We start from the raw sequence: 222,069 nt of genomic DNA, 5'->3' as shown, positions 1-222,069 counted from the left end.
GCCACCCGCCGCACCTCCGCAGCCCGCACCCGCGCCGCCCCCGCCCCCACCGCCCGGCCGCGCACCGGCAGCGCCCGCAGCACCCGCAGCGCCCGCAGGGCCGGCGTCGCCCGCTGCCCCGGCGCCGGTCGAGCCCCCGCAGGGCCGGCCGGTCGCCCCCACCACCGCGACACCGGCCGGTGGCACCGCCTGCCCGGTCTGCACCCATTCCGGCCTCCACCGCGACGGCTACTGCGAGCGGTGCGGCCATGCCCAGCCACGCGAACGGGACCACATGGAAGAGCAGTTGGACGGCGTCTGCGTGGTCAGCGACCGCGGCCACCGCCACCACCGCAACGAGGACTTCTTCGCCGCCGCCCACAGCGTCACGCCCGGCGGACGGAACGCGGTTCTCGCCGTCGTCTGCGACGGCGTCTCCTCCTCGACCCGGCCCGACGAGGCGTCGGCCGCGGCGGCGCGCACGGCCTGCGCCTCGCTGCGCGACGACCTCGCCGCCGGAGCCGGGCCCGAGCAGGCGATGCACGACGCGATCCTGCGCGCCGGAGCCGCCGTCAACTCCCTCGCCGATTCCGACCGCAACCCCGAACAGAACTCCCCCGCCTGCACCCTGGTCGCCGCCGTGGTGGTGGAGGACGTCCTCACCGTCGGCTGGGTCGGCGACAGCCGTGTCTACTGGGTGCCGGACGACCGCTCCGCGCCGGCCTCGCGGCTGACCGAGGACGACTCCTGGGCCGCGCAGATGGTGGCCGCCGGGCTCATGCCGGAGAGCGAGGCGTACACCGACCCGCGGGCGCACGCGATCACCGGCTGGCTGGGCGCCGACGCCTACGAGGTCGAGCCGCACACCGCCTCGTTCGCCCCGGAGAGCACCGGCGTGGTCGTCGTCTGCACCGACGGGCTGTGGAACTACGCCGAGTCCGCCGCGGAGATGGCAGCCGCGGTCCCGGCCGACGCCCGTACCGCGCCGCAGGCCGCCACCCGGCACCTGGTCGACTTCGCCCTGCGCAGCGGGGGCCACGACAACGTAACGGTGGCGCTCCTGCCGTTCCCGCGCACGGGGACGCGGGCAGGATCGGCCTGACGGACCGACACTCGGGGGAAGCGCCGGACCCTTCTTCCGAACTCCGCTGCCACGGCGGCCGGTCGTACGCGCACCGAGGGGAAGAGGGACACACGCGGATGGCGAGATTCACCAAGGAGAACGTGCCGAGCTTCTCGGCCGAGGTGTACCAGAACAAGTTCCTTCCCGAGGGCGCCGAGGAGGTCAACGCGATCGTCACCGTCACCTCCACGGGAGGGGGTACGAGCGGTGGGGTTCCCCTGGTGAGCGACGGGTCCGGAGTGCACAGCGCGGGCACGGTCAGCGCCTCGCGGGCCGCCGTGGTGATCATGGTCGACTGCTCCGGGTCCATGAACTACCCCGAGGCGAAGCTCCGCAACGCCGGAGAGGCCACCGCCGCCGCCGTCGACACCCTGCACGACGGGGTCTCCTTCGCGGTGGTCGCCGGCACCCACAAGGTCCGCGAGATCTATCCCGGGGACGGCCGACTCGCCGTCGCGGACCGGGAGACCAGGAGCGCGGCCAAAACCGCCCTGCGCGGCCTCACCGCGGGCGGCGGCACCGCCATCAGCACCTGGCTGCGGTGCGCCGATCGGCTGCTGGCCACCAGCGAGGCGCCGATAAAGCACGGCGTTCTGCTCACCGACGGCAAGAACGAGCACGAGCAGCCCGAAGAGCTGCGCACCGCGCTGGAGGAGTGCGCGGGCCGCTTCACGTGTGACGCGCGTGGAGTGGGCACCGACTGGGACGTGCGGGAGGTCACCTCCATCGCCTCCGCACTGCTCGGCACGGCGGACATCGTCGCCGACTCCGAAGGTCTGGCGGAGGACTTCACACAGATGATGGCGACGGCGATGGGCAAGGAGGTCGCCGACATCAATCTGCGTCTGTGGACACCGCAGGGCGCCGAGATCCGGTACGTCAAGCAGGTCGCGCCCACGGTGGAGGACCTCTCCGCCCGCAGGACCGACACCGGTCCGCGCACCGGCGACTACCCGACCGGTTCCTGGGGCGACGAGTCGCGGGACTACCACGTGTGCGTACGGGTGCCCGCGGCCTCCGTGGGTCAGGAGATGCTCGCGGCCCGCGTCTCCCTCACCCGCCCGCAGCCGGACGGCACTTCGCTGTCCCTGGCGCAGGGGCTGATCAAGGCGGTGTGGACCGACGACGTGGCGGCCGGCACCACACTGAACCCGCAGGTGGCGCACTACACCGGGCAGGCCGAGCTTGCCAGGGTCATCCAGCAGGGACTGGAGCTGCGCAAGACCGGCGACGAGGACGGGGCGACCGCCAAACTCGGCCGTGCCGTGCAATTGGCATCGGCCTCCGGCAACGAGGACACCGCCAAACTGCTCGCGAAGGTGGTGGACGTGGTGGACGCCGCTGCGGGTACTGTTCGGCTCAAGGCTCGGGTGACTGACGCCGACAAGATGACACTGGAAACCCGGTCGACCAAAACGGTTCGAGTGAAGAAGTAGCAGTTACGGAGGGGGCAGCCCGAGATGCCGACTTGTCCGAACGGCCACCAGTCGGCGGCCAACGACTGGTGCGAGGTCTGCGGTCACCGCATGGCGGAGGCACCCGGCTCCCCGGTCCCGCCGCCGCCTCCCCCGCCGCCCGCCGGTGGTTACGGCTACCCCGCCCCTCAGCCGTCCGGCCAGTACCCGACCGGGCAGCCCGGCAGCGGCGGCACCGGCGAGCACTGCCCGCAGTGCGGCACCCAGCGCGAGACGCAGGCGCACTTCTGCGAGGAGTGCCGGTACAACTTCCTGACCGGCCAGCCCACCCCGTACCCCACTCCGGGTCCGCCGCCCGGCGGCTATCCGCCGCAGGGGGGTGCGGCGCCGCTGGACTACACCGACTCGGGCCGCACCAACCGGACCGCCGAGCGGATACCGCCCGGCACGGGCCAGGTCCCGGGCGGGGGCCAGGGCGCGGAGACGTCCTGGAACCTCGCCCCGCCGAGCGCCGGTGCTCCTGCCCCGCAGTACAACCGGCAGCCCCCCTCGCCGCAGCACCCCAGCCCGCCCGAGCAGTCGTATCCGCAGGGGCAGCAGCCGCCGCAGGGCCCGTACCCGGGCCAGGGACAGCAGCCCTTCGCCGGCGGCACCGGGCACGTCCAGGGCGGCGCGCCCCAGTACCCCGGCGCGCCCGAGCAGTCCTACACCCAGGGCCAGCAGCCGCCGGCGCAGCAGTACCCGCCGGAGCAGCAGCCGCAGTACGGGTACCCGCCGCAGCAGACCGGCGCTCCGCAGCAGGCGCAGCAGTTCGCGCCGCAGGCGCCGCCGCACCAACAGCCGCACCCACCCCAACAGCACGGCCAGCCGCAGCAGTTCGCGCCGCAGGGCCAGCAGCCGTACCAGCAGCCGTACGGCCAGCAGGCCCCGGGCCAGCAGATGCCCGGGCAGCAGCAGGGCCCGCCCGGCGCGTGGCGGGTGATCATCACGCAGGACCCGGAGTACTTCCAGGCGATGATGGAGCGCAGCGGTCCGGAGGGCGCCGGTCTCCAGATCCCGCAGCCCGGGCCGGGCCAGCAACTGCCGCTCACCGGCCACCAGATCACCATCGGCCGCCGCCGCCAGTCCACCGGCGAGGCACCGGACATCGACCTCGGACGCGCCCCCGAGGACCCGGGCGTCTCGCACCAGCACGCGCTCCTGGTCCAGCAGCCGGACGGGAACTGGGCCGTGGTGGACCAGGACTCGACCAACGGCACCACGCTCAACGGCGCCGAGGACCCGATACAGCCCTTCATCCCGGTCACGCTCCAGGAGGGCGACCGCGTGCACGTGGGCGCCTGGACGACCATCACCCTCCACCGCGGCTGAGCCCCGCACCTCCACGGCACGACCGGCGTCGTACACGTACGGCCCGCGCGCACCGCCTCCGCGAGCGCGCGGGCCGTACGCGTGCGGGGGTGCGAGCCGTACCCATGCCGGGGCGGCACTCGCGGGGCGGGCCGCGTACGGGGCGCACGGGCTGTGCGCGCCGTACGGGCACGGGAGTTCAGCGGTGCGGCGGGTGCGCGGCCAGGGCCCAGCGGTGCGGGCCGTCCGGGCTGTCCAGCCACACCCACTGCCCGCTCTCGGTGACGGTGATGCCGAAGCGCTCCCGTCCCGGCTCGCCCTCGCGCCGCCACAACTCGTACGCCTCCCGGGGGTCCAGGACGTCCGCGCTCAGCGTCAGCAGGAAACGGAACGAGTCCTGTGCCCGTGCCCCGGCCGGCACCCCGGCGGGCCGCATCGGCGCCCGGCGCAACTGGTCCGCACCGCGCAACGGCACGAAGTAGGCCGGGGTCTCCAGGAAGCGCCCCTCGGCCCAACCGACCGGGCACACCCGCAGGGCTATCAGGCCGGTGGCGAGCGGCGCGAGGATCAGTCCGTCCGCCGCGGACTGCGCCACCCAGGGCCAGGGCACGCGGCGCAGCGCACAGGTCGCGATCACCCGGTCGTAGGGGGCGTTGCGGGCGTGGCCAACGGCCCCGTCGCCGGTCACGACGGTCGGCCGGTAGCTGGCCGCGGCGAGGTGGGCGCGCGCGGCCTCGGTGATCTCCGGTTCGACGTCGACGGTCGTGACCCGCTCCTGGCCCAGGCGGTGCGCCAGCAGCGCGGCGTTCCAGCCGCTGCCGGTGCCGATCTCCAGCACGTTCATGCCCTCGCTCACCCGCAGGGCCTCCAACATCGCCGCCATCAGCGAAGGTTGGCTGCTGGAGGAGATCAACTCGCCCTCGTGCAGCCGGATCGCCAGCGGTACGTCCTCGTACGCTCCCTCCCGCCAGCGCGCCCGGGCGGCCGGGTCGGGGTCGTCCCGCGAACGCCGCTCACCGCCACTGCCGGTACTGATGAGGTACTCCGGCACAAAGGTCTCGCGCGGCACCGCGCCGAAGGCCTCGCGCCAGGCAGAATCCTTCAGCGCGCCCGCGGCGACCAGTGCGTCGAGCAGGGCTTGCCTTCCCATCCCTCCACTGTGCTCGGTGCCGGCGGTTCCTGCGAGGGCAGCGCGAGAGGCGGGCCCACACCCGCCCGCGCACCGGCTCCGACACGGCCCGGAGCCCGGTTCCGGACCGGCCCGAACCGGCCCCGGCCCGACTCGGACAGCAGGTGGGCCCACTGTCTGCGGCGGTTGTCGGTCCCGGCAACGGACTCCCGCACCGGCCGGATAGCCGATAGCGTCCCGGTATGACGATCAGTGCCGACGCTGTCGCGATCTCGGCCGAGAACCTCCGCAAGCGATACGGCGACGTACAGGCCGTCGACGGGGTGACTCTGCAGGTGAAGCGTGGCGAGTTCTACGGGATCCTCGGGCCGAACGGCGCGGGGAAGACGACCACCATGGAGATCATCGAGGGCCTGCGCGAGCCCGACGAGGGCAGCTCGCACATCCTCGGCGAGTCGTCCTGGCCGCGCAACCACCGGCTGCTGCCGCGCATCGGTGTGCAGCTCCAGGCCTCCGCGTTCTTCGAGAGGCTCACAGCCAGGGAGCAGATCCGGACCTTCGGTTCGCTGTACGGCATCGGCGCCAGGGAGGCGGACGCCATGCTCGACCGCTTCGGGCTGACCGAGAAGGCGGGCGTACGCGACGACCAGCTCTCCGGCGGCCAGGCCCAACGGCTGTCCATCGCCTGCGCGTTGGTGCACGATCCGGAGGTGGTCTTCCTCGACGAGCCGACCACGGGTCTCGACCCGCAGGCCCGGCGCAACCTCTGGGACCTGCTGCGCGACCTCAACAAGGAGGGCCGCACCGTCGTCCTGACCACCCACTACATGGACGAGGCGCAGCAGTTGTGCGACCGGGTCGCGGTCATGGACCACGGCAAGGTGCTGCGGGTCGACGCTCCCGACGCGTTGATCAGCGAGCTGGGCGTGGACTCGCTCGAGGACGTTTTCCTCAGCCTGACCGGACGGGAGTTCCGCGAGTGAAGGCGTTCCTCACTCTGTCGAAGACGATGACCCTGGGCCTGCTGCGCGACCGGGCGGCCGTCTTCTTCATGTTGATCTTCCCGCTGATGTTCCTGGTGCTGTTCGGCGCCCTCTTCAAGGACACCTCCGCGCCACAGGTGAAGGTGGTGCAGGTCGGCGATGTGGCCGTCTTCGACGACATCCCCGCCGAGCAGCGCGAGCAGCTGCGCGAGGTCATGGTCGTCGAGAAGACCGACGGCTCGCGCGACGCGCTGGAGCAGGCGCTCGCCAAGGTGCGCAAGGGCGACACCGACGGCGTGATCTACGAACCCGAGACGGCCGGCAAGAGCGCGGGGTCGGGCCCGACCGAGCGGATCGAGCTGCGGGTCTCCGGCGCCGACAGCGCCAAGGCCGGCAGTGTGCGCAGCGTCGTGGACTCCGTGCTCCAGCAGGCCAACCAGAAGGCGACCGGCCAACCGCCCGCCTACGCACTGGCCACCGACCGGGTCGAGGACCAGTCCGTCAAGCAGATCCAGTTCCTGACCCCCGGGCTGCTGGGCTGGGCGGTCGCGATGGGAGCCGTCTTCGGCACCTCGTACAACCTGGTGGCGTGGCGGAAGAAGCGCATTCTTCGGCGGCTGTGGCTGGCACCGGTCGGCGCGGGCTCGGTGGTCAGCGCCCGGGTCGGGGTGAACCTCGGACTCGCCCTGACGCAGACCGCGATCTTCCTCGGTATCGCCGTACTGCCGTACTACGGGCTCAAGTTGAGCGGCGACTGGTGGCTGTGTCTGCCGCTCGTGGTGACCGGCACCCTGGCGTTCATGTCGATCGGCCTGGTGGTGGGCGCGGTCGCGAAGTCCGAGGAGGCGGCGAACGGCATGGCGCAGCTGATCGTGCTGCCGATGGCGTTCCTCTCGGGCTCCTTCTTCCTGCTGGACCTCGCGCCGAAGTGGGTGCGCACGCTGTCGGACTTCCTGCCGCTCAAGCACCTCTCGGACGCCATGCAGGGCGTACTGAGCCGGGGCGAGAGCTGGGGCACCGCGCTGCCGGTGATGGGCGGGCTGCTGCTGTTCGCGGCGGTGCTCACCCTGATCGCCGGCAAGCTGTTCCGCTGGGACGCCGCCTGATCCCCGCACGCCGTCCGGCCCGCACCCGGGCGCGGGCGTGCGGGCACGGGCGTACGTGTACGCCGGTACGGGCGTACGGGCGTGCAGGTACGGAGCCGTTCCCGCGGCTGTCCCGAGCGGCGGCCGACCCGGGTCGGCCCGGGGCGATCGTTCCGGGCCGACCGCGGGGGCGCGGGGATCTGCGACCATGGTGACGTGATGGAGATTCCGCGCGGCAGCTTGCAGCAGCAGACGTTCTTCGAGCAGGTCGGGGGCGAGGAGACGTTCCGTCGGCTCGTCCGGGTCTTCTACGAGGGCGTCGCCGAGGACCCGTTGTTGCGGCCCATGTACCCGGAGGAGGATCTCGGCCCCGCCGAGGAGCGACTGGCGCTCTTCCTGATGCAGTACTGGGGCGGGCCGCGGACCTACAGCGACGAGCGGGGCCACCCGCGGTTGCGGATGAGGCACGCACCGTTCACCGTCGACCAGGCAGCGCACGACGCCTGGCTGCGTCACATGCGGGCGGCCGTCGACAGTCTGGAGCTGGCTCCGGAGTTGGAGCAGCAGCTGTGGAACTACATGGTCTACGCGGCCCGTTCGATGATCAACGCGCCCGGCTGAGCACGCAGTTGCCCGCCGCACGGCAGACGGTGCGGCGGGCTGCGGGTGCTTCGGGTCGGGCTGCGGGTGCTTCGGGTCGGGCTGCGAGTGCTTCGGGCACTTCGGGGCGGGGTCGGCCCCCGGGTTCCGCGCCGGACCGCCCGAGCGGGCCGGGATCGGCGCCGCGGGCGGCGGGCGGTGAGCGGCGGGTGCCTACGAGCCGTGGCCGCCCGGCGCGGTCGGGGTGACCGAGAGGCTCGGACCGACCGAGGTGCGCACCGCCACCGAGCCGTAACGGGTGCGCAGCCGCAGCCAACTCCCCGCGCTCAGCAGGGTCGTCGGCTGCTGCCCGTGCAGAAAACCCAGCGCGTGCGCGGCGTGGACCGCCCGCAGCGGCAGCTCGGTCCGGCCCAACGGCCGCGACCAGATCTCCTCGGCCAGCGCGTCCAGGGTGCCGCGGTCGCGCTGCGTCAGTCGCTCCGCGCGCTCCCGGAACTCCTTCACCGTGGCCGCCGCCACCGTGCGGACGGAGTCCGTCGGCAGCTCGCCCAGCGGCTGCCAGCCGCTCCGGGGCGGGAGCACTCCGGCCCACGAGGGGCCGGTGACCGGGGAGGGGACCGTCATCGCCTCGGCGCCCTCGTCCACCGACTCCAGCAGCTCACCCGCGGCGACCGTGCTGTCCAGCTCGATCGGCCGCAGCAGCCGCGCGGTACGGATCGCCAGCACCTCGAAGCGCGCCGGCTTGGCGAAGACACCCACGACACCGCTCTCGCCGCGGCCCTCGTCGCGGCCGCCGCCCGACTTCACCCGCACCGAGGCGTTCTTCTCCCAGCGCACCAGCCTCTGGAGCAGCGCCGCGAAACCGGCTGCCTCGCCGGGGTCAGCGAACGTCAGCCGACGCACGGTTGTTGAAGCTGTCATCGACGTACGCCTCCAGGAAAGTGCGCTCCTCGTCGGTGAGACGACGGGGGCGGGCTGCCTCCAGGTCGTAGGGCACCACGACGGTCTTGGCCCTGACGTACACGACGTCGGGGTCCTTGATCTCGTACGCGAGCGTCGCCGAGGCGTAGCCCAGCTTGGCGACCCAGGTCTCGATGGTGACCGGCTCGTGCCGGTGGACCAGCGGCCGGAGGTAGTCCACCTCGTGGCGGGCCACGACCGAACCCCCGGTGAAGGCACCGGAGTCGGCACGACGCGCGAGCCGGAACATCAGGTCGATCCGCGCCTCCTCCAGGTACCGCATGAAGACGACGTTGTTGATGTGCCCGAAGGCGTCCATGTCCGACCAGCGCATCGGACATTCGTAGAGGTGGCGCATGGACTCCCCGTCCCGGTTCCGGGGCCCGTCACAGGACGGCGGCCCCCTTGGCACCGGTCGCCGGAAGACACGCGTCTCCCGGCGACCGGCCCGCGCACTCAGCCGCGGGTGAGCTTCTTGTACGTCGCGCGGTGCGGACGGGCGGCGTCCGCACCCAGACGCTCGATCTTGTTCTTCTCGTAGCTCTCGAAGTTGCCCTCGAACCAGAACCACTTGCTCTCGCCCTCGTAGGCGAGGATGTGCGTCGCGACGCGGTCCAGGAACCACCGGTCGTGGGAGACGACCACGGCGCAGCCGGGGAAGTCGAGCAGGGCGTTCTCCAGGGAGGAGAGCGTCTCCACGTCCAGGTCGTTGGTCGGCTCGTCCAGGAGCAGGAGGTTGCCGCCCTGCTTGAGGGTGAGCGCCAGGTTCAGGCGGTTGCGCTCACCGCCGGAGAGCACACCGGCCGGCTTCTGCTGGTCCGGGCCCTTGAAGCCGAAGGCGCTGACGTAGGCGCGCGAAGGCATCTCGACCTGGCCCACGTTGATGTAGTCCAGCTCGTCGGAGACGACCGCCCACAGGGTCTTCTTCGGGTCGATGTTGGCGCGGGACTGGTCGACGTAGGAGATCTTGACGGTGTCGCCGACCTTGATCTTCCCGCTGTCCGGCTCCTCGAGCCCCTGGATCATCTTGAACAGCGTGGTCTTGCCCGCGCCGTTGGGGCCGATGATGCCCACGATGCCGTTGCGCGGCAGGGTGAAGGACAGATCGTCGATCAGCACCTTCTCGCCGAACGCCTTGGAGAGGTTCTCCACCTCGACCACGACGCTGCCCAGACGCGGGCCGGGCGGAATCTGGATCTCCTCGAAGTCCAGCTTCCGCATCTTCTCGGCCTCGGCCGCCATCTCCTCGTAACGGGCGAGCCTCGCCTTGGACTTGGCCTGCCGGCCCTTGGCGTTGGAGCGGACCCACTCCAGCTCGTCCTTGAGCCGCTTGGCGCGCTTGGCGTCCTTCTGTCCCTCGACCTTGAGCCGGGCCTGCTTGGTCTCCAGGTACTTGGAGTAGTTGCCCTCGTAGCCGTGGGCGCGACCGCGGTCGAGCTCCATGATCCACTCGGCGACGTTGTCCAGGAAGTACCTGTCGTGGGTGATGGCCACGACGGTGCCCTCGTACTTGGCCAGGTGCTGCTCCAGCCACTGGACCGACTCGGCGTCGAGGTGGTTGGTGGGCTCGTCGAGCAGCAGCAGGTCGGGGGCCTCGAGCAGCAGCTTGCAGAGCGCGACGCGGCGCTTCTCACCGCCGGAGAGGTTCACCACCGGCCACTCGCCGGGCGGGCAGCCGAGGGCGTCCATCGCCTGCTCGAGCTGGGCCTCAAGGTCCCAGGCGTTCGCGTGGTCGAGCTCCTCCTGGAGCTTGCCCATCTCCTCCATCAGGGCGTCGGTGTAGTCGGTCGCCATCTGCTCGGCGATCTCGTTGAACCGGTCGACCTTGCCCTTGATCTCCTTGACGCCGTCCTCGACGTTCTCCAGGACGGTCTTGGACTCGTCCAGCGGCGGCTCCTGGAGGAGGATGCCGACCGAGTAACCGGGGCTGAGGAACGCGTCGCCGTTGGAGGGCTGCTCGATGCCGGCCATGATCTTCAGAACGGTCGACTTGCCGGCGCCGTTCGGCCCGACCACGCCGATCTTCGCACCAGGCAGGAGGCTGAAGGAGGCGTCGTCAAGGATGACCTTGTCGCCGTGCGCCTTGCGCGCCTTGCGCATGGTGTAGATGTACTCAGCCAAGAGAAACCGTCCGGCAGTGTGGTAGTGGGCAGATGGTCCCATCCTGCCGTACTAGCCGTCTGCGATGAAATCCGGGCGTCCCGGCCCCACCGGAGGCCGCCGTCCGCGACGGCCGCCCCCGGTGGTGCAGTTCACCGCCCGGGCTCGGAGTCCTTGTCGCCGTCGCCGCCGCGGGACTTCGGGGCGGGCTCGTCCCCGGCGTCCGAGTCGGCGTCCTCCCGGCCGTCGGCCGTCGGTGCCGCATCGCCCGCCACACCTGCGCGGGAGGCGTCGTCGGTCCGAGCCGCGGAGGCGTCCTCGGAGGTGTCGTCGTCCGCGTCCGCGTCGCTCCCGGTGTCGTCGGCAGCGAGATCGTCCGACTCCGCCTTGGTGCGCCGCACCATCAGGATCGCCACGGCGCCCAGGACGAGCATTCCGGCCGCGATGCCGATGAGCAGCGGCACATTGCTGGTGTTCCCCGTCTCGGCGAGGTTCGGCTCGGAGTCGCTGCCACCGACGGTCACCGGCTCCGTCTGGACGCTCAACCCGGGTGTCTCGGCGGGTACTTCGGACTTCGGGGCGCAGTCGAGCACACCGCTGAACGTCTCGGAGCGGCCCTGCGGCGCGGCGATGCCGATGCGGTAGGCCTGGTCCTCCTTGACGGGCACCGCCACCCGGTCGGCGGCGCCCGCCGCCACCCGGTGCTTCTCCTTGCCGAGGGTGAACTCGAAGGGGGCGTCGCCGCGGCTGTTGTCGACGGTCACGTTGACCGCACCGCCGCCGCAGTCCTTGCGCGCGGTGATCGCGGGTATCGCTCCCTCGGCCGCCCAGACGGCGTTCACCGTCGCGGCCGCGGTCGCCTCGCTGGAGCCGGCGAGTATCTGCGTCTGGCTGGTCGTCTCGGAGCCCTGGCTGGTGAAGACCCGGCCGACCGGAACGGTCGTCGCCGCCTCGATGGTGAGCGCCGTGGCGCCGTCCTCGGCGTCCGCCGGGATCTCCAGGTAGACCTTGTCGCCGTGGCTCACGGAGGTGACCGTCTCGCCCTTGCGGTCGGTGATCCGCACTCCTTCGCCCGCGTCCGGCGCGGTGCTGACGGTGGCGCTCTGCGCCGCGGTGCGCACGGTGATCGGACCGATCCGGTCTCCGGGCCTGCCCGCCACCGAGGAGGGGCTCAGGGCGAGAGAGGAGCCGGGCTCGGCCTCCTTCCTCGCCTCCTTGTAGAGGTAGGCGGCCAGCTTCTGCGCGCTCTTGTCGACCGCGGTGACCTCGGTGTGCTCGGAGTAGCGCCAGATCGCGACCTGGGTGCCGGCCGCGGCGGCCTGCGGGGTGAGCTTGCCCGCGCCCGCCTTGCGCGCGAGCACGGAGAGGTCGTTGACCTGGGGGTAGGAGTTCTTGAGGATCCAGCGGATCTTGCCCGCGTCGGGATTGTCGTGCAGCGAGGAAGCACGCCAGGAGGACTCCTGGTACTGCGCCTGCTCCTGCGTGGTGCCGAGCATGTCGACGCTGTAGGTCTGGAGGCTGCCGCCGCCGGCGACCGCCATCTCGAAGAGCCCGGCACCCGTCGGGATGCGCTCGCCCTCCTCGTGGATGATCGCCTTTCCGTGCACCGCGAGTCCGTCGAGGGTGGCGACCGCTCCTCCGCCGGAGTCCTCGGGGGTCAGCTCCTCGGCGCTCGCACCGGGCGCCGTCGCGGTCAGCGCGAAAGCCATCGTCAGACCGAACGCAACGGCCCTGGCCCCGCGAAGCGAGACAGCCGACCGGCCGCGTTTCGAGATCATCCTCTTCCCCTCGTCATCCCCACATCGACGACTGGGACGAACCCAGCAAGCCTGCCCGGGATCGTAGAGAGGGAAAATGTCGCGACCACCGACTTTCACGATCACTTCGCCTTCCGAATCAGAATCGTTATCGCCGAATGCCGCGAACCCGGACCTTCACGACGCCGCACCAACTCGCCGCCGGACGCAGCTTTGTGGGCTTCGCGGGCTATGTCGGCCCTTCACCCGAAACACACGTCCGAGCGTCTGCGGCCCGGCCGGACCGCAGACGGTGCTGCGCACGGGACACGAGGCCCAGCGCCGCCGCGCCGCTCGCGAAACGGACGGCGCCCGTCTCCCGACCCGCCCCGCACCGGGGTCGGTTCGCCGTCGATCCCGGTGGCCGCACTGCCCGTGACAGTCGCGCTGGTCCCGCTCACGCTCGCTCCTCAACATCCGGCAGTCCGGAGAAGGCCTACCGGCGGCGCGGGACCCGAACACCGCGAGAGTGCCGCGAGGCCGTCGGCGCCGCCGCCGACAGCACCATGCTGCCGCCTGCGCCAGAATCCCGCTCGCGCCTGTGGACTACTGGCCGGTTGTGCACAACTCGACCACCCTCACGGGGAATTGACGCTGCGGCGGACCTCTGCGGTTGCAGCCGGTGGGATCCCCGTGGTCCGCCTCCGCAGCAGGGCCGCCTCCCCGTGCGAGCAGACACACAACGGCGGGAAGCCGTGGCAGCCGTAGGAACGACCTGCCACGGCTTCCCGCCGCTCTCACCGACTGCCGCCGCTCACAGGGCTTCGACAGCTCTCACCGTTGCCCGCCGCTGCCCGACCGCGCCGCGCGCACGCTCAGCGCATCGGACCGACGCTCTCCGGCCCGCCGGCCGCCAGCACGTACTGCTCGCGGGCCTCGGTGTAGCGCAGCAGCTCGGCCGCCACCGGTTCCAGGACACGACCCCGGCCGCAGTCCGCCGCAAGACGGCGCAGTCTCGACTCCTGTTCCAGCCCGAACGCCCTGGCCGGGCCGCGCGCCGCCACCCGGCAGCCCCAGGCGAGCGCCGGCCCGCCCAGCGCCCCGGCGACCAACAGCCCGAACGGGAGCCACCGTTCGGCGCCCATCCCGCCGGCCACCAGCCCGCCGAGCAACCAGCACACACCGATCAGCTGGAACGCCAGCAGCAGGGCCTGACCGACCGCAGCAGCCGTCCACCAGCGCGGACGCACCGGACGCACCGGACGCACCGGCAGTCGCGCGCCCGCCACCGCGCGGTCGAGCGCGCCGGGCAGCCCTTCCCCGCCCGTACGAGCGGCGTGCCGCACGGCGCGTGCCCACGCGGACGGCAGACCCCTCGTGGTGTCGTCCATCAACCCGCGCACCGCCTGTTCGACCACCGGCCTGCCGGTGTGCTGCTCCCAGGCCGTGCTCTGCCGATCGCCGCCCGGTTCCCGCAGCTCGCGGTCGCCCGAGGCACCGCCCGCCCCCTCGTGGAGCGCCGGCCCGCGGTCCGTGGCACCGCGCAGGTGCTCGGACGCCTGTGTTCCCGGACGTGCCGCTCCGTCGGCGCTGCCGCCGCCCGGTCGGGCGATGCCCCCGTCGGGGCCGTCCGCATTGCCGGCTTCCGCCGGTGCCACCGTGGCGAGCGCCGCCGCGCGGCCCTGGCGACCCGCCTTCGCCCGGTCCTTCGCGGGCTGCTCGCCCATCGCCCAGCCGTCCGGCTTCTCGCCCCGGCGGGCTCCCGCACGCCGTACCTGCCAACGGGCCAGCCCCGCCCAGGAGGTGCCGCAGGCCAGATCGGCCTGCCGCAGCCACACCCGTTCCGCGGTGCGGCCCGCGGCAGCCGCGCCGACCGCCACCGCCAGCCGCTCCTCGAACGACTCCCGCACTTCGGCGGTGAGCCCTTCCGGCCTCGCGTTCCCCGCGCCCGTGCAGACCGGGCGCAGTTCGTCGACCACCCGGTCCACGTCCGCGGCCAACCGGCGGGCCGCGGCGAGCTGGTGGCTCACCAACTCGCCCAGTGCCTCGCGCAGTTCGCACACGCCCTGGCCGCTGAGCGCGGACAGGGCGAGCACCTGGGCTCCGGGGTCGCCGTGCTCCCCGAGCGCCATACCGTCCTCGTCGAGCAGCCTGCGCAGATCGTCGAGCAGCTCGCCGGCCGCTTCCTCCGGCAGCCGGTCGACCTGGTTGAGCACCACATAGGTGACCTCGGCGTGCCCCGCCAGCGGTCGCAGATAACGCTCGTGGAGCACCGCGTCGGCGTACTTCTCCGGGTCGACGACCCAGATCACCGCGTCGACCAACTGCAGCAGCCGGTCGACCTGTTGGCGGTGCCCCTCGGCGAGCGAGTCGTGGTCGGGCAGATCGAGGAGGACGAGTCCGCCGAGCTCCCGGTGGGTGCCCTCGCGCAGATGCGCGCGACGGCGGGCACGCGGGGGCACGCCCAGGCGCTCCAGCAGACCGTCCGCCCCACCGGTGCGCTCCGAGGTCTCCCACACGCACGCCACCGGCGTCGCGGTCGTCGGCCGGCGCACGCCCGCCTCCGAGAGCTGGGCGCCGGCAAGCGCGTTGAAGAGCGTCGACTTGCCGCATCCGGTCGGTCCGGCGACCGCCACCGTGGTGTGGGCGCGGGAGAGCCTGCCGCGTGCCGAGGCCTCGTCGAGGACCCGTACCGCTTCGGCAAGGCTCTCCGGTTCCAGCCGAGTCCGGGACAGCCCCACCAGTTCGCGCAGGGCGAGGAGCCGCCGACCCAGCCCCCGTTCGCCGCCCGGCGCCGTGGGGCCCGACCGGCGCCCCGCCCGCACGGGGGCTTCGGCGGGCAGTTCGGGAACCGAGATCGACTGCGCGAGCGGGGCTGTCAGCCGCTGCTCCTCGTCCTCCGCGCACTCGGGCGCGGACGACGGCCCCTCCGGTGCGAACTCCGGTGTGTGTTCCGGTGCGTACTCCGGTGTGTACGGGGCCGTCGACGGATGGGGAGCCTGCCTGCCGTACGGGTCCCGGGTCTCCTCCCGGATCGGGCGCCCGGCGAGGAACGCCTGCGAGTCGGGCGCCCCGGGGAGGAAAGCCTCCGAGGCGGGCGTCTCCGAGAGTGCATCCGCCGAGGCGGGCGACTCGGGAGCGGGAGTCGGCCGGGTGGGCAGCGGCTCTCGTACGGGCGGCGCGGCGGACAGCGGCGCTCGAACGGGTGGTTCGGTGGGCCGCGGCGGCACCCGGAGGCCCCCGTCGGTCGACGCCTCGGCGCCCGGCAGCGCCTCCGGCCGCGCGGGCCCTCCCGTATACGCGGACGTCTCGGAAGGAACCGGTTGTCCCGGACGTGCCGGGCGTCCGGGGGGTGGCGCAAGGTCCGGCACGGGCGCGACCGTCGTCGCCTCCGCGGCCGTCCTTGCGTTCGTCACCGCGGTCGTCTCCTCGGAGACGGGGCACCCGGAAGTGGCGCCCGGTGCAGCCGGGTTCGCGACACGGGTCTCCTCGGCACCCGCACCCTCGACGCCCGGCTGTTCCACGGCCGGGACCTCCGCCGCCGCCCGACGGTCCTGCTGCGGCGGCTGCAGCGGACGGTCCGGGCCCGCGGATCGGCTCGTGTGAGCCCGGTCCAGGTGCGAGCGTTCCAGCTCCGCCAGGCGTTCCAGATACCTCGGGGCCGTGGCGGGCGCCCTGGGCGGGTCCGCCGGGGCAGCGTGCGGGAGCAGGGCCGTCGGCGGGGTGTACGGGCTCGCGGCCGTGGTCAAGGACCGCACTCGTCCGCGTACGGCGGAAGGGAGTTGCGCCGTACCGGTGCCCGAAGCGGTCGGCCGTTGCGGCGCGCAGGGCTCGATCCGGCCCTCGGTGAGCGGGAGTTGGACCGGTTCGTCGATCCGGCCCACGATCGCCGACGTGTGCTCGCGCCCGCCCGGCTCGACGACCGGACGGGACCGCGCCTCCTCCGCGCCGGGTCGTGCGCGGCGGGCGATCAGTCCGTCGTCCCACGCCGGAGCACCGCCCGCGACCCGGGCACCGTCCGAGGCCCGGGCACCGCCCGCGCCTGCCTCTCGTCGAGCGGCGGCGTGTTCCGCGTCCGTCCGTCCGGCGCGCTCCGGGGCGCCGCTCCCTGGTTCGTCGGTCACGTCCGCGCCCGGAACGGCGGGTTCGGCACCGGCTCCGGGGGCCGTCGGGACACCGGGGCCGCCCGAGGCGTCGGCGACGGGAGGTGCCTCGAAGCCGAAGCCCGGACGCCCCAGCACCGACACGCCGTCCTCACCGGACGCCTCCCCGTCGAACACGTCCGAACCCGACTCGCCTCCACCCGACCCGTCCGCAGCCGGCACTCCCCCGTCCGGCGCTCCCCCGTCCGACGCGGCCTCACCCACCGGTCCTCCACCCGAGACTCCCCCGCTCGCGGGTTCGGCCTCCCGGGCGTGTGCCGCCTGTGCGGCGTCCGGCGTTCGGCCGTCACTCTCCGCGCTCTGGCCGCTGTGCTGTTCCTCGATACGGACGTCGCCGAGCGAACCGGACACCGTGTCACCTCTCCTTGTGCAGTACGGACAGTGCGGCGATGAGCCGGGCCTGCTGCTCCGGTCCCGCGTCGAGTTTCTGGAGCGGCGCGAGCCGGCGGTCCCGCTCGCCGTGCAGTGCGCGGTCCACGCACTCGGTGAGCAGTTCGGCGCCGCGTTCGCGCAGTGCGGCGGCCGGCGGAACGGTGAGGATCGCGGCCAGCGCCTCGCCCGCGGCGATTCCCTGGGCGCCGCCGAGCAGTGTGGTGGCCAACAGGGCCGCGGTCTCCTCGCCGTTGGCGGGGCCGCGGCCGTCGGCCCGGTACGCCTCCTCGGCCAGTTCCTCGACGCAGCGCCGCCAGTGGCGTACGGCCACGCCCATCCGGTCCACCGTCGGCGCGGCGCCCAGGCAGGGGTCCTCGGGCAGTCCGACCGCACCCGGTTCGCGCCGCCAGAAGTCGACGATCCTTTCCTCGGCGGCGCCCACCGCGTTGGCCAGCAGGTCGGCCAGCCCGTCGGTGCAGGCGGACATCAGCTCCTCGCCCGCGGTGTCGGTGGGGAAGCCGCGCCAGTGCGTCCAGGCTTCGCCGGCGAGCAACCGGCCCTCGCGCAGCCGGAGTTTCGCCTGCTGTCCGGCCTCGGCGTAGGCGAGTTCAACCTGGTGGGCGAGGCGCAGCGCGGCGGAGTGCTGTGCTGCGGCGCCCGCGGCGAGTTCGGGGACGCGCGAACGGAGCGAGGCGAGCGCACCGGCCGCCGTACGGCCCACCGCCTCCTCTCGGGCGAGGGGGTCGGTGACCAGGTGGGTCAGCCAGTGCCGCAGCGAGTCCACGGCGCTGGCGGGCAGCACCCCCCGGCTCCCGGCGGCCGACTCTGGCAGCTCGGGGACGGTGAAGCGCGGGATACCGGCGAGCCCGGCCCGCTCCAGCAGCGCGGTGTACTGGCGGGTGACCTCGTGGGTGATCTGGTGCGGCACCCGGTCGAGCACGGTGGCCAGCGTGACGTCGTACTCCCTTGCCGCGCGCAGCAGATGCCAGGGCACCGCGTCGGCGTACCGGGCGGCGGTGGTGACCAGGATCCAGATGTCGGCGGCGCAGATCAGCTCGGCGGCGAGATCGCGGTTCTCGGCGACCAGGGAGTCGATGTCGGGTGCGTCGAGCAGCGCCAGCCCGGTGGGCAGCGCCTCGTCGGTCTCCAGCCGCAGGGCCGGCCCGCCTTCGCCCGCGGGCGGGCGCGGAAGGGTGCCGGCGGACTGCGGCGAGGGTTCACCGCGGTCGACGGCCCGTTGGGGGGCGGCGCCGCGTCCGCGGTCGGCGCCGAGCCGGGCGAGGCGGGGCAGCACCCGGCGGTCCCGGAACCAGTGGGCGTCGTCGGGGTGGCACACCAGCACCGGGGTTCTGGTGGTGGGCCGGAGCACGCCCGCCTCGGTGATCCGCCGCCCCACCAGGGAGTTGACGAGCGTCGACTTGCCGGCGCCGGTCGATCCGGCGACGACCGCGAGCAGCGGCGCGTCGGGATCTCGCAGCCTGGGCACGAGGTAGTCGTCGAGCTGGGCCAGCAGCTCGGACCGGCACCGCCGCGCGTACGGGGCGCCGGTCAACGGCAGCGGAAAGCTGGCGGCTTCGACGCGATCGCGCAACGCGACCAGCGAGTCGAGCAGTTCGGTGCGTGCTTCCAAGATCGCCACATGGGGAAGAATGCCCAATTTGGGCGCTTTTTTGAAGCTTATTCATCCGGTAACAACCCGTTTTGCCCCCATGCCGCGAAGGCTCACCGACAGCTCCGTGGCATAACGACTGCACAACACCCGCCGCGGTGGTCGCGCAAATCAATGCGTGAGCAGCGCTCGCCTGCGATTATCGGAGCGCTTCACGGAACCTCCACAGCATGCTGCGGCGGTGACGCGAACAACAGTGACGAACGGGGCCTCTATCCTTGCTGCCGTGCAAGGCCACACCGGGGTTCCGCCCGTCCGAGGCCAGGCCGGCCCCCGTAGCTCAGCGGATAGAGCAGGCGCCTTCTAAGCGCTTGGCCGCAGGTTCGAGTCCTGCCGGGGGCACACCGCAGGTCCCTCCACGGAGGGACCTTTTGGCTGTCCGCGGACAGCGCGGGCCGGGGTACGGCCGTGCACCGGCGATCGACCCGCGGCGGTCCCACGACACAGGACGCGCGCGGACAGTCGGTTCCGATCACATCCCGTCGGCAGTCTCCGCGCGGCGAAGGCCCCGGGTGTGCGCGGGAAGCGCCGCCGGCCACCGAACCGGTGCGAACCGCCCCTGCCGGCACGGGGATCGGGCGGTGGTTCAGACGCCGAGTACGGCCTTGGCGGTCATGAAGTAGATGATCAGGCCCGTGGCGTCGACCAGGGTGGTGACCATCGGGGCGGAGACCACGGCGGGGTCGATCTTCAGCCGCTTGGCGAGCAGCGGCATGGTGCCGCCGATGGTCGCCGCCCAACCGCAGATCAGCACCAGTGTGATGCCCACCACGATCGCGATCTTGACGCTGACGAAGACCGCCCCGACGAACACGCCCAGCACCGCGAGCAGGCCGCCGAGCAGCAGACCGACGCGGCACTCGCGCCATATGACCTTCAGCAGGTCGGAGCCGCGCACCTCGCCGACCGCCATGGCACGTACGCAGGCGGTCGCCGCCTGGGCTCCGGCGTTGCCGCCCGCGCCGATCAACATCGGGATGAACATGGCCAGTTGCGCGACCTCCTCCAGCGTCCCCTCGAACGCCTGGGTGACGCTGACGGTCAGGGTCGCGGCGACCAGCAGCAGGGAGAGCCAGAGCGCGCGGTAGCGGGCCAGCTGCCACACGCCCGCCGCCATGTAGTGGCCGGCCCAGGGCGCGGCACCGGACTGGCGCGCGACGTCCTCGGTGTCGGCGGCCTCGATCACCTCGACGGCGTCGTCGAAGGTGAGCAGGCCGACGAGGCGCATCTCGCTGTCGACGACCGGGAGGTTCATGTCGTTCGTCTCGCGCATCAGGCGCGCGGCGTTCTCGGCGGTGTCGGTGGCGTACGCGTACGACGGTTCGGAGACCACGAGCGCGGAGACCATCGTCTCCGGCGGGCTCAGCACCAGCTCGCGCAGCTCCACGATCCCGGTCAACCGCCGGCTGTGGTCGACGACCGGGAGGGTGTAGACGGTCTCCGCCTCGCCGCCCTTGGCCCGTACGGTGCGCAGCGCCTGCTCGACCGTGAGGTCCTGCGGCAGCGCCACCACCTCGGGCGTCATGTACCGGCCGACCGAGCCCTCCGGGTAGCCCAGCAGCGCGGACGTCATCCGGCGCTCGTACGCGCTCAGGCCGGCCAGTACGCGCTTGGCGACCTTCGCCGGCGCCTCGCGGAGCATCCGGGCGCGGTCGTCGGGGTCCATCCCCTCGACGAGCTCCAGGAAGGTGTGGTCGCGCAGCCCTTCGAGGATCTCCTGCTGGTCCACCGGCTCCAGCTCTTCGAAGACGGTGAGCGCACGGTCCTTGTCCAGCAGGCGGAAGGCGACGCCCGCCGTGACGTTGTCCATGCGCGCCAGCTCGTCGGCGATGACGTGGGGCGGGTGGGTCTCCAGCCACTCCAGGGCCGTGTGCAGACGCTGGTTCTCGATTATCTCCTCGAGGGACTCGGGGAGTTCGGGGTGAAGGTCCTCGGACGCGTTGGTCGGCGGCATGGGAAAGTCCTCAGCACAGCGGTGAGTTCATCAGTGGGCTCGGGCGCATACCGCGGGCACCGCCACCCTCGCACTGTCAGCGCAGGGAGAGGGCGTTGCCGCGCGGGGCAGGACTGGGAGGCTCGCTACGCATCGCAGCACCACCTCCGTCGCTCGTCACCGCATCTCACCGCTTCGGCGTCCGCCGCCTGGCGGACCGTCCGGGGTCCGTGGCGGCCTCGGCGGGAGCCACTCGCTCACCGTCCCGACGCGCGTCCCAGGATACCCCGCGCGACCCGCCGCTCGGCGCCGGGCAGGTGTCGGGACCTGCGACGCGCTCCGCCCGCCGCCCCGTACCGCGGTGCGGACGGCGGGAGTCGCCGCGCCCCGGGGCGCCGCCCGTCCCCGTCTCTCGCACCTCGGGCGGTGCGAGAGACGGGGACGGCACGAAGGTCCGGGCGGTACGGGTCCGGGCCCCGCAGCCGGTGTCAGCCGGCCAGATCCCGGGAGGTGCCGATCAGCCGGGCCAGTTCGTCGACGTCCTTGTCCTCGGTGTCCCGGGCGGCCCGTACCGCCTCCTTGTGCAGGGCGCTGAGACCGGGGTCGCCGGGCAGCGGCGGGGAAGCACCGTGCGGCGTGCTCGGGCCACGGGTGGAAGTGCCCGGCGCCCGGCCCGCGTTGCCCGGCTCGTCGCGGCCGGTGCCGGGCGACAGGACGCTCGGCGGCTCGTCCGTGGCGCCGTCCCGGGGGTGCGTCGCGCCCACGCGCAGCGCGTCGGCGAAGTACGTGGCGACGGCCGCGGTGCGCAGTCGGGGCGAGCCGTCCTTCCACAGTTCGCCGTCCAGCTCGGCGGCGAGGATCCGGCCGGTGCGCTCGGCGGGCCTGCGGGTCTCGGGGTCCAACCACCGTACGGTCGTGGTCGCGACGCGTCCGGCGGCGCCGTCGCGCAGTTTGACGGCGTACATCGCGGTCACCGTGTGGCCGGGGCCCACCTCGCCGCCGTCGACGCGGTCGTCGCGGAAGTCCTCGTTCGCGACCCGGCGGTTGTCGTAGCCGATCAGGCGGTACTGCTCGACGTTGCGGCGGTCGAAGGCGACCTGTGCCTTGGCGTCCCGGGCGCGGACCTCGATGTTGCGTGCCAGGTCCCGGGAGAAGACGCGCGCGGCCTCCTCGCGGTCGGCGACGTAGACCGTGTTGCCGTCGCCCCTGTTGGTCAGGGACTCCATCAGGGTGTCGCCGTAGCGGCTGCCGACGCCGACACCGAAAAGAGTGACGCCGTGGTCGCGCCGGGCCCGGCCGATGTCCTCCAGGATCGAATCGGCGTCGGTGGCACCGGTGTTGGCCAGCGCGTCGGAGAGCAGCACTACCCGGTTGGTGGCGCCCGCGCGCCTGCCGTCGACCGCCTGCCGGTATCCGGCGCCGAGGCCGGCCTGCAGGTTCGTGCTGCTGCGCGTCTCCAGCCCGGCGATGGCGGTCCTGGCGCGGTCCCGCTGCCGCTCGCCGCTGAGCCTCGTCATCGGCAGCACGGTCTCCGCCTCGTCGCTGAAGGCGACGATCGACAGGGCGTCGTCGGACCGCAGCCGCCCGACCATGGTGCGCATCGCGTGCTTCACCAGGTCCAGCCGCCCCGGTTCGGACATCGAGCCCGAGACGTCGACGACGAAGGTGAGCGAGGCCGGCCCGCGCCTGCGTTCCTCCGCCGTCTCCGGCCTGGTGGCCAGGCCCACCCGGAGCAGCGTCCACTCCTCGTCGGTGGTGCGGGCACCGTCCATGGAGACGGCGAACCCGTTGCCGCCGGGCCTGCGGTGCTCCTGGCGGAAGCTGTTCACGAACTCCTCCGGCCGCACCGAGCCGGGCATCGGCAGCGTCCCTTCGCGCAGTTGGCGCCGGGCGTAGGAGTAGGAAGCGGTGTCCACATCGAGGGCGAAGGTGGACCGCATGGACGGATCGGGCGCGTACGGGTCCGCCGACGGCTCGCCCCGCTGTGGGCTCTCGTGCTCGCCACTGCGGCCGACGTCGCCGTCCCCCGGCAGCCGCGGGCCGGACCCGGGTTCACGGCGGTCCCCGCCTCCCTCGGCGGCGTCCGCGGTGGCGTCGGTGCCGCCGCCCTCCGACCCGCTCCGGGCCACCAGTGCGCCGCCGCCCACCAGTACCGTCCCTGCCAGCACCGCCGCCGCCGTGCGTCGGCCGATGGCTGCGCGCGTCACCCGCATATGACTCTCCCCGTCGGTTCGGCCTACCGCTGTGACGCGGTGGGTCTCCCGGCGGACCCGCACCCGCGGTTGCGGTTCGGTCTCGACCTCGGAACGGTGTTGCTCCGGTGCGGAGTTGACGCACAACCAGCCGACGGCCCCGATTGTCGGTGGCGGCCGGTACGTTCGTGACGAGACTGGAGACTCGCATGCCCGGGCCCGGGCATGCGGCCCGGCGCGGGCGGCGGGCGGAGAGGGGGAAGCGACATGGCGATTCGGCCCGAGCGGTCGGCCGGAGGGCCGGCACGGTTGCGCGATCCCGAGCGCCGTCTGTGCCCGTCCGCGCGTCCGAGCGCACCCACCGCCGTGCCGGGCCGGCCGAGCCCGGGGGCGCGGTGAGCGGCGCGGGCGGGGCGGTGGCCGGATCGGGCGGCGCGGCGGCGGCCGGGGCGGGGGCAGGCGGCGAGGCGGCTCCGGCACCGGTGGGCGGTCCGCAGCCGACGGACCCGGCGGCGGTCCGCCGCTCCACCGCCGCCGCCTATGACGAATTCGCCGTGCGCTACAGCGAGTTCGCTCGCGACGCGCTCGACGCGCTCCCGCTGGACCGGGCGCTGCTCGGCGCCTTCGCGGAGAGCGTCCGCTCCTCCTCCGCCGCGGGCCCGGTGGTGGACGCGGGCTGCGGACCCGGCTGGACGACGGCACATCTGCACTCTCTGGGCGTCGACGTCCTCGGCGTCGATCTCTCGCCGACGATGATCGGGCTGGCCCGCCACCACCATCCCGGGCTGAGCTTCGAGGTCGGTTCGATGGACGCGCTGGATCTGGCGGACGGCGGATCGGCCGGGGTGCTGTCCTGGTACTCGGTGATCCATCTGCCGCCGCCGCTCGTTCCGTCCGCCCTCGCCGAGTTCAGACGGGTGCTCGCCGACGGCGGAGTGCTGCTGCTCGCCTTCTTCGAGTCCGAGGGCGGTCCGGTCACCGACTTCGACCACGCGGTGACCACGGCGTACCGCTGGCCGATCGAGGAGCTGGCGGCGCTCGCGAGCGATGCCGGGTTCGCCGAGGTCGGCCGGTTGTTGCGCGAACCGGTCGAGGGCGAACGGTTCCGGCGCGGCCATCTGCTGATGCGGGCCTAGGTCCTCTCTGACAAAGAATCTTGGGGAAGTTCGCGGAGCCAGAGGATGAGTGCTGCGAGGTGGACTCCGGCCTTGTAGCGGGTGGCGAGTTTGTCGAAGCGGGTGGCGATCGCGCGGAACTGCTTGAGGCGATTGAAGGAGCGTTCGACCACGTTGCGTGCCTTGTAGAGGTCGCGGTCGAAGGCCGGCGGCCTGCCGCTGGCCTTCGACCGCCGCAGCCGGTTGGCCTTCTGATCGGCCCGTTCCGGGATCACGGCCTGGATGCCTCGCCTGCGCAGGACCTGGCGGATCGCCCGGGACGAGTAAGCCTTGTCTGCGATGACCGCGTCGGGCCTGCGGCGGGGCCGCCCGGCACCGGTCCGGGGAACCCGCAGCTCGTCCATCACCGTGTCGAAGACGGTGGAGTCGTTGATGTTGCCGGGGGTGACGACGACGGCCAGGGGCAGACCCCGGCCGTCGCAGGCGAAATGGATTTTCGTGGTCAGCCCGCCGCGGGACCGGCCCAGCGCCTGGCCAGCCGACGCGCGTGCCGGATCTTCCAGTTCGTCCCCCGCCGTCGCCCCTTTTTGCGGGCGCCAGCAGCGTGCTGATGGGCCCGATTGATCGTGGAGTCCACCGACACCGTCCATTCCACGGCTCCGACGGAGTCGTCGCGGACCTGGACCTGTTCGAGCAGACGGGCCCAGGTGCCATCCGTTTTTCAGCGGGCGAACCGTTCATAAGCCGTCTGCCACGGCCCGTAGCGTTCCGGCAGGTCACGCCACGGGGCACCAGTCCGCAACCGCCACAACACCCCATTGATCACCTGCCGATGATCTCGCCACGGCCGCCCACGACCGTCAACACCCGGCAACAGGGGCGCTATCCGCTCCCACGCCGCATCCGTCAACTCACCAAGACCCACCACAAGATCAATTATCAGACCGAACCTGATACAGACGAGTCCCCCGAGTCGGTGAAAATGACTCAACTATATTTATGCGCCACCAAAAGGCACTCTATCCGGACTCAAATGGACCATTCCAACATCACTCAATAGCACCAAGTGCCAACATAAACACCCTGTGCTACCTTGACCGGTCGAAGTAGTTAACTGACCATGACTACAGAAGCCGAGGTGCTCAATGTCTCAGGATCTGTTTGTTCGAACAATGCCAGCCAGCGCGGATAACGCACCGCCGGTGCAGTCCACCGTCGGGCTTATACCCGATGCGCAACTCGAAGATCCTGAGTCCCTAAAAAAAGCCGGAAGAGGTGCTCAGTCAATCGCCGGCGAGGTGAATGCTAACGCGTCGACCATGCAAAGCGCCTTCGCCGATTCGGCACCCAACCTGCACGGCGACGACTGGGACGGCCAGATCGGTTTCGCACTGCTTCACGTTGCCGAGTTGTGGAAGAATCAGAACGCCAAGATGGTTCGCACCTGCCTGGAAATTAGCGACAACTTCATCAAGACCGCGGAAAACTACGACGACACGGAAGAGACGAACACGCGGGCCATGAAATTCTCGGACGACCGCGACACTCCATTCGGCTAGGGCGGAATTTCCAGATGGTTACTTACGCACAGCTCTATGAGCTGGACCTGTCGAACTTTACGTCCCTTATCGAAAAATGGAACAGCGTCATACCTAAAATGGAGTCCGTGGACGAGTCCACCTCGAGCAGGCTCACCAAGCCGTTTGCCAAGGCCGGCTGGTACGCCCCGTTCGGAACCCAAGAGATCGCGCAGGCTCAGGTGAAGTACGTCCACCGCGAGACGGGCGACGCGGTGGTCGTGGCCAAGGCGTACCGGACCATCATCCGTGACTGCCACTCCGAGCTCTCCAAGCTCAAGAAGCAACTACACACGCTCGCCGACGAGGACGCCAGGGAAGCGGGCCTGTTCGTGACCAGCAAGGGCAAGGTGATACCCCGTCGTGACCTGGCAGATCGTGACGTCCAACAGGACCCCGAGTCGGAGAAGGCCCAGCAGGAGCAGCAGCGCAAAATCAAGGACTTCGAGGGACGGATAAAGAAGATCCTACGAAACGCCGAGTACGCGGACTCGGCGGCCGCGACAGCCCTGAGGCGAGCTGCCGGAAACAATGATCACGACTTCAACGCAAAGGCCCCAAAATCGGTCAACCACGACGAGGCTCTCCGCGCTTCGAAGCTGCTGGACAAGATGGAAGACGGCGGCACGCTGACAAAGAAGGAGTCGGCCGAGCTGGACCGCATCATGGAGCACAACCAGCGGGACGGCGACTTCTCCAGAAAGTTACTGCGACACCTGGGGCCCAAGCGCACCCTGGACCTAGCCGACGACCTTGACACCTCGCGCTATAACAGCGATGCAAGCGCACAGGACCGTAAGCAGGCAAGGGACCTTGAGCGCTACTTCGCGAACAGTGTGGGCGCCGCGAACGAGGACAAGGAGTTCTCGGAGAAGTGGCGAGAGCAGATGCAAGAACACGGTGTTCGTGACGTAGACGCCAAGGGGAAGCAGACGAACGGATACCAGACCCTCTCCACCCTGTTGAGCCGTGGCACCGACGCGTACCCACCGCACATGACCACGGGACTAACGGACGACATGATCAAGGCCGAGAAGAAGGATCCCGAACTCTGGGACCGTTCGGAGATCCGGCGCTACGGAGACGTTCGCGGAGCAAAGGTCGTCGACCCCGTCGACAACATGCTGACGGTGATGAGCAGGGACCCCACGACGGCCACGGAATACCTGGACCCAGACCCGAGTGACAACGCGACCTACCGTGACCCCGACTCCAAGAACGACAACTTGGCGTACCTCATGAAGGAGCGCGAGTGGCCGAGCATCGACCTCAAGGAGGAGTCGATCAAGGGTGGCAGGTTCAACGAGCGTGAATCCGAGCCGACCAACAGCAGGGTAGGGCTTGGCCACCTGATCGAGTCCGCCACCACCGGAGACAAGCCGGGCTCACCGATCGATCGCGAACCACACACCCCGGCTCAGGCGAGGGTGATGACTGACACCATCAACATGCTCGACAAGGGCGTCCAGGACGAGGACGTTCACGAGAACCTGCGTAAACCGGTGGCGGCCTCTCTGGCTGACTTCGCGGGTGACACCAGCAAGTCACTCAACGGATCCGACAGCCGCTACGGAGACAACGACGCGGGCTACTTCGTGGAGAACGAGGAGGGGAAGATCGCGCCGGACCGTGGCTCTCTGATCCGGGTCATGCGCGGAGTTTCCGAGGACCCCGAATCCTATGCGGTCATGCACCAGGCCCAGATCGCCCAGAACGCCGACGACATGGCGGCGGCTGGCAACGACCAGGCCGCGGCCAGAGTCGTCGCGGCGGAGGGCGCCGGTGCGCTCGGCGCCTACGACGCCATCCGAGAAGACATCATCACCGACAAGAACGACGATGCCCAGACAGACTGGAAGGCCAAAACCGCATACCACGTCTTCGGAGGCGCGGCCAACTTCATTCCCGTGGGTGGCGACATCGCCCAGCGCATGATCGACACCGCCGTCTGGGACATGGGCGAAAGCGTCAAAGGCGAGACCAGCAAGGCCGCTCTTGCCAAGATCGCCGAAGAGGATCTCGCCTCCGAGGAACAGAGCAGAAAGGTCGTGGACTCGTGGGCAGGACAGAACGGCCGCGACCCCAACAGCACGGAGATGCGAGAGATGAAGATGTTGGCCCTCCAACAGCGCGGCAGGCGGCGGGAAGCAGCCGAAAGGCAGCTGGGTAACGAGTAGGGCAAGGGGTGGGTCCGGGGTGAGCAAGGGAACGCCGCGACGCAGGCGGTACGTGCTGTGGAGCGTGCTCGGTGCGATGACGGTTACCGGCGGCGTCGTGGGCTACGCACTGGCCACGCGCGAAGAGCCGCCAAAGTGCGACCGCTTGATGGCGAACGACCAGGTGCGGAAGCTGCTGGGCAACAGGTATGAGTCGGGCATGGGGTGTGCGGAGTTCGGCACGGAACTGCGTGCCGCGCTGACCGGCAAAGAGCCGGGGCGCCACACGGCCGAGCAGGCCCGCACGATGCGCGCCGTCGTGACGGAGATCAGCCAGGACGTGTATGAACGCGGCGAAGCGCGCATCCACAAGGAACTCCGCCAACCGGTGGCCGGGGCCCTGGCCGACTACGCGGAAGACGTCTACGACGTAATGAACCAGCACACGCTGGGCGACAGGGGGGCGACTGACGAGGTGGAAGACGGGCGGGTCCGTGCCGCGTTGCCTCGCATGGCCGTGGGTCGAACCCTGCTTGCCGTGTCCGAGGACCCGGCGGCGCACGGGCTTCTGTTCGCAGCGATGGCACAACGCTGCGCACAGCAGCTCGCGACGGTGGACCGGAAGAAGGCGGAAGCCGTAGAGGCCGACGGTCAGTTGGCGGCCCGTGCTGTCGTCGGCTTCTGCGGATGGGCGATGGGCTGGATACTGCGCAGCGCCGACGAGCAGGAGGCACGGCTTGACTCGGACAGTTCGAAACTTGAGGCGTGGAACCAGGTAGTGGTGGACACAATGACGAAGCCTGACCGAGCTGTACCGCCCTTCAACCGGTCCGCTGCCGCTCATGTCTTCGGCACCTGGAAGCAGGATCTGGCCGAGCGCCCGCGTGACCAAGACCACGACGGTCATGCCAAGGATCTGGTCACCATCTGGGTTTCGGCACTGGGCTTCGAGGAGGGTCACGAGGTGGCGAACGGCTTGCGCCGTGAGGCGATGCAGAGCACCAGGGGCGGCTCTGACCACTTGTCCTACATGGCTGCTGATTGCCTCAACGGAAAGCGAACCTGCTGACCCCGCACCCGCCCACGACTCGCATTGGACTGCCAGCTGCCCTGCCCCACCGTGAGAGACGAACGACCCTACGCTGTAAGCCAGTTAGCCACCTCGCTGCCAGTCCCTCTTTCCCCCATTTCCTTTTTGTGGCCCCGCAATGGGGCTCCCCGCCTCTGGAGCTGGCATGACTCTGTCCCCCGTCGAACGCATGGCCCGGGGGGGGTGCCTCTGTGTCTTTCGTCAAGGCGCCTCTGTTGGGTTTGGGGTGGTTCGGGCTTGCTGGGGCTATGCGGCGAGTTCGACGTCCGTCGGTGTCCGGGTTTCGTAGAAGGTGCCGTCGCGGAGCATGGCGAACAGGACGCTGACGCGTTGGCGGGCCAGGCGTAGGAGGGCCTGGGTGTGGGTCTTTCCGCGGGTGCGTTGTTTGTCGTAGTAGGCGCGGGAGGCGGGGTCGGCGTTCATGCAGGCGAAGGCGGACAGGAACATCGCCCGTTTGAGCTGCCGGTTTCCGCCTCGGGGTGCGTGTTCGCCGTGGATCGAGGTGCCCGAGGACTTCGTGGTCGGGGCGAGTCCGGCGTAGGAGGCCAAGTGGGCGGCGGTGGGGAAGCTGGTGCCGTCGCCGACGGTGACCAGCAGGACGGCTGCGGTCCTGACGCCGACGCCGGGCATCGACGTCAGGACCGGGGAAAGAGGGTGGGCCTCCAGCAGAGCGTTGATCTGGGCTTCCGTCGCCCGGCGCTGGATATGGACGGCGGCGAGCGAGGCGGCGAGGGAGGGGATGACGATGTCGAGGGTGCCGGTGCCGGGGACGACGACGGTCTGTTCGACGAGGGCATCGAAGACGTCATCGATCAGCCGCTGGGCCATGCGTGGCGCCTTCGGGCGGATGAGTTCGACGAGTCTGCGGCGGCCGGCCTTTCGCAATGCGGCCGGGGAGCCGTGACGCTCCAGGAGCCAGGTGACGGCCTGGTGGTCCAGACGAGGACCCAGGACGCGTTCCAGCGACGGGTGGAACTGGGTGAGCAGGCCGCGTATCCGGTTGGAGGTGCGGGTGGCCTCGGCGGCGAGGTCCTGGTCGAAGCCGACGAGCACGGTCAGCTCAGCGGTGATCTCGTCGGTCACCTCCAGCGAGCGCAGAGTGTGCGGCATGGTGCGGGCCGCGTCCGCGATGATGGCGGCGTCCTTGGCGTCGGTCTTGGCCTCGCCCGGGTAGAGGTCGGCGATCCGGCGCATGGCGAGGCCCGGCAGGTAGGCGACCTTGCAGCCCGCGTCCCGGGCGACGGTCAGCGGCAGGGCGCCGATCGAGGCGGGCTGGTCCACGATCACCAGCACAGTGCCGAACTTCGCGGTCAGCTTGTCGAACACGGCCCGCAGCTTGGGTTCGCTGTTGGGCAGCGGCTTGTCGAAGACCTTCTTCCCGCCCGGGGTCAGCCCGTGCCCGTGATGGGCGGTCTTGCCGACATCCAGGCCGAGGAACACGCCCACGCCTTCGATCTCGAACATCGTGACCCTTCCGGAGTGTTGACGGTGCCGGCCTCGGCTCGGGTGTCGTACGCGCGCATCCACGTTATGCAGACCTGCCGCCCGCGAACCGTCCGACATTGCGCCGGACCGGGCGGTGGCCGGACCTCTGATCAGCGTCTCCGACGAACACCCCCGGACCGCGGCGACACCACCCCCCAGGTCATGCCATCGACAGGGGGGACACAGTCATACCGAGCCCGGAGGCCAGCGGCCCTCTTGCAGGACCGCGGAAAACATAACGGGGGGTGGTGTCACCAGCTCCGAAAGCATCGACAGGCCGCTGATTAGAGACATGAGCGCTGACTTCTTCGCAGGTCATGAGGCTGTTCGTCATGTGGATGTGGCGATCTATGCCGTGCCAAGTCCGGGCGAGTACAACCGGGGACCGCACGTGATCGCCACAAGTGACATCGGCGTCTTCCTCGGCCTGGATGTCGGCAAGGGCGAACACCACGCCACGGCCATCACCCCGGTGAGAAAGAAGGGCTTCGACAAGCGTCTGCCCAAACAGCGAGCGCAAACTCCGGGAAGTCTCTGGCAAGTTGACGGCGAAGCACGACACCGTGCCCGTGGTCGTCGACCAACCAGCTTCCGTCGGAGCCCTGCCCCTCGCGGTCGCCCGCGACACGGACTGCGCGGTCGCCTACCTCGCCGGACTGACGATGCGCAGGATCGCCGACCTCTGCCCAGGCGAGGCCAAGATCGACGCTCGCGACGCCTTCGTCATCGCGGACGCCGCACGCTCCGTGCCTCACACCCTGCGCACGCTCGCCCTTGAAGACGAGGCCGTCGCCGAGTTGTAGATGGTGGTCGGCTTCGACGACGACCTCGTCGGTGAAGCGACCAGAATCAGCAACCGCTTCCGCGGCCTGCTCACCCAGATTCACCGCACCTGGAACGCGTCCTGGGTCCAAGCATCCAGCATTCGGCCGTCCTCATCCCGCTCGACCGACATGGCTCCCGGCCCGGACCCGCAAGGCCGGCCGCCGCCAACTCACAAACCTCATACGCCCCAAAGCCCCGCGCAAGGCCGAACGACTCGTCGAAGACATCTGCACCGCCCTCGATAAGCACCGTCATCGTCCCCGGCACCGACGCCAGCGCCGACGCACTGATCCTCCCCAGCCTGGCCACATCGCTGCGCAACGTGCTCGATCAGCGAAAAGTTGCTGGCCATCAAGATCGAGGAACTGCTGGAGGCCCACCCTCTGTCCCAGGTCCTGACGTCCATGCCCAGCGTCGGGACCGGAGCCAGGAATCCTCATCGACGTGGGCGACGGCAGCAGCTTCTTCTCTGCCGCTCATCTCGCTGCCTGTGCTGGCCTCGCACCCGCGACCCGCAGCTCGGGATCCTCGATCCGGGGCGAACAACCATCCCGACGAGGAAACAAGCAGCTCAAACGGGCCTACTTGCTCTCCGTGTTCGTGGCTCTGTCCGACCCCAGATCCAGGGCCTACTATGACAATAAGATCGCCCAGAAGATCACCACGACCAAGCCCTCCTCTGCCTCGCGCGACGACGAATCGACGTGCTATACGCGGTGCCACCTTCTACGGCCCACAGCCAAGCCCCTCGGTATGGCTGACCCCATTGGGACACCCACTCGCGGCTCTAAGCGGCTGAGCAGCGCCGCACGTTGCGGTACCGCCCGGATCGGTCCGAGGCCGAGCCGGTGAGCGTCTGCGCAGCCTCCGCCTCCGGAGCCGGCCCGGAGCTTTGGGATGTCTTCGTGAGCTACAGCCGCACCGATGCCCCGCGCGCCGGTGTGGTGGTCTCCGCGCTCAGGGCGCGGGGCCTGCGGGTGTTCGTGGACGACTCGGACGTGGACGACTTCGCTTCCATCTCCACCGCCATCACCCGGGCCCTGTCCCGGTCGAAGGCGCTGCTCGCCCTCTACTCGGTGGACTACCCGGCTCGGCGCGCCTGCCAGTGGGAGTTGACCTTCGCCTATCTGACCGGTCAGCGCGAGGGCGATCCGCGGCGGCGGGTGCTGGTGGTCAATCCCGAGCCGACGAACGACCACATCCACCCGGTGGAGCTGCGCGACGCCCGCCACTGGCCGTGGCCCGGTACGCCCGAGGCCGCCGACCGGCTCGCAGCCAGGGCCGACGCGTACCTCGCGCAGCTCGCCGAGCCGATGGGCGACACCGCGGACGCCGGGTTCGTACCGTGGCTGCCGGCGCCGGCCCGTACGGGATCGGCGCGCTTCGTCGGACGGCTGGCCGAGCAGTGGCAGATCCACTCCGCGCTGCACCGCCACCGGGCGCCGCTCATCGGCCAGTCCGGCGCCGACCGCGCGGCGCAGCTGCGCGGGATGCCGGGTGTCGGGAAGTCCCTGCTCGCGCAGGAGTACGCGCTGCGTTTCCGGCCCGCGTTCCCTGGTGGCGTGTTCTGGTTCGATCTGCACGCGGAGCCGGGCGGGCGGAGCGCCGAGCGCACGACGGAGCGGTACCGGGAGCAGGTCTCCACGGTCGCGGCGGCGTTGGGCGTCGAGGTGCCCGACGGCCCGCTGCCAAGGCTGCTCAGTGCGCTCGCCGTCGTTCTGGGCGAACGCAACGAGCCCTGTCTGTGGGTGGTGGACGGCCTGCCGGACGGCCTGTCCGCGGAGCAGCTGCATCTGCTGCGCGGTCCGCATCTGCTCGCCGCCACCCTCGTCACCACGCGCTCTCTGCGCCACACCTCCTTCGCAGAGCCGGTGGACCTCGCTCCGCTGCCGGACGGCGACGGCTACCGACTGCTCGCGAGCCGACGCGCTCCCCGCACGGAGGCCGACCGCCACGCCGCGGCGGCGCTCGTCCACGACGTCGGGGGCCACCCCCAGGCGCTCGGCCTGCTCGCCGAGCTGGCGACGCGCGCGGGCTTCACCGCGCTGCGCAGCCGGCTGCACTCCCCGGGCGCGGACGTGCTCGCCGCGGTGCCGGGCGGCCCGCTGCCGGCCCTCCCGGGGCCGGGCACAGGGACGTCCGGGTCCGCGGAGCACGCCCAGCGGCACGGGGCCGAGTCGGATGCGGAGGGCGCCGGTTCGGCGGATTCGGACCCGCATCCCCTGGGCGGTGAGCGGCCGGTCGACGACGTGCTGCGGCTCTTCGCCCTCGCCAGTCCCGCACCGCTCAGCACGACCGTCCTGGAGCAGGTGCTGTCGACGGTGCACCCGTACGCCCCGTGGGAGGCGGCCGGAATCGTCGACCGTGCCGTCGACGCGCTGCTCGGTGACGGCGCGCTCCGGCCGGATGCCGCGCACGACGGCTCCTGGACGGTGCACGCGCTGCTCGCCCGAGCGGTACGGCGCCACGACGGCGACACCGCACGACAGGAGGACCTGCGACGGGCGCTGCTGCACGCCCTGGCCGATCCGCCGCGTGCTCCCGGCGAGAACGGGCAGCGGCCCGCGCCGCGTTCGGGCGACTCTTCGGTGACGGAGACCGGTGGGTGGACGGCGGCCGGGCGGCGGGCGCCCGATCGCCGCAGGGCGGGTCGGGGCGCGGGCGCGGTGGAGCGGGCCGCGGCGTTCGACCTTCAGGTGGAGCTGGTCACCAGGGTCGGCGTGCAGCCGCTCGCCGACCGGGAGGGCTCGCTGCGTGAGGCGTTGGCCTCGCTCCACTCGCTCTTCGTCACCGCGCGCGAGGTCCTCCACCGCATCAACGGCGAGGTCGGCGGGGCGCCGTACGGGGACAGCACCCGGTACGAGGGGCCGGGCGGGCCGGATCCTCTGCTCCTGCCCGCGATCGCCACCGGTCTGCTGGCACGGCTGCGGCCGTTCCTCTCGCACTGGCACCCCGCGTTGGAGGAGCACGAGGCGGCCCGGCCCGAGGGCGTCAGCCGTCCGGCGCACGAACGTGCCTGGGCCCGGGAGCGGGAGATGCGCACGGCCCTCGCCGAACTCCGCGAGCCGCTGGCCGCGTTGGCGGGGCGCCTCGGCCGGCTGTCGGGTGTCGATCTCCGCGATCCGGTCGACGACTGACCAGCCGCCACGGCCCGAGCGGAGCGAGCGCCCCCGTACGCCCGCCGGGGCTGTTCGGGCAGTACGAGCGCTCGAGCGGTACGAGCGGTACGGGCGGTACGCGCGATACGGGCCGGTCAGGCGGTCAGTTCGCGGGTGAGTGGGGCCGGGAAGCTGGAGACCAGACCTCGTTCGGCGAGCCAGACCTCCAAGCGCTCCGCCTCTTCGGCGACCGCGGTGCGGGCCTGCGCGCCGCGGTCGGCGAGCAGCCGCCAGACGATGCGGCCGTCGCCGCGCTGCGCCCACGCGCCGACCATCTCGCCGTTCCACCACACGGTGGGGCCGCCGTTGCCGGCGGAGTCGAAGAGCAGGTCGCGATGGGCGGGGTCGAGGCAGAAGTCCCGCTGCTTCCACCCCATGGTCGCCGGGTCGAGGGTGGGCAGAAAGGCGGCCCAGGGCTCCGGATGCGCCGCGTCGGCGCCGGTGTCGTCCGCTGCCGACCAGCCCGTGCCGTCGTCCAGGCGGACCTCGGCCACGTCGAGTCGTCCCAGCGCACGGTGCACCTCGGTCCGGGTCAGCCCGGTCCACCAGCGCAGGTCGTCGGAGGTGCCCGGTCCGTACGTCGTGAGCCAGCGCCGCACCAACTCCGCCTGCGCCGCGTCGACTTCCAGGTGTTCCGGCTCGGACACCGGGACGAAGCGGAACTGGCTGGAGGCCCAGCCGCCGATCTGACGCGCCCTGCGCACCCGGCCCTCCATCGCCAGCAGCCGCAGTACCGACCCGCCGACCCGCAGCGTCGCTTCGTACCGTTTGCCCGGCGACAGTGTGATCGTCTCGCGGAGCCTCGGAACGTGGTCGCTCAGCTGCGCGCTGCTCGCGCCCTCCTCGCCGAAGTCGGCCAACGCCTCCCACGCCTCGCGCTCGGCCGCCGCAAGCCACTCGGCGCCCCGGACACCAGCGCTGGTGCCGCTGTCGCTGCTCGCCAACTGGCGGAGCAGCATGGCCCGTTCACGCGCGGCGACCTTGGCCGCGGTCGCCGCGTGGAACATCGACACCAGAGTGGTCGGCACCGCGAAGAGGGTGCGCCGCATCGCGTGCATCCGCACCACGGTGCGGTCCTCGTAGAGCGCCCGGTCCAGCTCGGCGAGCGTCGGTTCCGCCAACCTCGCCCGCGCCGAGAGCACCACGCTCGTGGCGTCCGTCGCGTGCAGCCCGACCAGCCGCTCCGCGACCTCCTCGACCGTCTCGGCCCGGTTCGGGGCCGCCAGCATCTGCCGCACCCCGAGCCGCGCCCGGCGCTCCTGCGCACTGATCCGCATGACGCCAGGCTACGGGCGCACCGGCTGCCGGAAACGTCCGCCCGCCTTGTCGGGCGCCGGCAGCGGTCGAGCGGCGCGGCCGGCGTTCGGCAGACGCTCGGCCGGCGTTCGGTCTCGCCGGGTGCGAGCTCGTACGGGCATGCGGCGCGGTGGCCGCCGGTGCTGCGGGTGCGGCTGGGTTCACACGGCGGGGAGGCAGTACAGAGTCGTGCCGTGCCGGGCGAGGAGGCGCGGGCCGGCCAGCGCCACATGCCAGGAGTCCGCGGCGGAACCCTCGTCGCGGAAGGTCCAGCGGGGCGCTCCGTCGCGGAGGGAGAAGGCGGTGACCCCCTTGCCCTCCGCGGAGGCGACGTAGAGCGTCCCGTACCTCTGAACCATCTCGTCGCCCGCCGGAGCGCCGTCCGTCGCGGGCCGGACCCACTGCGGGCGGCCGGTTCGCACCTCCAGGCGCCAGAGCGTCCCGTCGTCCTCGAAGACGTGACCGAAGCCGCCCTTGAACGCGGCCGGCGTACGGAAACCGGAGGAGTGGCGCGGCTGGTGGCGCCACAACTCCTTTCCGGTGACCAGGTGGTGGGCGCGCAGCTCGGGACCGCCGAGCAGCAGGACGTCCTCGTGGATGAACGGAACGGGGCTCGCCCGCCCCGTCGCGGCCCGGGTCTGCCAGAGCTGCCGCCCGGTCTCCGACTCCCGGACGGTGACGGTGTCGTCCTCCATTCCGTGCGCGAGAAAACCCGTGGTGGTCGCCACCGCGTGCGAACTGCCGTTGCCGGCCCTGAGGTCCAGGGGCTTGTGCCACAGCGCCCCGCGCGAACCGTCCAGCGGCAGCGCGCACAGGGCCGTGCTGCCGCCGTTCACGCTGGCGCCCTCGATGTCGGCGACGGCGTAGAGGTACTGGTCGTCGGCGGCGAGCGGCGCCCTGGCCGAGAGTCCGTTGCCCGGATGCGCCGTCCACACCTCCTTGCCGGATCGCGCGGACACCGCGACGAGCGTGCCGTCCCGCTCCGGGCCGGCGAAGAAAACCATGCCCTTGGCCGTGACGTAGCCGGTCCGCCCGTAGGCGGCGGACAGATCCTGGGAGTTCCAGGCCGGCTTGCTGCTGCGGACCTCGATCACCCGCATCGGGGAGCCGGGCAGGAAGACGAGGTCGTCCTGCGCGAACATGCCGCGCGAGCGCGCCAGTTCACGCCCGTCGAGCCGGGTGGACCACAGCGGTTCGGGCGCGGTGCCGGGCGGTGGAGTGGGGTAGCTCTCGGCAGAGGGATTCGCGGTGGGCGCCGCGTCCGGGGCGGGCGGCGCGGCGGCCGACTCGTTCGAGGTGCCGCCGTCCGCGGGCAGGAAGGCCGCGGCGGCGCCCGCGGCGAGCGCACCGACACCGATGACCCCGGCGGCGATCCCCAGCACCCGTCGGCGGGAGACTCCGGCGCGCGCGTCGGGAGCGGGCTGCTGGGCACTGCCTCCGGCGATCGGGGGCGGACTCGCGACGGAGGCCGGGCCCGCGGCGGCGAGCGGAACGCCGTGCGCGGGCGTCCCCGCAGACACGGGCGCACCGGGCGCGGAGGTGCGGGGCACGGGCGCACCGGGAGCGGCAGGGGATGCGGAAGCCGGGCCCGGCGAGGGGTCGAGTGACTGGCGGCGTGTGCCGAGCGGGAGGGTCGGCGGTTCGGCTCCGCCGGGACGGGGCCCGCCCTCCGGCACGGGACCGTCAACCCGCTTCGGCGGTACGGGAGTCGACCCGCCCTCCGGTGCGGCACCGCCCGGTGCGGCACCGCTCTCCGTCGTGTCGCCCGGGGCCGGGGCGGCTTCCGTCGCAGGTGCCGTCGGGGCGTCCGGCACGTCGGAGGTCTCGGTGGCGGACGGAGCCGGGGAGGAAGTTTCGGCTTGAGTCCCGGAGGTCGGCGCACCGGCGGCCGGGGCCGCGGGTGCGGAGGTCGGCGCGGCCCCCGCGGCCAGTGCAACGGTGACCGCCTCGCCCGAGCCGGGTGCGGCGGTGGCTCCGGGGGCGCCCGCACCGGAGGCGTCCCCGGCGGTCCCGGCCGACACCTCGTCCGTCAGTGCGTTCAGGTCCTCGGCCACCTCGGCGGACAGCCAGTCCGTGAACGCCCCGTCCGCGCCCCCGGCTTGAAGCCGATCGGCCAGCTCGTCCGGGGTCGGGCGGGGGCCCGGCTTGCGGCTGAGGCAGTCCTTCAGCACCTCGCGCAGCCCTTCCGGCGCCCCGGCGAGATCGGGTTTGCCGTGCGCGACGTGGTAGAGCAGCGCGGCCGTCGTGCTTCCGTCGAAGGGCGGGCGTGCGGTGGCGGCGTAGGCAAGCACCGCACCGAGCGAGAACACCTCGCCCGCGGGGCCCGACTCTTTGCCGCGCGCCAACTCCGGTGAGAGGTAGCCGGGCGAGCCGACGATCAGGGCGGCCTTGTCGATCTGCTCTCCGTCGACCGCACGGGCCAGGCCGTGGTCGATCAGACGCGGGCCCTCGGGGGTGATCAGTACGTTCGAGGGCTTGAGGTCGCGGTGCAGCGAGCCTGCGTGGTGGAGGTCGGCGAGCGCCGCGGCCAGCCCCGCGCCCAGTGCGCGCACCGTCCGCTCGGGCAGCGGCCCGTGTCGTTCGACGAGCGCCTCCAGCGTGGGCGCCGCGACGAACTCGGAGGATATCCAGGGGAGTTCGGCATCCGCGTCGGCGGCGACCACGGGCTGCGCGCACCGGACCGGGCCGATACGGGTGGCAGCGGCGAACTCGGCGCGCAGCCCGGTCCGTACGTCGGCGTCCTCGGCGACCCGGGGGTGTGCGACCTTGAGCGCGACAGTGCGGCCCTCGGCCGAGCGGGCGAGGTACACCGGTCCGAAACCACCCGAGCCCAGACGACCCAGCAGTTGGTGGGAACCGACCTCGGTCGGCTCCCCCGCCTGAAGCGGCTCCATGAATGTCCCCCTTTGTCACCCCGCCGCGAAGACCCTCTACCCGCTCGCGGTCGCCACACCTTAACTACCCGGACGCGACGCACGTCACAGCAGGTGAGAGCAGGCAGTCGCCGCTTTCGGCAGGACGTCCGCGCACCACGTTCACACGCGCCCCCTCACACCCGGCACCACCTGACAGCCTCCTGCCACTCGTGCGCCGCACAGAGCGGAGAAGCACCCCGAGCAGCAGAAAACCCGCACGTCACTCACTGTGCGGCCGTCGTCGCGGGATCACGAGGATGCGTACAGAACAGTGACAGGGCTGTGTCCGAGCGACCGAAGACCGTCACCTAAGCTCAACGACTGCGTACCGACGGAGATTTCACAACGGACGCAACGCTCGAAATCACCAAAACGGGGAGGAACCCACCATGACACACCGCAGGAAGACACTGCTCCGCGCCATCGCTCCGGTCGCGGCACTGACCCTCGCACTCACCGCGTGCGGTTCCGACGACGGTGACGACTCCGGGGACAAGAAGAACGACAAGTCCAGCAGCGAGAGCAGCGACACCTCGGGCTCGGACGACAGCGACGACGCCACCGACGAGCCGACCGAGGAGGCGCCCGCCAACACCGGCGACCTGACCCTCGGCCAGGCCGCTCCGGAGGAGAAGGAGATCAACCGGGGCGATGGCACCCTCAAGGCCAAGATCACCGCGGACAAGGTCGACACCGGCGAGAACGCCGACCTGACCGCGGCCGGCTTCAGCGCCGACAAGGTCAAGGGCAAGTACCCGGTGTACGCGTACTTCACGTACGAGATCACCGAGCAGACCGGCGAGATCCGCCCGGGCACGGACCTCAACAGCACCACCGCCGTGCTCGACGCCGAGGGCAAGCCCGGCAGCCGCTTCATCGCCATCGGCGGCCAGCCGCTCAAGGGCGGTTGCCCCGAGAAGGACCGGGAGCTGGAGTGGAAGAAGGGCACCAAGGCGACCCTGTGCACCACCTTCCTCATGGACGAGGGCAAGGAGCCGACGAAGCTCGCCTACGGCATGGTCAACCCGCTGCTGTGGGCCGTGAAGTAACCACTCGGGCCCCTGAACGGGCCCGCTGAAGCAGCATCAGCGGCACGCTCGCGGTCGAATCGGCCGCGACGTCCCGCGCCACGCCCCGCGCCAACAGCAGGGCACTTCCTCCCCGGCCTCGTGGCTGTCCGTGCACACCGCGGACAGCCACGACGCATGTCCGGGCCCGGCAGCACGACGCAGGTCCGGGCCCGGCAGCCCGCGCGCGGCACCGGTCCGAGCCGAGTCGGCGCGCACGGCAGCAGGTTCGGACCCGGCCGCACGCAACGGCGAATCGGCCCGCTGACGTACGGCGTGCGGCGTGCGGCTCTACTTTCGGCGTGCGGCTCGGCTTTCAACGAGACGGCCGTTCTTCGCACCGCCCGACGCGCACACGCGCACACGCCCACACGCGGACCGACGGGCGCGTGCGACCGCAGGGCGAACGGCCGTGCGGCCGACCGGGGTTCAGCGCGCCTCGGAGTAGTGGCGGACGGTGGCGATCGTGAAGGGGAACCGGACCGGCGTCGGGCCGAACATCGCCTCCGCCGCGGACACCCCCGCGGCGTCGACGGCCTCGGCGACCTCGCCCGCCTCCTCCCGGGGGCAGTGCACGATGACCTCGTCGTGCTGGAAGAAGACGATCTCCGCGCGCATCCCGCGCAGACTTCGCCGGAGCGCGGCGAGCATCATCACAGCCCACTCCGACGCGCTGGCCTGCACCACGAAGTTCCGGGTGAAGCGGCCCCGGGCGCGCGGGTTCATGGAGGCATAGCCCGGGGTGAACTCCCCGTCGGCTTCTGCCGATCGGCCGACTTCCGCGAGCGCGTCCCGCGCACTCCAGGCGTCGTCCGGGGCCTCGCCCGCCGGCTCGTCGAGACCCCGGACGCGGACGGCGGGCGGGCAGGTGCGGCCGAGCCGACTGCGTACGAGCCTGCCCTCCTCCCCCGCACGCGCGGCCTCGTCCACGCAGCCGACCGCCAGGGGGAAACGGCGGCGCAGCGCGGCGAGGTTCTTCAGCCCGTCGCCCGAGGTCTGGCCGTACACGGCGCCCAGCAGTGCCAGTTTGGCCTGGTCGCGGTCGCCGAGGGCAGTGCGGTAGGACAGTGCGGTGTAGAGGTCGCCGGTGTCGGCGGCGACCTCCATCAGCGCGCGGTCGCCGGACATCGCGGCGAGCACTCGCGGCTCCAACTGCGCGGCGTCCGCCACAACCAGCGACCAGCCCTCGTCGGCGACGACGGCTCGGCGGATCACCCGGGGAATCTGCAACGCACCCCCGCCGTTGGTGGTCCAGCGGCCGGTGACGGTGCCGCCGGGCTGGTAGCCGGGACGGAACCGGCCCTCGCGCACCCAGTCCTGGATCCAGCTCCAACCGTGCGCCACATACACGCGGTACAGCTTCTTGTACGCGATCAGCGGTGCCACCGCGGGATGGTCGACCTCGGCCAACTCCCAGCGCCGGGTGGACTTCAGCCTGACGCCGGCCTCGGCGAACGCCTTCAGCACATCGGCGGGCAGGTCCGGCCGCACCCGGCGACCGAAGGCCGCGGAGACCTCGTCCGCCAGCTCCGCCAGACGACGGGGCTCACCACCGCCCGCGTACCGCTCGCCCAGCAGCTCGTGCAGCACCTCGCGGTGCACGTCCGCGCGCCAGGGCAGCCCCGCCGCGTTCATCTCCGCGGCCACCAGCATCCCGGCCGACTCGGCGGCCAACAGCAGCCGCATCCGCCCGGGGTGCTCGACGGCCTCCGATCTTCGGCGCTGCTCGGCGAAGACCTCCAGCAGACGCGGCAGGGGCAACCCGCTGCCGCCGTGCGGATCGAAGAGCGAGGACTGCGCGCCGGGTGCGACCGCGCGGGGCGGCGGATCGTCCGGCACCGGACCTCCGCGCAACCGCGCCCAGGCGGCAGCCGCCGAACGCGGCTCGCCCAACCTCCCCTCGTGCCCGAGGAGCAACTGCTCGGCGACCTCCACGTCGTAACACCGCTCCACCCACACCCCCGCGGCCAGCAGCGGCGGGTAGACCTCCTCCGTCGAGCGCCAGACCCAGCGCACCTCCGGCCTGGAGCGCACCGCGGCGACCAGGTCCGACTCGCGCAGCACTCCGCCGTCGGCGGGCGCGCGGCCACCGGGCCCCAGCGGCGCGAGGAACGCGCCACCGGCCCCGTCCGGCGCCAACGCCCACCACTCGGCCATACCGCGGATTCTGACACCGGGCACTGACAACGCCGCCCCGCGCCGCTCTCCGCACAGCCGCGCCCCACAAAGACGGGGGTTGTCGATTATCGATATGGTCGCGTACGCTCGGCATATCGAAAATCGATAGGGAGGGGCGTGCGATGAACACCCGAATGACGAGGGTCCTGGCCTCGCTGACCTACGGGCTCGCGGTGCTGTGCGGCGTCGCCTTCGCCGGAGCGGCGCTCATGCGCATCGGGGACGACGGGGACATCTGCACGGAGACGACCTTCTGGCAGAACGCCTCGATGACCGGCGGCCTGCCCATCGGCGAGGGCGTCACGGCGTCCGGCAGCGCGACCCGTCTCTGCCAGAGCAGCCCGTCGGTCGCCCAGCGCGCCGCGGACCTCGGGAACGTACTGCCCTGGCTGTTGATCGGCTGCCTGGCGCTGCTGCTGTTCTCCCGGCTGCTCAAGGACGTGGTGGAGCAGGGGCCGTTCACCGAGGCGGTGTCAAGGCGGCTCACGGTCCTCGGTTGGCTCGTCGCACTCGGCACACCGGTGGCCGGGCTCACCGTCGGCTGGTCGCAGTCCTGGCTCGTCGGAAGCATGGTCCCCGTGATCACCGACACGGGCCCCGAGCTGTCCGGGCCGATGATTCTGGTCCTCGCCGGCTTGGCAGCAGTGATCATGGGGAGGATCATGCGCGAGGGGACGCGCATGCGAGAGGACCTCGAAGGGACCGTCTGATGCCCCCCGACGAAGAACCGGACGCGATCCGCATCCACCTGGACCGACTGCTGGACGAACGCGGGATGACGCTGACCGAGCTGTCCACGCGCGTCGGCATCACCGTCGTCAACCTGTCCGTGCTCAAGAACAGGAGAGCCAAGGCAATTCGCTTCTCCACCCTCGCGGCCATCTGCGAAGTCCTGAACTGCCAACCCGGGGACTTGATCACCCACGTGCCCTCCACCGTGGAGGAAAACGCCGAGCAGGAAGGCAGCACCACCGGACAGCGCCGGTCGGAGCCGTAGGGCCGGGAGCCCGACCTCCGGGGCGTGCCCACCAGTTGGGTGGCGTTCCCTCGACCCACCGCTCCACCACCCGCCCGCCCGCGAAGAGCCGTCGACAGCTCCCCGCCGGCGACCCACCCCGCGGTCACCCTCCGGCGCCACCCTCCGGCGCCGTCCGTCCCGGCCCGTTCGCAGGCCCCGACTCAGCCGCGCTCAGGCCGCTGCTCAGGCCCCCGGTTCGGGCAGGAACTCGCGGACCTCCTGTGTGCAGCGGCACGCGGCAGCAAGCCTGCCCGCCCACACCAACGCCTCCTCCCGCGAGGGGAGTTCGAGCACCGCGAAGCCGCCGAGCACCGCCTTGGTCTCCGGATACGGGCCGTCGGCGACCGCGCCGTCGACGGAGACCAGACTCGCGCGCTGGCTCTCCAGACCGCCGCCGAAGACCCATGCGCCGGCGTCCCGCGCCTGCCGCACCACCTCGGTCGCCGCCGCGGCCACCTCGGGGAGGTCTTCCGCCGAAATGTCCATCGCGCCGTCGTCGAAGGAGATCAGATACCGCGTCATGGGTCCTCCCGCACTCTCCGCGGACCGGTGGGGGCCGCTGTGGTTCCCGCTCCACGCTACGGCGGGGCGGCGCGCTCCGGGCGACCGCCCGGGCCCGCGCACACCTGCCTGCCGGCCGTACCCGTACGGACCGGACGGGCGGCCCCCGGGCAGTCCTCCGTCGGCCCGGCGAGTGGTAATTCGGTGGCTGCCGCAGCGGTGCGCGGGGGATCGTGGCTGCGTGGAGGAGATCCCCAAACACCAGATACGAGCGGTGAATTCGGAGCGGACCATCACCGTGTACCAGGCGTACGCGCCGCACATCGGCCTGCCGACGGCGAGGGACGGACGGTTCCCGGACGCGTGGAAGCGCGAGCGGATGACCTGGATCAAACCGTCGTTCCTGTGGATGATGTACCGCTGCGGCTGGGCCGCCAAGCGGGACCAGGAGACCGTGTTGGCCCTGGAGATCAGCCGCGACGGCTTCGACTGGGCGCTGCGCAACGCCTGCCTGTCGCACTACCGGGCGGACGTGCACCACCGCCCCGAGGAGTGGCGGCGCCTGTTGAACAGCCGGCCCGCCCGTGTGCAGTGGGACCCCGAACGGGACCTGCATCTGCGGGCGTTGCCGCATCGGTCGCTGCAACTCGGCCTCGGGGGTGAGGCCGCCGAGCGGTTCGCGGACGAGTGGATCGTCGCCGTGAGCGATGTGACGGCGCTCGCGCACGAAGTGCACGCCCACCTGCGCGCGGGCGACGCCGAGGCCGCAGCCGCACTGCTGCCCGAGGAGCGCCCCTACCCCGCCTCGGACGACCTGCTCGCGGGCCTGGTGCCGGAGAAGCAACCGCCGCCGACGCCGTGTTGACGGACCGTGCGTCCGGTCGCCGCGTGCGTGCACATGCGCCCACCCGCACGCACACGGGCACGTACGCGCGGGCACACACGAGCCCGTGCGCACGGCGGCGCACACGCCCGTGGAGACGTACGCACAGAGAGGAGAGGGCAGCGGATGCTCAGAGGTGACAGGGTCGGGCTCAGGGCCCGGTACGAGGAGGACGTACCGGTTCTGCGCAGGGAGTTGTTCAACGACGTCGTCCACTTCTCCCGCGCCCACGGCAGCCCCTGGCGACCGCTCGGCTCCGATGCCGGGGACCCGCTCCTCACCGAGGGCGAACCGTCGCCCCAACTGGTGAAGTTCTCCGTGGTGGAGCTGACGGGCGGCGCCCTGGCCGGGATGGCGACCCTGTGGGGCATCGACGAGCACAACCGCTCCGCGCACATCGGAGTCGGGCTGCTGCCGTCGGCGCGCGGCCGGGGGTACGGCACGGACGTGGTCGCGGTGCTGTGCCACTACGCGTTCGTGGTGCGCGGACTGCGACGGCTTCAGATCGAGACGCTGGCGGACAACACGGCGATGCGGCGTTCCGCCGAGCGCAACGGCTTCGTCCGTGAGGGCCTGACCCGTTCCTCCGCATGGGCGCTCGGCGCCTTTCACGACCAGGTGCTCTTCGGACTTCTCGCCGACGACTGGGCCGCACGCGGACCAGCCGCACCCGGCGCACCCGGCTCATCGAACGCAGCCAACTCATCGAACGCAGTCGGCTCACCCGACGCACACGGCACGGAAACCCGAGCGGCAGGGGCGTGAGCCCGCCACCGGCATCGGCGGGCCGGAGCGCTTCACCTCCGCCCTTCTCCCACCTGCCTCGGCAGGTGCGCGCGAGGATGATGAACAGCGCTGTCTTTTTTGTGAGACGGCTGAGTGGCGGACGCCCGGAGTACGGGCACAGACATGTGGCCATGCGAATACGTTCAGTGGTGATGGCGGCAACTCTGCTGGTGGCAGGGGCGGTTGGAGCACCGGCCGGCGCGAGTGCGAGGGACGGCGGTACCGGCGCGCACGCGGCACGGGGCGCGTGCGCCGAGCCGGTGAAGGTGGAGGTCTTCCGCAAGGGCGGGGTCCCGGTGCTGGACTGGAGGGAGAACCTCGACTTCGACCGACGCGGTCTGATGTGGGTCTCGCACACCACCCGAGGCGTGGTCGAGGGACACACTCCCGACGGGACGGTGCGCAAGAGCGTGAAGATCGCGTCGCCGGGCGGCATCCGCGTCGGCCCGGACGGTCTGATGTACGTCAACTCCGGCCTGCTGGCTCCTGGTTCGGACCGTGTCGTGCGCTTCGATCCGAGTGACGGGGCGCCGAGGGCGGAGACCTTCGCCGACGGCCTCACGGACGTCAACGGGCTGGCCGTGGACGCTGAGGGCAACCTCTACGTCGGCCGTCACTTCTCGACGAACATCCTCAAGGTCCGTGCGGACGGGACCGTGGACGAGCAGTGGACGAAGGCCGCCGACGTCTTCGGCACCAACGGCGTCGAGATCGTCGGCGACCAGCTCTACGCAAGCGTGATCATCGATCTGAGGGCGAGCGTGGTACGGGTGCCGCTCGACGAACCGTCGGCACACGAGAAGGTCGCCGAGCTCGGCCCGGGCCCCCTGGACCTGAAGGTCCTCGACGATCTCGTCGGCTTCGACGGCGACCTCGTGGTGACCGCGTTCCTCAGCGGCGAGCTGATCAGGCTCGACCCCGCGACCGGTGAGAGCTGCACCCTCACCGACAGAGTCCTGATGCCCACCAGCGTCCGTACGCCCGAGGGCTTCGGGGGCCACGATCCCGCGCGGCAGCTCTTCGTCACCGAAGCGTCCGGGCGCATCCTCAAGGTGACCGTCGGCTGACTCGGCGCCGCCCGGACACCGTAGGACACCGTATGGCGCCGGCGGCGTCCCTGCGCCCGCGCACCCTCACGCACGCCGCACGGCGCGCCTATCCCGGAGCGCGAATGCCTCCGCGAGGGGCCGAGCCGCCGTACGCCGTAGGCGCACCCCTGCCTCGTGCGGTGCGCGGCGCACGGCACGCGGGCCTCGTACGGGCCGGGCTTCGCACGGCACGCGGGCGTCGTACGGGCCGGGCTTCGCACGGCACGCGGGCGTCGTACGGGCCGGGCTTCGCACGGCACGCGGGCCTCGCACGGCACGCGGGCGTCGCTCGGCACGCGGCGTACGAGCCGGCAGGGGCGCGGCTTCCGCGGCGTGTTCAGCCCGTGCGGCCGTCCGTCGCGCGGCGGTAGCTCGAACCGTCCCGCGTACGCACCAGCAGCCCGCCCTCCACGAGATAGCGCCGCAGGGCCGCGTGGTCGTCGTGCACGGTCGACAGGGCGTCGTTGACGGCCTGTTCGGCGTACTCGCGGTCCGGGGCGAAGAGCGTCCGCGCGAGATGGTCCAGCAGGGCGGCCCGACGGGCCTGCTTGCGCGGGATGTTGACCAACCGGCCGTCGCGGAAGTGGTTCGCCAGCGGAGCGGCGGGCGAGTCGGAGAGCGGACCCGCGGACGGGTCGACGGGCGGGGCGGCAGGTGGCGGCGTGGTGGACATGCGGGCAGCGTCCGCCCGCGGCGGGCCGCCGCGCAACCGGTTATCCGCGTACCGCAGGTGGCGCGGGACGGCCTGAACCGCACCACACGCCCGAAACCGCCCACACGCCCGTATCGCACCACGCCGACCGCCCGCGCGCCCGTGTCGCACTCCCGTGTCGCACTCCCGAATCGCAGCGCCCGCGGGACCGCCCGCCCCGGCTGGCCGAGCTTCGGGGGACGAGCGTCGGGGGACGGATGGCCGTGACGGGCAGCCGGTGCGGGGTGTCCGGCTCAGACCGCGGGCAGGGCCACCAGGCGCTCGTTGTGCAGCACGATGAGTCGGCGGCCCGCCACGGCCATGTACCAGGGACCGCCGCGCTCACCGTCGTTGTAGGTCCAACGGCGTTCCAGGGTCCGGATGTCGATCGCCGTGATTCCGGTGCCGAGCGCCGAGGAGGCGACGTAGAGACTTTCTCCGACCTTGACCACCGTGTCACCGCGTGCTCGTCCGCCCAGGCTCTCCTGCATCGCGAGCCGGTTGCCGGTCTCGGGGTCGACCTTCCACAGTCCCTGGTCGAAGTCGAAGAGGTAGAGAGCGTCGTCGATCGCCGTGGGGACGCCGAAGCCGCGTCGCCCGTTGGGCGAGAGCGACCACAGCTTCTCGCCGGTGCGCAGCCGGTGGGCCACCAACTCGTCGCCGTGCAGCAGCAGTCTGTCCCCGGCGACCACCGGCTGGACCGCGCCCTCGATCCTGCGGCTCCACAGCTCGCTGCCGTCCTCGGTGCTGCGGACGGTCAGAACGCGCTCGTCCTCGCAGACGACCAGGCAGTCGCCCGCTGCGAGGGCGACCATGCCGACCTCGGAGCGGGAGATGTCGCGGGGTACGGTCCACGCCGGTTTGCCCGACTCGATGTCCACGGCACCCCAGTCCTGCTTCTGGTCGCGGTTTCCGAGGTCGCCGTCGAACTGCCTGCTGTAGAAGTACAGTTGCCGCCGGTCGGCCGCCACGACGCGGGGCGAACGCAGCTTCTCCGGCAGTTGGGTGCGCCAGGTCTCCTTGCCGGTGCGCAGGTCGACGCCGGTCAAGGCGTACCCGTCGGAGCCGAAGAGCCCCTGGTACGCCACCTCGCCGACCAGATGGAACCGGCTGAGCTGGGAGTCCTCCGAACGTCCGCGTCGCCAGGTCTCCCGGCCGGTGCGGGTGTGCACACCGCGCACCGGCATCCCGCCGACGGCCACCACGTCGCCGACGACGACCGGGTTGGCGGGGGCGAGGCTGCCCTCCTCCAGCCGGGCGAGCCACAGCGGGGCGGGAGCGACACCGGCAGGCGGGGTGGCGAACTCCTCGGTGTCGGAGGGCTTCCGCCCGTCGTCGGGCCCGCCGTCGTCGCCACCGCTCCTGCCCTCGGCCGAACCGTCACCGCTCAGCAGCCACGCCCCGCCGACGGCGCTCGTCACGACACCGGCGAGCCCGGCCGCCGCGAGCAGGAACCGGCGGCGGGAGGCGCTTCTGCTCTGCGGCGTCTCCGTGTCGGGTCCGGTGTCGGGCACCGCGTCGGTGACGGGTTCGGTTCCGTTCGTGGGTCCGGTTGCGGGTCCGTTCGTGGGTCCGGTGAAGCCGCCGGAGGAGGAAGTGCCCGGGGTCGAACTCCACTGGTACGAACCGGAGTTCGGCGGCTGCGCCCCGCCGGGCAGGACGGCGTCCGACCGGGTGCCGCGGTACGGGGCGGGGGTACGGGGGTCCGGGACACGGCTGCCGGGTTCGGACGGGGCCCGGGACGGGAGGCGGAGCATCGCCGTACGTTCGTTCGCCCCGCCCTCCGGGCCGCCCGACGCTCCAGCACCGGCACCGGCACCGGAAACAACGTCGGCTCCGGAACCTGACGCCGGGCCGGACGAGTTCGGCTCCCCCGGCCCGCCGACCCCATCGCCCCCGCCGCCCGGCTGCGGCGCTTCGGGAGGAGCTTCCAGATCGAGGATGCGGGAGGCGAGCGTGGCGATGGTGGAGGAGACGGCGCCGGGCAACCAGTCGCCGAACTCGCGCTCTCCCTGTGCCGGCAGGCAGTGCTCGGCGATCTGCTCGGCGCTCGGCCGGACGCTCGGGTCCTTGGCCAGGCAGGCGGCGAGCAGGGCGCGCAGCGAGTCGGGCACCCGGCTCAGATCCGGTTCGGCATGGGCGATCTGGTAGAGGAGCGCCGCGGGCGAGCTGTCCCCAAAGGCGTTCTGCCCGGTCGCGGCGTAACAGAGCACGGTGCCCAGGGAGAAGATGTCGGCGGGCGGCCCGACCTGCCGGCCCTCGGCCTGCTCCGGCGACATGAAGCCGGGCGAACCGACGAGCGAACCGGTGCGCGTCAGCCGGTCCCCGTCCACCGCTCGCGCGATACCGAAGTCGATGACCCGCGGGGCGTCCGCCGCCAACAGCACGTTGGACGGCTTCAGATCGCGGTGCACCAGGCCGGCGGCATGGATTTCGTGCAGCGCCTCGGCCAGTCCGGCCCCCAGTGCGCGGACGGTGCGTTCCGGCAGTGCGCCGTGGCGGCGGATGACCTCGGCGAGAGAGGGGCCGGTCACGTACTGGGTGGCCAGCCACGGAAGTTGGGGCGGCGCGGCGTCCGGGTCGGCGTCCACCACCGGGGCGGTGCGCCGCCCCGACACCGCTCCGGCGATCTGCACCTCGCGGCGGAACCGCTCGCGGAAGCCCGGGTCCTCGGCCAGTTCGGGGCGCACGACCTTCACGGCGACGGTGCGGCCGCCCGCGGAACGCGCCAGGTAGACCCGGCCCATCCCGCCCGCCCCGAGCCTGCCCATGAGCCGGTACGCCCCTACGCGCGCGGGGTCTCCGGGCTGGAGCGGTTCCATCGCGGCTGCCTCCAGATCGGCTGCTCCGACACGTTCGACCTCCGAACGTCGGCCACCACCCTATGAGTTGGCCGCCCGCTCCCCCAGCGCGGACGACCGTCCGGCCCGGGTCGGGACGTGCGGCCGGACGGTACGCCTCTCCCGGCCCGGCAGACGCCCGTGCTGCCGGAGCTTCCACAGCGCGACGGGGCGACCCCCGTCCGGGCCCGGCCGATTGTCAGTGGCAGGGGGCAGCATGGTTGTCGGCCGGTACGGGGTTCGTCCGCGTACGGCTCGTCGTGTGCTGCCGCTGCGCCCCTCGCGCGGACGGTGGCCGCGCTTCCTCACCACCGCGCACACCAGGGGGACTCATGCCCATCACCAACGACAAGATCCTCAGCCACGCCTTCCTGCGCGAGATGTACAGCGACTCCTACTACCCCGACCACGTGCTGGACAAGGGCAACGGCATCCTGCTGGATCTGTGCACGGCGATCGAGGAGACGCCGCCCGCCGACGAGGCGGCGCTCTACGAGCTGACGGCGGTGGCGACCGAGCGGTTCAACGCGCTGGAGGAGGATTTCCACGCCGCGGGCAGCGAGATAGAGACCATCGCGCGCGAGGCGATCTGCGAGGACTTCTTCTTCGTCGCCTCGGCCTACGGCTTCCCGGACGCCGACCCCGAGGCGCTGGTCGCCGAGCGCGACTGGTGAGGCAGGCAGCCCGCCGGTGAGGCAGCGGGCCGTGAGGCAGCGCGCCGTGAGGCAGCGGGCCGTGAGCCCGCGCGTCAACAGCCGCGGGTCGGGGCCGGGTTCGCGCCCGCGCCGCCGGACGGCCCCTCTGCCACGGGCGCGGGTTTGCCTGTTGCGGCGATGACGGCCCGCTGCCGGTGCCGGTGTCACACCCGCGCCGTACGCTGAGCCCCATGAGCGCAGGGGGGCCCGCAGGGCGGGTGATCGACGGCCGTTTCGAGCTCGGTGAGCGGCTCGGCGGCGGTGGGATGGGGCTGGTGTGGCGCGCCCTCGATCTGGAGTTGCAGCGCGAGGTGGCGCTCAAGGAGGTGCGGCCGCCCGATCCGCTGCTCCTGGAGTCCGATCCCAGCGCCGCCCGGATGCTCCGCGAGCGGGTGCTGCGCGAGGCGCGTTCACTCGCCCGCCTCCAGCACCCGAACGTCGTGACCATCCACCACATCGTCACCTCCGCCGAGGTGGCCCACCCGTGGCTGGTCATGGAGCTGGTGCGCGGCGGCTCCCTCCAGGACCGCCTGGACCGGGGGACGTTGGCGCCCGAGCAGGCGGCGACCATCGGCCGGGGTGTGCTCGCCGCGCTGCGTGCCGCGCACGCGGAGGGCGTGCTGCACCGCGACGTGAAGCCGGCCAATGTGCTGCTGCGCACCGAAAGCACCCCGGTGCTGACCGACTTCGGCATCGCCGCGGTGCGCGAGTCCGCCAGTCTCACCGCCACCGGCGAGTTGATCGGCTCGCCCGACTACATCGCGCCCGAGCGCATCCGCGGCCGGGAGGGCGACCCGGCCTCCGACCTCTGGTCGCTGGGAATGATGCTCTATGTCGCGGTCGAGGGGGACCATCCGCTGCGCCGCAGCACCGCGCTGGCGACCCTGGCGGCGGTGCTCGACGCTCCGATACCGCCGCCGGAGCGGGCCGGTTCGCTGCACGGCGTGCTGGGGGCGCTGCTCACCCGCGAGCCCGGCGACCGTCCGGAGGCCGAGGAGCTCGACCGGCTGCTCGCCGATGCCGAGAGCGGCGCCCCGACCGCACACCACGGGACCTGGAACCTCACTCCCGCCTCGCTCCCGGCCACCGAGGGCGGACGCGGGACGGCGTCGGCGGACGGGTCTTCCGGAGACGGCCGCCCGCACACCCGGCAGGACGCGGTGCCGGGCGGGGCCGCGCGCAGACGGGCCGTCAGCCCGCAGGGACCGCCCAGAACGGATGGCGGCGCTGTCGGGTCCGTCCCGGGGCCCGAGTCGGCACCGACCGCCGCCGCGCCCCGCCGCCCCGTCCCCGGAGCCGCGAACAGCGTCCGCGACGGCAGCGGGGCAGCGGGCAGTGCGGCAGCAGGCGGTGCGGCGGGGTACAGCGCGACCGACAGCGGTGCGCGGCGGGGCAGCGCGGCGGGCGAGCCCGAGGACGTCGTGCCGACGTCGTTCCGCAAGTCCCCGCGCCCGCCTGCCGGTTCGCCCGACAGCGGTGGGCCCTCGGGCGCGGCACCGTCCGCGCCGCCGTCCGCCGCGGTGCCCGGTGGGCAGGACCCGGAGCGCGCCGAGCGGGCGAGGCGACGCCTGCGGATCGGCGCCTTCCTGGCAGGTCCTGTGGTGACCGCGACCGCTCTGCTGGGCTTCCTGGTCCTTCCGAAGATCGTCGGCGACTCGGGTTCCGACTCGGCCGCGCCGACCGACTCCCCGTCCAGCACACCGCCGCCCGGCGGTTCCGGGGAGCCCGGCGGTTCGGACGACGACGACGCCAAGGCCCCGGATGTCGCGGAGGACGCCGCCTCCGCGTTCCGCGGGCCCTTCTACACCGAGCAGGGCGCGAAGGACGCGGTGCGGGTGCTGCGCGAGGCGTCGGGCGGCACCCGGGTGATCCGGGCGAGCTTCCACGATTCCCACATCTCCGCGGACACGCCCCTCAAGGACGATCCGAAGCGCTACGACCGGGTCAGCTACCACCCCGCCAACGCGCCGGACCCCTCCGCCACTCCGGGCGGCATGGTCACCGGTGAGATCGTCGACCTCGGGAAGGTCGACTGGTCGGCGCTGCCCTCGTTGTGGCGTCGCGCCGAGCAGGACCTGAACGTGGACAACCCGCAGAGCCGCTATCTGATCGTGGACCACAGCATGTCCACCGAGGAGTTGGAGCTGCGGCTCTACCTGTCGGACGAGTACGGCGGCGGCTACCTCGCCGCGAACGCCGAGGGCAAGGTCGTTCGCCTCAGCCCCCGCTGACCGACGCCGCCGCGGCGTGCCGCGAGCGCGAGCACGTTCGCGCGCCCGAGCTCAGACACCTTCCGCAGCCCGACGAACGCGGCGCTCGCCGGGTCCGGTCGCCGGCCCGTACGGCTGCGGGAGACGGCCCGTACGGCTGCGGCACCGCGCGGGGCGGTGCCGCAGCCGTCGCCGGCCGTCGTGCCGCCCCTTCGGTCCGGGGCGGCACGACGGCCGACTCGCGGCTCAGATACCGCAGTTGGGGGCGGACCAGGTGCGTCCGCTCTTGTGGTCGAGGTGGACGTGGTCGTTGTGGTCGGGGTAGCCCGGGCCGAGGATGGTGTTGAAGCCGTGGTTGCGGGCGGCCTTGGCGAGCGTGCACAGGCTGTGCGGCGAGACTCCGAGGTCCGCGGCGTGGCCGTACATGTGCCGGCTGTTGGGCGAGCCGCCGACGTTGGCGTTGCAGGTGGCGGAGCGGAAACCGCTGGTGATGCGGATGGACTTGTCACCCAGGGCGTGCCGCAGCGCCTGGAGCTTCCACATGGTGCGCTTGGCGTTCTCCTTTGCCTGCGCCGCGCTGACCCTGCCGCCCGCCCAGGTGGAGTTGCAGCGGTTGAGCTCGGAGAAGGCGAAGTTCGCCGGCGAGCAGTCGTTGTTCTGCAACGCGTAGATCTTGGAGAAGGTGTTCGGGCCGGCGATTCCGTCGGCGGCGAGCCCGTACGCGGACTGGAACCGCTTGACCGCGGCAGCCGTGGCGGGACCGTAACTGCCGTCGATCGCGAGGACGTTGCCGGTCCCCGGGTAGCCGGCGACTCGGATCTGCAGCTGGGTGACGTCGGCGCCGGACGCGCCCTGCTTGAGGGTGCGGTTCCAGGTGTAGCAGCCGTCGGCGCTCGCCGTGCCGGCCGTGGCGACCGTGACGGTCAGTGCCGAGGCCGCGAGCAGCACCGCGGTGAGGAAGGAGGTGAGGATTCGTCTCAACATGGGCGACAACGTCCGCTAGATGTATCGGACATGTCAATAATGGGCGAACCATGCCATGACTTTCCTCCCGACCACGCCCCTTCGATTGCCGTCTTCCCTCCCCCGTTTGGCGTGGTTGACAGTCGACGCCGGGCGGCTGCCGCGAGCCGCGGCCACACCGCCCGGCTCGCGAACACCGCCAACCGCCCCGCACCGCCCGCCGACACCGCACGAACCCGAACCCGGGCCGGCGGGCCCGCTCCGGCGCGGAGGCCCGCCCCGGAGCGGTCCGTCGCCGTCGCTCTACGCCTGTCGGCCGCTCGCCCAGGTGTGCTTGATCTCCTTCCAGCGCGCGGCCCGCTCGGGGTCCAACCGCCCGCGCAGCTCGGCGAGTTTGAGCAGGTTGGCCTCCGCCCCGGCGGTGAGGGTCTGCGCCTCGCCCAGGTAGTGGTCGTCGATCAGCGCTTCCAGCTCCTGGTCGTTCATCACCGGCACGATGCGTTCGGCCAGCTTGTTGGTGTTGCGGTACGAGCCCTGGAGCCGGAACGGCGGTTCGGTGCGGTCGGCGTCGTCCATGGTCGCCGAGGCGATGTAGGCGGCGTTGACCCGCAGCGTCGTGCGCTGGACGTACAGCAGCTTCCGCAGCACCGCGAGGATCTGCTCCAGGTCCGCGGGGGTGTACGGGTGCGCCAGCCGGTCGGCCTGGGCGCTCTCGTCGCCGTCGGCGAGGCGCACCAGCAGGTCGATGTCGGCGCGGTCGCGCGCGGCGAGCGGGGAGAGCACGGGGTTGGAGGTGAGGGCGTTCTCGATGTGGCTGAGCGCGAAGACGTTCTCCTTGCCGGAGAGGACGTCGCCGAGGTTCCAGACGTCGGCGCGGTTGGCGAGCATGTCGGGGACGCGGAAGCGAGCGCCGGTGGAGGTGAAGGGGTTGCCGGCCATGCAGACCGCGAAGCGCTTGCCGCGCAGGTCGAAGGTGCGTGCCCGGCCGTCGGCGGTGGCGACGCCGTCGATACGGCGCTGGGCGTCGCAGAGCGGGATGAACTTCTGGAGGAGTTCGGGCGAGGTGTGCTGGATGTCGTCGAGGTAGAGGAAGACGTTGTTGCCCATCTCCAGCGCGAAGTTGATCTTCTCCACCTCGCGCCGGGCAGCCGCGTCGGGTGCGGCGGCCGGGTCCAGCGAGGTGGTGTGGTAGCCGAGCGCCGGGCCGTCCACCTTGACCAGCACCAGCCCGAGCCGGGAGGCGACGTACTCCATCAGCGTCGTCTTGCCGTAGCCGGGAGGGGAGAGCAGGAGCAGCAGGCCCTGGCTGTCGGTGCGGCGTTCCGTCCCGGCCGTGCCGAGCTGCTTGGCCAGGTTGTCGCCGATCAGCGGAAGGTAGACCTCGTCGATGAGGCGGTTGCGCACGAAGGCGGACATCACCTGCGGGGTGAAGGCGTCCAGCCGCAGCCGCTCCCGCTCCGCGGTGAGCAGGGCGTTGCGGGCACGGGTGTACGCACGGTGCGCCGGCACCCGGCGGGTGCGGAACCGGTGCGTGCGGGCGAGGAACTCGTCGAGCCGCAGCGGGAGTTCGCCGCCGCTGATCCGGCGGTGCGAGCCGAGCAGCCCGGTGACGGTGGTCTGCACCGGTGCGTCGATGTCGCGTCGGTCCAGCTCCTCGCCGCACAGCTCCAGCGCGGCGGCTTCCGGAAGGTCGCCGGTCGGCGCGCTCCGGGCCTCGGCGAACGAGGAGAGCCAGGCCAGCGCGAGCTGGTGGCGCGCCGTCAGGTCCGTGCCGAGTGCCCTCAGGTCCGCGGCGAACTCCTCGGCCTGCGCCGACTGCGGGCCGCCCAGCGCCGAGCGGAAGTCGGCGAGGAACGCGCGGGCGGTCGCGGAGGTGGCGAACTGCGGTCTGCCGGAGGCCAGTTCCTCGAAGAGATAGCTGCCGAGGTTCTCCTCGTCGCGGCCGTCTCCCTCACAGCCGCGAAGCTCGCCGGCGTCCGCCTGCCCGGGGCCCGCGTTCCCGGGGCCGGTGACGCTCAGGCCCGCGGCGGCGACGAACTCGCCGGCCGCCGCGCCGAGTTCGCCCGCCAGCTGCGCGACGGCCGGACCGGGGCCGAACGCGCTGCGGGCTCGGGCCAGCGAGTGGGCGCGGGTCGTCCACGCCCTGCGGTCCTCCTCACAGGTGCCGTAGGCCCAGAACAGCTGGGCCGCGCCGCGCACCTCGGGGGTGAAGCGCAGCAGGTCGGCGGCCTCGCCCAGGCCCAGTACCGCGGTCAGCACGGCCGCCGCGTCGTGGTCGTGGACGCCGCGGTCGTATCCCTCGTCGTACGCGGACTCGGCCTGCTCGCGGATGAGCGCGGCCACCCCGCCCTCGGTCCGCGCCGCCTCGCGCAGCCGGTCGGGCCCGACGGCGGCCAGCACGGACGCGGCCAGATGCTCCGCCCGGTAGACCTGCGGCGACTCCGAGACCAGCGGCTGGTCCCAGAAGTCCCTGGTCCCCTCGAAGGCCGGGTCGTCGACCGGCGCACGGTAGTCGGTGCCGGTGACGGCGAAGGCGAGCGCACCGTCCTGCGGCACCAGGGTGAGGTCGATGGGCTGGGTGTTCACGCCGAAGCGGTGCCGACCCAGCCGTACGGTGCCCTCGGCGTCGTAGAGGTCGGCACGGTCGCGCAGGCTGCGGGCCGCTTCCTGGCGCGCGGCCTTGAGTCGGCCGTCCAGCTCCTCGCCGCGCACCGTGTCGCCGAGCGTGCGCAGCTCTTCGGCGGTGTCCCGGACCTTGGCCACCAGCGGGTCGGTGGCGAAGTAGGCGTTGACCTCGTCGAGTGTGGTCAGGGTGCCGGAGCGGCGGGAGACGGTGCCCAGGATGCGTTCGGCCGACTGCACCAACCGCTCGGCGTGCCGGGCGCGTTCGTCCAGCTGGGCCTGTTTGCGGGCGGAGAAGGTCTCGTAGATCTCCTCGCGCTGCTCGGTGAGCCGGGCGAGGAAGTCGTCGAAGGCGCCGAACCGCGACTCCAGGTTCTCCAACTGGAGCAGCAGCCGGCCCAGTTGCTCGTCGCACTCCTCGGGTGTGCCGGAGGCCGCGAGCGCGCCGGCGACGGCCTGCCCCAGCAGCGCGAACTCGGCGGAGAACTCCGCCCTGCCCTCGCTCTCCAGCAGCTCCTTGCGGCGCCCGTCGAGCACCGCGCGGGCGCGGTTGACCAGGCCCGTCATCTCACCGATGCGCTCCAGCAGGTCGGTGCGCACGGTCGCGTCGGCGATGTCGAGGCCACCGACCACGTCGGTGACGGTGCGCAGGCCCTCGGCGTGCTCGCCGATCTGCTCGCCCAGCGGGTCGGCGTCCGCGACGGTGGCGGCCTCCGAGGCCCGCCGGGTCAGTTCCTCGACCGCCGCACGGGTGTCGTCGAAGGCGTCGGCGCGGGAGAGGTGGGCGACCGCTCTGCGACCGGTCGACTCCAGCGAGGCGGTCAACTCGGCGGTGAGCGCGTCGATCTGCTCGACGTCGACGTACCGCAGCTCGCGCAGCGACTCCACGCCGCCCTGGGCGCGGCGCAGTTCGGTCAGCAGCACGACCCAGGCGGTGGCGCCGCCCGGCGCCTCGCCCCTGGCACGCCGTACCAGGGTGGTGACCTCGGCGGTCGCCTCGGCCACCGCCGTCCGCGACTGGGCGCGCAGCTCCTCGACCCGCTCGAACTCGTCGATGACCTGCTCGGCGGTCCGGCGCAGGGTCTCCAACGGCTCGTCGAGCCCGTGCAACCCCTCGTCGGTGAGCCAGTAGTACGTGTCCGCGACCCGGCCGCAGGCGGCGACGATCGCTTCGAACACCGCGACGCTGGGCGCCATCTCGTCGGCCATCCGGGCCACCGAGAGCGAGTCGGAGATGCCGCGCACCAGCTCGGCGTTGCCGACCCTGGTGAGCGGGCCGGTGCCCTCGGGCTGCGCCGCGGCGTAGGAGTCGGAGAGGTAGGGCGTCTGCCACAGCTGCATCGGGTGCACCCGGGTCGGCTCGTCGCTGAGCGCCCGGAAGACGGCCATGGTGCCGTCCTCGAAGAGCGAGTAGCCGTGCGAGGGGATCGGTGCCGCGACCTCCTTGCGGATGAGGTTGTAGGGCAGCAGCAGGGTGCGGCCCTCGGCGCGCGCGTGGAAGACGTAGAGCACATCCTCGCCGTTGGGCGAGCGGACCACCGACTCGAACTCCAGGTCCGCGGTGTCGGTGTCGAAGGTGCGGGCGGCCGAGCCCGCGGGTGCGGTGGTGAGGTAGTAGCCGCCGGGGAAGATGATGCCCTGGTCCTCGGGCAGCCGCTGGCAGGAGAGCCCGATTCCGTCCAGGCGCACGACCTCCTTGGAGCGCCGGTTGAAGACCAGGTAGCGGTGGACGGTCTCCTTGTAGGGCAGCACCCGCAGCAGGATCAGCGGGCCGACGCGCACATGGGCGACCTCGGCGTCGGCGAGCGACTGCAGCGGCTCGTCGACCTCCTCGGAGTAGATGCCCTCGCCCGACTCGGTGTTGTCCTCGATCTTGACGGTGAGCGTCCCGTTCACCGTCTCGACGAACAGCTCGCCCTCGATGGAGATGTGCGGATGGCGGCCGAGGACGTGGTCCTCGCGACCGGTGGTGATCCACTCGAAGTCGTGGGAGGGCGGGAAGGTGTGGTCGCGCTCGCCCTTGGCGTCGACGTACTCCGGGGTGCCGTCGGGCGCGATCCGCCAGCGCAGCACACGGATGTCGGAGAGGCGTTCGCCGGTCTGGAAGACCGCCAGCAACAGCTGCCCGGTGCGGCGGAGTTGGAGGAGTTCGGCCTCGCGGTAGTAGCGGTAGAGGTCGAGGAAGTCGCGCCGGAACCGCTCGTCGTCCAGCAGCCCCGGCAGGGTGCTCTCCTCGACCTCCTCGAAGCGGCCGTCGTGGTAGCGGTGGAGCGCGAAGACGTCCCGTACGGCGGTGGTCTGCTTGAGACCGAAGTGGACGTTGTAGCCGAACAGCATCAACCCGCCGACCTGCACGATGTCGCGGGGCACGCAGTTGTGCTCGGTGCGGATGCGGTCGTTGCCGATGAGTTCGAGCTCGCTGCCGCCGAAGGCCGCCATCCGCTCGGCGTTCAGTGCCTGGGACCGGCTCGCGAGTTCGGCCGCGGCACCCGACATCCGGCCGCGCAGCACCTCGTAGGTACCGGCGTCCAGGCTGCTTCCGGACTCGCGCCCCTGCCCCTCGGCGGTGGCGGATGTGTCCGCGCCGGCCTGCGTCTGCGTGCTCACGTCTTCCCAACTCCTCGTCTCTGCTTACACGTTGCGCACGAAGGCGCGAGAACGCCGACTTCCGACGCCGACACCGACTACTTCCGGCGCCGACTACTTCCGACGCCGACGACGACACCGACGACTTCCGACGCCGAGGTCCGACGCCCGAGGTCCGGGGGCGTCCCGTACCGGCCGGGGTCGGGCGGGGCGTACGGGGCCCGCCCGCGGCGGGGTCCGCCGTCGCTCTCGCGCACGGCGGACCCCCGTCCGCGGTGTGTCCCCGCTCCCGTGACCGGGGCCGGAGGGTCAGCCCCGGTTCTGGGCCGGCACTCCGTTCGCTGCCGCGGCGGTCAGCGCGGCCACCGGCAGCTCGGCCGCGGGGGTGCCGCGCACCGCGTCCAGCAGCGAGGTGAGCTGTGCGGTGTTGGGGCCCTCGGCGGCGATGAGCCGGCCGAGCAGCCCGGAGAGGGTCAGATCGCGCATCCCCGAGGCGCCGAGGCCCGCGACCATCGTGCTGAGGTCGCTGGTGAAGGTGGAGTCCTTGTCCAGCCACGGCCCGGCCATGTTCTGCACCGAGTCGGAGTTGGCGACGAAGGCGTCCACGCCCTTGCCGGCCGAGATGGAGTTGACCAGACGGTCGAAGAAGACCGAGTCGCCACCGACGATGTCGATGTTGGCCTTCTCCAGCCCCGCGCCGACCAGCGTCGCCTGGGCCTCGGCGATCTGCCGGTGCACGTCGATCCCGGCCAGCCGCACGTCCTTCTCCGCCTCCAGGCGCAGCCGGTACTCCTCGTGCTCCCGGCTGGCGCTGTCCAGCGCGGCCATCGCCTCGGCCTTCTCGGTCAGGCCCTCGGCCTCGGCCTTCAGCTTCTCGCGCATGGCGTCGGCCTCGGCCAGACCCATCTCCTTGGCGGCGGTCGCCTCCACGGCGCGGGTCCTGCCGATGGCGTCCGCCATCCGCTCCTGGACCTCGGCCTCGGCGAGGCCGGCGGCGGCCTCCTGGGCCCGCTTGCCCTCGGCCGCACGGATCGCGGACTGGGCGTCCAGATCGGCGGTCTTGCGCCGCGCCTCGGCGAGTGTCAGCTCCTCGGCGGCCCGGTGCTCGGCGGCCTGCTCGGCGGCCTCGGCGGCCTTGATGTCCTTGACCAGCCGCTCCTGGGCCTGCGCCTCGGCGGCGATGATCAGCGCCTGCCGCTCGCGCTCGGCCTCCTCGACGGTGCGCAGCTTCTTGATCTCCTCCTCCTGCTGCGCGACGGTCTTCTCGACCGCGATGCGCTCGCGCACCACGTCGGCGATGTCCCGCTTCTCCGCCTCGACCTCCTTGTCGGCGGCGATGCGGCGCAGTTCGGTCTCCCGGTCCCGGGCGATGACCTCCAGCAGCCGGTCCTTCTCGATCCGCTCCCGCTCGATCGCCTCCACCCGCTCGCGGTTGAGCTTGGCGACGGCGACCTCGCGCTCGCGGTTCTCGTTCTGGATGCCGAGCTGCTCCTCGGTCTTGATGTGCGCGGCGTGCGAGCGCAGCCGCTCCTCGGCCTGGACGCGTGCGGTCTCGGCCTCCTCGCGGGCCCGTACGGTGTCGACCTCGCGCTTCTGCTTGATCTCCGCGTCGGCCTGACGGCGCTCCAGCTCCAGGACGGCCTCCCGGGCGTCGACGTTCTGCCGGGTGATCTCCTTCTCCTCGTTGCGCTGGAACTCGTTGGTCTGGATGTGCTCGATCGCGGTGAGTTCGGTGATCTTCCGGATGCCCTGTGCGTCGAGGATGTTGTCCTTGTCCAGGCTGCGCAGCGGCGTCTGCTCCAGGTAGTCGATCGCCGCGTCCTCGAGGCTGTAGCCGTTCAGGTCGGTGCCGATGACGGCGATGATCTGGTTCCGGAACTCCTCGCGGTGGGTGTAGAGCTCGGTGAAGTCCAGCTGCTTGCCGACGGTCTTCAGCGCCTCGGAGAACTTCGCGTTGAAGAGCTCCTGGAGGGTGTCGCGGTCACTGGCGCGCTCGGTGCCGATCGCCTGGGCGACCTTCACGACGTCCTCGCGGGTCTTGTTGACCCGGACGAAGAAGCTGATGCGGATGTCCGCGCGGATGTTGTCCTTGCAGATGAGGCCGTCGTGGCCGGTCCGCTCGATGTCGATGGTCTTCACCGAGATGTCCATGACCTCGGCCTTGTGCAGCACCGGCAGCACCACCATGCCGGTGAAGGTGACCTCGACCTTGCGCATCTTGGAGACGATCAGGGCCTTGCCCTGCGGAACCTTGCGGAAGAGTCTGCTGACGATCAGCAGCAGCGCGAGTGCGATGAGCAGGCCGACGGCGATCAGTACGCCGAGACCTGTCGAGATGGCATCCATGGAGATATCCCTTGAATCTGGGGCGTGCGGTTGCGGTGCGGGCCGTCGGCTGCGCGACGGTCCCGGTGCGCAACCGCCGTACGGGGACGCGGTGTTGCTGTGGTCCGGGTTGTCGTTTCCGGGTTGCTGTTTCCGGGTTGCTGTTGCTTGTTGTTGCTTGTTCTTGCCTGCGGGTCGCCCGCGGCTCCGGTCGGAGCCGCCGGGTGCGCTGCCGGTCGGTTGCCGGCGCCGGCCTCCGGGCCGGGGCGCTCCGGTTGCCGGCGTCCGGACGCTGCGGGTGCTGCGGCTCACCGGTGGGGTGGGGCGTCACCGGTGGGGTGGGACGGCACGGCCGGCTCCGGAGGTACGGGTACGCGTCCGGTCGGCCGCGCAGGCAACCGGCCGGAGCCGGGTGCGTGTGTGACGTTGCGGGTGCACCCCGACGCCGTGGTGTCGCGGTGTCGCGACGCCGCTGTGTCGAGGCCGGCGGTCCCGCTCGCGGCTTCGCGGCCGGAGTCCGGCCCGATGCCGCGCGGTCAGCGCCCCGTTGGTCGCCGACGGCTCGGCGGACGCTCGCGGCGACCGCGCGGACGGGCCCTGCCGGCCGCGCCGGCTAAGACGCGTGCCGCGTCGGCCGTCGAGCGCGGCGACGGACTCGCCGCCGCGGTGTACGGGTGGATCACCACCGTCATCATTTCCCCCCGAGATGTGGCCTGGACTGGTCGGCGACCGGGATCAGCCCGGTGGCCGGTTCGGATCGAGTGCCGCGTCGAAAGGCGCGACACGGAAGAACTCGCCCTCGTCGTCGTAGTCGAAGATCAGCGCGGTGCTGCCGGCGACGAGCCCGTCGGCGGCGTCGATGCCGACGCCGCCCTCGTGTCTGACCTGGATGATCGCCGTCGAACCGTCGTCGCCGGCCACCTCCGCCTGGCCGAACCGGCTGTCCACCCAGGAGGTCCGCACGATGCAGACCCGGCCGACGAAGTCGCTGCGCGAGACGCCGACTTCACCGTGCGAGAGATGCCGCAGCGGACGGATCAGCGCCCAAGTCGAGGACCAGGAGGCGAAGAGCGCCACCGGCAGCACCAGCACCCGCAGCAGGAGGCTGTCAAAGAGCGCGGCACCGGCCAGGGACACGAACCAGGCAATCGCGATCAGCAGTGACAGTACGACCGTGACCGGTACGCCATGCAGCCTGAGCGCGGCGAACGCACCCGCGAAGCCGGTACTCGATCCGTCGGAGGAGACGCCCTCACCCCCGTCGAGGGCGTCCACCTCCGCAGCGCCCACCAGCACGACGAGCCAGTAGACGACCACCACGACCAGGGCGAAGGAGAAGAGCACGGCGGGAAACGCCAACGCCGCGGCGAAGAACTCACTCAACTTCCCTCTCCTTTCACCCGGTTGCGGTGTGCCGTCATCGTGACACCGAGCGCGAGCACCGCACATTGCCAGAACCAGGAAACGTTTAGGCGGTTCTTATGTCCCTACTGACGCGAACTCGGCGACTACAGTTCCCGTTGGGGCCAGCCGAGCAGTCGCGCACCCATGACCGCGGTCTCCAGCGTGTAGCGCTGGATCGCGTCGCTCGCGTCGTATCCCGTCAACGAGCGGATGCGCGCCAGCCGGTAGGAGAGCGTGCGCACACTGATGCCCAGCCGCCTGGCCGCCTCGGCGTTCACATAGCCGGCCGCCGAACACTCGGCGAGTGTACGCACCAGCGGCTCGGCGCCTCCCCTGGCCCCGGTCAGCGGCTCCAGCACGGTGCGCACCAGATCGGCCACCGCGTGCCGGTCGCGCAACAGCACCGGAAAGACCATGAGTTCGTCCGCGGAGACCCGTACCGGCGCCAGTTCGAGCCGGTCCGCGATGTCCAGTGCGGTGCGTGCCTCCTCGTAGGAGCGCACCACTCCGCCCGCACCGCGGTGCTCGCGGCCGATCGCCACCCGCCCGGCTCCCGCGTACCCGGGTCCGGGGTCCTCGGCGAGCTGGGCGAAGGCGTCCAGCACCGGCTTCTCCCGGCTGGCGGCGATGCACACCAGCCGCCCCTCCTTGGTCGCCAGCAGCACGTCCCGGTGCTCGCCGAAGCGGCCGAGCAGCTCACGCTCGATCCGGCGCACGGTGGGGTGTGCGTCGTCCAGCTTCTCCGCGCCGCTGACCACCGCCACCACATGGGCGTACGCCAGCCGCAGCCCGTACCGCTGGGCCTGCGCGGCGAGCCGGCCCAGATCGCTGCGCCCGTAGAGCAGATCGTCGACGAACTCCCGCCGCTCGGCCTCCTCCTGGCGCACCGCCATGCGCTGGGCACGCTCGTGGCCCTCGCCGAGCGCGGTGATGGCCGCCTCCACCGCGGCGAACAGCGCACCGCCGGTACGTCCGCGCTCGCCCGCGCCCGCCGCCTTCGCGATGCCGGGCAGGGTGCCCCAGAGCTTGCGGGTCTCGGAGAGGTAGAGGCTGTTGAGCTGGCGCAGCCCGTAGCCCGACTCGGCCGCCCGCTCGCCGGTCTCCCGCAGCGCCTCCAGCTCGGCTCTGCGCGGCAGCCGGCCGGTCGTGGACACCTCGGCGAGCAACCGCGGATAGTCGCCCAGATACGTGCTGGGCACGACGACACGTTTCACGATTCTCATTCCCCCCGGAGCGGTACCCCGACAGCGTAGGTGGTCGCGCCCGGTACCGCCCCCTCCTGCGGAGGGGCCGCTCTCCCCCGTCCGGGGTCCCGCAGGGCGCGGCCGACGGTGCGGGAGACACGGATGTGGCGAAAGCGCCGAGGGGGGACACGACAGAGCGCGAGGTTCATGGGTACGGTGGCCCGGTGCTCGGCAGCGGCCGGGTTGGTGTGCCGGGAAGTCTGGTCGGCAGTGCGCACTCAGCGCGCTTGACTGTCGTCGACCTGCCCACTTCCAGGAGGCCCCGCCACCATGGCCGGCAACACCCCTTCGGACGCTCCGTCCGCCCCCTCCCGCCCGGAACGCAAATCCCTGGCGAACGCCCTGCGCACCGAGACCGTCGGCGGAGTGGTGCTCCTCGCCGCCGCCGTGGTCGCGCTCGTCCTGGCCAACACGGCGCTCAGCGGCCTCTACGAGGACGTGCGCGACTTCCACTTCGGCATCCCCGCCCTCGGCCTCGACCTCTCGATCGGCCACTGGGCCTCCGACGGCCTGCTGACCGTCTTCTTCTTCGTGGCCGGCATCGAGCTCAAACGTGAGCTCGTCGACGGCGAGTTGCGCGATCCGCGCGCCGCCGCCCTGCCGATCGTGGCCGCCGTGTGCGGTATGGCGGTGCCCGCCCTCTTCTACCTCGCGGTGAACGCAAGCGGCGGCGGCGACCTCAACGGCTGGGCGATCCCGATGGCGACCGACATCGCCTTCGCCCTCGGAGTGCTGGCCGTCGTCGGCACCCATCTGCCGTCGGGGCTGCGCGCGTTCCTGCTGACCCTGGCGATCGTGGACGACCTCGGCGCGATCATGGTGATCGCCGTCTTCTACACCTCGACACTCAACGTCTGGGCCCTGGCCGGCGCCTTCGCCGGGCTCGCGCTCTTCCACACGCTGCACCACCGCCTGGGCGTGCGCGGCTGGTACTTCTACGTGCCGCTCGGCGTCGCCATCTGGGCTCTGATGTACAACAGCGGCGTCCACGCCACCATCGCCGGAGTCGCGATGGGCATGCTGCTGCGGGCCAAAACCCGTCCGGAGGAGGAGAGTTCGCCGGCGGAGCGGATCGAGCACGTGGTGCGCCCGTACTCGGCGGGCCTCGCGGTTCCGCTGTTCGCGCTCTTCGCGGCGGGTGTCTCGGTCTCCGGTTCGGCGCTGGCGGACGCGGCCCGGCAGCCGGAGGCGCTCGGCACGGCCCTCGGGCTGTTCGCCGGCAAGGTGGTCGGCATCTTCTGCGGTACGTATCTCACCGCGCGCTTCACCCGCGCGAGGCTGAGCCCGGATCTGGCCTGGGCCGACGTGGCCGGGATGTCCATGCTGGCCGGTATCGGCTTCACTGTCTCGCTGCTGGTCACCGAACTCGCCTTCACCGGAAGCCCGGAGACCACCGAGCATGTGAAGGCCGCGGTGCTGGTGGCCTCGTTCGCGGCGGCCCTGGCGGCATGTGTGCTGCTGCGGATCCGCAACGCCAAGTACGCAAAGCTCGCCCGGCACGGTTCAGCGGATTGAGCGCGGGCGCTGCGGCTCGCGGCGGGCCGACCGGCGTTCACCGAGCCGCAGCGTGACGAACCGCGGGCGGTAGAGCTCCACGTCCTCGTGCACGGCCGAGACCTGGTCGGGGACGTTGACGTCGTAGCCGAGCACCAGCTGGTCCTCCGCACCGTCCCCGCCGCCGCTGTCGAGGTCGCCGTGCGCCTGCGGGTTGTACGCCAGCGCCCGGCGGCCCTCGGCGCCCTTCGGCAGCGGCGGGGTGAGCGCGTCGCTCGGCCCGTACCAGGGTCCCTGCGGCGAACAGGCCCAGTACGAGGCGACATGGGTCAGACCGCGGCCGTCCGGACCGCCCGCGTCCGCGGTGAACAGCAGCCAGGTGCCGCCCCGCCGGGCGACGGAGAAGGTGTTGGTGGCTCCCCGCCCGCTGTCGGAACCGCCGACCAGCAGGGCCTCGGAGCGGGCGGCTTCGCGCTGCCACGCCTCGCCGTCCCAGTACCGCCACCGTTCGCGGTCGGCCAGCGAACCGCGCGGCACCCTGGCGACGTGCGCCTCGGCGGCCTGACCGAGCGCGGTGCGCTCGTCCGCACCGAAGACGTACGTCCAACGGCCCTCGGTGAGCACGGTGGTGCCGTACAGCACGCGTTCGGCCGGGTTCTGGGAGAGCGGCACGTCGATCGACTCGATGGACTCCAGCTTCAGGTCCGGCAGGCTGATCGTGGCGACCTCGCTGGCACGCGGCATCCCGAAGGCCCACGGCGCCTGTGCGCTCTCGCGCTGCCAGAGCACGACCCGCAGCACCTCCTCGCGGGAGCCCGGCTCCCTCGGCTCCACCGTTCCGCCGCCCGGCCAGCGCCAGACCTCGCGCCCGTCGGGCGTCGCGAGGCCGGGGAAGAAGCCGGACGGGCCGTCGGCGAGCACAGTGTGTTCGAGGGTGCCGTCGGGCGACATGACGAGTGCCGAGTTGCGCACCCAGCGCGGGTTCTGGCGGGTGCGGCCGGCCTGCACCGCGTCGAGGAAGGTGTCGGCGGCCAGCCAGAGCGTACGGCCGTCGGGCAGCGCGACGCTGCGGTTGCCGTCGCCGCCGGTCCAGTCGTCGAGGCTGTCGTTGTTGTCCCCGTAGCGGGCGAACTCGCCGGTGAGGCGGGACTCCGGCTCCCAGCCGGTGACCTTCAGCGGGCGGCAGGCGTCCCCGTCGTCCTCGGACCGCTCGCCCGGCAGGACCACGACCAGCACGGTCACCACGACGAGCACCAGGAACGCGGTCAGCAGGGCCGCTGTCCGGCCGTGCCGCCTCCCGGGCGCGGGCGGCGTGCCGGGGCCCGGTACGGGGTGGGTGCGGTCCGAATGAGCCATCGCCGGTCAGCTTAGGGGGCGAGTCCGCAAGTTCTCCGGGGTTGGCCTCGGAGAGCGATCGGAGTGTGTCTGCGGTCGTGCGCCGCAGCGGCGGCGTCCCGGGAGCCGTATGCCGGTTCGGCGACTCCCCGGGCGAAGGGCCCCGTGACGACGGTGCCCTCGGCGTCCTGGTCCTCGACGCCGGACGAGAACGGCGTCCTCGTCCTCCTGTCGAAGGGGCCTCGCTCAGCGACTCGGGCTCCGGGTCGAGGCTTGACCTCAACCGCGCTTCAGGTTTCATGCTGGGCACACGACAACGCCAGGAGGTTCGTGTGACAACGCTTCAACTGCCGGATCTGGCCCGCGCCGACGCCGGGACCACGCTGATCAGCGAGTGGATCGTGGACACGCCGGACCGGCAGGGCAGGGCGGGCCGTGCGCTGCTTGAGGAGTGGGGCGAACTGTCGGCCCGGTTCCGCCCCGAGGCTTTCCTGCGGCTCAGCTGCTTCGCAAGCGCGGACGGACGGGTGCTGCTCAGTGTCGCGCAGTGGACCGGCGACGACGCTCATCTCGCCTTCGTCCGCGAGCACCGGGCCGAGATGGTCGGCCGCATCGACCGCGAGGTCCCGGGGATCCGGCGTCCCGGGCTGGTCCGCTACCGGCTGGCGCACACCGTCGTGCACGACGACGTCGGCGCGGACACGACCGACGTGATCGTGGCGCGCGCCGAGAGCGGGCCGGCCTCCGATGCGGTGCAATGGGCCGAGGCCACCGCCGACCGGCTGCGGGCGTCTCCGCCCACCGGCATGGGCACCGCTCACGTCCTCGTGAGCGGTGACAGTACGCGTGGCCTGCTCTACGCGCCCGTGACACAGGTGAACGACGTTGCCGGTGCGACGCTCTACCGACTGCTCGGTGCCGTCACAGGGCCGAGCCCCGGCACGGACGGCGCAGGGCCGTCGGACGGGGGTTCGGCGTTCTGAGGTACGGGCCGGACGCAGCCGACACCGGACGACCGTTTGGAGGCATGCGCAGGTCCGCCGTCCTGCCCGAGGGACCCGCTGCCGGACGACGCAGGCGTCGGGCCGCCGTGATCCGTTTCCCTGCCTCGGCCATCAAAGAACCTGTGGCATCACCCCCTTCGGGCTGCCCGGCGGTGGGGTGGGGCGCCACTCGGCCCCCCGGTTTCGCACCCGCCCGGCCGGGCGGGTGCGGACGACCGAGCGCGGGCCCGCGCCCAGCGGCTCGGGCCGACGTCCTGCCGGGGGTCACTCGGGCGAGGGGGACCTGCGGCCCCTGGTGACGGTCGCGACCTCCACGAACGAGTCGGTGACCAGTTCCGCGACCCGCAGGGCGATGCTCTCCGGTTGCTCGGTGTTGTCCCGCCACTCCTCCAGCGCGTGCTGCACCTCGGTCCAGTCCGGGGTCCGGCCCTCGCGCACGGCCTGCGCCGCGGGCTCGGCCGCCGCGAGCAGCACCCGGGCGAACTGCTCGGCGCCGGGGTCGTGCGCCATGGCGCTCTCCCCGGAGTGCTCGCTCAGTGCGAACGAGCCGGCGTGGTGGGCCAGTTGGGACTCCAGCAGGCTGGCGGCCCGGCCCGCGGTGATCAGCGAGTCGTGTGCGTCGGCGGCGGCGCGGCGGGAGAGGCCGCGGGCGCGCACCGGTTCGGCGGCGGCGCGGTCGGTGGTCTGCTCCCACTCCATCCGGGCGGCGCGCACGTCCAACAGCGCCTGTCTGGCGCGCTGTTCGGTCCTGGGGTTCGGGTTCGGGTCGGCGTAGTCGGTCAGCACGGTGGCGGCGTAGGTGGCGGCGGCGGCGAGCCAGTCGCCGAGTCGCACCCGCAGCCGCGGCGTCTCCCAGCTCGGGAAGAGCGCGTACGACACCAGCGCCAACAACCCGCCCACCAGGGTGAGTTCGATGCGCTCGGGCACCGTCTGGGCCCAGTCCTGGCCGGCGATGCCGAGCAGGAAGACCACGTACGCGCCGGCGCAGGCGGAGACCACGGTGAAGCCGGTGCGGATCAGCAGATAGAGCAGAAAGACGGAGAGCAGCGACCAGCCGGCCGCCAGATACAGGCCGGGATGGCTGAGCGCGAGCACCAGACCGGCGGTCGCGACACCGACGATCGTGCCGACCAGACGCGCCGCGCCCCTGCCCACGGTGTCGGTGAAGTCGGGCCGCAGCACGGTGACGATGGTGAGGGCGATCCAGTACCCGTGCTCGGAGGGCAGCACCTCGCCGAGCAGCCAGCCCGCCACGATGACCGCGGCGAGCCGCAGCGCGTGCCGGAACACCGGGGAGTCCAGGCGCAGTTCGCGCCGCACCGCGCGGGCGGCGACCCGTACGACACCGGGGCCGAACCGGTCGCGCACCCGGTGCTCACCGCTGCGGTCGGTCACCTCCAGCGGGCCGCCGGCGGCGTCGACCGCCTCCTCGGTGAGGGCGATCAACCGCAGCGCGGCCTTGCGGGCGGGACCGGGCGGCAGCACCGGCCCGTCGGCGGGAACGCGCAGCACCTCCAGCGCGGAGGCCGGCACGGTCGGCGTCTCCCCGCGGCGCACGGCACGGGCGACCGCGTCCAGCACGGTGCCGGCGGCGCGCAGCAGATCGCGCACCCGCTCGCGCTCCGGACCGTAGTCGGGTACGCCGCCGAGCGGGTCGGCGAGCGCCGCGAGCACGGCGCGGAAACGCTCGGCCAGGGTCCGGTAGCCGGAGAGCTGCGCCGGTCTGCGCCGGGCCTGACCGGGCGTCAACCGGGCGGCGGTGCGCGCCCACATGAGCGGCTCCGGGTCGAACGGCAGGGTGGGCTCCTCGCGGAGCTGGCGCGCGTAGTCGGCGACGCCGGCGAGCGCGTCGGCCAGCGCGTCGCGCTGCGCGCCCCAGCGCCGCACCGGGAAGATCACGATCAGTCCGGCCTGGACGACGCCGCCCAGCGCGATGAGCGAGGCGTGCTGGAGGGCTTCCCACACGGTTGCCGGGAGGGTCACCACGACCAGCATCATCGCGACCGTGAAGGCGCCGACGACGCCGGGCACCGCGCCGAAGGTCCACGCCATTCCGGCGCCGAACGCCCAGAGCGCCAGCAGACACAGGAACGCCGGCGGGTTGCCCGCCAGCACGTAGCCCAGGAAGGCGCTCACCGACAGTCCCAGCGCCGCGGCCAGCGCCAGCGCGGGCCGGGGGTGGAAGCTGCGCTGGAAGGTGGCGATGCCGGAGGCGAAGGCGCCGAAGGCGGAGGACACCGCGAGCCCGGGGCTCCCCCACCACAGCGTCAGCGCCAGGATGACGGCGACCCCGGCCGCGCCGCGCAGCGCCAACAGCGGGTTGAGGGAGGCCCGTTCGACGCGCAGACCGGCGCGGCCCGCGTCCCGTATGGCACGCGGCCAGCCGAAGACGCTGGAGCTGCGCCGCCGGGGCCCCCGGGGAGTGGAGCCGGGTGCGGCCGCGCCGCCCCGGGGAGCGCCCTCGGCCCCGGACGCGGGCTGCTTCCGGGCGGCGGACCGCGCGGCCGAGTTCGTCGGCGTCGCGGAGTCGGAGTGTGTCGGGGAGTTCGTCGACGGGGAGTCGGACGGCTCCGGGGGCTCCGGCGGTGTGGAGGGCCTCATGAGTGCCGAGCGTATGAGAGGAGCGCGGGGCGCCCGGTGTGCGCCCCCGCCTCCGGCGTCGGGTGATCGTTCACGGCCGGTCGTTCCGCGGGAAGCCGAGGTCGACGCCCGCGTCCGAGGGGTCCGGCCAGCGGGTGGTGACGACCTTGCCCCGGGTGTAGAAGGCGATGCCGTCGTTGCCGTAGATGTGCAGATCGCCGAAGAGCGAGTCCTTCCAGCCGCCGAAGGAGTGCGCCCCGACCGGGACCGGGATGGGTACGTTCACGCCCACCATGCCCGCCTCCACCTCCAGTTGGAAGCGACGGGCCGCGCCGCCGTCGCGGGTGAAGACGGCCGCGCCGTTGCCCCAGCGCGAGGCGTTGACCAGCGCGACGGCCTCCTCGTACGTGTCGACGCGCACCACGCCGAGCACCGGCCCGAAGATCTCGTCCCGGTAGGCGTCGGCGTCGGTCGACAGGCGGTCGAGCAGGCTGACGCCCAGGTAGTAGCCGTCCGGACGGTCCGGGACCCGGTGGCCGGTGCCGTCGACCACCACCTCGGCGCCCTGCTCCGGGGCGCCGTGCACATAGGCGGCCACCCGGTCGCGGTGCTCGCGGCTGATCAACGGGCCCATCTCGGACGCCGGATCGTCGCCGGGGCCGATCCTCAGCCGCTCCGCCCGCTCGGCGATGCGCCGCACCAGTTCGTCGCCGATCGCGCCCACGGCCACCACCACCGAGATCGCCATGCAGCGTTCGCCCGCGGAACCGTACGCGGCGCTCACCGCCTGGTCGGCGGCGTGGTCGAGATCGGCGTCGGGGAGGACGACCATGTGGTTCTTGGCGCCGCCGAGCGCCTGTACGCGCTTGCCCGCGCCCACCGCGCGCAGTTGTACGGCCCGGGCGACCTCGGTGGAGCCGACGAAGGAGACGGCGGCGATGTCGGGATGGTCCAACAGCGCCTCGACGGCCTCCCGATCGCCGTTGACGACGTTCAGCACGCCGGGCGGAAAGCCCGCCTCGGCGGCGAGTTCGGCGAGGTACCGGGCAGCGGTCGGGTCCTTCTCGCTGGGTTTGAGGACGAAGGTGTTCCCGCACACCACGGCCAGCGGGAACATCCAGAGCGGCACCATCGCCGGGAAGTTGAACGGGGTGATGCCCGCGACCACGCCGAGCGGCTGACGCAGCGAGGAGACGTCGATCCGCGCGGAGACCTCGGTGGACAGCTCTCCCTTGAGCTTCTCCGGCGCGGAGCAGGCGAGTTCGACGATCTCCAGCCCGCGGGCCACCTCGCCGAGCGCGTCCGAGTGGACCTTTCCGTGTTCGGCGGTGATCCTGCGGGCCACCTCCTCGCGGCGGGCGGCGAGCAGCTCGCGGTAGCGGTAGAGCAGCCCGGTGCGGCGCGCGAGCGAGGTCGCACGCCAACCCGGTCCGGCCGCCACCGCGGCGGCGACGGCGGTGTCCACCTCGGTGGCCGAGGCCAGCGCCACCGAGCCGGTGCGACTGCCGTCGGCGGGGTTGTGCAACGGCGCCTCCCGACCCGAACCGCCCTCCAGCGAACGGTTGTTGATCCAGTGGCCGAGAACGGGATGCTGCTCGGTGGTCACGGGTCCACCTTCCTCTCTACGGGCCCGGCGGACGGGCTGCGGAACGGGCTGCGGTGTCGGCTGCGGGATCGGCCGCTGGACTGCCGCACCCGGCCGTGCACGGGGTGCGGTGAGCCGGGTGCGGTGAGCCGGGTGCGGTGAGCCGGGTGCGGTGAGCCGGGTGCGGTGAGCCGGGTGCGGTGAGCCGGGATCGGGCGGCGCGGCGCACGGGCTCACAGGTGCCGTACGCGGTGGGCGGCGCGGCGCTCGTACTCCGCGCGCGCCGAGCGGGCGGCCGGGCGCGCGGAGACCTCCGCGACCGGTACGTCCCACCAGGCCGCGGGAGCGGGCCCACCCGCCGCGGGCGGCCCGGTCTCCACGTACACGCAGAACGGGCCGCTCGCCGTGCGCGCCGCCGCCAGCGCCTCGCGCAACTCCCCGACCGTCGCGGCCCGTCGGACGGTCAGTCCGAGCGAGGCCGCGTTGGCGGCGAGATCCACCGGCAGCGGGTCGCCGGTGTAGCCGCCCTCGGCGTCGCGGTAGCGGTAGTCGGTGCCGAACCGCTCGGCGCCGGTGGCCTCGGAGAGGCCGCCGATCGAGGCGTACCCGTGGTTCTGCACCAGGACGAGCCGGATGGCCAGCCCCTCCTGGACGGCGGTGACCAGCTCGCCGGGCAGCATCAGATACGTGCCGTCGCCGACCAGCGCCCAGACCCCGGCACCCGGGGAGGCGAGCTTGACGCCGATCGCGGCCGGGATCTCGTATCCCATGCAGGAGTAGCCGTACTCCAGGTGGTACTGGCGGGAGTTGTCCGCCCGCCAGTGGCGGTGCAGATCGCCGGGCAGCGAACCGGCGGCGTTGACGATCACGTCCTCGGCGGTGAGCTGCGCCCGCAGCTCACCGAGGAGTTGGGCCTGCGTGGGACGGTCGTCCGGTCCGGGCGCCGCGCACAGCTGCGCGGTCTGCCGGTCGGCTTCCGCCCGGCCCTCCCGGTACTCGGCCAGGTAGCCGTCGTCGACCCGGTGGCCGGCCAGCTCCTCGGTGAGCGCCTCGAGCCCGGCGCGGGCGTCGGCGACCAGCGCGAGCGCGGCGAGCTTGGCGCTGTCCGGGGCGGCGACGTTGAGATTGACGAACCGCACCCCGGGGTGGGCGAAGAGGGTGTGCGAGGCCGTGGTGAAGTCCGACCAGCGGGTGCCCACCCCGAGCACCAGATCGGCGGTCCGGGCGAGGTCGGCGGCCACCTCGGTGCCGGTGTGCCCGATGCCGCCCACCTCCTGCTCGTGGTCGCCCGGCAGTGCCCCCTTGCCCGCCTGGGTGGTGGCGACGGGCACCCCGGTGGACTCGGCGAAGGTCGCGAGCGCCGCCTCCGCCTCGGCGTACCGCACGCCGCCGCCGGCGACCAGCAGCGGCCGCCGCGCGGTCCGCAGCGCCGCCGCGACCGCCGCGAGCACGTCCGGTTCGGCGGGCGGGCGCCGCACGTGCCAGGTGCGTTCGGCGAAGAACCCCACCGGCCAGTCGTACGCCTCGGCCTGTACGTCCTGCGGCAGCGCCAGGGTGACGGCGCCGGTGTCGGCGGGGTCGGTGAGTACACGCATCGCCCGCAGAGCGGCCGGGACCAGCTGCTCGGGGCGGGTGATCCGGTCGAACCAGCGGGAGACCGGCCGCAGGCAGTCGTTGACCGAGATGTCGCCCGCGACCGGCGACTCCAGCTGCTGGAGCACCGGTTCGGCGGGGCGCCCGGCGAAGGTGTCGCCGGGCAGCAGCAGCACCGGGAGCCGGTTGACGGTGGCCAGCGCGGCGCCGGTGACGAGGTTGGTGGCGCCGGGGCCGATGGAGGTGGTGACGGCCTGGACGCGGAGCCGGTTGCTGTGCCGCGCGAAGCCGGTGGCCGCGTGCACCATGGCCTGCTCGTTGCGGCCCTGGAGGAAGCGCATCCGCTCCCGCTCCTCCACCAGCGCCTGGCCGAGGCCCGCGACGTTGCCGTGGCCGAAGATGCCCCAGACCGACTCGACCAACCGCCGGCGGACTCCGTCCCGTTCGCTGTACTGGGCCGCGAGGAAACGGACCAGCGCCTGCGCGACGGTGAGCCGCACGGTGGCCGGTTCCGCCACGGACGGACCGGTCCCGGACGAGCCGGTCTCTGCCGGTCCGGTCGCGGACGAGCCGGTCTCTGCCGGGCCGGTCGCGGACGGCTCCGGAGGGGGTCCGGCGGGCGGGCGGGGCGCGTTCAACGCGGTACCTCCTGGTTCGGCTCTGCGTCGGATCCGGACTCCGCACCCGGCAGGGCCCCGGCTTGCACCCCCGGGCCGCCCGGCGACCCGGCGGTCTCGGGCGGGCCGGCGGGGTCGGACGGCGGTGCGGTGCACAGGGGCAGGCGCGGGTCCATCGGTGTCTGCTGCCAACTGCCGCGGATCCAGGCGTGGTCGGGATGGTCGCGGATGAGCCACTCGCGCTCCGCGCCCGGCCCGGCCATCACGTTCAGGTAGTACATGGTGTGCCCGGGGACGGCCATGGAGGGACCGTGCCAGCCGTCCGGAACGATCACCGCGTCGCCGGTGCGCACCTCGGCGAGCACCTCGGTGTGCCGGCCCGTCCCCGAGGACGTCACCCGCTGGTACCCCAGCCCCTCGGTGGTGCGTCCGTCCTCGCCGCGGTGCGGAGCGATCTCGAAGTAGTAGATCTCCTCCAGCTCCGACTCGCGGCCGGGGTCCCACTCGTCGTGCTTGTGCGGCGGGTAGGAGGACCAGTTGCCGCCGGGTGTCAGCACCTCCACCGCGATCAGGCGGTCGGCGCCGAAAACGTCGGCGGCGGCGAAGTTGTTGACCTGGCGCGAGCAGTTGCCGCTGCCCCGCAGCTCCACCGGCACGTCGGAGGCGGGTCCGCGGCGCGCGGGCAGCCGGCGCTCGCAGCGCGCGCCGAGCAGCGCGAAGCGGCCACCGGCCGTACTGCTCACCCCGGCCGCCGCGTCGCGCGGCAGATAGGCGAAATCGCTGACCCCGGCGAAGACGCTCTCCCTGCCGTGCAGGGCGAATCGGGCGCCGTCCGCCGTTACCGTGCAGGCGCCCGCCAGCGGCAGCACGATCCACTCGCTGTCGCCGGTGGCGAAGTCGTGACGCGCTCCGGGCGCCAGCTCCAGCACACGCAGTGCCGAGTAGCCCCAACCCGCGCTTCCGGGGCCGATGTCCAGTGCGTACGGCCCGTGGGCGGCCGACCCCGCGGGCAGATGGTGTTCGCTGTGCCTCATCCCTCCCAGCCTTCCCCACCCGGTGGGCGGCACGCCCCGCCCGTCACGGCGCGCCGCCGACGAATCCGACCGTCCGACGCATTCGCCCGTGCGCGAGCGCCGCGCGTACCCGCGCACCGGCCCGTATCCGCGTCCGCACGCACGCCGTCCGGGGCACGGCCCGGGAACGCCGCCCGGCAGGAGGTCAGTCGGCGGCGAGCAGCGCCTCGACCTCCGCCGGCTCCGGCATGGCGGCCGAACAGGCGAGCCGGCCGGCCACCAGCGCCCCGGCCGCGTTGGCGTACCGCATGACGCGTGCCAACTCCCAGCCCTCCAACAGCCCGTGGCAGAGCGCGCCGCCGAACGCGTCGCCGGCGCCGAGGCCGTTGACCACCTCCACCGGATGCGGTGGCGCACCGACCTCGCGCCCGTCCCGGTGGACGGCGAGCACACCCTCGGGGCCGAGCTTGACCACCGCCAGCTCCACCCCCGCCGCCAACAGCGCGCGTGCGCAGGCGTACGGCTCGCGCTCACCTGTGGCGACCTCGCACTCGGCCAGGTTCCCGACCGCCACGGTCGCCCCGGCGAGCGCCCGCTCGTAGTGCGGGCGGGCCGCCGCCACCTCGCCCTCCGGCCAGAACATCGGCCGCCAGTCCAGGTCGAATACGGTGATGCCGGCCCGCGCCCTGGCCTCCAGCGCGGCGTGAGTCGCGCTGCGGCTGGGCTCCTCGCACAGTCCGGTACCGGTCATCCAGAAGACCCGCGCCTCGCGCAGGGCCGCGAGGTCCAACTCCTCGGCGCGCACCATGAGATCCGGCGCCTTGGGCCGGCGGTAGAAGTAGAGCGGGAAGTCGTCCGGCGGGAAGATCTCGCAGAACGTCACCGGCGTCGGGGCGCCGTCCACCTCGGTCACCCAGCGGGCGTCCACCCCGAAGTCGGTGAGCGCGCGACGGCAGTAGTCGCCGAACGGGTCCCGCCCGGTGCGGCTGACCACCGCGCTGCGGCGGCCCAGCCTGGACGCCGCCACCGCGACGTTGGTCGGCGAGCCGCCGAGGAACTTGGCGAACGTCTCGACCTCCGCCAGTGGCACACCGCTCTGCAGCGGGTAGATGTCCACCCCGATGCGGCCCATTGTGATGAGGTCGTAGGGACCCCTGACGTCGCTCACCTGTATTGAACCTCCAACCTGGATCCGTGACCGGCTCGTTCGAGCCGGTGAGAGGAGGACCGGCACTCATGGCCACCGCTCACTCTCCCCGCGTACCCACCCTGGACCGACTGCGCGTCGGATCGGCCCCCGACTCCTGGGGTGTGTGGTTTCCCGACGATCCGCTGCAGGTTCCCTGGCAGCGTTTTCTGGACGAAGTGGCCGAAGCGGGCTACGAGTGGATCGAACTCGGTCCGCACGGCTACCTGCCCACCGACCCGGCGGTGCTGCGCGCCGAGACCGAGCAGCGGGGCCTGCGCGTCTCGGCCGGTACGGTCTTCACCTCGCTGCACCGCGGCCCGGCGGTGTGGGACGAGACCTGGGCCCATGTCTCGCAGGTCGCCGCCCTCACGGCGCAGACCGGGGCGCGCCATCTGGTCGTCATCCCGTCCTTCTGGCGCGACGACCGGACCGCCGAGATGATCGAACCGCCGGAGCTCACCGCCGACCAGTGGCGGGAGCTCGCCTCCGGCACCGAGCGCCTGGCGGCACGGGTCCGCGACACCTACGGGCTGGAGATCGCCGTCCACCCGCACGCCGACACCCACATCGACACCGAGGCCAACGTCACCCGCTTCCTGGACGCGACCGACCCCGATCTGGTGAACCTCTGCCTGGACACCGGCCACTACGCCTACTGCGGCGGCGACAGCGTACGGCTGATCGAGACCTACGGGGAGCGGATCGGCTACCTCCACCTCAAGCAGGTCGACCCCGAGGTGCTCGCGGACGTCGTCGCCGGGGGCGTGCCGTTCGGCCCCGCGGTGGGCCGCGGGGTGATGTGCGAACCCCCGCGCGGAGTGCCGGAGTTGGAACCGGTGCTGCGCGCGGCGCAGGGGCTGGGCGTGGAGCTGTTCGCGATCGTGGAGCAGGACATGTACCCGTGCCCGCCCGACCAGCCGTTGCCGATCGCCACCCGTACCCGCCGCTTCCTGCGCTCCTGCGGCGCCTGACCCGCCGACGGACGGGCGGTCCGCAGTCGGCAGGCCGTCGCGGTCCGGCCGCGCGCGTCTGCCCACCCGCACCCCGGCGGGACGCGTCCACAGCGACACGTCCACCGCGCCTCGCGTCCGCAACTCCCGTACCACTCGTACCACCGCAACTCCCGTACCACGCAAGGAGAACGCACCACATGAGCAAGACCCCTCTCGGCGTCGCCGTGATCGGCACCGGCCGGATGGGCGCGGACCACGTCCACCGCCTGCGGGAGCGCGTCAGCGGCGCCGAGGTCGTCGCCGTCGCGGACGTGGACGGCGACCGTGCAGCGGCGTTGGCCGAGGCCGAACCCGGCTGTCGTTCCTACAGCGAGGCCGGCCGGGCGCTCGCCGCCCCCGGCGTCGAGGCGGTGCTGATCGCCTCGCCCGGTCCGGCGCACGAGGAGGTGCTGCTGGAGGCCCTGGAACGCGGGCTGCCCGTGCTGTGCGAGAAACCGCTCACCCCGGACCCCGCCGGGGCGCTGCGCGTGCTGGAGGCGGAGCAGCGGCTCGGCAGGCGGCTGATCCAGGTCGGCTTCATGCGGCGGTACGACGCGGAGTTCCTCGCGCTCAAAGCGCTGCTGGACCGCGGGGAGTTGGGGCAGCCGCTGATGATGCACTGCGCGCACCGCAACGTCGGGATGCCGGCCTGGTTCACCGAGCAGATGATGATCAACGACTCGGTGGTCCACGAGATCGACTGCACCAGGTGGCTCTGGGGACAGGAGATCACCGCGGTGACCGTCGTCAAACCCGGTGCGCGCACGGACTCCCCCGTCGCCGGCAGCGACCCCCAGCTCGTACTGCTGGAGACCTCCGGGGGCGCACTGGTGACCGTGGAGATCTTCGCCGCCTGCGGTTTCGGCTACCAGGTGCGCGCCGAGGTCGTCTGCTCGCGCGGCACCGCCACGGTCGGCGCGGACGACGCACGCCCGGGCGTACGGGTCGCCGCCTCGGGCCGCTGGGGCGGCACCGTGGACCAGGACTTCCTCACCCGCTTCGGCGACGCCTACCAGCGCGAGCTCCAGGAGTGGGTGGACGCGGCGCGCTCGGGTCGCACGACCGGCCCGAGCACCTGGGACGGCTACGCCGCCGCCGCGGTGTGCGCGGCCGGTGTCACCGCCCAGCGCGACGGCGTGCGCACACCGGTCGAGCTCGCCGAACGCCCGCCGCTCTACGGGGAGTCGACGGCCGACCGGCCGCGGCTGCCGGTCGGCTGAGCGGCGGGCACCTCCCCGCGGCGGGTCGGTGCGCGGGCGGGTCTGCGGGTCGGCGGTCGGTACGAGGCGGCTTGCGACGGGCGGTGTCGGCAGCCCGGCGGGTCCCCGGTGGCGGCGTCCCCCGGAGGGAGCGGGTCCGGCGCTCGGCGTCCCGGCGGGAGCGGGGGTCGGGCGTCCCGGTGCCGGTCGACCGAACATCTGCTTGATCCGTCTCCGTCCCGTCACAGCCGTCACCGTTGCGCACCCTGCGGTCACGACGGGTCAACAGCCAACTGTCGCTGCGAGCACCGCGGATGGGCGGAAACGAGGGTCGGGGCAACACCCGCCCCTTCCGTGGAGGTGCCCTTCATGGCCGACCAGGCCCTGTGGTCCTACAAGGAGATCGCCGCGCACATCCAGGTCCAGCCGGACACGGTGCGCTCGTACCGCAAGCACGGGCTCCTGCCGCCACCCGACCTGGTGGAGGGCGGCAGGCCCTACTGGCGTGCCGACACCGTGCGCACCTGGGTCGCCCAGCGTCCGGGCAACGGCTGGCGCAACCGCTAGACCCCCGGCCGTCGGCCCCGTTCCGGGTGCCGCGCAGGGTCGCGCCGCACGGCAGCGACACCGAGCCCTTTCATACCTCCAGGGGGTATAGAGTCGAGTGACAGAACCCCGTCCGCACACGCACCACGGAGTCACACCATGAGCACCCAGCAGTCCACCGTCACCACCGTGTACAAGGTCACCGGCATGAGCTGCGGCCACTGCGAGAACGCGATCCGGGAAGAGCTGACCGAGGTGGCCGGCGTCTTGGAGGTCAGCGCCTCCGCCAAGGAGGGACTGGTGACCGTCACCTCCACCGAGGAGCCCGAGGAGGCCGCCGTGCGCGCCGCGGTCGACGAAGCCGGCTACGAGCTCGTCGGCCGCGCCTGACCCGCACCCCCGGCGACGCGACCCGCGGCGATCCGCAACGGCGCGATCCGCGACAGCGCGATCCGCGACAGCGAAACGGTCCTCGGACAGCGAAAACGCCCCGGCTGCAAGTCCCCCCACGGGCTCGCAACTCGGGGCGTTTCCATTCCCGGTTGGATTCCCCCCACGGGACCCACGCCGGGTGTCTTGCTCGCTGTGCTCCGGGCCGGAAGGCCGCTCAAAGCATTACGGCCGAGGCAACAGCGCATGGACGTCAACTCCGCCGGGTGTCGACGTCAACCGGTGAGACTGTCGTCCCCCCGAAATGGTTGTACATCCACCCCCTGTGATCTGGATCACATCGCACAACGGTGCCCGCAACCCACCACAACCCCACCCCGCGGGACGGCATATCCCCAGCTCAGAGCAGTCCTCACCCCGAAACCACCCGCACTCCCGCCCAAGCCTCCCACCCGGCCCCACCCTCAACCTCGACTCGGACCTTCCCCGGACCCTCACCGCGGCCCCGACCGGCCCCGGAGCGGACAGGAACCGAACCGAGGGGCGGCCGGGCGCCGGGAACGCCCGAGGGCCCCGGCCGGGATGTTCCGGCCGGGGCCCTCGGGCGTCTTGGATGCGTGACGCGTCAGCGCTGCTCCACGGGCACGTAGTCCCGCTCGACGACGCCGGTGTAGATCTGCCGCGGACGGCCGATCCGGGAGCCCGGCTCCTTGATCATCTCGTGCCACTGGGCGATCCAGCCCGGCAGCCGGCCCATGGCGAAGAGCACGGTGAACATGCTCGTCGGGAAGCCCATGGCCCGGTAGATGAGGCCGGTGTAGAAGTCGACGTTCGGGTAGAGGTTGCGCGAGACGAAGTAGTCGTCCCGAAGCGCGTGCTCCTCCAGCTTGAGCGCGATGTCCAGCAGCTCGTCGGACTTGCCGAGCGCCGAGAGGACCTGGTGCGCCGCGTCCTTGATGATCTTCGCCCGGGGGTCGAAGCTCTTGTAGACGCGGTGCCCGAAGCCCATCAGGCGGACGCCGTCCTCCTTGTTCTTCACCTTGCGAATGAAGCTGTCGACGTCACCGCCGTCGCGCTGGATCTGCTCCAGCATCTCCAGCACGGCCTGGTTGGCGCCGCCGTGCAGCGGGCCCCACAGGGCGCTGATGCCCGCGGAGATCGAGGCGAACATATTCGCCTGCGAGGAACCGACCAGGCGCACGGTGGAGGTCGAGCAGTTCTGCTCGTGGTCCGCGTGCAGGATCAGCAGCTTGTCCAGCGCACTGGCGACGACCGGGTCCAGCTCGTACTTCTCGGCCGGGACCGAGAAGGTCATCTGGAGGAAGTTCTCCACGTAGCCGAGGTCGTTGCGCGGGTAGACGACCGGGTGGCCGATGGCCTTCTTGTACGCGTAGGCGGCGATCGTCGGCAGCTTGGCGAGCAGCCGGATCGTGGAGATGTGCCGCTGCTCCTCGTCGAACGGGTTGTGGCTGTCCTGGTAGAAGGTGGACAGTGCGCTGACGACCGAGGAGAGCATCGCCATGGGGTGCGCATCGCGCGGGAAGCCGTCGTAGAAGCGCTTGACGTCCTCGTGCAGCATCGTGTGCTGGGAGATCTCGGTCTGGAAGCCGGCCAGCTCGTCGACCGTCGGCAGCTCGCCGTTGATCAACAGGTAGGCGGTCTCCAGGAAGTTGCCACGCTCGGCCACCTGCTCGATGGGGTAACCGCGGTAGCGCAGGATGCCCTGCTCACCGTCGAGGTAGGTGATCGCGGACTTGACGCCCGCGGTGTTGCCGTAGCCCGCGTCCAGGGTCACCAGACCGGTCTCAGCGCGCAGCTTGCCGATGTCGAAGCCACGGTCGCCGACCGTACCGTCGACCAACGGGAAGCTGTGGTCACTGTTCCCGTACCGCAGTACTACAGCGCTGTCTTCTGCGCGGTGTTCGCTCACGTCATCCCTCACCGACGTAGTGCCTCTTCTTCGAGGTGCCCTGACTGCTTCCACTGTCCCCCATTTACCCCCGCCTCGTGCACTCGGGGTCGACCATAGGGCTTTTTGCTGGCACGCGGTGCCGCGCGCACGCTACTTTCCGCTGCGTTCGTCCCGCAATCGGTGGTCGAGACCCGTGCAACGGCGGCCCGCCGAGACCGAACGCACCGCCTGACCCAGCGCGCGACGCGAACCCACCAGCACCACCAGCCTCTTCGCCCGGGTGACGGCGGTGTAGAGCAGGTTGCGCTGGAGCATCATCCAGGCGGCGGTGGTGACGGGGATCACCACCGCCGGGTACTCGCTGCCCTGGGAACGGTGGATGGTCATCGCGTACGCGTGGGACAGCTCGTCCAGCTCGTCGAAGTCGTACGGGACCTCCTCGTCCTCGTCGGTGAGCACGGTGAGTTGCTGCTCCACGCTGTCGAGCGCGGTCACCACACCGACGGTGCCGTTGAAGACGCCGTTGACGCCCTTGTCGTAGTTGTTGCGTATCTGGGTGACCTTGTCGCCCACCCGGAACACCCGGCCCCCGTAACGCTTCTCGGGCACCTCGGGGCGGGCGGGCGTCAGCGCCTGCTGGAGCAGGCCGTTGAGCGAGCCCGCACCGGCCGGCCCCCGGTGCATCGGCGCCAACACCTGTACGTCGCGCCGCGGGTCGAGGCCGAATCTGGCGGGCAGACGGCGGGCCACCACGTCCACCGTCAGCCGCGCCGCCTCCTCGGTGTCCTCCTCGACGAAGAGGAAGAAGTCGTCCAGCCCCGAAGTGAGCGGCGGAGAGCCGGAGTTGATCCGGTGTGCGTTGGTCACCACACCGGACTGCCGGGCCTGCCGGAAGATCCGCGTCAACCGGACGCGGGGCACCGGGCCGTCCTCGGCCAGCAGATCGCGCAGCACCTCCCCCGCACCCACCGACGGCAGTTGGTCCACGTCGCCGACCAGCAGCAGATGAGCGCCCGGCGGCACCGCCTTGACCAGCTTGTTCGCCAGCAGCAGGTCGAGCATGGACGCCTCGTCCACCACCACCAGATCGGCCTCCAGCGGCCGGTCCCGGTCGAAGGCAGCGTCCCCGCCGGGCTTGAGCTCCAACAACCGGTGCACGGTGGACGCCTCCACCCCGGTCAGCTCCGTAAGCCGCTTGGCGGCCCGCCCGGTCGGGGCGGCCAGCACCACCCGCGCCCGCTTCGCGGCGGCCAGCTCCACCACCGACCGCACCGTGAAGGACTTGCCGCAGCCGGGCCCGCCGGTCAGCACCGCCACCTTCTCGGTCAGCGCCAGCCGCACCGCCGCCTGCTGCTCCGGCGCCAACTCCGCACCCGTGCGCGCCGCGAGCCAGCCGAGCGCCCGCTCCCAGTCCACCTCGGCGAAGGCCGCGAGCGGCCCGCCGGCGGGGTGGTCCGCGCGGAGCAACCGCCTCAACTGCCCGGCCAGCGACAGCTCGGCGCGGTGGAAGGGCACCAGATAGACGGCCGTCACGGTCCGCTCCGGGTCCTCCGGATCCGGGATCGCCTCGCGCACGACGCCCTCCGGCTCGGCGGCGAGCTCGGCCAGGCTCTCGATCAGCAGGCCGGTGTCGACCTGGAGCAGCTTGACGCCCTCGGCGAGCAGCCGCTCCTCCGGCAGGAAGCAGTGCCCGCGGTCCGCCGCCTGCGAAAGAGCGTGCTGGAGACCGGCCTTGACCCGCTGCGGGCTGTCGTGCGGAATGCCGACCGCCTGCGCGATGCGGTCGGCCGTCACAAAGCCGATGCCCCACACGTCGGCGGCCAGCCGGTAGGGCTCCTCCCGGACGACGGCGACCGAGTCGTCCCCGTACTTCTTGTAGATCCGCACCGCGATGGAGGTGGAGACCTCCACGCTCTGGAGGAAGACCATGACCTCCTTGATCGCCTTCTGCTCCTCCCAGGCGGCGGCTATCTTCGCCGTGCGCTTGGGCCCGAGCCCGGGCACCTCGACCAGCCGGGCGGCGTCCTCCTCGATCACCTCCAGGGTCGCGACGCCGAAGTGCGCGACGATCCGCTCCGCGATCCGCGGTCCGATGCCCTTGATCAGCCCGGACCCCAGATAGCGGCGGATGCCCTGGACCGTGGCGGGCAGCACGGTCGTGTAGTTCTCCACGGTGAACTGGCGGCCGTAGCTGGGGTGGGAGCCCCAGTGGCCCTCCAGGCGCAGCGACTCCCCCGGCTGGGCGCCGAGCAGCGCACCGACAACCGTCAGCAGCTCGCCGCCGCTGTCCCGCGCGCGGGCGGGCGCGAGCCGGGCGACCGTGTAGCCGTTGTCCTCGTTGGCGTAGGTGATGCGCTCCAGGACCCCTTCGAGCACAGCGAGTTGGCGCGTCATGGCTACGACCGTAATCGGCACCTCTGACAGGGAGCTGCCACAGGTGGCCACAGATGTTCCCTTCGGAACCGATCCCTCCGCAGGGGTTCGCCGATACACTGCGTCGCTGGAGATCATCACTGCGTTGATCTTGAGGAGTCCGACGGCGCGGTGGCGCCCGTCAGATCGCTGTCTGGACCATCCGGCTCGCTTCATCGCCGCCCACCTCGAGGAACCGCAGCATGAGCAAGAGGAACAGCACCACACGCACCGCAGGCGCCATACGTCGCAACCCGGGGTCCCGCCCGGGTCTGCTCCTCGCCGTGCTCGGTACCGCGCTCGCCCTCACCGCGACCGGGTGCGGAAGCGAGGCGGACTCGGCGGAGGCCCAGGAGTCGCCGGGCACCGCCGTGCGCATCGGCCTCTCGCTTCCCAACGTCAAGAGCGACTTCAACAGCGACCTCCTGTCCGGAGCACGCGCGGAGGCCGAGAAGCAGGGCGCCCGGCTGACCATCAGGGACGCGGGCGACGACGAGGACCGTCAGGGCGAGGACCTCGAACACTTCGCCGACCAGAGCATGGGCGCCGTCGTCTACTCGCCGGTCAACCCGGCCAACGCCACCACCAACCTGCGCCGGCTGACCGACGAGGACATCCCCACCGTCACCGCCGGGCGCACCGGGGACACCCCGCAGGCCACCTCCATCGTGGCGCCCGACCACGCGCCCAGCGGCCGTATCGCCGCCGAGGCGCTGGCCACCGCGCTCGACGGCAAGGGCGACATCGTCGTCCTGCGCGGCTCGAAGGACAACGCGGCCAGCAAGCACCACTACGACGACTTCAGGGCAGGTCTGAAGCCGCACGAGATCCGTATCGCCGCCACCAGGTCCGCGGGCTTCAAACGCGCCCAGGCGGAGGCCGTGATGAGCGAGCAGCTGCTGATCGACCCGACCGTCACCGGGGTGTTCGCGGAGAACGACGCGATGGCGCTCGGCGCCGCCGACGCGGTCGCCGCGATGGGCCTGGAGGGCATCAGCATCGTCGGCTTCGAGGGCACGGAGGCGGGCCGCAAGGCGGTCAAGAACGGCGACATCGCCGCGACCGTCACCGACCAGCCGGAGGAGATCGGACGGGTCGCGGTGCGCAACGCGGTCCGAGCCGCCAAGGACGAGCCGGTGGACAAGCGCATCCTGGTGCCGATGCGCGTCGTGACCAAGGCGACGATCGAGGAGTTCGAGTAGACCGCAGCCGGCGGACCGCGGCCCGGCACCGGTACGGCGCCTCTGCGCGGCGGACGCAGCGCTGCGGGGCGGACGGGGCTCTGTGGGGCGGTCACAGCTCTGTGGGGCGGTCACAGCGGGTCGGCGGCCACGGCGGGTCGGTGGCCACGGCGGGGCCGGACCTTCCGGACGGTCCCCGGCGCCGGGGGCGGACGAAGGCGGCGCCGGACGGATGCGGGCGCACACGCGGGAGTGGGGCCCGGTCAGCGCGACCGGGCCCCACTCCTCGTATCGAACGGGCCCGCACGGTGCGGCAGTTGCGGATGCCCGTCACCGTCCGGCCGCTCCGCGACCGGTGCACGTGTGGAACACCCGTGCACCGGTCGCGGTCACCGACTGCTGGTCACCTGTTACGGCAGGCCGGGCGGAGTGCGCTCCACCATCGGCCGGTCCAGCTCGGCGTTGTACTTCGCCAGCGGCTTGGGCGCCGCGGACTTCGACTGCGCCTCGGGGCCCAGCTCCTGACCGGCCCAGCGCATCAGCGCGCGGATGGCCGTGGCCCGGTCGCTCTGCTCCAGCGCCTCGATGTTCGCGCCGTGGTTGGCACCCGGCGCGACCAGCAGGTGCGAGTCCTTGCTGCCGTCGCCCAGACGGAACGGCTCGGCGGACCACGGGTCGTTCTCGCCGTTGACGTAGAGCATCTCGGTGGACTCGGTGCGCACCCACTCGTCGATGTCGGCCATCGCCTTGTCGTCGAAGTGGTCCATCGGGATGTCGCGCGGCACGAAGGTGCGCGGCTCGTTGATGCCCGGGTACTTCAGCAGATCGTCCAACTGCGGGGTCTGCACGGACGGCTGACCCAGCTGGGTGCCCGCCTGGTAGTAGTACGGGGTGTAGCCGAGCAGGCCGTCGTCGCTGCCGCCGCTCCAGCCGTAGACCTGGTCGACCCAGGTGTACAGCTCGTCGTCGGTGGCGTCGGCGGCGGGCACGTTCGCGCAGTCCGACTCGCTGGAGTACTGCCAGAACGACCAGATCACGTCGAGGCCGATGACCTCGTACGCCTTGTCGACGTCGCCGATCAGGTCGTAGGTGTAGCCGTTCTCCTCGGCCTCCTTCGCCATCCGCTTGCTGAGCACGTCACGGCGCTCGAAGATCTGGCGCTCGGCGGTGCTCAGCGCCTCGCGGCACTCCTTGGTCGACACGTTGGCGAAGAACTCGTCGTAGGCCGAGTCCTCCTTGTTGTCGACGTTGTTGGGCGCGACGTAGGCGACCGTGCCGTCCATGTCCTCGGGGTAGAAGCGGCGGTAGTACGTCGCCGTCATACCGCCCTTGCTGCCGCCGGTGGAGATCCACTTCTGGTCGTAGACACCGTTGAGCGCGCTGAAGATCCGGTGCTGGTCGCTCGCGGCCTGCCAGATGTCCAGCTTCGTCCAGTCCGCCGGGTCGGGGCGCGAGGGGTCGAAGAAGCGGTACTCCATCGAGACCTGGTTGCCGTCGATGATCCGGGTCGGCTCGCTGCGGCTCGGCTGGGTGTTGAGGTTGTAGCCGGAGGTGAAGAAGACGTTCGGACGGTCCTCCGACTTGTGCAGGATCGAGATCCGCTGCTTGAAGGTGCCCTCGTCCGGCTTGCGGTGGTCCACCGGCTGCTCGTAGTTGAGGACGAAGTAGCGGTAGCCGTCCTCGGCCGGCTTCTCCTCGATCAGGCTCATGCCGTCGATCGCGAGAATCTTGTCCTTGATGTCACCCTTGTCCGCTGCGGCGGCGCCCGCCGACGCGGCGCCGACGGTGCCCGATCCTATGAGCACTGCGGTGGCGAGCATCCATCTGAGCGTTTTGCGCATGTATACAACTCCCCGGATTCGGCCTGGTGCTGCGCGCTGGTCGCAGGTGAACCTATCCGGGCGACACTTCGCACACCAGACCTGAACGGCCGCGACCGCTCAATTGAACGTTCGATACCCGCGATCGGCGGTGCGGTGCGGCTTTCGTCCCCCGCAGCCCCGGCAGTCCCGTCCCGTCACTGACGCAACATCTCCCCGGCGCCCTCGCCACCTTCTCCCCGGCCCCCGGACGCGCCCCCCAACGGTCGGCGGAGGACGGTCCGTTCCCCTCTACGACCGAAGTACGGCGGCTACCCTCACAGCCATGACCTCCGACCTGCCGCCCGCGCACGACCCGCAGCCGCGCCGGGCAACCGACCCGCACGGCCTGCCCGTTGAACCGCCGCAGACCCCGGTCGCCGCGCCCCCGCTGGCGACCGGACCGCGTCAGATGGAGCTGCTGGCCTTTCAGCCCGCCGAGGACGTACGCCCCTCGAGCCGGCAGGCGGACGCCGTAGCCGCCGCCTACGTGCTGATCGCCCTCTGGCACCGGGAACGCCTGCTGCTGGTACGGGTGCGCGACCGCGACTGCTGGGAGCTGCCGGGCGGCGGGGTGGAGACGGACGAGAGCGCACGCGAGGCCGCGGTGCGCGAACTGCGGGAGGAGACGGGCGAGGAGATCGCCCCCGAGGCGCTGCGCCTGGTCGGCTACGCGACCACCGCGCTCGGACCGACCCGGCGCACCCTGATCGGCGCGGTCTTCACCGCTCGCGTCGCCGAACCGGGCGCCTTCACGCCCAACGAGGAGATCGGCGAGGTGTGTTGGTGGGACGGGCAGCAGGAGCTGCCGCGGCTCCAGACCGTCGACACCTACCTCGCCGAGCTCACCCGGGAGCACTGACCACGGCGCTCCGGCCGCCGGAAGCCGGGCCGACCGCCCGGAGCCGGGCACCCTGAGCGCGGCACCCACCGGACGGCGCCCGCGGCACACAGGTCCGGTAGCGGCGCCGGACGCGCCCTGCACGGTGCTCCACCGGCGGGACGCCCCCAACGCCCCGAACGCCGTACGCCGCGATCCGCGCGACGCGGCCCCGCCTCCGTCTCCGTACGACGCGACGCACGGCAGAGCGACAGGACAGCGCGCGGCAGGACGGCGACAGCGCTACCGCGGCACCGCGCCCGGCGTGCGGCCCGCCCCGGGGGTCAGACGCGGGAGGGCTGGGGTGCGCCGCTGTCCGTGTCCGAACCGCCGACGAAGGTGCGCCACAACTCGGCGTACCGACCGCCGCGCGCCAGCAGCTCGGTGTGCGTGCCGTCCTCGGCGACTCTGCCGTGGTCGAGCACCACCACCCGGTCCGCCCGCGCGGCCGTGGTCAGGCGGTGGGCGATGACCAGCGTCGTGCGCCGCCCGGCCAGCCGGTCGGTCGCCTGGTTGACCAGCGACTCGGTCGCCAGGTCCAGCGCGGCGGTGGCCTCGTCCAGCAGCAGGATGTCGGGCTCGACCAGCTCCGCTCTGGCCAGCGCGATCAGCTGGCGCTGACCGGCCGAGAGGTTCTTTCCGCGCTCGCCGACCTCCTGCAGATAACCGTGCGGCAGCGAGGCGATCATGTCGTGCGCACCGACTCTGCGGGCCGCCGCCTCCACCTCCGCGTCCGTCGCCGACGGGCGGCCGTACGCGATGCTGTCGCGGACCGGCCCGGGGAAGAGGTACGGCTCCTGAGGGACCACACCGAGCCGCTGCCGGAAACTCGTCAGATCGAGCTCGCGCAGATCGCGGCCGTCGACGCGCACGGCGCCGGAGGTCGGGTCGTAGTAGCGCGCGACGAGCTTCACCAGCGTCGACTTGCCCGCGCCCGTCTCACCGACGAAGGCGACGGTCTGGCCGGCGGGGACGGTCAGGCTGACGCCGCTCAGCGCCGCCTCCCCCGTCGGTGCCGCTGAGGGGAGGGAGCCGGCCGGACTCGGGGAGTCGCCGGTCCCGCCGCCAGGTGCCTGCGGCTCGCCCGCCCGGGCCTCCTCGGCTGCCCCGCCCGCCCGGGCGGAGGCGCCGTCGTAGCGGAACCCCACGGCGTCGAAGGCGACTTCGCCCCGAAGCGCGCGCACCGGCTCGGCCGTCGTCGAGGACGGGGTGGAGGTCTGCTCCCGCAGCAGCCCCTGGATGCGGCCGAGCGAGACGGACGCCTGCTGGTAGCCGTCGAAGACCTGCGAGAGCTGCTGGACCGGGGCGAAGAACAGCTCGATGTAGAGCAGATACGCCACCAGTGCGCCCGCGGAGAGCGTGCCCTCGCTCACCCGGCCAGCCCCGACCAGCAGCACCGCGACCGTCGCGAAGGACGCGAGGAGCTGCACGAAGGGGAAGTACACCGAGATCAGCCACTGGCCGCGCACCCGCGCCCTGCGGTAGCCGTCGCTGCGCTCGGCGAAGCGGTCCGCACCGGTGTCCTCGCGCCGGAACGCCTGGAGCATGCGCAGTCCGGCAACCGACTCCTGGAGGTCGGCGTTGACCACGCTCACCCGCTCGCGGGCCAACTCGTACGCCTTGACGCTGTGTCGGCGGAAGTAGACCGTGCCGAGGATCAGCGGGGGCAGTGTCGCGAAGACGACCAGTGCGAGCTGGACGTCGATCACCAGCAGTGCCACCAGGATGCCGACGAAGGTGAGCAGCGAGACGAGCGCGGTGACCAGGCCGGTCTGGAGAAAGGTGGAGAGCGCGTCGACATCGGTGGTCATGCGCGTCATCAGCGCACCGGTCAGATGGCGCTCGTAGTAGTCCAGGCCCAGCCGCTGGAGCTGCGCGAAGATCTTTATTCGCAGTGCGTACAGCACTCGCTCGCCGATCCGGCCGGTCATCCGCATCGCCACGGTCTGCGCCGCCCACTGGGCCAGCACCACCACCAGCGCCAGCCCTGCCGCGAGCCAGACACCGGCTATCGCGGCCTTCTCGACGCCGTCGTCGATGCCCTGGCGGATGAGGACCGGAAGCAGCAGCATCGCGGCCGCGTCCACGGCGACGAAGCCCAGCGCGAGCGCCAGCGGACGGCCGAAGCCGCGCAGCAACCGCCGCAGACCGTACGACTCCTCGGGCTGGGCCGCCGTCGACTCGTCGATCTCCGGCTCGTCCGTCGCGGGCGGCAGGGCGGCGACCTTGGCCAGCAGCTCGGGGTCGCCGGGCAGCGAGCTCAGCTCGGCGCCGAAGCTCCCCTGCTGTCCGCTCTGCGCCGCGCTCGCCCCGCTGCCGCCGTCGCCGGAGCTGCTCCCGGCGGCCGACGTCTCGGGCCGCTGCCACAGCTCGGGGGTGACGCCGTCGACCGGAAGGTGCTCGTCGTGCCGCGCCCGCCCCGCCGGGTCGCGCGCCACATCGCCCAACTCGTCGGGGTCGGTGAGGAGTCGGCGGTAGAGGTCGCAGCGGGTGGAGAGCTCGGCGTGGGTGCCGACGTCCACCAGCCGGCCGCCGTCCAGCACCGCGATCCGGTCGGCCAGGGTCAGCGTGGACTGGCGGTGGGCGATCATCAGCGTGGTGCGGCCGGCCATCACCCCGCGCAGCGCCTCGTGGATCTCGTGCTCGACGCGGGCGTCCACCGCGGAGGTGGCGTCGTCCAGCAGCAGCAACCGGGGGTTGGTGAGGATCGCCCGGGCGAGCGCGATGCGCTGCCGCTGCCCTCCCGAAAGGCTCATCCCCTGCTCGCCGAGGACGGTGTCGTACCCCTGCGGCAGCTCGGAGATGAACCCGTCGGCCTGCGCGGCGCGGGCGGCACTGCGGATCTGCTCGTCGTCGGCGTCGGGTGCGCCGAACGCGATGTTCTCCCGGACGGATTCGGAGAAGAGGAAGCTGTTCTCCGGTACGAGCCCGATGGCGGAGCGCAGCGAGGCCAGACTGAGGTCGCGCACGTCGTGGCCGCCGACCCGCACCGAGCCTGCGGTGGCGTCGTAGTAGCGCGGCAGCAGCATCGAGACCGTCGACTTGCCGCTTCCGCTGGTGCCGACCACCGCGAGCGTCTCGCCCGGCTCGATGCGCAGGGTGAGTTCGTCCAGCACGGGCCGGTCCGCGCTGTACCCGAAGCTCACACGGTCGAACTCGACGGAGGCGTCCGCCCCGGCGGGCAGCTCGATCGCGTCGGGCCGCTCGGACATCTGCGGCTCGGTGTCGATCAGCTCGAAGATCCGCTCCACGCCGGCGCGGGCCTGCTGGCCGATGGTGAGCATCGCGGCGAGCATCCGCACCGGGCCCACCAGCTGTGCGAGGTAGGTGGAGAAGGCGACGAAGGTGCCGAGGGTGATCTGGCCCTGCACCGCCATCCAGCCGCCGACACCGAGCATGGCGACCTGCCCGAAGGAGGGCACGGCCTGGAGCGCCGGGGTGTAGCGCGCCGTCAGCCGCACGGTGCGCAGCCGGGCGGCGAAGAGCGTACGGCTGATCGCGCGCAGCTTGCCCGACTCCTGCTCCTCCTGCCCGAAGCCCTTGACGACCCGTACGCCCGTCACCGAGCCGTCGACCACCGAGGCGACCGCACCGGCCTGCTGCTGGGCGTACCAGGTCGCGGGGAAGAGGCGCTTGCGGCTGAGGTCGGCGATCCACCAGAGCAGCGGGAAGACCGCCAGCGACACCAGCGTCAGCATCGGGGAGAGCACGAACATCACGATCAGCGCGACCGCGAAGAGCAGGATGTTCCCGATCATCATCGGCAGCATGAACAGCAGGCTCTGCACCAGCTGGAGGTCGCTGGTGCCGCGCCCGACGACCTGGCCGGTGGAGAGCTCGTCCTGACCCCGGCCGTCCAGCCGGATGATCGCCCGGTACATCGCGGTGCGCAGATCGTGCTGGACGTCCAGGGCGAGCAGCCCGCCGTAGTAGCGGCGCAGATAGGTGAGCCCGTAGATCACCACCGCGGCCACCAGCAGCAGCCCGATCCAGGGTGCGAGGTCGGAGGCGGCGGCACCGCTGCCCCCGGCGATCTCGTCGATGACGACCTTGGTGAGCAGCGGGACCATCGCCATCGCGGCCATACCGGCCAGCGAGGCGCCGAGCGCGAGCATCACGTTCCGCCGGTACCGCAGACAGTACGAGGTCAGCCGGCGGGCCCAGCCCACCTGTCGGCCTGCCGCTTCGGTCGCTTCCACGTGCTCTGCCCCCGCTCTCCGCGCCCCCGGTCCGGAACGCCTTCTCCTGCACCGCCTGCCGGAGGATCCAACGCCGTGAACGGAGGATTTCATCCCGCTGTGACAATCGGGCACGGATTTTCCGTCATCGGCCTGCTCCTATCGACCGGCCCGTGGCACGACTCGGCCGTCGGCGGCCGGCGGGAGCAGCGGAATCGGGAGCGGTGGCGAGGTGCTCAGGAACGGGTGCGAGGCGGGTGGACGACGGCCGGCGGGCGGCTGTCCCCCGTTCCGCAGAGCACGCCGGCGAGCAGCAGCACCCGGCCGAGTGCCTCGGCGCGCGCCCGGCCGCGCGGACCGCGGTGCTCGGGCCCCGTCTGCGGCAGCGCTCCGGAAGCCGGGACCGCCGTGTCCCGGGAGGAGTCCCGGTCGGGGGCGGCGGGCCCGTCCGAGGCAGGGGTCGAGAAGGACGCCCAGACCGCCTTCCCCGTGGGGCCGGGGACGGTCCAGCCCCAGTCGTCGCTCAGGCACTCCACGATGTGCAACCCCCGCCCGGACTCGGCGAGTTCGGCCGCGTCGCACACCTGTGGGGAGCCGGCGCCGGCGTCCACCACCACGCACAGCACACCGCGCCCCTGACGGGCGAGGCCGAGCAGCACCGGCCGGGGGCCGGCGCCGGCGTCCGGCTCGCGGTTGTGCCGCATCGCGTTGGTCACCATCTCCGAGACGGCGACCGCCACGCTGTCGTCCAGCTCCTTCAGCCCCCAGCAGCGCAGGGTGTTGTGCGCGTAACTGCGGGCGAGAGCGGCCGAGCGCGAGCCCTCACCGAGGGTCCACACCGCGAAGGCGGATGAGTCCTGCGGCTCGTGCGCCGCCGAGCCGGGGGCGGCCGTCGGACGACCGGACATCGCGCAGGCCGACCCGGGCGGGATCGCGGGGCCGGGAAGGACGGGGAGATCTTCCACCAGCCCCTCCACCAGGGAGAGCGGTGTGGGCCCGGGGCCCGGACCGCCACCGGATGCGGCCGGCCCGTGGTGAGCGGCCCTGTCCACCGGTTGTGGGGTCATGACGTACTCCGCAGCCGCCGAAACGGCACGTAAGGGAACACATTTCTCATGACATCCTGCTTCGACTGTGGCGACCGGTGCAAGTGCGAATGCACTTACAACTGTGCACAGTGCGTGGTATAGGCCATTGACCGGCACTTCTCCGACCCGAACGTCGCCAAAACCGCGACCGACCCGGAACGACACCCTCGAAACGCCGTCATCACCGGCTTACTCGCAGCGACGAACCGCCTCCGCCACGACGCCCTCCCGCCGGACGGCTTCCGGTGACCGATTCGGGCCACCCCTCCCGGAGCAGACCCGTCTATACAAGTTGAAGCTTGTACGGACAGCCTCGGGCCCAGTTGTACGCCCGCGAGACCGCCTCCGCCGTGCCTTGCCCGTGCACCGCCGAGCACCGAGCGCCGACATGCGACTCCGCGGCCGGGACCCCGACCCGGACCGCCCGCGACCGCCGCGGGCCCGTCCGCGCTCCCCCGGAGCGCCGCGCACGCCGCGCGCGTGGCCGGTAACCGACCGTTGTACAGGCCACACCGTGGAGTGCGAGACTGAGCGGTCGGTCTCACACCGCCGTCACTTCACTCACACAGGAGAGCAGGAGCAGGTCTGATGGCAGCCCAGCCGGAGCCGGTAGGCCCCGCCCCCTCCGAGACCGCGGTGCGCCGCATCCTGTCCACACCGCTCGGCGGGCCGACCGTTCTGCGGATCGTGCTCGGCACCCATCTGCGCCGTCTGCGCGAGGCCGGCCACATCACCCGTGAGGCCGCCGGCGACGCGATCCGCGGCTCGCACGCCAAGATCAGCCGCCTGGAGCTCGGCCGCGTCGGCTACAAGGAGCGCGATGTGGCCGACCTGCTCACCCTCTACGGCGTCCACGACGCGGCCCGGCGCGAGGAGTTCCTCACCCTCGCCCGGCACGCCAACAACCCCGGCTGGTGGCACAAGTACAGCGACGTGCTGCCCGGCTGGCTCGAGACGCTGCTCGGCCTGGAGGAAGCCGCGTCGATGATCCGCACCTACGAGATGCAGTTCGTGCCCACCCTCCTCCAGACACCCGAGTACGCGCGGGCCGTCTGCGAGCTCGCCCACCCCGGCGCCTCGCCGGAGGAGACCGAGCGCCGGGTGGGACTGCGGATGCGCCGCCAGGAACTGCTGCGCCGCCCCGAGGGCCCGCGGCTGTGGACGGTGATCGACGAGGCCGCCCTGCGACGACCGCTGGGCGGGCGCGCGGTGATGCGCGGGCAGTTCGAGCATCTGCGACGCCTCGCGGAGCACCCGCGGGTCACGATCCAGATCGCCCCGTTCGAGCTGGGCGGCCTGGCCGCGACCGGCGGCCCGGTGACGATCCTGCGCTTCGCCGAGCCCGACCTGCCCGACATCGTCCATCTCGAACAGCTCACCAGCGCGCTCTACCTGGACAAACGCGCCGAGGTGGAGACGTACATGGTGGTGATGGACCGCCTGTTCGCGGCGGCCGAGACGCACGAGAGCTCGGTCGCCTTCCTGGACCGGGTGCTGGACGGGAAATGAGCAGCGGCCCGCGACCCCGAGCGGCGGGGTCGCGGCCCGAATGAACCGACCGGGGCCCGGCCCGACCGAGCCCCGAGGCGACGGCCCGAACCGACCGCGGCCCGAAGCACGGCCCGCCGGGACCGGCACGGAGGCCGCCCCGCCCCGGGCCGCACCGACCTCCGCCGCCGTGCTCCCGACCCGGGACGTCACGCCCGCTCCAGTGCGTCACGCCCCGGCCGAGGCCGTACGCCTCAGATGACGCCCTGGGCGAGCATCGCGTCGGCGACGCGCTCGAACCCGGCGATGTTCGCACCCAGCACGTAGTCGTCGGGGGCGCCGTGGCGCTCCGCGGTCTCGTGGCAGGTGTCGTGGATGTTCTGCATGATCGTCGCGAGCTCGCGCTCGACCTGCTCGAACGGCCACGGCTGCCGCGCCGCGTTCTGCCGCATCTCCAGTCCGCTGGTGGCCACACCGCCCGCGTTGGCGGCCTTGCCCGGACCGAAGGCGACGCCGGCCTGCTGGAAGAGCTCGACCGCCTCCGGGGTGGTGGGCATGTTGGCACCCTCGGCGACGGCCTTGACGCCGTTGCCGATCAGCGTCCGCGCGTCCGCCTCGGTCAGCTCGTTCTGGGTGGCGCAGGGCAGCGCCACGTCGGCGGGCACCTCCCACACCCGGCCGTCCGGCACGAACCGGGCGGAGCGACCGCGCAGTTCGGCGTACTCGCTGATGCGACCGCGCCGCTGCTCCTTGATCTCCTTGAGCAGCGCCACGTCGATGCCCTTCTCGTCCACGACGTAGCCGCTGGAGTCGGAGCAGGTCAGTACGTGCGCGCCGAGGGCCGCGGCCTTCTCGGCTGCGTAGATGGCGACGTTGCCCGATCCGGAGACGGCGACCTGCTGTCCGTCGAGGTCCTCGCCCCGCCGGTGCAGCATCGCGGCGACGAAGAGCACCGTGCCGTAGCCGGTGGCCTCGGTACGCGCCTGCGAACCGCCCCAGCCGATGCCCTTGCCGGTGAGCACCCCGGCCTCCCAGCGGTTGGTGATCCGGCGGTACTGGCCGAAGAGGTAGCCGATCTCCCGGCCGCCGACGCCGATGTCGCCGGCGGGTACGTCGGTGTGCTCGCCCAGGTGGCGGTGGAGCTCGGTCATGAACGACTGGCAGAAGCGCATGACCTCCGCGTCGCTGCGGCCGTGCGGGTCGAAGTCGCTGCCGCCCTTGCCGCCTCCGATGGCGAGGCCGGTGAGCGCGTTCTTGAAGATCTGCTCGAAGCCGAGGAACTTGATGATGCCGAGGTTGACCGAGGGGTGGAAGCGCAGACCTCCCTTGTAGGGGCCGAGCGCGCTGTTGAACTCGACCCGGAAGCCCCGGTTCACGTGGACCGTGCCGCGGTCGTCCTGCCACGGCACCCGGAACATCACCTGGCGCTCGGGCTCCACGATCCGCTCGACGAGCCTGGCCTCCGCCAGCTCCGGCTGGGCGGCCAGCACCGGGGCGAGCGACTGGAGCACCTCGTGGACAGCCTGGTGGAACTCGGGCTCACCGGGGTTGCGCCGAAGAATTTCGGCATGGAGCGATTCGTTGCGCTGCATCGACTGGACTTCCTTTCACCGGACGGTCCGACGGCCACCCTCCGTCGATCCGTGCGCGGGTGCGGGGTGCGGGCCGTCCCGACGGTGCGGTACGGCGGTGCCGGCTCGGGCGTTCGGGGCTCGTGCTGCGGGTACGCGGCTCGGCGCCGATGACAAGCCCTACCCGGAACAGTCCATGTCCGAACGAATTCTCGTACACGGTAGTCGTGACCGAGAAGTGGTTGCACAGCACAGGGGTCCGCGGTGTCGGCGAGCGGGGATTCACGGCACAACCGCCGGGGACGCGGCGGGACGGTGAGCGCGGGAGAGCCGCGGCGACGGAGAACGGGGCGGCTCCGGTGAGTCAGGCCTCTCCCCGGAGCCGCCCCCGCAAAGGGGTGTCGAGCAGACGGCGCGGTCGCACCAGCACCCCCCACAGGGCCGGCACCGCTGCCAGGCGGCTTCGACACCCCGTCCCGCGGGATGCACAGGGAGTCTGTCGGGAATCTCCATGAAGTGCACATCCACCGAACAGAACAGGTAACGTTGCGTATTAAATAAGTGGCATGAAGTGACCTCGCGAGGGCGCAAATCCCGGGGTCAACACCCGCTCCCACCAGCGCAGTTACCGTCTCGCGTTCATCTCGCCACCGACATTCGCCGGTAATCAGACGTTCCGGGCCGCCTCGAACATGGCCGAAAGCGTTCGGCAATCCCGACGGGCCACGACAGCGGTCGCGACGAGATGCGGCGCACGGCGCAGCGGTCCCGCCGCTCTCACCCCTCGCTCTCCCGCCCCGCGGCGATCTGGCGCGCCATCAGCGTGGTCAGCTCATAGGCGGTGTGGGAGGCGGCGACCGCGGTGATCTCCGCGTGGTCGTACGCCGGGGCCACCTCCACCAGGTCGGCGGAGACCAGATGGCAGCCGGCCAACCCGCGCAGAATCTCCAGGAGTTCGCGCGAGGTGAGCCCGCCGGCCTCCGGGGTGCCGGTGCCGGGCGCGTGCGCGGGGTCGAGCACATCGATGTCGATCGAGATGTAGAGCGGCCGGTCGCCGACGCGTTCGCGCAACTGCTGTGCCACCTCGTCCACTCCGCGCCGCATCACGTCGGCGGAGGTGACGATCCCGAAGCCCATCCGTTCGTCCTCGTCCAGGTCCCGCTTGCCGTACAGCGGGCCGCGCACACCGACGTGGGAGAGCGCGGAGGTGTCCAGGACGCCCTCCTCCACGGCCCGGCGGAACGGGGTGCCGTGGGTGTACTCGGCGCCGAAGTAGGTGTCCCAGGTGTCCAGATGGGCGTCGAAGTGCAGCAGGGCGACGGGCCCGTGCCGGCGCGCGACCGAGCGCAGCAGCGGCAGCGCGATGGTGTGGTCGCCGCCCAGCGTCATCAGGCGGGCGCCGCTGTCGAGCAGTTCGTCGGCCGCGGCCTGGACGGTCTCGACCGCCTCGTTGATGTGGAACGGGTTCGCCGCGATGTCGCCCGCGTCCGCGACCTGGGCGAGCGCGAACGGCGAGGCGTCCTGCGCCGGGTTGTACGGGCGCAGCAGCCGGGACGCCTCCCGGATCGCGTTCCCGCCGAAGCGGGCGCCGGGCCGGTAGGAGACGCCGGAGTCGAAGGGCACCCCCACCACGGCGACGTCCGCACTGCCCACCTCGTCGAGCCGCGGCAGCCGGGCGAAGGTCGCGGGGCCTGCGAAACGCGGCACCCGCGAGGAGTCGACGGGGCCGACCGGCCCGGCGGCCGGATCGCCGCCGATGCTTCCGGTGAACGGCTGCGGCACGGGCGGCTGGTTGCGGGGGGTGTCGGTGCTCATGCGCGGAGCGTAGGCGCGGGGGCGTCGCCCGCCACATGGACGTTTCCGCGAGGGCCGTCCCCGGATTTTGGACAGACTGTCCACCGTTCACGCTTCCGCGCCACAATGGCCGTATGCCACCGCCCACCGCACCGTCCCGCAGCGAGCTCGTCGACCATCTCGTACGCACCCGGATCGCGGGGGACGTGGCGACGCCGCGGGAGAACAACCTCAATCACTACCGGGGCCTGGCGAACGGCGACCGCCACTACTGGCTCGGGCTGGAGCTCGGCGACCGGTGGCGGGACGAGCAGGACGTGCTCGCCGTCATGGCGGAGCGCGCCGGAGTCAGCGACGACCCGGCCCACCGCTCGGGCCAGGACACCATCGACCCGGAGCTGACCGTCGACGCGCTCGACCGGGCCGCGCTGCGACTGCGCAAGGCGGCGGCCGCCTCCGAGCGGGTGCTGCTGGCCACCGGCCACCCCGGAGCGCTGCTGGACCTGCACGGCTCGGTGGCAGGCGCGCTGCGCCGCGCCGGCTGCGACATCGTCCGCGTACCCCTCGGTGTCTTCGCGGACAAGGGTGTGATCGTGCAGTTCGCCGGAGTGGCGGTCTACGAGCTCGGCGCCAGCCTCTGGCACACCCACTCTCCCGCGCCCATGCACGCGATCCTCGGGGCGCTGACGGAGGCGGGCGAGCCGCTGCCCGATCTCGTCTTCGCGGACCACGGCTGGGCGGGCTGCGCCGCGGAGCGCGGCATCGACACCGTCGGTTTCGCCGACAGCAACGACCCGGCGCTCTTCCTCGCCGAGGCGGAGGGCACGCTCGCGGTCACCGTGCCGCTGGACGACCACGTGGTGAACCCGCTCCACTACGAGCCGATGACGCAGTACCTGCTGACCGCCGCGGGCCTCGCCGACTAGGCTCTGCGGCCCGGATCCCCGGGGCCGGTCGACACCGCCGACGCAAGCACACGGGCGCCGGGCCCGGCCGGGAGCCGAGCGGAAGCGGCGGAAGCGCCTCCCCGCGGCTCGCCGACTACGGGATCACCACGACCGGCCGCTCGGCCCGGCGCGCGAGCCGCCCCGCCACGGAACCGAAGATCCGGCCGACGAGGCCGTGCGTGGAGCCGACCACGATGGCGTCCGCCTCGTACTCCTGACCGACCTCCTCCAGCTCGTGGCAGATGTCGCCGCCGCGCTCGACCAGGATCCAGGGAATCTCGCTCAGATGGTCGGCGCAGGCCAGCTCGAGCCCGAGCACCTCGGTGCGCTGGTCCGGGACGTCCACGAAGACCGGGGGCTCACAGCCCGCCCACACGGTGGTGGGCAGCCGGTTCGCCACGTGCACGATGATCAGGCCCGAACCGGAGCGGTGCGCCATGCCGACCGCGTAGGCGAGCGCCCGCTCGCTGGAGAGGGATCCGTCGAAGCCGACGACGACACCGTGCTTGAAGGCCGGGTCGCATTCCTGGCGTGCGTCCGCCGCGGCCTCCGGCACCGCCGGGGAGTCGGCAAGCCGCTTGCGGTCCACTGGTTCGGGAATCTCGTGTCCGGCCATGATCGTCTCGGCGAAGGTGATCCTCGTGCGGATGGAACGGCGGATGGTGACAAGCGAAGTCGTGTGAGAAACGTCCGGGAAGCGTCTTTCTTTTGGCCTACCCCAAGGGTACGCAGCTACACCCCGCGTGCCCAGTGGCTGGGGCGGAAGCATGCCCGAGGCCGGCGCTTCTGGCAACAGCGGGAACGGACACGGCCGAACGCCCCGCGACGGCGGAGCCTCCACGCGGCGCGCAGGCCGCCGGAAGCCCGCCACGCCCCGCCGTCGCCCGGCAGAGGGCCGACGGGCGTCCCGTCTCGCCGCACCCTCGCCGCGACCGCCGAGGCGCCCCGCTGCCGCCCTCGGGGCGGCTCGCATGCAGAGGCACCGAGGGGCCGCGGATGCGGCGGGAGCGACGCGAGCACCTCGCCGCGGACCGGGCCACGCCCAACCGCATCGCCCAGCCGCATCGGGCGAGGAAAATTCCACAGATGCCGGTAAATGGTCGCATTCCCGGGGCAGTTCGAGCACCGGCCGGTACGCGGCCGATGGGCGCACAGGGCACAGAAACCGCGGCACGGGGGCGCACACCCCGAAGCACAGGGGGCGCACAGGGCCCTTAGCATTCTTTTCAGCCAAGTTATGGACGTGATACGCCACTTGTAGCGCGCATGTGTCGCCCTTGCACCACCTGCCGGAATGGGGTGTTTCCGACGTATACCCCTCCCGACGCACACGCTGAGCACCCAACGCACTTCCCAGCGGAGTGTCCGGATGCCACTCTTCGTGATCGAATGCTTTACGCCAAGTTGTCATGTCGACATAGCGGTGGCGGTCGAAGTTGTCCCGAGGGCCTCTTCGGACGCAGTAGATTCGATCTTGGCAAAACCACGGCGGGGGAAACCGTGCAGGACCGAGAGGACGCGACCAAACTGAGGGGGGCTTAGGACAATGAGCCAGGACCCAACGCACGGCCCCGCGACGACTACAAGGAAGCTCGCCACCCGGCGGCGCCGCGAGATCGTGGCGGTGCTCCTGTTCGGCGGCGGACCGATATTCGAGAGCTCGATCCCGCTGTCCGTCTTCGGCATCGACCGGCAGGACGCCGGGGTGCCGCGTTACCGACTGCTGGTCTGCGCGGGCGAGGACGGCCCGCTGCGCACCACCGGCGGTCTCGAACTCACCACGCCGCACGGGCTGGACGCCATCGCCCGCGCGGGCACCATCGTCGTCCCGGCCTGGCGCTCCATCACCCAGCCGCCGCCACCGGCCGCGGTCGAGGCACTGCGCCGAGCGCACCAGGAGGGTGCCCGGATCATGGGCCTGTGCACCGGCGCCTTCGTCCTGGCCGCCGCGGGTCTGCTGGACGGCCGTCCGGCGACCACCCACTGGATGTACGCGCCCACCCTCGCCAAGCGCTACCCCGCGGTCCACGTCGACCCCCGGGAGCTGTACGTCGACGACGGGGACATCCTCACCTCCGCCGGCACCGCGGCCGGAATCGACCTGTGCCTGCACGTCGTGCGCACCGACCACGGTGCGGAGGCCGCGGGCGCACTCGCCCGGCGGCTGGTCGTGCCCCCGCGTCGGGGCAACGCCGCGGACATGGGTCAACTGCACCGGCTGGACAGGTCTTTACCGGAGGAGATCGGCACCGACCCGCTGGCCGAGGTCGTCGCCTGGGCGCTGGAGCATCTGCACGAGCAGTTCGACGTGGAGACGCTCGCCGCACGCGCGTACATGAGCAGGCGGACCTTCGACCGCCGGTTCAGGACGCTCACCGGCAGTGCGCCGCTCCAGTGGCTCATCACCCAACGCGTGCTCCAGGCCCAGCGGTTGCTGGAGACGACCGACTACTCGGTGGACGAGGTGGCCGCGCGCTGCGGTTTCCGTTCCCCGGTGGCGCTGCGCGGCCACTTCCGGCGGCAGCTCGGCTCCTCGCCGGCCGCCTACCGGGCCGCGTACCGCGTACGGCGTCCCGGTGCGGCCGGCGCCGCCGAATCGGCGGACAGCACGGTCGCGGTGGCCACCACGACCGAGTACCGGGTGCCGCCCGCGCGCACCGAGGGCACGCGCGGCGAGCTGCCGCGCACCGAGCAGCGACCCGGCGAGGCACGCCCCGACGTGCGCAGCGACGCGGGGCGTCCGGACGGCGTGCGGCCCGAGCAGCTGCGGGCGGGGCGGAGCGAGGGCGCCGGCATGTTCACGGCCGGGCTGATCACCGCCTCCGTGCCGGAGCAGGGCAAGCCCGAGTCGGAGATGTACGTCGCGCGCACACCCGGCAGGCGCACCCGCGGCTGACCTCCGGGCCGGCCCTCGTCGACTCGTCGAACGGACCGGGCCGGGCCAGCCGTCGGGGCGAGGCCGGTTGGTTCACGCTGCCGGGTCGCGCTGCCGGGCCGGATCGTTGACCGCCCGGCGGTTACGACTGCCCCGTGGTCCCCGGCTGTCCCCGCCGCTTCCGGCTGTCCCCGGCTGTCTCCGCCCCCCGGCTGCTCGCGGTCGGGACGCCACTTCGCCGCATCGTCACCTCGTCACGTCGCAGCCGTCCGACGGTCCGCACGGTGCGGCGGGTCGCGCTGTCCGACACGTCCCTGCGGGCCCGGCGCAGAAATGCCTGCCTCTCCGCACCGTGCCCTCCGCCCCGCCAACCGCCCCGCGCAGCAGGGGCGTTCGCGGTTCACGGGCGCCGGCGCCACCGCCACGCGCGCGGTCGCATCGCCGCGTGCGGCGGCGGTCCGGGAGCGGTCCTCCGGAGGCGTCGCCCGTTCCGCGGGAGCCGATTCCGCCCGGTCCGCCGGGAGGGCAGACCCCCGGCGAAGTGCCACGTAGGGTGATCGGCATGAACGATCGCATGGTGTGGATCGACTGCGAGATGACCGGTCTCTCGCTGTCCAAGGACGCGCTCATCGAGGTGGCCGCGCTGGTGACCGACTCGGAGCTCAACATCCTCGGCGAGGGGGTGGACATCGTCATCCGACCGCCGGACGACGCGCTGGCGCAGATGCCCGAGGTGGTGCGCGCCATGCACACCAGTTCCGGGCTGCTGGAGGAGCTGGAGGGCGGCACGTCCCTTGCTGAGGCGGAGGAGCAGGTGCTCGCCTATGTGAAGGACCACGTGCCGGACCCGGGGAAGGCGCCGCTGTGCGGCAACTCCGTCGCCACCGACCGGGGCTTCCTGGCACGGGACATGCGCACGCTGGAGAACCATCTGCACTACCGGATCGTGGACGTCTCCTCGATCAAGGAGCTCTCCCGCCGCTGGTACCCCCGCGCGTACTTCAACAGCCCGGAGAAGAGCGGCAATCACCGCGCGCTCGCCGACATCCGGGAGTCGATCGCGGAGCTCCGCTACTACCGGGAGGCGGTCTTCGTCCCGCAGCCCGGCCCGGACTCCGAGACCGCGAAGGAGATCGCCGCCCGGCACGTGCTGCCGGCCGAGCCGAAGCCCGAGCAGCCCGCCTGATCCCGCCGCGCGGGGCGTCCGGGCCCAGCGGGTACGGGCAGCGGGTGCGGGCGCGCCGCGGGGCCTGCGGGAAGCGAGGGAAAAGGGGTGCGCGAGCACCCGCGCAAACCCTGTACACTTCATATCGGCCGGTACGGAGAGGCACTTTCCGCAGCCGGTCGTGGTGGATGTAGCTCAGTCGGTAGAGCACCTGGTTGTGGTCCAGGATGTCGCGGGTTCAAGTCCCGTCATTCACCCTTAGTGATCAAGGCTCTGACCTGGGGAAACTCAGGTCAGGGCCTTTTTCTCTGAGCTCATGGCCGAACCATGGGCAGACCGGTGTCGGGATCGATCGCCAACGTCCCGGACATGGCGAGCATCAAGGAGCACACCCAGCAAGGACGGAACGGTCACCCACCGGGTGCGTTGGTTTCAGGGCGGCCGTGGCGGATCCCGGGAGTCGCAACGGCTCGCTGACCCGACGTCGGCAGAATCCTTCAAAGAGCCGGCTCGTGCAGGTGCCAGGCCGCCTCGACTCCCGGATTGCACCGCGCGCACCGGAGGTTCCTCGCCGACCTCGCCCGGCACACCCCGCTGCTGCCCGACGCCGCGCAGCTGATGTTCATCGACATCGACCCCACCCACTGCCAGGTCCACGGACGGGCCGAACAAGGCGCCGAGCACGGGCGCCTGAAGGGGCAGCACACCCTGTACCCGATCCTGGCCACCCACTCCACCAAGCTCGCCCGCCCCGTCATCGGCGCGATCTCGGCCGGAGAGCACTGACCGGCGCCGCACACGGGCCGTGGTGCCCTGGCCGACCGCTGCCAACAGGACCCGGGGGATGGTTCGCCACCCATCGCGGCTACAAGTGGCTCCGACTTGCCATACGGTGCCATCAAACGACCGTCGAAGATGCCGGACCGAGGGCACCAGAGTGTCGGGCGGCGTGAACATGCCGCTGACGGAGAGGAGTTGGCCGCGTGGAATCAGGCCCGGTTCCGACGATCGACGAGTCGTTGGCGCGAGAGCTGCTGGAGGAGCAGTTCCCGCAGTGGGCGGGGCTCCCTCTCGTACCGCTGGATCCCGGCGGGTCCGACCACGTCATCTTCCGGCTGGGGGACTCGCTGTCGGTCCGGCTGCCACGCGGGGACTGGGCTGCCGGGCAGGCCCTCAAGGAGGCGGAGTGGTTGCCTCGGCTTGCTCCCCTGCTGCCTCTGGAGGTGCCCTCGCCGGTCGGCACCGGGACGCCCGCTCTTGGCTACCCCTGGCACTGGTCGGTCCACCGCTGGTTGCGAGGCGAGACCGTCACTGACGTTGTTGACCAGTCCGACGCTCCCGGGCCGGCAGCTCAGCTCGCCGACTTCGTGCGGGCGTTGCACCGCGTTCCCACGCCCGACCGCGCATCCGGCTCCCGGAACAACGGCGAGGACGCGGGCGGTGACGGGGACGCCGGCCTGGCGCGACCCCGGCTCTCGGCCCGTGACGCGTCGACCCGTGCCGCCATCGCCGCCGTCGCCGACACCTTCGACGCCGCTGCTCTGCTACGGGCATGGGAGGACGCGCTCGCCGCCCCGGCCTGGGAGGACGAGCACGAACCGGTCTGGTGCCACGGCGACCTCCACAACGGAAACCTCCTCATCGACCAGGGCCGGCTCACCGCCGTGATCGACTTCGGTTCGTTGGGAATCGGTGATCCCGCCATCGACCTGATGGCCGCCTACACCCTGCTCTCGCCCCGGACCCGTGAGGTGTTCCGGCAGCGGATCGGCCTCGACGGGGCCACCTGGGCGCGCGGCCGAGGCTGGGCGCTGACCACCGGTCTCAACGCCTACACGTCCTACGCCGACACCCACCCCCACGTGGCACGCCAGACGTACCGGCAGATCACGCAGGTGTGGATGGACCACGCCGCGGGTCCCGTCGCTCCGTGACAGGACCCACGGCGTGCGGACGGTCGTCCGACCTCCTGACGGGTTCAGGTACGGGCGACAGGGGTCAGGTACGGGAAGCGCCTGTCGACGAAGGCGTTGCTGAACTTCCCCTCCGGGTCGAACCGGCGGCGCAGCACGGCGAAGTCGGCGCCGCGCGGGTACAGTTCCGCGACCCGGTGCGGCGCCGGCGCGGTCAGTTTCGCCCGGTGCGGACGCGCTCCGTACGGCACCAACCGCTCCTCCACCGCCGCGATTGCGGGGGCGACCGCCGCCTCGTCGTCGATCCGGGTGAAGTGGAACGTCACCGTGTCCCGGCCGTAGGCAGGGCTCAGCCACAGGTCGTCGGCGCGCACCGAACGGATCTCGGACATCTGGAGCACCGGGGCCGGCCGCTCCCCCGGGTCGCGCAGGGAGGTCGCCGCCGCGGGCGCCGTGTGTTCGAATCGCGGCCGGAGTAAGTTGATCCGGCCGGGAGTTCGGACCCCGCCGTTTTTCTGTGCACGGACGGCCCGGTGGGGCGGATCGGTCCGCAGGATCGACACCGCTCGGCACCGTTCGACACCGCTCGGCACCGTTCGTCACCGTTCGGCAGTGGCCGGGTCCGGATCGTCGTCGGCCGAGAACCCCGAGGAGCCACCGTGAAGTACACCGTCTCGATCGAGATCGCGCTGCCGCGTGAGCAGGTCCTCCGACTGCTCGAGGACCCCGAGCACCGGGCGAAGTGGCTGGAGGGGCTGGTGCTGCACGAGCCGCTGCGCGGTGAGGACGGGCAGGTCGGCACCGAGTCCAGGGTCGTGTTCCGAACGGGGAAGCAGACCATGGAGTGCACGGAGACCATCACCCGCCGGGAACCGGAGGACATGCGGAACGTCCCCTCCGACCGTGTCGTCCACTACGAGCGCGAGATCGTCGGGAACGGCATGTGGAGCGCCGCGCGCGAGCGACTGACGGAGTCCGGGCCCGAGGGCACGCTCTGGGCGAGCGAGAACGAGTACCGGTTCACCGGTCCGATGCGCTTCGTGGCGCCCCTGCTGCGCGGTGTCTTCACCAAGCAGTCGCGGAAGGTGATGCGGGACTTCAAGGCGTTCGCCGAGCAGGGGACGGACGTCCGTGACGCCAAGGGCTGACGGCCCTTCTCCCGGCGCCCTCAACTCCCGGTCCGTGCCGCGCCTTTGACGGGGCAACCGGGCCCGCGCACGTCCTCGGCGACGGGTGCGGGGCCGGCTGCCTCTGGGCGTACGGGGCCCGGAGCGGTTCAGCCGGAAGCTGCGCGGCTGATCTCCTCCAGCAGTTCCGCCTGCCGCTGGACCTCGGGGTCCGGATGCGCGGCGGTGCGCACCGCTTCGGCGAAGGCGGTGACGGCGTTGTCGACCTGGTCGTCGACGGCGAGGGGGATACGGGTGACCTCACCGCCGCGTTCCAGCCGCACTTCGGGCAGATGGTCGGCGGGCGGGGTGTACGCCCGGTCGACGGTGAGCCGTCCCTCGCTGCCCTGGTACGTGTAGCTGCTCCGGTAGGAGTGGTCGAGACCGTAGGTGAGCTGGAGGGCGAGGCCGTCGCCGCCGTCCAGGAGCGCGGAGCCCGAGGTGTCGACCGTGTCCCCCGGCCCGCGTCGCCCGACGGCGCCCACCAGCCGCAGCGGGTGGCCCGGAGCGGCCAGATGCAGCGCCGCGCGGACCGGGTAGACGCCGGTGTCCCACAGTGCGCCGCCGCCCAGCGCGGGCTGGTAGCGGATGTCGAACCTCGGCCTTCGGGGCACCGTGTACGTCGCCTCGAAGCTCTGCAGCCGCCCGATCGCGCCCTCGGTGACGTACCGCAGCGCGGCCCGGTGCTGGGAGTGGTGGACGAAGAGCACGTTCTCCGTCAGGGCCAGGCCCCGTTCGCGGGCGAGGGCGGAGAGTTCAGCCGCCTCCGGCCCCGACATCGCGACGGGCTTCTCCACCAGCACGTGTTTGCCCGCGAGGAGTGCGGCCCTGGCCCAGCGGGCGTGCAGCGCGCAGGGCAGCGGGAGGTAGACGGCTTCGACGGCTTCGTCCTCCAACAGGTCCGGGTACGAGCCGAAGGCCCGGCAGCCGTACTCCGCGGCCGTCTGCGCCGCTCTGTCCGGGTCCCGGCTGGCCACGGCGGCCAGCGTGACCTCGTGGGAGGCGGCGAAGGCGGGCAGCATGCGACGTCTGGCGAACTCGGAGGCGGCCCCGAGGACGGCGATGCGTACGGGTTCGCTCATGACAGCGTCACCGCCCCCGAGTTGAGCACGGCGAGCAGGCTGCGCGCCTGGACGGCGACCTGGTGTCCGGCGCGCACCAGGCCGCCGAGTTGGCCCGGTGTGATCCAGGTGTACTCGGGCGGCGGGTCCAAGAGCTCCGGGTCGCCGAGCCCGTCCACCGACACGAACCGGCAGCGGCTCTCGGCGTTCAGGAACCGGCCGCCCTCCTCGGAGTGCACGGCCGTGTAGAGGACGTCCCGGCTGTCCGCGGTCTCGACCAGCTCGGCGTAGCGCGGGAGCTGCCCGTGGCCGTCCGGCGCGTACTGCACCGTCGGGGCGACCTCGACCGTGTGCAGCAGGCCGTCCTCCGGGCGGGCCTGCGCCAACAGGTGCGGTGTGCCGTCGAAGTGGCGGACGAGGAAGGCGCTGACGCTGCGGGCGAGCGGCTCGAAGAGCGGCTGTGTCCATCCGCCCACTTCGCGGCCCTCGGCCTCGACGGCGGCGGCGATCACGCGGAAGCCGCGGTCCTCGACGTGGCGGATGCACTCCGCCTCGCGCACCCAGCCCCGTATCCCCTCGAGCGGCACGGACTCCACGCGCACCCGGCGGCGGGCGCGTTCGCGGGTCAGCCAGGACTGCACCTCGACGTCGGTGTGCAGGGCCCGGGGCTCCTCGGCGGGAGTGGGGAGGCAGGCCAGCACCGTCCTGGTGTCCATGTTGACCACGTTGTCCCGGCGCAGCAGCGTTCCGAGCTGGCCGAGCGTCAGCCAGCGGTGGTCCGGTGCGGCGGCCGGGTCCTCGGCGACGTGCTCGTCGGTCTCCACGACGACGTTGCGGTTCGACTTGTGGAGGAACCACTCGCCGTGCTCGGACTGGAGCGTGTCGACCAGCGGACGCCCGCGGCCGGGCAGGAGGAAGTGGTCGAGGAAGGGCACTGGTGAACCCCCGTGCACGCGCTGGTAGTTGCTGCGCGTCGCCTGCACGGTGGGAGAGAGCTGCACCAGGCCGGGGTTGCCCGGCTCGGTCTTGGCGTACGTCAGGAAGTGCAGGACGCCGTCGAACTCCCGGGCGAGCATGCCGAGCACGCCCACGTCCGGCTGGACCATGATGGGCTGCTCCCACCGGGCGCCGGCCCCGTCGGTCCGGGGTGCGTCGGTCTCGGGTCTGCGCAGCCCCTCGACGGTGAAGAAGCGTCCGCTGCGGTGGACGAGGTCGCCGGTCTCCTTGTGGAACGTCCAGCCCTCCAGCTCGGCGAACGGGATGCGGCGCACCCGCGCCGCTCGGGCCCGCCGGCGTTCCGCCAGCCAGTCCGTGACCTCCCCGGTCGGGCACCGGGCCCCGGTCGAGGGGTCGACGGCGGCCAGGGAACGGGCGATCGCGGCGTCGGGGCCGGCCGCTGCCCGGGGCCGCGGCACGCGGCCGGGGCTCACCTGGCGCCTCCCGCGAACTCCCGCACCGAGGCGATGACGTAGTCGGTCATCTCGTCGGTGAGGCCGGGGTAGACGCCGGTCCAGAAGGTGCGTTCGGTGACGACGTCGCTGTTGGTCAGGTCGCCGACGACGCGGTGCGGCTGGTTGCGGTAGGCGGGCTGACGGGTGAGGTTGCCCGCGAACAGGCGGCGGGTGCCGATCTTGCGGCTCTCCAGGAAGGCGGTCAACTCCCCGCAGGTGAAGGGCGCGTCCTCGGCCACCGTCATCACGAAGCCGAACCAGCTCGGTTCGCTGTCCGGTGTCGCCTCGGGCAGCAGGATGTGCGGCACTCCGTCCAGACCGTCGCGCATCCGCTGCCAGTTGTGCCGGCGGGCCGCGATGAAGCCGTCCAGCTTGTTCAGCTGCGACAGTCCGAGGGCGGCCTGGAGATCGGTGGACTTCAGGTTGTAGCCGACGTGGGAGAAAATGTACTTGTGGTCGTACCCGGGCGGGAGCGTGCCCAGTTGGTGGTCGAAGCGCTTGAGGCAGGTGTTGCTGTGGCCCGGTTCGCACCAGCAGTCCCGGCCCCAGTCGCGGAGCGACTCGACGATCCGCGCGACCCGCAGGTTCGAGGTGGTGACGATGCCGCCCTCGCCCATGGTCAGGTGGTGCGCGGGGTAGAAGCTCACGGTGCTGACGTCGCCGAAGGTGCCGGTGAGCCGCCCCCGGTAGGTGGTGCCGACCGCGTCGCAGTTGTCCTCCACGAAGACCAGGCCGTGGTCCGCGGCGAGTTGGGCGACCTCCTCCACCTCGAAGGGATTGCCGAGCGCGTGGGCGATCATGATGGCGCGGGTCTTGGGGCCGATGGCGGCGGCGACCCGGTCGGCGGTGGTGTTGTAGGTGCCCAGTTCGATGTCGACGAAGACCGGCACCAGACCGTTCTGCAGGATCGGGTTGACCGTGGTGGGGAATCCGGCGGCGACGGTGATGACCTCGTCGCCGGGCAGCAGCCGGCGCTCGTCGAGCTGGTGCGAGGTGTACGCGGTCAGGGCCAGCAGGTTGGCGGACGAACCGGAGTTCGTCAGATGCGCCTTGCGCCGCTTCAGGAACCGCGCGAAGGAGGACTCGAAGCGCCGCGAGTACGGGCCGGCCGCGATGCGCATGTCCAGCGCGGCCTCCACGAGGGCGGCCCGGTCGTCCTCGTCCAGGACGGCGCCGGAGGGCCAGATCTCCGTCTCGCCGGGGACGAACTTCCCGTCCCCGCGCAGACTTTGGTGGTGCTTCCTGGTCTCCTCCAGGGCCCGCGTGCGGTGTTCCTCGTTCACGTCCACTGTCTCCCCTGTCTGACCTGGTCCTTCGTCGGTTTCCACCATGCCGTGTTCTCGCGGTACCAGGCGACGGTGGCGGCGAGCCCCTCGTCGAAGCCGACCCGCGGCGCGCAGCCCAGCTCCGCGCGGGTCCTGGAGTCGTCGAGGGAGTAGCGCAGATCGTGGCCCTTGCGGTCGGTGACGTGGCGGACCATGGAACTGTCCGCGCCGCACAGCGCCAGGAGCCGCTCGGTGACGTCGAGGTTGCTCAGTTCGTGGCTGCCGCCGATGTGGTAGACGCCGCCCGCCCGGCCCCCGGTGAGCACGTGCTGGACGGCTCGCGCGTGGTCGTCCACGTGGATCCAGTCGCGCACGTTCTGGCCGGTGCCGTAGACGGGCACGGGCTCGCCCTCCAGGAGGTTGGTCGTGAAGAGCGGGATCAGCTTCTCGGGGTGCTGGTACGGGCCGTAGGTGTTGGAGCAGCGGGTGATCGAGACGTTCAGTCCGAAGGTGCGCCAGTACGCGCGCACGGTCACGTCCGCAGCCGCCTTGGACGCCGCGTACGGGGAGTTGGGCAGCAGCGGCGAGTCCTCGTTCCAGGACCCCTCGGCGATGCTGCCGTACACCTCGTCGGTGGAGATGTGCACCATGCGCGGGACCCCGGCGGCCAGAGTGGCGTCCAGGAGCGTCTGGGTGCCCACCACGTTGGTGCGGGTGAAGACGGCGGGGGCGTCCAGGGAGCGGTCGACGTGCGATTCGGCGGCGAAGTGCACCACGGCGTCGTGGCCGGGCACGACCTCGCGCAGCAGTTCCGCGTCGCAGATGTCGCCGCGCACGACGCTCAGCCGCGGGTGCCCGACGGGGATGTTGTCGACGTTGCCGGCGTAGCTCAGCTTGTCCAGGACGGTGACGCGGGCCTGCTCGTAGCTTTCGTAGCCCCCGTCGAGCATGGTGCGGACATAGTGCGAGCCGACGAAGCCGGCTCCTCCCGTGACCAGGATCCTCACGGCGCCACCTCCCGTGCGAGTGCGTTCGGTTGACCGCCGGGGGCGCCGGGCGGCGCGTGGGGCGGGGTGTTCGGCGGGGTGTCCAGATGGACCTCGGCCGCGTCGGAGATGAGCGATCCGCTGCCGCTGCGGCGCCCGGTCACCCGCGCGCCGTCGAGCACGATCGAGTTCCGGAGGTCGGCTCCCCGCAGCACGCAGCCGCTGCCTATGGAGGTGCCGGGACCGATGTGGCAGTCCTCGATCAGTGAGCCCGCCCCGACGACGACGGGCCCGGTGATGACGGAACGCACCACGGTGGCGCCCGGACCGAGCCGCACCGGGCCGCTCAGGTCGCTGCGCCCGTCGGCGGCGATGCCCACGTCGCCCTCCAGGGCGTTCAGCAGGCGCCTGTTGCAGTCGAGCAGGTCCGCCACGCTCCCGGTGTCCTTCCAGTAGCCGTCGTACTCCCCCGCGGTAACCCGGTCGCCACCCTCGACCAGCTTCTGCACCGCGTCGGTGATCTCCAACTCGCCGCGTGCGCTGGGCCTGATGGCCGCGACCGCCCGGTGGATGGCCGGTCCGAAGAAGTACACGCCGATCAGGGCCAGATCGCTGCGCGGCCGGCTCGGCTTCTCCACCAGCCGCAGGACCCGTCCCCGGGTGTCCAGTTCGGCCACGCCGAAGGCGCGGGGGTCGGCGACCCTGGCCACCGCCAGGTGGGCGTCCGAACGGTTCCTGCGGAAGTCCTCGGCCAGCTCCGCGATGCCGCTCTCCACGACGTTGTCGCCGAGGTACATCACGAAGTCGTCGTCGCCGAGGAAGGGGCGGGCGAGCGCCACGCAGTGCGCCAGTCCCAGCGGTTGTTCCTGCCTGAGGTAGGTGATCCGGGCGCCGAAGCGGGACCCGTCGCCCAGCCGGGCCTCGATGGCCGGCCCCCACTCGCCGACGACGACGCAGATCTCGCGCACTCCGAGCGCGCGGATGTTCGTCAGCACGTGTTCGAGGACCGGTTGGTTGGCGATGGGCATGAGCTGCTTGGGCATGGTCTCGGTGAACGGCCGCAGCCGCGTGCCGAGTCCTCCCGCGAGTACGAGCGCCTTCATCGTCTCTCCCCCTGTGGGCCCGCGCCGTCGCCCCGTGTGCCCTCACCTCGTGCGCCGTGGTCCCGGGCGCCCTCGCCCCAGGTGTCGCGGCCCCGGGTGTCGCGGCCCTGCGGGTCGGTGAGGTGCCCGGGCGCGACGGCCTGCCAGGTGGCGAGCATTCCGGCCGCCCGTGCCGCCGCCAGGCCCGGCGCGTTCGCGTCCTTCGGGGAGAGCAGCGGTGTGCCCTCGCAGCCCCAGGGGATGGCCAGTTCGGGGTCGAGCGGGTCGATGTCGATCTGCGTGCCCGGCACGTACGTGGCGGACAGGGCGTAGCAGACGCAGGCGTCGTCGGTGAGCGCGAGGAACCCGTGCCCCACGCCGTCCGGGACGTAGACCGCACGGCCCGTGCCCGGGTCGAGCTCGGTGACGTGGTGGCGGCCGAACGTCGGCGAGCCGACGCGCAGATCCACCACCACGTCCCGCACCGCGCCGCGCACACAGGTCACGTACTTGGTCTGGCCGGGCGGGACGGCGACGCCGTGGATCCCGCGCAGCGTGCCGCGCCGGGACACGGAGTGGTTGATCTGCCGTGGCGTGAAGGGGTGGCCGAGCACCTGCTCCAGCAGGTCGGTGCGCAGCACCTCGCTGAACGTGCCGCGCGCGTCCGGCAGTTGCGCCGGTGTGACCACATACGCGCCCGGTACGGCCGTCTCCTCGATCCGCACTGTCCGTACCCCCTGTCGTGACTTGCTGGTGTCCGCCTCAGATCCCGGCCGACTCCCGGTGCTCGGCGACGGCGGCCCGCAGCGCTTCCGCGACCTTCCGCGTCTCCGCGTCGCTCAGGGCCTGGTGGATGGGGAGCAGCAGCGTGCTGTCGGCCGCCGCGTCGGTGCCGGGCAGCTCGGTGGCCTCGGCCTCGTAGATCGGGACCCGGTGCAGCGGCGGGTAGCGGAACGTGGTGTAGACGTCCTGCTCCAGCAGTGCCGCGGCGACCCCGTCCCGGATCCGCGGGTCCATCTGGACCCAGTAGAAGTAGTACGAGGTGCTGTGGCCGGCGGCGAGCGGCGGCGGCACCCGTACCCCGTCGGCCTCGGCGAGCAGTTCGTCGTAGGTCTCGGCGACGGCCCGCCGCCGGGCGATCGACTCGGGCAGCCGGCCGAGCTGGACGGTGCCCAGAGCCGCCGTCAGATCGTTGCCGATGACCCTGCGGCCGAACCCCTGCACGTCCAGCTCCCACCAGCGCGCGGACACCCGGGCGCCGGCGAAACCGCTGGAGCGTTCCAGCCCGTGGTAGGCGAGGGCCCGGGCGCGTCGGGCGAGGTCCGGGTCGCGGACGAAGAGCATGCCGCCGTCTCCGGTCACCAGGACCTTCATGGCGTCGAAGCTCCAGACGGCGATGTCGCCGAAGGTGCCGCACGCTCTGCCGTCGGCGGTGGAGGCGACGGCGCAGGCGGCGTCCTCGACCAGGGTCACGCCGCGCTCGGTGCACAGCGCGGCGATGCGGGCGATGTCGCCGGGGTCGCCGCCGTAGTGCAGCACCATCACGGCTCTGGTGCGCGGTGTCAGCGCGCGCTCGATGTGTTCCGCGGTCGGGTTGAGGCGGTGCGGGTCGACGTCGCAGAAGACGGGCCGGGCCCCGGTGGCGGCGATGGCGTTGGCGGCGGCCACGAAGAAGACCGACGGCAGCACCACCTCGTCGCCGGGGCCGAGTTCCAGCAGTTCGGTGGCGAGGAAGAGCCCCGCCGTACCGGAGTTGAGGAACAGCAGGCTTTCCGCGTCGGCGCCGATGTGGTCGGCGAACTGCGCCTCGAACTCGCGGGTTCTCGGGCCGTGGCCGAGCCAGTTCGAGGCGAACACCTCGGACACCGCCGCAAGCTCTGCCTCACCGAGGCTCGGCTGGAAGACGTTGATCACGCGGGCTTCCTCACGGTTGGGGACCACGGGGGTGGCGGGCGGGTACGACTGTGTGGAGGTCTGTGTCGGTCGGGGGAAAGTGGCGGGCGGGTTCAGGCCCGGGCCCGGTGGTGGCGGGTGAGGCGCTCCAGGACGGGTACGGTCTCGCTCGGCCCGGGCGCCGACAGCAGATCCGTGTACAGGCCGGTCGCGGCCTCGGCGAACGAGGGTTCGCCGATGAGCCGTGCCAGTCCCGCGCGGAGCTCGGCGCCCGAGTGGCGGTCGGCCCGCACGCCGGTGCCGGCCCCGCTGCCGACGAGGAACCGGCTGGTCAGGGGTGCTTCCATGGGGTAGCGCGGATCCATCACCACGAACTGCGGGATCCGGGCGGCGAGTGCCGCGCCGAAGGTGCCGTGCCCACCGTGGTGGATCACGGCCGAGCAGGTCGGCAGCAGTTCGGACAGCGGGACGTAGTCGATGACCCGTACGTTGTCGGGGATCCGGTCGGCGACCGCGAGTTGAGTCGCGTCCAGCGTGGCGACCGCCTCGACGTCCAGACCGTCGACCATCTCCAGCACCCGGTTGACCAGCAGGCCGCTCTCCTGCGACCAGGCGCGGACCGAGGAGCCGAGCGTGATGGCGACCCGTGGCCCGGCCGATGGTCCGTACAGCCATTCGGGCAGTGTGCTGCTCCCGGTGTACGGAACCCACCGCACGGACACGGTGCGCGCCCGCGTCGGCAGCCGCATCGCCTCCAGGACGGGGTTGACCGTCCACTGACCGAGCAGCAGTTCGTCCGTCACGGCCAGTCCGTGGCGCGCGGCCATGGGTGCGACGGAGGCGGTCAGCGGTTCTTGGGCGGTGAGTGCTCCACCGGTCTGCTCCTTGCCCCGGGCGTACTGCTCGTGCGCCCAGCCGAACAGGTCGGGTCCCCACACGAAACGGGCGTGGGCGGCGCCGGAGACCTGCGCCGCGACGGCCGCGGCCGGCATCGTCGGGTCCCACAGGACCAGGTCGGGCCGCCAGGAGCGGCAGATGTCCACGAGCCCGTCCAGGGCCGGCTGCGGTTCGTCCGCACGCGCCGTCGGCGGCTGGAAGTCGCGCAGTGCGGGGAGCATGTAGTCGCGGTGGTAGGACCAGAGGTAGCGCTCGTGCCCGCTCAGGTCCAGGGTCTTGGTGATCTGTTCGAGGTCGGCGGCGACGTCCGGGGGCACCGGCCGGCCCGCTCCCAGCGGCTCCGGCAGCGTCCGCTCGTCGCCGAGCGGGACGGCCGTGAGGCCCGCGCCGGTGACGGCGTCCGCCAGCGAGGGGTGCGAGGCGACCCGCACCTCGTGGCCGGCGGCACGCAGGGCCCAGGCCAGCGGCACTCCGGGGTAGAGGTGGGCTGCCGCCGGCCAGACGCAGATCAGGACGCGCATGGTGGTCTCTCTCCGGCTCGCTCAGACACGGGTCATGACCGCGAACCATGCCTGGGCGACTCCGGGGTCGAACGCCACGTCCAGTTCGGCCGGCTCCAGCGTGTCCACACGCCATCCGGCACCGGTGAACGCGTCCCGCAGGGCCTGCTCGGGAACGCGCTGCGGGCCCCAGGTGCCCGGCTGCCGGTCGCTGAAGCACATCAGATGGCAACGTCCGCCCGGCACCGTGACGGAGGCCATGCTGCGGGCGAGCAGCGGGCGGTCCTGCGGGGCGAAGCAGTGGAAGAGGCCGACGTCGACGAGGGTGTCGAACTGCTCGCCCAGGGTGTCCAGTCGCAGTGCGTCCCACTCCAGGAAGCGGACGTCCAGGCCGCGTTCGCGCGCTTTGCCCCTGGCGAGGGTGATCGCGCTGGGGGCGGCGTCGACTCCGGTGGTCTCCAGCCCGTGCTCGGCGGCCAGCACGGCGTTGTCGCCGCTTCCGCAGCCGACGTCGAGCACGCGCCCGCGCAGGGCGCCCTCTTCGACGAGCCGTACGAGGGTGGACTGCGGCCGGTTGATCTCCCAACCCGCTCCCGGCTCACCGGCGTAGTGCCGCTCGAAGATCTCCACGCCGCTGCCGGACGGCTGCGGGTGCACACCATGTCCGGCGGCCGGTGGCAGTGGCTCGCTCATGGTCTCTCCCGGATTGCCTGTCTCGTACGTCGAAAATCCCTGCTGAGAGGGTCATCGACCGTAGATCGGCCAAGCTAGCCCACTTCCGGGGCGCCGAAAGATCCAAGCGCGGAGTCCGTGACACATATCAGGAAGCTGCCTCGGCACCTTGCTGCCGCAGCGAGGATCTGGCAGCGGCGTCGACGAGCAGGTGCCGGACCGTCGTCGCCCACAGGGCACCGGCGGCCAGCAGGCCGACCAGGGTCAGGACCCCGGAGACCGAGAGGCCGGCGACCGCTGCGACGCCGCCGACGACTCCGACGGCGATGAGCATGACCGCCACTCCCCGGTACTCCGGGTGACCGAAGGCCCGGGACAGCGGGAAGAAGTGCACACCGACCACGATCGCGATGAGCGCCGGGATGAAGCCCTGCTGCCCGGTGACGTTGCCGAGCACGATGACGGCCATGATGCCGAACCCCTGCGCGATATTGCTCCACACCAGGGTGCGGTACGCGCGTTCGTACGCCTCCTTCTCGCCGTCCGTGCCCAGGCGCCGGACCGCGAGGACGATCAGAGCCGCGGCGAGGGCCAGCCCGACAGCGAGGACGCCGACGCGGATCGGGCCTTCGAGGGTGACGGTGCCGACGAACCACCAGGCGACACCGAAGAACGTGAGGATCATCCCGGACCCGCGGGTTCCGCGCCGAGGGTCCGACCGAGGAGGTGTGCTCATCATCCGGGCCATCAAAGCAGACCGGGCGCGCCCGGGACCAGGACTGATTTCACCCATAACCCCCAACCAACCGAATGTCGGAACCGCCCCGAAGGACAGCACGTGACAGATGTCAGCGAGTGTTGACCACTCATTGTGACTTCCGGTGTGTGCGTGCATGCTGAACGGGTAGTTCGCTGCCTTTGTCGGAATTCGGACAGGAAAATCGAGCTCCATTCTCTTCGGGCAGTCGGTTTCTTTGTTTCCCTGACCAACGAACAGGTTCGTAGTGTGACGATGGATGCTGCGGTGAGCCGCGCTCAGACCGACGCGACCGAAGCGCTGGGACTGCGCCTCTACTCCCGAGCGCCGATCACGCCCCGATGGCTGGTGAACACGGTCGTACCGCTGGTTCGCCCCCTGAGCGAGGAACGCGCGGGGCTGGTGCATCTGCGCCGCGGCTGGCTCCACGGGCCGCACGTCGACATCGTGTCCCACCCGGCTCCGGGACTGCCCGCTCCGCTCTGGTCGGATCTCGCCGGCCGAATTGATTTCGGAACCGTTTCGGCGGACGACGAAATAAACGAAGAGACCTATCTGGCACAGGCCCGGGAAATAGGCAGACTCGAAGGAGTTTCGCCGCCCTATCTCCCGATGCGCGCGCACGGAACCGTCGAACTCCTCCGCAGCGGCGATGTGGAGACCTGGCCGCAACCCCTTCAGGGGCTGCGCGACATGGCCCTCGACCAGATGACCCCGCCGCTGCTCTCCACGCTGGACGCCCTGACCCGTGACCCGGCCGGCGCGTCCGTCCACGTCACGGAGGCGTTCGCCGCGCTGGCCTCGGCCCATCGCGCGGGCGCGGCCCAGGGCGTGTTCTCCATGCGTTCGCACGCCGAGGCGTTCCTGGCCTGGGCGTCGCCCAGGTCGGACCCGCGCCCCGCCTTCGACCGGCGACTGAAGACCGACGCACCGAGGCTGCGGCCCGTGGTCGAGCACGCCCTCGCCGGCGCCGGCGACCCGCTGACCGCGCTGTGGGGCCGGGGCTTCGCCTACTGCATGGGCGCCTTCGACCACGCCGTGGCGCAGGGTCAGCTGACCCAGGCCGGGGTGGACGGGCTCGGCGGCGGTTTCGACTCCGAGACGATGGGCCCGCCCGGCGGCGACGGCCGCGCGGCCCACCGGCCCAGCGCTTTCCACAGCGCCGTCGCGGCGTCCGGGGTCAACGACGGACCCAACGAGTGGTTCGCCTCCTACCGGCTGCTGGTCAACCTCTTCTACCAGCAGCTTCCGCTGCTCGGTGTCCCACCGATGCACCGCTACTACTTCTGCTACGCCCTCGCCGAGCTCGTCGACGAGGTGCTGGGCAGCTCCTGGCAGGACCGGATGGGCCCTGCCGGGGGAGAGACCCCGGTGAGCCCCGCATGACCGACCGGACCACTCCGCACGAGACCACCGCACCGCACGGGACCATCGCACCTCGGGAGACCGTCGCACCGCACGAGACCGCCGCACCGCACGAGACCGCCGCGCACTCCCCCGAGGGGGAGCCGCTGTGGATGCTGCGGATCAACCCGCTGCGCCGCGTCCGCCTGGCCGACCCCGCCCTCGCGGCGGAACTCGCCGCCCTCGGGCAGCTGGAGGACGAGGTCCGGCAGCTCGCGGCCCGGTGTTCGGACGCGCTCTACGGACTGATCGGCGAGGCCACCGACCGCGACGTCCGCGGTCGGCTGATCGCGCTGCGCCGGGCCATCCACAACGACACCGTCCCCCGGCCCGAACTGCTCGTCGACCACCCCGACGTGGCCCGCTGGCAGGAGACCCGCGCCCGGCGGGGCGAGGCCCGCGAGCGGATCGCCGCACTGCATCCCGAGGCCCTCGCCGCGGAGCGCCGGACGCTGGCCGCACTGCTCGGCGACGCCGATCTGCGCCGCTCCATGGCCCTGGTCGCACCCGACGCGGCAGAGGGCTCCGAGCGGTACGTCGAGGCGGTCACGGGCGCCAGGCCGCTGACCGCACGACTGCGCAAGTCCGAGCGGGGACTGGTCCAGTACGTCACCAGGGCGATGGTCCGCACCAGCCCGATGGCCCGGTTCACCGCGGTCGGGTTCGCCGTGCCGGAGCCGGACGGACCGCCGCTGGACGCGCCCGAGTTCGGACGTCCGGTGCCCCGGCCCGGCCTGGACCGCGTGATGCTCGACCATGTGCTGGGCGGGCTCCACACGAGCGGGGGCCGTACGGGGCCGGACACCCTCGTCCAGCTGCCGCCCACCTCCCAGCTCTCCGAGGACGGCGGGCAGTTGTTCTTCCTGCGGCCCGACGGTGCGGGCGGCGTGCGTCGGCTGGCCGCCAAGGTGGCACCGCTGGTCCGGCTGCTGCTGGACGCCACCGCGATGGGACCGCGGCGCGTCGCCGATGTCGCGGCACACCTCGTGGAACGCACGGGCTGCTCCCCCGAACAGGGTCTGAAGGCCGTGCTCGGCGCGGCACAGCAGGGCATCCTCAGTACCCGGGCGCTGCCCGAGGCCGGCGACGCCGAGATCGGTGATCTGCTCGCGGCACCGGGCACCGAGTCCCAGGAGGCCGCGGCGCTCCTGGCGCAGGTCCGCACCGGGCTCGTGGAGCTCGCCGACGCGCCGCCCGGCGCATGGCCCGCCGCTCTGCGAGAGCTCAAGGCGTCGCTGTCCGGCATGAGTCGGATCGCCGAGCGGCCCGCGCAGATCGTGGTCGAGGACGACACCGTCCTCGAGTCGGTGCGCGTGGGCACGGCGGACTGGCGCGACCGGCTGGACGATCTGGCGGCGGGCGTCTCGCTGATGTCGGTCTTCGACCTGATGCACGACGTACGGGCGCTGGTCGTCGCGGCGTTCGTGGACCGCTTCGGCGCGGGCGCCGAGGTCTCGCTGGTGGAGCACGCCGAGTACCTGGTCAACGAGATGTACCGGCGCGGCCTGAGCATCGAGGACCCGACCACCGCCGGTGGTCTGGGCCCGGCCGACGGCTCCCTGGACCGCCTGTACGAACTGCGCGAGAAGGTGGCGGACGCGCTCGGCACCGACCTCACCCGGGCCGCCGAGGACGGCGAGGACGTGGTGTGGACCAGCGCGCGGGCCGCGGAGGCGGTGGCGCTGCTGCCCGACCGCTTCCGGCGCGACCCCCTGCTGTACGGCGTCCTGGTCCAGCCCTGGCAGGGGCAACTGCTGTTCAACAACGCCTACGCGGGCCACGGCATGCTCAACGGGCGCTTCCTGGCCGCCGACCGCGAGCTGGGCGGCCGGGCGCTGCCCCACCTCGCCGACCGGCTGGGTGCCTGGTTCGGCGCGGACGGCTCCCGGCTCGTGGAGGATCCGGGACTGCACCGGCTCAACGTCAACGCCCACCCCCAGGTGCTGGACGAGGGGCTGCGGCCGGACGACTGGTACTCGCTGCGCCTCGTCCACGACCCGGACACGGACACGCTCGGGATCCGGGACGCCGAGGGCCGTCCGCTGCGCGTCCTGACCCTGGGGACCGGCCATCCGGAGATGTACCCCCATCCGCTGCGCCTGGCCAACTGGCTGACCGCCGGCGGCGAGCTGCGCGAGAGCCTGGTCGGCAACTGGCACTCCACCCGTACCGGGGACGGCCGCACACTGTCCTGCCCGCGCTTCTCCGTCGGTTCGGCGATGCTCTCCCGACGCCGGTGGTACGGCGGCGAGGAGCTGGAGCGCGCGCTGGCCACCGGCCCGACCGAGCACGACCGGCTGCTGGCCCTGACCCGCTGGCGGCAGCTGCACGGCGTACCCGAAGAGGTGCTGCTGAAGTCGACGGCCGACGGCTACCCTCCCGCCGCCAACGCCGCGGACGCAGCCAACGCCGGGGACGGCGGCGAGCGGGGCGAGACCCGACGGGACAAGCCGCAGTACGTCGACCTGGCGAGCGCGCTGAGCGTGCGGGTGCTGCCGCAGATGGTGCAGCGGCGCGGCGAGGGCTACCTCGAGGAGGCGCTCCCCCGGGTGTCCGACGGACCGCACGCCATGGAGTGGATCGCGGAGATCGGCTGCGCACCGGGCGGCACGTTCCAGTACGGAGGAAAGACCCGATGACCGCGACGACTCCGACGACCGCGACGACTCCGACGGCTCCGAACTCGCTGAAGGCCCGCCCCTATCTGCACTACGCACCGGTGCCGGACGGGGTGTACTTCAGCGGCCCGGGCGCGCAGTTCGTCCTCAAGGGCCCCGCGCTGCTCTACCAGGTCGCCGACGTCTGCGTGCCTCTCCTCGAAGCGGGCACGACCGAGGACGCGCTGGTCGCCGCGCTGCGCAGCGAACGGGCGCGCCCGGTGGTCCGCAAACTCGTCTCCGATCTGCGCAGACACGAGCTGATGCTCGATCTGGAGGCGCTCACCGCGCCCGAGCCCCCGGAGGACGTACGGGCGCGCTTCCCGGAGGCGCTGACACATCTGGAAGCCGCCACGAACGACCCGTACGCGGTCTTCGCGCGGCTGCGCGCTGCCGCGGTGCTGCTGTGCGGCCCCGCCGAGACGGTGCTGCCCGCCGCCCGTGGGCTCCACCGCGCCGGACTGACCGGGCTGACGCTCGCGACCGGGGACCCCGGCGCCGTCGCAACGACCGCCGAACGGCTGGGACTTCGGGTGGTCGCGACCGCCGCGGACGGTCTGCCGGAGGAGCTGCCCGAGGGCCTGGACGCCGTTCTGTGCACCCTCGACGGCTCCGGTTCCACCCACGCCGCCGGCGATCCCGCCCCCGGCACCGCTGAGGCGACCGGCACCGGCACCGCTGAGGCGGCCGGCGCCGCTGACGCGCTCGCGGGGTTGGCCGCCCGGCTGCCCGCCGGTGTGCCGGTGGTTCCGGTGTGGTGGCACGAGCGGGTGCTGCTGGCCGGACCCGCGGTGCGCGGTGCGGCGCAGGCCGCGCAGTCGGCCGCCCTGGTCACCCGCGCCGCCCGCTGGGCCGCCGACGAGGACCTCGGTTCGCCGCCCGCCCCGACCGGGCGCGCGCTCGCCGGGGCGCTCGCCGGACAACTGCTGTACGAGACTCTGGCCGGCATCGCGGAGCCGGGCCGGGCACATGTGGTGTACGGCGAGGACCTGGCCACCGAGCCGATCGTCGTCACTCCCGCCCGCCCGGCCGAAGAGCCAGTGCGCCGCGCGCTGACCGCCGCCCCCGGGGCGAGCGCCGCACCCGCCCCGTCCGACGCCGAGAACGCCGCCGAGAACGCCGCCGACGGCCCTGCCCCCGGCACGGCGCCCACGCCCGAGCAGGCGCTGGAGACGGTCGTGGCCCTCACCGCCCGCTGGACCGGCCCCTTCACCCGGGCGCCCGGACTCGACCTGCCGCAACTGCCCCTGGCGCTGCGGGAGACGGCCGACCGCTCGACCGGCTTCGGCTCGCTGGTGAGCTGGGCGGGCGAGCAGCGCACCGCGACCGTCGCGGGCGCCCTCGACGCACTGCGTGCCACCGCCCCCGACCAGAGCCACAAGAGCCACAAGGGCGTCGCGGCGGCGGGCCTGACCGAGGAGCAGTGGCTGCTCGACGGCGCGCTGCGGCTGCTCGCCCGGGACGCCAGGGAGTACGCCTCGCACGGCGTCGAGGACGAACTCTCCCCCGAGGCCCTGCGGTTCGCGCGGGCGCTGGCCGACGAGGGACTGAAGACGCACACCGTCACCCTGCTGCGGCATCCGGAGCTGGACTGGCGTCTGGCCCGGGTGACCGCGGAGGCCGGCTCGGAGTCGTACACCGCGCTGAGCTGGGGCCCGGACGGCCTCGCCGCCGCGCAGGGTGCGCTCGGCGCCGTTCTGGCGGACGCCCAGACGCGCGCGCACGGCGGTGGTGCACGGGTGCCCGTCGGTGTGCACACCGACGCCCTGCTCTTCCTCGACGACGCGGCACGCGCCGCACTGCGCGACCGGATCGTCGCGCTCGCCGACCGGCGCGGACTGCGCTACGAGGGTGTGGCGCGCGCCGCCGACGCCGTGCTCGGCACGGCCCCGCTGTGGTCGGGAGAGGTCACCGCGGAGACCGCACGATGACCGTGGCACCGGACGCGCTCCCCGTCCCGCCCGACGCGCTGCCCGAGGAGTGGCGGTGGGCCCTGGAACCGCTGCGCGTGGCGGCCGGCGGCTCGGTGTCCGTCACCGTGGGGTGGCAACTGGACCGTGAGCGCGAGCAGTTGCTCGCAGCGGGCGACCGGGAGCACCTGTCGATCCGGATCCACGACGACGAGGTGCTGGTGGGCCCGCTGCGGGTGCCCGGCACGGATTCCGGCTGCGCGGGCTGCGCGGAGGTGCGCACCCGCGTCGCCGTGCAGCACCCGCTCACGGGCGATCTCGGCGCGGCCACCGCACGTGTGGCGCCGCGACGGCCGTTCCTCCCCGAGCTGGTGCGCTCCGCCGTGGCGCAGCTGGCCGAACGACCGCTGCTGCCGGGCGAGTTGTACGCCATCGGCGACCGCGGCACACGACGGCACCGCGTCGTGCGGCACTTCGACTGCCCGCTGTGCGCTCCGGCGGTCCAGGACCGGCCGCCGCACGCACCGCCGCCCCCGCTGGTCCTGCACGAGCGTCCCACCGGCGACAACCCCGGCCGGGCGGCCGAGGGTTCCCGGCTGCTGCGCCGCGACGCGCTGCGCCGCCGGGTGGTGGACCCGCGCTTCGGTCCGGTCCTCGCCGCGCAGCGGGAGCATCTGGCCCCGTTCGCGATGAGCATGGCCGTACTGCCCGACGCCATCGCCATGGGGTACGCCAGGGAGTCCTCGTTCGCCGCCGCCGATCCGATCGCGATCCTTGAGGCGTACGAGCGGATGTCCGGCTTCCCGTACCAGGCGCCGGTGGTCGCGGACCTGACCCACGCCGAGCTGGTCGCGGCCGGCGTCGGGACGGTGGCGCCCGCCGCGTTCGGCGAGTACACGCAGGAGCAGGCGGCGCACCCCGCCGCCCGGATCGCCCGGGTGACGGAGACGACCCGGATGGACTGGGTCTGGGGCCACGACCTGGACACCCGCCAACCGGCCCTGATCCCCGCGGAGATCGGCTTCTACCAGTACGACTACCGCTACCGCGGCGACCACCGCGGCGCCCGCCGGCACGGGGCCGCACCGAGGCAGCACCTCTACCAGGAGTCCTCCAGCGGCTGTGCGCTCGGTTCCAGCCTGGAGGAGGCGGCGCTGCACTCGCTGCTGGAGCTGGCCGAGCGCGACGCCTTCCTGCTGAGCTTCCACCGGGCCGCCCCGCTGCCGGAGATCGTGCACGCCTCGATCGACGACCGGGTCTCCCGGCGTCTGCTCGAACTCATCGAGTCCCGCGGCTTCCGCGTGCACCTGCTCAGGGCCACCCAGGACATCGACGTGCCCGTGGTCTGGGCGCTGGCGGTCAACGGCCAGGAGGTCTTCCCTGCCACCTTCACCGCGGCCGGCTCCGGGCTCGACCCCCGCTCCGCGCTGCGCGGCGCGCTGTGGGAGCTGGGCCAGATCGTCACCGATCCCCTGGACTGGGATCGCGCGGAGGCCGAGCGGATGCTGGAGGACCCCTGGCTGGTCGACGAACTCGACCACCACATCCGGCTCTACGCCCTGCCGGAGACGCGCGAGCGGGCGACCGCCGTCCTCGGCGGCCCGCGGCTGGCGCTGGACGAGGCGTTCCCCGACTGGCCGGGCCGTGCCGTACGGGCCGCCCGGGGCGATGTGCGCGGTGCGCTGGACTTCGTCCGCGGCCTGTACGCGCAGGCCGGGCTGGAGCGGATCGTGCTGGTCGACCAGTCGACCCGGGACCACACCGACCTCGGGCTGGCCGCCGCCAAGGCCACCGTGCCCGGCATCGTCCCGATGTGCTTCGGCCACGCCCAGCAGCGGCTGACGGGCCTGCCGCGTCTGACGGCGGCCCTGGCCGGCACCCCCAGCGAGCACCGGCCGGTGCCGTACGACCCGCACCCTTTCCCCTGACGGAGCCCGTATGACCCAAGCGACCGAGCACGGCGGCCCGCCGGCCGAACCGCCGGTGCCCGCGGACGTCGACATCATGTCCCGCGACGTGCGCTGGTTCGCCCACGCCACCGGGGCCGACTGGCCCCCGCCCGCGCAACGCGGCCACCTCGCCGCGCCGCGCCCGGACACCGAAGTCGCGCCCGCGCTCCCGGAGTCGGCGCGCGGCGGGGCCTCGGTGCCGCTGCCGCCGGGCACCTCGGAGCTGCTGGAGAACGCCGCGCATCCGGCCGGCCGGCCGGTGGGCGCTCCGGACGCCGCGACCGCGCTCGGGCACGCGCTGGTCACCGGTTTCGGGATCCAGCGCAAGGAGCCGGAGAACCCGTTCAACGACCACCGCGGCTACCCGTCGGTGCGGGCGAAGTTCCCGGTGCAGGTGTTCGTGCGGGACGGCGAACGCGCGCGGGTGCTCGACCCGTACCGGCACGCACTGACCGCGCTGGCCGGAGACGGTGCGCCCGCCGCCGGCCGGGAGGTGCTCCTCGCGGGGCGGTACACCCGCCTCCCCGACTCCTACCGCTGGTTCCGCGGCACTCTGGTCAACCTCGAACTCGGCATCAATCTGCGCCAGTTGTGCCTCGGCATGGAACTGTTCGGCCTCTCCGGACGGCTGCGCCTGCCCGGCCCGGACGCCCGCCGCGACCTGGACGCGCTGGGCCTGTCCCCGCACGAGGAGTGGACGCTGCCGCTGGCGGTGGAGCTGACCGACGAGGACCCGGCGCCCGCTGCCGCCGCCCAAGGGGCGCCGGACCCGCTGCCGCCCGAGCGGGTCGCCGATCCCGTGCTGGCGGAGACCGTAGCCCTCAACAGGGCCCAGGACTTCGGCCGTTCGGAGCCCCTGGGCCCGGCGGTGCCCGAGCACCTTCCGCAGGCCCCGATCTCCTGGGCCGAGGTGCTGTGGCGCCGCAGCGCGGGCCGGATGCCGCGCGGGCTGTACGGCATGAGCGGACGCCGCCGCACGGTCGGCCCGCAGGTGCTGGAGGCGGCCGCACGCTGGCTGACCGTACCGCCGCCGGGCGACACGCTGGCCGCGGTGTGGGACGAGGTGCGGATCACCGGTGTCCTCCAGGACGTCGAGGGCCACGTCGACGGGGTGTACCGCCTGCACGACGGCCGGCCCTCGCTGCTGGAGGCCCGCCCCGGCGCTCCCGAGGAGCTGGAGGGCCACTACGCCTACCGGGTCGACCCCTACAACGGGGGCGACATCCGGCACGCGACCGCGGTGTGGTTCCTCTCGGCGCACCCGAGGACGCTGGTGGAACGCTTCGGTCCCGGAGCCTTCACCGCGGCCCAGTACGCGGCCGGCTGGGCCGCCCAGGGCGTCGGACTGGCCGCCGCGGCGAGCGGTCTGTACGCCCGGCCGGCACGGGCGTTCCAGGAGGTTCCGGCGCAGCGGCTGCTCGGCCTGGACACCGACGAGATGGTGCTCTGCGCCGTCATCACCGGAACCCCGCGCTTCAGCGGGCCGATGTACGACCTGAGGCTGTGAGGGAGAGAGCGATGGAGCACACGTCACGGCCGACCGCCGACGAGGAGACCGTGCCGGGCACGGCCTTCGCCGGACCGGTGAACAAGGAGCCGGACGCCCGGTGGCACGCCTGGCACCTCCACCTGGACACCGAGGAACGGAGCGCCCGCGACCGCGTGGTGACCGAGGTGGTCGCCCCCGCGGTCGCCGCGGTGCCCGGCAAACCGTGGTTCTTCATCCGGTACTGGCACGGCGGCCCGCATGTGCGCCTGCGGTTCCGCGATCTGGCGGAGGACGAGGCGGACCGGGTCGAGAAGGTGCTCACCGAGGCCCTGGCCACCGCCGGCGAACCGCGCGGCGACGAGGAACGGCTGCGCCCGGAGGAGTACGAGTCGGCCGCCGCCCGGCTGGCCGCCGTCGGCGACCGTCCCACCCACGACGAGGTGAGCGGCCTGCTCCCGCCCGGGGCGCACCGCTTCGCCTACCACCCCGAGTACGAGCGCTACGGAGGACGCGAGTTGATGCCCGCCACCGAGCGGCTCTTCCAGCTCTCCAGCCAGTTGTGCCTGGCCTTCCTGCGGCGCGAGCCCTCCCCCTCCGCCCGGGCGATGCTGGCGCTGCGCGCCACCAGGGCGGCCGGGCAGGCTCTCGGCGAGGACGACGAGGCCGTTTTCTACGCTCTGGGCCTGCACTCCTGGCGCGCCTGGGCGGCCGGACTCGGCTACTCCGACCAGCAGTTGGACCGGCTGAGCCTGGCGACCGTACCGGCGACGGCGCTGCCCGAGGACCCGGGACCGCTCGGCCCCTGGCGGGACGCGCTGCGCGAACTGGCCGCCGACGTCCGGGAACACACCGAACTGCACGCGGGACAGGTCGTCTCCTCCCACGTCCACATGCTGCACAACAGACTCGCGCTGCACGTGACCGAGGAGATCCAGACGTACGCGCGGCTGGCCAACCTCTTCCCGGGCCCCGCGATCCCCGACATTCCGCAGGGCAAGGAACACCCCCTTCACAAGGAGCAGCAGTGACCAGCAACCAGACGGCCGTGCAGGCTCGGCCCGAGACACCCGACGACGGTCGGGAGGTCGTCGCCCGGGCGATCGGACTGACCCGGCGCTACGGCGACACCGTGGCCCTCAACGAGGTCGACTTCACCGTCCGCGAGGGCGAGTTGATCGGCCTGCTCGGGCCCAACGGCGCGGGCAAGTCCACCCTCCTCAACACCCTGGTGGGGCTGCGCAAGCCCTCCGCCGGCAGGGTCGAGCTCTTCGGCGGCGACCCCGGCGTGCCCGCCAACCGCGTGCAACTGGGCATGACGCTCCAGGAGACCGGAGTGCCGGCCACCCTCAAGGTGGCCGAGGCCGTGGACCTCGTCGCCGCCCACTACCCCGACCCCGAGAACCGCGACGAACTCCTCGTCCGGCTGGGCCTGGAGGAGTTCGCCAAGCGCCAGTGCGGCGGACTGTCCGGCGGCCAGAAGCGGCGCCTCGCGCTGGCCCTCGCCTTCGTGGGCAAGCCGCGGCTCGTCGTGCTCGACGAGCCGACCACGGGCCTGGACGTGGAGTCGCGACGGCTGCTGTGGGACCACATCCGCGCCTTCCACAGCCAGGGCGGCACGGTGCTGCTGACGACCCACTACCTGGAGGAGGTCGAGGCGCTGGCCGAGCGGGTCGTCGTCATGGGCAACGGCGAGGTGCTCGCCGACGACACCGTCGAGGCGGTGCGCGGCCTCGCCCACGTCCAGCGGGTGAGCATGGTGGCCGAGAAGCTCCCCGAACTGCCCGGTGTCATCAGCGAGGAGCGCATCGACAAGCGCATCCACCTGATGACCCACGACGCGGACCAACTGATCAGGTCGCTGGTGCGGTCGGACGTGGCCTTCTCCGGCTTGGAGGTCCAGCAGGCCACGCTCGAAGAAGCCTTCCTGACGATCTCCCGTTCCTAACCGAAAGCGCTGCCACCATGAACCTCGCCCTCACCCACACCCGCTACCAGCTGCTCCAGCTGTTCCGCATCCCGGTCGCGATCCTGGGCGCGGCCTTCTTCCCCGCGGCGTCCCTGGTCTTCTTCGTCGTGCCCAACACGCGGGACAACCCGACCGGTGCGACGCTCGCCACCGCGTCGATGGTGGTCTTCGCGACCATGATCAGCAACCTCTTCGGCCACGGCACCGGCGTCTCCGACGACCGCGCGCAGCCGTGGGACCCGTACACCCGTACGCTCCCCATGGGCCCGGCAGTCCAGTTCACCAGCCGCATCCTGACCGGCATCACGATGATGATGCTCTCGCTGATACCGGTCGTGGTCATCGCGGCGCTGTTCACCCCGGCCACCATCGCGCCCCTGGACTTCGTCCTGGCGATCTTCGCGGTGCTGATCACCTCGCTGCCGTTCACGATGATGGGCCTGTCGATCGGCTACCTCATGTCGACCAAGGCCGCGCTCGCCGTGGTGCAGTTGATCTTCCTGCCGATGGCGTTCGCCTCCGGCCTGCTGAGCACTCCCGGCGAGGAGCCCGGCTTCATCCAGACCATCGCACCGTTCGTGCCCGCCCGCGGCGCGGTCGAGCTGATGTGGGCCACCGTCGGGGACTTCGACGTCAACCCGGTCGCGATCGTCTCCTTCGTGGTGTGGACGTTGTTCTTCGGCGCGCTGGCCGTCTTCGCCTACCGCCGCGACGAGGGCCGCAGGTTCCGCTGAGCCCACCGGGCGCCCGACACCGGGCGCCCAGGCCACCTCCGCGTACGGCGGGCGGCTTGCGCGTACGGCGGGTGGTCGCGGCGGGCTGCCTGCGCGTACGGCGGTCGGTCCTCGCCGCGCGGGAGCGGCACGGCCGGACCGCCCGGGGCGGCACGGTGCGGGGTCAGCCGCCGGCCGAGCGCTGCGGTGCGTCCTCGCCGCTGCCGCCGTCCACGGACGCGGCCAGCCGGGCCGTCAGATCGCGGAGCAGCACGGCGACTCCGGCCGCGTCGGACGCGGCCCCGTACACATAGTGGTCCGGCCGCACCAGCACCGCGCGGGCACCGAGCGAGGCCAGCCACGACAGATAGAAGCCGTCGGTGTCGAGGAAGCCGTCCGGCTGCCGCGGCGCAGCTCCACCGCCCGTACCGCCGTCTGCCGGGCCGCCGTCGGACCGATCGCCGCCCGACGGGCCGCCGTTCGGCCGCTCGTCGTTCGGCCGCTCGTCGTTCGCCCGTACGGAGACCGCGCGGCCACCGATGCGCCGCAGCGGCTCCAGCAGCTCCGGCTCCACCCCGTGCAGCAGCTCCGGGACGCAGAGCAGGACGAATCCCCCGCCCAGCACCTCGTCCGCCGGCGCGGGCGTCCCGGTTCCGCCGGGGACGGCGAGCCGCGCCTGGCCGGCCGGCAGACCGGCGGGCGCCCCGCCTCCCCGGAAGAAGAAACCGCGCTCCAGGGACTCCCCCGGCGGGCGGGCGCCGTGGGCCGGCGGACCGGCGGTCCGGGACGCCTCCCCAGCGGCACCCGACGCGCTCGCGGTACCCGACGCATCGGCCGTGCCCGCACCCGCGCCCTCGGGCGTCGGCCGGCGCATCGCCCGGTCCCGTTCCTCGGCCCTCGCCGGGTCGATCTCGCAGATGATCCGGCCCAGTTGCACCGACAGCCCGATGGAGTACCGCACCTGTGCGCGGCGTTCCTCCTCGTAGGTGTCGAGGAGGCGTGGGCCGGCCGCCCCGCGCAGCACCAGATCGAGCTTCCAGGCGAGGTTGGCGGCGTCGCGGAATCCGGAGCACATGCCCTGCCCGGCGAACGGCGGCATCTGGTGGGCCGCGTCGCCGGCCAGCAGCATGCGGCCGATCCGCCAGCGTTCGGCGTTGCGTCCGGCGAAGGTGTAGACGGTGTGGCGGTCGAGTGCGGAGTTGGCCGCGGTGGCGCCGAACTGCGCCAGCAGCCGCCAGGCGTTCTCCTCGGTGGCGAACTCCGCGCGGTCCTCACCGGGAAGCCGCATGAACTCCCAGCGGCGGTGGCCCGGCCCGGCGGAGACCGCCACCCGGGGTCGCTGCGGGTCGGCGATCTGGAGGTTGAGCGGCGGGAAGTCCTCGGTCCGCCGGGGGACGACGTCGCATGCCATCCAGTCCAGCGAGAAGCCGAAGTCCTCGCAGTCGACGCCGAGTCGGTCGCGCAGGAAGCTGTTCGCACCGTCGCTGCCCACGACCCACCGCGCCCGCGAGACGCTTCGCTCACCGCTGCCGACGTCCTCGGCGACCACTTCGACGCTCTCGCCCAGATCGGTCGCGAGCACCGCGCGACGGCCCCATTCCACTCGCAGGCCCGGCAGTTCGCCGGCGCGCTCCGCCAACGCGGCCTCCAGGCTCGGCTGGTGCACGGAGGTGGAGTCCGGCCAGCCGTGGTAGCCCTCGGGCCGCAGCTCGAAACGGAGCAACTCCTCGCCCGCGGCGTTGGCCACCACGTAGTCGGGCGAGGGCTCGGTGATCGGCCGGATGCGGTCGGCGACGCCGGCGGCGGCGAGCAGGCGGGACGCCTGGCCGTCGAAGGCCACGGCGCGCGGCAGCGGATAGGGACGCGGCTGACGCTCCAGGACCGTCACCCGCCAACCGTGCTGCGCGAGCAGTACGGACAGGATCTGGCCGACGGGACCGTAGCCGATGATCAGTACATCCGCGTCGGTGTCGACGTCGTCGCGCGCGGTGGGTTCGGACGGACCGGTCATGTCCCTCGGTCTCCATTCATGAACAGACAGCGACGCCGCGCCGTGTGCGAACACCGTGGAACCCGGCAGTTGCGGAGGGCAAGGTTCCGACTGTGAAAATCAAGCCCGTGATAAATGTCAGCGCTGCTCTCCGACGGATTGCCGCGCGCGTGAAGAACCCGTAAAGATGCCACCACCCAGCATACCCGCTGGTGAAACTCCCACTGAAGGAGAAATCGCGATGAGCATTTCCACCGCGACGAACACCGACGACCTGTTTGCTTCGTTCGACATCGAGGAGATGGAGACCCTGGAGGTCGCCGACGGCGTCGCGCTGCCCGAGATGGGCGCGTCCAGCGGCGACACCAGCTGCTGCTCCTCCTCCTCCTCCTCTTCGTCCTGCTGCTGCTGCTGATCTCTGAGCAGTGAACTGTGCGCCTGTGCGCCTGCACACCCGCGGGTTCCGCGGCGCACAGGCGCGCGCAGGATCCCCGCGTACCGGCACAGCCCCGCGTGAACGGCGATAAGCGATCGCACCGCCGCTCGCAGTGCTGCACCTGAACGGATGTCCATGACGTTCCCGATCGAAGACGTGAAAGCCTCCTCGACAGGGCATGAGAGCTATGTCCACCGGATTCTGCGGCGCTTGGCACGACAAAAGCCCCAAACCACAATCCGCACTCACGGGCATTCGCTCAGCAATATCGAGTTGGCGCTTTCCATTCACGCGGGGGTCGCGGGACTCAGAGGGCTCGGTCTGCCCGCGCAGGGGACAGTGGCAATCCTGACAGAACCGAATCATCAGGCGATGCTGACAATTCGGTACGCCGCACACCTGCTGGGCGCCTCGGTGGTCCACCTCCGTTCCGCCAATCCCCGCTCCGACGCGGTGGAGCTCTCCGCGGACACCCAGGCACGCGTCATCGCCGAAACCGGCGCCTCGATCCTCGTCACCGACACCGCACACGCCGCCCGCGCCGCCGAACTGGGCCTGCGCGTCGGGCAGTCGCTGCGCCTGGCGGGCTACGGCTTCGAGACCGGACACATTCCGAACGTGCTCGCCGAGGCCACCCGGGACCCGGCCGCACCGACCGACCCCGCCTGGCTGTCGGGCCTCCCGCCCTACGAGCCCGAGCACCGGGCCGTGGTCACCTTCACCAGCGGAAGCACCGGGGAGCCCAAGAGCATCGGCCAGTCCCACGCCGTCTGGAACAGCATCGTCGGCTCCTTCCCCGGGACCGCCGAGCCGGGCATGCCCTCGGTCTTCCTCGCCGTCACACCGGTCAGCCACACCATCGGCCCGATGGTCGACTCGGTGCTCGCCGACGGCGGCAGCGCCATCCTGCACCGCGACTTCCGCGCCCCCGAGGTGCTGCGGACGATCGCCGAGCACCGGGTCACCGACACCTACCTCGCCGTACCGCACCTCTACCGCCTCACCGACGAGCCCGCGAGCACCCGGCCCGACCTATCCTCGCTGCGGCGCGTGATCTACAGCGGCACACCCGCCGCGCCCCACCGCGTCGCCGAGGCCCGCGAGGTCTTCGGCGGCGCGCTCATCCAGCTCTACGGCACCTCCGAGGCGGGCGGCATCAGCAGCCTCACCCCGGAGGACCATCTGGAGCCCGAGCTCCTGCCCACCGTCGGGCGCCCGTTCCCCTGGGTGCGGGTGCGCATCACCGAGCCGGGCACCGACCGCGAGGTGGCCAGGGGCGAGATCGGCGAGATCTGCGTCCGGGCCCCGACCGTCATGGACGGCTACCTCTCCGGCTCCGGCCCGGCGGAGTCGGAGGCGAAGACGGCGGACGGCTGGCTGCGCAGCGGCGATCTGGGCCACTGGGACAAGTACGGCTACCTGCGGCTCACCGGCCGGCACGGCCGGGTCATCAAGAGCGGCGGACTGAAGATCCACCCCGAATCCGTGGAGCGCTCGCTCCTCGCCCACCCCGCCGTCCGCGAGGCCGTCGTGTACGGCGTGCAGGACGCGGACCGCGTCGAGCACGTGCACGCGGCGGTGGTACGCCACCCCGAACACCCCTGCTCCGTCGACGAGTTGGTCGACCGACTCAACGCACACGTCAGCGCCGACCTGTCACCACTGCACGCGCCGGCGGAAATCACGTTCTGGGACTCGATGCCGCTCACCGAACGCGGCAAGCCCGACAGGGCGCGCCTGCGGTCCACGACCCAACAGGACAAGCGGCCCAGCCCACCGTGGAAGGGAACGCCATGACCACACACGAGCACTTCGCCCGCGGCCTCAGGCTGCGCCGCCTCCACCGCCACGACCCGCAGCGCCTCTTCCTCGTTCCGCTCGACCACTCGATCAGTGACGGTCCCGTGGTCCCCAGGGGTCTGACCATGGACCGGCTGGTCGGCCAGCTCGCCGCGGGCGGGGCGGACGCGATCATCGTGCACAAGGGCAGCCTGCGGCACATCAACCCCGCACGGCTGGCCGACACTTCACTGATCCTGCACCTCAACGCCAGTACCGCGCACGCACCGGACCCGGACGCGAAGTACATGGTGACCGGCGTGGAGGACGCCTTGCGCCTGGGCGCCGACGCGGTCAGCATGCACATCAACATGGGCTCACTGGAGGAACAGCGGCAGATCGCCGACCTCGGAGCGGTGGCCGACCGCTGCGACCGGTGGAACCTGCCGCTGCTCGCCATGATGTACCCGAGGGGACCCAAGATCACCAACCCGGCCGACCCCGAACTGGTCGCGCACGCCGTCACCGTCGCCGCCGACCTGGGCGCCGACATCGTCAAGGCCCCGTACGTGGGCCCGCCCTCGGTGATGCGCGAACTGGTCTCGGCCTGCCCCATCCCGCTGGTCTGCGCCGGCGGACCGCGGCGGGGAGATTCGGAGGACGCGCTGGACTTCGTCCGGGACGTCATCTCGGGCGGCGCGGCCGGGGTGGCGATGGGGCGGAACATCTTCCAGGCTCCCGACCCCCGGGCGATGGCGGCCGGCGTGGCCCGGGTCGTCCACCGGCTTCCCGACCGCATCCCCGGTGCGGCCACAATCCCCGATCAGATCACGGAAGGGCGCGGCAGTGAACGCCAAGAGACTGTGCTGGCTTGACCTTCGTACGACGAGCGCCGAGCAGGTCGACGCCGTCGTCGAGGAGGCGGTGCACCAGCGGATCGACGGAATCCTCACCTCCGACCCCGCCGAGCTGCTGGACCTGCCGCCCACCGTGAAGAAGGTCCTGCTGCCGCCGCCGGGCGAGCTTCCCGACGACATCGGCGGCGCCGACATCGTCATCCTGCACGGCGGCGCCGCGGAGCGGGCCGCAGCCCAGAAGGCCCACCCCTCCGCGGAGTTCGGGCGCTATGTGGAGATCATCGACGCCGAGAGCCTGGACGAGGCCGTGGTGGCGGCCAACACCGAGCGCTGGAGCGTGCTGGACTTCCGGGACCCGACGAAGATCCCGCTGGAGATCGTCATCGCCGCCGCGGCCGAGGCCACCGGCACGCTCATCACTCTCGCCCACGACGTGGCGGAGGCCGAGATCGTCTACGGCGTGCTGGAGCTGGGCTCCGACGGCGTGTTGATGCCGGCGCGCGCGGTGGGCGACGCCACCGCCCTCAAGCAGGTCTCCATCGCCCCCACCGGTGAGCTGGAGCTGGTCGAGCTGGAGGTCACCGCGACGGCCCACGTCGGCATGGGCGAACGCGCCTGCGTGGACACCTGCTCCTACCTGGGCAAGGACGAGGGCATCCTGGTCGGTTCGCACTCCAAGGGCATGATGCTGTGCGTCAGCGAGACCCATCCGCTGCCGTACATGCCCACCCGCCCCTTCAGGGTGAACGCCGGCGCCATCCACTCGTACACCGTGGCCGACCGCGGCCGGACCCAGTATCTGAGCGAGCTCACCTCGGGCAGCAAGGTCCTGGCGGTGGACACCAAGGGCCGCACCAGGACCGTCACGGTGGGACGGGTCAAGATCGAGACCCGGCCGCTGATCTCGGTCGACGCGATCGCCCCCAACGGGCAGACGGTGAACCTGATCCTCCAGGACGACTGGCACGTACGGGTGCTGGGGCCGGGCGCGGTGGTGCTCAACAGCACGGAACTGCGCCCCGGCGACAAGGTCCTCGGCCATCTGCCGACCGCGGACCGGCATGTGGGCTATCCGATCGACGAATTCTGTCGTGAGCAGTAGCCACCTGCGCATCGCGGTCGTCGGCGCCGGTGTCGGCGGCCTCACCCTGGCCGCCGCACTGACCAGGGCCGGCGTGCCCTGCACCGTGCACGAGCAGGCGGACCGCCTCTCGGAGGTCGGCGCGGGGCTCCAACTGGCCCCGAACGCCGTCCGGTTGCTCCACCGGCTCGGGCTGGCCGACGCGCTCGGGCGGCGCGCCGTGCGTCCCCTGTCCCGGGACATCCGGCGCTGGGACGACGACCGGCTGCTCTCGCGCACCGTGCTCGGCGCGGAGTGCGAGGCCCGCTACGGCGCCCCGTACACCACCGTGCACCGCGCCGACCTGCACGCAGCCCTGCTCGCGGTCGCCGGGGACTCGGTGCGCACCGGCCACCGGCTCAGCGGGCTCGCGCAGCGGCCGGACGGCGTCGTCCTGCGGTTCGCGGACGGCACCGTCGAGGAGGCGGACGTGGTCGTCGGCGCGGACGGCATCCGCTCGACGGTGCGTGCCGAACTGACACGGGACGCGCCCGAGTTCTCCGGCCAGTTCATCTACCGCGGTCTGGTCCCGGCGGAGGCGGTGCCCGGGGCGGCGGACGAGCCGCGGGTCCGGATCTGGCTGGGACCCGGCCGCCACTGCGTCTGCTACCCGGTGTCCGGAGGCCGGTCGCTGAGCTTCGCGGCGACCGCCCCGGGCGACGGGCGGCACGAGGAGTCCTGGACCGGCACCGCCGAACCGGGCGAAGCAGTCGCGGCCTACCGGGGGTGGAACAGCACGGTCGTCTCGCTGCTCGACGCCGCCGGCACCGTCGGCCGCTGGGCGCTGCACGACCGCCCGACGCTGGAGCGGTGGTCCACCGACCGGATCACGGTGCTCGGGGACGCCGCCCACCCGATGCTGCCCTTCGCCTCCCAGGGCGCGAACCAGGCGATCGAGGACGCGATGGCCCTCGCCGCCTGCCTGGTCCGGTCCGGTTCCGACGCACCGGCCGCGGCTCTGCGCCGGTACGCATCGGTCCGCGCGCCGCGCACCGGCCTGCTCCAGAAGTCCTCGCGGGAGCGCACCGAGGCGATGCATCTGCCGGACGGGCCGCGCCAGCGCGAGCGCGACACCGGGTTCGCCGGAACGGGCGGGCTGCGCGAGGAGGCGTGGCTCTACGGGTACGACACCCTGGCCGCGGTGGCCCGGGCAGCCGGCTGAGCGGGGCCGAACGAGGCCGCACCACCACCGTGTTCGCCGATCCGCCCGGTTCTGCGAACACCGACATCCGGGAGAGGCGATGGCAGCGGAAACACGGGTGCCGACGGCGTACAGCGAGGACCACGCCGCGATCTACGACTTCGTGCACGGCGCGCGCGGGCGCGACTGGAAGGCCGAGGCGGACCGGTTCGCGGAGATCGTCCGGGAGCAGGCGCCCCGGGCGCGGTCCCTGCTCGACGTGGCCTGCGGCACCGGCGCTCATCTGGAGAGCTTCCGGCAGCACTTCCCAACGGTGGCCGGTCTCGAACTCTCGCCCGGCATGCGGGAGATCGCCCGCAGCCGGCTGCCCGCGCAGACCGTGCACGCCGGCGACATGCGGGACTTCGACCTCGGCACCCGCTTCGACGCCGTCCTGTGCCTGTGCTTCTCCATGGGGTACATGAAGGACACGGCGGAACTGGCCGCGGCGGCCGAGGCGCTGGTGCGGCATCTCGCCCCGGGAGGCGTGCTGATCGTCGAACCGTGGTGGTTTCCCGAGCAGTTCGCCGACGGGTTCGTCTCGGCCTCGCTCGCCCAGGACGGCAACCGCGCGGTCAGCAGGATCTCGCACTCGGTGCGCGAGGGCCGGGTCTCGCGGATGACCGTGCGCTACACCGTCGCGGACTCCGAGGGCATCCGCGACTTCACCGAGTACGAGACGTACTCCCTCTTCACCGAGGAGGAGTACCGGCTGGCCTTCCGCGAGGCCGGCTGCGAGGTGGAGTTCCGCCCGGGTTGGCCGAACCTCCGGGGGCTCTTCGTCGGCACTCTCCCGTCCGCGCGCTGACCCGCCTCCCTTCCGGCGCCCGCCCCTCCCTTCCGGCGCCCACCGCTGTCCGCACCCCGCCCCGCCGCGCCGTCACCCCGCACGCGCCCCGGCGCAGGGGGTCGGCCCTGGACAGCGCGGCGACCGGTCGGTAGCTTCACTGAGCAAGCGCTTAGCCGCTCACCGAGAGCAAGCTGCCACCGTCATCCGGGAGAGATCCATGCGGCGTACTGTGTTCAACGAGGACCACGAGGCGTTCCGCCAGACCATTCGCCAGTTCATCGCCGACGAGGTCGTCCCGCACTACCCGCAGTGGGAGGAGCAGGGGTTCGTCCCGCGCAGCCTCTACCGCAAGCTCGGCGAGTTGGGCATCTTCGGCATCGAGGTCCCCGAGGAGTACGGCGGGGCGGGCGAGAGCGGCTTCAAGTTCAACGCGGTGATCAGCGAGGAGTGCGCCCGCGCGGGCGTGAGCTTCGGCGGCTCCAGCGTGCACACGGCGCTGTGCCTGCCCTATCTGCTCTCCTACGCCGACGAGGACCAGAAGCGGCGCTGGCTGCCCTCGTTCGTCTCCGGCGAGATGATGACGGCGATCGCGATGACCGAGCCGGGCACCGGTTCCGACCTGGCCGGCATGCAGACCACCGCCAAGCTGTCGGACGACGGCACCCACTACGTGCTCAACGGCGCCAAGACCTTCATCACCGGCGGCGTCCAGGCGGACCGGGTGCTGGTCTGCTGCCGCACCTCCCCCGCCTCCGCCGAGGACCGCAGGGGCGGCATCTCCATTCTGGTGGTGGACACCGCCAGCGAGGGCTACGCCGTCGGCCGCACCCTCGACAAGCTCGGCCTCAAGACCTCCGACACGGCCGAACTCTCCTTCAACGACGTGCGGGTGCCCGTCGCCGATCTGCTCGGCGAGGAGGGCAGGGGCTTCGAGTACCTCACCCACAACCTGCCGCAGGAACGGCTCGGCATCGCCATCGGCGCGTACGCCCAGGCCGCCGCCGCGGTGCGGTTCGCCACCGAGTACGTCCGCGAGCGCACCGTCTTCGGCAAGTCGGTGTCCTCCTTCCAGAACACCAAGTTCGTGCTGGCCGACTGTCGTTCGGACGTCGACGCGATGCAGGCGGTCGTGGACCGCGCGCTGGAGGCGCACGAGGCCGGCGAGCTCACCGTCGCCGACGCCGCGTCCGCGAAGCTCTTCACCACCGAGTCGGCGGCCCGGGTGATCGACAAGTGTCTCCAGCTGCACGGCGGTTACGGATACATGCGGGAGTACCCGATCGCGCGCCTGTACGCCGACACCCGAGTGACCAGGATCTACGGTGGCACCAGCGAGGTGATGCGCTCCATCGTCGCCAAGTCCATGGGCCTGTAGCAGCAGTCCCACGGCGGGGAGGTGTGCGCCGGGCCGGGCTCCGCCTGCCCGGCGCCCGCGCCCCCGGACCGCCCGGGCGCCTCGCGCGCACCCGTCCACCGCACGAACCGCAAGGGCTCCCGTCATGACCGACGCACTGGACTCGCTCCTCGACCTGCTCGACCTGGAGCGGATCGAGGAGAACATCTACCGCGGTGTCAGCCGCCCCTCCGTGGTCCCCCGGGTGTTCGGCGGGCAGGTGGCGGCGCAGGCACTGGTCGCCGCCGGCCGCACGGTCCCCGACGACCGGCCGGCGCACTCGCTGCACGCCTACTTCCTGCGCCCCGGGGATCCCGGCGCCCCGATCGTCTACACGGTGGACCGCATCAGGGACGGCCGGTCCTTCACCACCCGCCGGGTGGTCGCGGTCCAGCACGGCCAGCCGATCTTCCATCTCTCCGCCTCCTTCCAGGAGTTCGAGGAGGGGATGGAGCACCAGGAGGAGATGCCGGCCGCTCCCGCGCCGGAGTCGCTGGCGACCGCGGAGGAGCTGCTGCCGCGGCACGCGCACCTCTTCCAGGACCCGCAGATCCCGCGGCGGCTGCTGGAGGCGAGGGCGGCGGTCGATCTGCGCTATGTGCAGGACCCGCCGTTCGTCGCCGCGGAGAACGGGCCGAGCGAGCCGCGTTCCCAGGTGTGGTTCCGCACCAACGGCAAGCTCGACGGCGCACGCGACCAGCCGATGCTGCACATCTGCCTGACCACCTACGTCTCGGACATGACGCTGCTCGACTCGGTCCTCCTCGCCCACGGGCGCGGCGGTTGGGCGGTCGGCGACGTGGTGGGCGCGAGCCTGGACCACGCCATGTGGTTCCACCGGCCCTTCCGGGCGGACGAGTGGCTGCTCTACGACCAGGAGTCCCCCACCGCGCAGGGCGGGCGGGGCCTCGGCAAGGGCCGGATCTTCACCGCGGACGGGCGGCTGGTCGCCTCGGTGATCCAGGAGGGCGTCGTACGGGTGCCGCGCGCCTGAAGGCGTCGCCGGGTGCCTCGGGCGGGGCCCGGACATGGGCGACGGCTCCCGGTCCGCGTGCCACCTACGCGGGCCGGGAGCCGCCTCCCCTTCGCCGGCGTCGCCCATAACGCCGGCGCAGAGCTGCCCGAAGTGGACCGTCACCTCCACCTCCGGCAGCGCGTACTCCAGCTATATGCCCGGCACAAACGCACAATCCACCGCCTACGAACGAGTAGCTTCGTAGAGGACTTGTGGAGCACACCTGGTGTTCGGGTGGAGGAGGCGGCGCGGCGCGCGGCGCTCGCCCGTCGACAGGGGCGTCCGCGCGGCGCCGGCCGGCTCACTCCACCGTGACGGACTTGGCCAGGTTGCGCGGCTTGTCGATGTCCCGGCCCAGCGCCAACGCCGTGTGATAGGCGAGGAGTTGGAGCGGAATGCCCATCAGGATCGGGTCCAGCTCGGTCTCGTTGCGCGGTACCACCACGGTGTGGTCGGCACGCTCCTGCTCCTGGTGGGCGACGGCGAGGATGCGGCCGTGGCGCGCCTTGACCTCCTCCAGCGTGGCCCGGTTCTTGTCGAGCAGCTCGTCGTCCGGCAGCACCGCGACAGTCGGCACGGCCGGCTCGATCAGCGCAAGCGGACCGTGCTTCAACTCCGAGGCGGGGTAGGCCTCGGCGTGGATGTAGGAGATCTCCTTGAGCTTCAACGAGGCCTCCAGCGCGACCGGGTAGCCGCGCACCCGCCCGACGAACATCATCGACCGCGCGTCCGCGTACTCCCCCGCGATCTTCTCGATCTCCGCCTCCTGCGCGACGATCTCGGCGATCTGCGCGGGCAGTCGGCGCAGACCGTCGATGATGCGCTTGCCGTCGGCCACCGACAGATCGCGGATGCGCCCCAGGTGCAGGGCGAGCAGCGCGAAGGCGACTGCGGTGTTGGTGAAGCACTTGGTGGAGACCACGCAGATCTCCGGGCCCGCGTGGACGTACACGCCGCCGTCGGTCTCCCGGGCGATCGCGCTGCCGACCACGTTGACCACACCGAGCACCCGGGCGCCCTTGCGCTTGAGCTCCTGCACGGCGGCGAGCGTGTCGTAGGTCTCGCCGGACTGGCTGACCGCGATGTAGAGGGTGTCCGGGTCGACCACCGCGTTGCGGTAGCGGAACTCGCTGGCCGGCTCCGCGTCCGCCGGGATGCGCGCCAGCTCCTCGATCAGCTGGGCGCCGATCAGACCGGCGTGGTACGCCGAACCGCAGCCGAGGATCTTCACCCGTCGGACCGAACGGGCCTCCCTGGCGTCGAGGTTGAGGCCGCCCAGCCGCACGGTCGCGAACCGGTCGTCGATCCGCCCGCGCAGCACGCGGTCGACCGCGTCGGCCTGCTCGGTGATCTCCTTGTGCATGTACGTGTCGTGGCCGGCCATGTCGTAGGACTCGGCGACCCAGTCCACCGTCTCGGGCGCGGCGGCGGTGCGGCTGCCCTCGGTGGTGTACGTGCGGTAGTCGTCGGCCTTGATGGTGGCCATCTCGCCGTCGTCCAGGGTGATGACCTGGCGGGTGTGCGAGACGAGCGCGGCGACGTCGGAGGCCACGAACATCTCGTGCTCGCCCAGTCCCAGCACGACCGGGGAGCCGTTGCGGGCGACCACGATGCGGTCGGGGAACTCGGCGTGCAGCACGGCGATCCCGTAAGTGCCCTCGACCAGCCGAAGCGCCTCGCGGACCTTCTCCTCCAGCGTCTCGGCCTGCGAACGCGCGATGAGGTGGGCGAGGGTCTCGGTGTCGGTGTCGGAGGTGAAGACCACGCCCTCGGACTCCAGCCGGACGCGCAGCTCGGCGGCGTTGTCGATGATGCCGTTGTGGACCAGGGCGATCCTGCCGTCGGCGTCCTGGTGGGGGTGCGCGTTCTCGTCGCAGGGCGCGCCGTGGGTGGCCCAGCGGGTGTGCGCGATACCGGCCGTACCGGTGAAGCGCTTAGGCAGCCGCGCCTCCAGTTCGCGCACCCGGCCGGTGGCCCTGGCCGTGCGCAGCCCGCCGTTGCGGCCGGTTCCGTCGCCGTGAATGGCGATACCGGCCGAGTCGTAGCCCCGGTACTCCAGTCGCTGGAGGCCCTCCAGCAGCAGGGGAGCCACGTCCCGCCTGCCGATGTACCCGACGATCCCGCACATGTCGCTTCTCCAGTCCGTTGCGTGGTGTGCCCGAACACCGGGGCGACCGGCGGGAGTCGGAGCGTACGCCGTCCCGCCGCGGCCGTTCGCGGCGGGTTGCGGCCGACGCGGCCGGGCATGCGGCCGTGGACGCCGACTCAGCCGTAGACGAGGCGGCGCAGCTGGCGCAGCGAGAGCTGCGGCGGAGCGACCGCGCGGTGCGGGAGCTCCTGGCTGATCCGCTCGAAGATGACCGGGTTGGTCAGTCCGCGCGACTGCAACTCACGATGGCGCCGGCGCACGTACTCCTCGATGGTCTCGTCGAAGTACGCCAGTACGTCGAGCACCACACGGGCCGCCTCCCCGCGGTGCAGCGGAGTGGTGCGGACCAGGTGGTCGACGAGGTCGTCGTGGGACGACGGGCGGCGTTCGAGCACCTGTCGATACTGCGCAGCGCGATCGGACTTCGCAAGAAATCTGCCCGCTTTCGGGCACGATTCCACTCGACCCGCCGAACGGCGGGGGTGCCCCTCCTGCGGCAGCACGATGTGCGCACCCGCGGCCGACTGTGAGGCTGCGAGGTCGCGGCCGTCGCCGCACAGGACTTGGCGCGCGGCCGGGAGACCGGGGCGCCGACGGAAAGGGCGTGCCGGTGGGCCGCGAAGCAGTGCTGGAGGAAACGGTTCAGCGCTATCTGTGGGCGTCGCCGGTCTGCTTCACCGTCGCCGCGGCCATGTGCTTCGCCCTGGGCCCGCCCTCCGGCGACGGCCACGGCGTCGGCTGGAGCCTGTACGCGGCCGGCTGGCTGCTGCCGCTGGTCGCGCTCGTCTGGCGGGTGGGACGCGGCGGATACCCCGGCGCGGGCGCGAAGTTCGCCTTCGGGCTGCTGCTGACCGCAGGGGTGCTCTTTGCGCTGACCGGCGGGTGAACCACGGGCGTCCCGCACGCAGTCGACCGCCGGCAGGCAGCTCCCCGTCGACCGGCGATCGCCCCCGCCGGCCCGCTTGTTCCGCCCGTTGCACCCGGCCCGCCCGGCCCGCCCGTTGCGCCCGGCCCGCCCGTTGCGCCGCGGGACGAGCACCGGCCGGGCACCCGTCCTCGTGGGGACAGGCGCCCGGCCGGGCACCATCGGCCGTTCGGGCCCTCGCTCGTTCCGAGGGCTCGTCCGGCGACTCACTCGTCCGGCGACTCGGCCCCGGGGCGGCTCAGTCGACCGGCGGCAGGGTGCGCTCGCGCACCAGGTCGGCGTACCAGCGCGCGCTGGACTTCGGGATGCGCTGCTGCGTCTCGTAGTCGACGTAGACGGCACCGAAGCGCTTGCTGTAGCCGTACGCCCACTCGAAGTTGTCCAGCAGCGACCAGAGGAAGTAGCCGCGCACATCCACGCCCTCGGCGCGCGCGTCGGCGACGGCGGCCAGATGACGGTGCAGGTAGTCGATCCGGTCCGGGTCGTGCACGGTGCCGTCGGCGCCGACCTTGTCGTCGCAGGCCATGCCGTTCTCGGTGACGTACAGCGGTACGCCCTCGGCCTCGCGCCCGAACCGCTTGAGCAGGTCGTACAGACCGCTGGCGTCGGTCGTCCAGCCCATCTCGCTGACCGGGCCCGGGGTCTGGTGGAAGGCGACCCGGTCGGCGCCCGGCCACGGCGAGTGCTCGCTCGCGCCGTGGCCGTCCCGGCGGGAGGCCTCCTGCTCGGCGGAGACGGCCGAAACCAGCGACGGGGTGTAGTAGTTGACGCCGATCGCGTCCAGCGGCTGGTGGATGTTCTCCAGATCGCCGTCCTTGACGAAGCTCCAGTCGGTGATCTCGGCGGTGTCGGCGATCAGGTCCGCACCGTACTCGCCGCGCAGCAGCGGGCCCTCGAAGATCCCGTTGGCCAGCGCCTCGACCCGGCGCTTGGCGTCCAGGTCCTCCGGGGAGTTCGAGACGGCGCGCACCGACGCGGAGTTGATGCTGATGCCGACCTTGGCGCGGGCCGGCAGCGCGGCGCGCAGCGCCTGACTGCCCAGACCGTGCGCGAGGTTGAGGTGGTGCGCGGCCCGCAGCGCGGCCAGGTGGTCGGTGCGGCCCGGCGCGTGCACGCCGGAGCCGTAGCCGAGGAACGCGCTGCACCAGGGCTCGTTGAGGGTCGTCCAGTGCTCGACCCGGTCACCGAGCGCCTCGGCGACCAGCGTCGCGTAGTCGGCGAACCGCTCGGCGGTCACCCGCTCCGGCCAACCGCCGCCGCCCGCGCCCGCCGGATCGGCCTCCAGCTCCTGCGGCAGGTCCCAGTGGTAGAGGGTCAGCCACGGGGTGATGCCCTTCTCCAGCAGCTCGTCGACGAGGTTGCGGTAGAAGTCCAGGCCGCGCTGGACGGCGGGACCGCGGCCGGTCGGCTGCACCCGGGGCCAGGAGATGGAGAACCGGTAGGTCTCCAGGCCGAGTTCGGCCATCAGCGCGACGTCCTCGCGCCAGCGGTGGTAGTGGTCGACCGCCACATCGCCGGTCTCGCCGCCGAGCACCTTGCCGGGGGTCTGGCAGAAGGTGTCCCAGATCGAGGGGGTACGGCCGTCCTCCTGCGCCGCGCCCTCGATCTGGTAGGCGGAGGTCGCTGAACCGAAGAGGAAGTCGGTGGGGAACTCGATACGGGATTCGGACGGGTACGTCATCTGAGAGCGCTCCCTTTTGCAGGCGGGCGGAGGGGGGACAGGGTGAACTTCCTTGTGGAGGGGTGGGATCGGGTACGGGCTCGGTCAGCCCTTCACCGCGCCCTGCATGATGCCGCCGACGATCTGCTTGCCGAAGACGGCGAAGACGATCAGCAGGGGCAGTGTGCCGAGCAGCGAACCGGCCATGATCACCGACTGGTCCGGGATGTAGCCGCGGCCGAGTCCCGTCAGGGCGACCTGGACGGTCGGGTTGTCCTGGGTCAGCGCGATCATCGGCCAGAAGAACTCGTTCCAGGCGAGCACGAAGGTCAGCATCCCGAGGACGGCCATCGCGGGGCGGGCCGCCGGGAAGACCACGTGCCACACCAGCCTGAGGCTGTGCGCACCGTCGACCCTCGCCGCCTCGATGAGCTCGGTCGGCAGCGCGTTGATCAGGTACTGCCGCATGAAGAAGACACCGAAGGCGCTCGCCATCATCGGGAGGATGACGGCCTGCAGCTGGTTGGTCCACTCCAGCTCGGCGATGGCCATGAACAGGGGCACGACGCTGAGTTGGGGCGGCACCATCATGGTGCCTATCACCACGAGCAGCAGCATGTTGCTTCCGCGGAAGCGCAGCTTGGCGAAGGCGAAGCCGGCCAGCGTGGCGAAGAGGACCGTCGAGACCGTGACGGTGCCGGCGACGAAGACCGTGTTGATCAGGGCCTTGCCCATGTTGGCGTCGGTCCAGGCCGCCTGGAGGTTGGAGCCGAGGTTGCCGCCGAACCAGAACGGGGGCGGTGTCTCGGCCAGCCGGGCGTTGTCCCGGGAGGCGGCGATCGCGGTCCACACCAGCGGGAAGAGCGAGCCGACGGTGAAGAACGCGAGCACCGTGTAGGTGAACCAGCCGGCGTACAGATGCCGCCCGGCCTTGCCGCGGGTGCGCCGCTTGCCGTCCCCCTCGCCGGGGGCTTCTTCCTTCGGCTTCGCGGACGTGAGTACAGCCATGCGTATCCCCCTCAGTGGCTCTTCTGCAGCCGCTTGGCCACCAGGAAGTAGACGAGTCCGATCACGATCAGCAGCAGGAACATCATCCAGGCGATCGCCGAGGCGCGGCCCAGGTGGAAGTTGGTCCAGCCCTGCTCGTACAGATAGAGCCCGAGCGTCTGGTACTGGTTCGACGCACCGCCCGAGGGCGAGCCGCCGAACAGCAGTGGCTCACCGAACAGTTGGGTCGACCCGATGGTGGAGATCACCACGGTGAACAGGATCGTCGGCCGCAGCGAGGGAACGGTGACATGGATGAACTGCTGCCAGCGCGAGGCCCCGTCCAGCGCCGCCGACTCGTAGAGATCGTTCGGCACGGACTGCATCGCCGCGAGGTAGATCAGCGTGTTGTAGCCGGTCCACCGCCAGATGACGATCGTGGCGACCGCGAACTGCGAGGTCCAACTGCCGCCCTCCCAGTCGATGTTGTCGATCCCGAAGAGGCCCAGGCCCCAGTTGATCATTCCGAAGTCGCGCCCGTAGAGCATCGCGAAGACGAGCGTGGCCGCGGCCACCGAGGTCGCGTACGGGGTGAGCATCGCGACGCGGAAGAACATCGAGCCGCGCAGCTTGTAGTTGAGCAGATGCGCGAGACCGAGTGCCATCAGCAGCTGCGGGACCGTGGAGATGATCCCGATCACGAAGGTGTTGCTCAGCGAGTTCCAGAAGTACTCGTCCTGGAGGAGCCGGGTGAAGTTGTGCAGCCCGACCCACTCCATCTCGGTGGGCGAGTGCAGCGAGACCCGGTGCAGCGAGGCCCATCCCGTGTAGAGCAGCGGGAAGAGGCCGAACGCCGCGAAGAAGAGGAAGAACGGCGAGATGAACGCGTACGGGCCCCACTTGGCGTCCCGCTGATACCACTTGCTGCGCCGCGCCGCCCTGCGCTTCTCACGCTCGTCCGCCCGGTCGGGGCGCGGCGGGGACGTGCCCGCACCCGCCGCCGAAGTGGCGGGTGCGGACCGCATGTCCTGGGAGGTCATTCATCGGCTCCGGTCACTCGTCGAGGACGTCGTCGATCTTCTTGGTCGTGGCGCTCCAGGCGGAGTCCGGCGACTTGCCCTGCTGCTCGACCGAGAGAATCCCGTTGCTGATCTGCTCACCGATGATCTGGTCCTTCGGGCCGAGGATCGCGGTGGGCATGTCCTTGGCGGCGTCCGAGAAGATCTCGCCGATGGGAGCGTTGTCGAAGTACTCGTGCTTCGCGCTCTTGACCGCGGGCAGCTCCAGCGCCTTCGTGGAGCTCGGGAAGCTGGCCTGCTTCTCGAAGAGCTTGGCCTGCTGCTCGGGAGCCGTCAGCCAGGCGGCGAGCTTGATCGCCTCGTCCTTGTTCTTGGACGCCTCGGGCACCGTCAGGAAGGAGCCGCCCCAGTTGGCGGGCTTGGGCGCGGGAGCGACGTCCCACTGGTCGGCGTTCTTCGGGCCGGCCTTCTCCTTGATGTAACCGAGCATCCAGGACGGGCAGATTACGCTGGCGAAGGTGCCGTTGGCGTAGCCCTGGTCCCAGGCGGTGTCGAACTGCTTGAGCTTGCCGGTCATCTTGCCGTCGACCGCGCGCATCGCCAGGTCCCACGAGTCCTTGACGGCCTTGCTGTCCTTGTAGATCAGCTCGCCGTTCTCGTCGTAGTTCTTCTTGGCGTAGCTCGAGAGGGCTCCGTTGTAGAGGCCGGCGGCGCTGTCGGTGAAGGAGCTGCCCTTGGGCGCTTCCTTCATGAAGTCCTCGCCGGTGTCGACGTACTTGGACCAGTCGCCCTCCCAGAGCTTGCCGACCTCGGCGCGCTCGGTGGGCAGTCCGGCCTTGTCGAAGAGGTCCTTGCGGTAGCAGATCCCCATCGGGCCGATGTCCGTGCCGAGGCCGATGACCTTGTCGTCCTCGGTCTTGGCCTGGTCCCACTTCCACGGCAGGTAGTCCTTGCCGTCGACGCCCTCGGCCTTCGACATGTCAACGAACTTCTGGGCCTGGATGGTGGCCAGCTCGTTGATGTTGTTGACCTCGACGGCCTGGATGTCGGCCAGACCGCTGTTGGCGGAGAGGCGGTTGAGCAGCGCCGGGTAGTAGTCCTCGTTGCGCTCGGTGGAGTTCTCCTTGATCTTGATGTGCGGGTTCAGCTTCTCGTAGGCGTCGTAGAGACCTGCCTGCTTGTAGCCGAAGACTCCGAACACCCCCACCGACAGGGTGACTTCCCCGTCCTTGCCGGACGAGCCGCCGCCGTCGTCGGCGCAGCCGGCCAGCAGGGTCGCGCTCAGGACCACGGCGGTGACCGCGGAGAGCCGAGGGGTGAGAAGGGCCATGCGGGTTCTGCCGTGCATTGCGTCCTCCCGAGATGTACGGGAATTGAAAGAAGAGTGGGCACTGGGAGCGCTCCCAGGCGTGATGGACTGAAGATTCGCGGAACGGCTTCAGAGTGTCAAGACACTGTGCGACAACGGCTCAGAAACTCTTCACCCCGCCGGAATATGGAGGAAGCCTGTAGAAGTGCGACACCTGCTGGTGGTGGGGCGATCGCGTCGAACACTGGTCAAGACACCGCTAGTTGCTCTATTACTTGAACACATCCCTGAGGTGGCAGGAGGAAACCGTGACGGCTCCCGGCGCGGCCCGGCACACCCGCAGACCCACCCTCGAAGAAGTCGCGGCACGCGCCGGGGTGGGCCGCGGCACGGCATCCCGCGTGGTCAACGGCTCCCCCACCGTCAGCGCGCGGAGCAGGGCGGCGGTCCAGGCCGCGGTCGAGGAGCTGGGCTACGTGCCCAACGGCTCCGCGCGGGCGCTCGCGGCCGGCAGCACCGACTCCATCGCACTGGTGGTCCCCGAGTCGGAGACCCGGCTCTTCGCCGAGCCGTACTTCTCCGGAACCGTCAGCGGCGTCGCGACCGCGCTCGCCGACACCGAGAAGCAGCTGCTGCTCACCCTGCTGCGCACCCCCAAGGAGCGGGAACGGTTCGCCCGTTACGTCAGGGCCCGCCGCATCGACGGCGTGCTGCTGGTCTCGATGCACGCCGGCGATCCGCTCCCCGAGCTCCTCCAGCGGTACGAGATGCCCACCGTGCTGGGCGGACGCCGCTCCGCGGACGAGCAGGTCCCGTACGTGGACTGCGACAACCCGGGCGGCGCCGAAGCCGCCGTCGCACATCTGCTGGCGCGCGGCAGGCGCCGGATCGCCACCGTCACCGGTTCGCTCGATCTGTACGCGGCCCAGTGCCGGCTGGAGGGCTACCGCGCCGCCCTGCGACACGGCGGCCACCCCGGCGACCCCCGGCTCGTCGCACAGGGCGACTTCACCGAGGAGGGCGGCCACCGGGCGATGGGCGAACTGCTGGAGCGCTGCCCGCAGCTCGACGCGGTCTTCTGCGCCTCGGACCTGATGGCCTCGGGCGCGCGGCTGGCGCTGCGCGAAGCCGGCCGCCGGGTGCCCGACGACGTCGCACTCGTCGGCTTCGACGACTCCGCGGTCGCCCGCCACCTCGACCCTCCGCTGACCAGCGTGCGGCAGCCGATGGAACTGATGGGGCGCGAGATGACCGGACTGCTGCTCGATCAGATCGCCGGCCGCACGGGCGAATCGGCGGCACGCCACCGACTGCTGCCCACGGAACTGGTCCCGCGCGGGTCCAGCTGAGCACATCCGCCCGGCGGCGGGCAGCCGTCGGCAGGTGGTCGGCGATCGGCGGCAGATGGGCCGAGTGGGGCGGGCGGCGACCGGCCGAGGAAGGGCGGGCGGGGCACATTTGGCACCGGTCGCCAGCAACCGGGAGGAAGGGCCTGCACGCCCGTGCAAAGGCGTGCCCGGGACGTTGGGAGGGCGCCGCGCGACCAGTAAAGTGGCCGCCATCCCCTCACCCCCGACGGAGCGTCCGTGGATTTCTGCGCGTTGTGCCGGCGTCGACTCAACGGTGCGCTGAACTGCCCCGGTTGCGGTCAGCTGAACGCGAGCGCGCAGCCGGGCGGACAGCCGAGCGCCGGGTACGGCGACGGGTACGGCGACGGGTACGGCGAGGCGTACGGCGGCCGGACCGCCGACGGGTACGGCGACGGGTACGGCGAGGCGTACGGCGGCCGGACCGCCGACGGGTACGGCGATCCCCACGGCACGTACGCCCAGTACGGCGCCGGACAGCCCGACCCGTACGGCGCCGGAGGGCACGCCCCGGACCCGTACGGCACCGGACAGCCCGACCCCTACGGCGCCGCGCAACGCAACCCGTACGCCCCGGACTCGCACACCCCGGACCCGTACGCGGCGGGCCACCCTCGCGAGACCGGGCACCCGGACCGCGGCCGACCCGGCGACGCGCTGTCGGACGGGGCCGGGCCGGACGGGGCCGGGCCGGAGGGGGCCGGGCAGTCGGCCGAGCCGGTCGGTCGCAGAGCCGCGCGCAGGGCCGCCGCGGCCTCCGGTCGCGCCGCCGCGGACCCGTCCGGCGATCCGGGCCGGGGCGACGGTGCCGACAGCGGAGAGGACGGCCACGGGTCAACGGGCGCCCAGGACACGGCAGTCGGCCACCGCACCGCGCGACGCAGGGCGGCGGGACGTTCCGCGCACCGGCGTTCGCAGGGCGCTCGGCGGCGTCGGATAGCCGTCGGCGCCGTACTGGCCGCCGTCGTGCTGGCCGGGCTGGTCGCGGTGGAGGCCGGCGACGTCGCCATCCCCGGCCTCGACTCCCCCTCGGACAACGTCGCCGACCGGCAGGCCGCCGACGAGCGCGCCCGACCCGAGCCCGGCGAGTCCGGGACCGGCCCGAGCGGCAGCGTCACTCCCGGGGACACCCCTTCGACGGGCACCGGCAGTCCGTCGGCCTCGGAAACCGGCGAGGAGGACGACGAGTCGCCGAGCGCGAGCGCCTCGGACTCCGCCGACCCATCGGACTCCTCCGATCCCGACGACTCCTCACCCACCGGTCGCCCCTCGGAGCCCTCGCAGTCGCAGGCGCCCACCAGCCCCACCAGCCCGCCGACGAGCCCCACCGAGGAGCCGACGCAGGAGCCGGAGCCGGAGCCCACCGAGACCGATGACGGCTGCTGGTGGATCTTCTGCCCCAACTGACCCGCCCGGCACGGGTCGGGGACGGGCTGACCGGCCCTCACCGACCGTGCCCGGCCGCCGTTCTGACGCCCCGTGAAGCCCACCCGGAACGCGGGGCGCAGTGGTTCAGTCCATTCACCTGTACGGAGTGAGCCGCCGTCAGTACGCCCTGCCCGGCCAACTCAGGGCCCGCGCCGACCGGTTGCCGCTGGCGCGTCCGTCGGCGGTACACCGTTCGGGCGCGTGTCGCCCCGCCCAGGAGATGCAGCGCCGCGCACCCTGACGTGTCCTCGCAGTGAGTCAAGTCACCGCCAAGGAGGACACATGTGCACGCACCATGAGGAACCGTCACTGTCCCGACGCGGAATGCTGCTGCGCGGCGGCGCGCTCGCCGCGCTGGGGCTGCTGCCGGCGCTCGGCTGCGTCAAGTCGGCCTCGGCGGGCCCCGGCGAGCCGATGAACCGGCCGCTGCGCGCCACGGCGGCCGGCGGTCCGGGCCCGCAGGCGGCGCCCGGCGGGCGGTGGGCCCGGCCGCTGACCGAGCAGCACGCGATCTCCGCGGCGTACGGCATCGAGGGCGACTGGCTGGCCGGCCGGCACACCGGGATCGACTTCGCCGTCGACACCGGCACCCCGCTCTTCTCGGTCGGGCCGGGCACCGTGGACATCGCCGGCGACCAGGGCGACTACGGGAAGGCGGTGCTGGTCAGGATGGACGACGGGCACTTCATCCTCTACGCCCACATGTCCTCGCTCCAGGTCAGCCGCGGCGGGCGGGTGACCGGCGGCTCCCGACTCGGCAACACCGGCGCCAGCGGGCGGGTCTCCGGTCCGCATCTGCACTTCGAGGTGCGCACCACCCGCAACTACGGCACCGACATCGACCCCACCAAGTATCTGGCCGCACGCGGCGTCAGAATCGGCTGAGGAGCCGCGGCCCGAGCCCCTCGCGGACCTCAGCCGTACGCCCGCGCCGCCGAGTCGAAGGCACCCCGGGCAAGCCGGTGCAGCAGCGCGGCCGTGCTCTGCCGCGAGGGCAGTGCCGCGGGGCGGCTGAGGTGCGGAGTGGAGTTCAGCAGGCCGAAGACCGCGTGGACGGCCGTGCGGGCCTCGGCCTCCGGCAGCGACGGATGGACCTCGCGCACCACCGCGACCCACAACTCGACGTACTGGCGCTGGAGTCGGCGCACCCGCTTGCGGTCGTCGTCGCGCAGCCGGTCGAGCTCGCGGTCGTGGAGGGTGATCAGCGCGCGGTCGTCGAGCGCGAACTCGATGTGCCCCTCGATCAGCGCGTCCAGCGCCCTGGCCGGCGGGTGCGCCGAGCCCTCCTGGTCGAGCAGCCGCCGCCGGCCGCCGTCGTGCAGACGTTCGCTGATGCCGACCAGCAGCTCGGCCAGCATGGCGTCCTTGCCGGCGAAGTGGCGGTAGAGGCCGGGCCCGCTGATGCCGACCGCCGCCCCTATCTCGTCGACCCCGACGCCGTGGAAGCCGCGCTCGGCGAAGAGCCGCGCGGCCTCGCCGAGGATCTGCTCCCTGCGCGTACGGGGCCGTGCGGGCCGACCCCCCGGCCCGTCCTGCTCGTCCTGCTCGGAACGCACGGCCGGGTCGACGGGCGTGCCGGTCTCGCTGCTCATCCCACGATTGTAGACAGCCGTGTTAGTGGACGTTAACCTTGCGACATTGGTTAACGCCTATTAACCACGAGCAAGGGGGCTCAGGGCATGCAGCAGGCACCGCCGCTGTCCAGCACCGCCGACCCAACCTCCCCGCAGTGGCGCACCCATGAGGAAGCGCACCGGGAGTTGGCGGCGCAACTGCGGGAGAAGCTCGCCGCGGCACGGCTCGGCGGGGGTGAGAGGGCCCGCGCCCGCCACACCGCGCGGGGCAAGCTGCTGCCGCGCGAGCGGGTGGACTCGCTCCTGGACCCGGGCTCGCCCTTCCTGGAGCTCGCGCCGCTCGCCGCCGACGGGATGTACGACGGCGCCGCGCCGGCTGCCGGCGTCATCGCCGGTGTCGGCCGGGTCAGCGGGCGCGAGGTGGTGATCGTCGCAAACGACGCGACGGTCAAGGGCGGCACCTACTACCCGATGACGGTCAAGAAGCATCTGCGCGCCCAGGAGGTCGCGCTGGAGAACCGCCTCCCCTGCCTCTACCTGGTCGACTCCGGCGGCGCCTTCCTGCCGATGCAGGACGAGGTCTTCCCCGACCGCGAGCACTTCGGCCGGATCTTCTACAACCAGGCCAGGATGTCGGGCAGCGGCATCCCGCAGATCGCCGCGGTGCTGGGTTCCTGCACCGCGGGCGGCGCCTACGTCCCGGCGATGAGCGACGAGGCGGTGATCGTGCGCGAGCAGGGCACGATCTTCCTCGGCGGCCCGCCGCTGGTGAAGGCCGCCACCGGCGAGGTCGTCACGGCCGAGGAGCTGGGCGGCGGCGAGGTGCACTCGCGGATCTCCGGCGTCACCGACCACCTCGCCGAGGACGACGCGCACGCACTGCGGATCGTGCGGAACATCGTCGCCACCCTCCCCGAGCGCGGCCCGCTGCCGTGGTCGGTGCAGCCGGTCGAGGAGCCGGCGGTCGACCCGGCCGGACTGTACGGCGCGGTGCCGGTGGACTCCCGCACGCCCTACGACGTGCGCGAGGTGATCGCCCGGATCGCCGACGGCTCCCGCTTCCAGGAGTTCAAGTCCGAGTACGGGCAGACGCTCGTCACCGGCTTCGCCCGCATCCACGGGCACCCGGTGGGCATCGTCGCCAACAACGGCATCCTGTTCGCCGAATCGGCGCAGAAGGGCGCCCACTTCATCGAGCTCTGCGACCAGCGCGGCATCCCGCTGCTCTTCCTCCAGAACATCTCCGGCTTCATGGTGGGCCGGGACTACGAGGCCGGCGGCATCGCCAAGCACGGCGCGAAGATGGTCACCGCCGTCGCCTGCGCCCGGGTCCCCAAGCTCACCGTGGTGGTCGGCGGCTCCTACGGCGCGGGCAACTACTCGATGTGCGGCCGGGCGTACTCGCCCCGTTTCCTGTGGATGTGGCCGAACGCCAAGATCTCCGTCATGGGCGGCGAGCAGGCCGCCTCCGTACTGGCCACGGTCAAGCGCGACCAGTTGGAGGCGCGCGGCGAGCAGTGGAGCGCGGAGGACGAGGAGGCGTTCAAGGACCCGGTCCGCGCCCAGTACGACACCCAGGGCAACGCCTACTACGCCACCGCCCGGCTGTGGGACGACGGGGTGATCGACCCGTTGCAGACCCGTACGGTCGTCGGCCTCGCGCTCACCGCCTGCGCCAACGCACCGCTGCCCGCGCGCGACCAGGCCGCGCAGGGCTTCGGCGTCTTCCGGATGTGAGGACCGCGGACATGTCTGACCACGAAGCCCGACCCGAGGGAGCCCAGGGGATGTTCGACACCGTGCTGGTCGCCAACCGCGGCGAGATCGCGGTACGCGTCATCCGTACGCTGCGCCGGCTCGGCGTGCGCTCGGTGGCGGTGTACAGCGACGCGGACGCCGGCGCCCGCCATGTGCGCGAGGCCGACACCGCGGTGCGCATCGGGCCGGCGGCGGCCTCCGAGAGCTACCTCTCGGTCGAGCGGCTGCTGGAGGCCGCCGAGCGCACCGGCGCGCAGGCCGTGCACCCGGGGTACGGGTTCCTGGCCGAGAACGCCGCCTTCGCCCGCGCGGTGACGGAGTCGGGGCGGGTCTTCATCGGTCCGCCGGCCTCCGCGATCGAGCTGATGGGCGACAAGATCCGCGCCAAGGAGACCGTGCGCGAGGCCGGCGTGCCGGTCGTCCCCGGTTCCTCGGGCAGCGGCCTCAGCGATGCCCAACTCATCGACGCCGCGACGGAGGTGGGCGTTCCGGTGCTGCTCAAGCCCTCTGCGGGCGGCGGCGGCAAGGGCATGCGGCTGGTCCGCGATCCGGCGCTGTTCGCCGAGGAGATCGCCGCGGCCCGGCGCGAGGCGCGGGGTTCCTTCGGCGACGACACGCTCCTGGTGGAGCGGTGGGTCGACCGCCCGCGGCACATCGAGATCCAGGTGATGGCGGACGGCCACGGCAACGTCGTCCACTTCGGGGAGCGCGAGTGCTCGCTCCAGCGCCGCCACCAGAAGATCATCGAGGAGGCGCCGAGCCCGTTCCTCGACGAGGGGACCAGGTCCGCGATGGGCGCGGCGGCCGTCGAGGCGGCGCGCTCGTGCGGGTACCGCGGCGCCGGCACGGTCGAGTTCATCGTCGCCGGGACGGATGCGCGCTCGTACTTCTTCATGGAGATGAACACCCGGCTCCAGGTCGAGCATCCGGTCACCGAGCTGGTGTGCGGCGTGGACCTCGTGGAGTGGCAGCTGCGGGTCGCCGCGGGCGAGCAACTCCCCTGGCAGCAGGACGACATCCGGATGACCGGGCACGCCGTGGAGGCGCGCATCTGCGCCGAGACCGCCCGCCCCAGCGGCGAGCGGGTCGACTTCCTGCCCTCGGCCGGCACCGTGCAGCTGCTGCGCGAGCCCGGCGGCGAGGGCGTGCGGGTGGACTCCGGTCTGAGCGAGGGCAGCGAGGTCGGCACCACCTACGACCCGATGCTCGCCAAGGTCATCGCGCACGGGCCGGACAGGTCGAGCGCCCTGCGACGCCTGCGCGGCGCGCTGGCGCGGACGACCGTGCTCGGCGTCGACACCAACACCGGCTTCCTGCGCGCCCTGCTGGACCATCCGGCCGTGCGCAGCGGCGAGTTGGACACCGGCCTGGTCGACCGGGACGCGGCGTCGCTGGTCGCCGCCGAGGTTCCGGACGAGGTGTACGCCACCGCGGCGCTGCTGCGGCACGCCGCGCTGGAGCCGAGCGGTCAGGGCTGGACGGACCCGTTCTCGGTCCCCTCCGGCTGGCGGCTGGACGGTCTGAGCGCCTGGACCCCGTACCACTTCAGAGCGCCCGGCGCGGAGCCGGTGGCCGTCGCGGTGCGCGGCCGGGGGCCGGAGACCGAGGTGCGGATCGGCGCGGAGGGCGAGCCCGTCGCCGCGCATCTGGCCTCGGACGAGCAGGGCCGGGTGCGGACGCAGTGGCGGGGCACGATGCTCGGCCACCACCATGTGGCCGGGACCGGTGAGCGGTGGCTCGGCGCCGAGGGTGCCGGCTGGCACCTGGTCGACCACGATCCGGTCGCCGCCGCCCTGCGCGGCGGTGCGGGCGCACACGGCGCGGACGCGCTGACCGCGCCGATGCCGGGCACCGTCACCGTGGTCAAGGCGGCGGTGGGTGACTCGGTCGAGGCCGGGCAGGCGCTGGTGATCGTCGAGGCGATGAAGATGGAGCACGTCATCTCCGCGCCGCACGCCGGCACCGTCACCGAGCTCGATGTGCGTCCCGGCAGCACGGTGGCGATGGACCAGGTGCTCGCCGTGGTCGACCCGGACGCCACCGACTCGGACGCCACGCACCCGGACGCCGCCGATCCGGAGGCCGCCGGCTCGGGCCCGGGCGCCGCGGGTTCGGGCGCGAGGGCCGAGGAGGAGCGCGCATGAGCACCGCCGGACTGCCGATGACCGTGCCCGCCGAGGGGCTGCCGTCGCGCGTGCGCATCCACGAGGTCGGTCCCCGCGACGGCCTGCAGAACGAGAAGGCCGTCGTCCCGGTCGACGTCAAGGCGGAGTTCATCCGCCGGCTGGTCGGGGCCGGGCTGGACACGGTGGAGGCGACGAGCTTCGTCCATCCCAAATGGGTGCCGCAGCTCGCCGACGCGGAGGAGCTGTACGGCGGGCTCGCGGATCTGCCGGCGTCGGCCGGTGTGCGGCTGCCCGTGCTGGTGCCCAACGAGCGCGGCCTGGAGCGTGCGCTGGCGCTGGGCGCCCGCGAGATCGCCGTCTTCGGCAGCGCCACCGAGTCCTTCGCCAGGGCCAACCTCAACCGCACCGTCGACGAGGCGCTGGAGATGTTCGCGCCGGTGGTCGCGCGGGCGAAGGACTCGGGCGCGAGGGTGCGCGGCTATCTGTCCATGTGCTTCGGCGATCCGTGGGAGGGCCCGGTGCCGGCCCGCCAAGTGGTCGACGTCTGCCGCCGGTTGCTCGACCTGGGCTGCGACGAGCTGAGCCTGGGCGACACGATCGGCGTCGCCACCGCGGGCCAGGTGGAGGATCTGCTGACCGCGCTGAACGCGGCCGGCGTGCCCGACGGGGTGCTCGCGGTGCACTTCCACGACACCTACGGCCAGGCCCTGGCCAACACCCTCACCGCGCTCCGCCACGGCGTCACCACCGTCGACGCCTCCGCGGGCGGTCTCGGCGGCTGCCCGTACGCCAGGAGCGCCACCGGAAACCTCGCCACCGAGGACCTGGTCTGGATGCTCCGCGGGCTGGGCATCGAGACCGGCGTCGATCTCGACCGACTGGTCGCCACCAGCACGTGGATGGCCGACCGCCTGGGCCGTCCCAGCCCGTCCCGCACCGTCCGCGCCCTGTCCACCACCAAGGAGCAGTGACCACGATGTCCCTGGACCACCGCCTGAGCACCGAGCACGAGGAACTGCGCCGCACCGTCGAGGAGTTCGCGCACGACGTCGTCGCGCCGAAGATCGGCGACTTCTACGAGCGGCACGAGTTCCCGTACGAGATCGTGCGCGAGATGGGCCGGATGGGCCTGTTCGGGCTGCCGTTCCCGGAGGAGTACGGCGGCATGGGCGGCGACTACCTGGCGCTGTGCATCGCCCTGGAGGAGCTGGCCCGGGTCGACTCCTCGGTGGCGATCACCCTGGAGGCCGGCGTCTCCCTGGGCGCGATGCCGATCTACCGGTTCGGCAGCGAGGAGCAGAAGCGCGAGTGGCTGCCGCGGCTGTGCTCGGGCGAGGCGCTCGGCGCGTTCGGCCTGACCGAGCCGGACTGCGGTTCGGACGCGGGCGGCACCCGCACCACGGCGGTGCGCGACGGCGACGAGTGGGTCGTCAACGGCACCAAGTGCTTCATCACCAATTCGGGTACCGACATCACCGGCCTGGTGACCGTCACCGCGGTGACCGGCCGCAAGGAGAACGGCGCACCGCGCATCTCCACCATCCTGGTGCCCTCCGGGACCCCGGGCTTCACGGTCGCCGCCCCGTACTCCAAGGTCGGCTGGAACGCCTCGGACACCCGGGAGCTGTCCTTCTCCGACGTCCGCGTCCCGGCCGCCAACCTGGTCGGCGAGGAGGGCCGCGGCTACGCGCAGTTCCTGCGCATCCTCGACGAGGGCCGCATCGCCATCTCCGCCCTGGCCACCGGGCTCGCCCAGGGCTGTGTGGACGAGTCGGTGCGGTACGCCAAGGAGCGCCACGCCTTCGGCCGGTCGATCGGCTCCAACCAGGCCATCTCGTTCAAGCTCGCCGACATGGAGATGCGCGCCCACACCGCCCGCGTCGCCTGGCGGGACGCGGCGAGCCGGCTGGTGGCGGGCGAGCCGTTCAAGAAGCAGGCGGCGATGGCCAAGCTGTACTCCTCCGAGATCGCCGTCACCAACGCGCGCGAGGCGACCCAGATCCACGGCGGCTACGGCTTCATGAACGAGTACCCGGTCGCCCGGATGTGGCGCGACTCCAAGATCCTGGAGATCGGCGAGGGCACCAGCGAGGTCCAGCGGATGCTGATCGCAAGGGAGTTGGGCTTCACCGACTGACACCCGTCCCGGCGGTCGGGCGTCCGTGACCGGACGTCCGACCGGGCCGGTGGTGGGTGGTGCGTGTGACGTGGGTGTGGTGTGCGGGCGGTCGGTGCCGGGAGGGCGGTGCCGGGGGGGCGGCCTGCGCCGCGTCCGTACGCCGCGCCACGTGTACGGCCGGACCCTCGGCCTCGGCGGGACCTCACGCCGACGCGCCGGGGTTGCGCCTCAGCGGTCGAAGGTCCCCGGCGGGGGTGCGGGTGAACCGGTCGTCGCGGTCGCATCGGTGACCGGACGGGCGCCCGCCGCGAAGTCGGCCGCCTCCCGACCGGCCAACACCCGTCCCGCGTGCGGGTCTCCGGCGGTACGGCGGGTGAACTCGCCCACCGGCAGCGGCACTCGGGCAGCCGCCAGCACCACGTTGCCGAATCTGCGTCCGCGCAGCACGGCCGGGTCCGCGGCGATCGCCAGCTCGTCGAAGACCGCGCCCACGGTGGCCAGTTGACCGCGCAGATGGGCGAGCGGCGGCCCGTCGGTGAGGTTCGCCGTGTACCAGCCGCCGGGGGCCAGGGTCCGGGCCGCCTCCCGCACGAACTCGACGGTGCCCAGATGCGGCGGCGTACGGGCGCGGTCGAAGACGTCCGCGATCACCAGGTCCGCCCAGCCGTCCGGCACGGCGGCGAGCCCGGCGCGCGCGTCGCCGCCGTGCACACGTACGCGCCAGCCGGACTCCAGAGGGAGTTCCCGGCGCACGAACGCGGTCAGCGCGGAGTCGATCTCCCAGACGCGCTGGGTGGAGCGCGGCCGGGTCGCGGCGACGTACCGGGCGAGCGTCAGCGCACCGCCGCCCAGGTGCAGCACCCTCAGCGGACGACCGGCCGGCGCGAGCAGATCGACGAGATGGCCGAGCCTGCGCTGGTAGCTGAAGGCGAGATGGGCGGGGTCGGCGAGATCGACGTGCGACTGGGGAGCGCCGTCCACGGTCAACTCCCAGGCGGAGGGCCGCTCCCGGTCCGGTACGAGCCGTGCCTCGCCGCTGTCGACGGCGGCAGTCGGCTCGGTCCGTCCGCCGCCCCTGCCGCCTCGTTCACCCCGCCGTCTGCCCGCCACCCCGCCAGTATCCCCGTCCGCGTCACTCCCCGCGCACCGCGGTGGCGGGCGGGAGACGCGGACGGCAACGGCGGACGGACCCGGGCGGCAACGGCGGACGGACCGCGACGCACCGCCGCACGATCGGGGCCGGTCGCCGGCAGCGCCGGCCCGCGGTCGCGCGGCCGTGAACGGGACGGCTTCAGATGCAGCGGTCGGTGACCTCCAGGGTGCGGGCGGCCTGGACGAGCGCGGCCCGCAGCCGGGTCGGGTCGGTCGCGGTGAGCGGGGCGGACTCGGGGCCGATCAGCCAGTCGGCGCCCGCGATCGGCGGCCGGCCGGTGCCCTCCTGGCTCAGCGGGCCGCAGAGCGGGGCGCAGGCGCTGCCGGGGTGCCGCCAGTGCACCGAAGTGCCGGGCGGGACCAGGAAACCGAGCGTCGCACCCGCGCAGTCGTGCAGCACGGGGCCGACACCGAGGCCGAGCCGCAGGATGTCGACGGCCTCCAGCGCCTGGCGGGCCGGCACGGTGACCAGCTCGGTGTGGGGAGTGCCGCCGCCCTGGCAACCGCTCTCCACCGCGCCCGACTTGCGGCCACGCACCGGGCGCCGGTGGCCAACGGCGATCCGCGATCCGTCGGTGTCCAACAACGCGACCCTCCTCCACTCTCACGCCCACACGCTTCGACGCCTGTGCCTCGATGCCCGTGCTGCGCGCTGTCGTTGCTGCACGGTTCAACGCACGGACCCGTCAACGGCTACGGCGGAAAGCCCCCTCAAAGGATGGCGGTTCATGGCAGATCACGCATGAGATATCCGTTTTGTAAGCAAACTCCCCATCTCCGGCCCCGCGCCCGCGTGTACGGTCCGGCCATGGCGTCGTCACCCTCAGCGCCAGCCGGGAGAGGACCGGCGGGCCCGGCCGAGTCAGCGAACCACCCTCATCAACCGAACCCGGCCTTCCGGCGGTTGCGCGGACAGCTCTCCCCTCGGGAGTTCGCGGCCTCCGTGCGGAGGGCCGCCCGCGAGATCGGCGAGCAGGTCTCCTGCGACGCCCGCTACATCGGGCGGGTGGAGGCCGGCGAGATCCGCTGCCCCAACTACGCCTACGAACGAGTGTTCCTGCACATGTTCCCGGGGTACACGCTCACGGATCTGGGCTTCACCGAGCGCGAGGCCGTACGGGGACGCGCGGCGCGGCGCACCCGTACGACCGTGCGCGAGGCGGCCGAGGACCGCCCCGGACCCTGCGCTCCCGACCACTCGCCAGGTGGCCGGGCCGACTGCGGGGGCACGGAGCACAACTGTCAGAGCACCATCCAGAGCTACGAGGAGAGCGACGTGCTGCGTCGCGCGTTCATGACCGGCGGCCCCGCCGCCCTGGCGACCGCGCCCCTGTGGGGGCCCGCCCATGCGGCCGAGGCCCGCACGGGACCCGCCGAGGGAGAGGGAGCCGCCCTGCCCCGCCCCCGGCCCGCCGCGGGCGCCCTCGGCCGCGGCGACGTCCTCTCCGTCGAGGAGGCCGTGCGGCGGATCCGCCTGCTCGACGACCGCCACGGCGCGGACAACCTCTACCGCCGCGCCGACCTCGCGCTCCGGCAGACCTTCGAGCTGCTCGACTCCGGCGCCCGCGCGCACGCACACTCCGAGCGGCTGAACTCCCACACCGGCGAACTCGCGCTCTCCGTCGGCTGGTTGGCACACGACTCCGAGCGCTACCAGGAGGCCCGTTCGCACTACGGCGAGGCTCTGGCGCTGGCCCGGGTCGGCTCCGACCCCGGGCTGGAGGCGCACGCCTTCTGCAACACCGCCTTCCTCGCCCGGGACGCCGGTCGCCCGCGCGAGGCGCTGCGCGCCGCCCAGGCGGGCCAGCAGGCCGCCCGCAGGCTCGGTTCCTCCCGGCTCCAGGCGCTGCTGGCGCTGCGCGAGGCGGGCGGCTGGGGCGGGCTCGGCGACCGCGCGGGCTGCGAGGAAGCCCTCAGCCGGGCCAGGACCCTCTTCGACAAGGGCCCCTCCGACTCCGATCCGGAGTGGATGTCCTTCCTGTGCCACGCCGAGCTGTCGGGGCTGGAGTCCCAGTGCTGGTCCGCGCTCGGCGACTGGGAGCGGGCGGCGGAGCTGGCGCGGGAGGCCGTCGCGCTGCAACCCGCGCAGTTCGTGCGCAACAGAGCGCTGTTCACCGCCGAGTTGGCCGGGAACCTCGCCGTGGGCGGAGATCCGGTCGAGGCGGCCACCGAGGGGAACAGAGCGCTGACGCTGCTGGAGACCGTGCACAGCGCGCGGGTGCGCCGGATGCTGCGCGCCACGGCCGAGCGCCTCGGTCCGCACACCCGCCACGTCGAGGTCGCGGGCTTCCTCGCCCGTCTCTCCGCCTGAGGCCCCGGCCGGGAGGCCTCGGGCCCGGACGCCCCCGACGGAGGACCGGACGCCCCCGACGGAGGAGGGGCGGGGGCACGGCTCAGAGGCGGCCGTCGAGGTGGCCGGTGTCGTTCCACCGCTCCAGCGCCGGCTGCCCGTAGGACCAGCCCAGCACCGACAGGGACGCCGGGGAGAGCCGCAGCCGGGCGCCGAAGGAGAGTTCCTCGCCCAGCCACCGCGCGGCGATCGTGCGCAGCACATGGCCGTGTGCGAAGACCAGGGCGTCCCCGGGGACCGTACGCGCCCAGTCCACCACCTCGTCGGCGCGCGCGGACAGCGCGGCCCGGCTCTCGCCGCCCTCGACGCCGTCCCGCCAGATCAGCCAACCCTCGTCCCCCGCGGCCTCCTTGATCTGCGGGGTGGTCAGCCCCTCGTAACTGCCGTAGTCCCACTCCATCAGGGCGTCCCAGGTGCTCGCGCGGTCGCCGAAGCCGGCCACCGCGCAGGTCTCGGCGGCGCGGGAGAGCGGACTGGTGCGCACCTCGGCGTCGACGAGGCCGTCGAAGGGGGCCGTCCGCAGGCGCTCACCGAGGAGTTCGGCCATGCGGCGCCCCCGGTCGAGCAGCGGCACATCGGTGCGGCCGGTGTGCCGGCCCGCCTGCGACCACGGCGTCTCGCCGTGGCGCACCAGGACGAGGCGGGCGGAGTGGGGAGTTGTGGACACGGGCTGTTCGGCGGCCTTTTCCGTCATGCCACGACGGTACTCACCCGCGGGCCCGCGGCGTCGCGCGGCGGTGCCGAGAGCCGCGGAGGAGCACGTTGTCGGTGGGGGATGTCAGACTTCGCCGGGTGAAGCAGTTGTCCCACCAGACAGGTACCGAGCCGACAGGTGCCGAGCAGGCCGCGCTACGGGATCGGCTGGCCGCGCTGCGCGGCCCGGGCCGGCAGCCGAGACCGCTGGACAGCAGGGCCCTGACGGCGCTCGCCGCCAACCCTGGGTGCAGCCGCCGTGCGCTGCTGGACAGCGCGGGCGTGGACAAGGCGGCCCTCGCCGAAGCGCTCGGCGCACCTGCCAACTTCGGGCAGTCGCAGTTCGCCTTCGCCCGCGGCCACGCCTTCGAGGCCGGGGCGACGCGCGACGGCGGCCTCGAGCTGGTCCGGCTGCTGTGTGCGCACACCGGTCAAGTGCCGCCCGATCCGCAGCTGTTGGAGTGCCCGGACCTCACCGCCGAAGGGCAGGAGGGCCGAATCGAGAGCACCCGCGAGGCGTTGGCCCGGGCGCAGACGCACGGGCAGGGCGGGGAGGAGGCGCGGCAGGGCCGGCCCGGCTCCTGGTCGGTGCTGCTGCATCCGATGGTGCGGCTGACGGTCGCCGGGGCGCCGGTCTGCCTGGAGCCCGACGCGATCGTGGTCGACGGGGACGCGGGCGTGACGATCGTGGAGATCAAGTCCTTTCCGATCCTGGACGGTTCGGCCGCTCCGACGAAGGTGGGCGCCGCCACCCGGCAGGCCGCGGTCTACGGGCTGGCGCTGGAGGCGATGGGGGTGCGGGCCGCGGAGTCCGTCCTGCTCGTCTGCCCGAAGGACTTCTCCAACCTCCCGACCGCGGCCCTGGTCGACATGCGCAAGCAACTGGCGGCGGTCCGCAGGCAGTTGCACCGGCTGACCCGGGTCGAGGAGCTGACCGCCGCGCTGCCGGCGGGCACCAGCTTCGATCTGGACCTCCCGCCGGACCGGCTGGCGGGCGCGGTCGACTCGGTGCCCGCGGCGTACGCGCCGGAGTGCCTGGCGGGCTGCGATCTGGCCTTCCACTGCCGCTCCCAGGCGCGCACCGGGAACGACCCCGCGGTGCTCGGCCGCGGCACCCGCGCCGAGTTGGGCGCGCTGACCACGGTGAAGGCCGCGCTGGACGCCGCCCACAGCGATCCCCCGCCGCCCGAGCCCGAGGGCGCGGCGCATCCGGCCGGCCCGAGCGACCCTCCCGATCCGGCCGTCCTCGCGCTGCGCCGAGCAGCCCGACTGCGCGCCGAGGTCCTGGGCCCGCACAACGGCACCGGCCCGCACGGCGCCACCGGCCCGGGCTCAGACGGCGCCTCGGGTTCGGACGGCGCCTCGGGTTCGGACGGCGCCTCGGGTTCGGACGGCGCCTCGGGTTCGGACGGCGCCACCGGCCCGCACGGCGCCACCGGCTCGGGGCCCGCGGGAGGTGGACCGTGCCGCTGATGCACAACCTGGCCCGGATGGAGGCGATGGCCGCCGGTCGTGCCCAACCGCTGACCACCGTCCGCCACCGCCATCTGAGTCAACATCCGCTGGTGCTGGTTCCGTTGACCACCGCGGGCGAGGTGGGCGCTCCGCTCGGCGCGATGCTCGGCACCGACCGGGACCGTCCGCTGCTTCTCACCGTCCCCCAGCCCAAGGACCGCGATCTGCGGTTCGCCTTCCTCTCCGACCTCGCCGAGGCGCTGCTGCCGCATCTGGAGTCGGCCCTGGAGGAGACCGAGCAGGTGCGCGAGGACGCCGAAGTCTGCACGGACGCACCGCAGTTGCTGGTTCCCAACGCGCCCGGGGCGGAGTTCGTACGGCTGCTCGGCCGCTCCATGCGGTTCCGGCGCACCGCCGAGGAGGACCCGCAGACCCCGTACCCCTCCCCCGCCCGGGTGCCGCTGCTGGGGCGCTGGCTGACGCACTACGGCGAGCGGGCTCGGGTGCCGGGCTCGTCCCTGCTGCTGTCCATGACCGAGGTGCTCACCCGGCACTGGGCGACCGGGCAGAGCTCGCTGGAGGACCAGCATCTCGGGGCGCTGCTGGCCTGGCTGCGCGCCGGCCCTGAGGGCGGTGGCGAGGCTGCCGCGCTGGAGGCGGAGACCGCCCGCGACGAGCACGGTCAGCTGCGGACGCCGCCCTCGGGCCCGTCGACCGACCCCGCCTTCGACAACCGCGTCCTGGCCCCGGCGGTGGAGCGGTACGACGCCGGTCTGCCCGGTTCGGCGGAGCAGGTGCACCAGCTGCTCGGCGGCCAACTGCGCCCGGTCTGGGACGCGATGTGGGAGAGCGTGGATCTGCTGCGCCGGCTGCCGGAGGGCGAGCGGGTCGCCTCCCGCTGGGAGAGCGACCGCTGGTCCTACACCGCGCACCGCGATCGGCTGCGGGCGGGCGAGCCGCCCCAGCCCCGCCGGGACGACGCGGTGACGGCCGCGCGGAAGCTGTCGGTGCGCGAGCGGGACCAGGCACGGCTGCGGGCGCAGGAGGCGTTGGACGACCCGCTGGTGATGGCCGAACGCAGGCTGGCCGGCGAGGCGTTCGTGGCCGAGGTGACCGACTCCTGGATGACGTACTCGCAGGGGCGCCGCCCGATGCCGCGGCCGGTGCTGGCGCTGTCCACCGAGGACGTCCCGCAGTGGGCGCCGGGTGCGCGCGCGTACCGGGTGCTGCCTTCGGGCGCTGCGCAGCCCGCCGAGTTCCTCGCGCCGGAGGACGGGCTCGCCGAGGGCACCGCGGCCGCCGGCGAGGACGACAGCGCGGCCGAGAGCACGGCCGAAGGCACGGCCGGCCCGGGCGAGTTGAGGCTGCGGCTGACCGGCGGGATGGGCCGGGCCAAGGAGCCCGCACCCGGCTCGGTGCCGGAGGTCGGGGACCGTGTCTGCTGGACGCTCTTCGAGCACGCCCCGCGCGGCGGTCCCTCGCTGCCCGAGCCGGAGGACACCCCCTGGACGCACGGCGGGCCGCCGCAGTCCGGCACACCGCTCCCCGAGCCGCGCACCGGCGAACGGTCCGGCGCGGGCGGGTCGTTGGGTGCGGGCGGGCACACCGTCGGCGCCGGTTCGCCGGGTGTCACCGATCCGTTGGCGCACTCCACGCTCCCCGACCCCGTCACCGCCGAGGACCTGCTGTGAGCACTGCCCGCCCGACGCACGAGTCGGCGACTGCCGCCACCGGGCCCTCCGCGTCCGGACACCCACCGTCCGAGCGCTCGGTGTCCGGGCCGTCCGTGTCCTCGCTGTCCGGGCCCGCGTCCGGGGAGGTGCCCGCGCCCAGCCCGGCCGGCGCCGCCGCGGCGGCGACCGCGGCAATCCTCGCCGACATCCTCACCGGCACCGAGCGCGGCGTGGTGGTGGACTCCCCGCCCGGCGCCGGCAAGTCGACCCTGGTGGTGCGCGCCGCACAGGAGCTGGCCTCCGCCGGTCGCCGGCTGATGCTGGTCGCCCAGACCAACGCCCAGGTGGACGATCTCGTCGACCGCCTCGCCACCGCGGACCCCGAGCTGCCGATCGGCCGTCTGCACAGCACCGAGGCGCGCCCCGACGACGCGTCCGCGCTCGCGCTGGGGCGGCACCCCTCGGTGCGGATGTCCGCGAAGGTCGCCGACCTGGTCGAGCACGACGTGGTGGTCTCCACCGCGGCGAAGTGGGCGCATGTGCGCGATGTCGAGCCCTGGGAGCAGGCCATCGTCGACGAGGCGTACCAGATGCGCTCGGACGCCCTGCTCACCGTGGCCCGCCACTTCGAGCGGGCCCTGTTCGTCGGCGATCCGGGCCAGCTGGACCCGTTCAGCCAGGTCGGCACCGAGCAGTGGGCGGGGCTGAGCTACGACCCGTCGGCCAGCGCGGTGGCCACGCTGCTCGCCCACAATCCCGGCCTCCCCCAGCACCGGCTGCCGGTCTCCTGGCGGCTGCCGGCCAGCGCCGCACCGCTGGTGTCCCGGGCGTTCTACCCGTACACCCCGTTCCGCAGCGGCACGCGGGAGGGCGAGCGCCGACTGGCCTTCGGCCGCGCGGGGGACGGCTCGGCGACCGACCGGGTCCTCGACGTGGCGGCCGAATCCGGCTGGGGCCTGCTCGAGCTGCCGCCCGCGCACACGCCCCGCACCGACCCGCAGGCGGTCGCGGCGGTCGCCGACGTCGTCCGCCGGCTGCTGGAGCGCGGCGGGAGCACGATCGGCGAGCGTTCGCCCGAGCCCGCCCCGCTCACCGCGGACCGGATCGCGGTCGGCACCGCGCACCGCGACCAGGCCGCGGCGGTGCGGGCGGCCCTCGGCGGGCTGGGTGTGGAGGGCGTCGTCGCGGACACCGCGAACCGGTTGCAGGGCAGGGAGTTCGACGTCACGGTCGTCCTCCACCCGCTGTCCGGGCGGCCGGACGCCACCGCCTTCCATCTGGAGACCGGCCGGCTGTGTGTGCTGGCGTCGCGGCACCGGCACGCCTGCATCGTGGTGTGCCGGGCGGGCGTGCCGGAGCTGCTGGACGCCTACCCGGAGACGGAGCCGGTGCCGCTGGGCGTCACGGTGAAGTTCCCGGACGGCTGGGAGGCTCACCACTCGGTGCTGGCGCATCTGGAGGAGAGCCGCGTACGGGTCCGCTGACGCCCGCCGTGCGCCGGTCCCGCGGGCCGCGGCGGCGGTCCGACCGGCGCGAGCGCCGGGCTCGCGCTCCGGGCCGGTGCGCTCTTGCGCGGCGCGCGACAATGTTCAGTGCCCTACTCCCACGGAGGTGTCTGCATGCCAGAGCCGCACTCGGCTCCGGACCCGCGCAACGGCGTGCCCCGGTTCAGCCGTCCGGTGCCGCTGACGTTCGAGCCGACCGAGGCCGCGGGCGACGAGGAGCGCTTCTTCGACCTGGAGTCGATCAGCGATCCGCGGGAGCTGCTGGCCAGATCGACGGATCTGTCGCTCGCCTTCCAGGCGGCGGCCGACCGGGCCGTGGAGTTCCAGGCGATGGCGGCGGCGCAGCTGGCCGACCCCGGCCGGTTCGACCGGCTCTCGGAGGCCGCCATCGCGGAGCGGGCGGAGTGGAGCGAGGACTACGCCCGGAAGATGGTCGAGTTCGGCCGCGAGCTGCTGCGCCGACGCCCGCCGCAGTAGGCAGGCGTCCGCCCCGGCCCCGCATCGGACGCACCCGGGGAAGCACTCGACCCGCAAGCGCCGAGGCGGCCCGGAGAAGGACCGGGTGCGCGCCCGGCGGACGTTCCCCACGGGCGCGCACCCGTGGGCGCGGGCGGACACCGAAGGCCACCGGTTATCGATTTTCACTCTTCCGGACGCTGGTGCTAAGGTCTGTGACGTCAGCAGGCGCCGTTAGCTCAGTTGGTTAGAGCAGCTGACTCTTAATCAGCGGGTCCGGGGTTCGAGTCCCTGACGGCGCACTCCATCACCAGGTGATGCTGGGCCTTTCCGAAGCCGGAAGGGCCCAGAGCTGTTTGTGAGGGGCCCGGGTTCTCCCGGGCCCCTCGTGCGTCCGGCCCACCGCCGCCGAAGGCCCGCGACACTCGTTCCCGCCCGAGCGCGGTCCGCCTCGGGCGGGAAGAGCGATCCGCCTCAGGACGACGGGGCTGTGGCGACGGCGGCCGCGTACCCCTCGACGGCGACGTCCGCCAGCCGCCAGCCGTCCGGGCCGGGCGCCGGTACGGGGCCGCTGCCCACGTAGTCCAGATCCAGCTCCCGCCCGAGGCCGGTCCCGATGCCCTTGAGATACGCCTCCTTGCGCGCCCACACCCGTCCGAACGCGGCCACCCGCTCCGGATGCGGCAGCGCCCTCAGCTCCGCGGCCTCGCGGGGGTGCAGACTCCCGGCGAGGTCGTCCACCGAGCCCGGGCGGGGACCCCGCTCCACGTCCACGCCCACCGGGCTCGCGGCGAGCGCGATCAACGCGACGGTCCCGCTGTGCGAGAGGGAGAAGTGCAGCGGCGCGCCGACGAGCGCGGGACGGCCGTGCTGCTTGTCGCAGCAGGGGCACTGCTCCCGGGTGAACCGCAGATCCTCGGGCGGCACTCCCAGGCAGGAGCCCAGCAGGAGCCGAAGCCCGATGTGCGCGCCCTGGTAGAGCGCACGTGCGCCGTCCACCCGGAAGGCGGCGGCCCGGGCGCGCTCCTCCTCGTCGAGGACGGCGGCCGTCCGCCGCTCCAGCACCGCGCCGTGCCGTGCGGCGTCGACCAGCCACAGCGAGGGCTCCTCGCCCGGCTGCGGCATCGGTACGGCCGGGGCGGCCTCCAACGACTCCAACACCGTGGGTGTGCGCATGAGTTCTGCCGTGGCGTCCATGCGGTCACCCTATCCAGGTGCCTGCCGCGGCCGGTCAGCGTCGGGTGATGCGCAGGTTCCACTCGCCCGACTCGGACTGGTCGAGCACGGAGATCCGTACGTCGCCGCCGTCGACCGACAGGCTCTCGCCCACCCGCAGCGGGGCGTCGGCCAGCTCGGGCCGCACCGAACTGCCGTGGCAGGCGGCCGTGTCCGGGTGGCCGTCGAGCACCTCGACGGGACCGTCCGCGGAGGCCCGGTCGGTGGTGACCCGGTAGGCAAGCACTCCGCTGGTGCAGACCGAGACGTCGTTGCCGAGCGGCTCGCGCACCTCCAGCACGATCGCCTCGTGCGCACCGGTGCGGACCACCGCCATCCGGCTCGCCGGCCTGGCGCGGGCCACGGCGGCCTGCGCCTGCGCCCCGCCGCGCCCGTCGTCGGCCCCGCCGCCCCACCGCGGCTCCTCGGGCTCGGCACCGAGCGGCACCAGGGTGTGCAGGCTGGTGCCCGGTTGCCAGACGCAGTCCACCTGCTCGTCGTCCAGCCACCCCAGCTTCCACCGGTGCCAGCCGAACGGGTCGGGGGCCAGGCCGAACTGGCTGCCCATGAGGTCCCAGTCGCCGACATGGGTGTCCCAGTCGCCCTTGCCGTCCTCCGGCCGGTTGTAGAGGTCGGGCAGATCGAAGACGTGGCCCGTCTCGTGGGCCAGCACGTTGCGGTCGGCCGGGTACCGCTCGAAGAGGGTGACCACGCGGTTGAGTTCGGTGCCGTCGACCCGGATCGGGTCCTTGAAGTTCACGACCTTCGTCGCGTCGGAGTCCACGCCCGGAGCGTCCGGATCGGCGACGAGGTAGACGATGTCGTACTCGCCGAAGTCCACCTCCGGATCGGTGACCGCCAGCGCGTCGCGCAGGAACGACGCCCGGCTCGCGGTGCTCCAGTCCCGCGCTATGTCGTACGCCGTCGACTTCTTCGGCATCTCGATCCACCGCGGGACGGGGTGTGCGCGCAGGTCGAACCGGCCGTAGGACGCCTGCCGGAAGAAGTCGCTGGTCGCCGGGAAGTAGTCGCGGGTGAGCTGCTGGGGGGTGACGCCCGGCCTGGAGTCGGGGAAGGAGAGGAAGAGCATCACGGCGTCGGCCCTGCCCTCGGGCCGCACGTAGGAGGAGTCCCAACTGCTGACGCCCAGGGAGTGGTGGGCGTCGGTGCGTTCCAGCGCGCAGGGCGTGCCCGCCACTCCCCGGGCGAGGGGCCCGGCCATCGACGCCGTACTGATCACCGCGGTGAGCGCCGTCACCACGGACAGCGGTCTGCGCAACGACCGACGCACGCCCGCCGGCGGGGTGCGTGGGGCACGCTCGTCCGGCACCGGGGCCTCCCAAGGGGTGTCGTGGCTTCACCTCACCTTCGGAGCCGACGGGTGCCCCCGCCCGTTCGAGTAGGCCGACCGGGTCGGGCCCGGGCGTCGCCTCGGACCGCAGCAGTCGCAGCAGTCGCAGCGCCACCAGTGCAGTCACCCTGTGTCAACATCACCCCTGGTTTCGGGATCGGTGCCCGCGGTCGCCGCACCTCGTACTGACGTCCGGGACGGTCGCCTCCAGGAGTGCCCAATCCCCTCGCCATGCTGGCCCAACTGCCGCCACAAGCCCTATGATCGGCACACTTTCCAGCGACGAATCCCCTTTGGGAGCGATCGGTGAACGGAATCCGGAGCGGGCAGAAGGACGGCACCCAGAGCTCCGCGACAGCACACAAATTGATTACCGACAGTGATTACGCTGACTGTGCGGCCTCGTTCACCGAGCTCGTTCCCGGCCAGGGCGCGGATTTCCACGGGGCCTTCCACACCGCCCAGTTCGCCATGGCCGTGGTCAGCCGCAGCGGTCGTATCGTCGCGGCGAACCGGGCGCTCGCCACCCTCTTCGACACCTCCTCGCACCAGCTCACCCATCTGCCCGTCACCGACCTCGCCGGACTCGGACAGACCCCCCGCATCCGTACGGCCTGCCAGGCGGTGCTGCGCGGGGAGAGCGAGCAGATGCACTGCACCCGGCGACTGAAGCTGGCGGACGGCCAGCTCTTCTGGGCCGAGATCACCCTCAGACCGCTGCGCAGAGACGGCTCCGCGCTGCTGTCCGTCACCGATGTGAGCGAACGCCGGGATCTGCGCGAGCGACTGCGCCACCTGCAGATGCACGACCCGGTCACCAAACTGCCCAACCGCACACTCTTCTTCGAGCGCCTCGCGACCGCGCTCGCGGACAGCGCCACCGGCCGCATCGGTCTGTGCTATCTGGACATCGACGGCTTCAAGGCCATCAACGACACCTTCGGCCACCGGGTCGGCGACCAGCTGCTGGACGCCGTCGGAAGACGCCTGGTGCGCAGCACCACCACCGGTACGGCGGGCGGCGGCCACCTCGTCGCGCGGCTGGGCGGCGACGAGTTCGCGGTGCTGGTCGAGGCGTCGAGCGGGCCCACCCAGCTCACCGAGCTCGCCGCGGCGCTCCAGGCCGGGCTGGACAGATCCTTCGAGGTCGCGGGCGAACGGCTGGACGTCTCCGCGAGCATCGGTGTGGTGGAGCGCTCCGCCGTCGGGGCCAACGCCACCGAGCTGATGCAGGCCGCAGACACCACGCTGTACTGGGCCAAGGCCGACGGCCGCGCCCGCTGGACCCTCTTCGACTCCGAGCGCAACGCACACCGGATGACGCGCCAGGCGCTCTCCAGCACCCTGCGCCCGGCCGTCGAACGCGGCGAGTTCACCCTGGAGTTCCAACCGATCGTCGGACTGGCCGACGACAGTCTGCGCGGGGTGGAGGCGCTGGTGCGCTGGCGCCATCCCCAGCTGGGCACCCTGGGGCCCGGCCAGTTCATCCCGCTCGCTGAGGAGAACGGCTCCATCGTCCAGCTCGGCCGCTGGGTGCTGGCCGAGTCCTGCCGGCAGGCCAGACGGTGGCAGCTGGAGCACAGCGGCGATCCGCTCTTCGTCTCGGTCAACGTCGCGGTGCGGCAGGTGTGGGACTCCGACCTGGTCGCGGACGTGGCCACCGCCCTCCGGGAGAGCGGCCTGCCGGCCGGGCTGCTGCAGCTCGAGCTCACCGAGTCCGCGGTCATGGGCACCGGCGGCCGTCCGCTCCAGACACTGCGCGCGCTGTCCTCCATGGGGGTGCGCATCGCCATCGACGACTTCGGCACCGGGTACTCCAACCTCGCCTATCTCAGCCGGCTTCCGGTGCGCACCCTCAAGCTGGACGGCACCTTCGTCAGCGGCTTCCGGGTGTCCTCACCGCGCAATCCGGCGGACGAGACGATCGTCTCCTCGCTCGTTGACCTCGCGCACAAACTGGGGATCACCGTCACCGCCGAATGCGTGGAGGGCCAGGCGCAGGCGGACCGGCTGCGCCGCATCGGCTGCGACACCGGCCAGGGGTGGCACTACTCCAAGCCCGTCCCGGCCGACCGCATCTCCGCCCTGCTGGGCGCCTGACCCGCCACGCGCCCGTACGCGGAGCACGCCGTACGCCGCGTACGCCGTGCTCCGCACGCCCGAGCCGGTGCGCCCTTCGGGGCCGCACCGGACGCGGCCCGGCGCGGGGGCGGTCAGACCGCGCTCGCCCGGCCGCCGAAGAGGGTGCCCAGCTCGGGGCAGTCCACCCGCAGACCGAGCAGCCGCAGCCCCTCCCAGACCGTCACCTGGTTCGCGGTGAGCACCGGTTTGCCCAGGGCGAGTTCGAGGTCGGCGAGGTACGCGGCGGAGTGCAGCGCGGTGTCCGGCAGCAGTACGGCCTCGGCGTCCCGGTGGTCGCCCGCGCCGGCCATCGTCAGCACCTCCTCGCGGCCCCAGGTGCCGACCTCGGCCGCGGTGATGATGCCGCTCCCGCGCAGCGAGACGACCTCGATCCCCGCATCGCGCAGGAAGACCGCGAAGAGTTCTGCGACGTCCTCGGGATACGTGGCGGCCACCGCGACGCGACGCAGGCCGAGCTCCCGCGCGGCCCGGGCGAAGGCGAAGGATGTGCTGGACGCGGGGACGCCCGCGGTGCCGGACAGCTCCGCCACCTGCTCCGCCGCGCCCCGGGGGCCGAAGACGAAGCTGGCGCTCGTGCAGGACCAGACCACCGCCTGCGCGCCCGTCGCGACCACCTCGGAGACCTTGGCCGCCAGGCGCGCGGCCGAGCCCATCTCCAGAAGCGCGTCCACCCGGTGGGCGTCCTCGCCGATGTCGGTGTGCACCAGCGGCAGCCGCACATCGGCGCCGGCCTCGCGCAGCATCGCCTCCAGGCGGGGGTAGTCGTCCTCCGCCGAGTGGCCCGGGTACAGGAATCCGACGGTGCTGACGGCCATGTGCGGCTCCAGATCTCTCGTGCGTTGATCGACTGTTCTCCCCGCGCGGCGGGCGGACCCGCGGGAGCGGCGGGCGCGTACGGGACGCTCGGGGCGGACGCGCCCGGTGCAGGCCGGCTGCGGTCAGCCCGGCGGCAGCGGGCCGCCCGCCTCCTCCGGCCCGGCGGACTCGGTCGGCAGCTCCGCCGCGTCCGGCTCGCCGCCCGTCACGGCGGTGCCCGCCAGCGCCCTGGGCTCCGGCGGCTCGTCCCCGGCCGGAGGCGGTACGGGCGGGAGCGGTGCGGGCGGGGCCGGCGGGGGCAGTACGGTCATCGCGATCGGCCCGGTTCGGGCGGCCGGGTCCAGCAGCGCCTGGTACGGGCCGACGGCCTCCTTGCCGATGTGCCGCAGCGCTCCCCAGACGGTCACCTGGTTCGCCGAGAGGACGGGTATCCGCAGCTCCGCCTCCAGCTGCGGGATGACGTCGAAGGTCGGCAGATTGGTGCAGCTGATGAAGAGCGCGTCGGGAGCACCGGTGGCCGCCTCCCGCGCCATCTCCACGACGTCCCGGTACGGAACCCGCCAGATGTGGCTGGTCAGGCCGAGGTAGCTGCGTCCGGTGACCTCGACGCCGGCCTCGCCGAGGAAGTCCTCCAGGGAGTCGGTCACCGACCGGGTGTACGGCGTGACGACCGCGATCCGCCGTGCGCCGATCTCGCTCAGCGCCTCCAGCAGGGCGCCGGAGGTCGTCACGGCGGGAGTCTCGCCCGCCTCCTCCATGGCGCGGCGCATCGCGCGCTCCCCGGCACCGCCGCCCACGAACGAGCCCGAGGTGCAGGCGTAGGCGACGACCCCCGGACCGACCGCGTGCAGCGCCCGTACGGCCGCGCGCAGCGTTTCGTGCTCGCTCACCAGCCGCGCCTGGTCCAGGCTCACCTCGACCGGAACGAACGGAGTACGGGTGAGATGGAGCGACACGTCGTCGGGCACCCACCGCCACAGCTCGCGATCGAGTGCGAAGTCGAACGGCGCGACGATCCCGACGCCGCGCTGCGGCTGCGGGCCGCCGAGAAAAGAGACGTCCATTGCGAGCCCCTCAAGATACGCAGGGACGGCTTACGGCCAGCCGACGCGGGCGCGCCCCTTGATCTCGGCACGCCGAACGCGTATGCCGGGAGCGCGGGAATCGCCAGTGTGCGGGCCTTGGGCCACAGAGGAAAAGTGCCGGACTTCAAGCCGGGACGCCGGGACAGATGCCTTTGTTGACGAAGGTAGTTTCTGCTCCCTACCGTGGTCAATCCTCGCTTCTGTTCGCGTGAACCCGCTTGCGTGACCCAGTCAAACCCGCCCCCGTTGCGAAATGGTTTCCCGCTGATGACGCAGACGTCCCTGCCTCGTGTCCTGGTTCTCGACGACGAGCCGCTGCCCGATCTGAGCCCGCTCTCCGGCAGGGCCGAAGTCCTGCACAGCGACGGTGGATCACTGCCCTCGCTGCTCCCCGAGGCGGATGTGCTGCTGGTGTGGAACTTCACCACCGACGCGGTGAAGGACGCCTGGCCCGGCGAGGGCCCGCGTCCGGGCTGGGTGCACACCGCCAGCGCCGGAGTCGACCGGCTGCTGCCCGAACTCGCCGACTCCGATGTGGTGATCACTAATGCGCGCGGCGTATTCGACCAGCCCATCGCGGAATACGTCGCCGGGCTCGTCATCGCCATGGCCAAGGATTTCCGCGGCACCTGGGAATTCCAGCTCGGCCACCAATGGCGGCACCGAGAGACAATGCGCGTCGGCGGCACCCGTGCGGTTGTCGTGGGTTCCGGCGGAATCGGCAGGGCAATTGGCCGCACGCTCAAGGCACTCGGTGTCAGCGTCGATCTCGTCGGGCGCCGACAGCGGGACGGCGACGAGGAGTTCGGCACGGTGTGGGGCAGCGACGCACTGGACGGACTGCTGCCCGAGGCCGACTGGGTCGTCTGCGCGGCGCCGCTCACCGCGGCGACCGACGGCATGTTCCACCGCGCGTCCTTCGAACGGATGAAACAGGGCGCCCACTTCATCAACATCGGACGCGGTCGGCACGTCGTGACCGAGGACCTGGTGCGGGCGCTGTCCGAAGGCAGACTGCGCGGCGCCGCGCTGGACGTGCTCGACGAGGAGCCGCCGCCGGCCGGCAGCCCGGTCTGGGACGCCCCCGGGCTGATGCTCTCCCCGCACATGAGCGGCGACACGATCGGCTGGCGGGGCGACCTGGCCGCCCAGTTCCTCGCCAACTTCGACCGTTGGGCGGCGGGCGAACCGCTGCTCAACGTCGTCGACAAACAGCTGGGTTACGTCCCGGCGGGCGCCTGACGCCCGTGACCGGCCCGTCCGCGGCCGGTCCTTCCACCTCCCGGAGGCCCTGTTGAGCACACTGCCCGAGCTGCCCGACGTCACCGGCGGCGCCGCCCACCCCGACACCGACGCGCCCGGTCCCGCACCCGGACGGCCCGAGAGCGCCGGACCGCGCTCCGGTGTCGATCTGACCGCGCTCACCGCCGCGGAACTCGTCGCGGGGTATGCGGCCGGCACCTTCTCCCCCGTCGACGCCACCGAGGCCGTACTGGCCCGCGCCCATGCGGTGCAGCCCTCGCTCAACGCCTTCGTCCGGATCTTCGACGAACAGGCGCTCGCGCAGGCCCGGGAGTCGGAGGAGCGCTGGAGCCGGGGTGCACCCGGCGGGCTGCTCGACGGAGTGCCCGTCACGGTCAAGGACATCCTGCTCCAGCGTGGCAGCCCCACGCTGCGCGGCTCCTGGGGCGTCTCCGACGAGGGGCCGTGGGAGGAGGACGCCCCGTCGGTGGCGAGGATGCGCGAGCACGGCGCGGTGTTCGTCGGCAAGACCACGACGCCCGAGTTCGGCTGGAAGGGTGTCACCGACAGCCCCCGGCACGGGGCGACCGGCAACCCGTACGACCCCGCACGCACCGCGGGCGGCTCCAGCGGTGGCGGGAGCGCGGCGGTCGCGGCCGGTGCGGCGCCGCTGACGCTCGGCACCGACGCGGGAGGGTCGGTGCGCATCCCCGCCTCGTTCTGCGGGATCTTCGCGCTCAAGCCGACCTACGGCCGGGTGCCGATCTATCCGGCGAGCGCCTTCGGCACCCTGGCGCACGTCGGCCCGATGACCCGGGACGCGGCCGACGCGGCGCTGCTGATGGACGTGATCAGCGCCCCCGACTCCCGCGACTGGTCCCAACTGGCCCCGCCGACCGGCAGTTTCCGCGACGGGCTCGGGAACGGCGTGCGCGGCCTGCGCATCGCCTACTCCCCCGACTTCGGCGGCCGGGTGGCCGTCGCTCCCGACGTGGCGGCGGCGGTGCGGCGGGCGGTGGACCGGCTGGTCGAGCTCGGGGCGGAGGTGGAGGAGGTCGATCCGGGCTTCGACGATCCGATCGAGGCCTTCCACGTGCTGTGGTTCAGCGGCGCCGCCCGCGTCACCCAGCACTTCACCCCGGAGCAGCGCGAGCGGATGGACCCGGGGCTGCGCGAGGCGTGCGAGGAGGGCGCGCGCGCCTCCGCGCTGGACTACCTCGCCGCCGTCGACGCGCGGATGGCGCTGGGCAAGCAGATGGGCGTGTTCCACCAGAAGTACGACCTGCTCGTCACCCCGACGATGCCGGACACCGCCTTCGGCATCGGCCGCGAGGTGCCGGACGGCGCGACGTACCGGAGGTGGACGGGTTGGACGCCGTTCACCTACCCCTTCAATCTGACCCAGCAGCCGGCGGCCAGCCTGCCGTGCGGGCTGGACTCGGCGGGCCTCCCGATCGGCGTCCAGCTGGTCGGTGCCCGGCATGCGGACGCGCTGGTGCTGCGCGCCGCGCACGCGCTCTACGGCACCTCGGTGACCGAGCTGCCTCCGCCGCCGCTGCCGCAGGGCTGAGAGCGGAACCAGGAACGGACATAAAGGGCGGGCGCCGCTCGGCGCCCGCCCATGGTTTTGTCATATGCCAGAAGCCGACCTGGTGTTTCCCGCCGCCCCGGCCGCGGCGGCGGCTCCCCTCACCCGGGGCCGCACCAGCCGTACGAGCGACCGCAGCGGGCTCGCAACAGAGCCGCCCGGGACGCCGAACCGCCGGGCGCCCCGCCCGATCCGGAACCGGGACGGGGCCCACCCGCCGCACCAACCGCCTCAGACGCGGCGGAAGTTGAGCGTCTCCCCGAGAGCACCGGCCCGCCACAGGCCCTGGCACGCCTCGGCCATCTCCGGCAGGCCCTCGACCACGCTGCCCCACACGATGCCCGGCACCCAGCCAGCGTCACCGTTGATCAGGAGGTTGTTGCGCTCGTAGAAGAGCGCGAGGTCGACCACCGTGGTGCGACCGCGGTGGCCCGCCTCGGCCTCGTAGCCGTAGGACTTGGTGCCGAGCTGGGTGTCGGTGAAGGTGAAATAGCACAGGTCGCCGGGGATCGGGGTGACGGTCGGGTTCTCCAGCGGCGGCTCCTCGGGCGCGAAGGTCGGGAGCAGGGCGTAGATCTCGTTGCGGGCGTACTTGGCGTGGTAGACGTCCCCGCCGAGCGGCAGCGCGTTCCATACGGCGTCGCAGGTGATCGGAGCACGGTCGTCCAGCAGTTTGGCGGTGCAGCGCACACCGCGCCTGTCCAGCGAGACCTCAACGAAACGGTCGGTCATCACACCTCCCGGTGGTGGCTGTATCGGCGATGGTCACACAGCTTCACTGTGCCCACTCGCGCACCGCCCGACCCGTACGCCGCTCCCACGGGGCGCCGACGTACCACCCCGGCACCTCCGAAACACACGCCGCCACCCCGCGCACGGCGGCGGAGCACGACGAAGAGGGGCCCCTCGCAGTGAAGCGAAGGGCCCCTCGACCGTCTGTGCGCCGTCAGGGACTCGAACCCCGGACCCGCTGATTAAGAGTCAGCTGCTCTAACCAACTGAGCTAACGGCGCCTGCTGACGGGAGAACTCTACCTGCCCGCGAGGGGTGCTCACGACCATCGCCCCCGGACCGCCCGAGGAGCCGACGGCCGCAGCTCAGAGCGAGAGCGAGAGCAGCACGGGCGCCGCCCGCTCGTTGAGCTTGCGCGCCGCGTAGCGGAGCCGGTGGGCCTTCTGGAGCGGCAGCGACACCGCGAGGCAACCCACCGACGCACCGGCCGTCACCGGCACCGCCGCGCAGACGGTCCCCATCGCGTACTCCTGGAGGTCGAGCACCGGCACGGTCGGCGGCTGGCGGTCGAGCTGACTGAAGAGCACGCGCTCGCTGGTCGTGGTGCGCGAGGTGAGCCGGATCGTACGGTGCCGGGAGAGGTGGTCGCGGCGCCCGTCGTGGTCGAGCTGGGTGAGCAGGCACTTGCCGACCGCCATGGCGTGTGCGGCGGCTCTGAAGTCGACCCACTCCTGCACGGCGGGCGTGCCGGGCCCCGCTGCGAACTGGGTGACCTTCACCTCGCCGTCGACGTAACGGCTGATGTAGACCGCGGCCCCGACCTCGTCGCGCAGCGAGGTGAGCGTGCGCTGCAACTGGCCCTCCAGCCGGCTGCGACGGTCGCCCGCCCCGCCCAGCAGCCGGAAGGCGTCGCCCGCGACGAAGGTCTTGTCGCTCAGCTGCTCCAGGTAGCCCTCGCGGGCGAGCATCACCAGCAGGCGGGCGAGGTGGCCGGGAGGCAGCCCGGTCTCCTTGACCAGCTCCTCCTCGGTCCGTCCGTCCGGGTACCGGGCGATTGCCTCAAGCACACGCAGTGCGTACTGAACCGAGTGAAACGGAACGGACGGCACGGGCTTGGGCGCCACGGTGTCCCCCTCGAGGTAGTGACCGCTTGCGCCGTGACCATTGCTCCGGGTCACGGGCTCAACTCAAGATAACGCTCAAGACCCTCTGATTACCCGACCGTCGACCAAACGGCATATGCCTCAAGCAAAGTCGTGCACCACGAGGGGCGCGACAGCCGCGCCGGCTGTCGCGCCCCTCGTGAAACGCTCGGAAAACCCCGAGGTCAGAGCACCGCGCCGAGGAACTCGCGGGTGCGGGGGTGGTCCGGGTCGTTGAACATCTTGTCCGGGGATCCGGATTCGATGACCTTGCCCTCGTTGAACATCAGCACATCGTCGGAGATGTCCCGCGCGAAGCTCATCTCGTGCGTCACGCACAGCATGGTGATGTCCGTGGTGTGCGCGATGTCCCGCAGGACGTCGAGCACACCGGCGACCAGCTCGGGGTCGAGCGCCGAGGTGACCTCGTCCAGCAGCAGCACCTGCGGACGCATCGCCAGCGCACGCGCGATGGCCACGCGCTGCTGCTGACCGCCGGAGAGCTGCGAGGGGTACTTGTCCATGTGCTCGGTCAGACCGACGAGCTCCAGCAGGTCGCGGGCGCGGGTGTCGGCCTCCTCCTTGGAGAGCCCGAGCACGTTGACCGGCGCCTCGGTGATGTTCCGCAGCACCTTCATGTTCGGGAAGAGGTTGAACTGCTGGAACACCATGCCGATGTTCTTGCGCACCTCGCGGATGTGCTTCTCGCCGGCGGGTACGAGCTTGCCGTTCTTCTCCTCGTGGGTCAGGTACTCGCCGCCCACCGTGATGGTGCCCTCGTCCGGCTTCAGCAGCGTCATCAGCAGCCGCAGAATCGTCGTCTTGCCGGAGCCGGACGGGCCGATCAGGGTGACGTGCTTGCCGGAGTCGACTCTGAACTCCAGGTCGTCCAGCACCACGTTGTCACCGAACCGCTTGGTGACCCGGTCGAATCTGATCAGCTCGCTGCCGTCCACCTTGGGGTTGGCGGCGCCCGAGGCGTCCTCGGGAACGCTCTTCGCGTCACCGGTCGCGCCCTTCGCGAGAGTGGCGCCGGTGCGCTCGTTCTCTTCCTGGTTCGGGGTCTCACTTGACAAGGCGACGCTCCAAGACTCGCAGCAGAAGGGAAGCCGGGTAGGCGATCAGGATGAAGGCGATGCCGACCACGGTGTAGGCCTCGATGGTGAAGGTCGCGTTGCTGAAGGCACTTGCCTCGCCCAGCATCTCGTAGGCGCCGATGACCGCGATCATGGGCGAATCCTTCAACATCGCGACCACGTAGTTGCCCAGGGCCGGGATGACGCGGCGGATCGCCTGGGGCAGGATCACCGCGGTCCACGTCCTGACCTTGGGGAGGCTGAGCGCGGTGGCCGCCTCCCACTGGCCTGCGGGCACCCCGTCGATGCCGGCGCGGTAGACCTCGGCCGTGTAGGTCGAGTAGTGGAGGCCGAGACCGATGATGCCGGTCATCAGCGGCGACATCGACGGGCCCCACTCGGGAACCACGTAGAAGAGGAAGAACAGCTGGACGAGCAGCGGAGTGTTCCTGATGAACTCCGTCACCGCCGTCACCGGCCATCGCACCAGCTTGCGTTCGGACCGTTGCGCTATGGCCCACACCAGACCCAGCGCGAAGGCGATGAGGCTGCCGAACGCCAGAGCCTGAATGGTGACGATCACGCCGTCCCAGAACTTGGGCATGAAGTCGCTGACGACTTCCCAGTCCCAGTTCATCCCAGACCACCTGCTCCCTGCGACCGAGCGATGTCATTGGCGGCAGCCGGCTTGAGCCGGCGCCGCAGCCAACCGCTGCTCTCCGGCTGCTGGCCGACACCGGCCTTCGCCCTGCGCTCCAGCAGCCGCATTCCGCGCGTCAGCACGAAGGCGATGACGAAGTAGGAGATGAGCAGCAGCGTGTACGCCGGTGCGCTCTCGTTGCTCGCCAGCCGCGAGATGTTGGCGGCGAAGGTCATGTCCGCGACCGCGATCGTGGAGACCAGCGCCGTGCCCTTGAGCAGCTCGATCAGCAGGTTGTTGAAGGGCGGGATCATCTCCGGCCACGCCTGCGGAATCTCGATCTTCCTGAGCCGCTGCATCTTGGTGAAACTCAGCGCTATTCCGGCTTCTCGCTGAGCGGGCGGCACTGCCTGGAGAGCGCCGCGGACGATCTCGGAACCGTACGCGCCGTATGTCAGGCCGAGCGCGACAATGCCGGATGCCATCGGCACGAACTGCCAGCCGAACATCAGCGGGAAGGCGAAGGCCAGCCACAGCATGAGGACCAACGCCGAAGTTCCGCGGAACACCTCGAAATAGCAGCCGGCGACGAATCGGACGATCCACACCTCGGAGGTGCGGGCCAGGCCGACGACGAAGGCGACGACGAGTGCGAGGAGCGCGGAGAGAAGGGTGATCTGGATGGTGATCCAGACACCCGGGAGAAACCAACTGGTGAAGAGGGCTGAAGTCATTCGCACAGCTCCTCTGCGGTGAGATCGGTCATCTCTTCCTGGGTGAACCCGAAGGGACCGACGATCTTGAGCAGACCTTCGTTGTTGTTCTTGCGGAGCTTGTCCAACTCCTTGTTGAAGGCGTCACGGAAATTGGCCTCGGAGAGGCGGAAGGCGAAACCACCGGCTCCGTAGGCGGGTTCACCGTCGACGATCGGCTGGAACGGCTCGGTGTGCTCCGCCCGGCGCGAGTTCTTGACGACGTCCCGGACCGTGATGCTGGTGCCCGCGAAGGCGTCCACCCGGCCCTGGACGACGGCGTCGAGACCGGCGACCTGGTCCGGCAGGATCAGGATGTCCTTGATCCCCGCCGCCTCCGCGTAGGCGATCTCGGCGTACGCCTCACCGCTCGCGAGCTTGAGCTTCTTCTCGACGATGTCCTCGTAACGCGTGATGTTGTGCGGATTGCCCTTTCGGACGATGAACGCGTCCAACATCAGGTAGTCGGGGTCGGAGAACAGCACCTGCTGGCAGCGGGTGGCGTTGATGTACATACCCGCGGAGACCACGTCGAACTGCTGCGCCCGGAGTCCGGGAATCAGCGCGCTGAAGTCGACGGGAACGGGCTCGACGTTGTCGATCCCGAGGTTCTTGAAAATCACCTTGGCGAGCTCGGGCGCCTCACCCGTGGGCTCACCCTTGTCATTGATGTAACCGAAGGGCGGCTCACTGGCGATTCCGATCCGGACGGTGCCGCGGTCCCGCAGACGCTCCAGCAGATCGCCGCCTTCCACCTCCCCCTCCTCAGGTGCGCGGCTGCAACCCACAGCCCCCGCTGCGCCAAGAGCCGCCACTCCCACTCCTGCGAGGAGCGAGCGGCGGCTCACTTGTCTGTGACTGAGTGTCTGAATCTTTCTCGGTGGTGGAGCCATGGGCGCGCGACTACCCATCGATCGTTGAATCATGCAAAACGTTTTACGCCAGTGACCAGGTCGTTGTACGGCAGGTCACTTCGCGAGTTGGGACATGCAACACGCAGGAGCGCGGAACGCGGCCTTCCTCAGCGCCGCCCGGAGGCATGTGAGTTGGGCGCGTCGCGGCGAACGACTTCCCCAATTGGTCTGGACTTTTGGCGACGAGGCGCGCTAGCTTCTGGTGTGGTCTAGACCTTCCCCCACACATGCTTGCAGCAGGCACACCTAGCCCCACCCCACAGGAGCGAAGTATGCGCAAGAAGATCACCGCCGCCGCACTCGGACTCGGCATCGCGGGAGCGGCCGTGTTCGTCACCGGCGGCTCGGCCCAGGGCCACGGGTACAGCGAGGGCCCGACGAGCCGTCAGGCCTTCTGTGCCTCCGGCGAGGCCACCGGCTGCGGCGCCGTGGAGTACGAGCCGCAGAGCGTCGAGGGACCGAAGGGCTTCCCGGCCGCCGGCCCCGAGGACGGACAGATCTGCTCCGGCGGCAACGAGGGCTTCGGTGAGTTGGACGACCCGCGCGACGGCAACTGGCCGGCCACCGAACTGACCCCGGGCGAGAGCCACACCTTCACCTGGAAGCTCACCGCGCCCCACAGCACCACCGACTTCCAGTACTTCCTCACCACCGACGACTACGACCCGACCCAGCCGCTGACCAGGGACGCGCTGGAGGACGAGCCGTTCCTGACCGTGCCGCTCGACGGCGCCCAGCCCGACTTCCAGGAGAGCCACGAGGGCACCATCCCCGACGGCAAGTCCGGCCGGCACCTGATCGTCGGCGTCTGGAACATCGAGGACACCGAGAACGCGTTCTACGCCTGCTCCGACGTGGACCTCTGAGCCGGACGGCCCACGCCCCCGCACGGCCGCTGACCCGTCACCGCCCCGACCGGGCGACACCTGGTGCGGGTCAGCGGTCCGCCGGAAGCACCCCCGGACATCGGGTATTCTTTCTCCCGCTGGTTCCGACCGGCCATCTGCGCCGTTAGCTCAGTTGGTTAGAGCAGCTGACTCTTAATCAGCGGGTCCGGGGTTCGAGTCCCTGACGGCGCACACCACCGAGGGCCCTCGCATCGCGCGAGGGCCCTCGTTTTCGCACCCGCTCCCACCACCGGACCGCCGACACGCCACGGACTCCGGAACGAGCCCGCCCCGGACACACGGCCGCCCGGCGCCAGGACCGCCGAGCAACCAGAACCACCGCAGCCAGGACAGCCAGGGCCGCCACGGCGAAGGACCACCGATCGAGGCCGGGACCCGGAGCCGGATGGAGCACAGCCGCAGGCCGGACGGGCGACCGAGCCGCTCGGGGTGGGCCGCGTGTGGCAGCAGTCGTTCACCCGTCACGCACGGCTCGTTCCCCTCTGGCATCTACTGTCCAGTTATCGTCACGTTCGGGGGAATCTCTGTGCGGTTCGGCTTCAAGTGTGGTGTGCTCTGAGTCACGGCGAAAATCGTCCCGGCACCCACCGGGAGACCTGACCGGAGGCGTCCCACTCGCGACGCCGAAGGCCCTCGCCCCACAGGAAGTTGACCACGACGGAGCGTAGGGACGACTTCACCGGGCAGCGCGGATCACGGCCCTCGTCGCGGCGCCGGTGATGCGACGAGCCCGGCACTCCGAAGCGTCGCCCACGCACGGGGCGGACGGCTCGGACCGGCAGGGTCCACAGCTTGAGAGAGATCACACACCACCACGACGGTCCGGCAGGACAGGTGGATCGCTTCGAGGGAGTTGACCGTGGGCGTTCCCGTTCAGGAGAAGGAACAGTCGGCGCAGCAGGCGTACACCATCGGCACCGATGAGCTGAACGCCCTGCTCTACGCACAACCCGCGCTCGGACTGGCCGGCGAGACCGGCGAGGAGCAGGAGCCGCACATCTGGCGCGGCATCGACTGAGCATCGACGGAGGCGCCGACCCGGCGCGCCCGTCCGACCCGGCTGTGGTGGTGGCTGCCAGACTCCGTGGAGTCTGGCAGCCACCACCACAGCATTACCCGGCGGGGCCCGCTCGGCGGGCCCCGCCGGGCGTCATTGTCCGGATCATTGCTTCTTGATCACGTTCGATCCCCGGTTCCCCACCCAAACGGGTAAACGGCGCGTATCGTTCTTGCGATCATGTGAGGAGCTCCGAGAAGCTGACGCGGCACCAGCTCCCGCGGCATCCGAACCGGCCGGGAAAAAGGGGCGTTTCGGTACCGAGGGAACCAACCGTTGCCCTCGGCTGTCTCATACGGCGGCGGTCGTCACGCCCGCCCGATTCAACCTGCCCCTCCGGCACACAGCCGAAGGCCGCGGGCACGAACGAGCACACGCAACGACAGTGATGCGTGCAGGGGGATGGATTCATGACGTCGGAACCACGCCAGGCACAGTCGCGTGCGCACGACGATCCGTCGCAGACCACCAAGCTCCGCATCCAGCGGAACAGGTCCGGTGAGACCGGCACCTTCGGCCGAGGACTGCGCTGGCCCCGCAAGGCCCCGCCCCGGTACGACTACGAGCACTACAGCCGTCTGGCCGGCCCGCTGACCCGACCCGATCCCGACAAGCCGTACCGGGTCAAGTACCGCAGTCTGATGGCCGACGAGCCGCACCGCTTCCGGGCGGCGCTGCTGCTGATCCTCGCCCCGCTGCTCTCGCTCGGACTCTTCGCCTGGCTGATGCAGCCGCAGCACTGGACGGAGCGCGACGAGGGGTCGGTCTCCGACCTGGTGCTCAGGCTCGACATCGTGATGCTGGTCGCGATCGGGCTGATCGAGCTGTTCCGCACGATGAACGTGTTCTCCAACTCGCACGCGACGCTGGTCGCCAGGGACCCGGTACCGGTGGTGCCGGAGTCGGGCACCCGGGTCGCCTTCCTCACCTCCTTCGTTCCGGGCAAGGAACCGATAGAGATGGTGACCAAGACCCTGGCGGCGGCGGTCAAGATCCGCCACCGGGGCACGATGCACGTCTGGCTGCTGGACGAGGGCGACGATCCCGAGGTCAAGGAGGTCTGCCGCCGCCTGGGTGTGCACCACTTCAGCCGCAAGGGCGTCGAGAAGTGGAACACCCCCAAGGGCGCGTTCCGGGCGAAGACCAAACACGGCAACTACAACGCCTGGTTGGACGCCCACGGCGACGACTACGACTACTTCGCGGGCGTCGACACCGACCACGTGCCGCTGCCCAACTACCTGGAGCGGATGCTCGGTTACTTCCGCGACCCGAACGTCGGCTTCGTCATCGGCCCGCAGGTCTACGGCAACTACGACAACTTCGTCACCAAGGCCGCGGAGAGCCAGCAGTTCCTCTTCCACGCGCTGATCCAGCGCGCCGGCAACCGCTACGGCGCGCCGATGTTCGTCGGTACGAGCAACGCGGTGCGGATCAGCGCCATCAAGCAGATCGGCGGCCTCTACGACTCGATCACCGAGGACATGGCCACCGGCTTCGAGATCCACCGGGCCCGCAACCCGCAGACCGGCAGGCGCTGGCGCTCGGTCTACACCCCGGACGTACTGGCCGTCGGGGAGGGCCCGAACGCCTGGACCGACTTCTTCACCCAGCAGCTGCGCTGGTCGCGGGGCACCTACGAGACGATCCTCAAGCAGTACTGGCGCGGCTGGTTCACCATGCCGCCCGGCAAGCTCTTCAACTACACGTTGATGATCATCTTCTACCCGATCTCGGCGCTGAACTGGATTCTGGCCGCGATCAGTTGTGCCCTGTTCCTGGGGCTGGGCGCCTCGGGTGTGCAGATCGACCCGGTCATCTGGATGATGCTGTACGGCAACGCCTCGGCGCTCCAGGTCGGCCTCTACATCTGGAACCGCCGGCACAACGTCTCGCCGCACGAGCCCGAGGGTTCGGGCGGTCTGGCCGGCATGCTGATGTCGGCGCTCTCCGCTCCGATCTACGCCAGATCGCTGATGGACACGGTGCTGCGGCGCAAGAGCAAGTTCGTCGTCACGCCCAAGGGCGAGTCGGCGAGTCCGGACACGCTCTTCGGCACGTTCCGCATCCATCTCTTCTTCATCGCGGTCTTCGGCGGTTCGGCGATCGGCTCGTTCTGGCTCGGCCACGACCATCCGGCCATGCTGATCTGGGCCTCCCTCGCCACACTGATCACCGCGGCTCCGATCATCGGCTGGCGGATCGGGATGCGGGCCGAGAAGAAGCGCCGTAAGCAGGCTCGGCGGAACGGCGGCGGGGAGGCACCGCAGCAGGATCCGCCGCAGTCGCCGCCGCCCGCACAACCCGCGGCGGTCGTCGCGGGTCGTACCGGTACGGGAGTGCCGGAGCCCGGCGCGCCGAGCGCGGAGGTGGCCGGCGGGGCGCCGCCGGGGAGCGAGCAGCGGCCCGCCTGGGCCGCCGATCCGCGCGGGACCGACCGGACCGTCCAGTTCGACGCACGCCAGATCCGGCAGTCCGCGCCACCGGGCCAGTGAGCCACCCGCAGCCGCCTCCCAGTACGGGGCGCCCGCGCGGCTGAGCGCGCCGGCGACGGAGCGCAGCCCCGAGAACCGGACGTGTGCGGCGCTGCCGCACGGGCACCGGGCCGTCGGACGCGGCCCGGCCGGAGGACGGACGCTTACGAGCCGCGGCGTGCCCGGCCACGCAACAGGACCACCCACCCCGGGAGCCATCCCGGATGTCGCTTGCAGGAGTGTTAACCGGTGAAATACCGCCCAAGCCGCCGTACGAAGCGGTTGGCCATCGCGTCGGTCGCGCTGCTCGCCGTCGCGGGCATGAACGCCCCGTGGCTGATCCGGTACACCAGTGAGCAGTACACGAACTACAACATCAACCGCGCGGGCTACAAGGCCGAGAACGGCCTGTGGCAGGTGCTGGACGTACCGCAGAAGAACCGGATCAACACCATCCACGCGGCCCTGCTGCACACCGGCAAGGTGCTGCTGGTCGCCGGCTCGGGCAACGACGCCAAGCAGTTCGCCGCCAAGAGCTTCCGCAGCGTGCTCTGGGACCCGGACAAGAACACGTTCAAGAACATCCCCACGCCCAAGGACATGTTCTGCGCGGGCCACACCCAGCTCCCCGACGGCAAGCTGCTGATCGCGGGCGGCACCCAGCGGTACGAGACGCTGGAGGGCGACGTCGAGAAGGCCGGCGGCCTGATGATCGTCAGCAACGAGAACCCCGACAAGCCGATCACGCTGCCCAAGGGCACCAAGTTCAAGGGCGCCAAGAGCGGCAAGGTCTTCGAGACCCAGCAGTCGCTGCTGGTGCCCAGGGCCGAGAAGAAGGAGACCCCCACCGGGGCGACCGTCACCGCGAGCCAGAAGCGGATCTACGTCGAGGCCGCCAGGAAGGGCAAGAAGTACGCCACCGGCGACACCGACCAGTACGCCGTCGTGGGTATCGACGACGCCGACAAGGACAACGTCTACGGCATCGCCAACAAGATCTCCTTCGACAAGAAGGACTTCCAGGGCATCCGCGAGTCCTACGAGTTCGACCCGGTGGCCGAGGAGTACATCACGGTCGACCCGATGGAGGACGCCCGCTGGTACCCCACGCTGACCACGCTGGAGGACGGCCGGGTGCTCTCGGTCTCCGGCCTCGACGACATCGGCGAGGTCTCGGAGAAGGTCGAGCTCTACGACCCGAGGACCAAGAAGTGGCAGACCCTGCCCAAGCAGCGCTACTTCCCGACCTACCCGGGGCTCTTCCTCTCCGGCCGCGACGAACTGCTCTACACCGGCACCAGTTCCGGCTACGGCCCCGCCGACAGGGGACGGTCGCCCGGCCTGTGGAACTGGCGCACCGACAGCTTCACCAAGATCCCCGGCATGAGCGACCCGGACGCCCTGGAGACCTCCATGGCCGTGCTGCTGCCGCCCGCCCAGGACCAGAAGTACATGGTGCTCGGCGGCGGCGGCATCGGTGAGAGCACCAAGGTCACCGACAAGACCCGGATCGTCGACCTCAAGAAGAAGAACCCCCGTTTCGTGGACGGTCCCTCGCTCTACGAGCCGGTGCGGTACCCCAGCAGCGTGATCCTCCCCGACGACACCGTGCTCACCACCAACGGCTCGAAGGGCTACCGCGGTTACAGCTCCAGCGACGTGCTCAAGGCCGAGCTGTACGACCCGAGGACCAACACCTCACGGCGGGTGGCCGATCCCCTGGAGGGCCGCAACTACCACTCCGGTGCGCTGCTGCTGCCCAACGGCAAGGTCATGACCTTCGGTTCCGACCCGCTCTTCGACGACAAGGCCAACACCAAGCCCGGCACCTTCGAGCAGCAGATCGACATCTGGTCGCCGCCCTACCTCTTCCGCGACTCCCGCCCGCAGCTGAAGGCGAACGGCGAGAAGCCGCAGCGGGTGCAGCTGGGCGGCAAGGCGGAGTTCGCCACGAAGGACGCGGCGGACATCAAGGAGATGCGGCTGATGCGGCCCAGCTCCTTCACCCATGTGACCAACAACGAACAGCGGTCGATCGCGCTGGACTTCGAACGCACGGAGAACGGCGTGGAGTTGACCGTGCCCGAGGACCCGACGCTGGTGCCGCCCGGGTACTACATGGTCAACGCCGTGGACGAGGACGGCACGCCGTCCGAAGCGGTGTGGCTGCACGTACCGGTCCAGGACGAGTTGCAGCTGCGCGGGGAGTGAGCACCGCGCCCGCCGCCGTCGTACCCGCCACAGACGCGGGCGGACGGCGCGGACCGGGCGCACGGCACAAGGGCCCGCCCACCGGCCGTACCGGTGGGCGGGCCCTTGTGCCGTGCGGGGCGCGAGTGCCGAACGGCCCCGCGGCGGCGGCCGGTCGTCGGCGCTCAGTCCTCGGCGTTCCCCGCCAGCTCCAGCGCGTACTTCTGGAACCACTCGCCGGCCTCGGGGCCACCGCGGCAGGTGCCGTCGGACTCACCGGGCCGCTTGATCCACATGTAGGCGTCGACCAGCGGATCGGCGGTCTTCGTCGTGGGGGTGTCGCCGAGGGCGCGACCCGGCGGGTTGCACCAGGACTCCTCGGTCTCCTCGCCGTCGACCGGGCCGTTGCCGTTGCGGCTGGTGTCGATGACGAAGTGCTTGTCGCCCACCATCGAGGAGAGCCGCTTGCCGTAGTCGATGTTCTCCTCGGTCGTCTGGTAGTTGGAGACGTTGAGGGAGAAGCCGTCGGCGCGGTCGATGCCGGCCTTCTTCAGTGGCTCGACCATGCCGCCGGGGTCGCGGATCCAGTGCGGGTTGCCCGCGTCGATGTACACCTTGGTGCCGGACAGCTTCTTGAGCTTGTCCACGGCCTCGCTGATCAGGGTGTACTGCTCCCCGTGGAGCTCGGCGGGCACACAGCCCTCCTGCATGATGTGCGGCAGCGCGTCCGGCTCCAGCACCACCGTCGCCTTGCGGTCGCCGATGCCCTTGGCCACCGCGTCGGTGAAGGCGCGGTACTCGTCCGCGGATTTGGCGCCGCCCTGGGAGTACTGGCCGCAGTCGCGGTGCGGGATGTTGTACATGACGAGGATGGGGCTGGTGTCGGCCTCGGTGGCCGCCTCGGTGATGCCCCGGGTCTGGCTCTCGGCCTGCTCCGGCTTGATCCACTCCCCCGCGGGCTGCTCGGCGATCTTCTCGATCAGCTCGGCGTCCCGCCCGCTCGAGGACTCCAGGGCGGCGGACGCCTTGCCCTCCGGGTTCACCCAGAACGCGGCGTCGGACTTCCCCGGTTTGCCCCCGCGGTCCCCGCTGTCGGGCTTGTCCTTCTCGTCGCCGCCGGACGAACAGCCGGCAACCAGTGCCATCGCGCTGAGAGTCGCGCCGCCGATCGCGAGCGCGGTGCGGATTCGGTGCGGCGGGCGGCCGGCATCGGTGCCGTACATCCACTCCCCCTTGGGTACGGTGGTGAACCGGTCAGTGCCCATCGTGGCACAACGACACATCTGGTGCGTCCCGGACCCTCCCGCCCGTGCGCACGCCGTTCCGACGGCGTACACGCCGTCATCCGGGCGTCCCCGCGCGGGACTTGGGCCGGTGCGCGGGCTCCGCGGAGCGGGCCGGTGGCGGGTCACCGGTGGATCGCCGTCAGGTACGCGGAGACGACCACGTTCGCCGTGTAGCTGCGGCTCTCGCGGTCGAAGGTGCCGCCGCAGGTGATCAGGCGCAGCTCCGCCCGCCCCCGGTTCCGCTCGCCGTACGCCTTCGCCGGGTCGAAGCCCTCGCGCTGGACGACCTCCACGTCCTCCACCGTGAACTCGGCGACGGTGCCGTCCTCGCGCGAGACCCGGACCTTGGTGCCCGGGTCGGCCGAACTGAGGTTGAAGAACACCGCCTTGTCCGTGGCGGTGTCGACATGGCCCACCAGCAGGGCCGCCCCCGCCGCACCGGGCTGCGGGCCGCCCCCGTACCAGGCGACGTCGTCGCCCTGGCTGAGCGGCGGGGCGTCCACCGCGCCGTCCGCGTCCAGGCCGCGGGTCTGGACGCGGGCGTCCACGCCGAGGCCGTCGATACGGACGGCGACGGGTCGGCCGCCCTCGACCGGATCGAGCGCGTCCGGCAGTCCGCCGCTCTCCGCGCTCCGGCCCGAACCGAGCTCGCCCAGCACCGGGAAGTTGCTGTCGGTGAGGTCCTTGCCCCACAGCCACAGCCCGAGGAGCAGCACCAGCCAGGCCGTCGCGGTGATCAGTCGGCCGCCGCCCGAGGGCTGGCTCTCCCCGGCCATCGCGGCAGGCCCGTCAGGAGTGGCTGCCGGGGCGTGCCGCGGCGCGGCGGCGCAGTACGGCGGCACCGGCGAGACCGAGCGCGGCGGCGCCGGCCAGGGTCAGCGGGAGGGTGGTGGAGTCGCCGGAACCGCCGCTGCCCGCGGTGCCGCCGCCGCCCGCCTTGACCGGCGCGGTGGGCCGTACGGGCGGGTGGTGGGACTCGCCGCCCCCGCCGGGGATGACGACGAACCGGCCCTCGGCGATGGAGCGTTTGAGGTTGCCGGTCTTGTCGTAGCAGTCGACCAGCACGGTGTACCGGCCCGGGTCGATGGCCGCACGGATGCTGGCGTCGCCGGTGAGCGTCTCATCGGCGGCGGACTTCAGGGCCACCGAGGAGATGAACGCGTCCGAGCGGGCGATGCCCTTGTCCCCGTCGCAGGAGTCGACCCGGATGTTGATCTGGCCGCCGGCGTGCACCTTGGACGGCGTGATCTTGACGGATCCGGTGGCGGGCCCGGGTTCCTCCTGCGGCGCCGCGTTCGCCGGCGCTGTACCGAGCAGCACGGCGGAGAGGGTCAACAGTCCCAGGCTGTACGGGACTCGGGCAACGCGGGCAACGCGCATGGCAACCTCCGGGTCGGTACTCCCGAAGATTCACCGCGGCCCGGGCCGTCGCACCCGCAGCGCCGCCGATCGGGTCAGCGCCGCGGGCCGGTGCGGCGCGGTGGCTTGCGCAAGCTTCCCGGCCCCTCGAACCGCCCGGCGGGGCGAGCCCGTTCGAGAGGGCCACACCGAGTCGACCGCACCGGGCCTGCCGCACCGGGCCGGAGGCACGGAGAGGGGCGGAGGGGTCAGATGCGCTCGACGAGGTCCGCGATGGAGTCGACGACCGTGGACGGGCGGAAGGGGTGCCGGTCCACCTCGTCGGGGCTGGAGATGCCGGTGAGGACGAGGAAGGTCTCCATGCCCGCCTCCAGACCGGCCAGCATGTCGGTGTCCATCCGGTCGCCGATCATCGCGCTGGTCTCGGAGTGCGCGCCGATCTTGTTGAGTCCGGCGCGCATCATCAGCGGGTTCGGCTTGCCCACGAAGTACGGTTCCTGACCGGTCGCCTTGGTGATCAGCGCGGCCACCGAACCGGTGGCGGGCAGTGGGCCCTCGGCGGAGGGGCCGGTCTCGTCCGGGTTGGTGGCGATGAAGCGCGAGCCGTTGTTGATCAGCCGGATCGCCCGGGTCAGCGCCTCGAAGCTGTAGGTGCGGGTCTCGCCGAGGACGACGTAGTCGGGCTGCGCGTCGGTCAGTACGTAACCGATGTCGTGCATCGCGGTGGTGAGCCCGGCCTCGCCGATCACGTACGCGGTGCCGCCGGGGCGCTGGTCGTCCAGGAACTGGGCGGTCGCGAGCGCGGAGGTCCAGATGTTGTCGACCGGCACGTCCAGACCCATGCGCGCCAGCCGGGCGTGCAGATCGCGCGGGGTCTGCATGGAGTTGTTGGTGAGGACCAGGAACGGCTTGCCCGACTCCCGCAGCCTGCTCAGGAACGCGTCGGCGCCCTTGATGGGGATGCCCTCGTGGATCAGGACGCCGTCCATGTCGGTCAGCCAGGATTCGATCGGCTTGCGCTCTGCCACTGGAAGGATCTCCTGCCGTGCGGTGCGGGACGTGCGGTGCGGGGACGTCTCCAGCCTAAGCCGACCCGGGCGCGGTGCGGCCTGCCGGTACGTTCCCGATGCAGGTGAGTGCCCGACGAGGCGGGCGAACCCCGGCGGACGGCGCAGGCGGCACGGGCGGCAGACGGCAGAAAGTTGCGGTGCTCGCAACCAAAAGGCCCCGTCGGATGTCTCACAGTGGCGCTCACCCACCGCTCGAAGGGCTCTGACGTGACAAACCCCTACCAAACCCCGCAGTACGGCTACCACCAGCCGAACCCGTACGCCACCGCGCCGTACCCGGCGGCCCGGCCCCGGATGTTCGGCGGCCCGTTGGCGCGGGTCGTCTGGACTCTCGTGCCGGTGCTCTCGCTCGGCTTCCTGGCCCCGCTCCCCTTCGTCGTCGCCGCGGTCAAGCGCGTGGTCGCCTGGTGGTTGCCGGTCACCTACATCGTGAACACGATCGTCGTCATGACGGTCGTCATGCTGACCCCCGACGGCACCTCGCTCCCCGGCCTGCTGGTGATCGTCCTGATGATCACGGCCGCGACGCACACCGCACTGCTGGACAACACGAGCGTGACCATCGGCAAGTAGCCCCGGACGGCGGCGACTCCGGAACGGAGCACGGGGTGTGCGGCAGCGCACCCGGCGCAGGCACGGAGTCGCCGGCCGCACTTCGCGCGGCCCGAACCCGTCGCCCGGACCCTTCGGGCGACCCCTTCACACAGCCGAACCCTTCGGGCGGTCGGAACCCTTCGGGCGGCTTCGGCGATACCCGCCCGGATCGGTGCGTTGCCCCCGGGAACCCGCCCCCGGGGGTCACCCGAGCGTGCCCACGCGCCGGCCGGCATGCGTACCATGGCCGGTCCGCACGCACGTCCGCGCTCCGACGGGCGCGGAGCCGCACGGCAGAAGGTCAGCTGAGAATGTCCGACACAGACCAGACCCCGCAGGACACCACCGACGGCGAGGCGGAGCCCGCCAGGCCCGTACCACTGCGGGTGGGACTCGTGGGCTACGGAGTTGCGGGATCGTTCTTCCACGCGCCCCTGATCGACGCCGAGCCGGAGCTCTCGCTGGAGGCGGTCGTCACCTCCGACCCCGACCGGCAGGCGGACGTGGCGAAGAAGTACCCCGACGCCCGTGCCACCGAGGACGTCGACGCCCTCCTCGCCCAGGCCGACGAGCTGGACCTGGTGGTCCTCGCCTCCCCCAACAAGACCCATGTCCCGCTCGCCGAGCGGGTGTTGCGGGCCGGCCTGCCGGTGGTCGTGGACAAACCGCTCGCCGCCACCTCCGCCGAGGCCCTGGCCCTGGCCGGCCTCGCCCGCGAACGCGGCCTGCTGCTCTCCACCTTCCACAACCGCCGCTGGGACAGCGACTTCCGCACCCTGGACAAGCTCCTCGCCGACGGCGAGCTGGGCGAGGTGCACCGTTTCGAGTCGCGGTACGAGCGCTGGCGGCCCAAGCTCAAGGGCGGCTGGCGCGAGTCCGGCGACCCCGCCGAGATCGGCGGGCTCCTCTACGACCTCGGCAGCCACGTGGTGGACCAGGCACTGACGCTGTTCGGTCCGGTGCGCACGGTCTACGCGGAGGCGGACGTGCGGCGCGAGAACGCCGCGGCCGACGACGACACCTTCCTGGCGCTGACGCACGAGAGCGGGGTGCGCTCACACCTGTGGGTGAGCGCGACCGCCGCCCAACTGGGCCCGCGCTTCCGGGTGCTGGGCAGCAGGGCCGCGTACGTGAAGTACGGCCTCGACCCGCAGGAGGCGGTGCTGCGCGAGGGCAAGCGTCCGGTGCCGGGCGCCCCCTGGGGCTCCGAGCCGCCGTCGGCCTGGGGTTCGCTCGGCGAGCTCGGCGAGACACGGCCGGTGCCCAGCCTGGACGGCGACTACCCGGCGTACTACCGGGCGATCGCCGCCGCGGTGCGCGAGGGCGGCGAGCCCCCGGTGACCGCCGAGCAGGCCGCGGCGACGCTGCGCGTGCTGGAGGCGGCCCGCCTCTCGGCGACCGAGGACAGGGTCGTCCCGCTCGACTGAGCCGCTGTGGTGCTGCGGTGCTGTGGTGCTGTGGTGCTGTGGCTTTCTGCCGCAGTGCCGCTGCACCGCTGTGGGGCTGCGGCAACCGCTCGCCCGGCACGCCGGCGCCGGCGCTGCTCGCGGTACGGACCCGAGCCGCGCCGGCGCCTCGTCAGGCGGGGGTGAACTCCTGGCGCTGGCGGCCGAGTCCGTCGACCTCCAGCTCCACCACGTCGCCGGCCCGCAGGAACGGCTTGGGCTCCGGCCGGCCGTTGGCGACGCCGGCCGGGGTGCCGGTGTTGACGACGTCGCCCGGCCGCAGCGTCATGAACTGGCTGAGGTGGCGCACGACTTCGAACACCCCGAAGACCTGGTCGGCGGTGCTGCCGTCCTGCTGCAGCTCGCCGTTGACCCACAGTCGCAGCCCGAGGCTCTGCGGGTCGGGTACCTCGTCGGCGGTGACCAGCCAGGGGCCGAGCGGGTTGAAGGTCTCGCAGTTCTTGCCCTTGTCCCACTGCCCGCCGCGTTCGAGCATGAACGCCCGCTCGGAGACGTCGTGGCTGACGGTGTATCCCGCGACGGCGGCGCGCGCCTCCTCCTCGCTCTCCAGATAGCGCGCGGTGCGGCCGATGACGATCGCCAGCTCCACCTCCCAGTCGGTCTTGCGACTGCCGCGAGGTACCAGCACGTCGTCCCGGGGGCCGACGACGGTGTCCGGCGCCTTCATGAAGACCAGCGGTTCGACGGGCAGCGGCGCACCGATCTCGGCGGCGTGGTCGCGGTAGTTGAGGCCGATGCAGACGATCTTGCCGATGTCCGCGATCGGCGGGCCGGTGCGCAGTCCGGCCCGGTCGAGCGCCGGCAGCTCACCGGTCTCCAGCGCCTCGGCGATCCGGCCGAGCGCGACCGGATCGGCCAGCAGCGCGGAGTCGATGTCCGGCAGCAGCCCGGACAGATCGCGGAGAACGTCCCGACGGTCGAGCGCGGCCGGTCGTTCCGCCCCACGGGGCCCCACACGCAGCAGTTTCATCGCACACTCCAGTGATCGTGGTCATCGAAGTCGCGATGGGGACGGCCATCGGCTTGGACGATCCTCCAAGCCGACGCGCCGCGGGCGCAAGTCCCGCCCACGTACTGGACCGTAACCACGTTCCGGTACGCGGGCGGGACGGGCTCAGCCGCCGAGTGCGTGGGTGAAGGTGTGGATCGCCAGGCCCGCGAGCGCGCCGACGACGGTGCCGTTGATGCGGATGAACTGGAGGTCGCGGCCGATGTTCGCCTCGATCTTCCGGGAGGTCTGGTCGGCGTCCCAGCCGGCGACGGTCTCGGTGATCAGCGAGGTGATCTCGCCCCGGTAGGTGGTCACCACGTGCGTGGCGGCGCCCTCCAGCCAGTCGTCCACCTTGTGCTGCATCCGCTCGTCCGAGGCCAGCCGGGACCCCAGGGAGATGAGCGACGCCCGTACGCGCAGCCGCAGTTCGCTCTGCTCGTCCTCGGCGGCGGCCAGCAGCATGGCGCGGATCGAGGACCAGGCGGAGGCGATGACGTCCTGGACCTCGCCGCGGGCGAGGATCTCGGACTTCAGGCGCTCCACGCGCTCCCTGGTCTGCCGGTCCTCGCGCAGTTCGCGGGCGAAGTCGGCCAGGAAGGTGTCGATCGCACCGCGCGCCGGGTGCTCGGGCATGTCCCTGATCTCCGTGACGAAGCGCAGGAGTTCGCGGTAGACGCGGTCGCCGACCTTCTGGTCGACGAAGCGCGGGGTCCAGCCCGGAGCGCCGCCGGAGACCGCGTCCAGCACCGAACCCCGGTGCTCCACCAGCCAGTCGTGCGCCTTGACGCAGATCAGGTCGACCACCTTGCGGTGTCCGCCGTCGGCCACCACCTTCTCCAGCACGTTGCCGAGGCCGGGAGCGATCTCCTGGGCGTCGGCCCGGCGGGTGATCGCCTCGCCGACCACCGCCTGCACGTCGGAGTCGCGCAGCACGGTGAGCGCGCCGCGCACCGCGGTGGCCAGTTCGGCGGTGACGCGGTCGGCGTGCTCGGGCTGCGCCAGCCAGGTGCCCAGCCTGCGGCTGATGCCCACCGCGCGCAGCCGCTGCCGCACAACGTCCTCGGCGAGGAAGTTGTCACCGACGAACTCGCCGAGGTTCTCGCCGAGTTGATCCTTCTTGGTGCGAATGATCGCGGTGTGCGGGATCGGCAGCCCCATCGGGTGCTTGAACAGCGCCGTCACCGCGAACCAGTCGGCCAGCGCGCCGACCATGCCCGCCTCCGCCGCCGCGGCGACGTACCCGGCCCAGGCGCCTGCGCCGGTGCGCTCCGCCCAGGTGGCCAGCGCGTACACCACGGCGGCCACCACCAGTGCGCTGGTCGCGATGATTTTCATCTGCCGTACGCCGCGCTGCTTCTCCCGGTCGGCGGCGGTGAAGGCGCTGAGGTCGCGGGCGAGTCCCGCGGCGGAGGGCGGGGGTGCTGCCACCGGCTCGCCGCCGTCCGCGCCGGCCCTGGTCGTGCTGCGTTCCATCCGCTCCCACCCGTCTCTCGCGGTCCCCGTGCATTGTCGCCTCCCGTACCCCCGGACACCGGAGGCGACCGTGCCCGAACGGTGAGACACAGAACACGCCCGCGCACGCAACGTCCCCGGCTCCGGCCGCGTCTTGACCCTCGAAGCGTGCGGAGGGGTGCGCTCCGCCGGGCGGGGCCCGGTGATCGACAACTGCTCGAGATGTGAAGGTCTATGGCCCGCGGTCCGGTGCGTGTACGGCTCGTGGGATCATTGCTGCGCACATCTCGCCCAGGGGGGACACCACAGAATGACCGCGGGCAGGCGCCCATGAGCAAGAACATGGGCTACGCATTGCTGGCCGGCTTCGCGGCCATCGTCGTCCTCGTCTCCGGAGCGATATTCATGAGCTTCGGCGGAGCCGAGGAATCCCCGAAACCGGGCACCGGCGGACGGGGCTCGGCAGCCCCAGCCTCATCCGGCAGCTGGATCGGCACCTGGGCGACCGCGGCGGCAGCCGCGGAACCCAACGCACCTCAGGGCTACCCCGGTCGATCCATCCGAAACGTCCTGCACAGCTCGATCTCCGGCACCGCCGCCCGCATCCAGCTCTCCAACCTCTTCGGCACCCAGCCGCTGCTGATCTCGCACGCCACCCTCGCGGTCGCCGCCGCCCCCAGCGCCCCGAACGCCGCGCCCGGCACCATGCGCAGACTGACCTTCGGCACCCAGGAGTCGGTGACCATCCCGCCCGGCGGCATGGTCACCAGCGACGCGGTACGGCTGAACGTGCCGCACGCCGCCGACCTGCTGGTCACCACGTACTCCCCCGAGCCCTCCGGCCCGGTGACGTACCACCCCTTCGCCCGCCAGACCAGCTATCTGGCGGAGGGCGAGCACACCGGCTCCGAGGACGGCACCGCCTACAACCAGCAGAGCCCGTACTGGCGTTACGTCACCGGCGTCGACGTCTGGACGACCGAGACCGAGGGCGCCGTGGTCGTCATCGGCGACTCGATCACCGACGGCATCACCTCCAGCCCGGGAGCCAACCGCCGCTGGCCCGACTTCCTCGGCGAGCGGCTGCGCACCGAACGCGGCGCTCCCGCCTACAGCGTGCTCAACGCAGGGATAAGCGGAAACCGCATCCTGATCGACGGCAGCCGCTACTCGCCCAACAACGGGCCCAGCGCGCTCACCAGAATGGACCGCGACGTGCTCACCCGCACCGGGGTCCGCACGGTCGTGCTCCAGCTGGGCATCAACGACCTCATCAAGCGCCCGCAGCAGCGCGACGCCGCGCTGCTGGTCCAGGGGCTCGAACAGCTCGCCGAGCAGGCGCACAACCGCGGACACCGCGTGCTGGTCGGGACGTTGACGCCGTTCGCCGGACACCGGATGCACACCCCGCGGGTGGAGGCCGTGCGCCAGCAGGTCAACGACCGGCTCCGCGCGAGCGAGGCGTTCGACGGACTGATCGACTTCGACGCCGCCCTGCGCGACCCGGCGGCGCCCCAGCAGCTGCGCGCCGCGTACGACTCCGGGGACCGGCTGCACCCCAGCGACAACGGGTTCCGGGCGATGGCGCAGGCCGTCGACCTTCAGTCGATCAGGGCCGGCAAGGGTTCCCCGGTCGCCGGCTGACGCGGCCCGCCGCCCGCGCCGCCGACTGCCGCACTTCACCCGCGCACGTCGCACCAACGGCGGAAACAGTCCGTCGCGACGCGTGTGCCGGACCACAACACCGCGCGGGAGTGCATCCGATCGCGTGTTTCGCGCGTCTTCATCCTCGGGGGCACCCCGGCGAACCGTCGTCGACGGCCGCCGGACACCTGACCGGGTGTGTGGCACGTACGCCGCACTCGTCACTGAGCCGGACCGGCGATGCGACAGTGTCAGGGAAGGACAATTGGGGCTCGCGCGGTCCCGATGCGTTTGGATGGCCCTGCAGGCCTTGCGCGCCGTACACGACGCAAGTCGCCCGAGCGTGGACGAGGAGTCCCAGCACAGATGAGTGACGAGCAGCACCACCAGGGAAACCGCCCGGGCCAGGAGGGCCCGAACACTCCGAACGCTCCGGACGCCGCCGGCAGCCCGGACGCCGCCGAGCCCCCGACCGACGGGGCCGCCGCCGACGGCGAGGACTCCGAGGGCAAGCGCAAGCGCACCGGCCTGCGCCGGCTGGTGCCCACCTGGCGGATGGTCCTCGGCGGGGTGCTGCTCGTCCTCCTGCTGTGCACCGGCACGCTCGTCGCCGGCTATCTGCTGGTGGACGTGCCCGAGCCCAAGGACCACGCCGTCGCGCAGAGCAACGTCTACCTCTACTCCGACGGCACCCCGATCGCCAAGGACGGCGAGGTCAACCGGGAGAACGTCACCCTCGCCCAGGTACCCAAACGCGTCCAGCACGCCGTACTGGCCGCCGAGGACCGGGACTTCTACAACCAGTCCGCGATCGACCCCAAGGCGATGGTGCGCGCGGCCTGGAACATGGTGCGCGGCGAGGGCAAGCAGTCCGGCTCGACCATCACCCAGCAGTACGTGAAGAACTTCTACCTGTCGCAGGAGCGGACCGTCACCCGCAAGGCGCAGGAGTTCTTCATCGCCATAAAGCTGGACCGCGAGGTCAGCAAGGACGACATCCTCATCGGCTACCTCAACACCAGCTACTTCGGCCGCAACGCCTACGGCATCCAGTCCGCCGCCCAGGCGTACTACGGCAAGAACGCCGAGGACCTCACCACCGCCGAGGGCGCCTACCTGGCCGCCGTCGTCAACTCCCCCAGCGCGTACGACGTCTCCGCCCAGCCGCAGAACCGCGACAAGGCCCTCGCCCGCTGGAACTACACGCTGGACGGCATGGTCAAGGAGGGCTGGCTGAAGTCCTCCGAGCGCGCCGGGATGAAGTTCCCCGAGCCCGAGGACGTCAAGGCGGCGCCGGGCCGGTCCGGCCAGCGCGGCTACCTGCTGGAGGCCGTGAAACAGCACCTCATCAACAGCGAGGTCATGGACGAACAGCGCCTGGCCTCCGGGGGGTTCCGGATCACCACCACCATCGACCGCAAACGCCAGGAGGCGATGGTCAAGGCGGTCGACGAGAAGCTGATGAGCCGGCTCGACGACGAGCGCGAGGTGGACAAGTACGTACGGGCCGGTGGTACGTCGATCGATTCGACAACCGGCAAGGTGGTCGCGATGTACGGCGGCATCGACTACACCAAGCAGTACGTCAACAACGCGACCCGTCGCGACTACCAGGCCGCCTCCACGTTCAAGCCCTTCGTCTACGCGGCCGCGCTGGAGAACGACTCGACCGCGTACAACGGCCAGCCGATCGGCCCCCAGACCGTCTACGACGGCACCAGCAAACGCCAGGTCACCGCCGGCGGCCAACCCACCGACTGGGCCCCGCAGAACGAGCGCGACATCTCCTACGGGCAGATCCCGGTCACCGAGGCGATGGACAAGTCGGTCAACGCGGTCTTCGCGCAGATGGGCGTGGACGTCGGACCCGAGCAGGTCAAGGACACCGTGACCAGGCTCGGCATCCCCAAGGACACCCCGGAGCTGGCCAAGGCGCAGAGCTCGGTCTCGCTCGGCACCGCCACGCCCAGCACACTCGACGTGGCGCAGGCGTACACCACGCTCTCCAACCACGGGAAGTACCGCGACTACTCGATGATCGAGGAGATCAGCCGGGGCGGCGAGCGGATCAAGCTGCCCGAGCCCGAGTCCCGGCAGGCGATCGAGCGTTCGGCCGCCGACTCCACCACCGCGATGCTGCGCAGCGTCGTCGAGGGCGGTACCGGCCAGGCGGCGCAGGCGGCCGGCCGGCCCGCGGCGGGCAAGACCGGTACCGCGGAGAAGGACACCGCGGCCTGGTTCGCCGGATACACCCCGGACCTGACGACCGTGATCTCCGTGATGGGCCAGGACCCGGAGAACGGCGCCCACAAGTCGCTGTACGGAGCCGCCGGCCAGGAGCGGATCAGCGGCGGCGGCTACCCGGCGCAGATCTGGGCCCAGTACACCGCCGCCGCGCTGGAGGGCAGCGCGGTCAAGGACTTCGAGCTGGAGGCCGAGGAGGTTCCGCCGCCCGCGCCGGGCGACCCGAACGACCCGGAGCAGCCCGGCGACGGCGAGCAGCCGCCCGGCCAGGGCGACTCGGGCGGTGACGAGGGCGGCCAGGACAACGGCGGCGCGGACGGCGGCGCCGACGAGGGGCAGGACGGCGGCCAGGACGGCGGGGCCGACGAGGGACAGGACGGCGGCGGTGATCCGGGCGGCGGCGGTCCGGGCGGCCCCGGTGGCGGCGATCCCGGCGGGCCCGGCGGACCGGGCGGTCCGGGTGATCCGGGCGGCGGCGGTCCCGGGGACCCGGGAGGCGGCGACCCCGGCGGACAGGAACCGCCGACCGGCGACCCCGGCGGCGACCCGCCCTTCCCCGGCTGAACGCACTCGGCCGCGGTGTTCGCACACCGCCCCGCGCGCCGGTCGCCGCGGAGGGCGCACGGCCGAAAGCGGCCCGGCCGCCGGCGCGGCGCCGGAGGGCCGGTCGGGAGCACGGCCGCGGCGCGGCAGAGGGAGAGACGCAGCGGTGGAGGGCCGACGGTTCACGGACCGTCGGCCCTCCACCGTTTGAGCAGGGGGAGCAACGCGTGTTCACCGGCACCGCGCACACCTGCGCGTCGGCCGGGAGCGCGGTCGTCGGCGAGGAAAGGGGCGCGGGAAAAAGGGCGCGATCAGGCGCGGGGGAAGGGGCGGGTCAGAGGTAGAGCCCGGTGGAGTCCTCCGAGCCCTCCAGCCGCTCGGCGGCCACCGCGTGCAGATCGCGCTCGCGCATCAACACATAGGCCACGCCGCGCACTTCGACCTCGGCCCGGTCCTCGGGGTCGTACAGCACCCGGTCGCCCGGCTCGACGGTGCGCACGTTCTGCCCGACCGCCACCACCTCGGCCCAGGCCAGCCTGCGGCCGACCGCGGCCGTGGCGGGGATGACGATGCCGCCGGTCGAGCGGCGCTCGCCCTCCGCGGTGTCGGTGCGCACGAGCACGCGGTCGTGCAGCATCCGGATGGGCAGTTTGTCGTGATGGGGCGGTTGCGAGGTCACGCCAGGACCGTACCGCAGGCCCTCAGCGGCGCTTTCGGCGAGACACCACCACGGCGCCGACCACCGCCACCGTCACCACCGCGGCCGGCACGATCCGCTCCATGCGGGGCGAGCCGTCGGGGGCGACGACCTGCGAACGGGCGCGGTCCACCAGGCCGTTGACGCGTACGCACGCCTGGCCGACCGTACGGTCCACGGAGTCGGAAACCCGGTCCTTGACGTCGCCGAGGATCGTCGAGGGGTGCACACGTACGGCGATCTCGTCCAGCGTCACTGCCAGCCGCTGCCGGCTGCGGGCGATCTGCGCCTCGATGTCGCCGGGTGCCTTCGCTTGAGCCACCGCGCTACCTCCGTTGTCTCGTCATCGCTGCTGAACAGTGTGTCAGCTCACTGTCCCACGCGTTCCACCACTCCCCCTGTTCGCCGGTCGCCGGCGGGCCCGGTCGACTCGTTAGGCTCGACGTCGCAGAACCGCCTACGAGGAGTACCGATGAGCGAACGACTTCAGCCCGGCGACCCGGCACCGGCCTTCACACTGCCGGACGCCGACGGCAAACAGGTGTCCCTGGCGGACCACGCGGGCCGCAAGGTCATCGTCTACTTCTACCCCGCCGCTCTCACGCCGGGTTGCACCAAGCAGGCGTGCGACTTCACCGACAACCTCCAGCTGCTGGCCGGCGCGGGCTACGACGTCATCGGCGTCTCCCCCGACAAGCCGGAGAAGCTGGCGAAGTTCCGGGAGCAGGAGCAGCTGGGCGTGACGCTGGTCGGCGACCCGGAGAAGAAGGTGCTGGAGGCGTACGGCGCCTTCGGCGAGAAGAAGCTCTACGGCAAGGTCGTGACCGGAGTGATCCGCTCGACGGTCGTGGTCGACGAGGAGGGCCGGGTCGAACGCGCCCTGTACAACGTCAAGGCGACCGGCCATGTGGCCAAGCTGCTGCGCGATCTGAAGATCGACGGCGCCTGAGCCGCGAACCGCCGGGCCCAGCACCGCCGTTCGGGTCACGTGCGCCGGGCCCGTACGCCCGCGGAGACCGCGACGGCCGGCGCCGGACCGGGGCGGCGACGCGCGACATGGGCCGCGGACCGGCCCTTGTGACCGCCCCACACCCCTCCCGCTACGATGGCTGCCAGCCGGCGGCCGTGATGGAACTGGCAGTCATGCTGGGTTTAGGTCCCAGTGGGTTCACACCCGTGCGGGTTCGAGTCCCGCCGGCCGCACGCCGTACGAAGAGCCGCCCCCGCGCATCCGTCGGGGGCGGCTCTTCGCCGTCTGCGGGCGCGGTGCGGGCGAGGTGCACCGGCGCGGTGTTCGGGTCCGGGGCGTTCGGCACGGGAGTTCAGCCCAGCAGTTCGCGCACCTGCGGGACGAGGCCGCGGAACGCCACGCCCCGGTGGCTGATCGCGTTCTTCTCCGCGGCGGACAGCTCGGCGCAGGTACGGGTCTCTCCGTCCGGCTGGAGGATCGGGTCGTAGCCGAACCCGCCCGCGCCCGCCGGGCTGTGCCGCAGCGTGCCGCGCAGCCGTCCCTCGACGACGCGTTCGGTGCCGTCGGGCAGGGCGAGCGCGGCGGCGCAGGCGAAGTGGGCGCCGCGGTGCTCATCACCGATGTCCGCGAGCTGGGCCAGCAGCAGCTCCAGATTGGCCCGGTCCTCGCCGTGGCGCCCCGCCCAGCGGGCGGAGAAGATGCCGGGCGCGCCGCCCAGCACGTCCACGCACAGCCCGGAGTCGTCGGCGACCGCGGGCAGACCGGTGGCCTCGGCGAGGGCGTGCGCCTTGAGCAGGGCGTTGGCCGCGAAAGTCACACCGGTCTCGCGGACGTCCGGCACGTGCGGATACTGGTCGGCTCCGACCAACTCCAGCCGGAGACCGGCGTCGTGGAGGATCGCCTGGAGTTCGGTGACCTTGTGGGCGTTGCGGGTGGCGAGTACGAGGCGCTGCATGTCGGCGATTATCGACGACGCCCGCGACGCCCCGTGCGCGAGGGTCGCCGTCGACGCGACTCCGGGGCACACGGCTTGGCGGCGCACGGGGCACGGGGCGCTGGGTACGCGACGTGGCGTGCTCGCGCCGCGCCGTGGCGCGCGGCGAGGGCCGGCGGGCCGCACGGCGGAACTCCGTACGGCCCGCCGGGCGACTCAGCGGCCGAGGGCCTCGCGCTGGCCCTGTTCGAGGTCGCGGCAGCCGGCGACCGCGAGGTCGAGCAGCGCGTTCAGCTCGTCGCGGTCGAACGGCTCGCCCTCGGCGGTGCCCTGCACCTCGACGAAACGGCCGTCGCCGGTGCAGACGACGTTCATGTCGGTCTCGGCGACGACGTCCTCCTCGTAGCAGAGGTCGAGCAGCGGCTCACCCTTGACGATGCCGACGCTGACCGCCGCGACGCTGCCGGACAGCGGCTTGGCCGAAGCCTTGATCAGCTTCCGCTCCTGGCCCCAGGCGACCGCGTCCGCGAGCGCGACGTACGCGCCGGTGATGGCCGCCGTACGGGTGCCGCCGTCGGCCTGGAGGACGTCGCAGTCGAGCACGATGGTGTTCTCGCCGAGCGCCTTGGTGTCCACGACCGAACGCAGCGAGCGGCCGATGAGCCGGGAGATCTCGTGGGTGCGTCCGCCGATCTTGCCGCGTACGGACTCGCGGTCGCCGCGGGTGTTGGTGGAGCGCGGCAGCATGGAGTACTCGGCGGTGACCCAGCCCTTGCCGCTGCCCCGGCGCCAGCGCGGCACGCCCTCGGTGAAGCTGGCCGTGCAGAGGACCTTGGTGTCGCCGAAGGAGACCAGCACCGATCCCTCGGCGTGCTTGCTCCAGCCGCGCTCGATCGTCAGTGGGCGGAGCTGGTCGGCTGTGCGGCCGTCGATTCGTGACATGGAGCGAGGGTAGTGGTCCGCGCCGGGGTCACCGGCCGCGGGCCCTCCCCCGCACCTCCGCTTTCGGCCACCCACTCGGCGCTCCCGCGGACGGTCCGACGCGCCGGCGCACGCGGCGGGGGCTCCGTCGCGCCGCGGGGCGCCGGTGGCGGCGTCACATGAGGTCTTCGATCTCGGAGGCGATGGGGTCGGCGTCGGTGCCGATGACGACCTGGACGGCGGTGCCCATCTTCACCACGCCGTGGGCTCCGGCGGCCTTCAAGGCGTTCTCGTCGACCCGGCCCGCGTCCTCGACCTCGGTGCGCAGACGGGTGATGCACCCCTCGACCTCGACGATGTTGTCGATGCCGCCCAGCCCGGCGACGATCTTCTCAGCCTTGGTGGCCATGTCTCTCTCCTGTGTTCTGCCGTCGGTTCTCGCCCGCCGCACGGACCGGCCCGGTCGGGCCTGTCGGCCGGCTCCCGAGCCCCGCGGCGGCGACGAGGGCGACGCGTGGTGACGGATCAGTGGTCTACACCAGCGTAGCCCCGCCGCCCCCGGCGCGGTTCGGCGAGCCGGGGGCGGAGCACCGTTCGGCCCGGGCGCCGCGAAACGGTCCATCACAGAAGGGGAACGAATCATTCCGATTCCCCCGGCGTTCGTGCTACAACTGCCTGCACCGAGTGGTTTAGACCAATAGAACATCCCGGAAGCCCACCCGTCGACAGTCCGGCGGCACCCCGGCCACCGGCTCGCGGAGGAACCAGATGAGCACGCCGAACGAGGCCCCAGCGCCCACCCCCACCCGCCGATCCCGTGCGATGGCGGTCGCCCAGCGCATCGGACGCAGCCTGATGCTGCCGATCGCCGCACTGCCCGCCGCGGCGCTGATGCTGCGACTCGGCCAGGACGACATGCTGGGCCGGCCCAACTTCCCCGACGTGCTCAACCGCCTCGCGGAGTTCCTGGCCGCGGGCGGCAGCGCGCTCCTGGACAACATGCCGCTGCTCTTCGCGGTCGGCATCGCCATCGGTTTCGCCAAGCGGTCCGACGGGTCCACCGCGCTGGCAGCGGTCGTCGGCTATCTGGCGTTCAAGAACGTGCTGGAGGTCTTCACCGACGACAGCCTGCCCAAGGTGCAGGAGGTCGTCGACGGAAAGATCGTCGAAGTGGCGCCGCCGGTCGACGCCGGGGTGCTCGGCGGCGTGGTGATGGGCATCGTCGTCGCCCTGCTGTACCAGCGCTTCCACCGGCAGAAGCTGCCGGAGTGGCTGGGCTTCTTCGGCGGACGGCGGCTGGTGCCGATCCTCGCCGCGTTCGCCGGTCTGGCCATCGGCATCCTCTTCGGCTACATCTGGCCTGTTCTCGGCACCGGACTGCACAACTTCAGCGAGTGGCTGGTCGGTTCGGGCGCGGCCGGCGCCGGTATCTACGGTGTCCTCAACCGCGCGCTGATCCCGGTCGGCATGCACCACCTGCTGAACTCCTTCCCCTGGTTCCAGGCCGGGAGCTACGACGGCAAGAGCGGTGACATCGCGCGGTTCCTCGCCGGGGACCCGACCGCCGGCCAGTTCATGACCGGCTTCTTCCCGATCATGATGTTCGCGCTGCCGGCCGCCTGCCTGGCGATGTACCACTGCGCCAAGCCGCAGCGCCGCAAGGTCGTCGGCGGCATGATGGCCTCGATCGGCCTCACCGCCTTCGTCACCGGAGTCACCGAACCGATCGAGTTCACCTTCATGTTCATCGCACCCGTGCTGTACGCGATCCACGCGGTGCTCACCGGCGTCTCGATGGCGCTGACCTGGGCGCTGGGCATGCGCGACGGTTTCGGCTTCTCGGCCGGGGCGATCGACTATCTGCTGAACTTCGGCATCGCCCAGAACCCGCTCGGCCTCGCGCTGGTCGGACTCTGCTTCAGCGTCGTCTACTACGCGCTCTTCCGGTTCGCGATCACCAAGTTCAACCTGCCCACGCCGGGCCGGGAGAGCGACGAGGAGATCGCCGAGATGGAGAAGGCCAACTACAAGGCGTAGCACTCCAGCAGCACTTCTGCCGCCGCCGTGCGGCACGATCGGCGCCCGGGAGGTCAACGGCCCCCGGGCGCCGCGCTGTCGGGACCCCGGCGGCAGACCCGGCGGTAGACCTGGCGCGGACCGCCCTCGGGGCCCGGTTCGGCGGCTTCCTCCGGGACGAATCCCAGACGCTCGTAGAAGACCCGCGCACCGCTGTCCGCCGCCCCCGGGTGGTCGGCCCTGAAAGTCACCACCTCGACAACCGCGGAAGCCGCGTCGGGGGCCGGTCCGGGGCCGAGGACGCGGTGCAGGCGGTTCGTCGCTCCGTCGACCAGCGCGCGGCCGACACCCCTGCCGCGTGCGGCTCCGCTCACAACCAGCCAGTGCAGCCGCAGAGTTGGCGGCTCGACGCCGAAGAGCAGCCCCCCGAGCAGCGGGGAGGACGGGGCGTGGTCGGCGACAGCGACCAACGCCGTGCCCAGCTCGACATGGGCGCGGACCGCCCGGTGGAAACCCGGCTCGCCGACCATCGGACCGAACCACTGCTCGACCCCGGCCGCCAGGTCGAGGAAACCGGGAAAATCCTGCTCGCGCGCGGTTCTGACGATCACTCACGCAGTCTGGCAGAGCGGCCGGTTCGAAGACCCGTACGGGCGGCACCGGAAGTACGGGGGCCGGCACCGGTACGGGTCGGCACCGGTACGGGCGCGCGCACGGGCGAGGCACGAAGGCGGTACGAGCGTGCGGTGGTCGCCTGCCGGGGTGCCGGGCGGGCTCAGATCTCGTACACCGCGCCGGGGCGGGCGAGTTCGACCGGGCCGGAGTACGCGGAGCGGGCGTCGCGCAGATTGGCGCGGGCGTCGGTCCACGGCGGCACATGGGTCAGCACCAGTCTGCGGACGCCGGCCGCCTGCGCGTACGCCCCCGCCTGAAGGCCGTTCAGATGCAGACCGGGGATGTCCTCCTTGCCGTGGGTGAACGACGCCTCGCACAGGAAGAGATCGGCGTTCTCGGCGAGCGAGCCCAGTTCCTCGCACTCGCCGGTGTCACCGGAGTACGTCAGCACCGAACCCTCGTGCTCGATCCGGAAGCCGTACGCCTCGACGGGGTGGGAGACCTGCTCCACCCGCACGTTCAGCGGTCCGGCGGTGAACTCCCCGCCCCCGTGCAGGGTGTGGAAGTCGAAGACCTCGCTCATCGACTTCTCGCTCGGGGTGTCCGCGTACGCCGTCGTCAGCCGCCGCTCGGTGCCCTCCGGCCCGTACACGGGGATGGAGGCGGGCCGCCCGCCCTCGAAACGGTAGTAACGGGCGACGAAGTAGCCGCACATGTCGATGCAGTGGTCCGCGTGGAGGTGGCTGAGCACGATGGCGTCGAGGTCGTAGAGGCCGCAGTGGCGCTGGAGTTCACCGAGCGCACCGTTTCCCATGTCCAGCAGCAGCCGGTAGCCGTCCGCCTCGACGAGATAGCTCGAACAGGCCGAGTCCTGGGACGGGAACGAGCCCGAGCAGCCGACGACAGTGAGCTTCATAGGGGTGGGAACCTCCGTGCGGCCCGGCAGGAAGAGGGGTTTCCTGAGGGTAAGGGCCACCGGCCTGCGAGGCTGCTCCGCCGACTGGGGTGTGGGCGGAATCACCAGTGCGGGGTACCGCCGGGGCCCGGTTCGGTGGTGCGGACCACTCGCACGCCGGCCGGTGAGGGTGACGGAGATCACCGCAGCCCTGGACGGAAACACCGTCGGTACGGGTCGATCCGACCCTCGCCCGGAGCCGCCCCTCCGCTCGCCGCCCGGCCGCGGGCTCTCGGGCGACCGGCGCCGCCGGGCTCAGCCGCGGAGCCGACTCCGGACTGCGCGGCCGGCCCCTCGCCGCGGGCCCCTCGCGGTCGGGCCCGCGCGATCAGGCCCAGAGCCGCCCCTCGCGATCAGGCCCAGAGCTGCCCCTCAAGATCAGGCCCAGAGCTGGCCCTGGAGCAGTTCGACCGCGGCCTCGGTCGACTCGGCGGTGTAGATGCCGGTCGAGAGGTACTTCCACCCCGCGTCGGCGACCAGGAAGGCGATGTCCGCCTCCTGCCCGGCGGCGAGCGCCTTGCGGCCCACTCCGATCGCCGCGTGCAGTGCCGCGCCGGTCGAGACTCCGGCGAAGATGCCCTCCTCGGAGAGCAGCTCCCGGGTGCGGCGCACCGCGTCGGCGGAGCCGACCGAGAAGCGCGAGGTGAGCACGGACTCGTCGTACAGCTCGGGGACGAACCCCTCGTCGAGGTTGCGCAGCCCGTAGACCAGATCGTCGTAGCGGGGCTCGGCGGCGACGATCCGGATGTCGGGGCGCTGCTCGCGCAGATAGCGGCCCGCGCCCATGAGGGTGCCCGTGGTGCCGAGGCCGGCCACGAAGTGGGTGATCGACGGGAGGTCGGCGAGCAGCTCCGGGCCGGTCCCCGCGTAGTGCGCGCCGGCGTTGGCCGGGTTGCCGTACTGGTAGAGCATCACCCAGTCCGGGTGCTCGGCGGCGAGCTCCTTGGCCACCCGCACCGCGGTGTTGGAGCCGCCGGCCGCGGGCGAGGCGATGATCTCCGCGCCCCACATGGCCAGCAGCTGGCGCCGCTCCTGGCTGGTGTTCTCCGGCATCACGCAGACGATGCGGTAGCCCTTGAGCCGGGCCGCCATCGCCAGCGAGATGCCGGTGTTGCCGCTGGTGGGCTCCAGGATCGTGCAGCCGGGGGTGAGCCTGCCGGCCTTCTCCGCCTCCTCGATCATGTGGAGCGCCGGGCGGTCCTTGACCGAACCGGTGGGGTTGCGGTCCTCCAGCTTCGCCCAGATCCGTACGTCCTCGGAGGGCGAGAGCCGCGGCAGGCGCACCAGGGGGGTGTCGCCCACCGCGGCGAGCGGCGAGTCGTAGCGCATCAGCGCGCGCCCCCGGCGACCGCCGGGAGGATGGTGACGCTGTCGCCGTCGGTCAGCTTGGTGTTGATGCCGTCGAGGAAGCGGACGTCCTCGTCGTTGAGGTAGACGTTGACGAAGCGGCGCACCTCGCCGCCCTCGACCAGGCGCTCCTCGATGCCGCTGTGCCGCGACTCCAGGTCGCTGAAGAGCTCGGCGACGGTGGAGCCGCCGCCTTCGACCGCCTTCTGGCCATCGGTGTAGGTGCGGAGGATGGTCGGGATACGGACCTCGATGGCCATGGGATGCACTCCTGGGTGTCGGAAGGAACCGGAAGTCCGGCTGGGACGGAGGGTGTTGACGCGAAGAGCGGCCGGGCCCGCACGGTCGCGGCCGAGCACGCACTCGTCTCAGCGACCGGACACGGGGCCCGCGAGGCGGACCACTGACCTCAACAGATGGCGCTGGAGAGCCGGCACAGGTCGACGTGCAGGCGCGCGACGAGCATGCTGCCCGGGGCCTTGGAACTCACGTCGTGGACAACCATGAAGCCATCGTATCGATTCCCGGGCCCCGAACTAAGAGTGCGTATCGGCATGCGGACGAACCGTCTCAGGACTCGTACGCCTCGACGATCCGGACCTCTTCCTCGGTGACCTCGCCCTCCACGATCCGGAAGGAGCGGAAGGAGAACGGGCCCTCGTCGTTGCCGCACTCGGCGGTGGAGACCAGGACGTAGTGGGCGCCCGGCTCGCTCGCGAGGCTGATGTCGGTGCGCGAGGGATGGGCCTCGGTGGCGGTGTGCGAGTGGTAGATCACCGCCGGCTCCTCGTCCCGGTCGTCCATCTCCCGGTAGAGCTTCAGCAGGTCGGCGGAGTCGAACTCGTAGAACGTCGGCGAACGCGCGGCGTTCAGCATCGGCACGAACCGTTCGGGGCGGCCCTGCCCGGCCGGCCCCGCGACGACCCCGCACGCCTCGTCGGGGTGGTCGGCACGGGCGTGGGCGACGATCCGGTCGTGCAGTTCGCGGGTGATGGTCAGCATGCCCGCAACGATAGGACGACTCCGTGCCGCACTTCCCGGCAGCCCGGCACCGTCCCGATCGGTGGACGCCCGCCGTACCGCGGAACGAGACGGGCCCGTTGCGCACCCCCGAGGAGGTGCGCAACGGGCCCGTGGTCGCCGTGGCGCGCGGCGGCGCACGGCGGGTGGAGCGGGTCACCGCGTGGAGCGGGTCACTGCTTGGCCGCGGCCTCGGCTGCCTCGGCGGCACGCTCGTCGGCCTCGATCTCCTCCTCGGTGTCACCGGCGTCACGACGGCGCACGTACTCGAGGACCTTCTTCAGCTCCTTCTTCACGATCGGCGCCAGCAGGTAGAGGCCGAGGATGTTGAAGAAGGCCGCCAGGAAGAGCGTGGCGTCCGCCAGGTCGACCAGGACACCGAGCGACAGCAGCGCGCCCACGACGATCATGAAGCAGAAGAGCAGCTTGTAGATGGTCTCGCTGATCTTGCTGTGACCGAAGATGTGGCCCCAGCTCTTGAGCCCGTAGTAGCCCCAGGTGATCACCGTGGAGACGGCGAAGAGGAAGACCGCGATGGTCAGCAGCCACGGGAACCACGGCAGCGCGGTCTCGAAGGCGTCGTGGGTGATGGAGATGCCCGCGGCGGTGCCCTGCACGCCCTCGCCGTCGGCCGCGCTCTCACGAGCGGCCTCGTAGGCCGGACCGCTGGCGATGATGATGGTCAGTGCGGTCATGGTGCAGATGATGACCGTGTCGACGAAGGGCTCGATCATGGCGACCAGGCCCTCGGTGGCGGGGCGCTTGGTCTTCACCGCGGAGTGGGCGATCGGGGCGGAGCCGACGCCGGCCTCGTTGGAGAACGCCGCACGCTGGAAGCCGATGATCAGCGCACCGAGCAGACCGCCCGCGACACCCTCGGGGTTGAACGCACCCTCGAAGATGGACTGGATGGCGTTCGGCACCTCGGAGAAGTTGAAGCTGATGACCAGCAGACAGGCAGCGACGTACATGATGCCCATGGCCGGGACCAGCTTGCTGGTGACGGCGCCGACCGACTTCATGCCGCCGAGCAGCACCAGGCCGACGATCACGGCGACCACGACACCGAAGACGATGCCGCCGGCGCTCGTGGCGAGCCAGCTGTTGTCCTCACCGCCGGTGACGGCGACGAACTGCTCCAGCGACTGGTTGACCTGGAAGAGGTTGCCGCCGAAGAGGGCGAAGAAGAGGATCATGAAGGCCGAGACACCGGCCAGCACCTTGCCCAGCGTGGCCCAGCCGAGCTCGGCCAGACCCTTCTTCAGATAGAGCATCGGGCCGCCGTTGACGGTGCCGTCCGCGTTGAACTCGCGGTACCGCACACCGAGGGTGCACTCGACGAACTTGCTCGCCATGCCGAGCAGACCGCAGAGGATCATCCAGAACGTCGCACCCGGACCGCCGAGGCCGACCGCGATGGCGACACCCGCGATATTGCCGAGCCCCACCGTTCCGGACATAGCCGAAGTCAGCGCCTGGAAATGGGTGACCTCACCCGGGGCGTCCTTCTGTTCGTATTTGCCCCTTGTTATGCGTATCGCCGCTTTGATGTGGCGAGCCTGCGCACAGCCGAAGTAGATCGTGAAGACCAGACCGGCGATGGCCAGCCAGGCGACGATGACCGGAAAATCCGTTCCGAAGAACGGAACGGTGACGAAGACGATGTCGCCCAGGAATGTGGAGACCGGTTCGAAGACGCTGTTGACGGCTTCGTCGACCGAATCGGTCCAGGTTTCGTTTGCCATGTATACCTCTGGCTAGCCACGGAGTGGATGAAATAGCGCGTTACTCCGAATGTGGCTGGCTCCGACGGGGAGACCGGCGCTCACGTCGCCCCGGGCCCGCCGCACCTCGGATCAGCACACAAGCGGATTGGCTGTTCCTATCACGCAGGGCGGGGACGCACGAGTGGTGGGACGCTTACACCCGCATCACGGTCACGTTACGAAGAGGCACATACCGCACCCGAAACGGAAGAAAAACGGGCCCTGCCGAAACGGCACACCTAAATACAATCGACGCCTGTGACCCGGAGTGAGCGGACCGATGAGAACCGCAATCACCGTCGCCGGACGGCCGTCAGGAATCGGGCGGGAATCGGGCAGGAATCAGGCGAGCAATGTCTCGACAAGTGATTCCTGAAGACCGCCGAGCCAGAGGTACGCCATGACCAGCGGCTTGCGCGGATCGTCGTCTTCCAGGGAGAAGAGCTTGTCGGTGTCGTCCTCGGTGGAAATGTCCAACCTCGCGGCGAGCGTGAGGCGCAGGTCGTTGAGCGTACCGAGCCACTGCCGGGACTGCTCGGGGGCGAGAGTGAGCACCGCGCCGCCACCACGACCGGGGACGAGGGTGTCCAGCGCCCGTACGACGCTCAGCCCGTCGCCGCGCTTGCGGGCGCGCAGGTCGTTCTCGGTGTACCGGCGGAACTCCGCCGAGGCGGCGGCGGTCTCCTGCGTCTCCCGGACGCCCGGACCGCCGTAGGCGTCGGGAAAGAGGCGGGCCAGCGCGGGGTCGGTCGGCGGTTCACTCGGCCCCTCGGCGAACAGCTCCGCCAGCGGGTCCGGATCGGTCGAGGGCTCCTCGCCGGGGCCGATCAGCTCCAGCAGCTGCACGGTGAGGCTGCGGAGGATGGAGATCTCCACCTCCTCCAAGGCGATGGCCGCGCCGGAGGGAACGCTGTCCGAGGGCTCGAAGTACGCCGGCATCAGCGGTCCTGGGTGAGGGTCGCCCACAGGCCGTAGCCATGCATCGCCTGCACGTCGCGCTCCATTTCCTCACGGCTGCCGCTGGAGACAACCGCGCGGCCCTTGTGGTGGACGTCCAGCATGAGCTCGCGGGCCTTGTCCTTCGAGTAGCCGAAGTAGCTCTGGAAGACGTAGGCGACGTAGCTCATGAGGTTGACCGGGTCGTTGTGCACGAGCGTCACCCACGGGACGTCCGGCTCCGGAACCGGCTCCGGTGCCTCGGTCGTCTCCGGGAGTTCGGTCTCCATGGGTACGGTCACGCCTCCATGCTGCCACCTGACGGGCACCCAAGTACAAACGAGCTGTGACCTGCGCCGCACGGACGACCCGAACAGATATCGTCACTCTGACGAAATATGGAGTACGATGGCGTCATGAACGCTGCTGATCCCCTGGGTCTGCCGGTGACCGTGCCCTCCACGGCCCTCTTCACCGACCGCTACGAGCTGACGATGGTCCAGGCCGCGCTGCGCGCCGGGACCGCGCACCGCCGCGCCGCCTTCGAGGTCTTCACCCGCAGGCTGCCCGAGGGCCGCCGGTACGGGGTCCTCGCCGGCACCGGCCGCGTGCTGGACGCAGTCACCAACTTCCGCTTCGGGAGCGAGGAGCTCGACTTCCTGCGCGAGCGGCGCGTGGTGGACGAACCGACGCTGGACTGGCTCGCGGGCTACCGCTTCAGCGGCTCCGTCCACGGCTACCCCGAGGGCGAGGTCTACTTCCCCGGCTCCCCCGTGCTGCGGGTGGAGGGCACCTTCGCCGAGTGCGTGGTGCTGGAGACGGTGATCCTCTCGATCCTCAACCACGACTCCGCGGTGGCCGCCGCGGCCTCCCGGATGGCCGTCGCCGCAGCGGGCCGCAGACTGACCGAGATGGGCGCCCGGCGCACCCACGAGCTGTCGGCGGTGGCCGCCGCCCGCGCCGCGTACATCGGCGGCTTCGACGCGACCTCCGACCTCGCCGCCGGCTTCCGGTACGGCATCCCCACCGCAGGCACCAGCGCCCACGCCTTCACGCTGCTCCACGACACCGAGCGGGACGCCTTCACCGCCCAGGTCTCCTCGATGGGCAGGGGCACCACGCTGCTGGTGGACACCTACGACGTCGCCGAGGCCGTACGCACCGCCGTGGAGGTCGCCGGGCCCGAGCTCGGCGCGGTGCGGATCGACTCCGGGGACCTGCTGCTGCTCGCCCACCGGGTGCGCCACCAGCTCGACGAGCTCGGCGCGCACGACACCCGCATCGTGGTCACCAGCGACCTCGACGAGTACGCGATCGCCTCGCTCGCCGCCGCACCGGTGGACGCGTACGGCGTCGGCACCCAGCTGGTGACCGGCAGCGGCCACCCCACCTGCTCGATGGTCTACAAGCTGGTCGCCCGCGCCGACAGCGACGACCCGGCGGCGCCGCTGCGCCCGGTCGCCAAGAAGTCGATGGGCGGAAAGCTGTCGATCGGCGGCGTGAAGTGGGCCGCCCGGGAGCTGGACGAGGACGGCACGGCGGCGGCCGAAGTCATCGGCACGGGTGAGATTCCCGCCGAGCTGGCGGGGCAGGAGCTGACCGTGGAGCTGGTACGCGAGGGGGAGGTCCTGGCGCGCGAGCCGCTGGAGGTGCCGCGCGAGCGGCACCGGCGGGCGCGGGCCGGGCTGCCGCTTTCGGCGGCCCAGCTCTCGCGCGGCGAACCCGTGCTCCCCACCCGGTACGCCTGACCGCGCGCGGCGCCGGCAGCCGGAGCCGCACCCTGGAACCAACGCCTCACATTCCCTGTCGAAAGGTGTGCCACATGCACCGGGCACTGATCGTCGTCGACGTGCAGAACGACTTCTGCGAGGGCGGCAGCCTCGCGGTGACGGGTGGCGCCGACGTGGCCGCGGCCATCACCGATCTGGTCGCCGACGCCTCGGCCGGATACCGCCACGTCGTCGCGACGCGAGACCACCACGTCGATCCGGGAGACCACTTCTCGGACGAGCCGGACTTCGTCACCTCCTGGCCGCGCCACTGCGTCGCCGGCACCGAGGGTGTCGGATTCCACCCGAACTTCGCCCCGGCCGTCACCTCCGGCGCCCTGGACGCGGTCTTCGACAAGGGCGCCTACACCGCCGCGTACTCCGGTTTCGAGGGCGCGGACGAGAACGAGGTCGGGCTCGGCGACTGGCTGCGGGCCAGGGACGTCACCGAGGTCGACATCGTCGGGATCGCCACCGACCACTGCGTACGGGCCACGGCGCTGGACTCGGCGGCGGAGGGCTTCCGCACCAGGGTCCTGCTGGACCTGACGGCCGGAGTCTCCAAGGAGACCACCGAGCGCGCACTGGCCGAGCTGCGGTCGGCACGGGTGGAGCTCAGCGGCCGGCCGGTCGTCTGACCGGACGGAACGCCCGCAGCGCCACCGGTGGCACCCGGGCCGCCTGGACCGCCCGGACTGCCTGGACCGTCTGGACTGCCTGGACTGCCCGGACCGTCTGGACTGCCCGGGCTGGCTGGACCGCCCGGGCCGCCGCAGTGTTGGAGCCGCTGCGGGGTCCGGGGCTCCGGTCTCCCGGTGCGGCTCCGGGCGAGCGCGGAGAGCCGGCGCCCGGCGCGCAGGGGCTTCCGGCGCGAGAGGCGTGAAACGGGCCCGAGTCGGTCCGCACCCGCGACGGAACGGGCGACGGGTCGGCTCCCGCCCGCGCCCGAGGGGCGCCGGCCGGCGGTCCGGTCCGACCGACGGGTGCCGCGCCCGCTCCCCCGATGGGCGGGGCGGCGACTGTGGTCCGCCTCAGCGGCAGGCCCGTGGACGCACCGCCTGGGCGACCGGATGCCGGGCCAGGCCGACCCGGCTGCTCGCGCGACCGGCCGGGGTGTGGCTGTTGGGCCGCAGCAGGGCCGCTATCGGCTGCCACGAGGCCGGCCCCCGACGCGTCAGGCTGCGCCAGAGCAGCCCCTCCGGGTGGTGCAGTACCGCCGTGACCTCGTCCGGCGTGGGTGGTTCGGTGTTTCCGCGCAGGTAGACGGCCCGCAGGCCGAGATTGCGCAGTCTGGTCAGCGCGCGGGGCCGGTTCACCGCGTGGACGAGGACTCGGACCTGTCCGCCGCTGTCGCCACCGGGCCCGCAGGGTCTGGGCACCGACAGCGCGACGATCACCGAGCCGTCCGGCTGCCGCGCGTAGCCTCCTCCAGCCATGTTCATGATCCCCGTTCCGCTTGGTCGGTTTCCTTGTGTAAAGCATGAGCGTTCTTCAGGTCGTCGTGCTGAACGCATCTAAACGCGAACAGCCGCCGCCCGCCAAGAGGGCAACGGCTGCTCACTTTGTGTACGTGATCGACTACCAGTAGTTGATCAACTGGCTTTCGACGTACGTTTGTTCATGATTTGCCAGGTTTTCCAGCGGTTCATTTCTTGCTGGAAGGACCGACCTTGATCGTCATCGTCTTCCCGTGCTTGGGCTGCTTGACGATCGATATTCGGGTGTTGGTGTCCGGGACCTTCACACCCGCAGTCGGGTTGGAGTCGTACCAGTAGGTGCCCTTGCGGTCGTCGAAGAAGGGAGCGGCCTTCTTGCCCTTGATCTTCGTCGGCTCACCGTCCAGGTGCAGTTCGAAGCTCTTGCCGGGGCGCAGGCTGAACGGCGAGTCGTACGCCTGGATTCGGTTGCGCATGATCTCGCCGTTCGACCACTTCTCCGGCTTGGCGTGCGCGTCGACCGGCAGGATCAGCCCCTCGCCGGGGTGGACCCCGACGTTGTTGTCGGCCTGCGAGGTGTCCCACAGCCAGATCAACAGGCCCTGCGCGTACGGGAAGTGCTCGACCTTCTTGGGGTCGTTCGCCACGTCGCCGAAGTTGTACGGACCGGTCTTCAGAGTCTCGTCGTAGCCCACGTACTGCCGGTTCTCGGCGAGGTAGAACTGCGGGTACGCCTTGGTGAACGACTCGCCGATGCGCTCGAATCCGGTGGCGGTCCAGCCGTTGTCGCCGTCCTCGGCGCCGTCCGAGAGGATCTCCTCGCCGTCGGCGGTCAGCGTGATCTCGTCGGCCGCGAAGCCGAGTTCGGAGACACCGCCGTCGGTGCGGTAGAGGAAGCGGAGGTCGATCTCCTTGCCCGCGTAGTCGTCCAGCGGGAAGGCGAGGTCGGTGTAACCGCCCGAATCCCCGTGCAGGGCAGGGGTGTCGGAGGCGTCGCGCGGGATGGCCTTGCCGTCGGCGGTGCCGTCCAGCGTCTCCCAGTTCTCGCCGCCGTCGGTGGAGACCTGGGTGTAGAGGAAGTCGTACTCCTCCTCGATCTGCCACCAACCCCTGAGGTCCAGCGAGGCCTTGGCGGCGTCGGTCAGGTCGACCTTGCGGCGCAGCTCGTTCTTCAGGTCGTCGCCCTTGCCGCTCCACCACTGCTTCTCGCCGGCGGCCGGCTCGGTGATGGTGGTGGTGACGTCCTTCTCGGGCAGTTCGACGACAACCGCCTGCGACTGCTTGGTCTTTCCGCCCTTCTTCGTGGCGCCGGACTCCGCCTGCGGGCGCAGCTTGTGCGTGGACTTGGTGGCCGCCTTGGCGGTCTCGTAGTCCAGCCAGCCGAGCTGGAGCTTGTCCCAGGCCGTCATCTCGCCCGCGTGGTCGCCGATGGCGTCCTCGCCGCGGCCGAGCCAGGAGCCGGAGGACATCAACGACCAGTAGGCGACGGAGGATTCACCGGTGCCGGTGGTGTCGTAGAGGTCGGGCAGCCCGAGGTCGTGGCCGTACTCGTGGGCGAAGACGCCCAATCCGCCGTTCTCCGGCTGGACGGTGTAGTCGCCGACCCAGATGCCGGTGTCGCCGATCTCGGTGCCGCCGGCCCGGTTGAACTCGGGGCCGGTCTTGCCGTGGTCGGTGCCGTACGCGTACCAGCGGTGCGCCCAGATCGCGTCCTCGCCCTGCGCGCCGCCGCCGGCGGACTCGTCCTCGCCGGCGTGCACGAACTGGAAGTGGTCGAGGTAGCCGTCGGGCTCGTTGAAGTCGCCGTCGTTGTCGTGGTCGTAGCGGTCCCAGACGTCGTACGCGGCGAGCTCCTCACGGATCTGCTCCGTGGTCTTGCCGGCGGCCTTCTGGTCCTCGGTCCACTTGTTCACACCGTCGCGGACGGCGTCCCACACGGTGGGGCAGACGTTGTCGCCACAGGCGTTGTTGCCGTAGCGGGCCTCGTTCCAGTCGATCTTGACCCAGTCGGAGACGGTTCCGTCGACGGTGTACTTACCGGAGGACTGCCGCTCGTAGTAGGTCTTCAGCGAGCCCTCGCCGTCGCCGAAGTAGATGTCCTCGAAGTGCTTCTGGTCGAAGTCCTCCTGCCAGAGCGTGGTGTTGTCCTTGCTCCGGTCGGGCTTCTCGATCTCGTTGTGCAGCGGCCCGGGGTCGCCGCCGTACTCCTCGTCGACCTTGTCGCCGAACTCGATGAGGATGGTGAAGATCTTGTCCGTCTTCACCTGCTCCATCTCGACGTACTTCTCGTCGTCGAGCTTCATCACCTTCGAGCCGTTGCGCGTCTGCGGCTGCTCGCCGGAGGCCAACCGCTGCAGCGCGGCGAGGCGTTGGGCGTTCTGCTGCTTGGTCATCGGGCCGTCGAGGTTGTGCTCGACGTGCTCGTCGGCGTGGCCCGAGGGCTCCTCGGCCTGGGGGTGCGCCTGCGGCTTCTGCTCGTCCTGCGCTCCGATGGCGGTGGCCGGAAGCAGTGCGGCGGCACCCAGCGCGGCAACGGCGGTCACCGCGGCTGCCGTTCTGGTGCGGATGGATCTTCGTGGTCTGGTCACGTTGGTCGACGTCCTCCCTGCGAAGAGCGGATCCTGAGCGAGACCCACTCGTAGGAGAGGCATTTGACCGGAGCGCCGGTGGAAAAGACAGACCTTGTTTTGCTCACGACAATGCCATAGATTGTCGCTTTCCCCCTGAAGCCCCCGAGTTGCTCGGACCACTCCCCAACCGTCCGTCTCCCGGCGCCACTTGAGACCCGGCCGACCGCAGGACGGTCCGGGCCCGCGCGGAGGTCGACCCGGAGGCGAGGGTCGCGGGACGGAGCGCGGGCGGCGAACGAGGGGCGACGGGGCGGACGGCGGGGTCAGACCCGTGCGGCACGTCTCGTGGGGTGCGGCGCACGCGGCGGCGCGGTGACTCCATGCGCCCCCTGTGCCTCGGCCCCGTGCATCAGGTCACGCTTACTCCGCTTCCCCCTCGGGAATCCCGCATCGTAGAGTCGCTCACCGGCACGCGACTGCCCGATCGACTCTCGCCCTGACCCCCTGAGGACGGATTCCGCCATGCCGCGTCCGAGTCTCGCTCAGACCATCTACGGTTCAGCGACCGTCACTGTGACGGCGTTCGTACTCCTGCTGCTCACCCAGACCGGCTCCGGCGCCGTCGCCGTGCTCATCGCGACGATCGCGCTGCTGCTCGGCGTTCTGGTGGCGCTGGTGCTCAGCACCTCCGTCAGCTCCGCCCGCCGCGAGGAGGTGACGACGCAGGCGCTCAAGCAGACCGAGGAGACCGCGCCGGCCGAGCAGCCCCCGGTGGAGGTCCCCGCGGTCACCGTCCCCGCGGTGGAGAAGGACGCGACGGACGTGGAGTCCAAGCTCGACGCGCGGACGATGTCCGCCGACTCCGCCGGGCCCGTTCCGATGCCCTCGGCATCGGCACCCGCATCACCATCGGCCGAGTCGCTCGCCGAACAGCGGGTCCCCCAGGCGTCGTTGCGCCGCTGACCCGGTGACGGCCCGGCTGCCGCTGCGGCGGCCCGGGCCGCAGCGGTGCGCCGATCCCGTTCCGAACGGCAGCCGGGTCGCTGCGGCCCGGTGGGCTCGCAACGACCCGGAGTGCGCAGTCCGACGCCGCTCGGCTGCTCCTGCGCCGGTGCCGCCTCGGTGCGGCGGCGGCCGTTCCGCTCAGGTGGCGACGACGACGGTCTTGCCGACCTTGTCGTGCAGGCACTGCTGGTAGGGCTTGTCCCAGGTGCAGAAGAGGACGTTCACCAGCCAGAAGAGGGTGCCGAGGCAGGGGACGAGCGTGGGCAGTGAGTAGACGGCCGCGCGCAGCCAGCCCGCCTGGCCGGCCGGCAGTGCGCCGTTGTCCAGCATCGCGACCCGGATGCCCATCGCCTTCTTGCCGATCGTCTGGCCCCGGGTCGTCAGCATGAAGCCCTCGTACACCAGATAGACCAGGGCGTAGACGACGCTCTGCCCGAACGCCCCGCCGCCGTCCGTGTCGACGGTGAAGCCGACGAAGATCCCGGTGATGAGGAAGACCGGGATACCGACCAGCAGCGCGTCGATGATGCGCGCGCCCAGCCGCTTGCCGCGCGAGGCGAGCGGCGGCATACCGGCCAGCGGATCGGCGGCGCCGTAGGCGTCCCCGTACGGGTTGGCGCCGAACTGGTGCCCGCCGTAGCCGCCGGGCGGTGGCGGCGCGCTGCCGTACGGCGACCCGCCGGGGCCGCCCGGTTCGCCCTGGCCGCCGCCGTGCGGGTACTGCGGCGGCTTGCCGTACGGGTCGTTCGGCTCTCCTGCGGCGCCCGGCCGCGGCTCGTCACTGCTCATGCGCCGAGTGGAACGCGCGCCCGGCGCTTCCGCAGCCCGGCAGCGGCCATCCGGGGCAGCACCCCGGATCGGCGGGCCTCAGCCCAGCCGCACCTCGCCGCCGCCCTCGGCGGTGAAGGTGCCCGCGGCCTTGTCGTGCCAGCACTGGCGCCACGGCTTGTCGACGAAGGCCCAGAACAGGTTCACCACACCGATCACCAGGAACCCGAGCGAGCCCTGTACGAGCCAGCGGACCGCGGCCTTGCCGAAGCCCGGCGGCTCCTGCTCCTCCATCGACAGCACCCGCAGCCCGAGGAGCTTCTTGCCGAGCGTACGTCCCCAACGGGCGTTCGGCAGGGCCTCGTAGAGGAGCCCAAAGACCAGCACGGCGCCGATGACCATCGCGAGGTAGAGCCCCGTCGTACCGTCCACGAGCCAGATGTCCTGGGTGACGCCGGCCTGTTCGATCTCCGCGACCTTGGTGTCGATGTGGTCCTGCGCCTTCGGCAGCAGCGGCAGTGCCACCGCCGCGCCCACCGCCGCCGTCACCAGCGTGTCGATGAGCCGGGCGGCAATCCGCTTGCCGAGCGCGGCGGGTCGGGCCTGGTCCATGGCGGCCCGGAGGAACGGATCGCTGGCCGGCGGGCGCCACGGCGCCGCCAGGCCGTCCCCGCCCTGCGAGGAGCCGCCGTGCCCACCGGGCGGGGCGGCGAGGTCGCGCACCTGCTGCTGCCAGCCGCCCTCGGACGCGGGCCGCGCCGGGGGTGCGGACTGCGGGCCCGGCTGCACGGGAGCCTGCGCGGGCGCGGCGGCCTGCTGGGCTGCCTGCGCCTCCCGGGCCGCGCGGCGGGCCTTGACGATGTCCGAGCGGCGCAACTGTGTCGTCTGCTCGTGCCGGGGTGACGCCGCCTCGGGTGCGGGCTGCACCGGCGCGGGCTGTGCGGGCGGCGTCTGCGCCGGCGGGGTGCTCTGTGCCGGCGGGGCGCTGTGCGCGGGCGGGGCAGCGGGAGCGGGGTGGCTCTGCTGGGGAGGTGCGGGCTGCTGGGGCGGGGCCGCCGGAGGGAGCTGCGGGTGCTGGGGCGCGGCGGCCACCGCCGGCGCCTCGCCGGGCGGCGCGGCCTGCGGACGCTGCCAACCGCCGCCGGGCTCACCGCGATCGGCCGGCGAACCCCAGGAGACACGCTGGTCCTGCTCGCCGCCGAACCCGCTCTGCCGGCCGGCGTCGGCCTGCCAGGACGAAGCGGACTCCGGACGCTGACCGTGCAGTCGGGCCGGATCGTCCCACTCGGCGATCTGCCCGCTCTCGCGGACGTCCACGTCACCGCGCGGGCGCAGCTCGGGCAGCCCTCCCGCCACGGGCTCCTGCGGTGATTCGGTGCGCTGCGCGGGGACGGCGTCGGCGGGCTCGGACGGAACGCTCTCGGGAGCGCCACCGCCCTCCGGCGACTGCCCGCCCGGCTGCGGCTCCTCGCCCGGCGCGGTCGGTGCCGGCTCGCCGGGACGCGGCTCGGGGCGGCTGGTGCCGGGCACCCAGGAGGCGCCGTCCCAGTACCGGATGTACCCGGGGATGGACGGATCGGGGTAGTAGCCCGCGGTGGTGCTGCTGCCGCTGGCCGATCCTGAGGGAGGCGCGCTCATCTGACCGAATCCCGTATCTACTTGACCCAAGTGGTGTGCGAAACCGGCGTGGTCCCCGCGCCCCGCCGGAGCGGATCCGCCGAAGGCACGTCGGTCCACGTGTACCAGAATGCCACTGTCCGCGGGCCCTCCTTTCCAGAGCCCTCCCCTTCCTCGGTGCCCGGAGGAAAAAATCTTCTCCGAACCCGCGTAATGATTCGCGCCCCCGGCTCTCTCTCCTCGTGCGAGGTCGTCCGGCCGAGCAACGTCGACGGCCGTCGGGCCGAGTCGGAGAGGAAGTGCAGGGAGATGAAGACCGTCATCGAACGCGAGCTGGAACTCAAACTGGTGCTCTCGTCCAGCT

169 protein-coding genes, 6 tRNA genes and 4 pseudogenes (1 of these 179 cut by a window edge) are annotated in these 222,069 nt (G+C 72.0%); 86 read left to right on the top strand and 93 right to left on the bottom strand.

The window, feature by feature from the left end:
- The 3 genes from MTQ01_RS22045 to MTQ01_RS22035 all read left to right on the top strand — a co-directional run.
- Nucleotides 1-1,081 (top strand): PP2C family serine/threonine-protein phosphatase (locus MTQ01_RS22045; RefSeq protein WP_247492529.1); only part of this gene is annotated, 1,081 nt, incomplete at its 5' end.
- 98 nt (nt 1,082-1,179) lie between these two features.
- On the top strand, nt 1,180-2,538 hold the full coding sequence (locus MTQ01_RS22040; RefSeq protein WP_247492528.1) for a VWA domain-containing protein: 1,359 nt from the start codon (nt 1,180-1,182) through the stop codon (nt 2,536-2,538).
- A 24-nt stretch (nt 2,539-2,562) separates the two neighbouring features.
- Complete coding sequence (locus MTQ01_RS22035) at nt 2,563-3,888, top strand: FHA domain-containing protein (RefSeq protein ID WP_247492527.1); 1,326 nt, start codon at nt 2,563-2,565, stop codon at nt 3,886-3,888.
- A gap of 178 nt (nt 3,889-4,066) precedes the next feature.
- On the opposite strand, the gene MTQ01_RS22030 is transcribed toward MTQ01_RS22035, so the two are convergent.
- Nucleotides 4,067-5,017, bottom strand: a complete 951-nt coding sequence (locus MTQ01_RS22030) for a methyltransferase domain-containing protein (protein WP_247492526.1) — start codon at nt 5,015-5,017, stop codon at nt 4,067-4,069.
- Between the two features lie 221 nt (nt 5,018-5,238).
- On the opposite strand from MTQ01_RS22030, the gene MTQ01_RS22025 reads away from it, so the two are divergent.
- The 3 genes from MTQ01_RS22025 to MTQ01_RS22015 all read left to right on the top strand — a co-directional run bounded on the left by MTQ01_RS22025 (nt 5,239) and on the right by MTQ01_RS22015 (nt 7,685).
- Entirely contained in the window at nt 5,239-5,979 is a 741-nt protein-coding gene (locus MTQ01_RS22025) for an ABC transporter ATP-binding protein (protein ID WP_247492525.1), read from the top strand.
- Nucleotides 5,976-7,085 carry an ABC transporter permease gene (locus tag MTQ01_RS22020; RefSeq protein WP_247492524.1) on the top strand — a complete coding sequence of 370 codons (1,110 nt, stop codon included), beginning with the start codon at nt 5,976-5,978 and terminating at the stop codon, nt 7,083-7,085. Before MTQ01_RS22025 ends, MTQ01_RS22020 begins: the two co-directional genes overlap by 4 nt.
- A 195-nt stretch (nt 7,086-7,280) precedes the next feature.
- Entirely contained in the window at nt 7,281-7,685 is a 405-nt protein-coding gene (locus MTQ01_RS22015; RefSeq protein ID WP_308294428.1) for a globin, read from the top strand.
- A gap of 192 nt (nt 7,686-7,877) precedes the next feature.
- On the opposite strand, the gene MTQ01_RS22010 is transcribed toward MTQ01_RS22015, so the two are convergent.
- The 6 genes from MTQ01_RS22010 to MTQ01_RS21985 form a co-directional block, all read right to left on the bottom strand.
- Nucleotides 7,878-8,585: a hypothetical protein gene (locus MTQ01_RS22010; protein ID WP_247492520.1), complete on the bottom strand. Its 708-nt coding sequence runs from the start codon at nt 8,583-8,585 to the stop codon at nt 7,878-7,880.
- Nucleotides 8,545-8,982, bottom strand: a complete 438-nt coding sequence (locus tag MTQ01_RS22005; protein ID WP_247492518.1) for a thioesterase family protein — start codon at nt 8,980-8,982, stop codon at nt 8,545-8,547. The genes MTQ01_RS22010 and MTQ01_RS22005 overlap by 41 nt, the downstream gene beginning before the upstream one ends.
- A 98-nt stretch (nt 8,983-9,080) precedes the next feature.
- Nucleotides 9,081-10,745 (bottom strand): energy-dependent translational throttle protein EttA, encoded by a 1,665-nt coding sequence (gene ettA / locus MTQ01_RS22000; protein WP_247492517.1) that lies wholly within the window; start codon nt 10,743-10,745, stop codon nt 9,081-9,083.
- Between the two features lie 131 nt (nt 10,746-10,876).
- The gene (locus tag MTQ01_RS21995; RefSeq protein WP_247492516.1) at nt 10,877-12,433 is read right to left on the bottom strand and encodes a thioester domain-containing protein; all 1,557 of its coding nucleotides are present in this window, start codon (nt 12,431-12,433) and stop codon (nt 10,877-10,879) included.
- 902 nt (nt 12,434-13,335) lie between these two features.
- Nucleotides 13,336-16,974, bottom strand: a complete 3,639-nt coding sequence (locus MTQ01_RS25330) for a GTPase (protein WP_374207836.1) — start codon at nt 16,972-16,974, stop codon at nt 13,336-13,338.
- Nucleotides 16,975-16,978: 4 nt separating this feature from the next.
- Nucleotides 16,979-18,634, bottom strand: a complete 1,656-nt coding sequence (locus tag MTQ01_RS21985) for a dynamin family protein (protein WP_247492515.1) — start codon at nt 18,632-18,634, stop codon at nt 16,979-16,981.
- Between the two features lie 299 nt (nt 18,635-18,933).
- On the opposite strand from MTQ01_RS21985, the gene MTQ01_RS21980 reads away from it, so the two are divergent.
- Nucleotides 18,934-19,006: transfer RNA gene (locus tag MTQ01_RS21980), tRNA-Arg, on the top strand.
- Between the two features lie 244 nt (nt 19,007-19,250).
- Here the strand turns inward: MTQ01_RS21980 and mgtE are convergent.
- Together mgtE and MTQ01_RS21970 are read right to left on the bottom strand one after the other, a co-directional pair.
- Nucleotides 19,251-20,618: a magnesium transporter gene (mgtE, locus tag MTQ01_RS21975; RefSeq protein ID WP_247492514.1), complete on the bottom strand. Its 1,368-nt coding sequence runs from the start codon at nt 20,616-20,618 to the stop codon at nt 19,251-19,253.
- 467 nt (nt 20,619-21,085) lie between these two features.
- Nucleotides 21,086-22,810: a von Willebrand factor type A domain-containing protein gene (locus MTQ01_RS21970; protein ID WP_374207835.1), complete on the bottom strand. Its 1,725-nt coding sequence runs from the start codon at nt 22,808-22,810 to the stop codon at nt 21,086-21,088.
- A 461-nt stretch (nt 22,811-23,271) separates the two neighbouring features.
- Between MTQ01_RS21970 and MTQ01_RS21965 the strand changes: the two genes are divergently transcribed.
- A complete protein-coding gene (locus tag MTQ01_RS21965; RefSeq protein WP_247492561.1) occupies nt 23,272-23,925 on the top strand; it encodes a class I SAM-dependent methyltransferase in 654 nt (217 codons plus the stop codon).
- On the opposite strand, the pseudogene MTQ01_RS21960 reads toward MTQ01_RS21965, so the two are convergent.
- A pseudogene (locus MTQ01_RS21960) lies at nt 23,922-24,832 on the bottom strand (IS5 family transposase). The gene MTQ01_RS21965 and the pseudogene MTQ01_RS21960 sit on opposite strands and share 4 nt — an antisense overlap.
- 217 nt (nt 24,833-25,049) lie before the next feature.
- Here MTQ01_RS21960 and MTQ01_RS21955 point away from each other — a divergent pair.
- The 3 genes from MTQ01_RS21955 to MTQ01_RS21945 all read left to right on the top strand — a co-directional run bounded on the left by MTQ01_RS21955 (nt 25,050) and on the right by MTQ01_RS21945 (nt 28,706).
- The gene (locus MTQ01_RS21955) at nt 25,050-25,463 is read left to right on the top strand and encodes a hypothetical protein (protein WP_247492512.1); all 414 of its coding nucleotides are present in this window, start codon (nt 25,050-25,052) and stop codon (nt 25,461-25,463) included.
- Nucleotides 25,464-25,570: 107 nt separating this feature from the next.
- Complete coding sequence (locus MTQ01_RS21950) at nt 25,571-27,658, top strand: hypothetical protein (protein ID WP_247492510.1); 2,088 nt, start codon at nt 25,571-25,573, stop codon at nt 27,656-27,658.
- A 19-nt stretch (nt 27,659-27,677) separates the two neighbouring features.
- Nucleotides 27,678-28,706, top strand: a complete 1,029-nt coding sequence (locus MTQ01_RS21945; protein ID WP_247492508.1) for a hypothetical protein — start codon at nt 27,678-27,680, stop codon at nt 28,704-28,706.
- A 267-nt stretch (nt 28,707-28,973) separates the two neighbouring features.
- On the opposite strand, the gene MTQ01_RS21940 is transcribed toward MTQ01_RS21945, so the two are convergent.
- The gene (locus MTQ01_RS21940; RefSeq protein WP_247492507.1) at nt 28,974-30,191 is read right to left on the bottom strand and encodes an IS110 family transposase; all 1,218 of its coding nucleotides are present in this window, start codon (nt 30,189-30,191) and stop codon (nt 28,974-28,976) included.
- 412 nt (nt 30,192-30,603) lie between these two features.
- On the opposite strand from MTQ01_RS21940, the pseudogene MTQ01_RS21935 reads away from it, so the two are divergent.
- Both MTQ01_RS21935 and MTQ01_RS21930 read left to right on the top strand, forming a co-directional pair.
- Nucleotides 30,604-31,798: pseudogene (locus MTQ01_RS21935) on the top strand (IS110 family transposase).
- 144 nt (nt 31,799-31,942) lie between these two features.
- The gene (locus MTQ01_RS21930; RefSeq protein ID WP_247492506.1) at nt 31,943-34,174 is read left to right on the top strand and encodes a TIR domain-containing protein; all 2,232 of its coding nucleotides are present in this window, start codon (nt 31,943-31,945) and stop codon (nt 34,172-34,174) included.
- 116 nt (nt 34,175-34,290) lie between these two features.
- Here the strand turns inward: MTQ01_RS21930 and MTQ01_RS21925 are convergent, their stop codons facing one another.
- Nucleotides 34,291-35,472, bottom strand: coding sequence for a winged helix DNA-binding domain-containing protein (locus tag MTQ01_RS21925; RefSeq protein WP_247492505.1), 1,182 nt, complete (start codon nt 35,470-35,472; stop codon nt 34,291-34,293).
- Between the two features lie 180 nt (nt 35,473-35,652).
- A complete protein-coding gene (locus tag MTQ01_RS21920; protein ID WP_247492504.1) occupies nt 35,653-38,385 on the bottom strand; it encodes a PQQ-binding-like beta-propeller repeat protein in 2,733 nt (910 codons plus the stop codon).
- A gap of 410 nt (nt 38,386-38,795) precedes the next feature.
- Between MTQ01_RS21920 and MTQ01_RS21915 the strand changes: the two genes are divergently transcribed.
- Nucleotides 38,796-39,455, top strand: a complete 660-nt coding sequence (locus MTQ01_RS21915) for a hypothetical protein (RefSeq protein ID WP_247492503.1) — start codon at nt 38,796-38,798, stop codon at nt 39,453-39,455.
- 447 nt (nt 39,456-39,902) lie between these two features.
- On the opposite strand, the gene MTQ01_RS21910 is transcribed toward MTQ01_RS21915, so the two are convergent.
- The gene (locus MTQ01_RS21910; protein ID WP_247492502.1) at nt 39,903-41,630 is read right to left on the bottom strand and encodes a bifunctional 3'-5' exonuclease/DNA polymerase; all 1,728 of its coding nucleotides are present in this window, start codon (nt 41,628-41,630) and stop codon (nt 39,903-39,905) included.
- Nucleotides 41,631-41,773: 143 nt separating this feature from the next.
- On the opposite strand from MTQ01_RS21910, the gene MTQ01_RS21905 reads away from it, so the two are divergent.
- Nucleotides 41,774-42,361 carry a DUF2975 domain-containing protein gene (locus MTQ01_RS21905; RefSeq protein ID WP_247492501.1) on the top strand — a complete coding sequence of 196 codons (588 nt, stop codon included), beginning with the start codon at nt 41,774-41,776 and terminating at the stop codon, nt 42,359-42,361.
- Nucleotides 42,361-42,648 carry a helix-turn-helix transcriptional regulator gene (locus MTQ01_RS21900; RefSeq protein WP_247492500.1) on the top strand — a complete coding sequence of 96 codons (288 nt, stop codon included), beginning with the start codon at nt 42,361-42,363 and terminating at the stop codon, nt 42,646-42,648. Before MTQ01_RS21905 ends, MTQ01_RS21900 begins: the two co-directional genes overlap by 1 nt.
- Nucleotides 42,649-42,852: 204 nt before the next feature.
- Here MTQ01_RS21900 and MTQ01_RS21895 read toward each other — a convergent pair whose 3' ends face one another.
- Nucleotides 42,853-43,191: a YciI family protein gene (locus MTQ01_RS21895; protein WP_247492499.1), complete on the bottom strand. Its 339-nt coding sequence runs from the start codon at nt 43,189-43,191 to the stop codon at nt 42,853-42,855.
- A 220-nt stretch (nt 43,192-43,411) separates the two neighbouring features.
- Between MTQ01_RS21895 and MTQ01_RS21890 the strand changes: the two genes are divergently transcribed.
- From MTQ01_RS21890 to MTQ01_RS21880, 3 genes and pseudogenes are all read left to right on the top strand, one after another.
- Nucleotides 43,412-44,035, top strand: coding sequence for a DUF4291 domain-containing protein (locus MTQ01_RS21890; protein ID WP_247492498.1), 624 nt, complete (start codon nt 43,412-43,414; stop codon nt 44,033-44,035).
- Between the two features lie 144 nt (nt 44,036-44,179).
- Nucleotides 44,180-44,701 (top strand): annotated as a pseudogene (locus MTQ01_RS21885) (GNAT family N-acetyltransferase); the annotation flags it as partial.
- Nucleotides 44,702-44,970: 269 nt separating this feature from the next.
- Nucleotides 44,971-45,906, top strand: a complete 936-nt coding sequence (locus MTQ01_RS21880) for an SMP-30/gluconolactonase/LRE family protein (protein ID WP_247492497.1) — start codon at nt 44,971-44,973, stop codon at nt 45,904-45,906.
- A 358-nt stretch (nt 45,907-46,264) separates the two neighbouring features.
- Here the strand turns inward: MTQ01_RS21880 and MTQ01_RS21875 are convergent, their stop codons facing one another.
- Both MTQ01_RS21875 and MTQ01_RS21870 read right to left on the bottom strand, forming a co-directional pair.
- Complete coding sequence (locus MTQ01_RS21875; protein WP_247492495.1) at nt 46,265-46,600, bottom strand: DUF2087 domain-containing protein; 336 nt, start codon at nt 46,598-46,600, stop codon at nt 46,265-46,267.
- Nucleotides 46,601-46,872: 272 nt separating this feature from the next.
- Nucleotides 46,873-49,440, bottom strand: a complete 2,568-nt coding sequence (locus MTQ01_RS21870; RefSeq protein ID WP_247492494.1) for a protein kinase — start codon at nt 49,438-49,440, stop codon at nt 46,873-46,875.
- A 350-nt stretch (nt 49,441-49,790) separates the two neighbouring features.
- Between MTQ01_RS21870 and MTQ01_RS21865 the strand changes: the two genes are divergently transcribed.
- Nucleotides 49,791-50,132, top strand: coding sequence for a DUF5713 family protein (locus tag MTQ01_RS21865; RefSeq protein WP_247492493.1), 342 nt, complete (start codon nt 49,791-49,793; stop codon nt 50,130-50,132).
- A gap of 212 nt (nt 50,133-50,344) precedes the next feature.
- A complete protein-coding gene (locus tag MTQ01_RS21860; RefSeq protein ID WP_247492492.1) occupies nt 50,345-52,384 on the top strand; it encodes a serine/threonine-protein kinase in 2,040 nt (679 codons plus the stop codon).
- A gap of 225 nt (nt 52,385-52,609) precedes the next feature.
- Here the strand turns inward: MTQ01_RS21860 and MTQ01_RS21855 are convergent, their stop codons facing one another.
- From MTQ01_RS21855 to MTQ01_RS21835, 5 genes are all read right to left on the bottom strand, one after another.
- Complete coding sequence (locus MTQ01_RS21855; protein WP_247492491.1) at nt 52,610-53,347, bottom strand: D-Ala-D-Ala carboxypeptidase family metallohydrolase; 738 nt, start codon at nt 53,345-53,347, stop codon at nt 52,610-52,612.
- A gap of 282 nt (nt 53,348-53,629) precedes the next feature.
- A complete protein-coding gene (locus tag MTQ01_RS21850) occupies nt 53,630-58,444 on the bottom strand; it encodes a DNA repair ATPase (protein ID WP_247492560.1) in 4,815 nt (1,604 codons plus the stop codon).
- Between the two features lie 399 nt (nt 58,445-58,843).
- Nucleotides 58,844-60,880, bottom strand: coding sequence for a flotillin family protein (locus MTQ01_RS21845; protein WP_247492490.1), 2,037 nt, complete (start codon nt 60,878-60,880; stop codon nt 58,844-58,846).
- A gap of 714 nt (nt 60,881-61,594) precedes the next feature.
- The gene (locus tag MTQ01_RS21840) at nt 61,595-62,242 is read right to left on the bottom strand and encodes a DUF1449 domain-containing protein (RefSeq protein WP_247492489.1); all 648 of its coding nucleotides are present in this window, start codon (nt 62,240-62,242) and stop codon (nt 61,595-61,597) included.
- A 125-nt stretch (nt 62,243-62,367) separates the two neighbouring features.
- A complete protein-coding gene (locus MTQ01_RS21835; protein ID WP_247492488.1) occupies nt 62,368-63,486 on the bottom strand; it encodes a CdaR family transcriptional regulator in 1,119 nt (372 codons plus the stop codon).
- Nucleotides 63,487-63,777: 291 nt separating this feature from the next.
- Between MTQ01_RS21835 and nhaA the strand changes: the two genes are divergently transcribed.
- Entirely contained in the window at nt 63,778-65,022 is a 1,245-nt protein-coding gene (gene nhaA / locus MTQ01_RS21830; protein WP_247492487.1) for a Na+/H+ antiporter NhaA, read from the top strand.
- On the opposite strand, the gene MTQ01_RS21825 is transcribed toward nhaA, so the two are convergent.
- Nucleotides 65,011-66,357, bottom strand: coding sequence for a hypothetical protein (locus MTQ01_RS21825; protein WP_247492486.1), 1,347 nt, complete (start codon nt 66,355-66,357; stop codon nt 65,011-65,013). The genes nhaA and MTQ01_RS21825 overlap by 12 nt on opposite strands.
- Before the next feature lie 311 nt (nt 66,358-66,668).
- Between MTQ01_RS21825 and MTQ01_RS21820 the strand changes: the two genes are divergently transcribed.
- Nucleotides 66,669-67,319 (top strand): antibiotic biosynthesis monooxygenase, encoded by a 651-nt coding sequence (locus tag MTQ01_RS21820; protein ID WP_247492484.1) that lies wholly within the window; start codon nt 66,669-66,671, stop codon nt 67,317-67,319.
- 285 nt (nt 67,320-67,604) lie between these two features.
- Here MTQ01_RS21820 and MTQ01_RS21815 read toward each other — a convergent pair whose 3' ends face one another.
- The 5 genes from MTQ01_RS21815 to iolC form a co-directional block, all read right to left on the bottom strand.
- A complete protein-coding gene (locus tag MTQ01_RS21815) occupies nt 67,605-69,941 on the bottom strand; it encodes an FUSC family protein (protein ID WP_247492482.1) in 2,337 nt (778 codons plus the stop codon).
- 70 nt (nt 69,942-70,011) lie between these two features.
- Nucleotides 70,012-71,526: a CoA-acylating methylmalonate-semialdehyde dehydrogenase gene (locus tag MTQ01_RS21810; RefSeq protein WP_247492481.1), complete on the bottom strand. Its 1,515-nt coding sequence runs from the start codon at nt 71,524-71,526 to the stop codon at nt 70,012-70,014.
- A gap of 212 nt (nt 71,527-71,738) precedes the next feature.
- A complete protein-coding gene (gene iolD, locus MTQ01_RS21805; protein ID WP_247492480.1) occupies nt 71,739-73,616 on the bottom strand; it encodes a 3D-(3,5/4)-trihydroxycyclohexane-1,2-dione acylhydrolase (decyclizing) in 1,878 nt (625 codons plus the stop codon).
- A gap of 116 nt (nt 73,617-73,732) precedes the next feature.
- On the bottom strand, nt 73,733-74,749 hold the full coding sequence (iolB, locus tag MTQ01_RS21800) for a 5-deoxy-glucuronate isomerase (RefSeq protein ID WP_247492479.1): 1,017 nt from the start codon (nt 74,747-74,749) through the stop codon (nt 73,733-73,735).
- Between the two features lie 184 nt (nt 74,750-74,933).
- Complete coding sequence (gene iolC / locus MTQ01_RS21795; protein ID WP_308294427.1) at nt 74,934-75,896, bottom strand: 5-dehydro-2-deoxygluconokinase; 963 nt, start codon at nt 75,894-75,896, stop codon at nt 74,934-74,936.
- 68 nt (nt 75,897-75,964) lie between these two features.
- Between iolC and MTQ01_RS21790 the strand changes: the two genes are divergently transcribed.
- From MTQ01_RS21790 to MTQ01_RS21775, 4 genes are all read left to right on the top strand, one after another.
- A complete protein-coding gene (locus MTQ01_RS21790; protein ID WP_247492478.1) occupies nt 75,965-76,888 on the top strand; it encodes a sugar phosphate isomerase/epimerase in 924 nt (307 codons plus the stop codon).
- A gap of 179 nt (nt 76,889-77,067) precedes the next feature.
- Nucleotides 77,068-78,129: a Gfo/Idh/MocA family protein gene (locus tag MTQ01_RS21785; RefSeq protein ID WP_247492477.1), complete on the top strand. Its 1,062-nt coding sequence runs from the start codon at nt 77,068-77,070 to the stop codon at nt 78,127-78,129.
- Nucleotides 78,130-78,477: 348 nt separating this feature from the next.
- Entirely contained in the window at nt 78,478-78,675 is a 198-nt protein-coding gene (locus MTQ01_RS21780) for an AlpA family transcriptional regulator (RefSeq protein WP_211041882.1), read from the top strand.
- 138 nt (nt 78,676-78,813) lie between these two features.
- Nucleotides 78,814-79,044, top strand: a complete 231-nt coding sequence (locus tag MTQ01_RS21775; protein WP_247492476.1) for a heavy-metal-associated domain-containing protein — start codon at nt 78,814-78,816, stop codon at nt 79,042-79,044.
- Between the two features lie 625 nt (nt 79,045-79,669).
- Here MTQ01_RS21775 and MTQ01_RS21770 read toward each other — a convergent pair.
- Together MTQ01_RS21770 and MTQ01_RS21765 are read right to left on the bottom strand one after the other, a co-directional pair.
- On the bottom strand, nt 79,670-80,986 hold the full coding sequence (locus MTQ01_RS21770) for a citrate synthase (RefSeq protein WP_374207834.1): 1,317 nt from the start codon (nt 80,984-80,986) through the stop codon (nt 79,670-79,672).
- A gap of 120 nt (nt 80,987-81,106) precedes the next feature.
- Complete coding sequence (locus MTQ01_RS21765; RefSeq protein WP_247492474.1) at nt 81,107-83,350, bottom strand: ATP-dependent RecD-like DNA helicase; 2,244 nt, start codon at nt 83,348-83,350, stop codon at nt 81,107-81,109.
- Between the two features lie 221 nt (nt 83,351-83,571).
- Here MTQ01_RS21765 and MTQ01_RS21760 point away from each other — a divergent pair, with 221 nt between their 5' ends.
- Nucleotides 83,572-84,570 (top strand): sugar ABC transporter substrate-binding protein, encoded by a 999-nt coding sequence (locus MTQ01_RS21760; RefSeq protein WP_247492473.1) that lies wholly within the window; start codon nt 83,572-83,574, stop codon nt 84,568-84,570.
- Between the two features lie 389 nt (nt 84,571-84,959).
- On the opposite strand, the gene MTQ01_RS21755 is transcribed toward MTQ01_RS21760, so the two are convergent.
- A complete protein-coding gene (locus MTQ01_RS21755; protein ID WP_247492471.1) occupies nt 84,960-86,390 on the bottom strand; it encodes a S28 family serine protease in 1,431 nt (476 codons plus the stop codon).
- Nucleotides 86,391-86,694: 304 nt separating this feature from the next.
- On the opposite strand from MTQ01_RS21755, the gene MTQ01_RS21750 reads away from it, so the two are divergent.
- Nucleotides 86,695-87,270, top strand: a complete 576-nt coding sequence (locus MTQ01_RS21750; RefSeq protein WP_247492470.1) for an NUDIX domain-containing protein — start codon at nt 86,695-86,697, stop codon at nt 87,268-87,270.
- A gap of 302 nt (nt 87,271-87,572) precedes the next feature.
- Here MTQ01_RS21750 and MTQ01_RS21745 read toward each other — a convergent pair whose 3' ends face one another.
- Both MTQ01_RS21745 and MTQ01_RS21740 read right to left on the bottom strand, forming a co-directional pair.
- Nucleotides 87,573-91,403 carry an ABC transporter ATP-binding protein gene (locus MTQ01_RS21745; RefSeq protein WP_247492558.1) on the bottom strand — a complete coding sequence of 1,277 codons (3,831 nt, stop codon included), beginning with the start codon at nt 91,401-91,403 and terminating at the stop codon, nt 87,573-87,575.
- Nucleotides 91,404-91,702: 299 nt separating this feature from the next.
- Nucleotides 91,703-92,533, bottom strand: a complete 831-nt coding sequence (locus MTQ01_RS21740) for an ATP-binding protein (protein WP_247492469.1) — start codon at nt 92,531-92,533, stop codon at nt 91,703-91,705.
- Nucleotides 92,534-93,142: 609 nt separating this feature from the next.
- Here MTQ01_RS21740 and MTQ01_RS21735 point away from each other — a divergent pair.
- Nucleotides 93,143-94,063 (top strand): helix-turn-helix transcriptional regulator, encoded by a 921-nt coding sequence (locus MTQ01_RS21735; protein WP_247492468.1) that lies wholly within the window; start codon nt 93,143-93,145, stop codon nt 94,061-94,063.
- Between the two features lie 233 nt (nt 94,064-94,296).
- Here the strand turns inward: MTQ01_RS21735 and gdhA are convergent, their stop codons facing one another.
- Nucleotides 94,297-95,634, bottom strand: coding sequence for an NADP-specific glutamate dehydrogenase (gene gdhA / locus MTQ01_RS21730; protein WP_247492467.1), 1,338 nt, complete (start codon nt 95,632-95,634; stop codon nt 94,297-94,299).
- A gap of 756 nt (nt 95,635-96,390) precedes the next feature.
- Complete coding sequence (gene speB / locus MTQ01_RS21725; RefSeq protein ID WP_247492466.1) at nt 96,391-97,428, bottom strand: agmatinase; 1,038 nt, start codon at nt 97,426-97,428, stop codon at nt 96,391-96,393.
- A 113-nt stretch (nt 97,429-97,541) separates the two neighbouring features.
- On the opposite strand from speB, the gene MTQ01_RS21720 reads away from it, so the two are divergent.
- Nucleotides 97,542-98,333: a phosphatase gene (locus MTQ01_RS21720; RefSeq protein ID WP_247492465.1), complete on the top strand. Its 792-nt coding sequence runs from the start codon at nt 97,542-97,544 to the stop codon at nt 98,331-98,333.
- Between the two features lie 115 nt (nt 98,334-98,448).
- Here MTQ01_RS21720 and MTQ01_RS21715 read toward each other — a convergent pair whose 3' ends face one another.
- The gene (locus tag MTQ01_RS21715) at nt 98,449-98,970 is read right to left on the bottom strand and encodes a universal stress protein (RefSeq protein ID WP_247492464.1); all 522 of its coding nucleotides are present in this window, start codon (nt 98,968-98,970) and stop codon (nt 98,449-98,451) included.
- 930 nt (nt 98,971-99,900) lie between these two features.
- On the opposite strand from MTQ01_RS21715, the gene MTQ01_RS21710 reads away from it, so the two are divergent.
- The 5 genes from MTQ01_RS21710 to MTQ01_RS21690 all read left to right on the top strand — a co-directional run bounded on the left by MTQ01_RS21710 (nt 99,901) and on the right by MTQ01_RS21690 (nt 104,328).
- Complete coding sequence (locus tag MTQ01_RS21710) at nt 99,901-101,250, top strand: helix-turn-helix domain-containing protein (RefSeq protein WP_247492462.1); 1,350 nt, start codon at nt 99,901-99,903, stop codon at nt 101,248-101,250.
- A 541-nt stretch (nt 101,251-101,791) separates the two neighbouring features.
- On the top strand, nt 101,792-102,415 hold the full coding sequence (gene orn / locus MTQ01_RS21705) for an oligoribonuclease (protein ID WP_247492460.1): 624 nt from the start codon (nt 101,792-101,794) through the stop codon (nt 102,413-102,415).
- A gap of 163 nt (nt 102,416-102,578) precedes the next feature.
- A tRNA-His gene (locus MTQ01_RS21700) sits at nt 102,579-102,651 on the top strand.
- A 286-nt stretch (nt 102,652-102,937) separates the two neighbouring features.
- Nucleotides 102,938-103,180: a hypothetical protein gene (locus MTQ01_RS21695; RefSeq protein ID WP_247492458.1), complete on the top strand. Its 243-nt coding sequence runs from the start codon at nt 102,938-102,940 to the stop codon at nt 103,178-103,180.
- Nucleotides 103,181-103,377: 197 nt separating this feature from the next.
- Complete coding sequence (locus tag MTQ01_RS21690) at nt 103,378-104,328, top strand: aminoglycoside phosphotransferase family protein (RefSeq protein ID WP_247492456.1); 951 nt, start codon at nt 103,378-103,380, stop codon at nt 104,326-104,328.
- Nucleotides 104,329-104,372: 44 nt separating this feature from the next.
- On the opposite strand, the gene MTQ01_RS21685 is transcribed toward MTQ01_RS21690, so the two are convergent.
- Nucleotides 104,373-104,699 (bottom strand): D-arabinono-1,4-lactone oxidase, encoded by a 327-nt coding sequence (locus MTQ01_RS21685; RefSeq protein ID WP_247492455.1) that lies wholly within the window; start codon nt 104,697-104,699, stop codon nt 104,373-104,375.
- 267 nt (nt 104,700-104,966) lie between these two features.
- On the opposite strand from MTQ01_RS21685, the gene MTQ01_RS21680 reads away from it, so the two are divergent.
- Nucleotides 104,967-105,455, top strand: a complete 489-nt coding sequence (locus MTQ01_RS21680) for an SRPBCC family protein (RefSeq protein ID WP_247492454.1) — start codon at nt 104,967-104,969, stop codon at nt 105,453-105,455.
- A gap of 128 nt (nt 105,456-105,583) precedes the next feature.
- On the opposite strand, the gene MTQ01_RS21675 is transcribed toward MTQ01_RS21680, so the two are convergent.
- The 10 genes from MTQ01_RS21675 to MTQ01_RS21630 form a co-directional block, all read right to left on the bottom strand.
- Complete coding sequence (locus MTQ01_RS21675) at nt 105,584-106,555, bottom strand: Gfo/Idh/MocA family protein (RefSeq protein WP_247492452.1); 972 nt, start codon at nt 106,553-106,555, stop codon at nt 105,584-105,586.
- The gene (locus MTQ01_RS21670; protein ID WP_247492450.1) at nt 106,552-107,964 is read right to left on the bottom strand and encodes an NDP-hexose 2,3-dehydratase family protein; all 1,413 of its coding nucleotides are present in this window, start codon (nt 107,962-107,964) and stop codon (nt 106,552-106,554) included. The genes MTQ01_RS21675 and MTQ01_RS21670 overlap by 4 nt, the downstream gene beginning before the upstream one ends.
- The gene (gene rfbH, locus MTQ01_RS21665; protein WP_247492449.1) at nt 107,961-109,268 is read right to left on the bottom strand and encodes a lipopolysaccharide biosynthesis protein RfbH; all 1,308 of its coding nucleotides are present in this window, start codon (nt 109,266-109,268) and stop codon (nt 107,961-107,963) included. Before rfbH ends, MTQ01_RS21670 begins: the two co-directional genes overlap by 4 nt.
- Nucleotides 109,265-110,257 carry a dTDP-glucose 4,6-dehydratase gene (gene rfbB / locus MTQ01_RS21660; RefSeq protein ID WP_247492447.1) on the bottom strand — a complete coding sequence of 331 codons (993 nt, stop codon included), beginning with the start codon at nt 110,255-110,257 and terminating at the stop codon, nt 109,265-109,267. The genes rfbH and rfbB overlap by 4 nt, the downstream gene beginning before the upstream one ends.
- On the bottom strand, nt 110,254-111,339 hold the full coding sequence (locus tag MTQ01_RS21655) for a glucose-1-phosphate thymidylyltransferase (protein WP_247492445.1): 1,086 nt from the start codon (nt 111,337-111,339) through the stop codon (nt 110,254-110,256). Before MTQ01_RS21655 ends, rfbB begins: the two co-directional genes overlap by 4 nt.
- The gene (locus MTQ01_RS21650; protein WP_308294426.1) at nt 111,336-112,043 is read right to left on the bottom strand and encodes a dTDP-4-dehydrorhamnose 3,5-epimerase family protein; all 708 of its coding nucleotides are present in this window, start codon (nt 112,041-112,043) and stop codon (nt 111,336-111,338) included. Before MTQ01_RS21650 ends, MTQ01_RS21655 begins: the two co-directional genes overlap by 4 nt.
- Nucleotides 112,044-112,080: 37 nt before the next feature.
- The gene (locus MTQ01_RS21645; RefSeq protein WP_247492443.1) at nt 112,081-113,232 is read right to left on the bottom strand and encodes a DegT/DnrJ/EryC1/StrS family aminotransferase; all 1,152 of its coding nucleotides are present in this window, start codon (nt 113,230-113,232) and stop codon (nt 112,081-112,083) included.
- Nucleotides 113,233-113,324: 92 nt separating this feature from the next.
- A complete protein-coding gene (locus tag MTQ01_RS25020) occupies nt 113,325-114,629 on the bottom strand; it encodes a nucleotide disphospho-sugar-binding domain-containing protein (RefSeq protein WP_282613977.1) in 1,305 nt (434 codons plus the stop codon).
- A gap of 21 nt (nt 114,630-114,650) precedes the next feature.
- Nucleotides 114,651-115,301: a class I SAM-dependent methyltransferase gene (locus MTQ01_RS21635; protein WP_247492441.1), complete on the bottom strand. Its 651-nt coding sequence runs from the start codon at nt 115,299-115,301 to the stop codon at nt 114,651-114,653.
- A gap of 127 nt (nt 115,302-115,428) precedes the next feature.
- Nucleotides 115,429-115,965, bottom strand: coding sequence for a hypothetical protein (locus tag MTQ01_RS21630; protein ID WP_247492439.1), 537 nt, complete (start codon nt 115,963-115,965; stop codon nt 115,429-115,431).
- 339 nt (nt 115,966-116,304) lie between these two features.
- Between MTQ01_RS21630 and MTQ01_RS21625 the strand changes: the two genes are divergently transcribed.
- Genes MTQ01_RS21625 through MTQ01_RS21590 form a run of 8 tightly spaced genes read left to right on the top strand, consistent with a single transcriptional unit; the run spans nt 116,305 to nt 128,146 of the window.
- The gene (locus MTQ01_RS21625) at nt 116,305-117,423 is read left to right on the top strand and encodes a hypothetical protein (protein WP_247492438.1); all 1,119 of its coding nucleotides are present in this window, start codon (nt 116,305-116,307) and stop codon (nt 117,421-117,423) included.
- The gene (locus tag MTQ01_RS21620; protein ID WP_247492436.1) at nt 117,420-120,080 is read left to right on the top strand and encodes a lantibiotic dehydratase; all 2,661 of its coding nucleotides are present in this window, start codon (nt 117,420-117,422) and stop codon (nt 120,078-120,080) included. Before MTQ01_RS21625 ends, MTQ01_RS21620 begins: the two co-directional genes overlap by 4 nt.
- Complete coding sequence (locus tag MTQ01_RS21615) at nt 120,077-122,029, top strand: hypothetical protein (RefSeq protein WP_247492435.1); 1,953 nt, start codon at nt 120,077-120,079, stop codon at nt 122,027-122,029. Before MTQ01_RS21620 ends, MTQ01_RS21615 begins: the two co-directional genes overlap by 4 nt.
- Entirely contained in the window at nt 122,026-123,936 is a 1,911-nt protein-coding gene (locus MTQ01_RS21610; RefSeq protein ID WP_247492432.1) for a TOMM precursor leader peptide-binding protein, read from the top strand. The genes MTQ01_RS21615 and MTQ01_RS21610 overlap by 4 nt, the downstream gene beginning before the upstream one ends.
- A 10-nt stretch (nt 123,937-123,946) precedes the next feature.
- Nucleotides 123,947-125,464 (top strand): hypothetical protein, encoded by a 1,518-nt coding sequence (locus tag MTQ01_RS21605; protein WP_247492430.1) that lies wholly within the window; start codon nt 123,947-123,949, stop codon nt 125,462-125,464.
- An 11-nt stretch (nt 125,465-125,475) separates the two neighbouring features.
- Nucleotides 125,476-126,474, top strand: coding sequence for a thiopeptide-type bacteriocin biosynthesis protein (locus tag MTQ01_RS21600; RefSeq protein WP_247492428.1), 999 nt, complete (start codon nt 125,476-125,478; stop codon nt 126,472-126,474).
- Nucleotides 126,471-127,391, top strand: a complete 921-nt coding sequence (locus tag MTQ01_RS21595; protein ID WP_247492426.1) for an ABC transporter ATP-binding protein — start codon at nt 126,471-126,473, stop codon at nt 127,389-127,391. Before MTQ01_RS21600 ends, MTQ01_RS21595 begins: the two co-directional genes overlap by 4 nt.
- Nucleotides 127,392-127,408: 17 nt before the next feature.
- A complete protein-coding gene (locus MTQ01_RS21590) occupies nt 127,409-128,146 on the top strand; it encodes an ABC transporter permease (protein ID WP_247492424.1) in 738 nt (245 codons plus the stop codon).
- A gap of 163 nt (nt 128,147-128,309) precedes the next feature.
- On the opposite strand, the gene MTQ01_RS21585 is transcribed toward MTQ01_RS21590, so the two are convergent.
- The gene (locus tag MTQ01_RS21585; RefSeq protein WP_247492422.1) at nt 128,310-130,136 is read right to left on the bottom strand and encodes a bifunctional 3-(3-hydroxy-phenyl)propionate/3-hydroxycinnamic acid hydroxylase; all 1,827 of its coding nucleotides are present in this window, start codon (nt 130,134-130,136) and stop codon (nt 128,310-128,312) included.
- Between the two features lie 220 nt (nt 130,137-130,356).
- Here MTQ01_RS21585 and MTQ01_RS21580 point away from each other — a divergent pair, with 220 nt between their 5' ends.
- The 8 genes from MTQ01_RS21580 (at nt 130,357) to MTQ01_RS21545 (ending at nt 138,664) form a co-directional block, all read left to right on the top strand.
- Nucleotides 130,357-130,530 (top strand): thiazolylpeptide-type bacteriocin, encoded by a 174-nt coding sequence (locus MTQ01_RS21580; RefSeq protein WP_211038566.1) that lies wholly within the window; start codon nt 130,357-130,359, stop codon nt 130,528-130,530.
- A 150-nt stretch (nt 130,531-130,680) separates the two neighbouring features.
- Complete coding sequence (locus tag MTQ01_RS21575; RefSeq protein ID WP_308294425.1) at nt 130,681-132,348, top strand: fatty acid--CoA ligase family protein; 1,668 nt, start codon at nt 130,681-130,683, stop codon at nt 132,346-132,348.
- Entirely contained in the window at nt 132,345-133,205 is an 861-nt protein-coding gene (locus MTQ01_RS21570; RefSeq protein ID WP_247492418.1) for a 2-amino-3,7-dideoxy-D-threo-hept-6-ulosonate synthase, read from the top strand. The genes MTQ01_RS21575 and MTQ01_RS21570 overlap by 4 nt, the downstream gene beginning before the upstream one ends.
- Nucleotides 133,177-134,289 carry a 3-dehydroquinate synthase II gene (locus MTQ01_RS21565; protein WP_247492416.1) on the top strand — a complete coding sequence of 371 codons (1,113 nt, stop codon included), beginning with the start codon at nt 133,177-133,179 and terminating at the stop codon, nt 134,287-134,289. Before MTQ01_RS21570 ends, MTQ01_RS21565 begins: the two co-directional genes overlap by 29 nt.
- Nucleotides 134,279-135,469, top strand: coding sequence for an FAD-dependent monooxygenase (locus MTQ01_RS21560; protein WP_247492415.1), 1,191 nt, complete (start codon nt 134,279-134,281; stop codon nt 135,467-135,469). Before MTQ01_RS21565 ends, MTQ01_RS21560 begins: the two co-directional genes overlap by 11 nt.
- Before the next feature lie 79 nt (nt 135,470-135,548).
- The gene (locus MTQ01_RS21555) at nt 135,549-136,295 is read left to right on the top strand and encodes a class I SAM-dependent methyltransferase (protein WP_247492413.1); all 747 of its coding nucleotides are present in this window, start codon (nt 135,549-135,551) and stop codon (nt 136,293-136,295) included.
- A gap of 199 nt (nt 136,296-136,494) precedes the next feature.
- Nucleotides 136,495-137,652, top strand: a complete 1,158-nt coding sequence (locus MTQ01_RS21550; RefSeq protein ID WP_247492411.1) for an acyl-CoA dehydrogenase family protein — start codon at nt 136,495-136,497, stop codon at nt 137,650-137,652.
- A 124-nt stretch (nt 137,653-137,776) separates the two neighbouring features.
- Nucleotides 137,777-138,664: an acyl-CoA thioesterase II gene (locus MTQ01_RS21545; protein WP_247492409.1), complete on the top strand. Its 888-nt coding sequence runs from the start codon at nt 137,777-137,779 to the stop codon at nt 138,662-138,664.
- Between the two features lie 322 nt (nt 138,665-138,986).
- Here MTQ01_RS21545 and glmS read toward each other — a convergent pair whose 3' ends face one another.
- Entirely contained in the window at nt 138,987-140,813 is a 1,827-nt protein-coding gene (glmS, locus tag MTQ01_RS21540; RefSeq protein WP_247492407.1) for a glutamine--fructose-6-phosphate transaminase (isomerizing), read from the bottom strand.
- Nucleotides 140,814-140,950: 137 nt separating this feature from the next.
- A complete protein-coding gene (locus MTQ01_RS21535) occupies nt 140,951-141,229 on the bottom strand; it encodes a hypothetical protein (protein WP_247492405.1) in 279 nt (92 codons plus the stop codon).
- A gap of 215 nt (nt 141,230-141,444) precedes the next feature.
- Here MTQ01_RS21535 and MTQ01_RS21530 point away from each other — a divergent pair, with 215 nt between their 5' ends.
- The gene (locus tag MTQ01_RS21530; protein ID WP_247492403.1) at nt 141,445-141,720 is read left to right on the top strand and encodes a hypothetical protein; all 276 of its coding nucleotides are present in this window, start codon (nt 141,445-141,447) and stop codon (nt 141,718-141,720) included.
- A 277-nt stretch (nt 141,721-141,997) separates the two neighbouring features.
- Here MTQ01_RS21530 and MTQ01_RS21525 read toward each other — a convergent pair whose 3' ends face one another.
- From MTQ01_RS21525 to MTQ01_RS21510, 4 genes are all read right to left on the bottom strand, one after another.
- On the bottom strand, nt 141,998-143,440 hold the full coding sequence (locus MTQ01_RS21525; RefSeq protein WP_247492402.1) for a GH1 family beta-glucosidase: 1,443 nt from the start codon (nt 143,438-143,440) through the stop codon (nt 141,998-142,000).
- Nucleotides 143,441-143,524: 84 nt separating this feature from the next.
- Nucleotides 143,525-144,427, bottom strand: coding sequence for a carbohydrate ABC transporter permease (locus MTQ01_RS21520; RefSeq protein ID WP_247492401.1), 903 nt, complete (start codon nt 144,425-144,427; stop codon nt 143,525-143,527).
- 11 nt (nt 144,428-144,438) lie between these two features.
- Nucleotides 144,439-145,446 carry a carbohydrate ABC transporter permease gene (locus MTQ01_RS21515; protein ID WP_247492400.1) on the bottom strand — a complete coding sequence of 336 codons (1,008 nt, stop codon included), beginning with the start codon at nt 145,444-145,446 and terminating at the stop codon, nt 144,439-144,441.
- A 13-nt stretch (nt 145,447-145,459) separates the two neighbouring features.
- A complete protein-coding gene (locus MTQ01_RS21510; RefSeq protein WP_247492399.1) occupies nt 145,460-146,773 on the bottom strand; it encodes an extracellular solute-binding protein in 1,314 nt (437 codons plus the stop codon).
- Nucleotides 146,774-147,042: 269 nt separating this feature from the next.
- Here MTQ01_RS21510 and MTQ01_RS21505 point away from each other — a divergent pair, with 269 nt between their 5' ends.
- From MTQ01_RS21505 to MTQ01_RS21495, 3 genes are all read left to right on the top strand, one after another.
- Nucleotides 147,043-148,083 (top strand): LacI family DNA-binding transcriptional regulator, encoded by a 1,041-nt coding sequence (locus MTQ01_RS21505; RefSeq protein ID WP_247492398.1) that lies wholly within the window; start codon nt 147,043-147,045, stop codon nt 148,081-148,083.
- A 237-nt stretch (nt 148,084-148,320) separates the two neighbouring features.
- Nucleotides 148,321-149,508: a hypothetical protein gene (locus MTQ01_RS25015; RefSeq protein ID WP_282613976.1), complete on the top strand. Its 1,188-nt coding sequence runs from the start codon at nt 148,321-148,323 to the stop codon at nt 149,506-149,508.
- 303 nt (nt 149,509-149,811) lie between these two features.
- Nucleotides 149,812-150,414: a M23 family metallopeptidase gene (locus tag MTQ01_RS21495; RefSeq protein WP_247492397.1), complete on the top strand. Its 603-nt coding sequence runs from the start codon at nt 149,812-149,814 to the stop codon at nt 150,412-150,414.
- Nucleotides 150,415-150,443: 29 nt separating this feature from the next.
- Here MTQ01_RS21495 and MTQ01_RS21490 read toward each other — a convergent pair whose 3' ends face one another.
- The gene (locus tag MTQ01_RS21490) at nt 150,444-151,121 is read right to left on the bottom strand and encodes a TetR/AcrR family transcriptional regulator (RefSeq protein ID WP_247492396.1); all 678 of its coding nucleotides are present in this window, start codon (nt 151,119-151,121) and stop codon (nt 150,444-150,446) included.
- A gap of 87 nt (nt 151,122-151,208) precedes the next feature.
- Between MTQ01_RS21490 and MTQ01_RS21485 the strand changes: the two genes are divergently transcribed.
- Genes MTQ01_RS21485 through MTQ01_RS21470 form a run of 4 tightly spaced genes read left to right on the top strand, consistent with a single transcriptional unit; the run spans nt 151,209 to nt 157,124 of the window.
- On the top strand, nt 151,209-152,840 hold the full coding sequence (locus tag MTQ01_RS21485) for a carboxyl transferase domain-containing protein (RefSeq protein WP_247492395.1): 1,632 nt from the start codon (nt 151,209-151,211) through the stop codon (nt 152,838-152,840).
- A gap of 50 nt (nt 152,841-152,890) precedes the next feature.
- Nucleotides 152,891-155,005 carry a biotin carboxylase N-terminal domain-containing protein gene (locus MTQ01_RS21480; RefSeq protein WP_247492556.1) on the top strand — a complete coding sequence of 705 codons (2,115 nt, stop codon included), beginning with the start codon at nt 152,891-152,893 and terminating at the stop codon, nt 155,003-155,005.
- Entirely contained in the window at nt 155,002-155,958 is a 957-nt protein-coding gene (locus tag MTQ01_RS21475) for a hydroxymethylglutaryl-CoA lyase (RefSeq protein WP_247492393.1), read from the top strand. Before MTQ01_RS21480 ends, MTQ01_RS21475 begins: the two co-directional genes overlap by 4 nt.
- 5 nt (nt 155,959-155,963) lie before the next feature.
- Nucleotides 155,964-157,124 (top strand): acyl-CoA dehydrogenase family protein, encoded by a 1,161-nt coding sequence (locus tag MTQ01_RS21470; RefSeq protein ID WP_247492554.1) that lies wholly within the window; start codon nt 155,964-155,966, stop codon nt 157,122-157,124.
- Between the two features lie 210 nt (nt 157,125-157,334).
- Here the strand turns inward: MTQ01_RS21470 and MTQ01_RS21465 are convergent, their stop codons facing one another.
- Together MTQ01_RS21465 and MTQ01_RS21460 are read right to left on the bottom strand one after the other, a co-directional pair.
- A complete protein-coding gene (locus MTQ01_RS21465) occupies nt 157,335-158,216 on the bottom strand; it encodes a fused MFS/spermidine synthase (protein ID WP_247492391.1) in 882 nt (293 codons plus the stop codon).
- Nucleotides 158,217-158,397: 181 nt separating this feature from the next.
- Nucleotides 158,398-158,841 carry a hypothetical protein gene (locus MTQ01_RS21460; RefSeq protein WP_374207829.1) on the bottom strand — a complete coding sequence of 148 codons (444 nt, stop codon included), beginning with the start codon at nt 158,839-158,841 and terminating at the stop codon, nt 158,398-158,400.
- Between the two features lie 225 nt (nt 158,842-159,066).
- Between MTQ01_RS21460 and MTQ01_RS21455 the strand changes: the two genes are divergently transcribed.
- Complete coding sequence (locus MTQ01_RS21455; protein ID WP_247492389.1) at nt 159,067-160,569, top strand: hypothetical protein; 1,503 nt, start codon at nt 159,067-159,069, stop codon at nt 160,567-160,569.
- Nucleotides 160,570-160,651: 82 nt separating this feature from the next.
- Here MTQ01_RS21455 and MTQ01_RS21450 read toward each other — a convergent pair whose 3' ends face one another.
- Nucleotides 160,652-161,302, bottom strand: a complete 651-nt coding sequence (locus MTQ01_RS21450; protein WP_247492387.1) for a histidine phosphatase family protein — start codon at nt 161,300-161,302, stop codon at nt 160,652-160,654.
- Between the two features lie 107 nt (nt 161,303-161,409).
- On the opposite strand from MTQ01_RS21450, the gene MTQ01_RS21445 reads away from it, so the two are divergent.
- The 5 genes from MTQ01_RS21445 to MTQ01_RS21425 all read left to right on the top strand — a co-directional run bounded on the left by MTQ01_RS21445 (nt 161,410) and on the right by MTQ01_RS21425 (nt 166,692).
- Nucleotides 161,410-162,774, top strand: a complete 1,365-nt coding sequence (locus tag MTQ01_RS21445; RefSeq protein WP_282613991.1) for a hypothetical protein — start codon at nt 161,410-161,412, stop codon at nt 162,772-162,774.
- Nucleotides 162,765-164,447 (top strand): hypothetical protein, encoded by a 1,683-nt coding sequence (locus tag MTQ01_RS21440; RefSeq protein WP_247492384.1) that lies wholly within the window; start codon nt 162,765-162,767, stop codon nt 164,445-164,447. Before MTQ01_RS21445 ends, MTQ01_RS21440 begins: the two co-directional genes overlap by 10 nt.
- Nucleotides 164,448-164,575: 128 nt before the next feature.
- On the top strand, nt 164,576-165,913 hold the full coding sequence (locus MTQ01_RS21435; protein ID WP_247492550.1) for an AAA domain-containing protein: 1,338 nt from the start codon (nt 164,576-164,578) through the stop codon (nt 165,911-165,913).
- A gap of 135 nt (nt 165,914-166,048) precedes the next feature.
- On the top strand, nt 166,049-166,411 hold the full coding sequence (locus MTQ01_RS21430; RefSeq protein WP_211038605.1) for a hypothetical protein: 363 nt from the start codon (nt 166,049-166,051) through the stop codon (nt 166,409-166,411).
- 207 nt (nt 166,412-166,618) lie between these two features.
- Nucleotides 166,619-166,692, top strand: a tRNA-Lys gene (locus MTQ01_RS21425).
- A gap of 172 nt (nt 166,693-166,864) precedes the next feature.
- Here the strand turns inward: MTQ01_RS21425 and MTQ01_RS21420 are convergent.
- Both MTQ01_RS21420 and MTQ01_RS21415 read right to left on the bottom strand, forming a co-directional pair.
- Nucleotides 166,865-167,587, bottom strand: a complete 723-nt coding sequence (locus MTQ01_RS21420; protein WP_247492383.1) for a 4'-phosphopantetheinyl transferase superfamily protein — start codon at nt 167,585-167,587, stop codon at nt 166,865-166,867.
- Between the two features lie 34 nt (nt 167,588-167,621).
- Nucleotides 167,622-168,935 (bottom strand): M6 family metalloprotease domain-containing protein, encoded by a 1,314-nt coding sequence (locus MTQ01_RS21415; protein ID WP_247492382.1) that lies wholly within the window; start codon nt 168,933-168,935, stop codon nt 167,622-167,624.
- Between the two features lie 327 nt (nt 168,936-169,262).
- On the opposite strand from MTQ01_RS21415, the gene MTQ01_RS21410 reads away from it, so the two are divergent.
- Nucleotides 169,263-171,056: a putative bifunctional diguanylate cyclase/phosphodiesterase gene (locus MTQ01_RS21410; RefSeq protein ID WP_374207828.1), complete on the top strand. Its 1,794-nt coding sequence runs from the start codon at nt 169,263-169,265 to the stop codon at nt 171,054-171,056.
- A 113-nt stretch (nt 171,057-171,169) separates the two neighbouring features.
- Here MTQ01_RS21410 and MTQ01_RS21405 read toward each other — a convergent pair whose 3' ends face one another.
- Both MTQ01_RS21405 and MTQ01_RS21400 read right to left on the bottom strand, forming a co-directional pair.
- A complete protein-coding gene (locus MTQ01_RS21405; protein WP_247492381.1) occupies nt 171,170-171,913 on the bottom strand; it encodes a decarboxylase in 744 nt (247 codons plus the stop codon).
- Nucleotides 171,914-172,036: 123 nt separating this feature from the next.
- Nucleotides 172,037-172,978, bottom strand: coding sequence for a decarboxylase (locus tag MTQ01_RS21400; RefSeq protein ID WP_247492380.1), 942 nt, complete (start codon nt 172,976-172,978; stop codon nt 172,037-172,039).
- A gap of 288 nt (nt 172,979-173,266) precedes the next feature.
- Here MTQ01_RS21400 and MTQ01_RS21395 point away from each other — a divergent pair, with 288 nt between their 5' ends.
- A complete protein-coding gene (locus tag MTQ01_RS21395; protein ID WP_247492379.1) occupies nt 173,267-174,241 on the top strand; it encodes a D-2-hydroxyacid dehydrogenase in 975 nt (324 codons plus the stop codon).
- Between the two features lie 169 nt (nt 174,242-174,410).
- Nucleotides 174,411-175,811 carry an amidase gene (locus tag MTQ01_RS21390; RefSeq protein ID WP_247492546.1) on the top strand — a complete coding sequence of 467 codons (1,401 nt, stop codon included), beginning with the start codon at nt 174,411-174,413 and terminating at the stop codon, nt 175,809-175,811.
- Nucleotides 175,812-176,060: 249 nt separating this feature from the next.
- Here the strand turns inward: MTQ01_RS21390 and MTQ01_RS21385 are convergent, their stop codons facing one another.
- The 7 genes from MTQ01_RS21385 to ehuB form a co-directional block, all read right to left on the bottom strand.
- Nucleotides 176,061-176,561 (bottom strand): DUF3830 family protein, encoded by a 501-nt coding sequence (locus MTQ01_RS21385; RefSeq protein WP_247492378.1) that lies wholly within the window; start codon nt 176,559-176,561, stop codon nt 176,061-176,063.
- 207 nt (nt 176,562-176,768) lie between these two features.
- Nucleotides 176,769-176,842, bottom strand: a tRNA-Lys gene (locus tag MTQ01_RS21380).
- 84 nt (nt 176,843-176,926) lie between these two features.
- Nucleotides 176,927-177,685 carry an IclR family transcriptional regulator C-terminal domain-containing protein gene (locus MTQ01_RS21375; protein ID WP_247492377.1) on the bottom strand — a complete coding sequence of 253 codons (759 nt, stop codon included), beginning with the start codon at nt 177,683-177,685 and terminating at the stop codon, nt 176,927-176,929.
- 203 nt (nt 177,686-177,888) lie between these two features.
- Nucleotides 177,889-178,659, bottom strand: a complete 771-nt coding sequence (ehuA, locus tag MTQ01_RS21370) for an ectoine/hydroxyectoine ABC transporter ATP-binding protein EhuA (protein ID WP_247492544.1) — start codon at nt 178,657-178,659, stop codon at nt 177,889-177,891.
- Nucleotides 178,660-178,768: 109 nt separating this feature from the next.
- Nucleotides 178,769-179,416: an ectoine/hydroxyectoine ABC transporter permease subunit EhuD gene (gene ehuD / locus MTQ01_RS21365; protein WP_247492376.1), complete on the bottom strand. Its 648-nt coding sequence runs from the start codon at nt 179,414-179,416 to the stop codon at nt 178,769-178,771.
- A complete protein-coding gene (gene ehuC / locus MTQ01_RS21360) occupies nt 179,413-180,153 on the bottom strand; it encodes an ectoine/hydroxyectoine ABC transporter permease subunit EhuC (RefSeq protein ID WP_247492373.1) in 741 nt (246 codons plus the stop codon). The genes ehuD and ehuC overlap by 4 nt, the downstream gene beginning before the upstream one ends.
- Nucleotides 180,150-181,064 carry an ectoine/hydroxyectoine ABC transporter substrate-binding protein EhuB gene (ehuB, locus tag MTQ01_RS21355; RefSeq protein WP_247492372.1) on the bottom strand — a complete coding sequence of 305 codons (915 nt, stop codon included), beginning with the start codon at nt 181,062-181,064 and terminating at the stop codon, nt 180,150-180,152. Before ehuB ends, ehuC begins: the two co-directional genes overlap by 4 nt.
- A 293-nt stretch (nt 181,065-181,357) precedes the next feature.
- Between ehuB and MTQ01_RS21350 the strand changes: the two genes are divergently transcribed.
- The 5 genes from MTQ01_RS21350 to MTQ01_RS21330 all read left to right on the top strand — a co-directional run bounded on the left by MTQ01_RS21350 (nt 181,358) and on the right by MTQ01_RS21330 (nt 187,735).
- Nucleotides 181,358-181,951 (top strand): lytic polysaccharide monooxygenase, encoded by a 594-nt coding sequence (locus tag MTQ01_RS21350; RefSeq protein WP_247492370.1) that lies wholly within the window; start codon nt 181,358-181,360, stop codon nt 181,949-181,951.
- Between the two features lie 139 nt (nt 181,952-182,090).
- Nucleotides 182,091-182,164: transfer RNA gene (locus MTQ01_RS21345), tRNA-Lys, on the top strand.
- A gap of 688 nt (nt 182,165-182,852) precedes the next feature.
- A complete protein-coding gene (locus tag MTQ01_RS21340; protein WP_247492369.1) occupies nt 182,853-183,011 on the top strand; it encodes a hypothetical protein in 159 nt (52 codons plus the stop codon).
- Between the two features lie 449 nt (nt 183,012-183,460).
- Entirely contained in the window at nt 183,461-185,545 is a 2,085-nt protein-coding gene (locus MTQ01_RS21335; RefSeq protein WP_247492368.1) for a glycosyltransferase family 2 protein, read from the top strand.
- Nucleotides 185,546-185,773: 228 nt separating this feature from the next.
- Nucleotides 185,774-187,735, top strand: a complete 1,962-nt coding sequence (locus tag MTQ01_RS21330; RefSeq protein ID WP_247492367.1) for a galactose oxidase-like domain-containing protein — start codon at nt 185,774-185,776, stop codon at nt 187,733-187,735.
- Nucleotides 187,736-187,899: 164 nt separating this feature from the next.
- On the opposite strand, the gene MTQ01_RS21325 is transcribed toward MTQ01_RS21330, so the two are convergent.
- The 4 genes from MTQ01_RS21325 to MTQ01_RS21310 all read right to left on the bottom strand — a co-directional run bounded on the left by MTQ01_RS21325 (nt 187,900) and on the right by MTQ01_RS21310 (nt 191,387).
- Nucleotides 187,900-188,937 (bottom strand): glycoside hydrolase family 6 protein, encoded by a 1,038-nt coding sequence (locus MTQ01_RS21325; protein ID WP_247492543.1) that lies wholly within the window; start codon nt 188,935-188,937, stop codon nt 187,900-187,902.
- A 185-nt stretch (nt 188,938-189,122) separates the two neighbouring features.
- Complete coding sequence (locus MTQ01_RS21320) at nt 189,123-189,776, bottom strand: class F sortase (protein WP_247492366.1); 654 nt, start codon at nt 189,774-189,776, stop codon at nt 189,123-189,125.
- A gap of 13 nt (nt 189,777-189,789) precedes the next feature.
- Complete coding sequence (locus tag MTQ01_RS21315; protein WP_247492365.1) at nt 189,790-190,335, bottom strand: hypothetical protein; 546 nt, start codon at nt 190,333-190,335, stop codon at nt 189,790-189,792.
- Between the two features lie 272 nt (nt 190,336-190,607).
- On the bottom strand, nt 190,608-191,387 hold the full coding sequence (locus MTQ01_RS21310) for an HAD-IIA family hydrolase (protein WP_247492364.1): 780 nt from the start codon (nt 191,385-191,387) through the stop codon (nt 190,608-190,610).
- A gap of 249 nt (nt 191,388-191,636) precedes the next feature.
- Between MTQ01_RS21310 and MTQ01_RS21305 the strand changes: the two genes are divergently transcribed.
- Together MTQ01_RS21305 and MTQ01_RS21300 are read left to right on the top strand one after the other, a co-directional pair.
- Nucleotides 191,637-192,002 carry a hypothetical protein gene (locus tag MTQ01_RS21305; RefSeq protein WP_247492363.1) on the top strand — a complete coding sequence of 122 codons (366 nt, stop codon included), beginning with the start codon at nt 191,637-191,639 and terminating at the stop codon, nt 192,000-192,002.
- A 332-nt stretch (nt 192,003-192,334) separates the two neighbouring features.
- Nucleotides 192,335-193,450 (top strand): Gfo/Idh/MocA family oxidoreductase, encoded by a 1,116-nt coding sequence (locus MTQ01_RS21300; RefSeq protein ID WP_247492362.1) that lies wholly within the window; start codon nt 192,335-192,337, stop codon nt 193,448-193,450.
- A 151-nt stretch (nt 193,451-193,601) separates the two neighbouring features.
- On the opposite strand, the gene MTQ01_RS21295 is transcribed toward MTQ01_RS21300, so the two are convergent.
- Nucleotides 193,602-194,459 carry a fumarylacetoacetate hydrolase family protein gene (locus tag MTQ01_RS21295; protein ID WP_247492361.1) on the bottom strand — a complete coding sequence of 286 codons (858 nt, stop codon included), beginning with the start codon at nt 194,457-194,459 and terminating at the stop codon, nt 193,602-193,604.
- Nucleotides 194,460-194,603: 144 nt separating this feature from the next.
- A complete protein-coding gene (locus MTQ01_RS21290) occupies nt 194,604-195,953 on the bottom strand; it encodes a DUF445 domain-containing protein (RefSeq protein ID WP_247492360.1) in 1,350 nt (449 codons plus the stop codon).
- Between the two features lie 309 nt (nt 195,954-196,262).
- Here MTQ01_RS21290 and MTQ01_RS21285 point away from each other — a divergent pair, with 309 nt between their 5' ends.
- Together MTQ01_RS21285 and MTQ01_RS21280 are read left to right on the top strand one after the other, a co-directional pair.
- Nucleotides 196,263-197,576, top strand: a complete 1,314-nt coding sequence (locus tag MTQ01_RS21285; RefSeq protein WP_247492359.1) for an SGNH/GDSL hydrolase family protein — start codon at nt 196,263-196,265, stop codon at nt 197,574-197,576.
- A gap of 366 nt (nt 197,577-197,942) precedes the next feature.
- Nucleotides 197,943-200,384 carry a transglycosylase domain-containing protein gene (locus tag MTQ01_RS21280; protein ID WP_247492358.1) on the top strand — a complete coding sequence of 814 codons (2,442 nt, stop codon included), beginning with the start codon at nt 197,943-197,945 and terminating at the stop codon, nt 200,382-200,384.
- Between the two features lie 313 nt (nt 200,385-200,697).
- Here the strand turns inward: MTQ01_RS21280 and MTQ01_RS21275 are convergent, their stop codons facing one another.
- Nucleotides 200,698-201,000 carry a co-chaperone GroES gene (locus MTQ01_RS21275; RefSeq protein WP_247492542.1) on the bottom strand — a complete coding sequence of 101 codons (303 nt, stop codon included), beginning with the start codon at nt 200,998-201,000 and terminating at the stop codon, nt 200,698-200,700.
- Between the two features lie 64 nt (nt 201,001-201,064).
- The gene (locus MTQ01_RS21270) at nt 201,065-201,382 is read right to left on the bottom strand and encodes a DUF3618 domain-containing protein (RefSeq protein ID WP_247492357.1); all 318 of its coding nucleotides are present in this window, start codon (nt 201,380-201,382) and stop codon (nt 201,065-201,067) included.
- Nucleotides 201,383-201,532: 150 nt separating this feature from the next.
- Between MTQ01_RS21270 and bcp the strand changes: the two genes are divergently transcribed.
- Both bcp and MTQ01_RS21260 read left to right on the top strand, forming a co-directional pair.
- Entirely contained in the window at nt 201,533-202,009 is a 477-nt protein-coding gene (bcp, locus tag MTQ01_RS21265; protein ID WP_247492356.1) for a thioredoxin-dependent thiol peroxidase, read from the top strand.
- 170 nt (nt 202,010-202,179) lie between these two features.
- Nucleotides 202,180-202,263: transfer RNA gene (locus MTQ01_RS21260), tRNA-Leu, on the top strand.
- A 119-nt stretch (nt 202,264-202,382) separates the two neighbouring features.
- Here MTQ01_RS21260 and rdgB read toward each other — a convergent pair.
- From rdgB to MTQ01_RS25010, 3 genes are all read right to left on the bottom strand, one after another.
- Nucleotides 202,383-202,985 carry an RdgB/HAM1 family non-canonical purine NTP pyrophosphatase gene (gene rdgB, locus MTQ01_RS21255; RefSeq protein WP_247492355.1) on the bottom strand — a complete coding sequence of 201 codons (603 nt, stop codon included), beginning with the start codon at nt 202,983-202,985 and terminating at the stop codon, nt 202,383-202,385.
- A gap of 195 nt (nt 202,986-203,180) precedes the next feature.
- Nucleotides 203,181-203,906, bottom strand: coding sequence for a ribonuclease PH (rph, locus tag MTQ01_RS21250; RefSeq protein ID WP_247492354.1), 726 nt, complete (start codon nt 203,904-203,906; stop codon nt 203,181-203,183).
- Nucleotides 203,907-204,060: 154 nt separating this feature from the next.
- Nucleotides 204,061-204,507, bottom strand: coding sequence for a PTS glucose/sucrose transporter subunit IIB (locus tag MTQ01_RS25010; RefSeq protein WP_282613974.1), 447 nt, complete (start codon nt 204,505-204,507; stop codon nt 204,061-204,063).
- Between the two features lie 146 nt (nt 204,508-204,653).
- Here MTQ01_RS25010 and MTQ01_RS21240 point away from each other — a divergent pair, with 146 nt between their 5' ends.
- Nucleotides 204,654-205,922 (top strand): PTS transporter subunit EIIC, encoded by a 1,269-nt coding sequence (locus MTQ01_RS21240; RefSeq protein WP_247492353.1) that lies wholly within the window; start codon nt 204,654-204,656, stop codon nt 205,920-205,922.
- 53 nt (nt 205,923-205,975) lie between these two features.
- Here MTQ01_RS21240 and MTQ01_RS21235 read toward each other — a convergent pair whose 3' ends face one another.
- From MTQ01_RS21235 to clpS, 9 genes are all read right to left on the bottom strand, one after another.
- Nucleotides 205,976-206,512: a GNAT family N-acetyltransferase gene (locus MTQ01_RS21235; RefSeq protein ID WP_247492351.1), complete on the bottom strand. Its 537-nt coding sequence runs from the start codon at nt 206,510-206,512 to the stop codon at nt 205,976-205,978.
- 164 nt (nt 206,513-206,676) lie between these two features.
- Nucleotides 206,677-207,432: an MBL fold metallo-hydrolase gene (locus tag MTQ01_RS21230; RefSeq protein ID WP_247492349.1), complete on the bottom strand. Its 756-nt coding sequence runs from the start codon at nt 207,430-207,432 to the stop codon at nt 206,677-206,679.
- 417 nt (nt 207,433-207,849) lie between these two features.
- Nucleotides 207,850-208,800: a PLP-dependent cysteine synthase family protein gene (locus MTQ01_RS21225; RefSeq protein ID WP_247492348.1), complete on the bottom strand. Its 951-nt coding sequence runs from the start codon at nt 208,798-208,800 to the stop codon at nt 207,850-207,852.
- A complete protein-coding gene (locus MTQ01_RS21220; protein WP_247492347.1) occupies nt 208,800-209,078 on the bottom strand; it encodes a MoaD/ThiS family protein in 279 nt (92 codons plus the stop codon). Before MTQ01_RS21220 ends, MTQ01_RS21225 begins: the two co-directional genes overlap by 1 nt.
- Nucleotides 209,079-209,227: 149 nt before the next feature.
- Nucleotides 209,228-209,323, bottom strand: coding sequence for a putative leader peptide (locus MTQ01_RS25325; protein WP_374207826.1), 96 nt, complete (start codon nt 209,321-209,323; stop codon nt 209,228-209,230).
- A 65-nt stretch (nt 209,324-209,388) separates the two neighbouring features.
- The gene (locus tag MTQ01_RS21215; protein WP_247492346.1) at nt 209,389-209,820 is read right to left on the bottom strand and encodes a Mov34/MPN/PAD-1 family protein; all 432 of its coding nucleotides are present in this window, start codon (nt 209,818-209,820) and stop codon (nt 209,389-209,391) included.
- 191 nt (nt 209,821-210,011) lie between these two features.
- Complete coding sequence (locus MTQ01_RS21210) at nt 210,012-211,583, bottom strand: sodium:alanine symporter family protein (protein WP_247492345.1); 1,572 nt, start codon at nt 211,581-211,583, stop codon at nt 210,012-210,014.
- A gap of 363 nt (nt 211,584-211,946) precedes the next feature.
- Nucleotides 211,947-212,543 (bottom strand): DUF2017 domain-containing protein, encoded by a 597-nt coding sequence (locus MTQ01_RS21205; protein WP_247492344.1) that lies wholly within the window; start codon nt 212,541-212,543, stop codon nt 211,947-211,949.
- Nucleotides 212,543-212,830 (bottom strand): ATP-dependent Clp protease adapter ClpS, encoded by a 288-nt coding sequence (clpS, locus tag MTQ01_RS21200; RefSeq protein ID WP_247492541.1) that lies wholly within the window; start codon nt 212,828-212,830, stop codon nt 212,543-212,545. Before clpS ends, MTQ01_RS21205 begins: the two co-directional genes overlap by 1 nt.
- Before the next feature lie 126 nt (nt 212,831-212,956).
- On the opposite strand from clpS, the gene MTQ01_RS21195 reads away from it, so the two are divergent.
- Together MTQ01_RS21195 and MTQ01_RS21190 are read left to right on the top strand one after the other, a co-directional pair.
- The gene (locus MTQ01_RS21195; protein ID WP_247492343.1) at nt 212,957-214,288 is read left to right on the top strand and encodes a nicotinate phosphoribosyltransferase; all 1,332 of its coding nucleotides are present in this window, start codon (nt 212,957-212,959) and stop codon (nt 214,286-214,288) included.
- Nucleotides 214,289-214,362: 74 nt separating this feature from the next.
- Nucleotides 214,363-214,947 carry an isochorismatase family protein gene (locus MTQ01_RS21190; RefSeq protein WP_247492342.1) on the top strand — a complete coding sequence of 195 codons (585 nt, stop codon included), beginning with the start codon at nt 214,363-214,365 and terminating at the stop codon, nt 214,945-214,947.
- Nucleotides 214,948-215,433: 486 nt separating this feature from the next.
- On the opposite strand, the pseudogene MTQ01_RS21185 reads toward MTQ01_RS21190, so the two are convergent.
- Together MTQ01_RS21185 and MTQ01_RS21180 are read right to left on the bottom strand one after the other, a co-directional pair.
- A pseudogene (locus tag MTQ01_RS21185) lies at nt 215,434-215,745 on the bottom strand (hypothetical protein); the annotation flags it as partial.
- A gap of 209 nt (nt 215,746-215,954) precedes the next feature.
- A complete protein-coding gene (locus MTQ01_RS21180; protein ID WP_247492340.1) occupies nt 215,955-218,333 on the bottom strand; it encodes an immune inhibitor A domain-containing protein in 2,379 nt (792 codons plus the stop codon).
- A 504-nt stretch (nt 218,334-218,837) separates the two neighbouring features.
- Between MTQ01_RS21180 and MTQ01_RS21175 the strand changes: the two genes are divergently transcribed.
- Nucleotides 218,838-219,278 (top strand): hypothetical protein, encoded by a 441-nt coding sequence (locus tag MTQ01_RS21175; protein ID WP_247492338.1) that lies wholly within the window; start codon nt 218,838-218,840, stop codon nt 219,276-219,278.
- Nucleotides 219,279-219,458: 180 nt separating this feature from the next.
- On the opposite strand, the gene MTQ01_RS21170 is transcribed toward MTQ01_RS21175, so the two are convergent.
- Both MTQ01_RS21170 and MTQ01_RS21165 read right to left on the bottom strand, forming a co-directional pair.
- A complete protein-coding gene (locus MTQ01_RS21170) occupies nt 219,459-220,109 on the bottom strand; it encodes an RDD family protein (RefSeq protein ID WP_247492337.1) in 651 nt (216 codons plus the stop codon).
- Between the two features lie 78 nt (nt 220,110-220,187).
- The gene (locus tag MTQ01_RS21165; protein ID WP_247492336.1) at nt 220,188-221,726 is read right to left on the bottom strand and encodes an RDD family protein; all 1,539 of its coding nucleotides are present in this window, start codon (nt 221,724-221,726) and stop codon (nt 220,188-220,190) included.
- Between the two features lie 288 nt (nt 221,727-222,014).
- Between MTQ01_RS21165 and MTQ01_RS21160 the strand changes: the two genes are divergently transcribed.
- Nucleotides 222,015-222,069, top strand: partial view of an SsgA family sporulation/cell division regulator gene (locus tag MTQ01_RS21160; protein ID WP_247492335.1) — the 5' end (the start) only. 422 nt of this gene lie beyond the right edge of the window; 55 of the gene's 477 nt are visible here — the first part of the coding sequence; its start codon is at nt 222,015-222,017; its stop codon lies off the right edge, out of view.

Source organism: Streptomyces sp. XM4193 (assembly GCF_023072595.1).
GTDB lineage: Bacteria > Actinomycetota > Actinomycetes > Streptomycetales > Streptomycetaceae > Streptomyces.
The sequence above is the reverse complement of the archived record's forward strand: the minus strand, read 5'-3'. Positions and strand labels throughout refer to the sequence as shown.

Coding starts and splice junctions, on each gene's coding strand:
- MTQ01_RS22040 (WP_247492528.1), top strand. CDS start 1,180: ATGGCGAGATTCACCAAGGAGAACGTGCCGAGCTTCTCGGCCGAGGTG.
- MTQ01_RS22035 (WP_247492527.1), top strand. CDS start 2,563: ATGCCGACTTGTCCGAACGGCCACCAGTCGGCGGCCAACGACTGGTGC.
- MTQ01_RS22030 (WP_247492526.1), bottom strand. CDS start 5,017: ATGGGAAGGCAAGCCCTGCTCGACGCACTGGTCGCCGCGGGCGCGCTG.
- MTQ01_RS22025 (WP_247492525.1), top strand. CDS start 5,239: ATGACGATCAGTGCCGACGCTGTCGCGATCTCGGCCGAGAACCTCCGC.
- MTQ01_RS22010 (WP_247492520.1), bottom strand. CDS start 8,585: ATGACAGCTTCAACAACCGTGCGTCGGCTGACGTTCGCTGACCCCGGC.
- MTQ01_RS22005 (WP_247492518.1), bottom strand. CDS start 8,982: ATGCGCCACCTCTACGAATGTCCGATGCGCTGGTCGGACATGGACGCC.
- MTQ01_RS21995 (WP_247492516.1), bottom strand. CDS start 12,433: ATGGCTTTCGCGCTGACCGCGACGGCGCCCGGTGCGAGCGCCGAGGAG.
- mgtE (WP_247492514.1), bottom strand. CDS start 20,618: ATGCCGCCGACCAACGCGTCCGAGGACCTTCACCCCGAACTCCCCGAG.
- MTQ01_RS21970 (WP_374207835.1), bottom strand. CDS start 22,810: ATGCGGGTGACGCGCGCAGCCATCGGCCGACGCACGGCGGCGGCGGTG.
- MTQ01_RS21955 (WP_247492512.1), top strand. CDS start 25,050: ATGTCTCAGGATCTGTTTGTTCGAACAATGCCAGCCAGCGCGGATAAC.
- MTQ01_RS21940 (WP_247492507.1), bottom strand. CDS start 30,191: ATGTTCGAGATCGAAGGCGTGGGCGTGTTCCTCGGCCTGGATGTCGGC.
- MTQ01_RS21925 (WP_247492505.1), bottom strand. CDS start 35,472: ATGCGGATCAGTGCGCAGGAGCGCCGGGCGCGGCTCGGGGTGCGGCAG.
- MTQ01_RS21920 (WP_247492504.1), bottom strand. CDS start 38,385: ATGGAGCCGCTTCAGGCGGGGGAGCCGACCGAGGTCGGTTCCCACCAA.
- MTQ01_RS21915 (WP_247492503.1), top strand. CDS start 38,796: ATGACACACCGCAGGAAGACACTGCTCCGCGCCATCGCTCCGGTCGCG.
- MTQ01_RS21910 (WP_247492502.1), bottom strand. CDS start 41,630: ATGGCCGAGTGGTGGGCGTTGGCGCCGGACGGGGCCGGTGGCGCGTTC.
- MTQ01_RS21905 (WP_247492501.1), top strand. CDS start 41,774: ATGAACACCCGAATGACGAGGGTCCTGGCCTCGCTGACCTACGGGCTC.
- MTQ01_RS21900 (WP_247492500.1), top strand. CDS start 42,361: ATGCCCCCCGACGAAGAACCGGACGCGATCCGCATCCACCTGGACCGA.
- MTQ01_RS21895 (WP_247492499.1), bottom strand. CDS start 43,191: ATGACGCGGTATCTGATCTCCTTCGACGACGGCGCGATGGACATTTCG.
- MTQ01_RS21880 (WP_247492497.1), top strand. CDS start 44,971: ATGCGAATACGTTCAGTGGTGATGGCGGCAACTCTGCTGGTGGCAGGG.
- MTQ01_RS21875 (WP_247492495.1), bottom strand. CDS start 46,600: ATGTCCACCACGCCGCCACCTGCCGCCCCGCCCGTCGACCCGTCCGCG.
- MTQ01_RS21870 (WP_247492494.1), bottom strand. CDS start 49,440: ATGGAACCGCTCCAGCCCGGAGACCCCGCGCGCGTAGGGGCGTACCGG.
- MTQ01_RS21865 (WP_247492493.1), top strand. CDS start 49,791: ATGCCCATCACCAACGACAAGATCCTCAGCCACGCCTTCCTGCGCGAG.
- MTQ01_RS21860 (WP_247492492.1), top strand. CDS start 50,345: ATGAGCGCAGGGGGGCCCGCAGGGCGGGTGATCGACGGCCGTTTCGAG.
- MTQ01_RS21855 (WP_247492491.1), bottom strand. CDS start 53,347: ATGTTGAGACGAATCCTCACCTCCTTCCTCACCGCGGTGCTGCTCGCG.
- MTQ01_RS21850 (WP_247492560.1), bottom strand. CDS start 58,444: ATGTCGGGTGCCGCGGCCGAACTCGCGAGCCGGTCCCAGGCACTGAAC.
- MTQ01_RS21845 (WP_247492490.1), bottom strand. CDS start 60,880: ATGGATGCCATCTCGACAGGTCTCGGCGTACTGATCGCCGTCGGCCTG.
- MTQ01_RS21835 (WP_247492488.1), bottom strand. CDS start 63,486: ATGAGAATCGTGAAACGTGTCGTCGTGCCCAGCACGTATCTGGGCGAC.
- nhaA (WP_247492487.1), top strand. CDS start 63,778: ATGGCCGGCAACACCCCTTCGGACGCTCCGTCCGCCCCCTCCCGCCCG.
- MTQ01_RS21825 (WP_247492486.1), bottom strand. CDS start 66,357: ATGGCTCATTCGGACCGCACCCACCCCGTACCGGGCCCCGGCACGCCG.
- MTQ01_RS21815 (WP_247492482.1), bottom strand. CDS start 69,941: ATGAGGCCCTCCACACCGCCGGAGCCCCCGGAGCCGTCCGACTCCCCG.
- iolB (WP_247492479.1), bottom strand. CDS start 74,749: ATGAGGCACAGCGAACACCATCTGCCCGCGGGGTCGGCCGCCCACGGG.
- MTQ01_RS21790 (WP_247492478.1), top strand. CDS start 75,965: ATGGCCACCGCTCACTCTCCCCGCGTACCCACCCTGGACCGACTGCGC.
- MTQ01_RS21785 (WP_247492477.1), top strand. CDS start 77,068: ATGAGCAAGACCCCTCTCGGCGTCGCCGTGATCGGCACCGGCCGGATG.
- MTQ01_RS21780 (WP_211041882.1), top strand. CDS start 78,478: ATGGCCGACCAGGCCCTGTGGTCCTACAAGGAGATCGCCGCGCACATC.
- MTQ01_RS21775 (WP_247492476.1), top strand. CDS start 78,814: ATGAGCACCCAGCAGTCCACCGTCACCACCGTGTACAAGGTCACCGGC.
- MTQ01_RS21765 (WP_247492474.1), bottom strand. CDS start 83,350: ATGACGCGCCAACTCGCTGTGCTCGAAGGGGTCCTGGAGCGCATCACC.
- MTQ01_RS21760 (WP_247492473.1), top strand. CDS start 83,572: ATGAGCAAGAGGAACAGCACCACACGCACCGCAGGCGCCATACGTCGC.
- MTQ01_RS21755 (WP_247492471.1), bottom strand. CDS start 86,390: ATGCGCAAAACGCTCAGATGGATGCTCGCCACCGCAGTGCTCATAGGA.
- MTQ01_RS21750 (WP_247492470.1), top strand. CDS start 86,695: ATGACCTCCGACCTGCCGCCCGCGCACGACCCGCAGCCGCGCCGGGCA.
- MTQ01_RS21745 (WP_247492558.1), bottom strand. CDS start 91,403: ATGCTCGCGCTCGGCGCCTCGCTGGCCGGTATGGCCGCGATGGCGATG.
- MTQ01_RS21740 (WP_247492469.1), bottom strand. CDS start 92,533: ATGACCCCACAACCGGTGGACAGGGCCGCTCACCACGGGCCGGCCGCA.
- MTQ01_RS21735 (WP_247492468.1), top strand. CDS start 93,143: ATGGCAGCCCAGCCGGAGCCGGTAGGCCCCGCCCCCTCCGAGACCGCG.
- gdhA (WP_247492467.1), bottom strand. CDS start 95,634: ATGCAGCGCAACGAATCGCTCCATGCCGAAATTCTTCGGCGCAACCCC.
- speB (WP_247492466.1), bottom strand. CDS start 97,428: ATGAGCACCGACACCCCCCGCAACCAGCCGCCCGTGCCGCAGCCGTTC.
- MTQ01_RS21720 (WP_247492465.1), top strand. CDS start 97,542: ATGCCACCGCCCACCGCACCGTCCCGCAGCGAGCTCGTCGACCATCTC.
- MTQ01_RS21715 (WP_247492464.1), bottom strand. CDS start 98,970: ATGGCCGGACACGAGATTCCCGAACCAGTGGACCGCAAGCGGCTTGCC.
- MTQ01_RS21710 (WP_247492462.1), top strand. CDS start 99,901: ATGAGCCAGGACCCAACGCACGGCCCCGCGACGACTACAAGGAAGCTC.
- orn (WP_247492460.1), top strand. CDS start 101,792: ATGAACGATCGCATGGTGTGGATCGACTGCGAGATGACCGGTCTCTCG.
- MTQ01_RS21685 (WP_247492455.1), bottom strand. CDS start 104,699: ATGTCCGAGATCCGTTCGGTGCGCGCCGACGACCTGTGGCTGAGCCCT.
- MTQ01_RS21675 (WP_247492452.1), bottom strand. CDS start 106,555: ATGAGCGAACCCGTACGCATCGCCGTCCTCGGGGCCGCCTCCGAGTTC.
- MTQ01_RS21655 (WP_247492445.1), bottom strand. CDS start 111,339: ATGAAGGCGCTCGTACTCGCGGGAGGACTCGGCACGCGGCTGCGGCCG.
- MTQ01_RS25020 (WP_282613977.1), bottom strand. CDS start 114,629: ATGCGCGTCCTGATCTGCGTCTGGCCGGCGGCAGCCCACCTCTACCCC.
- MTQ01_RS21635 (WP_247492441.1), bottom strand. CDS start 115,301: ATGAGCGAGCCACTGCCACCGGCCGCCGGACATGGTGTGCACCCGCAG.
- MTQ01_RS21630 (WP_247492439.1), bottom strand. CDS start 115,965: ATGATCCTCACGTTCTTCGGTGTCGCCTGGTGGTTCGTCGGCACCGTC.
- MTQ01_RS21620 (WP_247492436.1), top strand. CDS start 117,420: ATGACCGACCGGACCACTCCGCACGAGACCACCGCACCGCACGGGACC.
- MTQ01_RS21615 (WP_247492435.1), top strand. CDS start 120,077: ATGACCGCGACGACTCCGACGACCGCGACGACTCCGACGGCTCCGAAC.
- MTQ01_RS21610 (WP_247492432.1), top strand. CDS start 122,026: ATGACCGTGGCACCGGACGCGCTCCCCGTCCCGCCCGACGCGCTGCCC.
- MTQ01_RS21605 (WP_247492430.1), top strand. CDS start 123,947: ATGACCCAAGCGACCGAGCACGGCGGCCCGCCGGCCGAACCGCCGGTG.
- MTQ01_RS21600 (WP_247492428.1), top strand. CDS start 125,476: ATGGAGCACACGTCACGGCCGACCGCCGACGAGGAGACCGTGCCGGGC.
- MTQ01_RS21590 (WP_247492424.1), top strand. CDS start 127,409: ATGAACCTCGCCCTCACCCACACCCGCTACCAGCTGCTCCAGCTGTTC.
- MTQ01_RS21585 (WP_247492422.1), bottom strand. CDS start 130,136: ATGACCGGTCCGTCCGAACCCACCGCGCGCGACGACGTCGACACCGAC.
- MTQ01_RS21580 (WP_211038566.1), top strand. CDS start 130,357: ATGAGCATTTCCACCGCGACGAACACCGACGACCTGTTTGCTTCGTTC.
- MTQ01_RS21575 (WP_308294425.1), top strand. CDS start 130,681: ATGTCCATGACGTTCCCGATCGAAGACGTGAAAGCCTCCTCGACAGGG.
- MTQ01_RS21570 (WP_247492418.1), top strand. CDS start 132,345: ATGACCACACACGAGCACTTCGCCCGCGGCCTCAGGCTGCGCCGCCTC.
- MTQ01_RS21555 (WP_247492413.1), top strand. CDS start 135,549: ATGGCAGCGGAAACACGGGTGCCGACGGCGTACAGCGAGGACCACGCC.
- MTQ01_RS21550 (WP_247492411.1), top strand. CDS start 136,495: ATGCGGCGTACTGTGTTCAACGAGGACCACGAGGCGTTCCGCCAGACC.
- MTQ01_RS21545 (WP_247492409.1), top strand. CDS start 137,777: ATGACCGACGCACTGGACTCGCTCCTCGACCTGCTCGACCTGGAGCGG.
- glmS (WP_247492407.1), bottom strand. CDS start 140,813: ATGTGCGGGATCGTCGGGTACATCGGCAGGCGGGACGTGGCTCCCCTG.
- MTQ01_RS21525 (WP_247492402.1), bottom strand. CDS start 143,440: ATGACGTACCCGTCCGAATCCCGTATCGAGTTCCCCACCGACTTCCTC.
- MTQ01_RS21520 (WP_247492401.1), bottom strand. CDS start 144,427: ATGGCTGTACTCACGTCCGCGAAGCCGAAGGAAGAAGCCCCCGGCGAG.
- MTQ01_RS21515 (WP_247492400.1), bottom strand. CDS start 145,446: ATGACCTCCCAGGACATGCGGTCCGCACCCGCCACTTCGGCGGCGGGT.
- MTQ01_RS21510 (WP_247492399.1), bottom strand. CDS start 146,773: ATGCACGGCAGAACCCGCATGGCCCTTCTCACCCCTCGGCTCTCCGCG.
- MTQ01_RS21495 (WP_247492397.1), top strand. CDS start 149,812: ATGTGCACGCACCATGAGGAACCGTCACTGTCCCGACGCGGAATGCTG.
- MTQ01_RS21490 (WP_247492396.1), bottom strand. CDS start 151,121: ATGAGCAGCGAGACCGGCACGCCCGTCGACCCGGCCGTGCGTTCCGAG.
- MTQ01_RS21485 (WP_247492395.1), top strand. CDS start 151,209: ATGCAGCAGGCACCGCCGCTGTCCAGCACCGCCGACCCAACCTCCCCG.
- MTQ01_RS21480 (WP_247492556.1), top strand. CDS start 152,891: ATGTTCGACACCGTGCTGGTCGCCAACCGCGGCGAGATCGCGGTACGC.
- MTQ01_RS21475 (WP_247492393.1), top strand. CDS start 155,002: ATGAGCACCGCCGGACTGCCGATGACCGTGCCCGCCGAGGGGCTGCCG.
- MTQ01_RS21470 (WP_247492554.1), top strand. CDS start 155,964: ATGTCCCTGGACCACCGCCTGAGCACCGAGCACGAGGAACTGCGCCGC.
- MTQ01_RS21455 (WP_247492389.1), top strand. CDS start 159,067: ATGGCGTCGTCACCCTCAGCGCCAGCCGGGAGAGGACCGGCGGGCCCG.
- MTQ01_RS21450 (WP_247492387.1), bottom strand. CDS start 161,302: ATGACGGAAAAGGCCGCCGAACAGCCCGTGTCCACAACTCCCCACTCC.
- MTQ01_RS21430 (WP_211038605.1), top strand. CDS start 166,049: ATGCCAGAGCCGCACTCGGCTCCGGACCCGCGCAACGGCGTGCCCCGG.
- MTQ01_RS21420 (WP_247492383.1), bottom strand. CDS start 167,587: ATGGACGCCACGGCAGAACTCATGCGCACACCCACGGTGTTGGAGTCG.
- MTQ01_RS21405 (WP_247492381.1), bottom strand. CDS start 171,913: ATGGCCGTCAGCACCGTCGGATTCCTGTACCCGGGCCACTCGGCGGAG.
- MTQ01_RS21400 (WP_247492380.1), bottom strand. CDS start 172,978: ATGGACGTCTCTTTTCTCGGCGGCCCGCAGCCGCAGCGCGGCGTCGGG.
- MTQ01_RS21395 (WP_247492379.1), top strand. CDS start 173,267: ATGACGCAGACGTCCCTGCCTCGTGTCCTGGTTCTCGACGACGAGCCG.
- MTQ01_RS21385 (WP_247492378.1), bottom strand. CDS start 176,561: ATGACCGACCGTTTCGTTGAGGTCTCGCTGGACAGGCGCGGTGTGCGC.
- ehuD (WP_247492376.1), bottom strand. CDS start 179,416: ATGAACTGGGACTGGGAAGTCGTCAGCGACTTCATGCCCAAGTTCTGG.
- ehuC (WP_247492373.1), bottom strand. CDS start 180,153: ATGACTTCAGCCCTCTTCACCAGTTGGTTTCTCCCGGGTGTCTGGATC.
- ehuB (WP_247492372.1), bottom strand. CDS start 181,064: ATGGCTCCACCACCGAGAAAGATTCAGACACTCAGTCACAGACAAGTG.
- MTQ01_RS21350 (WP_247492370.1), top strand. CDS start 181,358: ATGCGCAAGAAGATCACCGCCGCCGCACTCGGACTCGGCATCGCGGGA.
- MTQ01_RS21335 (WP_247492368.1), top strand. CDS start 183,461: ATGACGTCGGAACCACGCCAGGCACAGTCGCGTGCGCACGACGATCCG.
- MTQ01_RS21325 (WP_247492543.1), bottom strand. CDS start 188,937: ATGTACGGCACCGATGCCGGCCGCCCGCCGCACCGAATCCGCACCGCG.
- MTQ01_RS21320 (WP_247492366.1), bottom strand. CDS start 189,776: ATGGCCGGGGAGAGCCAGCCCTCGGGCGGCGGCCGACTGATCACCGCG.
- MTQ01_RS21300 (WP_247492362.1), top strand. CDS start 192,335: ATGTCCGACACAGACCAGACCCCGCAGGACACCACCGACGGCGAGGCG.
- MTQ01_RS21295 (WP_247492361.1), bottom strand. CDS start 194,459: ATGAAACTGCTGCGTGTGGGGCCCCGTGGGGCGGAACGACCGGCCGCG.
- MTQ01_RS21290 (WP_247492360.1), bottom strand. CDS start 195,953: ATGGAACGCAGCACGACCAGGGCCGGCGCGGACGGCGGCGAGCCGGTG.
- MTQ01_RS21285 (WP_247492359.1), top strand. CDS start 196,263: ATGAGCAAGAACATGGGCTACGCATTGCTGGCCGGCTTCGCGGCCATC.
- MTQ01_RS21280 (WP_247492358.1), top strand. CDS start 197,943: ATGAGTGACGAGCAGCACCACCAGGGAAACCGCCCGGGCCAGGAGGGC.
- MTQ01_RS21275 (WP_247492542.1), bottom strand. CDS start 201,000: ATGCTGCACGACCGCGTGCTCGTGCGCACCGACACCGCGGAGGGCGAG.
- bcp (WP_247492356.1), top strand. CDS start 201,533: ATGAGCGAACGACTTCAGCCCGGCGACCCGGCACCGGCCTTCACACTG.
- rdgB (WP_247492355.1), bottom strand. CDS start 202,985: ATGCAGCGCCTCGTACTCGCCACCCGCAACGCCCACAAGGTCACCGAA.
- rph (WP_247492354.1), bottom strand. CDS start 203,906: ATGTCACGAATCGACGGCCGCACAGCCGACCAGCTCCGCCCACTGACG.
- MTQ01_RS25010 (WP_282613974.1), bottom strand. CDS start 204,507: ATGGACCGTTTCGCGGCGCCCGGGCCGAACGGTGCTCCGCCCCCGGCT.
- MTQ01_RS21240 (WP_247492353.1), top strand. CDS start 204,654: ATGAGCACGCCGAACGAGGCCCCAGCGCCCACCCCCACCCGCCGATCC.
- MTQ01_RS21230 (WP_247492349.1), bottom strand. CDS start 207,432: ATGAAGCTCACTGTCGTCGGCTGCTCGGGCTCGTTCCCGTCCCAGGAC.
- MTQ01_RS21225 (WP_247492348.1), bottom strand. CDS start 208,800: ATGCGCTACGACTCGCCGCTCGCCGCGGTGGGCGACACCCCCCTGGTG.
- MTQ01_RS21220 (WP_247492347.1), bottom strand. CDS start 209,078: ATGGCCATCGAGGTCCGTATCCCGACCATCCTCCGCACCTACACCGAT.
- MTQ01_RS25325 (WP_374207826.1), bottom strand. CDS start 209,323: ATGGTTGTCCACGACGTGAGTTCCAAGGCCCCGGGCAGCATGCTCGTC.
- MTQ01_RS21215 (WP_247492346.1), bottom strand. CDS start 209,820: ATGCTGACCATCACCCGCGAACTGCACGACCGGATCGTCGCCCACGCC.
- MTQ01_RS21210 (WP_247492345.1), bottom strand. CDS start 211,583: ATGGCAAACGAAACCTGGACCGATTCGGTCGACGAAGCCGTCAACAGC.
- MTQ01_RS21205 (WP_247492344.1), bottom strand. CDS start 212,543: ATGCCGGCGTACTTCGAGCCCTCGGACAGCGTTCCCTCCGGCGCGGCC.
- clpS (WP_247492541.1), bottom strand. CDS start 212,830: ATGGAGACCGAACTCCCGGAGACGACCGAGGCACCGGAGCCGGTTCCG.
- MTQ01_RS21195 (WP_247492343.1), top strand. CDS start 212,957: ATGAACGCTGCTGATCCCCTGGGTCTGCCGGTGACCGTGCCCTCCACG.
- MTQ01_RS21190 (WP_247492342.1), top strand. CDS start 214,363: ATGCACCGGGCACTGATCGTCGTCGACGTGCAGAACGACTTCTGCGAG.
- MTQ01_RS21175 (WP_247492338.1), top strand. CDS start 218,838: ATGCCGCGTCCGAGTCTCGCTCAGACCATCTACGGTTCAGCGACCGTC.
- MTQ01_RS21170 (WP_247492337.1), bottom strand. CDS start 220,109: ATGAGCAGTGACGAGCCGCGGCCGGGCGCCGCAGGAGAGCCGAACGAC.
- MTQ01_RS21165 (WP_247492336.1), bottom strand. CDS start 221,726: ATGAGCGCGCCTCCCTCAGGATCGGCCAGCGGCAGCAGCACCACCGCG.